The organism is Lutibacter sp. Hel_I_33_5 (assembly GCF_007827455.1).
Taxonomy (GTDB): Bacteria; Bacteroidota; Bacteroidia; order Flavobacteriales; family Flavobacteriaceae; genus Polaribacter.
Genome location: NZ_VISM01000001.1, coordinates 519,044 through 749,729 on the forward strand (window position 1 = coordinate 519,044; position 230,686 = coordinate 749,729).

The following is a 230,686-nucleotide window of genomic DNA, read 5'->3' on the forward strand; positions in this document are numbered from 1 at the left end:
CGGAGCTGTTTTAATTGAACATACTGTTGAAGAAGGAGATATTTGGAGAATGTGTCAAGTAAAAGATGCACCTATTCAAGATTGGGTAAAATTAGCAGTTACTAGAGCGAGAGCTTCTAAAACTCCAGCTGTTTTTTGGTTGGATGAAAATAGAGCACATGATGCTGAAATCATTAAAAAAGTAAACGCTTATTTACCAAATCATGATACTTCTGGTTTAGACATCAGAATTTTATCACCTATAAAAGCAACTGAATTCACGTTAGAAAGAATTATTAAAGGAGAAGATACTATTTCTGTTTCTGGTAATGTTTTACGTGATTATTTAACAGACTTATTTCCAATTTTAGAATTAGGAACTTCTGCAAAAATGTTATCTATTGTTCCTTTAATGAACGGTGGTGGATTGTTTGAAACGGGTGCTGGTGGTTCTGCTCCAAAACATGTTCAACAATTTGAAAAAGAAAACCACTTACGTTGGGATTCTTTAGGAGAATTCTTAGCGTTAGCTGTTTCTTTAGAACATTTAGGAACATCAAATGATAATAAAAAAGCAATCATTTTATCGGAAGCATTAGACAATGCAACAGATAAGTTTTTAGACAATAAAAAGTCGCCTTCAAGAAAAGTTAACGAATTAGACAATAGAGGTTCTCACTTCTATTTAGCAATGTATTGGGCTCAGGAATTGGCCAATCAAAATGATGATGTTGATTTAAAAGCTGAGTTTTCTTCGATTGCAAATCAATTAGAAGTCAATGAAGAAAAGATTGTAAATGAGTTAAATGACATACAAGGAATCGCTGTAAATATTGGTGGTTATTACGAACCAAATGATACTCTTGCAGATAAAGCAATGAGACCTAACAGCACCTTAAACAGTATTTTAGGTTAATTTTCTCAAAACATTAACAATTAAAGAGAGCTAACTAGCTCTCTTTTTTATTTATATTTGGTTTCAGACTAAAAAAACCAACTATGAGTAAGAAAAAAATCTACATAATTGCAGGTTTAATAATTGCATTATTATTATTTTATTTTTTCTTTAAATCTAAAACGGAAGATGATATATCCTTAACCGTTAAAGTAAAAAAAGGAAACTTTATTAGCGAAGTTCTCACCTCTGGAGAAATACAATCATCGAGCTCAAAAAGAATAAGCGGCCCATCTTCACAAAGTTTAAGAAAATTCAACTTAAGAGATATTAAGATTCAAGATTTAGTTTCTGAAGGCTCTATTGTAAAAAAAGGAGATTATGTTGGAAGATTAGATCCATCTAGTATCAATGAAAAAATTCTTGATGCTGAATTAAATTTAGAAACTGCACAATCTAAATATACACAACAACAATTAGACACCACATTAACGCTAAAACAAGAACGTAATGGTATCAATGATTTATTATTTAGCATCGAAGAAACAAAACTAGAACTTACTCAGTCTGCTTTTGAACCACCTGCAACTATAAAAAAGTTAGAAATACAAATTGAAAAATCGAATAGGGATTTAAGAGAAAAAAGAGAGAACTATTCAATAAAAAAGAGACAAGCAGATGCTAAAATGGTAGAAGTTGGTACTGAAGTTTCTAAAATTAAAAAGAAGTTAAACGAGCTTACCAAGCTACTAAAATCGTTCACAATTCACTCAGATGGTAATGGAATGATTACCTATATAAAAGAATGGGATGGTAGAAAAAAGAAAGTTGGTTCTTCTGTAAGTCCATGGAGTCCTTCGATTGCGTCACTTCCAGATTTATCAAAAATGGAATCTAAAACCTATGCAAACGAAGTAGACATTAGAAAGATTAAAAAAGAGTTACCTGTTACCGTTGGTTTTGATGCTTTTCCTGATATAAAACTTGAAGGAGTAGTTACCAATGTTGCCAATGTGGGCGAGAAAAAAAGAGGTTCTGATATCAAAGTTTTTCAAGTGATGATAAAGCTTAAAAACACGAATGATAACATTAGACCTGGTATGACTACATCAAACAAAATTTTAACAGACACAGAAGAAGATACTTTAATCACACCTATTGAATCTATATTTTCTAAGGATAGCATAAGTTATGTTTATAAAAAGTCCGGTTTTTCAGTAGAAAAAATCCAAGTAGAATTAGGTAAATCTAATAATGATATCATTGTTATTAAAAAAGGTGTAAAAGAAAATGATGTTCTTTATTTAAATAAACCTGAAGGTTATGAAACTAAAAATATAATTCTTTTAAAAGAATAATATGATAGACAGAATACTTTTAGAAAAATTAAAGTCAAATTTTACTGAAGCAATACGTGTAATCGCCACCAATAAAGTTAGAACTTTTTTAACAGCTTTAGGTATTATTTTTGGTGTAGCTGCAGTAATTACAATGCTTGCCATTGGAAAGGGTGCAGAAAAAGAAATACTCTCTCAATTAGAATTAGTTGGTGTAAATAATATTGTTATTACTCCAATTCCAGATGATAAAGATGATGAGGATAGTAATAGCGAAGAAAGTAGTGATGGTGTAGAGTCAAAAAAATTCTCTAAAGGATTAGATTTAGATGATGCAAAAAGTATACTTAGTAATATACCTTCTGTAAAAAATGTAAGTCCAGAAATTATTATGGACACTTATGTAATTAATAATGGTAGACAAAACTCGGTAAAACTAGTTGGAGTTAGCACTTCTTTTTTTAACACTTCTAATATATTAATTGATAAAGGAAAAAACTTCACTAAACATCAATTAAACAATGCTTTACCTGTTTGTATTATTGGAAAAAGTATCGAGAAAAAATTATTTACTGGAGAAAGTGCCATTGGTAAATACATTAAAGTAAAAGATGTTTGGCTGCAAGTTGTGGGTATAATTGAAGAAAAATTAATCTCTGAAAAAGCACAAGAAAACTTAGGAATACGAGATCTAAATCAAGACGTATACATTCCTGTAAAAACGTTTTTGGTTCGCTACAAAGACAGAAAAATAATTAGCGACAAACCTCTTGACACTGGTGGTGGAATGGTTTTTTTTAGCGGAAATCAAAGTGGCCCAAAGAAAAGAATTCCAAGAGGAAATTATCATCAAATTGATAAGCTTACAATTCAAGTATCAAATTCGAATGAATTAAAATCTACTGCTGAGGTTTTGAGTAGAATGCTTAAAAGAAAGCACAATAATGTTTTAGATTTTGAAATAACAATACCAATTCAGTTGTTAAAACAACAACAGAAAACAAAACAAATATTTAATATTGTTCTTAGTATTATTGCTGGAATTTCTTTACTTATTGGTGGGATAGGCATCATGAATATTATGCTTGCTTCGGTTTTAGAAAGAACAAAAGAAATAGGGATTATAAGAGCAATTGGAGCTACACAAGAAGATGTTATTTTACAGTTCTTATCAGAATCAGTATTAATTAGTATTGGTGGTGGAATTATTGGAATTTTTATCGGAATTATAGCTTCTTATGCTGTAGAGATAGCTACAGGAATAGAAACCATACTTTCTTTTAATTCTATTTTATTATCATTTTTTGTAGCAACACTTATTGGGTTAATTTTTGGTATTGCTCCTGCAAAAGCTGCCGCAAATAAGAGTCCTATTGAAGCCATTAGATACGAATAAATAATTATGAAAAAAATAGCGCTATTACACTTTTTACTATTAACAACTATCGTTTTTTGTCAGGATAGAAAAATATCTTTAGATGAAGCGATTCAATTAGCTCAAAAAAAATCTCCAGATTTCAAGGCAAATCTCAATAAAAATCAAGCGAGTTATTGGCGGTACAAAAATTATAAAGCTAGTTTTTTACCTATTGTTGGTTTAAGTGCTACGCTTCCTTCCTACTCTAATTCTTCAAGGAGATTAACCAATGATTTAGGACAAGATATATTTGTAAATCAGAATCAATCTAGAATAGAAGGGAGACTTTCTATTTCGCAAAACATTCCTTATACCGGAGGTTCTTTGTCAATAAATTCTCAATTAGAACGAATCGATATTTTTGGCGCAAATTCCTCTACTGGATATTTCGTCACTCCTTTTTCTATTAACTACAATCAAAACTCTTTGTTTTACAATCCATTTAAATGGGATAAAAAAATTGAACCTTTAATTTATGAGGAATCAAAAAAGGATTTTATTGAAAACATGGAGAAAATTTCTTTAACTACATCACGTTTTTATTTTAGTCTTCTAAAATCGCAAATGCAATTAAAAATAGCTAATAATAATTTATCGAATCAAGATACATTATATCAAATTGCAAAAGGAAGATTTAAAATTGGGAAAATAGCTGAGAATGATTTATTGCAAATGGAACTTTCACTTTTAAACTCTAAAAACAGTGTTACCACATCTAAAATATCTTTAAAAAGAGCCGCTCAAAATTTTACTCGATATTTAGGTTTAGGTTCTCAAGAATTAGAATTAAATATTCCAGTAAATTTATCTCCTTTTAATGTTGATATAGAAAAAGCACTAGAAGAAGCAAGTTCTAACAGAAAATCTGTAATCGAATTTAGACGAAAAAGATTAGAAGCAGAAAAGGAACTTGCCAGAGTTAAAGGAAATAACAAATTACAATTAAATGTAAATGCAAATTTTGGAATTTCACAACAAGGAGCATTAATTAATGATCTTTTTCAAGATTTTAATCGCCAGCAAAACATATCTGTTACACTAAGCCTTCCTGTCTTTGATTGGGGAGTCTCTAAATCGAGAAGAAAAATAGCCGAAGCAAATCTAGATTTAGTTAACACCAATTTAGAACAAGACAAACAAGCATTTGAACAAGAAATTTACCTTCATACCTTAAATTGGTCTAACCAAAGAGTTTTCTTAAAAACATCAGAAAAAGCTAAAGAAATAGCTACTAAAAGATATGATATTACTAAAAAAAGATACATTTTAGGTAAAATTACAATTACAGACTTAAACTTAGCGCAGTCAGAAAAAGATAGAGCAGTTGTGGTGTATTTGAATTCTTTAGAAAAATTTTGGGTAGATTATTATACCTTAAGAAGGTTAACACTTTATGATTTTTTAAATGATAAAAAAATTGAAATTAAGGACATTATTTACAATTAAAAATTAAATTTTCTAATTTAATAATCGTACTTTTGTTTAACAAAATATAAAATACCCTAAACAAATATATGTTTTTAAAAAAATCGTTACTTATTACTTTTATATGTATTTCTTTCAGCATATTTAGTCAAGAAAAAATAACGCTAAGTGGTACTGTATATGACGAAAGCAACAACGAAACTCTTATTGGTGTTTCTGTTTATTTTCCTGAACTAAAGTCTGGTACAACAACAAACGAATACGGATTTTACTCCATTACAATACCAAAAGGAACTTATAACGTTTTAATTAGTTATTTAGGATATACAGTAATTTCAGAGAGTTTAGACTTATCTAAAAAAACAACTAAAAACTTCAAATTAGTTGAAGAAACTGAAAGTTTAGATGAAATAATTATTGAGAGTAATATTGAAAAATTGAATGTTAGAACTCCACAAATGAGTGTTAACAAACTAAACTCAAGTACCATAAAACAAATTCCTGTTGTATTAGGCGAAGCAGATGTAATAAAATCATTGATTTTATTACCAGGTGTTACAAGTGCTGGTGAAGGTGCTTCTGGATTTAACGTTAGAGGTGGTTCTGCAGATCAAAACTTAATATTATTAGATGAAGCAACCGTTTTTAATTCTTCACATTTATTTGGCTTTTTCTCTGTTTTTAATCCAGATGTTATTAAAGATGTAAAATTATATAAGGGCGGAATTCCAGCTCGTTTTGGCGGAAGACTTTCGTCTGTTTTAGATATTTATCAAAAAGAAGGAAATAGTAAAAAGTTCAATTTAACTGGTGGAATCGGTTTAGTTTCTAGTAGATTATTAGCTGAAGGTCCTATTGAAAAAGAAAAGAGTTCTTTTTTAATAGGTGGAAGAGCTTCCTATGCGCATTTATTTTTACCACTTTTCGACAATGATAACAAAGCATATTTCTATGATTTAAATAGTAAAATAAATTATCGTTTTAACGATAAAAACAACCTTTTTCTATCTACTTATTTTGGTAAAGATGTTTTTGGAATTAATGACAGTTTTGTAAACAATTACGGAAATTCAGTTGTTAATTTACGCTGGAATCATCTTTTTTCTGATAAGTTATTCTCTAACTTATCTTTAATATACTCAGACTATTTTTATGGATTAATACTTGATTTTGTTGGATTTGAATGGGACTCTGGAATTACAAACTTTAATTTAAAATACGACTTTAAGCATTACTTAAATGATAATTTTAAACTAAGTTATGGTATCAACAATATCAATATTAAATTTAACCCAGGTAAGATTATTCCTAACAGACCAGATTCTGGAATTATTGCAGAAAAATTAACAAATAAGTATGCAAATGAGTTTGCTGCATATGTAGATGCAGAGCATAAATTAAATGAGAATTTAACATTACAATATGGTGTGCGTTTTAGTAGTTTTTTACGTTTGGGTCAGAATGAATTAAATACCTATCAAAATAACCAAGCGGTACTTTATAATAGTGAATTCAAAAAATACGAATCTGCTGTAGCCACAGGAACAGAATCTTTTAAAAGAAGTGAAACCATTGCGAGCTTTAACAATTTTGAACCTAGACTTTCTATGTCGTATGTAATCAACGATAATTCTTCTATAAAAGCTAGTTATAATAGAATGGTTCAATATTTACACTTATTATCAAATACTGCCTCTCCTACTCCATTAGATGTTTGGACGCCAAGTGGAAAATATATAAAACCACAGTTGTTAGATCAATATGCAATGGGATATTTTAAATCTATAAAAGATGGAGATTATTCCTTAGAAACAGAAGTTTTCTATAAAGACATTCAGAATCGAATAGATTATATAAATGGAGCAAATTTAGTTGCCAATAATGAAATTGAAACGGTCATATTAAACGGAAAAGCTAGAGCTTACGGATTGGAAGTTTTGTTGAAAAAGAATGAAGGAAATTTAAAAGGGTGGTTTTCTTATACATTATCTAGATCAGAACAATTAACTCCTGGAAGAAATGCCAATGAACCAGGTATAAATCAAGGAAATTGGTATAGTACACCATATGACAAAACTCATGACTTTTCTGTAAACGCTAGTTATGAGCTAAATAAAAAGTGGAAATTCAATGCTAATTTTATTTTTCAAACTGGACAACCAACAAATTACCCTGTCGGACAATATGAAATACAAGGTATAAATGTTCCAATTTACGATGATAATAGAAGAAATGCCGATAGATTACCTGCCTATCATCGATTAGATATTTCTGCGACACTCACTCCAAGGAAAAATAAAAACAGAAAATGGAAAGGCGAATGGGTCTTTGGTATTTATAACTTATATGGAAGAGATAATGCGGCTTCAATTGCTTTTAAACAGAATAGAGAAACCAATAGAAACGAGGCATTACAGACATCAATATTTGGTTTAGTACCTTCAGTAACGTATAATTTTAAATTTTAGAACTATGAAAAAGATATATATACTTCCAGTTTTGTTGATGTTCATTTTTTCTAATTGTGAAAAAGTTATTGATGTTGATGTTCCATCAATTCAACCAAAATTAATTATAGACGCAGCTTTTGACGTTTATTTTGATGAAACTCCAGTAACCGTAAATACAACAGTAAAATTAAAACTGTCAGCAGATTATTTTGAAGAAAATATACCAACGGTAACAAATGCTACTGTTTTTGTAACAGATTTATCTAGTAACACTATTATTAATTATTCTGATATTAACAACGATGGTGATTACGAAGCTGATGTAGCTTTTATACCTTCAGAAAATACTGAATATGAATTAACGGTTATCTATAACAATCAAACTTATAAAGGAAAAGCTTCAAGAGTAAAATCATCTCCAATAAATTCAATTATTCAAGGTGATGAAACGTTGTTTACAGGAAAAGAAACACAGCTAAAAGTAGATTTTACAGATGTTAGTGATAAAGAAGAATTTTATCTATTTAATTTTACAAATAATTTAATGATAGCACTTGATGATCGATTTTTTAATGGATCTGATTATAACTTCTCATATTTTTACCAAGAAGATGATATTGAATTACCAGCAGATGTTACCATAAGAATGTCTGGTATGACTAAAGAATATTATACATATTTTGAAGTTTTAATCAACCAGAGTGGTCAAAATTCTGGAGGACCTTTTCAAACAATTCCATCATCCCTATTAGGAAATATGATCAATAAAACTGATGAAGCTAATTTTCCTCTAGGCTATTTTCATATTTCAGAAACGGATACTTTTGATATAAGTTTGGTTGATAAAAGCGAATAACTTGTTTAAAATCTCACTCAAAAATAAGAGAAAAACTGTATTTTTGAGTCATGACATTTATAAAAACTACCGAGCAGGATTCTAATTACAATCATCTGGAAAAGATGTCGATATCAGAATTATTAAGTACTATTAATAATGAAGATAAAACGGTTCCTTTAGCGGTTGAAAAATCATTACCACAAATTGAAACCCTTACAGAACAAATTGTTAGACAATTAAAAAAAGGTGGTAGACTTTTTTATATTGGCGCTGGCACAAGTGGCAGATTAGGTATTTTAGACGCTAGTGAATGTCCGCCAACTTTTGGCGTACCACACGAATTAGTAGTAGGCTTAATTGCTGGTGGAGATATTGCTATTAGAAAAGCGGTAGAATTTGCTGAAGATTCAACCAATCAAGGTTGGAAAGATTTACAAGAACATAATATTACTACCAAAGATGTAGTTGTTGGTATTGCTGCTTCTGGAACAACACCTTATGTGATTTCTGCTTTAGAAGCTTGTAATAAAAATGACGTTATTACGGGTTGTATCACCTGCAATAAAAATAGTCCATTATCTCATGTTTCTCAATTCCCAATAGAAGTTGTCGTTGGTCCAGAATTTGTAACTGGAAGTTCTAGAATGAAAGCTGGTACGGCACAAAAATTAGTATTAAACATGTTATCTACAACAACGATGATTCAGTTAGGTAAAGTAAAAGGCAATAAAATGGTTGATATGCAATTATCTAATAATAAATTGGTTGATAGAGGTGAAAAAATGTTAGTATCAGAATTAAATATCGACCAAAAAGAAGCAAAGCAATTATTGCAGGAATTTGGGAGTGTTAGAAACGTTATCTTAAATTATAAAAAATGAGTACAGATGTAAACTTGCTCGGTAAAGGCTTACAAAGACTGGTAATCTTAATATTACTTTTTATCCTCTCTCCTATTTCTATCACAATCGGTTTTAAAGCCTTAAAAAAGTTTACAGAATACCCTAAATATCTAGTTGCTTACGCTATTTTATTCATAAGTGTTTTATTGATAATTTTCACTATCTATTTTGCTTTTAAAACATTTAAAATATTATTAAACGCTGTTTTTAAAAAAGAGTAACGTGCTAAATAAGAAGTTTCATAAAACATTTAATTGGGAACATTGGCCTTCTTCAATGTTTTATATTCCAAATTTACCTTATGCCTTTTATTTAGCCTCAAAAGCAAAGCATTCTGCTTTTTTTAGTGCTGCAAACCCTTCAATTAAAAGTTCTGGAAATGGTACTGAAAGTAAATATAAAACCATACAATTAGTTCCTGAAAAGCATAGACCAAAAAGCATTTTACATAATTCGGATAATGATTTTTTAGCTACCTACAAAGCCATTCAAGAAAGTAACATTGACTTTCCTTTAATAGCCAAACCAGATATTGGTTTTAGAGGATTATTGGTGAAAAAAATAAATACAAAAGAAGAACTAGAAGAATATTTAAAAAAATATCCTGTCAATATTCTTATTCAAGAATTTCTAGAATATGAAAATGAATGTGGCATTTTTTATCACAGAAATCCAAATAGCAAAAATGGAATTATCTCTTCTATTACATTAAAAAAATTTTTAACAGTTACTGCGGATGGAACATCAACGTTAAAAGAATTAATTAATAATGATTCAAGAGCAAAATTGTATTTAGAGATTTTAGAAAATCTTCATAAAAATGATCTTGAAAAAGTTCCGTCCAAGAATAAAAAAATAAAATTATCGGTTATTGGAAATCATTCTAAAGGCACACAATTTATTTGTGGAAAACATCTTATCAGTAATAAATTAGTTGAAACATTTAATCAATTAAGTTATAAAATACCTGGTTGGTTTTATGGTAGAATCGATCTAAAATACAACAGTATTGAAGATTTAGAAAGAGGTGAAGATTTTAAAATTTTAGAAATTAATGGAATTATTTCTGAGCCAACACATATTTACGATGCTAAAAATTATAATTACTTTCAAGCATTAAAAGCTATTCGATCACATTGGAAATCATTGTATGAAATTGCAACTACAAACCATAAAGAACACAAAGTTCCGTATGTAAGTTCTAAAAAATTTATTTCTGAAATGTTTGAATTAAGGGCTTATACTAAAAAAGTGAAAAAAATTTCAACCTATTAACAAGCTTCAACTTTTTTCGGTGTAGTTGGATTAAATCCAAAATCTGCATCAGGTAATTCAACCCCTAATTGATGTATAATAAAACCAATACTTGCATAATGATGAATTGCGTGACTGTGTGCCTGAATCAATGCGCTGCCTAATGTATAATTTGCTGTTACAACACCAGTTCCTAAATCATCACAAACAGAAACCATTTTATCAAAATCACTTTCTTTTAGTAAATGAAGCTTTGTAATTACTTCATTAAAATAATCAATTCCAACTGCAGTTTTTTCTTCTGCTAATTGATTTCGATCTCTATTAGAAAAATCTATATGATTATTTTCTAATCCGTTAAAAACACATGTAAAAGCGTCTAAAACATGACGCATATTGGTTCCAATACTTGAAAAATACGGCGGAATTGTGGCATCACTATATTGTTGATCTGTAATAGAATTCAGTAATTTAATTCCTCTTTGTAAGTTCTTTTCAATGGCGTCTATCATCGATTAATTGATTTCAGAATAGGTCGTATAAATATAAATAAATTTACATTTTCATTTGATTATATATCAATAAACTTTCCACATTATTTAAACAACTTATTATAAGAGATTTAAAGTTAATTGAATGGGTAAATATATTTTTGGCACGCTATTTGAAAATTACTAAGCAAATGCGGAAGCCGAAAAGCAAATAGAGTAAGCATAACCCTAAATCTAGAAATCATGAAGAAAGGGATACTTTTATTAGTAGGATTACTAACATTAACAACTGTAAATGCAGTTAATGAAACATCAACTAGCAAAATTGGGGTTAACTATAATTATAGTGATGCCATAAGTTTTGTAGAACGCGGAATTAAATTTGACGTTTTTTTAAACGGAGAATTTGATTTTAACTCAAATTATACTTCTTATTATTCTAACCGAGGTGTAAGAATTGAAAGAGGATATAACGGCAGAGTTAGAAGAATTGGAAATGTAAATGTAAATTATGATTATCGAGGAAATGTAAAAAGAATTGGAAACGTTTATATGCGTTACAATAGAGGTTTATTAACCAGAGTTGGTAATTTAAAAATTAATTACAACCGATTTGGAGAGCCGTATTATTATGGAAATGTAAAATATAATGATTATTATAACGATAACTTCGGAGTCAGTTTTGGATTAAATTTTGGTACAGTATGTAATTATAATGATGCCTACTTTTATAGAAACGATTTTAGAAACAACTATTATAAATTAAGAGAAGATAATAACTTTTATTATTACAGAGCTAGACCAAATGCAAAAATTGGTAAGCGAAGTAAAATACTTAAAAGGAGAAAACAAAATACTTCTAGAGATACTAAAAACACCTATAAGAATAATGATTCAAGAAGAAATCACACAACTAAAAGGCCGTATAAGAATAAGGAAAGAACTGCTTCTAAAAGGAACTATACAACTAAAAGACCTTCTAGCACTATAAAAAGAAGTGTGGTAAAAAGAAAAGAAATTATAAAACCTAAAAGGATTAGTAAAAAAAGGAACGTAGTTTCTAAGAAAAAAAGAAGAGGATAATATAAAAACAGGTATTTATACCTATAAAAACTTCAAATATGTTTTTTAGTTTTGTAAAGTCTTATCAAACAAGAGAATATTTGAAGAAGAGAAAAAGAAAAAAACCAACTCAATTGAGTTGGTTTTTTTCTTTTTTATAATTTAATAATGCTTACTCTTTTTGTCTTATAATAATAAACTCAGTTCTTCTGTTAAGTTGATGCTCTTCTTTTGAACATTTCACTCCATTCTCACAATGATTTGTAGGTTGAGATTCTCCATATCCTATGGCAGTAATTCTTGAAGGTGAAATACCTTGAGAAGTAATATAACTTCTTGTAGACTCTGCTCTTCTAGTTGATAAAGCTTCATTGTAACTATCTTTCCCTCTTGAATCTGTATGAGATGTTGCTTTTATTTTCATCTCTGGATATTTGTTCATTACACTTACTATATAATCTAACTCTTTTGCAGCATCTGGTCTTATTGTAGATTTATTCGTATCAAAATAGATAGGATTTATGTTAATAATAGCTTCGTTATTATTATTATACTTTAAATCGTCTATTAATTCTAAATTAAAATTAAGTTCATTATTTATTCCACTTTTGGTTGAAGTACTAAACGGTTTTTGTTCTTCTTTATAATATTCTTTGCTTGCTAATGCAATATAGTTTTTAGAACATGGCAAAGTATAACTGTAGTTACCTTTTGCATCTGCATTTAGTTCTTCAATATTTTCTTTTGAAATAGCATTTTGAATTATCACTTTAGCAAAAGCAATAGGAGTAGATAACTTTTTATCTTTTATAACACCGTATACTATTTGTTCACATGGTTTTATTATAGTAGTTTCTTCTGTAAAACCATATATATCATCACTTCCTAATCCACCTTTTCTATTTGAAGAAAAGTAACCTTTATTTGGGTTTTCAGGGTTAAAAACAATTCCAAAATCGTCAACAGAACTATTAATAGTTTTTCCTAAGTTTATTGCTTCATTTTTTTTATTAAGATTGTATTTATAAATATCTAACCCTCCTTGTCCGTTATTTCTATCTGAAGAAAAATATAATTCATTTTCTTTAGTTGTCGGAAACATTTCTCTTTCAGAAGAATTTACTTCTTTACCTAGATTTATGATTTTCCCAAAACTTCCATCTTCATTAATTCCTACTTTATAAATATCTGTTTTTCCATATCCACCAGGTCTATCTGATGAAAAATATAAAGTTTTATCATCTTTACTTAAACTTGGATGTCCGGTAGAAAAATCATCACCATTAAAAGGTAATTCTTTTATAGACTCCCATTCTGTATCTTCTATATTTCTATGTGCTCGATATAATTTTAATCTATTAACATTTTTTTTATAAGGCTTAAAACGTTTCTTAAAATAATTATTTCTAGTAAAGTAAATCGTTCTATAATCTTTACTAAATGCAATATTAGAAATATGGTATGTTTTACTTAATTTTTCAATAGAAAATTTTTCTATTTTCGATGTTCCTTTTTTAGGATTATCAATTCTGATAGTATAAAGATCTAAGAAAGATTTTTTATCTGCTCTTTCTGATGAAAACACTAATTTATCTTTATAGTACACTGGACTAAAGTCTAAACCAACATCATTAATTCCTTTAACAGAATGCACCTTATAATTTATTAATTTAGTGTCTTTCTCTTGTGCTTGAATATTTACTACTAAAAACATTACAAATGCTATTAGTATTATTTTGTTATTTATAATATTTTTCATGGCTTATAGATTTAAAAGAATCTTGGAGATAATATTCTATCACTAGAAAATGGTAGATCAAATAATAAAAATATCTCGTGAGAACCTGAGTTAAAATTTCCTAGGTTATTGATTGAATAATCATATGCATAACCTATTCGTAAATTATCTGTTGTTTTTATATTAAATAATGCTGAAATAGATGAATTTACTCGATATGATAATCCGAACTCTAACTTATCATTTAACAAAATATTACTAGATAAATCTATAGAAGTGGGTGCACCTGGTGCAGTTTTTACCAAAAAAGAAGGTTTAAACTTTACATTTCTATTGATATCAAAAACATATCCACTTGTTAAAAAATAATGGGCTTCTTCACTTACTCTCGTAATAGCAGAATTACTACCCTCTAAGTGAATGGTTTTTATCATATTAGGAATAGAAAATCCAGCATAGAATTTGTCTGTATGATAAAATACACCAGCACCAAAATTAGGGATAGCTTTGTTAATTCTATTAAAAAAATTAGTTGGGGTATTGTTATTTAAAAGTTCTATTGAACTTAAGTTTACATCAATAAAAGTAAAACCTGCTTTTATACCAAACCCTAAATTTCTCCCTTCTCCTACTTGAACAGTAAAACTAAAGTCTCCATAAGCTGTTTGTTCTTTTACTGGCCCTATTTTATCAGCTATAAAAGAAAGTCCTAATCCTAATTTTTTACCTGTAGGAGAATGAATTCCAAACGTAATTGTTTGAGGTGCTCCATCTATTCCTACCCATTGACTCCGTCCTAAAAAATTAATAGACATCGATTCATTAGACCCTGCATATGCAGGATTTATAATGTTCATGTTATACATATAATGTGTATACTGAGGATCTTGCTGAGCGTAAAAACTTACGCTCAATAAAATCAATAATCCTAAAAGTGCTTTTTCAATTTTCATAATACTATTTGTTTATATAAACCCAACCTGCTCTAGGTTTCTCATTCGAATTGTTAAAATTAATAATGTAGTAGTATGTCCCTGTAGGTACGCCTAAGTCTTTAGTTATTATTGAACCGCCTTTAAACTTTCCGTCCCACCAAGTAATTTTTTCAGTAGTACCTTTATTATTATGAGTATAAATTTTATCTCCCCATCTATTAAATATTTCTAACTTAAAGCTTGGGTTGTTAGCTAAAATTGTAATAATAAAATCGTTATCATCCTCAGAACCTCCAGCTTCGCCAAAACTATCTGGATCTAGATAATCAGGGGTTCCATCTCCATCTGTATCATCATTTGTTGGATCGCCATCATTATTAGCATCCTCATCTGCAGTATCTACTCCATCTCCATCATCATCGGTATCTAAATAATCTGGAGTTCCATCGCCATCAGTATCATCATTGGTTGGGTCGCCATCATTATCAGTGTCTTCATCAACAGTATCTACCCCATCTCCGTCATCGTCTGGATCTAAATAATCTGGAGTTCCATCGCCATCTGTATCATCATTGGTTGGGTCTCCATCATTATCAGTGTCTTCATCAACAGTATCTACTCCATCTCCGTCATCATCGGTATCTAAATAATCTGGAGTTCCATCACCATCTGTATCATCATTGGTTGGGTCGCCATCATTATCAGTGTCTTCATCAACAGTATCTACTCCATCTCCATCATCATCGGTATCTAAATAATCTGGAGTTCCATCACCATCTGTATCATCATTGGTTGGGTCGCCATCATTATCAATATCTTCATCTACCGTATCTACTCCATCTCCATCATCATCGGTATCTAAATAATCTGGGGTTCCATCTCCATCTGTATCATCATTTATTGAATCTCCATTATTATCAATATCTTCTTCTGTTGTATCGACTCCATCTCCGTCATCGTCAGCATCTTGGAAATCTGGTCTCCCATCACCATCTGTATCTGGAATAGGTAATGCTGTTCCTCCATTATCTAAATCTACAGCATCATCTAACCCGTCGTTATCTGAATCATTAATTAATGTTCCATCTGGATTAATATTATCTACAATTCCATCATTATTTGTATCTATACCTCCAGCTTCAATAATATCTAATATATTATCTCCATCAGCGTCTAAATCTAAATGATCTGGTATTCCATCACCATCAGTATCTCTTATTAAATCTCCATCTTGTTCTACTAAATCAGGAATTCCATCATTATCATCATCTAAATCTTCAGAATCATATACTCCGTCACCATCTGTATCAATATCATTAATTGGATCTAAATAATCTGGTGTACCATCTCCGTCGGTATCATCATTCTTTGGATCTCCATCTTGGTCTACATCCTCATCTTCGGTATCGATTCCATCTCCGTCATCATCTGGATCTAAATAGTTTGGTGTACCATCTCCATCTGTATCATCATTAGTTGGATCGTTATCCGCATCAACATCCTCATCTATAGTATCTACTCCGTCTCCATCGTCATCTGGATCTAAATAATTTGGTGTACCATCTCCATCTGTATCATCATTTGTTGGATCGTTATCTGCATCAACATCCTCATCTATAGTATCTACTCCGTCTCCATCGTCATCTGGATCTAAATAGTTTGGTGTACCATCTCCATCTGTATCATCGTTGGCTGGATCGTTATCTGCATCAACATCTTCTTCTGCGGTATCGATTCCATCTCCGTCATCATCTGTATCTAAATAGTTTGGTGTACCATCTCCATCAGTATCATCATTGGCTGGATCGTTATCTGCATCAACATCCTCATCTATAGTATCTACTCCGTCTCCATCGTCATCTGGATCTAAATAGTTTGGTGTACCATCTCCGTCTGTATCATCATTGGTTGGATCGTTATCTGCATCAATATCTTCTTCTGCCGTATTGATTCCATCGCCATCGTCATCTGAATCTAGATAGTTTGGTGTTCCATCTCCGTCTGTATCATCATTGGTTGGATCGTTATCTGCATCAATATCTTCTTCTGCCGTATTGATTCCATCGCCATCGTCATCTGAATCTAGATAGTTTGGTGTTCCATCTCCATCTGTATCATCGTTGGTTGGATCGTTATCTGCATCAACATCTTCTTCTGCAGTATCGATTCCATCTCCATCATCATCTGGATCTAAATAATTTGGTGTACCATCTCCGTCTGTATCGTCATTTGTTGGATCATTATCTGAATCAACATCTTCTTCTGCCGTATCGATTCCATCTCCATCATCATCTGGATCTAGATAGTTTGGTGTACCATCTCCATCTGTATCATCATTCGTTGGATCGTTATCTGTATCAACATCTTCTTCTGCCGTATCGATTCCATCGCCATCATCATCTGGATCTAAATAGTTTGGTGTTCCATCTCCGTCTGTATCGTCATTTGTTGGATCGTTATCTGCATCAACATCTTCTTCTGCGGTATCAATTCCATCTCCGTCATCATCTGAGTCTTGAAAATCAGATTCACCATCATTATCTGTGTCAGGAATTGGTAATCCTGTACCTCCATTATCTAAATCTACAGCATCATCTAATCCATCATTATCTGTATCGTTTATTAAACTTCCATCTGGATTAATATCATCTACAATCCCATCATTGTTAGTATCTAAACCTCCTGCTTCAACGATATCTTTTACACCATCTCCATCAGAATCTAAATCTAAGTGATCTGGAGTTCCATCTCCGTCAGTATCTAAATTCGGGTTTCCATTTTGTTCTACTGTATCAGGAATACCATCATTATCATCATCTAAATCTGTTGAATCTGATGTTCCATCACCATCGGTATCTTTTTCTACAGTAATACTAATTGTTCCATTATTAGAGATCAGTCCCTCATTATCTTTTACTACATATGGTAATGTTGCCACACCAATAAAGTTATTTGCAGGCTCTAATGTGACTATTCCGTTAGCATCAACTGTCCAAACTCCTTCTGGAGTTGTTATAGTGCTTTCTTTTCCTGGCGTACTAGGATCTAAATCTACTGAAGTAGTATCAATAGTTCCATCAGCGTCAGTATCATTAGCTACTACATTTACTGTTACGGTTGCACCTTCTGTTGTACTTGCTGTATCATCAACTGCTACTGGTGCATCATTTACTGCACTTACTACAACTGATACTGCTCCACTATTAGACTCAGCGCCTTGATCATCTTGTACTGTATAGGTAATACTTGCTGTTCCATTATAGTTGTCTACTGGATCAAAGGTTAAAAGACCATTGCCATCTACTGTCCAAACTCCTTCTGGAGTGGTAATACTATCTTGTACGCCTGCTGTATTTGGATCTAAATCTATCGTTGCTTTATCAATAGTCGCTGCTCCTTCTAAATCTGTATCATTGGTGATGATATTTACCGTAGCATTCACATCTTCTGTAGTGGTTGCACTATCTGCATTGGCTACTGGTGGATCATTCTCTGGAGTTACGCTCATGGTAATAGTTCCTTGATTCGATACCGTACCGCTATCATCTTTTACTGTATATGGTAATGTCGCTGTTCCGTTAAAATCATCTTTTGGATCAAAAGTAACGACACCATTTGTATCAACACTCCAAGTTCCTTCTGGAGTCGTAATACTAGTGTCTTGTCCTGGGGTACTTGGATCTAAATCTACACTTGCTTTATTAATCGTACCATCGACATCTGTATCATTTGAAACTACATCAATTGTTCCTGTCTGATCTTCGCTAATTGTCTTAGCATCATTGTTCGCTACAGGTGCATCGTTGACTGCATTTACAGTAACTTTTTGATTTGAAGTAGCTGTTCCTCCTTGTCCATCACTTATCTCATATGGAATTGTTGCCAATCCAGTAAAATCATCTTTTGGATCAAAACTGATCGCTCCTGATGCATCTATTGTAACTACGCCTTCTGGTAACGTGATTGTTTGTGCTCCTCCTGTTAAAGCAATTCCTCCTATTTTAGTAACTGATAAAGTTCCTCCATCAATATCACTATCGCCTGTTAATGGCAATAAAGTAACTGGTGTTTCTTCATTTGTTGTATAGGTATCTTCTACTGCTATCGGTGCATCATTAACAACTGTTACTGTAATCTTTTGATTTGAAGTGGTTGTCTCTCCTTGTCCATCGGTAATCTCATATGGAATTGTTACCAATCCATTGAAATCATCTTTTGGTGTAAAACTAATCACCCCAGATGCATCTATTGTTACTACACCATCTGTTAAGGTAATCGTTTGTGCATTTCCTGTTAAGGTAGTGCCTCCTATTTTAGTAACTGAAACGGTACCTCCGTCTGGATCACTATCTCCTGTTAATGGCATTAATGTAACTGCCATTTCTTCTGGGGTTGTATAGGTATCTTCTGCCGCTATTGGCGGTGTGTTTGCTAATGGAATACTAATCGTTGCTGGACTAGCATCTTCTAAGCCTTCATTATCTTTTGCCGCAAGGGTAAAGCTTGTATTTACATTGCTTGTCCCATCTGGGTCAAAGGTTAAGGTCGCTACTTCTGTAGGGCTTAACTCTTCTGAAGATGTTACTGTTTTTATTGTACCTGTTCCATCTTCTGTGTATTGTAAAACGCCTCCACTTGGTAAGGTTTTTATAACATAACCTGCAACACTTCCATCTGGGTCATTTGCCGTAAAGGTTGGCAATGCTGTTGGTCCTGCCGAGCTACTAATAGCTGGCGCTGTTTTATTATCCGTTGTTGGTGGTGCATTCAGTGGAATGGTATAGGTTGCTCCGCTTGTATCTGTTACGCCGTCATCATCTTTGGCTGCAACAGTAAAGGTTTGATCGGTACTGGTAGTTCCTGCTGGGTCAAAGGTTAAGGTGTTCGCTTCTGCGACACTTAATTCTTCGCCTTCTGTAACTGTTTTTATAGTGCCTGTTCCATCTTCTGTATATTGTAAGCTACCTCCTGTTGGTAAATTGGTAAAGATATAACCTGCAATCGTTCCATCTGTATCGGTTCCTGTTGGTGGTGGTAATAGAGTTGCTCCTGCATCGGTACTGATTGTTGGACTGGTTACCGCATTGGTATCTGGTCCTACATTGGCTGCTGTTACTGATAATGAAGCGCTACTTGTTGCGGTAAAACATGTGTTGTTTGCATGGGTAACCGTTACAAAGTATTCTTTACCATTTAAATTTAATGGGGTTCCTGTAATTGTTAACGTTTTTGTCGTTGTTCCGCCATAAGGGGCTACATCTGTTAACGCAACACCTGATCCTGATGGATCGCCTAAATACCAGGTATATCGTAATCCTGAATCTGCATTGTTGGCTGTACCATAGGTGGGTGTTCCTCCGCTATATGCCGTTGCACTCTCTGCTGAGGCGGATACCGTAAAATTGGTATCGTTACCTTCTACTGTTGTGGTATTAGATGGGGTAGCGACATCAACCGTTACTTTGGATGCGATTATTTCATTACCCGTTGCACCATTATAACTTGTGCCAAGAAATACATTATTCGTGGTTACTTGACCTTTATTGTTAAATCCATCTCCATCTACAATGCCATCATCATTGGCATCGATTCCTCCTGATTCTATAACATCTGTACAGCCATCTCCGTCACTGTCTAAATCTAAATAATTTGCAATTCCGTCGCCATCAATATCTCCTGCACCTTCTACTGAATCTAAAATACCATCATTATCAACATCAAGATCTAAATAGTTAGGTATAAGATCATTATCAGCATCATCATTCCTAGGATCTCCATCTTGATCAATATCTTCATCTTTTGTTTCAATTCCATCTCCATCATCATCTGAGTCTAAATAATTTGGTGTTCCATCACCATCAGAATCATCATTTCTAGGGTCACCATCTACTATAATAATATCTTCATCAGCAGTTAAAATTCCATCTCCATCATCATCTGGATCTAAGTAATCTGGTATACAATCACCATCAGTATCAGTAAATGCAGGATTTAGTCCAGGACAATTAGAAACTGAATTTGAAGTTTGTACGCTCGCAATTCTAAAAGCACCAAAACTTCTAAACTCTTCAATAGTATCTACACCATCACCATCATCGTCCATGTCTTGAAAGTTTGGAATACCATCATTATCTGTATCAGTTAATGGTAAAGCCACGCCATTTATTCCTCCAACTACATTTGTGTCTACAGCATCATCTAATCCATCATTATCTATATCGTTTATAAGTGTTCCATCTGAGTTAATATTATCTACAACTCCATCAAAATTAGTATCTATTCCTCCTCCTTCATATATATCGTTAAGAGTGTCTCCATCAGAATCTAAATCTAAGTGATCAGGAATACCATCATCATCTGTATCTCTTGTTAAGTCTCCATTTTGTTCAACTAAATCTGTGATACCATCATTATCGTCATCTATATCTTCAAAATCATATATACCATCTCCATCAGTATCAATGTTATGAACAGGATCTAAATAGTTTGGTGTGCCATCTCCATCTGTATCGTCATTGGTTGGATCACCATCATTATTTGTATCCTCGTCTACAGTATCAATTCCATCTCCGTCATCATCTGTGTCTAAATAGTTTGGTGTACCATCTCCATCTGTATCATCATTGGCTGGATCGTTATCTGCATCAACATCTTCATCTATAGTATCTACTCCGTCTCCATCATCATCTGGATCTAAATAATTTGGTGTACCATCTCCATCTGTATCATCATTGGTTGGATTGTTATCTGCATCAACATCTTCTTCTGCAGTATCGATTCCATCTCCGTCATCATCTGGATCTAAATAGTTTGGTGTACCATCTCCGTCTGTATCGTCATTTGTTGGATCGTTATCTGAATCAACATCTTCTTCTGCAGTATCGATTCCATCTCCATCATCATCTGGATCTAAATAGTTTGGTGTACCATCTCCATCTGTATCATCATTGGTTGGATTGTTATCTGCATCAACATCCTCATCTACAGTGTCAATTCCATCACCGTCATCATCTGGATCTAAATAGTTCGGTGTTCCATCTCCATCAGTATCATCATTGGTTGGATCGTTATCTGCATCAACATCCTCATCTATAGTATCTACTCCGTCTCCATCGTCATCTGGATCTAAATAATTTGGTGTACCATCTCCATCAGTATCATCATTGGTTGGATCGTTATCTGCATCAACATCCTCATCTACGGTGTCAATTCCATCTCCATCATCATCTGGATCTAAATAATTTGGTGTACCATCTCCATCAGTATCATCATTGGTTGGATCGTTATCTGCATCAACATTTTCTTCTGCGGTATCGATTCCATCGCCATCATCATCTGGATCTAAATAGTTCGGTGTTCCATCTCCATCAGTATCATCATTGGCTGGATCGTTATCTGCATCAACATCTTCATCTATAGTATCTACTCCGTCTCCATCATCATCTGGATCTAAATAATTTGGTGTACCATCTCCATCTGTATCATCGTTGGTTGGATCGTTATCTGCATCAACATCTTCTTCTGCGGTATCGATTCCATCTCCGTCATCATCTGGATCTAAATAGTTCGGTGTTCCATCTCCATCAGTATCATCATTGGTTGGATCGTTATCTGCATCAACATCCTCATCTACGGTGTCAATTCCATCTCCATCATCATCTGGATCTAAATAGTTTGGTGTACCATCTCCGTCTGTATCATCGTTGGTTGGGTCGTTATCTGCATCAACATCTTCATCTACGGTATCTACTCCGTCTCCGTCATCATCTGGATCTAAATAGTTTGGTGTTCCATCTCCATCTGTATCATCATTTGTTGGATCGTTATCTGCATCAACATCTTCATCTACGGTATCTACTCCGTCTCCATCATCATCTGGATCTAAATAGTTTGGTGTTCCATCTCCATCTGTATCGTCATTTGTTGGATTGTTATCTGAATCAACATTCTCATTTACGGTATCGATTCCATCTCCATCATCATCTATATCTTGGAAATCTCGAACTCCGTCATTATCTGTATCTGGGATAGGTAATCCCATTCCACCACTGTCTGAATCTAAAGCATCATCTAATCCATCATTATCTATATCATTTATTAATGATCCATCGGGATTAATATCATCGACGACTCCATCATTATTAGTGTCTATTCCACCTGCTTCAATAATATCCTTAACTCCATCTCCATCTGAATCCAAATCTAAATGATCAGGAATTCCATCATTATCAGTATCTCTTGTAATGTCTCCACCTTGTTCAACAACGTCTGGAATACCATCATTATCATCATCTAAATCTTCAGAATCAACGCTGCCGTCATTATCTGTATCTTTCTGAACTATAACTTTTATTGTTCCTTGATTAGAGGTTAAACCTTCATTATCATTTACAGTATAAAATAAACTAGCTTCTCCTGAAAAATCTAATACAGGCTCAAAAGTTACAACTCCATTTATGTTTACAGTCCAAATCCCCTCTGCTTTTGTTATAGTACTATCTTTAATTGTAGTGTTTGGTTCTAAATCTACCGAAGCAACATCAATGTTTCCATCTATATCAGTATCATTAGTTGTTACATTAACTGTAGCTGGCACTTCTTCATTAGTGGTAACTGTATCATCTACTGCTACAGGTGCATCATTCTCTGAAGTTACTGTGATATCTACTGTTCCAGTTACTGTATCTGTACCGTCATTTACAGTATAGTTAAAGTCACCTGGATTGTCTGTTCCATTATAATCCGTTGGTGCATCATAAACCAAGCCTTCTAATTCTGTTGGTGTTAATACATCACCTGTTGAGACTGGAGTACCATCTGATTTCTTTATCGTTCCTAATGTTGGTACTTCTGATACCGTGATTGTTAAAGCATCACCTTCTTCATCCGTCGGTGCAGTTAATCCTAAGTCTGTGCCTGTACTATCTTCTGATACTGAAATACTTCCACTATCTACTACAGGTGCATCATTCTCTGAAGTTACTGTGATATCTACTGTTCCAGTTACTGTATCTGTACCGTCATTTACAGTATAGTTAAAGTCACCTGGATTGTCTGTTCCATTATAGTCCGTTGGTGCATCATAAACCAAGCCTTCTAATTCTGTTGGTGTTAATACATCACCTGTTGAGACTGGAGTACCATCTGATTTCTTTATCGTTCCTAATGTTGGTACTTCTGATACCGTGATTGTTAAAGCATCACCTTCTTCATCTGTCGGTGCAGCTAATCCTAAGTCTGTGCCTGTACTATCTTCTGATACTGAAATACTTCCACTATCTACTACAGGTGCATCATTCTCTGAAGTTACTGTGATATCTACTGTTCCAGTTACTGTATCTGTACCGTCATTTACAGTATAGTTAAAGTCACCTGGATTGTCTGTTCCATTATAATCCGTTGGTGCATCATAAACCAAGCTTTCTAATTCTGTTGGTGTTAATACATCACCTGTTGAGACTGGAGTACCATCTGATTTCTTTATCGTTCCTAATGTTGGTACTTCTGATACCGTGATTGTTAAAGCATCACCTTCTTCATCCGTCGGTGCAGCTAATCCTAAGTCTGTGCCTGTACTATCTTCTGATACTGAAATACTTCCACTATCTACTACAGGTGCATCGTTCTCTGAAGTTACTGTGATATCTACTGTTCCAGTTACTGTGTCTGTACCGTCATTTACAGTATAGCTAAAGTCACCTGGATTGTCTGTTCCATTATAATCCGTTGGTGCATCATAAACCAAGCCTTCTAATTCTGTTGGTGTTAATACATCACCTGTTGAGACTGGAGTACCATCTGATTTCTTTATCGTTCCTAATGTTGGTACTTCTGATACCGTGATTGTTAAAGCATCACCTTCTTCATCCGTCGGTGCAGTTAATCCTAAGTCTGTGCCTGTACTATCTTCTGATACTGAAATACTTCCACTATCTACTACAGGTGCATCGTTCTCTGAAGTTACTGTGATATCTACTGTTCCAGTTACTGTGTCTGTACCGTCATTTACAGTATAGCTAAAGTCACCTGGATTGTCTGTTCCATTATAGTCCGTTGGTGCATCATAAACCAAGCCTTCTAATTCTGTTGGTGTTAATACATCACCTGTTGAGACTGGAGTACCATCTGATTTCTTTATCGTTCCTAATGTAGGTACTTCTGATACCGTGATTGTTAAAGCATCACCTTCTTCATCTGTCGGTGCAGCTAATCCTAAGTCTGTGCCTGTACTATCTTCTGATACTGAAATACTTCCACTATCTACTACAGGTGCATCATTCTCTGAAGTTACTGTGATATCTACTGTTCCAGTTACTGTGTCTGTACCGTCATTTACAGTATAGTTAAAGTCACCTGGATTGTCTGTTCCATTATAGTCCGTTGGTGCATCATAAACCAAGCCTTCTAATTCTGTTGGTGTTAATACATCACCTGTTGAGACTGGAGTACCATCTGATTTCTTTATCGTTCCTAATGTTGGTACTTCTGATACCGTGATTGTTAAAGCATCACCTTCTTCATCTGTTGGTGCAGCTAATCCTAAGTCTGTGCCTGTACTATCTTCTGATACTGAAATACTTCCACTATCTACTACAGGTGCATCGTTCTCTGAAGTTACTGTGATATCTACTGTTCCAGTTACTGTGTCTGTACCGTCATTTACAGTATAGCTAAAGTCACCTGGATTGTCTGTTCCATTATAATCCGTTGGTGCATCATAAACCAAGCCTTCTAATTCTGTTGGTGTTAATACATCACCTGTTGAGACTGGAGTACCATCTGATTTCTTTATCGTTCCTAATGTAGGTACTTCTGATACCGTGATTGTTAAAGCATCACCTTCTTCATCTGTCGGTGCAGCTAATCCTAAGTCTGTGCCTGTACTATCTTCTGATACTGAAATACTTCCACTATCTACTACAGGTGCATCATTCTCTGAAGTTACTGTGATATCTACTGTTCCAGTTACTGTGTCTGTACCGTCATTTACAGTATAGTTAAAGTCACCTGGATTGTCTGTTCCATTATAGTCCGTTGGTGCATCATAAACCAAGCCTTCTAATTCTGTTGGTGTTAATACATCACCTGTTGAGACTGGAGTACCATCTGATTTCTTTATCGTTCCTAATGTTGGTACTTCTGATACCGTGATTGTTAAAGCATCACCTTCTTCATCTGTTGGTGCAGCTAATCCTAAGTCTGTGCCTGTACTATCTTCTGATACTGAAATACTTCCACTATCTACTACAGGTGCATCGTTCTCTGAAGTTACTGTGATATCTACTGTTCCAGTTACTGTGTCTGTACCGTCATTTACAGTATAGCTAAAGTCACCTGGATTGTCTGTTCCATTATAATCCGTTGGTGCATCATAAACCAAGCCTTCTAATTCTGTTGGTGTTAATACATCACCTGTTGAGACTGGAGTACCATCTGATTTCTTTATCGTTCCTAATGTTGGTACTTCTGATACCGTGATTGTTAAAGCATCACCTTCTTCATCTGTTGGTGCAGCTAATCCTAAGTCTGTGCCTGTACTATCTTCTGATACTGAAATACTTCCACTATCTACTACAGGTGCATCATTCTCTGAAGTTACTGTGATATCTACTGTTCCAGTTACTGTATCTGTACCGTCATTTACAGTATAGTTAAAGTCACCTGGATTGTCTGTTCCATTATAGTCCGTTGGTGCATCATAAACCAAGCCTTCTAATTCTGTTGGTGTTAATACATCACCTGTTGAGACTGGAGTACCATCTGATTTCTTTATCGTTCCTAATGTTGGTACTTCTGATACCGTGATTGTTAAAGCATCACCTTCTTCATCTGTCGGTGCAGCTAATCCTAAGTCTGTGCCTGTACTATCTTCTGATACTGAAATACTTCCACTATCTACTACAGGTGCATCGTTCTCTGAAGTTACTGTGATATCTACTGTTCCAGTTACTGTGTCTGTACCGTCATTTACAGTATAGTTAAAGTCACCTGGATTGTCTGTTCCATTATAGTCCGTTGGTGCATCATAAACCAAGCCTTCTAATTCTGTTGGTGTTAATACATCACCTGTTGAGACTGGAGTACCATCTGATTTCTTTATCGTTCCTAATGTTGGTACTTCTGATACCGTGATTGTTAAAGCATCACCTTCTTCATCTGTTGGTGCAGCTAATCCTAAGTCTGTGCCTGTACTATCTTCTGATACTGAAATACTTCCACTATCTACTACAGGTGCATCGTTCTCTGAAGTTACTGTGATATCTACTGTTCCAGTTACTGTGTCTGTACCGTCATTTACAGTATAGCTAAAGTCACCTGGATTGTCTGTTCCATTATAGTCCGTTGGTGCATCATAAACCAAGCCTTCTAATTCTGTTGGTGTTAATACATCACCTGTTGAGACTGGAGTACCATCTGATTTCTTTATCGTTCCTAATGTTGGTACTTCTGATACCGTGATTGTTAAAGCATCACCTTCTTCATCCGTCGGTGCAGCTAATCCTAAGTCTGTGCCTGTACTATCTTCTGATACTGAAATACTTCCACTATCTACTACAGGTGCATCATTCTCTGAAGTTACTGTGATATCTACTGTTCCAGTTACTGTATCTGTACCGTCATTTACAGTATAGTTAAAGTCACCTGGATTGTCTGTTCCATTATAGTCCGTTGGTGCATCATAAACCAAGCCTTCTAATTCTGTTGGTGTTAATACATCACCTGTTGAGACTGGAGTACCATCTGATTTCTTTATCGTTCCTAATGTTGGTACTTCTGATACCGTGATTGTTAAAGCATCACCTTCTTCATCTGTCGGTGCAGCTAATCCTAAGTCTGTGCCTGTACTATCTTCTGATACTGAAATACTTCCACTATCTACTACAGGTGCATCGTTCTCTGAAGTTACTGTGATATCTACTGTTCCAGTTACTGTGTCTGTACCGTCATTTACAGTATAGTTAAAGTCACCTGGATTGTCTGTTCCATTATAGTCCGTTGGTGCATCATAAACCAAGCCTTCTAATTCTGTTGGTGTTAATACATCACCTGTTGAGACTGGAGTACCATCTGATTTCTTTATCGTTCCTAATGTAGGTACTTCTGATACCGTGATTGTTAAAGCATCACCTTCTTCATCTGTCGGTGCAGCTAATCCTAAGTCTGTGCCTGTACTATCTTCTGATACTGAAATACTTCCACTATCTACTACAGGTGCATCGTTAACTGGACTTACAGTAATCTTTTGATTTGAAGTGGTTGTCTCTCCTTGTCCATCGGTTATTTCATATGGAATTGTTACCAATCCATTGAAATCATCTTTTGGTGTAAAACTGATCACCCCTGATGCATCTATTGTTACTACACCATCTGTCAAGGTAATCGTTTGTGCATTTCCTGTTAAAGTAGTGCCTCCTATTTTAGTAACTGAAACGGTACCTCCGTCTGGATCACTATCTCCCGTTAATGGCATTAATGTAACTGCCATTTCTTCTGGGGTTGTATAGGTATCTTCTGCCGCTATTGGCGGTGTGTTTGCTAGTGGAATACTAATCGTTGCTGGACTAGCGTCTTCTAAGCCTTCATTATCTTTTGCCGCAAGGGTAAAGCTTGTATTTACATTGCTTGTTCCATCTGGATCAAAGGTTAAGGTCGCTACTTCTGTAGGGCTTAACTCTTCTGAAGATGTTACTGTTTTTATTGTACCTGTTCCATCTTCTGTGTATTGTAAAACGCCTCCACTTGGTAAGGTTTTTATAACATAACCTACAACACTTCCATCTGGGTCATTTGCCGTAAAGGTTGGCAATGCTGTTGGTCCTGCCGAGCTACTAATAGCTGGCGCTGTTTTATTATCCGTTGTTGGTGGTGCATTCAGTGGAATGGTATAGGTTGCTCCGCTTGTATCTGTTACGCCGTCATCATCTTTGGCTGCAACAGTAAAGGTTTGATCGGTACTGGTAGTTCCTGCTGGGTCAAAGGTTAAGGTGTTCGCTTCTGCGACACTTAATTCTTCGCCTTCTGTAACTGTTTTTATAGTGCCTGTTCCATCTTCTGTATATTGTAAGCTACCTCCTGTTGGTAAATTGGTAAAGATATAACCTGCAATGGTTCCATCTGTATCGGTTCCTGTTGGTGGCGGTAATAGGGTTGCTCCTGCATCGGTACTGATTGTTGGACTGGTTACCGCATTGGTATCTGGTCCTACATTGGCTGCTGTTACTGATAATGAAGCGCTACTTGTTGCGGTAAAACATGTGTTGTTTGCATGGGTAACCGTTACAAAGTATTCTTTACCATTTAAATTTAATGGGGTTCCTGTAATTGTTAACGTTTTTGTCGTTGTTCCGCCATAAGGGGCTACATCTGTTAACGCAACACCTGATCCTGATGGATCGCCTAAATACCAGGTATATCGTAATCCTGAATCTGCATTGTTGGCTGTACCATAGGTGGGTGTTCCTCCGTTATATGCCGTTGCACTCTCTGCTGAAGCGGATACCGTAAAATTGGTGTCGTTACCTTCTACTGTGGTGGTATTAGATGGGGTTGAAGCTAAGGCTGTAGCTTGTACTGCGATAATCTCATCGCCTGTAGCGCCATTATAACTGGTTGCTAAAATAGCTCCTGATGTAATTACTTGACCCATAGCGTTTACGCCATCGCCATCTACAAGACCATCATTATTTACATCGATTCCTCCTGATTCTATAGCATCTTTACATCCATCGCCATCACTGTCTAAATCAAATTTATTAGGGATTCCATCACTATCTGTATCACAAATTCCTACATTATCTTTTAACTCTATAGACCTGTCTATATAAATCTCTTCTAGTTTTGCATTTACTGTTGTACCTGAAATACCATACAATCTAAACTTATTTGCTAAGAAATTAAGATTATTTGTTATTACAAACTCTCCTCCTCCTAATGCATTTACTTGAGCACCAGAAGCTGTATATTCATTAGAAATTGGCTTCCAAGTAGCACTTACATTATCATATGCTTGTAATATAACTTTTGATCCACTAGATAAAAAAGTATTAGTTATAGCTGTTCCATGATCATGTCTAATTCTAGTAATTAAAAGTGGACATGCTGTTGAGAACTCATAGAGAGATTTATTTGCAATAGCTTCTCCGTTTGTGTAATAAATAGAGTTAACAGCCTCGAACGTACCATCTATAACATTAGTAATCGCACCAGATTCCAAAGTCATCTCTGTTGTTATTGGTGTTATAATTGCTGTTCGATCAAAACCTGCATAGTTCTGTGTTAAACAGTCTGTAACAGCTTGACAACTTTCTTCTGTATCTAATATCCCATCATTATCATCGTCTAAATCTACACTGTCTATTATGCCATCTCCATCCGTATCTGTATCTGTACAGTCTTTTATAGCATTGTTTGTTGCATCTGAATACGTAGAAATATAATCTGTTTTACCATCATTTACTGTACCTCCGTTTGCTCCATTATCTACAGCATCTACTAATCCATCATTATTGACATCTACATCAGGAAATGAAAAACCAGTTGTTAAATCTGTTGTTGCTCCAGCTTCTAAAGCATCAGAACATCCATCACCATCAGAATCTAAATCTAATCTATCTACAATTCCATCACCGTCTGTATCTTTATCTATACAGGTGTATGCTGAATTTTTATCTGATACTTTAAAATTTTCAAATGTTTTGTCAATTACACCAGATGAGAAAACAATTTTATAATCGCTATTCTGACCTTGAAAAGATCTGTATTGTGCACCATTTCTTTTTAATGTTACAAAACCAGTTTCATCAATATCCATTTCAAATTTATCCCCAGCGGTATAAGCGTTATGACCAGTTTGCGCATTATTATGTAATGACCAATGTCCACCTGCAGCTAAATATATTTTTTCTCCTAAATCTAAGTAACCATTAGGTACTTCTGTTCTGTTAGTAGCTATTAAACCAATCATTGCGTAATTTTCAACTGTGGGAACTGTAAACTCTAAATGAATAGGTAATGAATATACTTGGTCTGAATATGTTGATTTCCAAGTATTATTGCTTGTTAAATCTAATGTTGATCCGTCAAAACTAGAAATTATAGAAGTAGAACCATGAAATGAAGCTCCATTTAAATCTTCTGATTGTCCACAGTTTATAGATTCTGTTGAATCTAATATCCCATCATTATCATCGTCTAAATCTACACTGTCTATTATACCGTCATTATCAGTATCTATATCTGAATCGGTACAATTTTTTATGCTATCATCTATTGCATTTGAATAGGTAAGTGTATAATCTGTATTACCATCATTATTTGCATCAACAGCATCCACTAAACCATCGTTATTAGAATCTATATATGGAAAAGAATAGTTTGCGTTTGTATTTGTAGTTGCTCCTGCTTCAAAAGCATCAGAACAACCGTCATTATCTGAATCTAAATCTAAATGATTTGGAATACCGTCATTATCGGTATCACAAACTTGTGAAGGATTTTCAAAAGTAAAGTTATAAGTATTATAACATGTATAAGAAGATCTATTCGTAGCTGTACCATCACCAAAAGCTCCATTTGAATTGTGACCAACATTACAGTATTCTCCTGATGAGGAAATTAGAGGAGTAATATGCCCACCGTTTTCAACTAAATCATAAGTATTGGATACTGTCCCGTTTGGAATTGATGGTAATCTCTCAATGTCATTATTTAGTCCAACTATTGTTCTCTCATCATTATAACCCCAACTTAATAAAGATTTATCTGATAATAATACTGAAGCAGTAGCGTTTGATTCTCCATCGTTATCTTGTGCAGAAAGAAAAACAACATTCTCTAAGTCTGCTGTACCAGCTGGATTTTTAACAGTTACCCATGTCCTTGATTCTGTTGTGTTTGTACCAATTCCTAATTGACCAACATTATTAGCTCCTAAACTATATACTTTACCATTACTTCCTAAAACATAATATACTGAAGCTGATACTTCAGAACTATAACTTGTCGCAATTTGAATAGCCGTAACTCCAGAAGGTAAAGGGTTTGTCATTAATGTAGGGACAAGTAATCCATCTTCATCATCTATACCTGTACCATTTCCAAGATAGGCTCCTCTACCCCATGTATAAAGATCACCACTGTTAGTAAGTGCAAAAGCTGAACGTCCATTATAACGAACTTCTTTTATTGATGTTAAATTTGCTTTTTTCCAAATTGTATCGTCATTTTGATCATCGCCTCCATTTCCTAAAACAGCATTTATAGAATTTGCACCATCATTTAATACCCAAACATCTCCAGAGTTAGTTAATATCATTATTGCTTTTGATGAAGCAGTTATTTTTTTAACATCTGAGGGACTAACTGATGGCGGCATATTTAGAGACTGAAAACGATTTCCTACTGATGAAAAAACATCATAATTACCCCATACATATAAACCAGTGGTTGTCATCAAGGCAAATTGCACTTTAGCATCACTACTAGAGCCTAAAGTAACATGAAGTGGTGTCCCCGAATAATTATAACCATTTGCTGGAGTTATAGGTGTAGGAGTTAAATGATCTGAAGTTCCGTTTGATCTTGAATTTTCTCCATGTACAGTAAATTCTGAATCTGTTTTTATAATAACGGAATGAAAAGAGGCTTGTATTTTATCTGTTAAGTGGGTTAAAAATTGACCTTCAGTTCCTCCTTCACATTCATCGGTATCCAAAACACCATCATTATCATCATCTATATCTACGCTGTCAATAATACCGTCGTTATCTGAATCTATATCAGTATTTGTATCTGTACAATTTTTTATGCTATCATTTATAGCATTTGAATAGGTTAGTGTATAATCTGTAGCACCATCATTATTATTATCTACAACATCTACTAAACCATCATTATTAGAATCTATATATGGAAAAGCATAATCTGTACTTGTATTTGTTGTTGCTCCTGCTTCAAAGGCATCTGAACAACCGTCATCATCGGAATCTAAATCAAACTTATTTGGTTGTCCATCTCCATCTGTATCTGCGCAGGTTGTTAATTTACTTGTTCCATCATTCTCTTGATAAACAGAGGAAGAAATATTAATTGTCCACCATGTTTCAGCTATATCAACAGTCCAATTTAATTCAGATACAAAGCCATCGTTTACTTGAATTGTACCATTACCTCCATATCCACTTGTCTTTGCTCTAACTACATCTGTAACTTCATTAACGGTTATTGAATAATCATTAATAGGAATAATATTTTGTGTAAAATCCATTGCAGGTCTTACTGAACTAGCCCCCATAGACCAAATATGCACTCTTGGCAAGTATAACGGTTTTGAAAATGTCATTTTAAAAGTTCCAGTATTAGTAATAACTGGAGTCGGTCTATGCATTGTATCGTATGATGAAGGACAATGTGCTTCATCATTCCAATACGGTGCATGAGATAAATTAAGAAGCCCTTCAAATGAATTACCAGTCATTGTAACATCTATTACTTCACCATCAATAGTTATTGTACCTTTAGAAACTCCTCCGGTTGATGATGTCCATACAATCCAACTATCATCATCTCTTGAATTATCACAAGTTTCAGAGTTATATATATTTTCAGAACATCCGCCTTCATCAGTATCTAAAACACCATCATTATCATCATCTAAATCATCTTTATTTGCAATACCATCACCGTCAAAATCACAGTTATCACCGTAAAGATTTGTTCCATCACAGCTACTGCAACTTGTTGATTGTTTTGTATCATCAATACTATCTCCAATATTTTGTCCTGATGTTCCAGCTGAAACAGGAATACCATTCGAATCTACTTGTCCATCCAGAGAATTATTCGATTCTAAATCTTGATTTGTAAAACTTCCTGATCCTTCTAATGCATCTGGACATCCATCATTATCACTATCTAAATCAAATTGATTCAAAACACCATCATTATCGGTATCTAAGCTTGATGTACAATTTTGATTTGTAGAATTTCCGTCAGTAAATGTATAACCCTGAGTTCCAACAGAAAACCAAATTGTATCTGCTCTAAGTGCAGATGGTCTAGTTATTGTCATTGTTATAGTACTATAAGTACCATTGAACTGAAGAGTTGCATTTGGTTCATTTGTACCTCTAACCATTCCTGCTGAACCTGTAACACTGTTTCCACTAACAGAAGTCCAACATTGATCTAAAACTTGAAAAGATTGATCAAATGAAACCACATTAGATACATTTTCATTTGCTGCTCCACCTGAAAAAGAAGTTAAATGTATAACAGGGTTTATTGCCTGTCCGTTTTTAAATGTAAATGTTACAGTTTTAGAAGAGTTAGGTGATACATTAATAGTTAAGGCAGTATTTGGCCCTAATGGAACATCTGCTGCATTTCCATAACCTCTAGTTGAAGTTAGTTGATTACCATCACAATAGAAATACATACTATTGGTATATATTCCTCCTGTTGAAGGAATTGCTGAAAATTCTACATTAGAGTTTACATCTATTGAACTTGTTACTTCTCCTGTTGTTGAATTTCTTGTCCATTCATTTGCCCAATTATATTCACCATTTTGAACAGCTATATCAGAAGAAGATGTACAAGATAATCCTTCGTTCGTATCTAGAATTCCGTCATTATCATCATCAAGATCTGTATCGTTACAAATACCGTCTCCATCAAAATCATCGCCATCGTCTTTTCCACCAACAGCACCTGCACATTGTAAACTATAGTTGTAGTTTTTAGGTTGTACAGAAGTATTCGTTTTATTAGTTTCTAAGATCCAATCTCCTTTTTTACCAGTAATATTAGTTGAAGCCGAAATAGTTATTTGAAGCTCTTGCTCTAAAAGCAATACTGCTTTTTCACCTTTTTCTCCTTTGGCAAATTCGCAACCATATATATTAAGATGTTTGTTGTTTTTTAAAAGATTTTTTTCTTTTAAAAGTTCTGCTATCTGACTAGCATTCAGCCATTTATTATTAATAAAAAGTTCTCCTGATTTACCATGTGTAAATAAGTGAAACGTTTTATTAGCGTTTTGTTTTTCTAACGCTGTAATAAGATGAGTTTTTTGAGACACTTTCGTTTCTAAATAATAATTATTAGAAACGGCAGCATCAAAACATGTATCTAGTTCCCCTTTGAAGAATGGGTTAATACTCAAAGATTTCGTCCCTGAATTATGAGTATCTGAAGTGATAGTTTTATGAATACTGCCGTTATGGTGTGAGGACACATTTGCTTTTGTAGTTTGGTTAAAACCAAAAGCCAATAAGGCTACTAATAAATGTAACTTTTTTCTCATCTTTTAAATTTTTTAATTTTTATTATAGAGGCATTAATAAAACCTCTTTACTTGTTGTTTCTTTTTTTACTTACTCTATTGTCTAAAAAAAATGTTTGGGAGAATTTTGTTTTTTTACAAACTGAAAATGGTCATATTTATCTAGCACCAAAACTGACACTAGATAAACTGACCTTTTGAAAGTGAAAATTTGATTTTTTGAAGTATTATTAATACAACATAAACTTATACTCTTTTTTAAGTATTGGTTTAATGATCTTAAAAGATCAGATATTTGTGGGGTGCAAATTTTCATTTCAAAATATTATTTATAGGCGAAAGCCATGTTATGTTTTTTCAACATAATTTTTCACATACTATTTTGGTATAATAAGGGAGGTTTACTTTTGTAGGTGAGGGAACTTCTAACCAATAAACTTTAAGTTAAAAAACAACTTAAATAAAATACCTAATTGGATTGAACTAATTAAAGTTCACTTTTTAGGGATAGCTATTGCTATGAATGTTCTTATTCTTAACAAGAATCACGATAAGGAATGTTACTTCTTATTTGTGTGGTGCAAATTTTCATATTAAAATATTATTTATAGGCAAAAGCCATGTTATGTTTTTACAACATAGTTTTTTACATACTATTTCGACAATATGAGGGAATGCTTAATTTTAAAGGTGAGGGAATTGCTAAAAGGTTAAGACTTAAGTTAAAAACAACTTAAAAAACACCAAATAGGCTTTACTAATTAAAGTATATTTTTTGGGATAGCAAACGGAATGTGTTCTTGTGTTTTACAAAGATCACGAAGAGGAATGTTAATTCTTCTTTATGGGGACTTAAATGTTATTATAAAATAACTTAAAAAGTAGCTATCTATGGCTAGAAATAAGTTATGGTACAAATTTAGATATATTTTTTTTAAATATCCAAACAAAAACCGCAAAAACTAAAAAAAAATTACAATCTAAATAAAATCAATACATAGGATTGTATTTTTTAGAAGTTTTTTTCTTTTTTAACCTTCAGAAAATTAGTTTCCTCTCCTTTAATATACTCTTTCCTATACCTAGAAGCTATTCTGAAAGATATTTTCAACCTTTTTCCTGTAAACTTTTTGAACTTTGAAAAAGAAATTAACAATCAAAAATTAGTAGCATAAACTCATATCTTTTTACTTAATTTTTTGTAATAATTCAAGTATGGTAAAAAGAAATTATTAAGCCTAAAAAGAGTTATTAAAAAAGAGAAGTAATTTCTAAGAGAAAAAAGGAAAAACCAACTCAATTGAGTTGGTTTTTCCTTTTTGTAAATCTGTCTTTTGTTTAAATAGTATTTTAACTATCTAATTAATTTTTTATACTTAATTCGTTTTGGCATTAAATCTCCACCTAAACGTTTTTTCTTATTTTCTTCGTAATCAGAAAAAGAGCCTTCGAAGAAATAAACTTGACTATCTCCTTCAAAAGCTAATATATGAGTACATATTCTATCTAGGAACCATCTATCGTGACTAATCACTACTGCACAGCCTGCAAAGTTATCTAAACCTTCTTCTAATGCTCTTAATGTATTTACATCTAGATCATTTGTTGGCTCATCCAATAATAAAACATTTCCTTCTTCTTTAAGCGTCATTGCTAAATGCAATCTATTTCGTTCACCTCCAGATAAAGTTGACACCTTTTTATTCTGCTCACTTCCAGAGAAGTTAAAACGACTTAGGTAGGCTCTAGAATTCACTTGCTTTCCTCCCATCATTACTAAATCTTGACCTTCTGAAAAGTTTTCCCAAATAGATTTATTTGGATCAATATTAGAATGCGCTTGATCTACGTATGCTATCTTTGCGGTTTCACCAACTTTAAAATTACCACCATCCGGGTTTTCTTCTCCCATTATCATTTTAAAAATAGTTGTTTTTCCTGCTCCATTTGGACCAATAATTCCAACTATTCCTGCTTGTGGTAAATTAAATTCTAAATTTTCATATAATAACTTCTCTCCAAACGCTTTTGATACTCCTGACGCTTCAATCACATTAGTTCCAAGTCTTGGTCCATTAGGAATATAGATTTCTAATTTTTCATCAACTTGCTTTTGATCCTGACTCATTAGTTTGTCATAATTCTTCAAACGTGCTTTTTGCTTTGTTTGACGACCTTTTGCTCCCTGACGAACCCATTCTAATTCTCGTTCTAATGTTTTTTGACGCTTAGAAGCAGTTTTGCTTTCTTGCGCCATTCGTTGTGATTTTTGATCTAACCAAGAAGAATAATTACCTTTCCAAGGGATTCCTTCTCCTCTATCTAATTCTAAAATCCAACCTGCCACATTATCTAAGAAATATCTATCATGCGTTACTGCAATAACAGTTCCTTTGTATTGTGCTAAGTGATGCTCTAACCAATGTACAGATTCTGCATCTAAATGGTTTGTTGGCTCATCTAATAATAAAATTTCTGGTTCTTGTAATAAAAGTCTACACAAAGCAACTCTTCTTCTTTCTCCACCTGATAAATTTTTGATTGGTGTATCACCATCTGGAGTTCTTAAAGCATCCATCGCTATTTCTAACTTGGTATCTAATTCCCAAGCATTTGAAGCATCTATTTTATCTTGTAACTCGGCTTGTTGCGCCATCAACTTATCCATTTTATCAGCATCAGAATATACTTCTTCTAAGCCGAACATGTCGTTGATTTTATTATACTCATCTAAAATTGCTACCGTTTCTGCAACACCTTCACGTACAATTTCAATAACCGTTTTATCATCGTCTAACTTTGGCTCTTGCTCTAGATAACCAACATTATATCCTGGAGAAAAAGTAACGTCTCCTTGGAAATTCTTTTCAACTCCAGCTATTATTTTTAATAAAGTAGATTTACCAGATCCGTTTAGACCTAGAATACCAATTTTTGCTCCATAGAAAAAGCTTAAATAAATATCTTTTAGAACTTGTTTCCCTGTTGATTGATAGGTTTTTGAAACCTTATTCATCGAAAAGATGACCTTCTTATCGTCTGACATTTTTAAGTAATTTGTTATTTAGGATTAGGAGTTAGTAATTTTTTTCTTGTGATTTTATTTTTAGTAACTAACTCCTAATAACTAAAAACTAAAACCTATTTTATACTCTTCCTTTTAAGGCATTAAATACCCAAGCTATGGCAAAAAAACCAACACCAACTGCAGCAAATCCCCATCCTGATACATCTCTATATCTAAAAGCTCCAAGCGCTATTAATCCAAATCCAACAAATATCATGATAAAGGTTGCCCAGGCAAGGACAGTATTTTTATTCATCGCCATAATTAGTTATTTATAAATAGTGAGCGACAAATATCGGTAATTATTTATCCTCTAGCAAGCTTTCTAAGTGCTACCCATTGTTTCATCATTTCTCTTGCATCAGTTGCTGGATAGCCTACTACTGTTTTTCCTGCTGCTACATCAGCAATAACACCAGAACCTGCGCCAACAGTTGCGCCAGAATGAATTGTAGTGTGATCTTTTATGGAAGCACTTCCACCAATAATGACGCCATCTCCTAAAGTAACTGAGCCAGCTAACCCACTATTTCCAGACATAAGACAGTATTTTCCTAGCACAGAATTATGTCCAATTTGAACTAAATTATCAATCTTACATCCATCACCTAAAATAGTAGAACTAAATTTTGCTCTATCTATACAAGTATTGGCTCCAATTTCTACATAATTCCCAATAACAACATTTCCTATATGTGGTATTTTTGTTAAACCTTGTTCGCTTGGCCTATACCCAAAACCATCAGCACCAATACTAACATTTGTATGAAAAATACAATGATTTCCTATAACACTTCTTTCTCGAATAACTGTACCTGACCAAACTACAGAATGATGTCCAATTGATGTATCATCAAATATGGAAACATTTGGGTAAATAATAATGTTATCTTCTAATACAACATTTTTACCTATATAACTATTAGCCCCAACTTTACACCCTTTACCAATTAAAGCAGTCTTATCAATTACCGCTGTTGGATGAATTTCGGTTTCAAAATGAGGAGTTTCTGGAAGAAAAGCATCTAACAATATGGCCATAGCTAAATCTGCATTTTCAACTTTTATAAACGCTTTATTATCTCCTAATTCAATTTCTAAATCTTTATCAATAATGGCTGCACTTGCATTGGAACTCGCCCACATCTTTGCGTATTTTCTGTTGCCAATAAAAGTAATCTGACCTCTTTTAGCTTTTTCAATTTGCTCTGGAGCATTAATTTTTTCTTTACAATTTCCTTGTAATTCACCATTAACTAATGAATTAATTTCTTCTATGGTAAATGATATCATTTTTACTTTTTACTTTATGGATTGCTAAAAATACTATTATTTATTAAAATAGAAAATCCTGCATCAGCAGGATTTAAAATAAAATTTTGTTATTATTATAATTTCGCTGCTAATCTACTCCCTTGATTTATAGCTCTTTTCGCATCTAATTCTGAAGCAAAGTCTGCACCACCAATAACATGTACATTTTTTCCTTGATCTAATAAAGGCTGATATAATTCTTTTAAAGGTGTTTGACCAGCACAGATTACAATAGTATCTACTTCTAAAACTTTTTGAGCATCGTTTTGTGTATAATGCAGACCTCTATCATCAATTTTTGTGTACTGTACTTCGTTGATAAATTGTACTTTTTTCTTTTTTAATGTTGACCTGTGTATCCAGCCCGTAGTTTTTCCTAGCTTAGCTCCAAATTTTCCTTTACTTCGTTTAAACATAAAAATTTCTCTTGGAGATGGATGGATTTCAGATTTCATTCCTTCAATTCCACTTCTTGATTTCAAGGTTTTATCGATTCCCCATTCTTTTAACCAAGAATCAATATTTAAAGAAGTTGATTCTCCTTCATGTGCTAAATATTCAGAAACATCAAAACCGATTCCGCCAGCACCTATAACAGCTACGCGTTTACCTACGGTTTTTTTATGCTTTAAAACATCAATATAACTTAATACTTTTTTATTTTCAATTCCTTCAATTTTTGGAATTCTAGGTGAAATACCTGTCGCAATTACTATTTCATCAAAATCAGAATTTATTAAATCTTCTGTAGAAACTTTAGTATTTAATTTAACAGTAACATTATGTAATTCAATTTGCTTATTAAAATATCGTAAAGTTTCATAAAACTCTTCTTTACCTGGGATTTGCTTTGCAATATTAAATTGACCTCCCGTTTCTTTATCTGCATCAAAAAGTGTTACCTCATGACCTCTCTGTGCTGCAACTGTAGATGCTGCTAATCCTGCTGGTCCTGCACCAATAACTGCAACTTTTTTCTTAGTATCCGTTGGAAGATAGTTCAATTCAGTTTCATGACATGCTCTTGGATTTACCAAACAACTTGCTACTTTCTGTTCAAAAACATGATCTAAACATGCCTGATTACAGCCAATACATGTATTTATTTCATCACTTTTATCTGCCTCTGCTTTATTAACCCATTCCGGATCGGCTAAAAAAGGACGCGCCATAGAAATCATATCTGCATCACCTTCTGCTAAAATTTTCTCAGCAGTTTCTGGCATATTTATTCTGTTAGAAGTAATTAAAGGAATATTTAATTCTTCTTTCATTTTTTTAGTTACCCAAGTAAATGCTGCTCTCGGAACTGAAGTTGCAATTGTTGGAATTCTGGCTTCATGCCAACCAATACCAGTATTTATAATAGTTGCACCTGCTTTCTCAATTTCTTTACCAAGCTGCACTACTTCTTCCCAAGTACTACCTTGTTCTACCAAATCTAACATTGATAAACGGTAAATAATGATAAACTCTTCTCCAACTGCTTCTCTAGTTTGCTTAACTAATTCAATAGGTAAACGCATTCTATTTTTATAACTTCCTCCGTAACTATCCGTTCTTTTATTGGTTCTTTCTGCTATAAATTGATTGATTAAATATCCTTCAGAGCCCATAATTTCAACTCCGTCATACCCAGCAACTTTTGATAGTTTTGCACAATTAACAAAATCTTTAATAGTTCTTCTAATTCCTGATTCTCTTAACTTAAAAGGTGTAAATCTATTAATTGGTGCTTTAATTTTTGAAGGTGCTACATTAAATGGATGATACCCATAACGCCCTGAATGTAAAATTTGCATACAAATCTTCCCTCCTTCTTTATGGACAGCTTCTGTTATTTTCTGATGATGTTTTGCATGTTTTTTTGTACTCATTCTTGCAGCAAAAGGCCCTGTCCACCCTTGAATATTTGGTGCTATTCCTCCTGTAACTATTAATCCTACTCCACCTCTAGCACGTTCAGCAAAATACGTTGCAATCCTATCTATTCCATCTTTTTCTTCTTCTAGACCAGTATGCATAGAACCCATTAAAATTCTATTTTTTAAGGTTGTAAACCCTAAATCTAATGGTTCAAAAATGTGCTTGTATTTCATGTTGTAGATTTTAAAAAGTATTATGCATGCATAACAAAATGCAATATACGATTTTTTAGAAAACAAAAAATTAGAAGAATGATCTCCGAGTTTTAAAATTATTAAATAATAAGCTTAATATAAATATCCCATTTTTCCTTGCTGAAAATCTCGCATAGCTTCCATAATCTCTGTTTGAGTATTCATTACATAAGGTCCATATTGCGCAACCTTTTCCTTAATTGGTTCTCCAGAAAGAATTAACAACGTACTTTTTTGTGCAGCTTTTATATGTATTGAATTTCCATCGTGATTAAAAGTAACCATTTGAGTTGCTCCTTTTTTTAAGGTCGCTTCATCATTTATCAATACTTCACCATCTAATAAATACACTAAAGATTGATGATTTTTTGGGATTTCAACACCCATATTTCCATTTTCTGAGGCTTCTAAAGTGTACACATTCACCTCAGTTTGCGTTTTAATAGAACCGTATTTTCCTTGCTGTTCTCCCGCAACAATTTTTAACGAAAATGTTTTATCATCATTTTGAATAACATTCATTTCTTCGCTTTTTACATGCTGATAATTAGCAGGCATCATTTTCTTTTCTTCAGGAAGATTTAACCATAATTGTATTCCTTCTAATTCTCCTCCCCTTTTTACAAACTCTTTTGTTGGACCTTCAGCATGAACAATTCCTCTTCCTGCTGTTGTCCATTGTACATCGCCAGCATTTACTAACATCTCATTTCCTAAAGAATCTCGATGCAATTGTTCTCCTTTAAATAATAACGTTATGGGTTCAAAACCTCTATGCGGATGTGGGCCTAAATCGAAAGGATTATTAAACTCACTTATTGCATAAGGCCCATAATGATGTAATAATAAAAAAGGGTCTACATTTTCTATTCCTTGTGTTGGTAATGGTTGACGTAATTTTATAGGTCCCATATTTACTAAAGGACTTCCAACTTTATGCTGTATTGATTTTAAATTTTTCATTATTATTTCTATTAAAGTATTTTCCAAGGAAAATATTTTTATAATTTTTTTTATCTAATTTTATCTAATAAACCACTTAATTGAGTTGCTTCTTCTTTTGTTAAATTCTCTAAAAAATTTAATTTAGTAGAATTATCTATTGTGGTTAAAAGCGTTAAACCTTGTTTAGAAATATTGATAAATACAACTCTTCTATCATGATCACAACGTGTTCTTTCTATCAGTTTTTTATCACACAACTTATCCATTAAACGTGTTGCATTTGGCGCACGTTCTATCATTCTTTCTTTAATAATTTGAACCTTTGTTGGCTCTCCAGCACCACGTAAAATTCTTAAAATATTGTATTGTTGTGGTGAAATTCCGTAAGGTTTAAAAAACTCTATCTCCCTACTATTCAACCAATTTGCAGTATATTTTATATTAATTAACGCTTTTAATTTACTACTTGTAAATTTTGATTTTATGTCGTTAGAAATATCTCCCATTCTAAATAAAATATTAGTCTTTTATACTTGCTTCTTTAATAATCTTATTAAATTCATCAGAAGTTGGTGTTAAAAAAACTTTCCCATCAATAATTACTGTTGGACACTTTAACGCACCGTTATATAACTCTTTCGTATGCTTTTTTGCTTCTTCATCTGTAGCTATATCTTTATACTCAAATGGCATATCAGACATTCTAAAGTAATTCTTAAATGCTACTGTGTGTGCATGTCCTTTTCTACCGTAAATTATAATCTTCATAATATATCGTTTATCGTTCAAAGTTACTAAGAATTAAATTATATTCCAAGGAATATAATACAAATGAAAATAACAGGATTTCTATCCAATAAAATTCACATCCTTATGTTTTCCGTCACAAAATGGCTTGTTTGTTGACGCTCCACATCTACAAAAAACAGTTGCTTTTTTTCCTTCTGACATCACAAATTGTTTTATTTAAATTAATTTTCCTAAAATGGCAACTGCAGCTTTTAACTGATTATTTAATTCTTCATCAACAATTTCACCATCCTTAAAATGATCATAGAAACTTGGTAATGAAAAATCAGAAACTATATTTCCTCCCATATGTGGAAATCCATTTTTTGCTGTTGACAAAACCGAAGTTCCTCCTCTACCTCCTGGTGAAGTAGCCATTAATAACATAGGAATATTACTCCATAATTTTTTCTCAACTCTGGACATCCAATCGAAAATATTTTTAAAAGCTACTGTAAAATTTCCGTTATGTTCTGCTAAAGACAAAATGATTCCGTCTGCACTATGGATGTTTTGTAAAAATGTCTTAGCATTTTCAGGAATTCCATTTTCTGATTCTTCATCAACACCATATATTGGAAGAGGAAACTCATTTAAATCCAAAACTGTTACTTCAATATCCTTCAATAAACTAGATGCATAGATTGCTAATTGTTTATTAATAGATTTCTTACTATTACTTCCTCCAAACACTACTATTTTTTTCATCATTAATTAATTTTTGATTCAATTGCTGTTTCTCCTTTTACCATTTTTGCAACCGGACATTTACCTGCAATTATTAATAATTTACTTTTCTGCTCTTCTGTGACCTCATTTTCAAAAGATATTTCTTCTACTAAAGATTTTTTGATCCCGTCTTTTGTTAATTCTTCTTTTTGAGAAACTTCTACATGGATTTTTCCTAAATCCCAACCTTTTCTTTCAGCATACATTCTTAGCGTGATAGAAACACAACCGCCAATAGCCGTTAACAGATATTCTACAGGAGTTGGTGCTGTATCTCCTCCCCCCGATTTTAAGGGCTCATCAATAACCGCAAAATGATTTCTCATCTGCACTTCGGCTAAATATTTTTTATTGGTAAGGGTAACTTTAGAAACTTTACTTGCCATTACCCTATTTTTTTACTGTAGATATATGATACAATTAATAAAATCAAGGCAACCAAAGCTCCCATTTGATCTCCATCACCAATCATATAATGTGCAAAAAAGGCTAAAATAAATGCAAAGAAAAATCCTGCATACGCCCATTCATTTAAAAACTTACCTCTAAAAAACCAAAAAGCAACTATACCTAGTAATTTAATAATTCCATATGGATAAATTAGATATGTTGGATATCCAAAACTTGTAAAAGCTCCTTGAATTACTTCATGATTAAAAAAATATTGACTAACCGAAAAAAGCATTAATAATGTTAATAAACCTGTTGATGCGTAAAAAATAATTCTATTTGTTTTCATTGTATCTATTTTAAATTCAATACAAATATAGTAAAATATTTAATATATTCCATGGAATATATTTTCTAGGTATATTATTTTTTATCATATATATTTTGATATTAAAATAATAAACAATAATTTTACATAAGCACTTATATAAATAATTATAAAATGGATGCATTAATTGGTTTTGGAAATTTAGGGATTGGATCAAGATTAAAAAGAGTAAGCGAATATATGATGCGTGAAACTCAGCTAGTATATGATGAATTTAATATAGATTTTGACCCTTACCTATTCCCAGTATTTAAAATAGTAAAAAATAATAAAGGAATTAATAATAATGAAATTACAACAAGCCTAAATGTTTCTCAACCTTCAGTAACTCAATCTTTAAATAAACTTTTAAAGAAAGAGCTAATAGTTATCTCTGAAGATAAAAAAGATCGTCGTAAAAAAAATATTCAGTTATCAAAAAAAGGTGAAAAGCTTGCGAAAAACATAGACCCTATCTGGAAAAGTATTGAATATATGATTAAAGAATATACAAAAATCACTTCAGATTCATTAAACGAACATTTGAATATTTTAGAAAACAAATTTGAAAAAAACAGGTTTAGTAGTGCAATAATTAATCATATTAAAATCAACTCAAATAATATCATTTCATTTAAAAAAGAATATGCCAATTATTTTTATGAGTTAAATATTGAATGGCTAAAAACTTATTTTTATGTAGAACCTTATGATGAGGAAGTTTTAAGTAATCCAGAAAAATATATCATAAACAAAGGTGGATACATATTTTTCTCGAAATTAAATAACGAAATTGTTGGTACGGTAGCTTTAATGCCAACTAAAGATGGCTTATTCGAACTTACAAAAATGGCAGTATCACCAAAGCATAGAGGTTTTAAAATTGGACAAAAATTAATGCAACATTGTATTAATTTTGCTAAAGAAATAAACTTAAATTCTCTTATTTTATATTCAAATACAAAATTAGAAAACGCTATTTATATCTATAGAAAATATGGTTTTATAGAAATTCCTGTTGAAGAAAATTCGCCGTACTTAAGAAGTGATATAAAAATGATTTTAGAATTTTAATTACTAGCTTTAATAGAATCTATTTGCCTTTGTAATCTTTTAATTTTATTAAAATCTTTTTCTTGTTTAGACAATAATTTTATTGAATCTAAAGAAACTATCTTTCTATCTAAAGACACTAAGTTCATGTTCTTTTTAAAGAACTCATTTGAGTATTCACTTTCTCTCCAGGCTTCTCCTAATTGATCAAAAACGGTTAAATCCCATTTGCTTGGATGTTTTGCATCTATCCAAACAACATCTCTATATTCACTATCAATTAAAGCTAAATCTGGTGTCGCAGAACCATCAAACTGAGAATTTTCTTTTTTAATTGCAGAAATTGTTCCTAAGAAAAACATTCGTTTTCTTCCTGCAATATTTTTAATATAAGGTCTAAATTCTACAGGTTTATTAACTGACCAATCGAATTCTTTCTTAGATTCTATCACTTTTAAAGGCATTGCAGATACACCTGCATATCCTTGTTTCTTAGTAGCATGATCGTAATAATACAATGCATCTGTTCCATCCGCAGGAATAAAAACACTATAAGTTAAACTTGTTCTTTCGTCTCCTACAGGTTCTAAACCAAACCAATGATATAATCCGTTAAATGTTTTAGTATTAGTATCAGAAAAATTAAAATCGGTTACAAAAGGTTGTTGATTTTGGTCGTCTGGTAAATCTGGAATCTTAACAGCCGTTTTCATATTCCAAGGTAAAGGATCTTTAAAACCTCCAATAAATTTTAAAGATTCTGCTTGTAAACGAGATACTTTTTCTGCCAAAGTATTTTGTTTGGTTAAATATGGGTAATTTTTCATTTCATTTGGAGAAACATATGTTCCTTTTCCAATTAAAATACGCTCTATATAATCTTTAAAATCATGTTCGCCATTATCAACCACCATAACACCACCAAAAGTTGGATACGGAAATAAAAAGCCTTTCCATTTAATTAAACTTACAACTTGTACCCATTGACCATTATCATTTTTTAAATAATAAGTATCACTCGGTTCCATTGTAAAAAGCTGAAAAATATTAAAACGCTGTACAACTGCATTATATGTGTTTCTACTAAATTTTAAGGATTCTCCTATAGAAAAGGTTACTGGAATTCTATTTTCTGATGAAAATCTTGGGAATGGTGTCGTACTTGAAACCGCAAAAACTTCTTCTGTATTGTCTTTAATTCCTTGCCAAACATATTTTTCTGTTGGCTGAATTGCCATCGTCCATTTATTGACAGAATCTATTCTAACTAAATGAGGTAATGAAACATCTTTAGTTTCCCCAACTGATTCATTTGCCATCGAAAAAATATTTCTAAGTGGTTGAATTCGTTCATTTTGAGTTAATGGTAATTCGTTTATTTCAATGCGATTCAAATTATTAAAAACATTATACGTTCTCATATAATCGTACATTTTAAAATGCCATCCGGTTACATAAAGCAATCCGAAAAAAGCAATTAAACCGATTAAAATACCAATTCGTTTTCCAGTACTTGCTGATTTTCGAAACTTTCTTAATCCAAAAAATAAGACCAAAAAAGAAACTAGAATTATAAAAATATATTTTCGAAGAAATAATAATGCTGGCTGATAATCATCACGTAAAATAAATAAAGCCATCAATAAAATGAATCCTAAAATAATTAGGTTTCTTTTCTGCTTCCCTCCTTTTTGCCAATATCTTTTAATCATAATTATAGCCCATCTTAATCTTCCCAAAGGGAAGAAACTTACAGCGTGAGCAACTGTGAATTAAATTATTATAATGAATTCTATGCTTAGACAAGAATAACAGTCTCTACATCAACCCTTTATCCTTCAAACGTTCTCTCGCGCTTTTCTCTTGTTCTTTTGGTTCTTCTTTTATCTTTTTTACTTCGGTAACTTCTTTATCATCTTTCGATTTTAAATCTTCTATAAAATCTTTTCCTTTTTCTAGGGTTTCATGAAAAACATCTTCAATAGAATCGGATTTTTCTTCAATTACTTCATTCGATTTAAAAACAAAATTAGCTACATAAGTACCAATTAAAGTTCCTACAATCATGGATGCAAAGATTGAAATGGTAGCTAAATCAATTGGAATTAAAAATCGAGTAATTAAAATACCAATCAAAAAGAGCGCAGTAATAAAAACAATTCTTAGCAATAATGATTGCTGATAAACAAATCCCTTTTTATCCGTTGATTTCATTTGCAACTCTTTCGAATTCATCAACTTATTAAAAAATCGATAGATTCCATTTCCTTGTGATTCTCTCCAATACAATAGAATTCCGAATAAAATTGCTCCAATAAATACAATAAGTTCTAATGTCATAATCTATATTTTTAAATATTATTTTTTATCGTTTCAATCACCCAATCTTGTTTAGAATCATCCCAATTTTTATATTGATTATAAAAGTCTTCTTTATCGTACCAATACCAAAACAACACATCTAAAGGAGAAATATTTACCAAAAGTTTCCAAATTAAGTCTTGATGATTCGCTCTTAAAGATGAATGTGGATTATGCAAAGCCACGTAAAATTGTTCATCAACAATATCTTTAATTTTTATATCGTTACTTATTGATTTCTTTTCTAAATAACGCTCTACACTCATTACTTTTTTCCGCACTTCTAAAGGTACTTTATTTAAATAACTTTTAAATAACATCTTATCTTCTAGAATGTTACTTATAGGGTGTTGAGTTTCTTTTAAAGATTCAGAAAAGATAAACTTTTTTACTCGTTCATATCTTTTTGAACCAACTTCAGTATTAAAATTAGACTCTATTATTAAATGTTCTTTTAATTGATCGATTAATTCAGGTTGTGAAATATGAAACATTATTATATCATGAACCGTATCTTTTATAGCTTCTTTATAAGCATCCTTACTTTCGAAAACGATAATGGGAGAAATAAAGTTTCGCAATAAATAAACACCTCCAAAAGCCTTTGTATAAAAAGAATCAGTTGTAAAAGTAACAGGATTTAATTTTAATTTTCGTTCTCTTAAATCTCCATATTTTTTTGCTGAATCCAATAATTCTTGATGAATATTTTCATCAATAAAATTATTATCTGAATTAAATTTATCTATTAAAGCTAATTGTTCTTTTTTAGCTTTATCTAAATCATCTATCAATCTAAAACTAACTACAACATCTTTATATTTAAGAATATCTAAAGGCTCATAAAAAACGTCGATTTTCTGATCAAAATCAACACAAATAGCAGAATCTCTTGTTATATTCTGTATTTTTTTTCCATGCATTATAAAAACTCTTTTCATCACTTCTCTATCAAAAGAATGAAAGGGGTTATAAACTGGCAATCCTTTTTGTAACGGACTAATTAAAATACAATGAGAATTTGCTTCTCCATTATTTAAATAGAAAATTTCTTTTTTCTCTTCTGCTATTTCTGGGCTCCAACCTATTCCGTCTATGGAAAAAGAAGTTAATTTAGTTGGAGTAAAACCTAATTTTTCTAAGCATTTATTATAACGCTCAACAAGTTTTCCATTAATAGAAATTAGCTCGCTTCTGTATAAATTTGCTTGTTTTAGTTTATCCATTATTATTTTTCATTCCTACTTTCTCAAGAATGATATTTTAATTTAATATTTTTTTAATTTAGATACTTGATTATAATATTTAACGCTTTCATCTGTAGACAACTCCCAGTCTTTTAATAAAATTGGCTCAATATTATTATTTTTTAAAATTTGAGTTGCTTCTTCAATAGATTTTTTAATACGGTTATAACTTGGCATCTTAATTCCATAAATTATATTTATTGTTAAAATATTAGAATTCCAAGTATAATTTTTCTTATTGATTTTATATAGTTTTTCAAAAATGTAGTTCGGAATAAATTGATTTTGTTGTTTTGGATTAAACAATAAAACAATTTCTATCCATTTTCTTGGTTGAACTCTATCTTTTTCTGGAGAAATAATTATAAAATAATTATTAAAATACCCTGAAACTGAAACTTCGTTATTTACAAAACCTTTAAAAACAAATTGCTTAAATAATTCTTTTTTTAATAATCTTTTTTTTCTTTTTAATTCAATTTTATTACCAAATTTATAATTAAATGTTCCTAAAAGAAGAGTTAAGATTATAATTAGTATCGATAAACTTAAAACTAGCTCATAAATTTTATCCGAATCATAGTTCATAATACCCATTGGAACTATGATTCCAAGACATAACCCAAAAACTGGGAAATAATACTTTAAAATTACATCTTTCATTATAACAATTTACAAATCAAAATATTCTGTAACAACATAATAGTTCTAGCATCAATAATTTCTTCTCTTTCTATCATTTTTAGAGCTTCCTCAAAAGAAATCTCTAAAACTTCAATTTCTTCATTTTCATTTAATAAACCACCACCATTATTTATTCTATCTTCATTTTTATATTCGCAGACATATAAATGAACTCTTTCTTTTACAATTCCTGGTGATAAAAAAACGGTATTTACTTTTTTTAAGTTAGAAATTTTATAGCCAATTTCTTCCTCAGATTCTCTAATAACACAGGTTTCTGGCGATTCATTTCCTTCTAACGCACCTCCGCAGACTTCAATAGAATATCCTTGATTAACTCCTGCAACAAAAACGGGCGTTCTAAATTGTTTAGACAGTACTACTTTTTTAGAATCTTTATTATAAAGTAAAATAGCAACACCATCATTTTTACCGTACACCTCATGTGTAAAACGTTTTGTTTCACCATTTTTGAATTTAAAATCTAAACTTACGTGTTCTAATGTGCCCCAAAAATTTGAAATTATTTTTTTGGTAACATTACTTACGCTTTCTTTAATTACCGTTTTCAAAATTTCTTCTTGCTTCTAAATCTATATTTAATTGATTTACCCTTGCATCAACTTTCCGTTTAAAATCAGTATCTGCAATAGTAGCTACATTATCTAAATAACGAACAACTTCTTGTCTTCTCACTTCAGAAAAATCCAATCCTTTCATATTCGATTTCATTAATTCTTGCAACATATTAAACTTTGTTTCATACGGTTGCTTAAAATAAGTTTCTGGATTCTCAAACCAATCTTGTTCTAAATCAAAATCTGTTAATCGCAATGAAATTGCAGATTGAATATTACGCACATCTCTTGATGAAAAGAATGGAAATATTTTTTGAATTTCTTTATACAAACTCGCAAAGAATAAATGTTCGTTGGTTTTGTGCTTTTTCTCAGCTTTACTATAAGCATCTAAAACACGTTCTTCTGATGGCTTTTCAATGGAATTTAAAATGTCTCCCATATTTTTTGCCAAGCCTTGATCTTTTAAAAATTCATAATCAGTCGGATTCGTCATATTCACAAAATCTGGCATTGTTTTTTTAAGTTTTCGCCACCATAAATGATCTTGATCTAAGAAATCATGTTCGGTTCTTGCTCCGTCAATTTTAAATCTACCTTGCACTCTAGAAATCACCGCTTTGTCTAACATTTCTGGTAAATTGGTAAATAAGCCAATCGAAGAATTTCCATAATTTACGGCATATGCACCTTCTGTATATCTAAGAAAAACTCCGATAACTTCTTTTACACCAGCAGAAACTCCTTGTGCAGTTCTTTCTTGTAAATTATTTTCTGCATCATCAATTGGCGCAAAAATTAATTTTGATGGATCTTGCATTGGTTTCATCCATTCTACCATTTTTTCTGCCGATCCTCCTTGAAAAGTAGAGATTAATGTATCTGGCATTGGATGAAATAAAAATGGAATCTCTAAATTATCTGAATGCTCTTTTAAACGAGTTGCAATTGCCGCAATTAACATCGATTTTCCTGTTCCTGGAATCCCATATCCCATAAAAACAGGCATAAAACCTCCTAATTCTTGAAACGGATTTTTCTTTGCATCAAAATCATAACTTAACATTCTTTCTGTTAATCTTCGTGCAAAATGCTTTGCATCTTTATTTCCAACAATCTGTTCGAATTGAATTTTATTAAATTCAATACTAACCGCAGTTCCGCTAAATGTGTTTTCCCAACCAGAAATTGCAAATTCAGAATTTTCTAACTTATAAGTTCTATCAACTATCGTTTCGGTGTATTCTAAACTACTTTTTCTAAGATTGATTTCATTAATAAATGCTTCAAAATAAACAACCGTAAAATCGATTACATCTTTATCCGATTTTATAATATCTGGGTGTCCCAAATATTTATCATAATAAAATAAACTACAAGCAACACCTTTTAATGGCGATAATAATGATACTTCTGGAATACCTGCAAACTTTTGCTTCATCACAGATAAATCATCAGAAGCGTGAGGTTTTAAATCGTATAATATTTTATATGCTGATGCAAATAACTGAAATGCAGTTGCAGTTTGCATTTTACTTTCAAATTCTCTTTTTCCGTTAGAATCTAAAGCTGATTTTCTTTCTGCTAAGCTGGATAAACCTGAAGCATCATAATAAGAATCTTTAATCCAAATTCCTAAAGTTAAACCTTCTTGCACTGCATATAAAGTCTGATTTAAATACACAGGTATTGCAATAGAATCTGGTAACAAGCGCTTTTTTAAAGCTAAAATTGTTTTAGAAACTGATGTAATTTCTACATTACTTCCGCTATTTGCTCTGGATAAATACAATAAAATTGAATCATCTTTTGCATCTTTATCTTTATTTTTTGCTCTTGTACTTTGCTCCCATTGTACAGTTTTTAAATAACCACTTGCTTCATCTCGAAGCATGTCTAATTCGTTTTGTTTTATAGGAAAAGTTGAATTGTGTTCCATATTTCTTAATCTTTAGTTGTTAAAATATTAGTATTCGTATTTAGAAAAAATACTAATTTTAAACATTCGTAATTTTTACATCAGCCATATCAATTGGAGGTTTTGCTAAATTGTTTAAAACGTCCGGTATTTTATTATGTAATAATTGTATTATTCTATGCGGCGCAAAAACATATTTCTGAGGAATTACTTCGCTCCATTTTTGCATGGTTTGTTTTGAGAAAAAACCACCTTCTTTAAATGTTGATCCAGAAAAAACCTCATCGATTTTAAATGATAAAGCGTAAGATTCTAAAGGAATTTCTTTTTTTGCTATTCCATCTAAAATTGCATGTGTAATTACATTTTCATCTTTTGCAAAAACATTATGTATGGGTCCTAAATCAATTCTTTTAATATGCTTTGGATGAATGTCTGGTAATTTTCTATCAATATTATACGCCATTGTATCTAAAGCCATATCTCTATCAGCACTTTCTTTTAAAACCTGATATAATTCTTCTTTATGATCCATAATTCTTTTACCGTCAAAATGGAAATACATAAAAAGAATATAGGGTCTATTATTACTGACATCATAGAAACTCCAACTTGTCATTAAGTTAGCAAAGTTAGTATGTGAGTATTTGGGTGTTTCAATAATTTTCCCTTGAACAAACCTATTAAATATATATTGCTGATTTACAGATTTGTAATATACAGTTGACGCTGCTTGAAACAATTTATTCTTCTTAACTTTTTGTTTCTTTCTAAGTAGTGTATCTAAAAAATCATCTTTAAGAATTTGTGTATCTACTAACTTATCTAAATACTCATTTCTGAGTTCCAAATCGTTATACAAATACCTAAACTCTAAATAATTTGGAAATCCAGATTCTGTTAAATCTACTTTCATATTATCCTCTTCATCATACATATATTTTATACGCATGGCTTCTATAGAATATAAAAGTAAATCTGAATATTGCTTAAAAAAAATGAGTTCTTGTTGATTGCACAACTTTTCATTTTGTACTCGAACTAATAATTCTTTTAAAATAAAATCTACCATTTTATGATAAAAAACATATTGTTCTTTAGAATTTAAAATAGCGGAATCTAATGGAGTTGTAATCATTTTTTAGTTGGCAGTACTTAGTAAGCTCAATATCAAGTAGAGTTTACAGTCAATTATTGACTGCAAACTACTACTGTATAACTCTTTACTATTTTTTTAAGACAACAAATCGTCATCTCCACTTGCTTCTGGTTTTGGATTATCTGCAGGTTCTGCATCTCCGTCTGCTGGTGCATTAGGATCTGCTTTGTAATAATCTTCGAAAATCTCTTTCATATCGATTCCGTAACGGTCAGCAAAATTCTTTTGGATGTCAATATCCTTTTCTCTAATTTCTTGTAATGCTTCTGCATACGTACTATACACACCTTTCATTACTTTTTCGTGAACTGGAATGTTGTCCATCATATCTTGACGTGCTTTCGCACTTGCAGAATGCATAGAAGCTAAAGTTTCTCCGATATGTTCATCTGTTTTTACACCTAAATGTTCTAAAATTGCAGCAAATTCTTGATCTGTTCTTGCTTTTAAAGCAACAATATAACCATCATAATACTTTAATCTTTCTTCTGTGTCAGATTTTAATTTTGCTCTGTGCGTTTGCAAATTAGAACGTAAAGAAGTTAATACTTTAATGGTTAAATTATGTTTATGAACAAAACTATCTTTACTTGCTGCCAAAGTCGTATACGCATTTTTTAGACCTTCTAATTCCTCTACTTTTTGTTCTATAGTTGTTACTTTACCAATTGCTTCAGAATATTCAGTAGATTGCTTATCAGCAATTTCTTCTAACTCTTGACGAGATTGTTTTAACAACGCATACTGTTCTTCTAATTTAGATTCTACCTCTTTCTTTTTCTCTAAAGCTTTCGTATGATTTTTAGAAGCTTCTACAATAGCGCCTTTTAGTTTTTCTTCTACTTCTTTAATTTCAATTTCCCTGTTTTTCAAACGTGTAACAGCTGCTTGAGATTTAAAAGAAAGTTCGCCTAATAAAGTTTGAATATCGGCACTTTCTATACGTTGCTGAAACAATGCTTTTGCTTTATTATCTGCACCTGCACGTACTTTTTCTGCTGCTGCAAATTCTACTTCTTCTCTTTTAATTCTAGATTTTCTTCCCCATAAATTATTCCACCAAGTATCTGGTTTATTTTGCGCATCTTCTAACTCTATCCTTGCTCTTTCTAATGCTTTTTGAGCATCATCAATAACTTTTTGTTCTTCTTTATTTAAAGCTGAAAAACCTTCGAATTTTATACCAACTTCATCTTGATAGTCTGTTAAATCTTTAATAGCATCTAATAAAGAAGCTCTATCTTCTTTTGCCATATCTACAACATCATCTAATGTTGCATTTAATATTTTTTGCCTTGTTTGAGGATCATCTTCTTGCGCTAATTTAGATTTCATTGTATCTATAGCTTTACCCCAATTAACATCTACTTTCTCAGTTTTTTCGTTAGATGTAGTTTCTAATAAATCAAAATCATCAGACATATTTTTTATTTGTTTTTAAAGTTGAACAATTTTTGGAGAAGCAATTTCGTTATTTTTTTTAATTAAAACCAAATTTCTACCAGTTATATGTATTCAAACTCTTGAATTTGTTACAAAAAGTTAAAAAACATTCAAAAAAACAGGTGTTTATTTCATCTTAATATTAAGTCCTGTATAAATTCTAACAAAAAAAGGCCGTCTTAATTTCTTAAAACAACCTTTTATTAACTAACAACAATGACTTTTAATTCGTTAAGCAACTACGCTTAACCCTTCTTTAACTACAACTTTCTTTGATTTAATTTCAAACTGATTTGATGTGTTTTTTTCTCCCCCAGCTTTTAACGCTTTATCACCTGCAAAGAACGATTTATGATCATCTCCTAAATCTGAACCCGCCATTCTTTGATGTTTTACACAAGACACTCCTTTTCTTAACTCTTGTCTTTGCACACCTTTTACATACGCTAACATACCTTGCTCTCCAAAATACCCTTCAGTTAAATCATTCATATGAAGTGCAGTTGTATGGTAGGTTGGTAATGTAATTAAGTGATGAAAAATTCCTGCTTCTCTTGCTCCGTCAACCTGAAACGTTTTAATTTTATCATCTGCCCTGTGACATAATTCAGAACCGTCATATGCTTCATCCATTAAATTATTTCTATCATACTCCGTCATGTTTTCACCTTCCTCTAACATTTCATCAAATGCTTGATTTCGGAAATTTAAGGTCCAATTAAATGATGGTGAATTATTATAAACCAACTTTGCATTTGGCACAACTTCTCTAACCCTATTCACCATATGAGCAATCTGCTTTACATTCGGAGTTGGAGTTTCTATCCACAACAAATCTGCTCCATTTTGCAGACTTGTTATACAATCTAACACCACTCTATCTATATTAGAACCATCTTTAAATTTATACAATCCATTTGCTAATCTTATTGGACGATATAATTTTCCATCTCTTTTTAACAATACATCATCATCTTTTGCATCTTTAATTTTAATTTCTTCAGCATCAACAAAAGCTAAATATTGAGAAGCTAAATCTCCTGGCTCCTGACTCACAGGAAGTTTTTGAGTTAAACCCGCTCCTTCCGAATCTGTTCTCGCTACAATAATTCCATCTTCAATTCCTAATTCTAAAAAAGCATATCTCACAGCATTCAATTTTGCTATAAAATCTTCATGAGGAACTGTTACTTTTCCATCTTGATGACCACATTGTTTCGCATCTGAAACTTGATTTTCAATTTGAATTGCACAAGCACCAGCTTCGATCATCTTTTTAGCTAACAAATAAGTAGCTTCTTCGTTACCGAAACCAGCGTCTATATCAGCAATAATTGGTACAATATGAGACTCATAATTATCTATTTGATCTTGCACATTTTCTCCATTTTCTAAACGTCTAAACAAATCATTTAATTCAATTGCATCCGCTTGTTTTAAAAAATCATAGATTTCATTGATAAGCGATGGAACTGCAGTTTTTTCATGCATTGATTGATCTGGTAATGGACCAAATTCTGAACGTAATGCTGCAACCATCCATCCTGATAAATACAAGTATTTTTTATTGGTAGTTTGATGATGTTTTTTTACAGCAATCATTTTTTGTTGCGCAACAAAACCGTGCCAGCAACCAAGAGATTGTGTATATTTTGAAGAATCTGCATCATATTCTGCCATATCTTTCCTCATAATTTTAGCAGTATGTTTTGCGATATCTAAACCAGATGTAAATCTATTTTGAGCAACCATTCTTGCTGCATTTTCAGAATTAATAGAACTCCAAGTTGCTCCGTATTTCTTTTTTAAACTTCTAACTGTTTCTAATGCTGAACTGTAATTTGTTTGTGCTAAATTTTTCATAATTTTGCTTTAATTATTAATGTTATTCTAAATTTTGATAATTACGTCTCGTATACTATTGCCGTAGTTGCGAGACACTTTTTTTATATATAATTATATGCTGATAGGGTTAAAAACTCTTTATATTCTTTTGATAAAACTAATTCATCAAATAATTCAATTGCTAACTGAAACTTCCCATTGGTATAATTTTCATCTCCAACCATTTTTTTGATTTTACTTAACTCTTCTTTTTTTAATAAAAGATACATTTCAAAATCAAACTCTCTACCATCTTCTATTTGAACACCATTATGCAACCAGTGCCAAACTTGAGTTCTAGATATTTCTGCAGTTGCAGCATCTTCCATTAAATTATATAAAGCCGCAGCACCATTACCTCTCAACCAACTTTCTATATATAGAATTCCCACATTGATATTTTTTCTAATTCCTTCTTCTGTAATTGTACCTATTGGCATTTCTACCAAATCCTCTTCTGTAATATTTATATCATTTCTACCAACATGAATCTGATTCTGCGTCAACATATTTTCATTAAAAACACTCATAGCTACAGAAACTAATCCTGGATGCGCAACCCAAGTTCCATCATGCCCATTTTTAACTTCCTGTTCTTTATCTGCTAATACCTTTGCAAAAGCCAAATCATTAGCCATTTCATCATTTTTAATTGGAATCTGAGCTGCCATCCCTCCCATTGCATGTACTTTTCTTTTATGACATCGTTGAATAACTCGTAAAGAATACGCCTCCATAAAAGGTGATTTCATAGTTACTTGATCTCTATTCGGAACCATAAAGCCCTTATGATTTCTAAATTTTTTGATATAAGAAAAGATATAATCCCAACGACCACAATTTAATCCTGCCATATGATTTCTTAATTCATAAATAATTTCATCTAATTGAAAACTAGCAGTAATTGTCTCTATTAAAACAGTCGCTTTAACTGTATTCTGCGGAATGTTTAAATATTCTTGTGCAAAAACAAAAACATCATTCCAAAAACGAGCCTCTAAATAATGCTCTAATTTTGGCAAATAGAAATAGGTAGCTGAATTTTGTTCTTGCAACGTTTTAATGTTATGAAAAAAGTACAAACCAAAATCAACTAAAGATCCCGACATCGCTTCACCATCAACTGTAAGGTGCTTTTCATTTAAATGCAAACCTCTAGGCCTTACTAATAAAGTTGCTACTTCATTATTTAATTGATACGTTTTATCTTTTTTCTCATTATAAAATGAAATTGTTTTATTATTTGCATCTCGCAAATTAATTTGACCATTCAAATTATTTATAATATTTGGAGAATTACTATCCTCAAAATCTGCCATAAAAGTTTTTGCACCAGAATTCAACGCATTAATCACCATTTTTCTATCTACTGGCCCTGTAATCTCTACCCTTCTATCTAATAAATCTTCTGGCAACGGAGCACAAACCCAATCAGATTCTCTAATATTTTTTGTTTCTTCTGGAAACGAAGGATAATTACCAGCATCAAAAAAAGCTTGTTCAATTTCTCTAGTCTCCAACAACTTCAATCTTCTTTCATTGAATTTATCATGTAACGCTAACAAAAATACTTTTGCTTTGTTTGTTAAAACATCTTGATAATCATCAACACTAAAGCCCTTAAAATCAATCTTTTTTAATAAAACATCTTGTTGCATACTCTTTAATTTTTAAATTCTACTCTGCAATGATATAAATATTTTTTGAACTCCACAAGCGAACGTTCGCTAAATTATTAAAAAATATAATTTTTAACATATTCGCTAATTTATTGTATCTTTGAATTTATGACGATAGAAGACGAATACATTCGATTAATTTTCGGACTTAAACTAAAGCAGATAAGGACTGAAAAAAACCTTTCACTATTTGGTTTAGCAAAACTAACTAGCTTATCTAAATCGTATTTAAACGAGATTGAAAAAGGAAAGAAATATCCAAAAACTGATAAAATAATTTTACTTTCCGAAAGTCTAGAAGTACCATATGACCATATGGTTTCTTTAAAACTTGATAAAAACTTAGCCCCTATTGGGGAAATTTTACAATCGAAAATATTAAAAGAAATTCCTTTAGAATTATTCGGAATAAAAGAAAACAACTTAATTGATATTGTAGCAAATGCACCAGCTAAAGTTAATGCGTTTATTAGCACTATTATTAAAATTTCTCAAAACTATAATCTAACTAGAGAAAGCTTCTTCTTAGCCTCACTAAGATCTTATCAAGAAGCGCATAATAATTACTTTGATGATATTGAAAAGGATGTTGAAAAGTTTGCTGAATCCTATCACATAGATTTATCAAAAAAAATTACCCCCAAAGATTTAGAAGATATTTTAATTGAAGAATTTAACTACACCATAGACGAAAACACACTTTCTAAACATAATAATATAGGTTCGGTTAGGAATATTTTTATCCCAAAAAAGAAAGTCTTACTAATAGATAAAGATATTTCTGAAGCTCAAAAAACCTTTATTTACGGAAAAGAACTTGCCTATAACTTTTTAAAGATTGAAGATAGACTCTACACGTTTCCATGGATTAAATTTGAAAATTTCGATCAAGTTTTAAATAATTTTATTGCTTCTTATTTCGCAGGTGCTTTAATCATTCCAAGAAAAATACTTACCGAAAAACTAACTGACTTTTTTGCACAAGAAGAATGGCAACCTTTAAAACTTCATCAAATAATTAAACATTTTAATTGTTCGCAAGAGACTTTTTATCAACGCTTAACAAACATTTTACCTAAGTATTTTAATATAAAAAACCTATTCTTTTTAAGGTTTACACACAAAGAAAACTCTCCAGAATATAGATTAAGTAAAGAATTACACATTACACAACAACAAGCACCGCACGCTAACAGAAATAACGAACATTATTGTAGAAGATGGATTTCTCTTAAAACTATTGAAGATTTAGAAAAAACAGATAAAACTAGAGCTGCTTTTGGAGTTCAAATTTCCTCTTATGAAAACCAAAAGAATGAATACCTAGTACTTTCTTCCGCTACCTCAGACCCTTTTCGAAAAGAAAATAGTAGAAGCATTAGTATTGGGATGTTATTATCTCCACACTTAAAAAAGAAAATTAATTTCTTAAAAAACAACCCTTTCAATAAGAGAGAAGTTGGTGTAACTTGCGAAACTTGCTCAATTAAAAACTGTCAAGAAAGAGTTGCAGAACCAAAACGCTTAGAAAGAACAAATCGCTATAGGGAAATTGCCACTTCTGTAGAAAATATTATTAGTTCATACAGCTAAAAAATTCTTATTTTAGCAATTGAAAACTTACAATCTTTATGGATTTAAACTTCAACAAAAACGAAGATTACAATAAACTTTTAGTAGCTGATTTACGCAAGCGTTTTGCAAAAGTAAAACTAGGTGGCGGTCAAAAAAGAATTGACAAACACCACGCTAAAGCTAAAATGACAGCTCGTGAACGTGTAGATTATTTATTAGACACTGATAAAAAGTCAATAGAGATAGGAGCTTTTGCAGGAGAAGGAATGTATGAAGAACACGGCGGATGTCCTTCTGGCGGAGTTATTGTAAAAATCGGCTATATAAAAAACAAGCAATGTATTGTGGTTGCAAATGATGCAACAGTAAAAGCTGGCGCTTGGTTTCCTATCACTGGAAAAAAGAATTTACGAGCTCAAGAAATATCCATAGAAAATAAATTACCCATTATATATCTAGTTGATTCTGCTGGTGTTTATTTACCCATGCAGGATGAAATTTTTCCCGACAAAGAACATTTTGGAAGAATTTTTAGAAATAATGCTGTGATGAGCAGCATGGGAATCACTCAAATTTCCGCTGTTATGGGAAGCTGTGTAGCTGGTGGAGCCTATTTACCTATTATGAGCGATGAAGCATTAATTGTAGACAAAACGGCTAGTATTTTCTTAGCTGGAAGTTATCTTGTAAAAGCAGCCATAGGAGAATCTATTGACAACGAAACGCTTGGCGGAGCAACTACTCATTGTGAAATTTCTGGCGTTACAGATTACAAAGCTAAAGATGATAAAGACGCTTTAGATAAAATAAAATTTATTGTAGATAAAATTGGTGATGCTGATAAAGCAGGATTTAGCAAAACTGAATCTTTTCCTCCAAAAGAAAATGAAGAAGATATTTTCGGAATTCTTCCAAAAGAAAGAAATGCACAATACGATATGTTAGAAATTATCAATCGATTGGTTGATAATTCTGAATTTGAACAATATAAACAAGGCTACGGAAAAACTATTTTAACTGGTTATGCTAGAATTAATGGCTGGGCAGTTGGCATTGTTGCCAATCAACGAAAATTAGTAAAAACCAAAAAAGGAGAAATGCAGTTTGGTGGTGTAATCTATAATGATTCTGCTGATAAAGCGACACGTTTTATTGCTAATTGTAATCAGAAAAAAATTCCTTTAGTATTTTTACAAGATGTTACTGGTTTTATGGTCGGATCGAAATCTGAACACGGTGGAATTATAAAAGACGGGGCAAAAATGGTAAATGCTGTTAGTAATTCTGTTGTACCTAAATTTACTATTGTAATAGGGAATTCTTATGGTGCTGGAAATTACGCCATGTGTGGTAAAGCATATGATCCTCGTTTAATTGTTGCTTGGCCAAGCGCTGAATTAGCTGTAATGAGCGGAAATTCAGCGGCAAAAGTTTTGCTACAAATTGAAACCGCATCTTTGAAAAAACGAGGCGAAGAAATTACTCCAGAAAAAGAAGCTGAGCTGTTTGACAAAATTAAGTCACGTTATGATAATCAGATTTCTCCCTATTATGCTGCAGCAAGAATTTGGACAGATGCCGTTATAAATCCTTTAGATACCAGAACATGGATTTCTATGGGAATAGAAGCTGCAAATAATGCGCCGATTGAAAAGAAATTTAATATGGGCGTTTTACAGGTTTAAAAGTTCTATAGTATATGAAAAAAGTATTATTATTTCTTCTTTTATTAGTAGGTCAATCTCTTTATTCTCAAATAGAATTAAGGAATAATCCTTTTATTAAAGGGTTAATAGTTTTAAAAGATAATGATTCATTAAAAGGATATATTCAATTAAATGGCTCAGCATTTGATATAAGATTTAAAGATAGCTTAAAACAGAGAAAACGAAAAAAAGTAAAATATAAAAAAGTAAGAAGCATAACTATCTTTTCAGATATAAATCATACTCGAAAATTTTATTATAAAAAAACTGATCAATCAAAATTTCTACATTTTGCTGAATTAGTTCATTTTGACGAACTGAGTGTTTACATTACCTCATCTAATAAGTTAGAGTTATTTTATTTAAATAGTAAAGTTGATAGAAGGTCTGCTAATGAAATGATGAGAGATATGAAAACGGAACAATTTAAAATCACTGAAAAACTTATTGAAAATTCTAAAAACTTCAAAAGTCATTCAGAGTTTAAAAATGGTCTTTTTTCTCATTTAACTTTTAATAATAATTTTGCCTATCATTTTAAAATTGAAAGAATAGATTATTTTTTGAACAAAAAAACCGAAGATAAATTAACTTTAATAGGATCAAAAGGTAATTTTCTTTATAAAAATTTCAAAAAAACAGCATCAAAATATTTTGGAGATTGTCCTACTTTAGTCAACAAAATTCAATCAAAAGAATTCAAATTAAAACATTTACCTGAAATTTTAGAATTTTATAAGAACAACTGTAATAAAGAATAAATTAGTAAATAATGGGAAGAGCATTCGAATTTAGGAAAGCAAGAAAAATGAAACGTTGGTCTGCAATGGCAAAAACATTTACCAGAATTGGTAAAGACATTGTAATGGCTGTAAAAGAAGGTGGTCCAAGTCCAGAAACAAATTCTCGTTTACGTGCCGTAATACAAAATGCCAAGGCAGCAAACATGCCAAAAGACAATGTAGAACGCGCCATAAAAAAAGCTTCTGATAAAGATACTGCCAACTATAAGGAAACATTATTTGAAGGTTATGCACCTCATGGAATTGCCATTGTGGTAGAAACTGCAACCGATAACAATAACAGAACTGTTGCTAATGTTAGAGCTGCTTTTACAAAATGTAATGGTAATTTAGGAACTTCAGGATCTGTAGTTTTTATGTTTGACCATACCTGTAACTTTACGGTAAAAAAAGAAGATATTTCTATTGATATGGAAGAATTAGAGCTAGAACTCATAGATTTTGATGTTGAAGAAGTTTTTGTGGATGATGAAGGTGTTATTATTTATGCGCCTTTTGAACAATTTGGAGCAATTCAATCTTTCTTTGAAAAAGAAAATGTTGAAATTTTATCTTCTGGATTTGAAAGAATCCCAACCACAACAGCAAAACTTTCTGAAGAACAGCAAGCTGATGTTGAAAAACTTTTAGAAAAACTAGAAGAGGATGATGACGTACAGAATGTATACCACTCGTTGGAAATGTAATTATATATAACTCAAGCTAAATAAGATATAATAATATCAGATAAAATTTCCAATACATAAGTTAAAATTTATTATTTACACTTAAATATACCTATTAGTAGGTATTTTTAGTTAAAAAACTTTTTTTATTTTTGATATAAATATTAATAATGAAAAAAATTATAATTTTTTTATTGCTTAATTCTGTAAACTTTTATTCACAAACTAAGATTAGCGATATTCAACAACCAGAAAACTGGAGTAGATTCGGAGCAACTACCGCACTTTCTGGTGATGGAAAAATACTTGCTATAAGCTCACCGAAAACAGATGAAAGCTTAGGTATAATTAAAGTATACATAAGAGACGGTGAAAATTGGAAAGAACATGGGCAAAATATTAAAGGTAGGGAGCATTTGTCAAGTGTAAGTGAAACTTTTGGCTATCGTATGGAATTATCATACAATGGTAGTTTCCTTTTAATTTCAGACATATCTTCAGGCCATACAAAGTCGGGAAAGGTATGGGTTTTTAAGTTTAACTATACAAGTAAAACTTGGGATAAAGTTGGAGATTCTATTGTAGGAAAAAAACCTGGAGATAATTCTGGAAACAGTATAGCTATATCTAACGACGGAAAAACAATAGCTATAAGTTCACTGTATAATAAAAAGTATCAAATTGATAATGATATTATTACACCAGTACAATCTGGATATGTAAGAGTATTTAAATTAAATTCTAACGGTACAAAATATGAACTATTTGGTCAAGAAATCACAAGTATATTACCTCACTTAAAATATGGGTATTTAGACTATTTTGGATTTAGTATTTCATTATCTGGAAATGGTAATTATATTGCAATAACATCTAGAGGTTCTGTTTTTATTTATGAGTATAAACAAATTAACACTAGATGGAGTTTAAGCACTAGAATTGACAAATTAAACGAAGATGACTTTTATAGTAGAGTATGGTTATCAGAAAACGCAAAAGTTATAACTCTTGGTATGCCAGTAAATTACAAACAAAAAAATTATAAAGGATATATTGCTTCATTTAATTTTGACACAATATCAAAAATAATTACAAAAAAAGGTGTAATTATTGGAGTTGATGATTACGATTATTACGGGAACTACAACTCTTTTTCTGTATCTAGTGATGGGAATATTGTAGCAATAGGTACAAATAATAAAATTACAAGAGTTTATAATTTTCTTTCCAATGAGTGGAAATTAATTGATAATGGGATATATAATACTGCTAAAAATTTTGGATGGAGCACTTCATTATCTAAAAATGGTACTACTTTGGCAGTAGGTGCTCCTAATAAAGAAAATACTGGTTTTGTAAGCACTTACAGTACTGGTTTAACATCTTCATCTTCATATTTATCTACAAACAGTTTTACAGAAAAAAAAGTCAGTATAAGTCCAAATCCAGTTAAGAAAAAATTAAAAATTATTTTAAAAGACAATTATAAATTCCATAAATTAGAAGTAATAGATATCAATGGTAAATCTCTATTAAAAAATAATAAACCTGAAATCAATGTATCACATTTAAAACAAGGTATATATATCCTTAAAATTGATTTAAAAAATGAAATGTTATTTAAAAAAATCATCAAATTGTAGCAGTAATTTAAATAAAATCAAAAACGCATAATACAGTACATTTTAATAAAATGGAATTAATTTGATGCTGAATTTTTTTTTTAATGATAATTTATAAAAGCCTAACAATTTAAAAAAATCACACTACCAAATCCAACGTTTTATTTCGTTGGATTTTTTTTGTTTCAGTTTCTATAAAACTTTCTACAAAATAAATTTCTTTTGGTATTTCATATTGTGAAAGTGAAGTAAGGCTTTTTATATCATTTTCTACTTGAGACTTCTCTATTGAACTCGAAGTGACATTTTTTTCAATACATAGTACTAACTTTTCCCCAAACTTTTCATCTGCAATTCCAGCTACAAAAAAACGTTGATTAATAACACTTAACAACTTCTCCTCTATTTTCTCAGAATGTAATTTTATTCCCCCTGAATTAATTACATTATCAAAACGACCAAGCCACTCAAATTTTGTATCAGAAATTAATTGTACAACATCATTTGTAAAAATGATTTCATTAGATACCTTTGGAGCTTCAATCACCAAACAGTTTCGATGATCTTTATAAATACTAATACTTGGTAATGTTTGATAAAAAGATTTCTCGATTGCTCTCGAATTAACAACATTAAAATGATTTAACTTTTTGATTGCAATATGAGTAACAGTTTCCGTCATTCCGTAGGTTGCGAAAATTTGAGTTTCTGTCGATTGAATTTTATCTTTTAAACTTCTAGAAACTACTCCTCCTCCAACTATAAGCTTTCTAATAAAATGCAATTTATCTAATGAATTTTCTAACTGCATTGGTACCATCGCAGAAAAATCATATCCTGTACTATTTTCTTCTAAAGGATTTAAGCCAGGCGAAACAATATCCAATTGCCATCCTAAAGTTAAGGCTCTAACCAACATCATTTTACCAGCAATATAATCGGTAGAAAGACATAATAAAGCTTTTGTATTTTCTTTTAAATCAAAATAATCACTTGTAGTAATTGCTGAATTTATTGCAAACTCTTTTTTGACTTTAATCGGTTTTGGTTTTCCTGTAGATCCAGAGGTTTGCACTAAAATAAAATCATCTTCATTAAACCATTCTGATAAAAAAGAATAGGTAGATTCATCAACACTACTTGAATAATCGAGCAATTCTTTTACAGTAGAAAACGACTTGTTATTTAATTTAAAGGCTTTATGAAACTGATTCATATTCAGCATCTAACACTTTATAGTTTTCTTTTAAATTCAATGGCTCTTCAATCTTTCCAAAAAGCTTTTCTCTCCAATTAGACCAACCATACTTTTTTGAATAAATAAAAATAAGTAACGGATACAGTACAAAAATCGGAACAATTATCTCTAAAATTTCATTCTGTCCATTTTCTATTGTTGACATAAAAATTGCATCTGTTTGTAAAGCAGACCATTTAGAAGTCACTAAAATTGCGGCTAACAAATTATTTCCAAAATGAAAACCTAACGCCAATTCTAAACCATCATCCATCAAAGTCATAATTCCCAAAATCAAACCTGTTCCAATATAAAAAACCATAATTATTGGTCCTAATTCTTCTACTTCTGGATTTGCGCCATGCATTAATCCAAATAAAACTGAAGTCACAATTAGCGGAAACCATTTATTTTTCACAAACACACCAATATGCTGCATTAAATATCCTCGAAATAAATACTCTTCTAAACCTATTTGCAAGGGAAACAACAACAAACTTATCAATACTAAAATTGTGAATTTTACCACATCAAATTGCAAAACAACCTCTTCTGGAGCAATTATATAATTAATAGCAAAAAGAATTAAAGTAACCGTTGTTATCAGAAAAAAGGAAAATGCTACCCTTTTCCAATCTATTTTCCTCCTTGCTGTTGTTAAAGATTTCACACTTCTCTCATGCATAAATTTCACCAATAAAAACAACAACCCTAACAATAAAGCAAAAGGCAATAAATTCATTGCTAGCCAAAAATTTTTGCTTGGAATTAATTCCATTAATTTTTGCTGTTCCTCTATAGCATTAAAATCTTCAGCAAAGAACAACAAATAAATGATGTTTCCTATAAACAATCCTCCTACTAGAATTATTGTTATTAAAAACATCCACCACTTATTTTGCCCTTTATATGCTTGTTGTATATAATTCATATTCTATAAATTAAAATTCCATTTTTCTGTTGGATGATAGTGCAATGTACCATTTTTTACTCGTAAAGGAGATTCAAAATTATTGGTAAATAAACTTCCAGTACCTAAACCCTGAGGCATTTTATTTTGTAACGTATGTGTAAATTGAGCAATAGCATTTAACCCAACATTACTTTCTAAAGCTGATGTTACCCACCAACCAACACTTTGCTTATTAGCTATTTCTATCCACTTTTTACTTCCTGAAAACCCACCTATTAAACTTGGTTTTAGGATTATGTATTGCGGTTTTATTATTTCTATTAATTGTTGCTTTTTGTCTTGTGAAAATACACCAATCAACTCTTCATCTAATGCTATAGGTAGTGAAGTTTTGGAACACAAATTAGCCATTTCTTCAATCTGACCTTGCCTGATAGGCTGCTCAATTGAATGAATTTCTAAATCAGATAATATTTTTAACTTTTCTAAAGCATTTTTTGGTTCAAAAGCTCCGTTAGCATCAACACGTAATTCAATTTCTGATTTAGTAAATTCTTTTCGTATTGATTTTAATAATTCAATTTCTGTATTAAAATCAATGGCCCCAATCTTCATTTTAATACAAGAAAAACCATTTTCAATCTTTTCTTTGATTTGGTTTTTCATAAACTGTTGATTGCCCATCCAGACCAAACCGTTTATAGAAATTGATTGTTTCCCTTTTGTAAATTCTGAAGGAAATAATTCAAATGATGTTTTACTTTCTAGTGATAAAAAAGCCTGTTCTAATCCAAATTGGATACTTGGAAACTCAACGAGTTTTAACAATAATTTTTCTAGACCAAGAATAATGTTTTTACAAGCCCATTTTAATTTTTCTTCATAATCATGAACATCATCAATACTTAAACCTTGAAACAAACCTGTTTCTCCAACACCTATTTTTCCATCTTTTTTTAAGATGATAAACCAAGTTTCTTTGGTTCTTAAAATTCCACGAGAAGTTCCACTTGGGCTTTTAAAATTTAAAATATATTTATGATAACTGGCAGTAATCAAAATTAATTTTCTGCTAATTTCTTAAAACTATTCATATATTCTTGACTTTGTTTTTCAAACATTCCTTTAAAATAGGGAAACAAACATGCCATCATGTAAGATTTACTTTTTACTGTAGAATGTTGAATCATTTTTGTAGCACTTCCGTTTGATGTAAAATTAAAATCATCAACTTTTAGCATTTGATCAGAATCGAATTGAAAGGTCATTTTTTCATTTTCTACATAGGCTAATATTTTTTCAATCATCACCATATCTTGACCTTGATTATCAACAATCATTTTATATGTACTACCAATTCTCCCTTCTTTTTCTTCAATAGGATCAAAAGATTTAACTTCTGGCAACCATTTTTTTAACGTTTCAGGATTAACAAAAAAGGCAAAAACCTCATCAATCGGTTTATTAATTTCTACCTCTGATGTATATGCAGTTTCTTTTACAATTAATCCTGTAGCAAAAAAGATAATAACTAAGGCTGTAATAATTCCTAAAATAATTTTAATAGCTTTCATTCTTTATTTATTTTTTCTTTTGCGTCTCCATTTTCTAAACAAATAAAACACCATAAAACCAATAATTATAAATGGCCAAATATTTATGACACCTATAAAAAATGATTTTAAATTATTAAATCCATTTTTAAAACCTTCTTTTATTTTTCTTCCAAAACTAGTTTGATTTGCTTCTAATTTATAAAAAGTAATATTTAAAGTAGAAAATGACACTTGATTAGATAAATACTTTAACCGACCTTCTGTAGACTCAATATCTTGTCTTAACTTTCCTAGCTCTCTTTCTACATCTAAAATTTCTCTAACAGTTTTAGCCTTCTGAAGAATTTCTAGGTATTTATTTTCAAGTTTTTTCTTATTCTTTAATCTAGACTCAATATCTAAAAACTGCTCGGTTACATCTCTAATATTGATATTTTTATTATCAAATCGCTCTATACCTTTTGATATTTCTGATAAAAAAACATCAAAACTTTCAGAAGGAATTCTAACATTAATTGTACTACTTATTCTATCATCAGATTTATGTTCATTGTCCGAAGAAATGTACCCTTTATAAGTTTTTACGTTATCGTTTATAGTTTCTTTTGTTTTAGCTAAATCATATGTTTCAAAAGCTACATAACCGTTTTTAATAAGTTTTTTACTTAAACCTTGGTCAGTTGTCCTTCCATTATTTACACTTCCTTCTGAAGCCCTTTGTTTACTTAAACCTTTTAAAGAAACAAAACTATTAATTTCATCAGATTCTAAATTTGCTGAACCTAAATTTTCATTCTGATTATTTCCACATGAAAATAGCAGGCTACAAATTATAACTAATTTTAATATATATTTCATGATGATTTTTCTTTTCAATTTACAAAACTTGTGCCAACCCAAAAAGGATTGCAAATAAAAATGTGCTTAAGGCTACTTTTTTTAGCTCACCATCTAACTCAGAAAAAATAATGTTTTTAGCAACTATTTTAATATTTAAAAACAACGGAATAAAAGCTATCAAAAACAAATATTGAAATGGTGATTGATAATTTAATTGCACATAAGTTATTGCCGAAATTAATGCTCCAATTATTAAACAATAATGATAGATTTTAGCTTTCTGACTTCCTAATTTTACCACCAACGTATTTTTATTATTTCTTTTATCTTCAATTTGATCACGCATATTGTTTAAATTCAAAACAGCAGCGCTTAACAAACCAATTGAAATTGCAGGTAAGAATATCTGCAAATTAATATCCTTTGTAAATAAAAAACAGCTACCAACAACACTTAACAATCCAAAGAAAATAAACACAAAAAAATCACCTAAACCAGAATATCCATATGCTGATTTACCAACTGTATATTTTATTGCCGCTGCAATAGAAGCGATTCCTAATAAAAAAAAGAGTACTGAATACTCAAAATTTTCTTTACCAAAAGCAACATAAATTAATAATAAAGCAATCACCAAAGTTATGATAGTAGTAACCATCATAGCAAATTTCATTTGCTTAGGAGATATTGCTCCAGAAGCCACCATTCTTTCCTCTCCTTCTCTATTATCATCAGTTCCTTTTATTCCATCTCCATAATCATTTGCAAAATTGGATAATACTTGAAATCCGATTGTCGTTAAAATGGCTAAAACACAAATAACCCAATTAAATAGATTATGGGGTACCGACAAAAAACTACCAACAATAATTCCAGAAACAGATAATGGTAAAGTTCTTAAACGAGCCGCTTTTATATAGTTATTAATCATTTTTAAATGAGATTCCCGCTTTCGCGGGAATGACAATTTCGTTTATTTTTTATAAATTATTTGCTTCTGCAATGAGCTCTGCTATGTCTTGTACTTTTACTTGACTTTCTTTTTCTTTAAATTTAATTCCGTCTGTCATCATCGTATTACAATATGGGCAACCTGTTGCAATAATCTGAGGCTTTGTTTCCAAAGCATCTTCTGTACGCAACACGTTAATATCCTTATCACCTTTTTCGGGTTCTTTAAACATTTGTGCCCCGCCAGCACCACAACATAAAGCTGTTGCTTTACTACGTTTCATTTCTGTTAAATTAACGCCTAATCGCCTTATTAAATCTCTTGGAGATTCATATACTTCATTTGCTCTTCCTAAATAACATGGATCGTGATATGTTAATCTTTTTCCTTTTAGATTAGTATCATCTACAGTTAATTTCCCTTCATCAATTAATTTTTTGATGAACTGCGTATGATGATACACTTTATATTTTCCTCCTAAAGATGGATATTCATTTTTTAATGTATTAAATGAATGTGGATCGCATGTTACAATGGTTTTTACTTCGTAACCGTTTAAAACTTCGATATTCATCATTGCCTGCATTTGAAACAAAAACTCGTTTCCTGCTCTTTTTGCTGCATCACCAGTAGAACTTTCTTCTGCACCTAACACTGCAAAATCTACATTTGCCTGATGTAAAATTTTCACAAAAGCTCTTGATATTTTTTTAGCCCTGTCATCATAACTTCCTGCAGCGCCGACCCAAAACAACACTTCTGGTTGCTTTCCTTGAGCCATCATTTCTGCCATTGTTGGTACGTTCATGTTTTTTAGTTTTTTAAGACTTCTCGACTGCGCTCGAAGTGACATTAAAATTTTATTCTTCGTCTTTCCAGTTTAATCTATCTTGTTGATTGTATTGCCAAGGCGCTCCATTATTTTCAATATTCGTCATCATCATATTTAATTCTTGTGGCGCAGCAGATTCTTCCATTACCAAATAACGTCTCATATCTGTAATGATAGACAATGGATCTATACCAATAGGACATTCTTCTACACAAGCATTACAACTTGTACAAGCCCATAATTCTTCTGGTGTAATATAATCGTTTAACAACTGCTTTCCGTCATCTTTAAAAGAACCTCCATTTGCATCAATATTATTCCCCACTTCTTCTAAACGATCTCTCGTTTTCATCATAATATTTCTTGGAGACAATTCTTTACCTGTCAAATTTGCTGGACAAGAAGAAGTACAACGCCCACATTCCGTACAGGTATAGGAATTCATTAATTGCACCCAATTTAAATCGGTAACATCGGATGCTCCAAATTTTTCTGGTACTGTTTCTTCTGCACCTTCCGCTGGAGCAGCATAAGGGTCTGCACTTGGATCCATCATTAATTTCACTTCATTAGTAACTGACTCTAAATTATCGAATTGTCCTTTAGGATTTATATTCGCATAAAACGTATTCGGAAAAGCTAATAAAATATGTAAATGCTTCGAATAATATAAATAATTTAAGAAAACTAAAATTCCTAAAATATGAATCCACCAAGCAGTTTTTTCTATTGTATGTATTGTTTCTGTAGAGAAATCACTAAACCAAGGTGCTACAAATTGACTTATTGGATTCCCAATACCAGCTTCTTGAAAAGGAATATCTGTAGCATTCATAATTATGAATAAAGACATTAAAACCATTTCGAAATACAGAATAAAGTTTCCGTCATTCTTTGGCCAACCTTTCATTTCTTTACTCAAAAACCTTTTAATATTCGCTAAATTTCTTCGCAACCAAAAGATTATTACAGAGACAAAAACTAATGCTGCCAAAATTTCGAAAGTTCCAATTAAGAAAGCATATAGATTATTACCTAGTATAGGTTGGAAAACTCTATGCGTTCCAAAAAGTCCATCAATAATAATTTCTAATACTTCAATATTAATAATGACAAACCCTACATAAACTACAATATGCAAAAACCCAGCAAATGGTCTTTTTATCATTTTTGATTGCCCTAAAGCTATCATTGCCATATTTTTCCAACGTTGTGATTTATTATCTGATCTATCTATATCTTTTCCTAGATTAATATTTCTAATTAATTTGCGAACATTCATCACAAAAAAACCAATTCCAAAGATTAAAGCTAAGGCAAAAAATAGGTTTGGTAAGTATTGCATCATATTAAAGTAAGTATAATTTCGTCCTTAAAATTAAGGTAATTTTAGAACTTTTAAAAGGATTGATTTATAAACAATCAATTTTACTGATTTAGTATTTAATTTTTAATCTCTTCTGGCTTATATCCTTTTGCTTTTTTTCCAAATAATGAAAAATGTACAAATCTTTTCGGATTCAATTTCATTTCACGAAGCAATTCTTCTAATTCTTTTGATGCATTGGTAAGATTATTATACATAGCATCATCATTCATTAGCTTACCTAAGGAACCTTTATTATCACTAGCCTTAGCTAATAAAGAATTTACGTTTTCCAATGTACTTTCAAGTTTCTTAATAGTTCCAGAAAAATTAACTTTTGCTAAATCTTCAGAAACTTTAGAGAAATTATCAATAATGTTTTTAGTATTACTAAGAGTTTCTTCTAGTTTAGATTTATTTTTATCAATTAATGAGTTTGTATTTTTAATTGTATTTCTAACATCTAAAGTGATCGATTCTAAACTCAATATTGTATTATTCAAGCTTTTTCTCGCTTTTGCATTCATTACAGTATTAAAACCAACTAATAAAGAATCTGCACTAACAATTACATTTTCCAGTTTTGCTTGAAGTGGATTCAATTTTTGACCTACTGATGAAAATATATCAGATTCAATTTCACCTTTTAAATAATCACCAGAAACAGCCGATTCTCCTTCATATGAAGGGATAATTGCAAGATTCTGCCCTCCCATTAAACTAGCTGAATAAATTTTAGCTAAACTATTTTTAGAAAAACTAAAATCATTATCTACTGCCAGCTCAACTACTAAACTACCTCTTTTATCTGGTTTATCATTAAAACGAACACCAACAACTCTACCAACCTGTAATCCATTAATGGTCACCAAACTAGACTCATTCAATCCTTGAATACTATTATATTCCACAAAGAATTTTCTAGTTGAAGAGTTAAAAAAATCTTCTCCTTTTAAGAAACTATACCCCCAAATAAACAATGCAATAATAATTACTGCAATAGCACCTGTTTTGAGTTCTTTAGACATAAATACTTTTATTTATAACAATATTACTAATTATTTTTGGGAGAATATATCTAAATCACTGCAATTTTAGTGCGTTAGATACTGTAATTTTTTCTCCATTTTTATAAGCGACTATAAAAGCTGAAGTATATCCTTTTTTCTTAACTGTTGTTAAAGACGTTTTTACATCTTTATATTGAGATGATTTTCCGTAATAATATTTATAAAAACTCCCAACTTTTATTCGTTCAACATTTTTTAATCCTTTAAAATTGTAAGATTTTGTGGGTATTTTACTTCTACCTGAAGCGATCTGGACTTTATACTCCACTAAGTCTTTAACTACTGCTTCGGATATTTGAACTGTATTTAATTTAATTCTATTAAAATATTTTCTTACCGCTGCTGCAATAGCTTTTGCCATTTGTCTTTGACCTGTTTTAGAATTTAGATATTTCCCTTCTTTTTTATTGGTTAAAAAACCTAACTCTACCAAAACACTTGGCATAATAGTTTCTCTTAAAACTTGAAAATTATCTTGTCGTACTTTTCTATCTAAACGTTTTAATTGACCAGTAAAGTTATCTTGTAATAAACTAGCAATTTCTAAACTTTTATCAAGATTCTCTTCTTGTAATAATGATAATCCTATAACCGACTCTGCAGAATTAGGATCAAAACCTTTATATTTTTCTTTATAGTTTTTTTCTTTTAAAATTGCAGCATTTTCTCTCTTTGCTACTTCTAAGTTTTTTTGATTCCCTCTAAGTCCAAGCACAAATGTTCCTGCTCCATGCGCCGCAGGTCTTGGCGTATAAGAATCACAGTGAATAGACACAAATAAATCTGCTTTCGCTTTATTTGCTATTTCACCTCTTTTCCATAATGGCGGATAAGAATCATTCTTTCTTGTATAAATTACCTTTATATCTTTATTCTTAGCTAAACTTTGACCAACTAATAGTGTAACTTTAAGTGCAATCTTTTTTTCAACATACCCATTTCCTAAATTTCCAGAGTCATGACCACCATGACCAGCATCTAGTACTACTACATACTTTTTTTTCTGAGCAAACGTTTTACTAGAAACAGAAAGTAAAAAATAGCTTAAGACAAAAAGAAATATTATTTTCAGTTTGGTACTAAATTTGTGGAAAAGTAAGAATCGTATCAACAAAATTTAAGTAATTTTGGCATTTCATATTTGGCTCTTCAATAATTGAGCCATATTTTTACCTAACACAAAAATAGTATTTAAAGCATTGCAATCAAATATATCTTCATATATACTTTTAATTTTTTGTTTTATTTCGCTACAAAATACTTTCGCACAAAAAAATAGCACAAAAAAAGATACCATAACCAGTATAAAAAAAGACAGTATTCTTTTAAAAACTAACGATACTATTAAAAAGGATACTATAGTAAAAAAGCAGCAAAAAATTACTGATATTATTAAACATGATGCTAAAGATTATAAAATCAGTAATACTAAAAACAAAACGCTTACCTTATATAATGAGGCTCAGATAAAATATACTGATATTGACTTAAAAGCTGGAATTATTATTATTAATTATGATAAAAACACATTATTTGCAAAAGGTATAAAAGACAGTACGGGCTATCAACAAAAACCCATTTTCATACAAGGTGGACAAGAATCTGAGCAAGACTCATTGCTTTATAATTTTAAATCTAAACGTGCTCTAATCTATGGTTTAAAATCTCAACAAGGAGAAATGATTACCTATGGAGAAAAGACCAAACGTGTTAACGATTCAACTATTTATATTAGAAAAATTAGGTTTACTACTTCAGAAAAGAAAAACCCAGATTATTATATTGCAACCGAAAAAGCAAAATTAGTTCCTGGTAAAAAAATAATTGTCGGTTTAAGTAATTTAGTTGTTGCAGATGTTCCAACACCTTTCTTTTTACCTTTCGCATATTTCCCTCAAAGTGAAAAAAGTATTTCTGGATTTATTTTCCCAACTTTTGACACAGGAAGTACTAGTAGAGGAATTGGTTTTCAAAATGGTGGATATTATTTTGCAATTAGTGACTATTTTGATTTAACACTACAAGGTGATGCTTACTCTAACGGAACCTGGGGTTTTAGAGCTGCCACCAACTATAAAAAAAGATATAAGTTTAATGGAAATTTCAGTTTTAGATACGAAAACACGTTAAATAGCATTAAAGGTTTTGCCGACTACTCTAAATCTACAAATTACAATATTAACTGGAGACATTCTCAAGACACAAAAGCGAGTCCAAATGCACGTTTTTCTGCTTCTGTAAACATAGGAAGCAGCACTTATTTTAGAGAGTCTATTAATGAATTTAACAATTCACAATTTTTAAATAACAATAGAAGTTCTTCTGTTTCTTTTTACAAAAAATTTGTTGGCACACCGTTTAACATGAATGTGTTAATGACCCACAATCAAAACATTAGTTCAGAAAACACCGATGAGAACAATATCAACTTGACCTTACCTTCTCTACAAGTGAATATGGAAAGGGTTTATCCTTTTGCTGGAAAGGGTGGAGTAAAAAAGAATCCAATTCAAAAAATGGGTTTTAATTATAGCATGCAAGGTCAATACTTAATAAAAACTAATGATGAAGATTTCTTTACAGCTGCAATGTTTAAAACAGCTAAAGCAGGAATCGTTCATAATACCGGTACAAATACAAATATTAGAGCATTTAAGTATTTCACTTTGTCACCGAGCATATCCTATAAAGAAGTTTGGAATTTTGATTATACTCAAAAAAGGTTTGATGAAACGATAACTGATACAAATGGAAATATAGTTGGAGGTATAGTAAAAGATACTGTTAGAGGATTTAAGAGTTTTAGAGAATATAATACTGGCGTAAGTTTATCAACTAATATTTACGGAACTTTCAACTTTAAAAAAGGACGATTAAAAGCAATACGCCATACAATAAGACCTTCTATTTCTTATGGTTATAGACCAAATTTTGCAAGAAAATACGAACAACAAATACAATCTAATCTAGCTGCAACAGAATTTGAAACGTATTCTCCTTTTGAAGATGGAATGTATGGATCACCTGGTGCTGGATTAAGTAATTCAATAGGAATTTCCGTAAACAATGTTTTAGAAGCTAAAGTAGCACCAAAAGACCCTGACAGTGATAAAGAAGATGAAAAAGTAATGATTCTTAACAATCTAAACTTTAGCACATCTTATAATATTGCAGCTGATAGTCTACGATGGTCTAATGTAAATGTTTCAGCTGGAACACGTTTATTTAAAGATAAAATGGCGTTAAATTTAGGCGCAACATTAAATCCATACCAAGTAAATGCTCAAGGTGTCACTATTAATAAATACAACCCAAATGTTTTTAGAGTCCAAAATGTAAACATTACTGCAAACTATTCACTTTCTAGTAAAGATTTTGAAAAAAAGGATGATAAAAAAAATAGTCAAGGAAATGGAGCTCAAAATACACCAGATATTCTAGGTGAAGAGATTCAACCTTCTAATACTTTTTCTCAATCTTCACAAAATAACACTGACACAAAAGACAAAAAAGCAAAATTATATTTTGCTGATATTCCTTGGTCTATAAACTTTGCTTATTCTACATCGTATTCTAATAATGGTTATCAAAATATCGGAATACAGAATCATACACTAATGTTTAGCGGAAGTTTTGAGTTAACTCCAAAATGGAAAGTAGGTTTTAATTCTGGATATGATATTAAAGATGGTGCCTTTACTTATTCAAGGTTTAATTTTGCTCGAGATTTAGATAGTTGGCAATTTAATTTTAACTGGGTTCCCTTTGGATTAAACTCTTCTTACACATTTTTTATTGGGGTAAAATCTTCTATTTTACAAGATTTAAAGTGGGATAAAAATAAGCCGCCAGATAGACGACTGTTTTAAGCTGTAGACAGTTAGACAGTAGACAGTAGACAGTAGACAGTAGACAGTAGACAGTAGACAGTAGACAAAATTAAAAACTTTGAAACTTTGAAACTTTGAAACTTTGATAGCATGAAAAAAATAATAAAAACTACAAAAGCTCCTTTACCTATTGGCCCATATAATCAGGCTGTGTTAAGCGGAAATACTTTATATACTTCAGGTCAAATAGCAATCAATCCTACAACTGGAGAGCTTATTTTAGAGTCTATAGAAGAAGAAACCAAGCAAGTTATGGAAAACATGAAAGAAGTTTTATTAGCTACTGATATGACTTTTGAAAACGTTGTGAAGACTTCTATCTTTATTTCTGACATGAATAACTTCTCGAAAATAAATTCAGTCTATGCTCAATATTTTGATGAAGAAAACGCACCTGCAAGAGAAACCGTGGAAGTTGCTAACCTACCAAAGTTTGTTAATGTAGAAATAAGTATGATTGCCGTAAAATAAAACATACTTTTTCTAAAACAATAATATATCAATTTCAACATTTTACGCATAAAAAAAAGCCCTTAAAAGGGCTTTTTTATTTTATTATCTTTTTTAAAACTTATAAAGATGCAGCATGTTCTACCATATCTACAATCTTAGTTGCATAACCATATTCGTTATCATACCAAGAAATAATCTTAAAGAAATTTCCATTTAATTCTATACTTGCATCTGCATCAACAATAGAAGTTCTAGTTTCTGAAACAAAATCTTGAGAAACTACTTGATCATTTGTTACACCTAATACACCTTTTAACTGACCATTTGCAGCTTCTTCAAACTTTGCAATGATTTCTGCTAAACTTGTTGTTTTTTCGGTTCTTACAGTTAAATCTACTAAAGAAACATCTGGCGTAGGAACTCTAACAGCCATACCTGTAAGTTTTCCATTTAATTCTGGAATTACTTTACCAACTGCTTTTGCAGCACCTGTAGAAGTAGGAATTAAGTTATTTAAAACAGAACGTCCTCTTCTCCAGTTCTTATTTGGACTATCTACAGCATCTTGACCAGAAGTTGCTCCATGAATTGTTGTCATTAAACCTTCAACAACACCAAAATTATCGTTTATAACTTTCGTTATTGGCGCTAAACAGTTTGTAGTACATGATGCATTAGAAATAATTGTTTCATCAGCAGTCATTTCACTTTCATTTACACCCATTACATACATGTTTGCATCTGGAGAAGGAGCAGAAATAACAACTTTCTTTGCACCACCTTTTATATGTAAACCTGCTTTTTCTTTTGACAAGAAAAATCCAGTAGATTCAATTACAAATTCTGCACCAGCTTCATCCCACCTAATATCTTCAGGGTTTCTTTCTGCAGTAACTCTAATAGCCTGACCATTTACAACTAATTGACCATCCTTTACTTCAACATCACCATTAAAACGACCATGAACTGAATCGTATTTTAATAAATATGCTAAATAATCTACATCTAACAAATCGTTTATTGCAACAACTTGTACGTTTTCTCTTTGAATTGCAGAACGAAATGCTAATCGTCCAATTCTACCAAATCCGTTAATTCCTATTTTTGTCATTTTGTTTGTTTACTAATTTATTTATGTGGTCATAATATCAGAAACTCGTAATAATTCTGAGTTTATTGAACTTTGACCTTTTATTGCTTTTTCTAAATTGGTTGCTGCTACTTTGTTATCTTTTAATCCAACCATAACGTTTGTTGTACCATCTAACATTAACTCAACCGCTTTTACACCTAATCTACTTGCTAAAACTCTATCAAAACATGATGGAGAACCACCTCTTTGCATATGCCCTAAAACAGAAACTCTAACTTCATATTCTGGCATATTGTCTTCAACATATTGTGCTAATTCATATACATTCTTACCAGAACGATCACCTTCGGCAACCACCACAATACTTGATGATTTACCTGAACGTCTACTTTTTTGCAATGATTCTAACATTCGTTCTAATCCTAGATCTTCTTCTGGGATTAAAATTTCCTCTGCTCCTGCTCCAACACCTGCGTTTAATGCTATAAAACCAGCATCGCGCCCCATTACCTCTACAAAGAATAATCTATTATGTGAAGATGCAGTATCTCTAATTTTATCAATTGCTTCAACCGCAGTGTTTAATGCAGTATCATAGCCTAAGGTATGTGAAGTACCAAAAATATCGTTATCAATAGTTCCTGGAATCCCTATAATTGGAAAGCCATATTCTTTATTAAAAACTACGCCTCCTGTAAAAGATCCATCACCACCAATGACGATTAATCCATCTACATTTTGCTCTTTTAAGTTTTCGTATGCTTTTTTACGACCTTCTTTTGTTCTAAAATCTTTTGATCTTGCAGATCTAAGAATTGTTCCTCCTTTATTGATGATATTATTTACACTTCTTGCTGTTAACGTAACAAAATCAGATTCTATCATTCCTTGATAACCTCTATATACACCAACACATTCTGCTCTGTAATATGCACAAGCTCTTACTACCGATCTTATAGCAGCATTCATCCCTGGTGAATCTCCACCAGACGTAATAACAGCTATTTTCTTTACTTTTTTTGTCATAAATTACACTTCAAAATTAGTTAATATATACCATTTAAAATATAAAAAAATGCGAAAACGTTTTCGCATAAAACCTTGTTTATAAAGTCTTTTTATAGGGAATCTATAATTTATTAATGTTTTACAAAAACGAAGTCAGAGTTAAAAAAACTCAAATTAATTTTTCTTTTGATTAATTAAACTTTTATGTTTTGATAAAACTTTAATCTTCTTTGCTGGTTTCTTTTTCTTTTTTAAGCCTGCTTTTTTAAGTAATTCAGATAAAGAATTAAAGTTTACTTGATAAGATAATCCAACTCCTTGGGTATACCCTTCTTCTTCTGTAGAATATTGTATTTCGTTTTGTCTATTAAAGATAACTGCTCTAAAATTTCCTTCATCGTTTAGTAATACCTCTACTTTTACTTCACCAACAACACTAGATTGCGTTTTAGAACCAACCGGCACACCTACTTTTCCATTAATAATTACATTTCTACCAAGTTTTGTACTTACATTTAAATCTACTTGATTATCAGTATTTAAGCTTGCAACATCATTATTATCTCTTCCTTGCTTATATCCAACTCCTAATTTCAATTTACTATCTGGATTGTTTAATAAACTAGAAAAAGCTGCAGCAATTGCACTAGAGGCTGTACCAGTTATTGCAGCATTACCATCAAAATTTACTTTATCTGGATTAACAAAACTACCTAATGCTAATAAAGACATAAACTGAATATTTTTCTCTCCTACATCATTATTATTTAACACAAAATCTAATTCAGATTTTATTGCTGGATTTACATTTGGTAATTGAATATCTAATTCTTGTTTTGATGTAAATAAACCACCCGTAATTTTGGTTACTAAATCTATATCAATATTTCTATTGGTATTAAAACTTTCTAATAAAACTGCTGGGTTTGCCTTCGTTTTGTAAAATGCAACTATATCTAAGTTTGCATCAAACGGACTCCCATCCCAAGAAATTGTACCACCTTTTTGAATAACAAAAGGTTTATTAATACCTGGTAATTTAAAATCATAAACACCACTATCAACATTAAAAGTACCAAACATGTCGAACTTTCCATTGGTATTTATCTGAATATCTAAATTCCCAGTTCCACTTCCTTTTAACTGACTTCCATATACTTTATCAATTACAACTTGTGCCACAGCATCTTTAGTGACCTCTAATTCGATATCTAATGACAAGCCTTTAAAAGCCTCTTTCGCTACTTCTTCTTGCTTGTCTTTAACGACTGTCTCTTTAGATTTAAAATGAATCAAATCAAAACTATCTACTGTTTCTACATCTTTTAATGGAATTACAAATAATGTATTTGGCTGTGTAATTCCTTTAACAGTTATATTTAATTTATCAGTAACACCTTCTATAGCTGCTGTTCCTTTAATAAATCCAGTTCCGTAATATGGTGAGTCTTCAGTTTCTTGAGTATCCAGTATTAACAAATTATCTGTTTCTAATTCTAAATCTAAAAACCAAGTATCAAAATCTTTATGCAAAATGTTTCCAGACAACTTTCCTTTTGTATTGTACTTGGTATCAACCAAAGTTGTGTTTTCAATTATAAATTCTTGCGCTTGCAAACCAATAACTGCATCTCCTTCAAAATCATAATCAGCATTTAAGTATGGAAATTTTAATCCTGCATCTTTCAATGTTAAAAAACCATCCATTTCGGGGTTACCTAAAAAACCTTTTAAAGTAAAATTACCCGAGGCTTTACCTCGTAAGCTAGAGAGAACATCTTGACCTAAAGGGCTAAAAGCATCTAAAGAAAAATCTTCTAAAAACACTTCTAAATCTATGGTTGGAGTATTACTCGAGAAATCTAAACCACCAATGGCTGCAATACTTTTAGCCTCGTCTCTTAACAAAGAAATATTTACATCGTACTTTTTAAGAGAATTATTTCCAACAATATTTAATTTTAAATCTCCTTGTTTAAATTTATTAATTTCAAAATCATTTATTTCTAATAAACCTTCTGGCTTGTATAATCCATCTTTCTGTAAAAACTCAACCTTACCATTTAATGTTCCTTTTAAAGCTAAACTATCTATTTCTGGCAAGAAACTTTCTAATGCCACATTAGATAAATCTGCAGTTAATTCTTTTTGATTATCTCCTTTTAACTTCCCAGTAAAATTTATTTTTTGCTGATTAGAAACTAATTGAAAATCACTAAAGTCAAACTCATTATTTTTTAAATCGAAAGTAACTTTGTTTTTATATTTTTTGGTAGGATTTATTTGCCAAGTATTATGCTTATAATCGAAAGATGATTTTTCAAATCCAATAACAGATTTACCTTCTGGATTAATGGTATAGAAAAAATCTAGGTTATAGTTTTCTCTTATTTTCTCAGTTCCTTTAAAAATCGATTTAAAATATAACGTGTCATTTTCAGTCCTATTGATAAGGTTTAATTTTGACACTTTGTAATAATCCGTATTAATTTTATCGGCAGTTAAATGTGTATTATATAATTTATTTTGATTATCAGTTCTTAAAACAAGGTTTTCAATTTTATTACTATAAGCAACTATTTTGGGTGACGAAAGTGTTAATTTTAATTGATTTTTATCTGCTTTAATTTTCCCTTTAATCTTTGTATTGTTATCGACGGAAATCTTTGGGAAAAAAACATCTACAATCTGATTATATACTGTAAAATTAAAATCTAAAAATTGATGCGGTTGTACTGGATACGGATTATAGTTTGTATAAATACTTCCTAAAGCATTTTGAGCTACAGGCTGTAATTCATCAAACGTAAATTTACCTTTTAAATACCCTTTTACAATATCTTTAGAGTCAACATCAATTGTTTTTACGCTGTCTTTTATTGATGATGAAACACGAAACTCTTTAAACAAATATTCTTTTTTAAGATTTGTATAAGAAATGTTTTTAAAGATTGCTTTTCCAACAATATCATCTAGTGTATTTCCATCTGCATCTAAAACAATATTTCCTTTTAAAACAGCTATGCTATCTCTATTAAAAAGATGTGTTTTTTTAAGGTCTGCGTGTTTAATATCAGCATCAAAATCAAACTTATGAATGCTGGATGATAAATCTGCTAACCCTTTAAAATTCATTTTTAAATTTTCATCATCAATACTTAAATCACCATCAAAAAGGTTGTTTTGATATTGTCCGTTTGCTTTTATATTTTTATAAGAATAATCATTAAAATCTAACTGATAAACATCACCAATAAAACTCGTATTAATGTTTTCTACTTTAAATCCGCTTCCATTTACATCTCCTTTTAAAGATACTTTTCCAAATAATGGATCGTTAAAAAACACACCAATATCAAAATTATTAAATTCTACTTCTCCGCTATATGCTGCGTTATCAATATCGTCAATATTAGTTAACTGCAAATCTGAAATTATATTTCCAATTTTAGAATCTACATCTAATGTTGCTTCTAAATAATCTGGTGTAATCTTAGTAATTCCTGATAAATTAAAATTCCCAAAACGTTTAAACTCTGTTGGCAATGCCTTACCCAAGAGACTTGGTAATACATTAACTAACTGATTATAATTTGCTGAAACTTTCTTTAAATTCCCATCAAAAATAAATCCTCGTTCATTGTTTAAAGCATTTACAAAAGCTAAATCGCCAATAATTTGCATTCCGTTTTTAGAATACATTCTAACATTATTTGCACTAAAATTATTAAGAGTTCCTTTAATTTTTCCAGTAAAATTTAAAACATCATTACCTCCAATTTCGTTATATAATTTTCTAATGTCTTTTACAGAGAAGCTACTCTTTTTAAAATTTGCAGTTAAAACAACCTTATCATTAAAGTGTTGTAAATCTTCTCTTTTATATGAGAAATGGATATCAGCAGCCAATTTAGAATTTGGAGTTTGCAACGTAGTGTTGTTAAAATCCATAGATGTTTTTGTATACGTAAAATCTGATGTTAGATTAGTTACTTTTAAACCTCTATTATCTACAAAATACAACCCTCTTATTTTAGTAAAAACATTAGGACCTTCTACTTTAAAATCTTGTAAAGTTCCTCCACCATTTTTAGCCTCAAACTGAATGGAGTCTTTCTTATTTCCATCCTTAAAAACAAAATTTAATTTATCAATATAAATATTTGAAGTCTTTAATATAAAAGGCGTACTGATGCTATCTTTTGGTTTATCATCCTCAAAGCTATCAATAAAAACACTTAAATTATCATTCTGTTCTCCTTCATAAGTTTTCATAACAAAATCTAAGCCTTCTATAGAAATACTTCCTAAATCTACTTTATTATCTAGAATATTTTTTGCGTTTAATATTGATGTATTAAGTTTATCTACAAAAATAAGCGTGTCTTTATGATGATCTCTTATTTCTAAACCTTTCAAAGTTACTTTTCCTAAAAAGGAAAAATCAACTTTTTTAATCACCAAGTTAGTACCAAAATCATTATTCAATCTTTCAGTAGCATACTTTGCTAATTTTGTCTGTACTAATGGTAAGGAAGATAAAAGACTTATAAGCAATAAAAAAAGCACTAGGTACTTTATTATTTTTAGTAGTATTTTGCCTATTCTTTTGATAACGATTATTTTATTTACAAAGATACTTAGCAAGTATCAAAAATATTGCCAATACCTACAAAGAAAAGTCATTTTTAACGAAAATCTAACGTATTTATGAATATTTTTGCATTCTAAAACATTTTTTTGAGCACAACTAAAACATACATTCTTGGGATTGAAAGTTCTTGTGACGATACGAGTGCTTCAGTAATTTGTAACGGACGTGTTTTAAGCAACATTGTTGCCAACCAAGAAGTACATTCTAAATATGGAGGAGTTGTCCCTGAATTAGCCTCAAGAGCACATCAACAAAATATTGTTCCTGTTGTGCAGCAAGCGATTGAACAAGCGGGAATTGATAAAAGAGATTTAAACGCTATTGCGTTTACACGTGGTCCAGGGCTCATGGGATCTTTACTAGTGGGAACTTCTTTTGCAAAATCATTAGCAATGGGATTGGATATTCCATTGATTGATGTAAACCACATGCAGGCACATATATTAGCACACTTTATTATTGAAGAGGACAGTAAAATTCCACCTTTCCCTTTTGTTTGTTTAACCATTAGTGGCGGACATACACAATTGGTAAAAGTTTCAAATCATTTTGACATGGAAGTTTTAGGCGAGACAATTGATGATGCAGTTGGTGAAGCATTTGATAAATCTGCAAAAATATTAGGATTACCTTATCCGGGCGGCCCATTGATTGATAAATATGCGCAACAAGGAAATCCGAAAGCATTTACATTTACAAAACCTAAGGTTGGTGATTTAGATTTTAGTTTTAGCGGATTAAAAACGGGTATTCTTTACTTTATTCAAAGAAATGTAAAAGAAAACCCAAATTTCATTAAAGAAAATCTTCTAGACATTTGTGCTTCAATTCAGCACACAATTGTTGAAATTTTAATGGACAAGCTTAAAAACACAGTTAAAAAAACAGGAATTACCAATATTGCAATAGCTGGCGGTGTTTCTGCTAATTCAGAAATTAGAAAACGGTTACAATTAGCTGAAAAACATATAGGATGGATAACTTTTATTCCTAAATTTCAATACACAACAGATAATGCTGCGATGATTGCTATTACTGGATATTTAAAATATTTAAATAATACGTATGCTGATGTTGATGTGACTGCAAAAGCAAGACTAAAAGTTACTGAATAAAAAAAAGCGAACTTTTCAGTTCGCTTTATAATTTCACAATCCTTAATTTATAAGGTTTTAATTGAACAACCAATTGCTCTGGTATATGTTTTCTTAGGTTTTTTTCCTTGTAATAACGCATCTACTGCATCTTCAACAAAACGTTCAGAAACATTAGACTCATCTCTAGAACTATCGTCAATTGCACCAATATACTCTACAATTAATTTTCCTTTATTTTTATTTAAAATATATACATGAGGTGTTTTTGTAGCTCCATATTTTGGATATACTTTTTGACCTTCATCCAATAAATAAGGAAACGTAAACCCTTTTTCTTTAGCTCTAACTTGCATCTTTTCAAAACTATCTCCTTTTCTTGCTGCTGGATCATTTGGATTGATTGCAATTACAGGATATCCTTTAGTTTTATATTTTTTATCTAAAGCGATTAGTCGATCTTCATTAGAAACAGAATATGGACATGTATTACAAGTAAAAACAAGAATATATCCTTTTGCTGTTGAATAATCTGACAAAGAGATCATTTTTCCGTCAATGTTTTTAAGCGAAAAATCTGATGCTACATCTCCTACTTTGTATCCTTTTGAATTATTAATAGTAAAAGCTGTTAATCCAGTAAAAACTAAAAGTACTACTAGTGATTTTAAAATTTTCATAATTTATATATTTAGGTGGGGGGTTAATTCATTTTCTAATGTTTCATAATCAAATGATTGCTCATAAAACTTTCTTTTTTTAGCATTATATATTAATGTAGCTGGCAACGCCCCCGTCCAATTATCTGCAATGTCTTTTATCCAAAATTGTTCATCCTTATCTTCAAAATGAATCACTTTAGATTGTATGTTATTTTTAATAATAAATGGTATTAATCGTTTTTTAACTTGTTTTGGAAAATCTAAACTCACCAAAATAACCTCAACGTTTTTATCCTTATAATTGGCATGTAACTTTTCAAACTCTGGCAATTCTTTCACACAAGGCGCACACCAAGTCGCCCAAAAGTTAATCACATACGTCTTATCATTCATAAGATGTAATAATGGCTTTAATTTTTCATAATTAACAGTTTCAATGGCTATAGAAGTAGCTACTTCTGCAATTTTATTTACTTCTTTTTTAGGTTCTGTTTTACAAGAACTTACAATAAATAAAACACTACATAAAAAAAGGAATGACTTCATATTTTATAAAATTAGTGATAAATTCTTATGATAAAAAAGAATTAACGAATGATTAACAGCTTCTAACAAAATATATCATTCAATAATTTTGCTAAACGAATGCCTCCTTTTTGTAATTGCTGTCTTACAATTGGAAAATATACATATGAATATCTATAACGCAAATTCTCACCTTGCTTAACAGATTTATATACTTTCTTAGTAATTTTATGAGTATCATACACCCAATCTATCACAGATCCTTTTTCAATCGCTTTGATTTGTTCTTTTGATAAATCTTCAGCATTATTTGCCAATTCTAAATAACTCATGTTCCATTCCTCAATCATATTTTCATCCCAAACTCTGTGCAGATTCGTGCCTCTTTTAAACCATTGTACTTGTATCGTATTTCCACCTTTATCTTCTTTCTGTCCAATATGCATCGGTTGATGTAAATCCCCCATAAAATGCACCAACATCTTTAAAAAAAAGCGTTTATCTTCTAAAGTACTATTTTTATCTTTTAACACATTTACACAGTGTGCTACCCCAGTAACTATATCTCCTTTTGGATTTTTTTCTGAAGTTTCATAACTTCCATCCAAAGGAAAATTCACATAATGCCATGGATAATATTTACTATATTTTCTATCGGATTTTATCTGATCTGCATACGTAGAAACAAATGCTAAACTTTCGCCTTTTAATAATTTATCAATCTGTCTTTTTGCTTTTTTAGTTAAATGCATTTCTGCAATTTTCCCAGTTGCTCTATGTCCAGTTGGGCCCCAAATATCATCTGTTGCAAAAGAACTTGAAGTAATGAATATATAACTCAAAATAAAGAGAAGACGAATTTTCATAAGAAAAAATTTTATGTATTAATTATTGCTAAAATATAAAAATAAATGCATAAAAATTTGGAAATATCAAAAATTAACTTATATCTTTGTGATATCATTTTAATATCATATTAAATTCACACTTATGAAGGCAGAGAAAATTATTAAACTCACAAACGGATACCTAATGCTAGTTATAGCTTTATTGTTGTTTTTTGGAGGTATTACATTATGTATAGTAAATGAAACACCAATCTATTTAATCTCAGTATTTATAGGTTTTATAACATTCTTTGGATTTATTTTAGTAAATCCGAATACTTCAAAAGTAATTTTACTTTTTGGTAAATATGTAGGTACTATCAAAGAAAATGGTTTGTATTGGGCAAATCCACTTTATAAGAAAAAAACGATCTCTTTACGAGCAAGTAACTTTGATAGCGAACGTTTAAAGGTAAACGACAAACTTGGAAATCCAATCATGATTTCTACCATTTTAGTATGGCGAGTTACCAATACATATAAAGCAGCTTTTGATGTTGATAATTACGAAAATTTCGTAAGAGTTCAAACTGATGCAGCTGTAAGAAAGTTAGCAAGTATGTATCCATATGATAATTTTGCTGATGAAGGACATGCAGAAGACATCACTTTACGTTCTAGTGTAAACGAAGTAAGTGAAGCCTTAGAAAAAGAACTGGAAGAGCGTTTATCAATTGCAGGAATTGAAGTTTTAGAAGCTAGAATTGGATATTTAGCCTATGCACAAGAAATTGCAAGTGCTATGCTAAAAAGACAACAAGCAACTGCTATTGTAGCTGCAAGACATAAAATTGTACAAGGGGCCGTAGAAATGGTAGAAATGGCTTTAGAAGAATTAAACAAAAAACAAATTGTTGATTTAGACGAAGAAAGAAAAGCCGCTATGGTTAGTAATTTATTAGTTATTTTATGTGGTGATAAGGAAGCTTCTCCAGTTGTAAATGCAGGAACATTAAGCCATTAGAATGAATAATAAACAAATACTAGCAATTGGTATTGGTGTGGCATTAGGTACTTCTATTGGTACAACAATTGGCGCTGTAACTAATAATATTGCACTAAGCACAGTTTATGGTTCTATAACAGGAACAATAATTGGGATTCTATTAGCTTTTACAATATTTAAAGACAACAAAAATTTAGAATAATGAAAGAATATAAAATAGTATCGCCAAAATTAGGATGGAAAAACAGAACTCAAAAGTATGAAGACCTTTTAAATCAAAACGCTCGAGAAGGTTGGGTTGTACACTCAATATTTCAAAATACTGGTGGTATACTTTTTGAAAGAGATAAAAATAGATAAAATGAAAATTTTTAAAGAAGAACAACGCTTTACACAAACTTGGCTTATAGCGCTGTTAATTATTAGTGTTATCGTTCCAATACTATTAATAACAAAAGAATATATGGAAGAAAACTCAAGCATGACCACCAATGAGTTTTTACTAACATTAGGCGTTATTATTATTTCGCTTTCTTTTATTTTCTTTTTTAAATTAACAACTAGGATCGATGAAAAAGGAATACATTATCAGTTTTTTCCTTTTCATTTTAGACTAAGAACAATTCAGTGGTCAGGCATATCTAAGGCATATGTTAGAAATTATGATCCAATTGGAGATTATGGTGGCTGGGGATTAAAAGGTGGTGCTCTTTGGAACAAAGAAAAAGGGATTGCTATTAATGTTTCTGGAGATGTTGGGATTCAACTAGAACTAAAAACTGGAAAGAAATTATTGATTGGCACACAACATAAAGAAAAAGCAATACAAGTACTAGAAACTTATAAAAACAAAATTCAATAACTATGATACGTTTCATTTTATTTATAATTGTATATACTTTTCAATTAATAGGATCATTATTATAAAACAATATGGCAAAGAAAAAAGCATTTGCACTCCGCGTTAACGAAGACATGATAAAGGCCATTGAAAAATGGGCTGCAGATGAATTTCGCTCTACCAACGGACAAATAGAATGGATGCTAATGCAGTCTTTAAAAGATGCCAAAAGAGCCCCTAAAAAGAAAGATGAATAAACCTCTAACTTTTTTATAAATTATATTTCATGTCCAATTTTATTGGACATTTTCTTTTTGTATCTTGGAGCATTAAAATTCAATTCAAATACAAATGAAAAAACTACTATCACTTATATTTTTCTTAACTACTTCCCTACTCCTTAGTCAAGAGTTTTCTATGGATTTAGTTAAAAACATGAAACCAAGAAATATTGGGCCAGGAGGAATGTCTGGTCGTGTAACAACCATTGATGTTGTAGAAAGCAATCCTGACATTATGTATGTTGGTACTGCTTCTGGTGGAATCTGGAAATCAACTTCTGGCGGAATTAAATGGGATCCAATTTTCGAAAAAGAATTAACTGCTTCGATTGGGGCTTTAGCAATTCAGCAATCAAATCCAAGTGTTATTTGGGCAGGAACAGGAGAAGGAAACCCACGAAATAGTTTAAATGGTGGTTTCGGAATTTACAAATCTTTAGATGCTGGAAAAACTTGGAAAGCGATGGGATTAGAAAAAACACGTCACATTCATCGTGTTATTATTCATCCTACAAATCCAGATATTGTCTATGTTGGCGCTATTGGATCTCCCTGGGGAGAACATAAAGAACGCGGAGTTTATAAAACCACAGATGGTGGAAAAACATGGAAACAAATACTTTACAATAATATAAAAACGGGTGCTGCAGATTTAATTATGGATCCAACAAATCCTAATAAATTGATTGCTGCCATGTGGGAACATAAGCGTGATCCTTGGTTTTTTAAATCTGGCGGAAAAGGAAGTGGATTATATATTACTCATGATGGTGGAGAAAATTGGAAAAAAATTACTGATAAAGAAGGATTTCCTAAAGGCGATTTAGGACGTATTGGCGTTGCAATTTCTCGCTCAAACCCTGATGTAATTTATGCGTTGGTTGAAGCTAAGAAAAATGCACTCTACAAAAGTGAAGACGGTGGCTTTAAATGGAAAATGGTAAGTAATAAACGAGGTATTGGAAACCGTCCTTTTTATTATTCAGAAATATATGTAGATCCTATTAATGAAAACAAATTATATACAGTTTTTACCTATGTAAATGTTTCGCAAGATGGCGGGAAATCATGGAATCAATTAATGCCAGCCTATAGAGCAAATAATGGCGTACATCCAGATCATCATGCATGGTGGATTCATCCTACCAATGGTAAATTTATGATAGATGGAAATGATGGCGGATTAAACATTACTAAAGATGGTGGAAAAACCTGGAGATTTATTGGCAACTTACCTGTAGCGCAATTTTATCATATAAATGTTGATAATGAATTTCCGTATAATGTGTATGGAGGAATGCAAGATAACGGTTCTTGGCGAGGACCAGCTTATGTTTGGAAAGCGCAAGGAATCCGTAATTCGTATTGGCAAGAAATTAGTTTTGGCGATGGTTTTGATGTTGTTCCCGATAAAGATGATTCTCGATTTGGATGGTCTATGAGTCAGCAAGGATTTGTTTCTCGTTACGATTATAAAACTGGGAATAATTATTCTGTTCGTCCAACTCATGTAGACGCCAATGTAAAATTACGTTTTAACTGGAATGCTGCAATAAATATTGATCCATTTGATAATTCAACGTTATATTTTGGAAGTCAGTTTGTGCACAAATCAACAGACAAAGGATTAACTTGGAAGGTAATTTCACCAGATTTATCAACTAATAATCCAGAAAAACTAAAACAAGCAGAAAGTGGTGGATTAACAATGGATGCTACAGGAGCAGAAAATCATTGTACGGTTTTAGTAATAGAACCTTCAGTTATAGAAAAAAACATGTTATGGGTAGCAACCGATGACGGACAAGTTCATATCACTCAAAACGGAGGTGCAACATGGACAAACGTTGCTAAAAACATAAAAGGATTGCCAGAAAATTCTTGGATAACACAGATAAAAGCGTCTAATAAAAATAAAGGCGAGGCATTATTAGTAGCCAATGATTATAGGCGTTTTAATTATACACCTTATGCCTATAGAACCAAAAATTACGGAAAAACTTGGGAGCGAATTGTAGATGAAAATGATGTAGAAAGTTATGCCCTTTGTATTATTGAAGATCCAATTAATAAAAACTTATTGTTTTTAGGAACCGATGACGGCCTATATATTTCTGTTGATGCTGGAAATAAATGGACAAAATGGACAGAAGGTTTCCCTACAGTTCCTGTAAAAGATTTAATAATTCAACCTAGAGAGCACGATTTGGTTATAGGTACTTTTGGTAGAGCTGCTTGGGTTTTAGATGATATTCGTCCGTTAAGAGCAATTGCTAAAAACAAAGCTGTCTTAAAAGATAAATTCAAGCTTTTTAAACCACCAAGTGCTTATCAAGCAAGATATCAACAACCAACAGGAAGTAGATTTGGTGGAGATGCTTTGTATAACGCAGAGAATAGATCTAGAGGTGCATTGATGCAATTTTATGTGAATAAACCAGAAGAGAAAAAGAAGAAAGATGAAAAGGTAAATGGTAAAAAGAAGGATGAGATCCAGAAAAAAGTTCAGGATGACAAAAAAAGTATCAAATACGATTCTATAAAATTTGAAATCTTTTCGGGCAATACACTAATAAGAACACTTAAAAGGAAAACTCCGAAAGAAAACGGAATACATCAAGGAGTTTGGTATATGAGAGAAAAAGGTGTTGCAAGACCATCAAGAACCGTTAGAAAACAATCTAGTGAACCATCTGGAGTAACTGTTAAACCTGGTATTTATAGAGTAAAGGCTACATTTGGAGACGTAGTTTCTGAACAAAATATTAAAGTTGCTTTTGATCCTAGATTGCAAATGTCATCATCAGCAATAAATCAAAAATATGCAGTTAGTAAAGAATTAGAAGGGTATCAAAAAACAATGGCTGGTGCATTAAAACAATTGGCAGAAAGCAAAAATATTGTAAAAGAATTTACAAAAAAATTAAAAAAAGAGGATAAAAAGAAATATAAAGATCAAATAAAAGCCTCTTCAAAAATCAGTAAAAAAATAGATTCTTTACAAGCAATATATTTGGGTAAGGTTGATAAACGACAAGGAATTACCAGAAATCCTGAAGTTACTGTAAATCAACGATTATTTTTAGCAAAAAGGTATGTAGGTTCTCGTTATGGCGAACAAACTGATACAGAAAGACAATTGATTCGTCAGTTTAAAAACTCTTTAAAAGATGCTTTAGAAAAAACCAATACTTTTTTCAATAAAGATTGGAAAGCATATAAAAGTTTAACTGAAAAAATTATAATTTCGCCATTCAAAGAAACTAAAAACTATCAATTAGATTAATCAATGAAAAAATTATTACTAGCAAGCTTCATCTTGCTTTTTACAGCACAAAATTTTGCACAAAGCAACGCAGAGAAAGAATTAGGAGTATGGTATATGTTTGGAGGTTCTCATAAACTATCAGAAAAATTAACAATTAAATCATTAGCTCATTTTCGCTTTTTTGAATTTGGAGACGACATGCAACAATTGTTATTAAGAGCTGGATTAAACTATAAATTATCAGATCATTTTAGCGTACTTGCTGGATATGCTTTCTTAAATACAGATGCAACCTATGATCTTGATGGTGGTAAAGCAAATGAGCACAGAATTTACGAAGACCTTTATGCAAGTCATAAAATTTCAAAATTAAGTTTTGCGCATAGAATTCGACTAGAACATCGTTTTTTTAAGACAAATACTAATAATTGGATTCGTTATCAATTAGGATTAAGTCATCCAATAGATGATAAATGGTCTGCCTACGTTTATGATGAAGTTTTCTTTAATTTTAGTGGTCAAGCCTATACAATGAATTGGCTGGGCGCTGGTTTTAAATACAAAATTTCTAAATCCACAAAATTACAGTTAGGGTATATGAATATTTCTACTGTTAATGCTAATTTTAATAGATTACAAGTAGGAGTTTCATTTTCTACAAATCATATCAAAAAAAGAAAAATATAAAAGGTGAGTATGCCAACATTTACAAATGATGCTATAGTTTTTGGGATTCTAATGCTATCTCTTGGTTTTGTTTTTTATACTGAAAGCAAAGAGTCTGGGTTTTGGCATAAATTTTACAAAATTGTACCAGGGTTATTTATGGCATATTTTATTCCAGCTATTTTCACAACAGCTGGTATAATATCTCCCGAATGGGAAACAACAAATTCTGCAGGAGAAATTATTAAAAGCAAATCTCAACTTTATTATGTTGCTAGTAGATTTTTATTACCAGCAGCTTTAGTTTTAATGACATTAAGTATTGATTTAAAAGCCATATTTAATTTAGGCTCGAAAGCATTAATTATGTTTTTTACAGGTACAATTGGTATTATCATTGGTGGACCCATTGCTATATTATTAATTTCTGTTTTTTCACCAGAAACTGTTGGCGGTGCAGATTTTGATGCCGTTTGGAGAGGTCTTTCTACATTAGCTGGAAGTTGGATTGGCGGTGGTGCAAATCAAACTGCAATGCTTGAAATTTATCAATACAACCCAGCAAAATATGGAGGAATGGTGTTTGTTGATATTGTTGTCGCTAATATTTGGATGGCAATTTTATTAATAGGAATCGGTAAAAAAGATAGAATAAACAAATGGTTAAAAGCTGACACTTCTGCAATCGAAGAATTGAAAGAAAAAGTATCTAATTTCACAAAAAAAGTAAAAAGAAATCCATCTTTAACTGATATTATGATTATGCTTTCCATTGCATTTGGAACTGTTAGTTTTGGTCATTTTGCAGCAGGTCATTTAAGTTCGTTTTTTAAAGATTTAGTTGCAGGAATTGGTTCTGAAACTTGGAGAAATATTTTCACCTTTTTAGGTTCTAGTTTCTTTTGGCTAATCAGTATTTCTACTATAATCGCAATTATTTTATCATTTACAAAAGCTAAGAATTATGAAGGTGCAGGTGCAAGTAAATTTGGAAGTGTGTTTATATATATTTTAGTCGCTACCATTGGTATGAAAATGGATTTAGCGTTAATTTTTGATAATCTAGGTTTAATTGCTATTGGTATTGTTTGGATGACAATACATGCTGTTTTATTAATAGTTGTAGCTAAAATAATTAAAGCTCCGTACTTCTTTTTAGCAGTAGGTAGTCAAGCAAATGTAGGTGGAGCAGCTTCTGCTCCAATTGTAGCATCTGCTTTTCACCCATCATTAGCAACCGTAGGAGTTTTATTAGCTGTTTTTGGTTATGCCATTGGAACAATAGGTGCAATTTTATGTACCATTTTAATGGAAATATCAGCAACAGTTTAATTTAAAATCTGCATATTTGCACATCAAATAATTTAGGTTAATGAGAAATAATATCTTCATTTTAGTAGCATCAATTTTTATATTATCATGTACTTCAAAGAAAGAAGGGAATATGATAGTTTCTGGTCAAATTAAAGGCCTAAAAAAAGGGACTTTGTATTTACAAAAAATGAAAGACACCTCTTTATTTTCTGTAGATTCTTTAAAATTAATCGGTACAAATATATTTACTTTATCCGATAATGTTGAAAGTCCTGAATTGTACTACTTGACATTTAACACCAATAACAAGGAACAACGAATTTTATTTTTTGGTGAACAAGGAACTATAACAATCAATGATAACCTTGAAAAATTTGGAGTAAAGACCGAAATTACAGGTTCTAAAAATCAAGAGATTTTAGAAAGATATTTTAAAATAAATAAGCAATTTAAAAACAAGCAATTAGATTTACTTAAAGAAAACTTTGATGCTAAAATTAGTAAAGACGAAACTAAAATAGCTGAAGTAGCTAAAAAATCTAAAAACTTATTAAAAAGAAGTTATCTGTTCACTGTTAATTTTGCTATGAATAATAATGAATATGAAGCTGCTCCATATATAGCATTAACAGAGTTAGCAAACGCAAACATTAAATTCTTAGACACTATAAATAGGGGCTTAACAGAGAAAGTTAAGAATTCTCTCTATGGTAAACAGTTTCAAAACTTCATTGACAATATTAAAAAGAGTGAAAAATAAATAAAAAAGAAAATTATTTATGTAGTAAAAATAAACAAAAACACCTCATTTTCATGAGGCGTTTTTTACTAACTATATTTTCTAAGAATTTAAGCTTCTAATACTTCTTGTACTTTATCTGCAGCTTCTTGAAATTCTGTAGCAGAAATAATTTCCATACCAGAATTGTCAATTAATTCTTTTGCTTCTTTTGCGTTTGTACCTTGTAATCTACAAATAATTGGCACATTAATCTTATCACCCATATTTTTATATGCATCTACAACACCTTGCGCTACTCTATCGCAACGAACAATACCACCAAAAATATTTACTAAGATTGCTTTTACATTAGAATCTTTTAAAATAATTCCGAATGCTTTTTCTACACGTTCAGCATCAGCAGTACCACCAACATCTAAAAAGTTAGCAGGCTCTCCTCCAGATTCTTTAATTAAATCCATAGTTCCCATTGCTAAACCAGCACCGTTTACCATACAACCTACATTACCATCTAAATCTACATAATTTAAACCAGCAGCGTTTGCTTCTACTTCAATAGGATTCTCTTCACGTAAATCACGCATAGCTGCATAATCTTTATGTCTGTATAAAGCGTTATCATCTAAAGAAACTTTAGCATCAACAGCCATAATTTTATCATCAGATGTTTTTAATACTGGATTAATCTCAAACATCGAAGAATCAGATTTAATATAAGCAGTATATAAGGCCATCACAAATTTTGTCATGTCTTTAAATGCTGCGCCAGATAATCCTAAGTTAAAAGCAATTTTACGTGCTTGAAAAGGTAATAATCCTGTTCCTGGATCTACTTCTTCAGTAAAAATTAAATGTGGAGTTTCTTCAGCAACTGTTTCAATATCCATTCCACCTTCCGTAGAATACATTATCATGTTTCTACCTGTACCACGATTTAATAAAACAGACATATAAAATTCATCTGTTTCAGATTCTCCAGGATAATATACATCCTCACAAATCAAAACTTGATTTACCAACTTTCCTTCTGCTGAAGTTTGTGGCGTAACCAACATCATTCCAATAATATCATCAGCAATGCTTTCTACTTCTTGTAAGTTCTTAGCAAGCTTTACTCCACCACCTTTTCCACGTCCACCAGCATGAACTTGTGCTTTTATCACATGCCAACCAGTACCCGTATCTTCGGTTAATTTTTTAGCTGCAGCAACTGCTTCTGCAGGTGTACTAGCAACAATACCGCGTTGAATTCTAACGCCAAAACTATTTAAAATCTCTTTTCCTTGATATTCGTGTAAATTCATTTGTAAGAATATTATTTTATCGTGAGCAAAAGTACAAATTCCATATTAAAAATCTTACTATAATTATCGAATAAAAAATAGCTTTTTTAAAGTAGTATCAACAATTCACTACAAATCTTTTACAGTTCAATACAAATCATTTTTTAGCAGTATAAAAACCCAATAATTTAGCTTAAAAATAATTTAAGATTTAATTAACATCTATAAAATGTAACACTTTAAAGTTTACCTAGTCCTTATGTTAATTAACATGATTTTATGATTCATTTTTATAATTCATAAATAATTTAGCTAAAAAAACTAACATACAACCAACATGAAAAAGTTTTTAATTACTACACTATTATTAGTCTTTAGTATCATACAATTATCTGCACAAGTAAACACTAATAGAAAAAAAATGGGGGCTACAAGAATAGAGAAAGCGCCCAAAATAGACGGAATTCTAGATGATGAAGCTTGGAAAAATGCAAAAATAGCAAAAGATTTTATCATGATGCGACCTGATAATGGGAAGGCAGAAGTTGATACCCATAAAACAGAAGTAAAACTTGTGTACGATGATGATGCAATTTATATAAGCGCATTAATGTATGATCCAGACCCTACAAAAATTCCAGCAGAATTTACCAGTAGAGATAATTTTGGAAATGCAGACTTTTTTATGGTCATGGTCAATCCAATTGATGACGGTCAAAATCCAAATATGTTTATTGTTTCGGCTGCTGGTGTACAAACAGATTCAAAAGTTTCTAATGGTAATGAAGATTATAATTGGAATGGTGTTTGGGAAAGTGGGTTTAAAATTAATAAAGATTCTTGGACTGTTGAGATAAGAATCCCATATCGTGCGTTACGTTTTTCTAATAAACCAATACAATCTTGGGGATTTAATTTTCATAGAGACATTAAAAACTTAAATGCACGTTACACCTGGAATCACATTGATAATCAACAAGGAAGATGGACACAATACGATGGCTTAGTAGAAAATTTTAGAGATATTAAACCACCTACACGACTATCTTTTTACCCGTACGCATCAGTAATCTCAAATACTTTTGATGGACATACAACAGGTGATTGGAGTGCTGGTATGGATTTAAAATACGGTTTAACAGAAAATTTCACCCTAGACGCAACATTAATTCCTGATTTTAGTCAAGCTGGCTTTGATAATGTGGAGCTTAATTTAGGGCCTTTTGAACAGCGATTTTCTGAACAACGACAATTTTTCACTGAAGGAACAGAACTTTTCACCAAAGGAAGATTATTCTATTCTAGAAGAATTGGAGCCTCACCAACAGATCAATTTGATGTAGAAAGTCAATTAACAACCAACGAGGTAATTACAGATAGCCCGGGTAAAGTTGATATGTTAAATGCAGTAAAAATTTCTGGACGTACAAAAAAAGGGTTAGGAATTGGTTTTTTTAATGCTATTACAGCTAAAACAGAAGCAAAAGTACGTGATACACTTACTGGAAATACCAGAGAATTAGTCACAAATCCATTTACTAACTATAATATTATGGTCTTAGACCAGCAATTTAATCAAAACTCTTCCGTGTCTTTAATTAACACTAATGTTACTAGAGACGGGAAATTTAGAGATGCAAATGCCACAGCATTAGATTGGCATATAGAAGACAAAGGGAGTAACTACAATATTGATGGTTCTTTTAAAATGACAAACATTTCTGATGATCCAAGTGAAACAAATACTGGATATTCTTTTGATACAAGTATTGGTAAACAATCTGGAAAATGGCGAGGTGAAATTGGGTATAATTTTGAAAATAAAGATTACAATCCAAATGATTTAGGAATTCTTTTTAGCAATAATGAGCAGACACTTTATGGTTTTTTAGGCTATAGAATACTAAAACCAACAGGCAATATTAACAATGGAGGTATTACACTTTATTACAATGTTAATTGGCTGCACAATCCTGGCACTTATACAGGTACAAATGTAGGTATTGGCTCTTGGTTTAATACCAAGGGACGTTTTAATTTTGGAGGTAATTTGAATTTTAGTTCTAAAGGAAGAGATTTTTTTGAGCCAAGACAAGGGAGTACTAGTGGAGTTTTCTTTGAAACACCTTTACGTTTTAATGTAAATCATTGGGGAAATACAGATAGAAGAAAAAAATTATCTTTTAATTATTTCTGGTATTACACCTTCTTTAAAAACAATCCAAGAGAAAATTATGGGTTTAGAATCGCTCCAAGATATCGTTTTAACAATCAATTTTCTTTGAGTTATAGCTTCAGGTATAATCAATCTAATGATGAACAAGGCTATGTAAACGAAGTTAATAACGATATTATTTTTGGTCAACGAGATAGAGGATCCTATGAAAATTCAATTTCTGGAAAATACACCTTTAGTCCTATGTCTTCATTATCATTAACATTCCGTCATAATTGGACTAAAGTACCATATGATACTCAATTTTATAATTTAACTTCTGAGGGGTTATTAACTCCTAACAACTATTCTGACATGCATGATGTCAATTTTAATAGCTGGAATTTAGATTTAAATTATATTTGGCAGTTTGCACCTGGTAGCCAGTTAATTGCGTTTTATCGAAACTCTATTTTTAGCCAAAATGACAATACAAATCCTAACTTTTTTCAAAACTTAGAAAACCTATTTGAAGAACCTAATCAACATATATTCTCTTTACGATTAGTTTATTTTATTGATTATAATAATATTAAAAATATTTTTTAACATTTGTTTTCCCACGTGATGAATCGGATAAGATGTAAAAAGTCTATCCGATTTATTTTTTAGTCAAGTCTTTTTAATACTTTCGTTGTATTGATTTTAAAATATGATAAAAGCAAAAAACATACATAAATATTTTGGCGATATTGAAGTTTTAAAAGGCGTAAATCTTCATATTAAAAAAGGAGAAATAGTTGCTATTGTTGGCCCTTCTGGTGCTGGAAAAACCACACTATTACAAATTTTAGGAACTTTAGATAAGCCAACTAAAAATGAAGATTATCATTTAGAATTAAATAACATATCACTTAAAGAATTATCCGATGTTAAAGTTTCATCATTTAGAAATTCACATATCGGCTTTATTTTTCAATTTCATCAATTACTACCAGAGTTTACCGCTTTAGAAAATGTGTGTATTCCCGCTTTTATTGGTGGGAAATCCAAATCCGAAACAGAAAAAAAAGCAAAAAAATTATTAGCTTTCTTAGGATTAACTGATAGAGAAGATCATAAACCAAACGAGCTTTCTGGAGGAGAGCAACAACGTGTTGCCGTCGCAAGAGCATTAATAAATGATCCATCAGTAATTTTTGCCGATGAACCTAGTGGAAATTTAGATTCTGCCTCAGCAAAAAACCTACATGAACTTTTCTTTAAACTAAGAGATGAATTTGGTCAAACCTTTGTATTGGTTACCCACAATAAAGAGCTAGCTAAAATGGCGGATAGAACGTTAACAATGAAAGACGGTATCATTATATAACACTGTTATGAAAAAATTATCTTTATTATTATTTGCACTTTTAATATTTAGTTCTTGTGCAACTATTTTAAATAAAAAGACTTCTGTAGTTAAAATTTCTGCAGATAAAGAAAGTAAGATTATCTTCCAAAAAGATACCATTCTAATTAATAAAAAGCAGATAAAAATAAGACCTATTCGCTCTAAAAAAAACTTAAAGGTAACAGTTTTAAAGGATAGTTTAAAGAGAGATTTTTATTTTGAAAACAAAATCTCACCTCTTTTCTGGATGAATATTACAAGTATTTATAGTATTGGAATGCTAGTAGATTTATTCAGTGATAAACGTTTTACTTATAAACATAATTTACATTTTATAACAGATCGTCTTTCAAAAAAAATAGAACTAAGCAGCAAAAAAATAGCTTTAATTCCAAAAAATAAACTTTTTATATACACTTCCCCAATAAAACTAGTTGATTTCACCTCCATACCAATGACAACTTTAGGTGTAGAATATTTTGTGAAAAATAATTTTAGTATCAGTGCAGAATACGGTACATTTTTAAGAACCAAAAAACTACGAAGACACAATGTTACTTACCTAAGAGAGAATGCATATACGTATAGGTTGGAAACAAAAGTATACAACATCATTAATTTAACTCAGAACGTACATTCAAATGAATATATAGGATTAGAATTTCGCAAAATAGTTAGTCAGTATAATGATTATTTAGATTATTCTGAAAGAACAGACAAATATCAATATAATTATACAAGAGATGATTTTGCTACTTATAAAAATGTAACAGTTGTTAATTTTAAATATGGAATGATTGTTCCTATTGGTAATAGGTTATATTTTGATTTTTATGGTGGTTTAGGCATAAGAACAAAAAGATTTGATCATATAAATTTAGAATATGATAAATCACTACATAGTTTATTTGACTTAGACGACTTTCCTACTTTCGATTTAAACTATTTTAGAGATTATAATAAAAGAAGCCTGTTAAATATATCTCTTGGTTTTAAGTTCGGTTTTAAATTATAACAATGAACCAAATAGAACTGGAAGAATTCTTAGAAGAGAAAGTCTCTCTATACAATCAACCAAAGTTTATAGAATCTGACCCAATTCAAATTCCACATCAATTTTCTTTAAAAGAAGATATAGAAATTGCAGGTTTTTTAACCGCTACAATTGCTTGGGGAAATAGAAAAATGATTATCAAAAATGCTTCTAAAATGATGGAGCTATTAGGGAATTCACCTTATGATTTTATCCTAAATCATAAAAAAAATCATTTAGATTCTATAGAGAATTTTGTACACCGAACATTTAATGTTATTGATTTTCAGTATTTTATCACTTCTCTTCAAAATATTTACAAAAATCATAACGGAATAGAAAGCGCTTTATCAATAAAAGATAACACTTCAAATTATAAAACAAGTATAGCTAGTTTTAAAAAATTGTTTTTTGAAATTCCACACCCAGAAAGAACAACAAAACATGTTTCTGATCCATTAAAAAACTCAGCTTCCAAACGCATCATCATGTTTTTACGTTGGATGGTTAGAAATGATACTGTTGGTGTAGATTTTGGAATTTGGAAAACTCACAACCCATCAAATTTATCCTGTCCGTTAGATGTACATTCAGGAAATATCGCTAGAAAATTAAAAATCCTTTCTAGAAAACAAAACGATTGGAAAGCCGTTGAAGAATTAGATCTTATTTTAAGAGATTTTGATAAAAATGATCCTTCAAAATATGATTTTGCATTATTTGGCTTAGGTGTTTTCGAAAAGTTTTAATTAGAAGTTAACAACGGTATTATTCTTTCTCTTTTTTAAATTAAATTAGTCTTTTAAATATTTTAATCATGAAAAGACTATTATATATTCTATCGTTTGTTTTTATTTATAATGCAAATGCACAAGACCCAAGAATTCCTTTAGACACAATAGTTACCACTACAAATTCGGTAACCATTAAAGGAAAAAAAATTCCCTATAAAGCAATGACAGGTATGCAGCCTGTTTGGAATGAAAATGGTAAAATTGTAGCTTCTTTATACTATACCTATTACACTAGAACAGATATAAAAAATAAAACAAAAAGACCGCTTGTTATGTCTTTTAATGGTGGACCTGGCTCTGCTTCAGTATGGATGCATATCGCATATACGGGTCCAAAAGTTTTAAAAATTGATGATGAAGGAAACCCAATTCAACCATACGGAATAAAGGACAATCCATATTCTGTTCTTGACGTAGCAGATATCGTTTTTATAAATCCTGTAAATACTGGATATTCTCGTCCAGTTGTTAAAAAAGGAGAAAAATTGGATAAAAAATATTTCTTTGGTGTAAATGCGGATGCAAAATACTTAGCAGATTGGTTAAACACTTTTATTACAAGAAATAACAGGTGGTTATCGCCAAAATATATTATTGGAGAAAGTTACGGAGGTACACGTGTTATGCAGTTAGCAAACGAATTACAAAATAGACAATGGATGTACCTTAATGGAGTAATTATGGTTTCTCCTGCAGATTATAAAATTATTAGAACAGGTGGTTCTGAAGATTCAGCTATGAATTTACCTTACTTTACAGCAACAGCTTGGTATCATAAAATGTTACCTAAAGATCTGCAAAATAAAGATTTAGAAGAAATTTTACCTGAAGCTGAACGATTTTCATACAACGAATTACTACCAGCAATTTCTAAAGGTGGAAATATTTCTGATTCTGAAAGAAATAATGTGGCAGAAAAAATGGCTCGTTTAACAGGTATAAAAAAACGTGTATTATTACAACAAAATTTAGAAATGCCTCCAAGTTTTTTCTGGAAAGAATTACTGCGTGATGTAAACGGAAAAACAATTGGTCGCCTAGATAGCAGGTATTTAGGTATTGATAGACAAGAAGTTGGCACAAGACCAGATTATAGTCCAGAGTTAACGTCATGGCTGCATTCTTTTACTCCAGCAATCAATTATTATACTCAGAATATTTTAAAATTTAAGACAGATGTAAAATATAATATGTTTGGACCAGTACGACCTTGGGATTTTGAAAAAGAAAACGCTCGAGAAAACTTACGTAAAGCGATGGCACAGAATCCCTACTTACAAGTATTAGTTCAATCTGGCTACTATGACGGTGCTACTACGTATTCTGTTGCTAAATATACTATGGGGAAAATTGATCCAAGCGGAAAAATGAAACATAGAATGAGCTTTAAAGGATACAGAAGTGGACATATGATGTATTTAAGAAAAGTAGATTTAGAAAAAGCAAACGAAGACTTACGTCTGTTTATTAAAAAAAGTTCAGAAAAAATTGGCCCTGCAAAATATTAATAATTAAATGCAATTTAAATACCCACAAATTTTATACTTATTAGCGCTACTAATTATACCAATTTTAGTACACCTTTTTCAATTACAAAAGTTTAAAAAAACACCTTTTACAAATGTTGCTTTTTTAAAGAAAATAACCTTACAAACTCGTAAAAGTTCTCAGTTAAAAAAGTGGCTTATTTTAGCAAATAGACTGTTATTATTTTCTGCGATACTTTTTGCTTTTTCTCAACCTTATTTTAGCAATAAAAAAGTTGAACAAAAACAAAATAATTTCATATATTTAGATAATTCTTTAAGTCTAAATTCTAAAGGTGAAAAAGGAGATTTATTACAAGTAAGTATTCAAGAAATAATTGAGAATATTTCGAGTCAGGATAAATTTAATTTACTCACAAATGATGATTATTATACTGATTTAACATCTGAAGAGCTTAAAAAAAAGTTACTAAAAGTCAAAAACACTTCTAATACCTTAAAAATTAGTGATGTTTTGTTAAAAATTGACAACAGCACAAGTAATAAAACTAACACTTTAAATAAAAATATATTAATATCTGATTTTCAGAATACTTATAAAAATGAGTTTACAAATGTAAATAGCGATATTTCCTTCATAAAACTGAACTCTTCATTAAAAAACAACATTTCTATCGACAGTGTTTACATTGATGATCTAAAAGCCAATAATTTTACAGTTAAAATTATAGTGAAAAATCAAGGTGAAGAAAAAACTAATATTCCGATCGCACTTTTCAACAAGAAAAAACTGATTAGCAAACAATCATTTTCTATAGAAAAAAACACTATTAAAACCCTCTCCTTCCCTACCCAAAAAACTACAAAATTTACAGGAAAAATAACTGTAACTTTTAACGACACTTTCACTTTTGATAATTCATATTTTTTCACAATCAATTCAAACAAAAAATCGAACATTTTAACGATAGGAAAAGAAGCTGATTTTATTTCAAAAATATATCAAAAAGAAGAATTTAACCTATCACAATTTAGTCTCCAAAATCTAAATTATAATACGATTACAAATCAGCATTTAATCATCTTAAATGAACTTACAGAAGTTCCAAAATATTTATCAACCAGCTTACAAGAGTTTTCTAAAAATGGCGGAACCATTATTATTATTCCTTCAGAAAATATAAAAGTTGACTCTTATAATCAATTTTTTAAAGATTTAAACCTTGGAAAAGTAAACACACTAAAAAAAGACAGCTTAAAAATAACTTCCATTAATTTTAATCATCCAATATTTAATAATGTTTTCTCAAAAAACATTAAAAATTTCCAATATCCAGTTAGTAACAGCTACTACCCTACTTTATTTAGAAATTCAAACAATATTGTTTCTTATCAAAACAACACAGGTTTTATTAAAGAAATTAAACTAAAAAAATCAACCCTATATTGGGCTAGTTCTTCTTTAGACAAAAGAATAAGTAATTTTACAAACTCTCCTTTAATTGTGCCAATTTTTTACAATATTGGATTAAACAGTTTAAAATACCCAAAATTATATTACACCATAGGCGAGGCTAATAAAATTGATATCAGTGGAAAATTAAGCAGCAATGATATAATTACTATTACAGATAAAGAAGACTCATTTATTCCGCTACAGCAATCATATCAAAATAAAACAACAATAAATACTGAGAAAAGACCTAATTCTAATGGGTTTAAATACATCATCAATAAAAAAGACACATTAAAAACTGCAGCCTATAATTACCCTAAACATGAAAGTCGACTGCAATTCTTAGACTTAAATGCGCTGAAAAAAGAAAAGAGTAACATCACTATTCACAGCTCTATTGAAGATGTTTTTAAAGAAATGAACAAAAAAAATGAAGTTCGTTGGCTTTGGAAATGGTTTTTAGCGTTAGCAATTGTATCTTTGCTCCTGGAAATTTTAATTTTAAAATTCTTCAAACCATGACTACGCTGTTAAAATCGGCTACAATAATAGACCCATCAAGCTCTTACCACAAGAAACAAAAAGACATTTTAATTAGTAACGGAAAGATTAAAAAAATTGACAATGCTATTCCTATCAAAAAAGAATACACTGTTGTTGATTTAGAAGATTTACATGTTTCTTGCGGCTGGTTTGACACTTCCGTTTCGTTTGGTGAACCTGGTTTTGAAGAAAGAGAAACTATAGAAAACGGACTAGAAGTAGCTGCAAAAAGTGGTTTTACACGTGTGGCGGTTAACCCTAACACAAATCCAGTTATAGATAATAAATCTTCAATAGAATATTTAATAAACAAATCTAAAAGTGCAGCCACAAATTTACACCCAATAGGCGCTTTAACTCAAGGTGGTAAAGGAATTGATATTGCTGAGTTATTTGATATGCAACAGTCTGGGGCTATTGCTTTTGGGGATTATAACAAACCTATAGAAAATGATAATTTATTAAAGATTGCGCTGTTATATGCTCAAAATTTTAATGGATTAGTGATGAGTTTTCCTCAAAATAATTCAATTGCAGGAGAAGGCATTGTAAACGAAGGAAATACGAGCACAAGATTAGGACTGAAAGGAATTCCTGCTTTAGCTGAAGAACTTCAAATTTCTAGGGATTTATTTTTACTTGAATATACTGGTGGAAAATTACATATCCCAACAATTTCTACAGCAAATTCTGCTACATTAATAAAACAAGCGAAGAAAAAAGGATTACAAGTAACATGTGGTGTAACAATTGCAAACTTATTACTTAGCGATGATGAACTAGAAGGTTTTGATAGCAACACAAAACTAACACCGCCTTTAAGAACAAAAAAAGACGTGAAGTCCCTACAAAAAGCTGTTACTTCTGGAGTAATAGACGTTATTACATCTGACCACAACCCTATTGATATTGAAAATAAAAAAGTTGAATTTTCTAATGCTAAAAACGGAACGATCGGTTTAGAAAGCGCTATTGGAGCCTTAAATTCAATTTTTGATCCAGAAGAGTATATAAACTGTATTACCACAAATCCGAAATATATTTTCGGTATTGAAAATAATGCTATAGAAGAAGGAAATATTGCAGAACTATCATTATTCAGCACAAAAAAATCATACTCTTTTAACAGAGAAAACATTTTATCTACATCAAAAAATAGTGTTTTTCTTGGCAAAAACTTATCTGGAATAGCGTATGGTATTTTTGCCAATAATAAATTAGTATTAAACAACTAACTGAAAATATATTTACAATGCTAAATTATATTGTTAGAGAGACGAAAACTGACTCTAAAAATCCGCCTTTATTAATTCTTTTACACGGTTATGGAAGTAACGAAGAAGACTTATTTTCTTTTGCTTCAGAATTACCTGACGAACTTTTAATAGTCAGCGCTAGAGCCCCTTATGAAATGGGTTATGGAGGTTATGCATGGTATGCTATTAATTTTGATGATCAGAACGGTAAGTTTTCTGATTTAGTGCAGGCAAGAGAATCCATTACTAAAATTGCTAGTTTTATTGACAAAATCAAAACTAAATACAACACCGATAAAGACAATACTTTTTTATTAGGTTTTAGTCAAGGTGCAATTTTAAGTTACGGATTAAGCTTTTTACATCCTGATAAAGTACAGCATGTGATTGCTTTAAGCGGTTATATTAATGAAGAATTACTTCCTTCTAATTTCTCATCTTTAGAAATAAAAACGGATTATTATATTTCTCACGGAACTGTTGATCAAGTTTTACCAATAGATTGGGCAAGAAAAGCACCAAAAATTCTTGATGAATTAGGCTGTACAAATGAATATTCCGAATATCCTGTTGGTCATGGGGTTACTCCTCAAAACTTTTATAGTTTTAAAAGTTGGATTGAGAAACGATTATAAAAGTAAATTAATTTGCCTCCGTTTTATATTTCTAGTACTTTCGTAAGCAACTACTAAGTCAACTAACTTTATGAAAATTAGATTCTTATTTTCACTACTTTTTTGTTTTATCACAGTAATCAGCTTTGGTCAAACGGTAAATGATGCTCCAAAAATCAATTATTTTTATTCTGATACTGATGTTTCTAGAGAACCTGATGGTTGTTTTTTAAAATTACCAGCCGAATATTATGGAGTAGAAATTACCTACGGAGTAACTTCGTTCCAGAAAGCAGATGGAACAACATGGACAAGAGATTCTAGTGAAAAAAGTATAAAGAAATACTATGTAGATTTAGCGTCAAAAATTAAACAAACATTTCCTGAATCGTATTTTTATTCTGAAAGTGCAAAATTTTTAAATATAGAATTCACAGATAAAAGTATTCTTGATTTTATCAACATTAACGAAAATGCTTCCTTAAAAATGTTTTGCTTGATTAAATTAGATACTTCAAAAACAGAAAGGCAATTAATAAATGAGTTTTTTAAGTTAAAGAAATTAATCACTTTAAATAGAATTCCTAAACAAACTCCAAAATATAGTACTGATAATGGATATGAATTTTTAATGATTATGAATTCGTTACCTATTTTAGCTAACAGCAGTATAGAAACGTATAATAATAAATTATTGAGTAAAATAACAAAACAGCTTAATAAACTTTCTAGTGAAATTTCTGGAAATCAGCAGTTTGAAGTTACCATAAATGATGATGTAAAGATTTCTAGAGCATCATTATTTAATTTGTATTACAAGAAAAAATACACGCTTCAATTCAAATCAACAAACTAGTCTCTAGCGTTAAACCATCATAGGCTAAGAAAACATTCTCTGGTAATTCTTTTTCAACTTCTGCATGAAATCCTAACATTTCACTTATATGCGTTAAATATGCTTTCTGAGGTTTAACATCATTAATAAAAGCTAAAGCTTCTTCTATATTAAAATGAGTTCTATGTGGTTCTTTTCGTAAACCCGTTACAATTAAAACATCTAAATCTTTCAATTTTTCTTTTTCTGTATCAGAAATTGTTTTTATATCTGTTAAATACGCCATGTTCCCAAAACGAAATCCTAAGATTGGTAAATCGCCATGCATCACTTCAATTGGAATCACTTCTACTCCTTTTAATTGAAAACTTTCTTTAGGAGAGATAAGTATTGGCTTAACCTTTGGAGTACTTGGATATCTATTTTCGGTTGCAAAAACATAATCATATCTTTTTTCCAATACTTTTAAAATCCTTTTATCTGTGTAAATTGGCACAGCACCAATTTTAAAACCAAAAGGTCTAACTTCTTCAAATCCAGCAATATGATCTGCATGTTCATGCGTGATAAAAACTCCGTTTATAGACTGAACATTTTCTCGTAACATTTGTTGTCTAAAATCTGGACCACAATCTATAATACAGGTAACATCATCCCAAGAAATTAAAATAGAAGCACGCAAGCGCTTATCTCTTTTATCATTCGAAAAAGCTACAGGATGATTACTTCCAATCATTGGAACCCCAGTTGAAGTTCCTGTACCTAAAAAAACAACCTTCATAGAAGACAAAAATAGGATAATTATTGACTGATAGCTACTAATTTTACTACATTTGTTAAAGACAAAAAATCCTTACAAATGGCAATTTCTTTAAAAGGCGATCAAAAAATTAGCGATGTACTTAATTCTAAAAGTAAAGCATTACGAATTAACTTAAATTCTGATATTTACGGAACGTTTGCAGAAATTGGAGCTGGACAAGAAACTGCTAGGAATTTCTTTAGAGCAGGTGGAGCTTCTGGAACTATTGCAAAAGCAATGAGTGCGTATGATAAAGATTTTTCTGATGCTATTTATGGAATTGAAGAAGACAGGCGTTATGTAACAGAATCTCGCTTGATAAGAATGTTACGTCATGAAATAAACTTAATTGAAGATCGATTAAGTAGAAATAAGCATCCTGATAAACTTTTTTTTAGTTACGCAAATACCGTAGCTACAATTGATTTTGCTAAAAAATTTAAAGGTCATGGTTGGGTTGGAATTCGTTTTCAATTAGATCCATTAGAAGATTATAATGAAATTGTTTTACATCTACGTTTTAAAGAAACTGATGCCCGTTTACAACAAGAAACGTTAGGTGTTTTAGGTGTTAATTTAATTTATGGTGCTTTTTATTTAAATGATAATCCAAAAGAATTAGTTAAATCTTTTTATGACAATCTAGATAAAGATCAATTAGAGATTGATATGATTAACTTTTCTGGACCACGTTTTATGTATGTAGACAATCGTTTAATGAGTTTGCAATTACTTAAAAACGGTATGACAAACGCAGTAATGTTTGGTTCTGACGGAATTAACTTATTACCTGCTCAAGTACTTTATAAAAAGAATATTCTTGCCTTACGTGGTAGTTTTAGACCGGTTACCAAAGTAAATATGGATATGTTTGAGAAATCTAAACAGCTATTTTTTGCAGAAAAGAAAGTTAATAAAGAGAAGACTCAAATTATTTTTGAAATTACGTTAAGCAATTTACGTGCAGAAGGAGAAATTAACGAACGTGATTTCTTAGACAGAGCAGAATTATTATGTTCTCTTGGTCAGAATGTAATGATTACAAATTTTCAAGAGTATTTTAAACTAGTAGAATACTTTAGTGAGTTTACCAAAGAACGTATGGGACTTGCCATGGGAGTGTATAACTTAATTCAAATTTTTGACGAAAAATACTATAAAAATTTAAGTGGTGGAATTCTTGAAGCATTTGGTAAATTATTCCATAGAGATTTAAAAATCTACATGTATCCATATAAAGATGAAGAAACTGGAGAATATATTAATAGCGAAAACTTAAAAGTTAGCCCAAGAACAAAAGAGTTATACAAATTCTTTAAGACCAATAGAAGGCTTATTAATATTGACGATTTCAATCCTGAAATCCTTCATATTTTTTCTCGTACTGTTCTTAAAATGATACAAGATAATGAAGAGGGCTGGGAAGAAATGTTACCAGAAGGAATCTCTGAAACTATTAAACAGAAAAGACTTTTCGGTTATTCTAGAAGAGCAAGACTTTTAAAAAAATAATCCCTCATTAAATATTCTTATTTTATTAACCTATAATAAATTAAGCTAATTGACTAATGAAAAAACATTAGTAGCACAATTACAAGATGCTAAACAAAAAGATTCGGCTTTTAGAGAGTTAATATCTCTATATAAAGAACGTCTGTATTGGCATATTCGAAAAATAGTAATCTCGCATGACGATGCTGACGATGTCTTACAAAATACATTTATAAAGGTTTTTACAAGCATTCATAAATTTAATCAAGACAGCAAATTATATTCCTGGATGTATAGAATTGCTACGAATGAAGCAATTACATTTCTTAATAAAAAAGCGAAAGAAAGGAAAGTAGATATTACAGAAATTCAGTCTGAACTTGCAAACGACTTAACTAACGACAATCATTTTACAGGTGATGAAATACAAATGATTTTACAAAAAGCTATTGTACAGTTACCACAAAAGCAGCAATTAGTATTTAATATGAAGTATTTTGATGAGATGAAATACCAAGAAATTTCAGAAATTTTAGAAACTTCTGTTGGGAGTTTAAAAGCATCTTATCATCATGCAGTAAAAAAAATAGAACAGTATATTAAAAATATTTACAACTGATTTTAAACCTTTTACACAAAATACAGTCAAAGTAATAATTATGGGATTAAATAAAGATAATAACTTTAATTACTTAAATCAGCTCGATAAAAAGGGACATGGTTTTTCTACTCCGCAAAATTATTTTGATGGAATTGAAGATGATTTTCACATAAAATTATCCGAAGAAAAACTTCCTTTAGAAAGCGGGTTTACAACCCCACAAAATTACCTTAGTAGTATAGAAGCTAAAGTTTTAAGCAAAATAAACGTTAAGAAAAAGTCTAAAGTTATTACTTTTAATACTAAAACAACGCATTTTATCTCATATATCGCTGCCGCTTCTATACTTTTATTTTTTGGGTTTAAATATTTTTATTCTACAATAAAACCAGAAAATGTTACATTTGACGCTATAGAGTTTAGTGAAGTTGAAAATTGGTTTGAAAATAACAATATTAGTAACAACGAATTAACAGCAAATTTTACTGACTTAGATATTGATGAAAATGATTTTCAAGTAGATATCGAAGATTCTAATTTAGAAGATTATATAAACTCAATTGATACTACTTATTTAATAAACGAAATAAATTAATGATGAAAAAAATAATATTCCCTCTTTTATTTTTATTCGTATTCGCTACTTCTTTATTAGCTCAAAAAAAGAATACTAGCAAAATAGGTTTCGAAAAAATTAGATCTTTAAAAGTTGGCTTTATTACTCAGAAACTAGATTTATCTAGCAAAGAAGCAGAAAAGTTTTGGCCAATTTACAATACTTATGATAAAAAAATAATGCTTTTACGTAAGGAAGAAAATAAAAAAATAAGAAAAAAAATTAATGCTCAGGGAGGAGTTGAAGCCATAAAGGAAAGTGAAGCTAAAGAAATTTTAGAACAAATAAAGAAATTAAAAAAGGAACAAGTTATTGTTATTGATGAATACCAAACAAAACTGACCAAGGTTTTACCTTATAAAAAAATACTAATTCTTAATTTAGCTGAAAAAGAATTTAACAGAACATTATTAAGGAAATTGAGAAATAAAAATAGAGTGAAAAATAAAAAGAAGGATTAAAATCCTTCTTTTTATTTTTTTATTAAAGCCAAACTAAGATATAATTCTGGTCTGTTATGTGTAAATTTCTTCAACCAGATGGTTAGTTCGTTTATTTCGTGTGGTAACAATATGTTTAATGCTTTTTCTAGTTCTTTATAAAATAAATCTGAATTGAAACTAACTTTTTTTAGTACTGTTTTAGTGTAATCAAACATTGCTCTTGCCATGTATTTAATAATTTCAGGAAGTTATTTTTTAATTTAACGAAATCAATTTCGTAAATAGTATATAAAAATACAAAAAAATCCATTCTTTTTATAGAATGGATTTTATTTTAATGCTAACAAAAAGTTAAAATTATTTTTATAACTTATTAATTTTAGCTGCTATAGCAGATGCTTTAGTTTCTAATTCAGCTCCTAATGCTTTAAAATGAGCTTTCTTATTTTCTACACCTTTAGCGTTTAACTTTACAATTAAAGAATCAAAAGTTTCAATTGCTTCATCAATAATAGCTTCAGATTTTTTAGTGTCTTTTTTTGGGTTTAATAATTCCCAGATATAACACTCTTCAATTAAATCTCCTAACGTGTAATTAATATCTTTTTTTAAGTTTTTTATACTTGCCATAATTCAAAAATTTTCAGATGCAAAGTTACTATAAAATCATTATAAAAAATCTAAAACGTCTGTTATTTTATTAATGGTAATATAATTACTTGCATTCTGTTCTTGCTCTGTAACTTCTTCGTGCGCCCAAGTTGTATGAAAAGGCACATGCACTGATTTAGCTCCAATTTCTATTAAGGGTAAAACATCCGATTTTAAAGAATTTCCAATCATCAATAATTCTGATGGATATATATCTAAATGATTAATTAGTTTTTTATAATCTTTCGCTTTCTTATCACTCATTACTTCTATATGATGAAAATATTGATGCAAATTAGATTTTTCTAATTTACGCTCTTGATCTAATAAATCTCCTTTAGTTGCTACTATTAGTTTATATCTCCCTTGCAAGTTTTTAAGCACATCTTCTACTCCATCCAATAATTCAATTGGTTTTTCCAACATTTCTTTACCAATGTTTAAGATCTTAGAAATAGTTGTTGGTTTAATAGTATAATTAGAAAGTTCTAGTGCAGATTCTATCATAGAAAGTACAAAGCCTTTTACACCATAACCATATAATGATAAGTTTTTTATTTCCTTTTTAAAAAGCTCTTGATCTATTTTATTCTCAGTTTCATACGCTGCTAATAATTTAGCAAATTCTTTCTCTGCCTCTCTAAAATAGGTTTCATTTACCCACAAAGTATCATCAGCATCAAAAGCAATGACTTTAATATTGGTATACATTAACGTTTTAGATATTTTATAGCTTTTTCTAAATCTTCAGGAGTATCAATTCCAATGGCTTCAACATCAGTTTCAATCATTTTAATCTTTTTACCAATTTCTTGATATCGGATTGCTTCAATTTTTTCTGAAGCTTCTAAAGGCGTAATCGGAGTGTTATAAAAGTCGATGAGTGCTTGTTTTCTAAAAGCATAGACTCCTTTGTGCTTGTAATATTTCACATCAATATCTATATCTCTATGAAATGGAATTACACTTCTAGAAAAATAAATTGCCATATTATTTACATCGGTAATTACTTTTACATTATTAGGATTTTCAATATCAGTTTTATCAGTAATTTGAACCATTAAAGACGCTAAATCAATTTCTTTATTAATGTCTTTTTTAAATGCATCTATTAATTTTGAAAGTGAAACTTCATCAATAAACGGTTCATCACCTTGAACATTAATTACAATATCTACATCAATATTTTCTACAGCTTCAGCAATTCTATCAGAACCACATTCATGTGCTGTTTTACTCATAATTGCTTTTCCACCAATATTTTCAATCTCATTAAAAATAACGTCAGAATCAGTTACAATAAACACATCATCAAATAACTTAGTTTGCAATGCTGCCTGGTAAGTTCTAACAATTACAGGCTTTCCCCCTAAATCTTTCATTAGTTTACCTGGGAAACGAGATGCGCTATAACGCGCTGGAATCATTGCAATTACTTTCATTTATTTTATATAAACTTCTAATAATTCTGAATTCTCTTCAGAAGTAATTTTAATATTTTTAATACAAGCCGGTACTAAAATAGTTTCACCCATTTTTAGTGTTTCTTGTTGATTACTATACTCAAATAAAACATTTCCTTCTACACACATATAAATAACAAAACTATCTTTTTTAGAATGATTAACAGAAATAGTTCTATTTACAGGTAAAACATTGGTTGTAAAATAAGGGCATGAAACAATTTCCGAAGCACTATTCTGTTCTTTTTTATAATCAGTTTTATATGATTTTTGAGCTTTATAATCAATTACATCTATAGCTTCTTCTGTATGTAAATCCCTGAATGTTCCATCAGGATTTGGTCTATCCCAATCATAAATCCTATAGGTAATATCAGATGTTTGCTGAATTTCCGCTATTAAAACTCCAGCTCCTATTGCATGAACTCTACCATTAGGAATAAAATAAACATCGCCTTTTTTAACCTCATCAATATTTAAAATATCGGTAAGTGTTTTATTTTCTAAATGACCTAAATATTCTTCTGAAGTAACATCTTTTTTGAAGCCAACAATTAGATTCGCTTTTTCATCAGCTTGCATTACATACCACATTTCTGTTTTTCCGAATGAGTTATGACGTTTTTTAGCCAGATCATTATGTGGATGTAACTGAATACTTAGTGCTTCTTTTGCATCTATAAACTTAATTAATAGCGGAAATTTTTCACCAAAATGTTTATAAATAGTTTCGCCAACCAAGTCATATTTAAATTCAGAAATCAACTCTTTTAAATCTTTTCCTTTTAAAGCACCGTTTGCAACTATTGAGGTATCTCCTTTTACATCGGAAATTTCCCAACTTTCACCAATATCTTTTCTTTTGGAAACTTTATTAAGATTTTTCATCAACTTTTGACCACCCCAAATTTTATCTTTTAGGATAGGTTCAAATTTTAAAAGTTGATGTATAGGCATTGTCATTTTTTTTGAAAGGCTAATTTACAAGTTCTTTATAAAAGTTAAATATTAATTGGGTAACTTTATCAAAAATTATACTTTAAATGTTATAATGAGCGAACTTAATATTGTTATGGTAATTGCTATTATTCTTTTTGCAAGATTAGGTGTTCGTTTATTTATAGGATATCAAAAGCAGAAAAAAGAAAAAGAAGATTAGTTTCCAGAATAACTCACAGAATTTCTAGCAGTCTCATAAAGTTTCACTTTCAACTCTAAATGATTTGGAATATGCCTTCTTAATTTATTATAAATTACCACAGAAATATTTTCAGCAGTTGGATTCAAGTTTTTAAATTCTTCCACTTCAATATTTAAATTTTTATGATCTAAAGCTTCTTCTACTTCAGATTTTATCAATCTTCTTAAAATAGATAAATCCATCACAAAACCTGTTTCTTGATCAATTTCTCCAGTTACAGAAACAATTAAATCGTAATTATGTCCATGAAAATTTGGATTGCTACACTTTCCAAAAACTTCAAAGTTTTTTTCATCAGACCAATCTTTTCTATATAATCTGTGTGCTGCGTTAAAATGAGCTTTTCTATGAACAGTTACTTTAGGCATTAGTTAGTTTTGAGTATGATTCTTTAAAAATAATCTTAAACCAAGCAGTATAAATTTCTGGCTGTAATTCAATATCAGATTTCACATCCTCAAGAGACATCCATTTATAATTTTCTACTTCTTCTTTATTAATAATTGGTTCATCATTAAATTCCCCAATCATTACATGATCTAACTCGTGTTCAGTTAAACCATTATCAAAAGGCGCTTTATACACAAACCAAAAAACCTCTTCAAGTTCTGTTACAAAACCCATTTCTTCTTCAAGTCTTCGTTTTCCTGCTTCTAATGAAGTTTCTCCGTCTCTTTGATGAGAACAACAAGTATTTGTCCATAATAAAGGAGAATGATATTTATCTGCGGCTCTTTGCTGCAACATTAATTCACCTTTATCATTAAAAATAAAAACTGAAAATGCTCTGTGCAAAACCGCTTTTTCATGGGCTTCCATTTTAGGCATCAACCCTAATTGGTTATCATTGGTATCTACTAAGATTACGTGTTCTTCCATCAATTAATTTAATGAAAAGCAAAGCTACAAAAATCAGTCCATAATTTATTTATCTTTGGCTTCTTAAAAAAGTGATTAATTTTTCTTGATGAAGCTTACTAAATCTATTTTATTTTTTCTTTTAATTTTTTTGATGATTCAATGTGATGATAAACAAAAAAAGAAAAAAAACATTTTATTAAAAAAAGAAAAAAAAGTAATTCAGAAAAAACCTGTAGAAAAAGCATGGGATAGTTTAAATAAGAAGAATGTAATTCCTTTTTTCACTGAATATGGCAAACAAAACAAAGAAACTAAAGTTAAAATCACTACAGATTTTGGCGAAATAAAATTACGATTATACAACGATACGCCTATCCACAGAGCTAATTTTATTTTCTTAACTAAAATTGGATATTTTACACATACAGAGTTTTATCGAATAGCTAAAAATTTTGTAATTCAAGGTGGTAATTCAGAAGATTTTGGTAAATCTAAAGTCCGTTATAAGTACAGAAATTATGTTTTAAAACCAGAATTCAGAAAACATAGAAGACATACATATGGTGTTTTAGCTGCTGCAAAAGAAACAGACAACAATCCAAATAATTTATCTAATCCATTTGAATTTTATATTGTTCAAAGCAAATCTGGCGCGCATCATTTAAACAATCTTCATACTGTTTTTGGAGAAGTAATTTCTGGTTACTCAACCATGGAAAAAATGTCTAAAGTAAAAGTTGGGCCAGATGAATGGCCTATTGAAGATATTAAGATGAAAGTTGAAATTATAGATTGATAATTCTATAGTTAGCAGTATATTTGCTCCTCAAATTTTGTAAATGAGTTTTATAGAAGAAATACAGCGTAGAAGAACATTTGGAATCATTTCGCATCCAGATGCAGGTAAAACTACACTTACAGAAAAACTTTTATTATTTGGTGGTGCCATTCAAGAAGCCGGTGCTGTAAAAAATAATAAGATTAAAAAAGGCGCAACTTCAGATTTTATGGAAATAGAGCGTCAGCGTGGAATTTCTGTAGCCACTTCTGTACTTGCTTTTATCTACCAAGACAAAAAAATAAACATTCTCGACACACCAGGTCATAAGGATTTTGCTGAAGATACTTTTAGAACTTTAACAGCTGTAGATAGTGTAATAGTTGTTATTGATGTTGCAAAAGGTGTTGAGCCGCAAACTGAAAAATTAGTTGAAGTTTGTAGAATGCGTAATATACCGATGCTCGTTTTCATCAATAAATTAGATAGAGAAGGAAAAGATGCTTTTGATTTATTAGATGAAGTTGAGCAAAAGTTAGGATTGACAGTTACTCCAATGAGTTTCCCTATCGGAATGGGATATGATTTTAAAGGAATCTATAATATTTGGGAAAAGAAATTGAACATTTTTTCTGGAGATAACAAACAAACTATTTCTGAAGGAATTGAATTTGATGACCTATCAAATCCAGAATTGGATACTGTAGTAGGAGAAAAAGCCGCAGAAACCTTACGAGAAGAGATTGAATTAATTGAAGAAGTCTATCCAAAATTTAATCAAGAAGCGTATTTAAAAGGGGAATTACAACCCGTATTTTTTGGTTCTGCCTTAAATAATTTTGGAGTAAAAGAATTGTTGGATGCTTTTATTGAAATTGCACCTCAACCTCAGCCTAAAAAAGCTGAAGAACGTTTAGTAGATTCTAAAGAAGAAAAACTAACAGGATTTGTGTTTAAAATTCATGCGAATATGGATCCTAAACACAGAGATAGATTAGCTTTTATAAAAATTGTTTCTGGAGTTTTTAAAAGAAATTCACCGTATTTACATGTAAGAAATGGAAAGAAAATGAAATTTTCGAGTCCAAATGCTTTTTTTGCTGAAAAGAAAGAAATTGTAGATGAATCATTCCCTGGTGATATTGTAGGTGTACATGATACTGGTAACTTTAAAATTGGTGACACATTAACAGAAGGTGAAGTTTTAAACTTTAGAGGAATTCCTAGTTTTTCTCCAGAACATTTCCGCTATGTAAATAATGCAGATCCAATGAAAGCAAAACAGCTATTCAAAGGGTTAGATCAATTAATGGACGAAGGTGTTGCCCAATTATTTACACTAGACATGAACGGAAGAAAAATTATTGGAACTGTAGGTGCTTTACAATATGAAGTAATTCAATATCGTTTAGAACATGAATATGGTGCAAAATGTACGTATGAAAATATTCATGTGCATAAAGCATGTTGGGTAGAAGCTGAAGATGAAAAAAATGATGAATTTAAAGACTTTAAACGTGTAAAGCAGCGTTATTTAGCAAAAGACAAACAAGGTCAGTTAGTATTTTTAGCAGATTCTGAATTTACTATTCAAATGACACAGAATAAATATCCATCAGTAAAATTGCATTTTACAAGCGAGTTTAAAGATTAGTAAGTATGAAAAAAATAGTATTCTTAATTTTTACAATTTTAAGTTTTCAAACTTTTTCTCAAGAATATAAATTAAGTGATTTAGAAAAAAAAGAACTCCGTAACTCAATTAGATTAAATTTTGTGTTACTTCCACAACCTACAAATAAAGTAAGCTATCCTTTACAGCAAAAAATGGGCTTTATTGGTCTAAATTATAATGTTCCTTTAAATGATTGGTTATATACAGGAGCAGGTTTTCATGCAGCCGTTACTGGAGATCAAGGCGGTTTATTTACTTTAGGTGTTAACTTAGGAGTTAATAAAAGAATTTATAAAGATTTATTTTTTGATGCTAATATCCATTTTGGCGGAGGTGGTGGGTATAGAACTCTTGTAAATGGTGGCGGAATTATAATTCCGAATATTGGATTACAATACAAAAAAGACAACTTTTCTTTTGGATTACAATACAGTTATGTAAACTTTTTTACTGGGATACAAAGAGGAGGAAATGCCTCTGTATTTGTAGAAATACCCAGCTTATTACGAACATCATCCTATAACGATGCTCAAAAAAGATTTGTTGTAAATCGTCAAATGATTGACGAAGTATGGAAAAAGCCAGCAGTTAGAAGTGTACAACAAATTACATTCGATTATTTTTTCCCGAGAGGAAATTCTAGGTCAGATGCAAGTACATCACCTAGATATCATCCAATAACAAATACATTATCAATTATCGGATTTGAATACCAACGTTATTTAACCAGTAACTCATTTATTTACGCACATCTAGACACTATGTATTTAGGGTTAACGGCAGGTTTTATGGACATGTTTTTTGGATATGGGAGAAACTTTATTGAAACTAAATATGTTAACTTTTTTGGTAAATTTGGAATCGGTGCAGCGGGAGGTAGAATTTTTCCTGAAGGTGGATTTACCATGTATCCAAGTGTTGGATTCGATGTTAAAATTACCGATAAATTTGGATTAAGTGGTCATGCAGGCTACCATAAAGCACTTCTAGGATTAGCAAGTTTTGAAGCCTATACTGCAGGATTTAGTTTAAAATATTATGCTTTAGCTGGAGGAACTTCAGATCCTTTTACTAATGAAGAAGTAAAAGAAATAAGAGCACAAGGAATTCAAATCGGTGTACAAAACCAAACATATTTTGATGTTGCAAAATTCGGGATTCCTGCGAGTGATTTACAATTAATCGCTATTAAAATTCATTACGATTTAAATAAACGATTTTATTTGTCTGGTGAAGCATCATTTGCTTATCAAGGAAAATCTGGTGGATATGCACATGGAATTTTTGGTTTAGGTGTGAAAAGTAATCGATTTTTTAATGATAATTTTTCTACCTTCTTAGAAATGCAAGCAGGTGTTGCTGGTGGTGGAAGAGTTGACTCTGGAGAAGGAATTTTAGTAAGACCAACTGTTGGACTTAATTATCATATAGATGATGATTTTTCTGTTCATGTATCTGGAGGACAAATGTGGTCTCCTTTTGGAAATGTAAACTCAACAAACATAAATATTGGTTTAACCTACGGTTTAACCATTTTAAATGCAAAAAAATAACTGAAATTTAATTTCAGAAATATATAATTAATGTCAGTTCGAGCGCAGTCGAGAACTAATAAAAGTAACACCTCTCGACTGCGCTCGAGAAGACAAAAAAAGACAAAAATGAATAACGGAATCTACGCAAAGTTCAATACTACAAAAGGAGAAATTTTAGTGAGCTTAGAGTTTGAAAAAACTCCCGGTACAGTTGGTAACTTCATTGCTTTAGCAGAAGGAAATTTAGAAAATCAAGTAAAATCTCAAGGAATACCTTATTATGATGGATTAAAATTTCATAGAGTAATTCCAGATTTTATGATTCAAGGTGGATGTCCACAAGGAACAGGAACAGGAAATCCTGGGTATAAATTTGATGACGAATTTCATCCAGACTTAAAACACGATGCTCCAGGGAAATTAGCCATGGCTAATTCTGGACCAGCAACAAACGGTAGTCAGTTTTATATTACCCACGTTCCTACTCCATGGTTAGATAATAAACATACTGTTTTTGGATCTGTGGTAGAAGGACAAGATATTGTTGATGCAGTTTCGCAAGGAGATGAACTTACTTCATTAGAAATAGTAAGAGTTGGAACAGACGCTGAAAATTTTAATGCTGTTGAAGCTTTTAGAACTTTTGAAGGATCTAGAGCAGAACGCGAAGCAGAAGAATTAAAAAAGCAAAAAGAATTACTAGATTCAGTTGCAGCTGGATATGATGAAACTGCAAGTGGATTACGTTACCAAATTTTACAAAAAGGTGGCGGAAAGCAAGCTACAAAAGGTGCTACTGTATCTGTACATTATAAAGGACAATTATTAGACGGAACTGTTTTTGATTCTTCTTATAAAAGAAAACAACCGATAGATTTTGCAATTGGCGTTGGACAAGTAATTGCTGGTTGGGATGAAGGAATTCAGTTATTAGAAGTTGGTGATAAAGCACGATTAGTAATTCCTTCTCATTTAGGATATGGTGAAGCTGGTGCTGGTGGTGTAATTCCACCAAATGCAACACTAATTTTTGATGTTGAATTAATGGATGTAAAGTAATGTCATTCCGTACTTAATACGGAACCTCATTCTAAATATAGATTCCTGCCTCCGCAGGAATGACAAAAAGCTCTCAAAATTTGAGAGCTTTTTTTTATGTGAAAAATTCAGTTCACCTCTAAACCTATACCTTTCAAATTCAGATAGTTATAAATATAAATGAAACGATGAATATTCGTAAAGTTAAGAACAACTAAACAAATATAAGGTCGAAAATACATTAACCACCTAGAGTCTAGAAATGTGAAGGTTAAAATCGAAGAAAAAAGAATACCTATTTTAAATAAAATAAACTTTCTTTTTTCAATATGTAATTCTCACATTTTACAAAGTTTAATTTTATAAATCTACACCATTACATAAATCCACATTTTTGCTTGCGTAAAACTCTCGACATTTCTTTTATTAACTATTAATTTTAGCGTAATAAGACAACGTTTTATTATTACATAACTAGTTGTAGGTAATTCCAAAAAAAAAATAGTATGAAAACAGAAAAGATTACTAAAAGTTGGAGTAAGCTTAATGATAGACAAAAAAATGAAGCATCAGGATATTATATAAGTGAATTTCAAAAATTCTATACTGAAACTCTAACATTAGAGAACGCCAGATTAATTTTAGATAATGATAAACCTTATGTTAAGGTTTATACACCTGAAAATATAGAACATGTATTTAAATTATCAGAAACCTATATGAATGAAGTACTTCTAGCTTTAATCAAAAAACGTGATAATTAGAAAAGAAATTAAAGATGATAATGAACTATATTTATATTTCAATGACAGATTGATTTATAAAAGATGGTTGAATGATGGATATTCTAAAGTATTTGACAAAATGGCTTATGGAAAAGACACTTTCGTTAGTATCATCGAAGATGAAAATGGAAAAATTCGACATCGAAGAAAGATTTTCATAAACGGAGAATTTTGTGAAACCAAAGAAGATTTTTGGAATAGATATGTAGCAGAGATTGAATCTGAAAAATTATTCGGAAAGAATCTTGACGCTTTTAATGACGCAATAATAGCTGAAGGACCTGGATTTCCAGGAGATTGTATAATTGAAATTATCGGAACTAAAAAACTTGAAAAAGTATTTGGAAAGAAAAATTTTGACTTTATAATCGGACTATTGAGAGATGCTGAATTTGTTGACCTGATAATTGAGAAAGAAAATATTGAATAAAAACTACCTACAACAACGTGTAAAAAACATAGGGCTGTTTATGCTTAATTTAAAGGCTTGGGTTTCTTTATGAGGTCGCCAAATTTTCAATTTGGCATTTAGAAAAAATAAAAGCAAAATATGTAAATTTGGCTTAGTGAGAGTTCGAAAGACAGTGCTTACCCTCTGCCCTACGTTCCTTACACCAAACGTTATCGAAACATAAAAATCACATTCTAATTTTATCAGCCTCTATTTTTAATGCTGTTTTTGCTTTAGTTGCTTCAGAAGATAAAGTCGTACCAATTAAATTAGTATTTTCATAAGAGTCTGTAGACAAATTATAAAATTCTTCACTTCCATCACTAAATACTAAAAGCTTGTAGGTATTATTTCTAATAGTATAGTCATTTGTTGTCTCAGCATAAACATATTCTCGTTCGTTACTAGAAGTACCAGAAAATAGTTCATAAAAACTTGTGCTGTTATTTATTGTTGAGGAATTTATCCCTGCAATATTTCCAACAGTATTATATATATCTGTTGCATGAATTAATGCATCTTCTCTACTCCCTTTTTTAGTAACTCCAGCACCAGAAACTACTAATGGTACATTTATTCCACCTTGATATAACGAACCTTTTGCTCGTGTTCTTCCGTAAGGAGCTTGTGAAACTTTATTAGGCGTTCCGTTATCACCAATAAAAATAATGACTGTATTTGCTTTTTCTTCTGCACTCATACTATTAATTAATCTACCTATTTCACTATCTAAAACTTCAATGGCAGACATATAATACGGCATTGGGTTTGCAGCAATACTAGCATCATCTGTAGGTAAACTTCCTTGGGAATGTAAATTAGTTGGTGCTAAATGAAACGGTGTATGTGGAGCATTATATCCCATCCATAAAAACCAAGGTTTCGTTTGTTTATCAATCCAATCTATAGCTAAATCTGTAAATTTTGTGGTTGTATATTCTGTAGAATTTGTGGTGGTTCCGTTTTCATAAAAGTTCCAATTGGTATATGATGGTACGCCACCATTTATAATTCCTGCATAATAATCGATGCCCATGGTTAATGCATCTGCTCCATCAACAGATAAATGCCACTTCCCTATCATAGCAGAAGCATATTCATCATTTGTATTGGTGTCTATATATTTTTGTATAGAAGTTTCAGAAGTAGAAATCTCATCTCCAACTTCTATCACGTCTGTTTTAATTCCGTATTTACCTGTTAAAATTGCTGCTCTTGTTGGAGTACAAACTGGATACGACCAAAAATTTTCAAAAGTAATCCCATCATTCATCAAACTTTGTAAATTGGTCATATTGGGTTTTATAGTTCCTTCTGAATAATTTGGAGTTGCATCTAAGCCCATATCATCAGCAATTATGAGTAAAATATTTGGCTTTTTAGTGACTACAATTTCTTCTATAACTTCTTCCGTTTCTGTAACCTGGGAAGAGCTACAGCCAAAAACCATTAAAAACCCGATTAAAAATATATATTTTTTCATTTATGCTGGTTAATTTGTTATTCATAAGACCATCATTATCAAGAATAGTTTAAAATTCTTTTTTTTATTGTAACAAAACGGTATTTTTAGTCGTCTAAATATATATTTAGAAATCAACAAACTTACCTATGAAACTTAAGTACATACTTCCGCTTTTAATGATATTAATTTTAGGCTGTTCAAATCCTAAGAACTCATCAGAATTTATAGAAAAAGCTTCTGGCAGATATTTATTTAACGCCAACGAAACCATGGAAATTTATTTTAAAGAACAAATTTTGTTCGTAAAATGGCGTGGAAATGAAAACTTAGAACCTTTAAAAGTTAATGACAGTACATTTTATTTAAAAGAATTGAATGAAAAGTTAGTATTTGTTTCTAATCCATCAACCCATATAAAACTAGCTCCTAAAAGGGAACATAAAGAGGTTGTTTACAAATTTAGAAAACTAACAGATGGCGAAAAAACTCCAAAAGAACATTTAATTGATAAAAATTTCGATTTAGCCTTAGAAAGTTATTTAAATATTCAAAAGAAGGATTCTTTAAATAAAAGCATTCAATGGAATACTATTAATAATTTAGCACACCGATATTTTAAAACTGAAAATAAAGAGACTGCTCTTTCCCTTTTTGAAATAAATATAAAATTATATCCCAAAAAACCTGCTGTTTATAGGAATTACGGATACGCTTTGATGGAAATTAAAGACACTATCAATGCTATAAAAAATTATAAAAAGGCGTTATCTATTTATCCTGATGATCAGCGAGCAATTAAATTTCTAAATAAACACAAAACAAAATAATGGAGCATTTACAATATCCTATTGGTAAAACTGACATTCCCGAAAAAATAACTTCAGAATATATTAAAAACTGGATTGCTACTATTGAAGATTTTCCTACAAAATTAGAAAACTTAGTACAGAACCTTTCTGAAGATCAATTAAATACACAATACAGACCTAGTGGTTGGACAATAAGACAAGTTGTACATCATTGTTATGATAGTCATCATAATTCATATACACGCTTTAAATGGACGTTAACGGAAGGAAATCCAGTTATTAAAGCATATTACGAAGATAGATGGGCTGAATTATTTGACACAAAATCTGCTCAAATTGATTTATCTTTATACGGAATAAAAGCATTGCATGCAAAATGGGTATATCTTTTAAAAGGATTAACTGAAAATGATTTAAACAACTATTTTATTCATCCAAGCGGAAATGAAAAAGTTACCTTAAAAGAAAATATTGGTATTTATGCTTGGCATTGCAATCATCATTTTGCACATATAGAACAATTAATGATTAGAAAGAATTGGATATAATTTTTATATCTTTAGGTTCTAATTTTATGTAAATGAAAACTGCCAAAGAATGGTTTAACGAATATGCAATAAGTCATCAAAACGAATCTAATATAATCATCCATTATATTTGTGTACCTGCAATATTTTTTAGTGTTGTTGGATTGTTAATGTGTATTCCAACAGGTTTTTTAGAATCAACTTTTGGCTTGTATAATCCGTTTATTGAAAATTGGGCTGCGGTACTTTTATCTGTTATTTTACTGCTATTTTACTTACGATTAGGGTTTTGGTATTTTATAGAAATGTTTGTGATATCAACTATTTTTATCATCATCAATAATTGGATTGATAACCATTTTAACCTTTTATGGGTTTCATTGGGTATTTTTATTATCGCATGGATAGGTCAGTTTTATGGACATAAAATTGAAGGTAAAAAACCATCATTTATTAAAGATTTACAATTTTTATTAATTGGCCCACTTTGGGTAATTCAAAAAATAGGAGGAAAAAAATGAATGTATTAAGAACTTTAATAGTATTGTCGGTCTGTATTTTTACAACATTTAACGCAAATTCTCAAAATAAAGAAAAATCAGATATCGAATTAATCACAGAAGTTCTGAATCACTATATTGAAGGAACTGCAAACGGAGAACCAGACCTCTTAAAAATTGCTTTTCATCCAGATTTTAATTTATATACAACCAAAAATGATAGTTTATGGATTCGTTCTGGAGAAAAATATGTTTCTAATATTAAAAAAGGCAAGAAATCAAGCAGGGTTGGAAGAATTATCTCTATCGATTATGAAAATAATGCTGCGAGTGCAAAAGCAGAAATTATTATTCCGAATTGGAGAGTATATACCGATTATTTTTTACTCTTAAAATATCAAGGTAGTTGGAAAATAGTTCAGAAATCATATTCCTATAGAACATATTCTAAAAAAGAGAAAAACTAATGAAAGAAGAAATTACATTCGAAGATTTTTTAAAAGTAGATATTAGAATAGGTACTATTATTGAAGTAAATGATTTTCCTAAAGCGAGAAAACCTGCGTATCAATTAAAAATTGATTTTGGCGATTTAGGAATCAAAAAATCGAGTGCTCAAATAACCGATTTATATACAAAAGAAGATTTGTTACAAAAACAAGTTTCTGCAATCATCAATTTTAAACCAAGACAAATAGCTAATTTCATGAGCGAATGTTTGGTATTAGGTATTTATAATGAAGATGGAAATGTTGTCCTTTTACAAGCTTCTAAGGCAATTAAAAATGGTGAACAGATTTCTTAGTTTCATTACGAACAAAGTGAAATAATCTATATAATTAATTTAAAGATTGCTTCTGTTTACAAAAAAGTAAACTTTGTAATGACAGGTAGTATTAATTATAAGTTTCAAGTTTTTTATAAACTCAAAACTCATCATTAAAAACTAAAAATTAATTATTAGTATTATTCAAAATTACCAAAGCTCCAATAACTCCAGGAATCCAACCACAGAAAGTAAGTAATAAAACAATCACAAAAGATCCGCAACCTTTTCCTAAAACGGAAAGTGGTGGAAAGATAATTGCAAGTAAAACACGTAGTAAGCTCATAGTAACTTTTATTGGTTAAGTACTTATAAGACGAGCTATTACTGGATTTGTTACACATTTAACCATAAAAAAAAGTCGCAAAGTAAGTATTTTACTTTGCGACTTTAGAGCTTTGCAACTAATTTTCACATCTTATCTCCAAAGAAAATAGCATTCATTAATAACTTATTTGTTCCGTACCAAAAAGCTCTAAAATTAGTATTATCAGTAAATACTAGTACACGACCTCTTCCCATTCTATTGGATTGAAACGGAACCGTATTCTTAATTAACTTCAAGTTTTCTTTAGATATATAACCGCTTAACAAAGGATTAGAAGTATACTGTATAGGATTATTATAACTCTTTTTATTAGGTTTTATAAATAATGTGGTATTTCTAAATAAAGCTATTTTATCATTCTTATACCCAAAATTTATAGGATGAGAACGATCTATTTTCGCTTCAAAAATTGAACCTCCAATAAATTGAGCACCTGACTGTAATGATCTATCTTCGAAAGAAACATTAGCTATAGAATCTTGTTTGTTCTCTTTAAAATCTAGGTCGATAAATTTATTTTTAGACAACCATTTTGCAGTATTTCTGTACCCAATTAATGTTCCTCCATTTTTAACCCAGGTTTTTAGTTTTCCAATAATTGAAGAACTTAAACTATTACTACTCGGAACAATAATCACACTATAGATACTTAAATTAACTCTGCCTAAATAAGACATATCTAATTTGCTCAATTTCATATCAAAACGAGTGTCTAACAAATGCCAAATTTCACCAGCATCGTAACTTCTAATTCCGTTACCTACTAACATCGCTACTTTTGGTTTATTAATCGCATCAAAATTTCTACTTCCTAAATCAATTCCGTCATTTAAACCTGTAGAAGTTCCTTTAATAATAAGATGATTTTCTTTTGCTATTTTTTCTAAAAACTGATACAATTTACTAGCGCCTAATTTTTGATTTTGAGCAGGAACAAAAATAGTTCCGTAGTCATACGAATTTCCATCATTTTTAAAATTCTTCAATGACACTTTTGCTCGGATTCCTTTTTGTAAAATAGTATTCAAGGCTTTTGGCGAATAATATTCATTCCAAGAAAATAAATATCCAACAGAACTCATACGAGAAATTGAACCAGCATTCATTTTTAAATTAGTTATTTCTTTTCCTGCTTTAGATAAAGAAACATCTTCGGCATAATCAACACCAAAGGCATGGTTAAATGTCCACGCAGAAACATCGTAAAACAAACTATCTTTAAAAGTAGTTCTAACATCAAACATGGCTTTTACCAAACGTTGATTCTTCTGATTCATAGGTACTACATAACTATAGCCTTTTTTAAACTTCTTCCCTTTTGAAGAAAAATCTGATTTTAATTCGTGAATTTTTATTTGATGTCTTTTCATCACTTCTGCTAAGTGATAACTTTTTGCAGCATCTTTTTCATCACCAAAAATAATTGCTTTTTTATTCCCTGAATTTCTTGCGTTTTTATAAAAATCTTGTTGATATTTTAAAATCTTAACACGCATATTTTTAGCAGCTTCCAACGTAGATAAAGTTGCAGTAAATTGATTTCTAATCGTAAACGGAAAAGTTAACACACCGTTATCACTTTCTTGTGCATGACCTCTAGAACTTCCCTGTTCAAACAAAATACCGATACTTCCATTAATGTCTGGAAACGTTGAACCTTTACCGTAATAAAAATCATCAAAGCTTTCTTCTGAATAATAGGTTGAGCCTAATTTATCAAATGCTTTTGCATGATACGTAGCTATTTCTTTGGTTAAATCCTGATTCATTTGTGGCGTTAACGGATTTGTTCTACTCGGAATTCCTGGTTGAAAAAAGAAAGTAGAATTTGTGCCCATTTCATGATGATCGGTTAAAATATTTGGCAACCATTTATGAAACGATGCAATTCTTGCTCTAGATTCTGGTAATTGAACAGGCAACCAATCACGATTCATATCAAACCAATAATGATTAGTTCTTCCTCCTGGCCAAACCTCATGATATTCTCTATCATTAGGGTCTGGATTTATATTTTGTGCCTTATTCGTATTTGCCCAATAGGCAAAACGCTGCAATCCATCAGGGTTAAAAGAAGGATCAAATAAAATAATAGCATTATTTAATAATTCATCTATTTTTTGTCCTTCAGCAGCCGCTAAATAATAAGCTGCAGCTAAAGAAGCATTAGAGCCACTAGGTTCATTTCCATGAATAGAAAATCCTTGATAAACTACAATTGGATGATTAGAAACATCCGAAGAATTATTAGTTGCATCAATATGATTTTGTCTAATATTTTCTATATTCTGATGATTGCTTGGCGTTGTAATTGTTAACAATAACAAAGGCCTTCCTTCAAAAGTAGTTCCTCTATTTTCTATGGTAATCCTATCAGAAGCTTTTGCCAAAGCTTTCATATATTCTACCAATTTATCGTGGGTTACATGCCACTCACCTACTTCATGACCAATGATAGATTGTGGTGTCGGAATATTTTTATTATACGTTACATCTTTTGGTAAATAGTAATTTAAATCAATTTTTTGTGCTTTACTATTCATTGAACACAATAGTAGAAATACAAGTAGTTTTTTCATTAGTAAGAATATTTGAATCCTAACAAATATATGAAATCAAAAAGTTTATAGTTGATACTTTAACAATGATTTCTGTTTACTAAAATAATTTTTCTAATAGTGATTGAAATTTATATTAGTAACAAATTTAAGTTACAAATAATCCTAAACATTATCAATGAAAAATAATATTGTTTTATATTATTTTTTTTGAATAAATTACCTCCTGTAGAGTATAGAAAAATTAAACAGCCTTTAAAAAATCATCTAAAGATTTTTCTTCTAACCCTATTTTTTTCTTTATTCTATATCTAGCTGTTTCAACTGTTCTTGGAGATACATTTATAATATTAGCAACTTCTTTACTTTTTAAATTAATAGCGACATAGGCACAATGTTTTTGATCCATAACAGATAACTGCGGACACATTTCTTTTAATTTTTTAAAGAAATAAGGCCTGTTACTTTCAAATTCTGCTTTAAAATCTAACCAAACTTCTTCTTCAGAGAAAATATCACCTAGAGACCTATTGATAAATAACAGTTTTGATGGATGAATTTCTTTATCTTCATTTATTAATTTAGAAATTGAATTAATAATATTATTTACACCATCTTTATAAGTAGATATTTTAAATGTTTTTGCAAAAAGTTTTTGTTTATTTTGTTCTAGAAGATATTCAATTTTTTCTTTATTTATTTTTAATTCATTGTTATTATTCTCTAACTCAATTAAATTATTTTTTAATTTATTATTTAAATCAATTTTTTGATCAAATAAATATTTTATTTTTTTCAAATAATTAATTCTGTTAAAAATAAATAAAATAGAACCAATAAGAAACAACACAATAAAAACAACAATTATGTTCTGATTTCTGATAACTTTTCTATTACTTTCTATTAAATCTTCATTTAACTTAATTTCCTTATATAAATATCTACTATCTCCATCTTCAATATTAAATTTTATAAAATCATTAATTAATAACACTAAAGAATCAGCTGATTTAATAAATTTATTAGCAGTTTTATAATCATTTTTCTTCTCATTTAACTCAGATTTAGCTAAATATATTTCTCTAAAAGAGTTATAATAATCTTTACTTATCTTGCGTGTTTTTAAATAATTTTTCGTGTGAATAATCGCCGTATCTAAATCAAAATTAGCTTCTTGTAATTTATTCAACTTTAATTTACTTATACCTCTAAACCTATATAATTCTTTAACTCTGTTAAAATGATTAGTGTTAAAATAAGAATCTTTATTATTAATAATTTCAATTCCCTTAGAAGCATAATCAATTACTTTACTCCATTGTTTAATTTTAATATTTAATTTACAAAATCTAGCATAAGTTGCCACTACAAAAGTTTTATCTTGTATTTTTTTACCATAAAAAACAGATTTTTTTAAAGCTTCTGTAGCTGCTTTATAATCATTTATACTTCCGTAATAAATACCAAGCGTATTATAAATATTATTAAGTAATATTAAATCATCACATCCTTTTGCATATTTTTCTGCTTCAAATATATATTCTCCTAAAGCTTCATTTCCTTTAACAACTCTTTCTTTAGCCGCCCTCATATGCAAAAGCATGGCATTTGTACAAGAATCTTTAAATATTATCTGGTTATTATCTATATAATCTATCAAAGGATATAAATCAATAAAAGCTCCTGTAATTTCAGAATCATAGAAAGTTTTCTTAACTGCTTCTTCAATATTACTATCATTAAACTTTTCTGATAAAAGTGATTTTTTACAAGAAAGAATACAAAAACTTAAAAGGATTATAATTATATAATAATTTTTAAACATCAATGAAATTAATTTATAAAAATACTATAAATTTAATTTAAAAAAATCTCATGGAACAATATTTAATATAGAATTAACAAAATATTAATTTAAGCACTTATTTATTAGATAAAACTTCAAAAGTCACTTTTTAGTGATGTTTTATATAATAATTTACACATAACTTTATGTAATACAGGTATATCTATGTATCGAAAACTCCTTTAACGGCTACTTTTTCTAAGAACAAAAATGATATTAAAATTTTAAGCGAAAGAAGTATTTCAGTTTTAAAGAAACTATATCTTAAATAGTATTTTAACCCTAACAAATATATGAATTCAAAAAGTTTATATTTGATACTTTAACGATGATTTATGTACACTAAAAGAATTTTTCCTGTTAGAGGAGTTATTAAATGGACTAGAAGACACATTTTGCTATTTTTATTGATAGCAACAATCCCAGTTTTCTTGTTTGATGTTGCTGGTTTAAAATGGTTGCATGTGCCTTGGTTGCCATTAGGAGTTTTAGGTACAGCTATTTCGTTTTTAATCAGTTTTAAAAATAATGCTTCGTATGATCGTTTATGGGAAGCACGTAAAATTTGGGGTGGAATTGTAAACACTTCACGTTCTTGGACGATTATGGTAAAAGATTTCATTGATAATACCCATGCAAAAAATCCTAAATCAAAAGAAGAGTTACAAGCGATAAAAAAAGAAATTGTTCATAGACATGTTGCTTGGTTAACGGCTTTAAGATATCAATTAAGAGCAGATAAACCTTGGGAATCTCATTTAAAAAATGACAAAGGAAATACAGAATTTAGAGAAGCATTTTATTTAGTTTGTGAAGATGTAGACTCTATAGAAAGTGTAATAAAACCTTATATTTCTGAAAATGAGTATAATGAAGTTTTTGCTAAAGGAAATAAGCCTTCACAACTATTAGGCATACAATCTAGACGATTAAAAGAATTAATGGATGAAGGTTTCATTGAAGATTTTCGTCATATGGAAATGATGAATATTTTAGTCGAATTTTACACTTTACAAGGAAAATCTGAACGTATCAAAAACTTCCCATACCCTAGACAATACGCAACCTTAAACTATATTTTTGTTTGGATTTTCATCATCCTTTTACCTTTCGGAATTATGGAAGGTTTTGAAGGTATTGGTCAGCATATTTTTGAGGATTTAGCCAACCATGCTTCACATTCTTCATTTACGCATAGAATACAAGAAGCTATTGCGAAACATTTTGTATGGTTTTCAATTCCTTTTAGTGCTTTACTTTCTTGGGTTTTTCATACGATGGAAAAAATTGGTGAAAACACAGAAAACCCTTTTGAAGGAGGACCCAATGATGTGCCAATTACAGATTTAAGTAGAGGAATAGAAATTGATATTAGACAATTAATTGATGATACAGATATACCGAAACCGTATCAATGGAAAAATGATATTGTAATGTAAGTTTTTTCTTTTTTCGGAAAAAATATTTAACTAAATTTATATAAAATAAATATGAAAAGAACAATATTATTAGTTGTAACTATTTTATTTATAATTTCAGCTAATTCTCAAGAAAAGAAAATTTGGGCAAAATCTTTTATTAATAAAAAAGCTCCAAGTATAATTGTAGAGAAATGGTTGACACAAAAACCAAATACTGAAGGTAAATTTATACTTTTAGATTTTTGGGCTACTTGGTGCGGACCATGTATAAAAGCCATACCAGAACTTAATTCTTTTCAAAAGGAATTTAAAAAAGATTTAGTTGTTATTGGTATAAGTAGTGAAACTCCTAGGAAAGTTAAAAAACAAAGAAATCCTAAAATTAAATACTTTAGCGCAATTGATCGAAAACGAAGATTAAATACTATATTAGAGATTAAAGGAATTCCTCATTGCATTCTAATAGATCCAAGAGGAATTGTTAGGTGGGAAGGATATCCAATATTAAAAAACAATGAATTAACTTCTAAAGTAATTAAAGAGCTAATTAAAAAATATAAATAAAGTTTTAGGAATAATAAAAGAGTCAAAAAAAATCCTAAATTCTTAATTTTTCTTCTATGAAATTACTAGAATGATAAAATTTTATAAAGAGTTACTCATTTTTTCTATACTATTTATTTTATACTGATATTTGCAGTTAATCACCTACTTTATATAGTGAATAATGGTTGACAACTCAAACTTAGAAGTTCTAAACAACGCTCTTTCTGGAGAATTATTTTTTGATGATTTACACAAAAGCATCTATGCAACGGATGCATCGGTATATCGTAAAATTCCTACTGCGGTTGCCTTTCCTAAAAACAAAAAAGACATTGTAAAACTCATTGAGTTTGCTAATCAAAATTCAATCACTTTAATTCCTAGAACAGCAGGAACTTCGTTAGCAGGTCAATGTGTTGGAGATGGAATTGTCGTTGATGTTTCTAAACATTTTACGCAGATTTTAGCCTTTGATGAAACTAGTAAAACAATTACGGTTGAGCCAGGAATTATTAGAGATGATTTAAATCGTTTTTTAAAACCCTACGGATTATTTTTTGGCCCAAATACCTCAACATCAAACCGATGTATGATTGGCGGAATGGTAGGTAATAATTCTTCCGGTAGTACTTCAATTCGTTATGGAGTTACACGTGATAAAGTTGTAAATATTGATGGTTTATTAAGTGATGGAACCAATGTTTCTTTTCATGAAGTTACCTCACAAGAGTTTAAAGAAAAATCCAATCTAAATTCTTTAGAAGGAAAAATATATAAAAGTATTTATTCTGAACTCGTTTCAGAATCTACGCAACAAGAAATAAAAAATGAATTTCCAAAACCAGAAATTCATAGAAGAAATACAGGGTATGCCGTTGATGAGTTTTTGACTTCCGATTTATTCGGTGGAGAAAATCCAACTATTAATCCTGCAAAGTTTTTATCAGGAAGTGAAGGAACTCTAGTGTTTTCAACTGCAATTACCATTCAGTTAGACGACTTACCTCCTACGGAAAGCATTATGGTTTGCACACATTTTAAAAGTGTAAACGAAAGTTTAAAAGCTACAGTTATTGCCATGAATCACAACTTATATACCTGTGAATTGATGGACAAAGTAATTTTAGATTGCACCAAAAATAACAGAGAACAAGCCCAGAACCGTTTCTTTTTACAAGGTGATCCAGATGCCATATTAATGTTAGAAGTTTCTGCAAATACTTTGAAAGAAGCAGAAGTTTTAGCTGATATATTAATTGCTGATTTAGAAAAGAATAAGTTCGGGTATCATCATCCAAAAGTATATGGAAAAGATATTGCAAAAGTCCATCATCTTAGAAAAGCTGGCTTAGGATTATTAGGTAATATGGTTGGTGATAAAAAAGCGGTGGCATGTATAGAAGATACTGCTGTGGCTTTAGAAGACTTACCAAACTATATTGAAGAGTTTACCCAAATAATGGATAGATATCAGCAAGATGCTGTTTATTATGCTCATGCTGGTGCTGGGGAATTACATTTACGTCCAATTTTGAATTTAAAGAAGCAAGAAGATGTCGTTTTATTCAGAAAAATAACCACTGAAACTGCCGAGTTAGTTAAGAAATATAAAGGTTCTTTTAGCGGTGAACATGGTGATGGAATTGTACGTGCAGAGTTTATTTCGTTAATGATTGGTGATAAAAATTATCAATTATTAAGGCGCATTAAAAAAGCATTTGATCCTAACAATGTTTTTAATAAAGGAAAAATAACGGATGCTTTTGAAATGGATAAAAGCTTGCGTTATGAAATTGATCGAAAAGAACCTATTATAAAAACCATTCAGGATTTTTCTGATAGTGAAGGAATTTTAAAATTAACTGAAAAATGTAATGGTTCGGGTGATTGTAGAAAATCTGCAGAAGCTGGCGGAACGTTATGTCCGAGTTATAGAGCTACAAAAAACGAAAAAGATACCACAAGAGCACGTGCAAATACTTTACGAGAAGTTTTAACCAATAATTCAACTTCTAATAAATTTGATTCTAAAGAACTTAAAGAAGTTTTTGACCTTTGTTTAAGCTGTAAAGCTTGTGCCACAGAATGTCCTAGTAATGTTGATGTAGCAGCCTTAAAAGCAGAGTTTTTATATCAATATCAAGAAAAAAATGGATATTCGTTTAGAAGTAAATTATTTGCTAACAACGTAAAATACAATAAATTAGGAAGTAAATTTCCTGCAATTACTAATTTCATTACCAATACAGCGCTTTCAAAAGCTATTATGGGAGTTGCGCAAGAACGAAGTGTTCCTAAATTATCTAAACAACCTTTAGAGAAGTTTTTAGAAAAGTTAAATGTCATTTCAAGCGCAGTCGAGAAATCTCAGAAAGAAGTTTATTTATTTAACGATGAATTCACTAATTACTACGATACAGAAATTGGAAAAGACGCTTTAATAGTTTTAGATAAATTAGGATATCAAACTAAAAATATAAAGCACGAAGAAAGCGGAAGAAGTCATATTTCTAAAGGATTTTTAAAAGAAGCTAAAGAAATAGCAAATAAAAATGTTTCAATTTTTAAAGATTTAATAACTGATAAAAGTCCGTTAATAGGAATTGAACCATCGGCAATTTTAACGTTTAGAGATGAATACATCCGACTAGCAGATGACAAAGTATCCGCAGAAAAAATAGCTAAGAATACGTTTACGATTGAAGAGTTTTTAGCATCAGAATTCAAAAAAGGAAATATAAATTCTGAAATCTTTACAAATGCGTCTAAGACGCTAAAAATTCATGGACATTGTCATCAAAAAGCATTGTCTAGTACACATGCTACTTTTGAAATTTTAAACATCCCAGAAAACTACAAAGTAACTATTATGAATACGGGTTGTTGTGGAATGGCGGGTTCTTTTGGGTATGAAAAAGAACACTATAAAGTTTCTATGCAAGTTGGAGAAGACACGTTGTTTCCTAAAGTTAGAAATTGTAGTGCTGACACAGAAATTGCAGCAGCAGGAACAAGTTGCAGACATCAAATTTTTGATGGCACAAAACGTATTGCTAAACACCCAATAACATTATTAAAAGAAGCTTTATTATAGTAATTAGTTCTTAGTTTCTTGTTGTTGGTAATTTGTTTTATTTATCATTATTCTTTTGATTTTCGTTTTTGTACATTTAAACCCTAATCATTTTTATGTTTAAAACTAAAAAGAAAGCAACTGCCATGTTTGCCCTCATTATTGCAGGGGAAGCTATTTTTTTATTACCATTTATTTTAATGCGTGTTTTTAAACCGGTTATTAGAGAAGCTTTTCTAATTTCTGATGCTCAAATTGGTGAAGCACAAGCTTTATACGGAATTACAGCGGTTCTCTCCTATTTCTTTGGTGGATTTATTGCTGATAAATGGGAAGCTAGAAAATTATTAACGTTCTCTTTATTATTAACTGCTTTAGGCGGTTTTTGGATGACCATGATTCCATCAATATTCACTTTAAAAATGCTATATGCATTTTGGGGAATATCAACTATTTTACTTTTTTGGGCATCGCTGATAAAAGCAACCAGACAATGGGGAAACAAAAATAATCAAGGATTATCTTTTGGTTTATTAGATGGAGGAAGAGGATTATTTGCTGCTACAATTGCGTTATCTGGCGCAGGAATTTTAACTTTTTTCTTTCCAGATAAAGGAGTCGAAATAACTTTTGAAAATAAAGTAGAAACATTACAATATATTATAGGTACGATTACATGTATCGTATTTTTAATTGCCTTTTTAGTTTGGAAAGTATTACCAAAAGAAAAAATAGAAACTCAAGATAATAAAGAATTTCAATTCGACTTTAAGAAAGCTTTTTCTTTAATAAAACAACAAAAGGTAATCTATCATTCCATCATTATTTTTTGCGCCTATTGTTCTTATAAACTAACTGGTGTCTATGGAACCTATGCAAAAGATGTTTGGAATTATTCATTAGAAGAAGCTACTTATTTTGCTGTTTTTATTCAATATTTAAGACCTTTAGCTGCAATTTCTATTGGTTGGATTGCCGATAAATTTGTTCCATCAAAATTAATTACCCCTATTTTTTCAATACTAATTTTAGTGTCAGCTTTTTTAGGATTTGGAGTTTTTAACGACCAACATATTTATATATCATTTTCCATATTTATATTCATGGCTTTAGGAACCTATTCATTAAGAGGCTTGTATTTTGCAATTATTGAAGAAACAAAAACACCGCTTCAGTTAACAGGAACTTTAGTCGGAATTATTTCTGTAGTGGGTTTTACGCCTGACATTTTTATGTCTTTATTTACAGGATATATGTTAGGAGAAAATCCAACAATTATCGAATATCAACATTTATTTTCAACCTTTACAATCATACCAATAATAGGTTTATTGGCAACTTTAGGTTTTAGAAAAAGCATTTCAAAATTATGAGTAAAAGAAGTAAATATATAGCTGATAAAAATCGCTATGAGAAGATGAATTACCGTAGAACGGGAAATAGTGGCTTATTACTTCCTGAACTTTCTTTAGGCTTATGGCATAATTTTGGAGAAAATGATGATTTTAAAAATGCAAGAAATTTATTAAAATGTGCTTTTGATAACGGAATTACGCATTTTGATTTAGCAAATAACTATGGTCCGCCTTATGGTTTTGCTGAAACAACTTTTGGAAAAATTTTAAAAAAGGATTTCAAAAATTATAGAGATGAATTAATTATTTCTTCCAAAGCAGGTTATGATATGTGGGAAGGTCCATATGGTAATTTTGGCTCAAAGAAATATTTAATCTCTAGTTTAGATCAAAGTTTACAAAGAATGAAGTTAGACTATGTTGATATTTTTTATCATCATAGACCAGATAATGATACGCCTTTAGAAGAAACAATGGGTGCTTTAGATTTGATGGTTAGACAAGGAAAAGCATTGTATGTTGGTATTTCTAATTATCAACCTAAAGAAGCAGAAAAAGCTTTTAAAATCTTAAATGATTTAGGAACTCCATGTTTAATTCATCAACCAAGATATAGTTTATTTGATCGTTGGATTGAAAATGGATTATTAGATTTATTAGGAAATTCTGGTGTTGGTACAATTTGTTTTTCACCTTTAGCACAAGGAATGTTAACCGATAAATATATTAATGGATTACCAAAAGATTCTAGAGCCATAAAGGACGGACGCTATCTTAAAACTGACAAAGTTTTAGAAATGCTTCCTAAAATTAAAACATTAAATGAAATTGCAAAGAATAGAAATCAGAATTTAGCACAAATGGCTATTTCTTGGATTTTAAAAGATGATAGAATTACTTCAGTATTAATTGGTGCTAGTAAAACTGAACAAATATTAGATAGTGTTAAAGCTATTGAAAACACAATATTTACAGAACAAGAATTATCTACTATTAATTCTATTTTAAAATAAAAAAGGATTTATAATTTAGAAATATTTAGTTAAAATTATTTAATCAATAATGCCTTCTTCAGCTAATAAAGCAAAGAACTTATTTAAATTTGGCATTAAAATAATTTTAGTTCTTCTGTTTTTAGCTCTATTAGTTTTTGAATCATTTGGATACAAAGGTATTGTATCTCCTCTACCAGAAGCTATTAATCTACTACCTTCTATATCGAATTTACTTTGTAAAATTCTAACAATTGTTGTTGCTCTTTTTACACTTAAATCCCAATTATCTTGTACACTCTCATTTTGAATTGTTTGAGAGTCCGTATGACCTTCAACCATTACATCTAGACTCTTTTCTGACTGAATAATATCAACAACTTTAGTCAAAAGTTCCAAACCACTTTTCTTAAAATTATAGCTACCAGAACTAAATAATAGTTTATCAGAAATTGATATCATAACTACTGTTTCCTCTATATCAACTTTAATATCATCAGAACTATTAAACTCTGTTTTTCCTAAAGTTTTTCTTACAATATTGTAAGACATTGCTAAATTTATTGAATCTTTTAACGTTTTTGCTTGCGTTAATTTTTCTGGTGAAATTTTAGATAGAGTTTTGTTTAGGTTTGATTTAGCTTCTTTTGACAAGACAGCTTTACCATCTACCATCTCTAATTTAAAAGCATTTTCTGTTTTTAAATTAACTTCATTATTACCACTTAAGGAATTTATTTTATCATTATAGAGCTCAATTCTTTTATCAATTTTAGCATACTTAAGTTGTAACTTTTGCAAACTACCTTTTGTATTATGATATTTAGATTCTAATTGAACATATTTTTTCTTAGACACACAAGAAGTGGCTATTAATACAAATGCTAATAATGCTAAGGTTAATTTTTTCATTTTTATTTTTTTATAAATATAAAGCCATAATTAATGAATTTCAAATTAAAATGAAAAAATCATATAAAAAAACTTACTTTAATGATTCCAAACTTTTCTTAATCGTTTCGATTTTAGCAATTGTATCCGATTCTTTTTTACGTTCTAAAGTAATAACTTGTTCTGGCGCGTTAGAAACAAAACGTTCGTTAGATAGTTTCTTCTGAATTCCAAATAAGAAACCTTCTGCCCTTTTCAGTTCTCCTTTTAACTTCGTAATTTCTGCTTCTACATCAATATTTTCGATTGAAATTGGTACAAAATACTCGTTAGATTTCACTCTAAATGAAGCACCATCAACTTTTTCTGAAACATAATTTATAACCGAAGTATTTGTTAGCTTTTTAACAACAACATCAAAATCTTGAGTATAATTTTCAGTATTAACTACAAACAATTCAATCGCATCTTTAAAAGAGATATTCTTTTCTTTTCTAATGGTACGAATTCCTGAAACAATTTCTGTTGTAAAATCGAAAGTTTTAATTAACGATTGATTTGATACAACTTGTTCTGGATATTTTGCAACAACCAAAGCTTCGTCTGGTGTTCTTTCCGTAATATGTTGCCAGATTTCTTCTGTTAAAAATGGCATAAACGGATGTAAAACCTTTAAATTATTTTCTAAAACATCAATAATATCATGAAATGTTTTAGCATCAATTGGCTGTTGGTACGCTGGTTTTACGATTTCTAATAACCAAGACGAAAAATCGTCCATAATTAATTTATAAATCGCCATTAACGCATCAGATAGTCTGTATTTACTATAATGATCTTCTATTTCTGTAAGTGTTTGTTGAAATTTAGCTTGGTACCATTCTAAACCTATTTTAGCAGTTTCTGGTTGCTCTAAATCCTCATCAATTTCCCAGCCTTTAATTAATCGAAATGCATTCCAAATTTTATTAGCAAACCCTTTTCCTTGCTGACATAAATCTTCATCAAACATTAAATCGTTTCCTGCTGCCGAACTTAACAATAAACCAACACGCACACCATCGGCACCATAATCTTCAATCAATTTCAATGCATCGGGAGAGTTTCCTAACGATTTAGACATCTTACGTCGTTGCTTGTCTCGTACTAAACCTGTTAAATAAACATTTTTAAATGGTTTTTCGTCTTTATACTCATATCCAGCAATAATCATACGTGCGACCCAGAAAAACAAAATATCTGGACCCGTTACTAAATCGTTGGTTGGGTAATAGTATTTAATTTCTTCGTTTTCTGGATTACGAATACCATCAAAAACCGACATTGGCCATAACCATGAAGAAAACCAAGTATCTAAAGCATCTGAATCCTGACGTAAATCGCTAATTTCTAGCTGTTGGTTGTTGGTTTTTTGTTTTGCTAATACTAATGCTTCTTCGATGTTTTCTGCAACTACAAAATCTTCTTTTCCATCGCCATAGAAATATGCAGGAATTTGTTGTCCCCACCATAATTGACGAGAAATATTCCAATCGCGAATATTTTCCATCCAGTGGCGATACGTATTTTCGAATTTCTTTGGATATAAATTAATTTCGGTATCATCGCCTAAAACCGCTTTAATAGCAGGTTTTACTAATTCTTCCATTTTTAAAAACCACTGATCAGATAATCTTGGTTCGATAACTGCTTTGGTTCTTTCGGATGTTCCTACTTTATTTGTGTGGACTTCGGTTTTTACCAAAAACCCTTTTTCTTCTAATTCTTTAGCTATTTCTTTTCGAACAACAAATCGGTCTTTATCTTGATAATGCAATCCGAAAGAATTTAAAGAAGCATCTTCATTAAAAATATCTATAACTTCTAATTTGTGCTTATCTCCTAAATTCTTATCATTTTCATCGTGTGCTGGTGTTACTTTTAAACACCCTGTTCCAAACTCAACATCTACATATTCATCTTCAATAATAGGAATTACTCTATCGCATAAAGGCACAATCGCTTTTTTGCCTTTTAAATGTGTAAAACGCTCATCATTTGGATTAATACAAATTGCTGTATCACCAAAAATAGTTTCTGGACGCGTGGTAGCAATAGTTAACGTATCGTTAGAACCTTCAATTTTATATTTTAAATAATATAAATTTCCTTGGCGCTCTTCATGAATTACTTCTTCGTCAGAAAGTGTTGTTTTAGCCTCAGGGTCCCAATTTACCATTCTGTAACCACGGTAAATTAAACCTTTGTTATATAAATCGACAAAAACTTTAATTACAGATTCAGACATTTCTGGATCCATTGTAAAGGCCGTACGTTCCCAATCGCAAGAAGCACCCAGCTTTTTTAATTGTTCTAAGATAATTCCACCGTATTCATCTTTCCAATCAAAAGCGTGTTGTAAAAATTCCTCACGTGTTAAATCGCTTTTTTCAATGCCTTGCTCCTTTAATTTAGCAACAACTTTTGCCTCTGTAGCAATAGAAGCGTGATCTGTACCAGGAACCCAACATGCATTTTTACCCAATAAACGTGCTTTTCTAATCAACACATCTTGAATAGTATTATTCAACATATGTCCCATATGTAAAACTCCCGTTACGTTTGGCGGAGGAATTACAATTGTATATGGCTCTCTTTCATCTGGTGTTGAATGAAAATAATTATGTTTCATCCAGTAGTCATACCACTTACCTTCTACCTCTTTTGCATTAAATTTTGATGGAATCGCCATACTTTGGAATAGTTTTTGAAATATAGTTTGCAAAAATACAACTATCTCTTTTTAACAGAAAATTATGCAGTTGAATTTTTTGAAGTAAAAATTATTCGTAAATTTACCTTGTAAACATTAGAAATCATGAGAAAACTTTTCACAATTATCGTATTATCTATTTTTTCAATAACTGCTTTTGGACAAAAAGCTGAATTTAAGTTTGAGAAAGAAACCATTGATTATGGAAAGATTATTAAAAACTCTGATGGTGTAAGAACTTTTACATTTACTAATATTGGTAGTGAACCTTTAATTATTAAAAACATACAATCTAGTTGCGGTTGTACAGTGCCTAAAAAACCAGACCAACCAATTTTACCAGGTCAAAAAGGAGAAATAAAAGTTGCTTATGACACAAATAGGCTTGGTGGTTTTTCTAAAGCAATTACAATTTATTCTAACGCTAAACATGAAAGAAAAGTTGTTAAAATAAAAGGTTTTATTTCTAAAGGAGTATCACTTGAAAAGAAAAAAAGTATGCTTTCTGACGATAGCTAGATTCTTTTTTTAAGGCGAAATTCAAATTTCTTTACTTCTCCTTTTCTTCGAATTTTAAGCCTAACTCTTTTATTATTCTTAGTTTGAAATCTAGCAATAATATCTCCCAAGGTTAAATCGTAGGTTTTTTTTCCGTTTATAGAAATTAAGAAATCATCTTTTTTCAACCCTGCAATATCAGCTGGAGAATCTGGAAGCACTTTATTTACCTTGTAAGAAGGTTTAAATTTAAACACATAATTAAGTACATAAGAAAATGTTTGGTTTGCATTTGAGGTATTTTCTTTTCTACCAAAAGACTCTAAAATTGTTGGTTTACCACTCTCTTTCACCAATTCTTTTCCACTATAAATAATATCTAAACCACTCATATTATAATTAAAACCTCCTTTTAAAGAACCATTCTTCTTAAAAGTAATTTTTCTATTAGGATAATCAATCCAAATTTTAAAACGTTTTAATGTATTACCACCTATACTTCCGTTTCGCTCTCGAAAAACTCTTGCATGAAAAGTAGATGCTGAATCTAAAAATGAAACTGTTGGTTCATTAATTTTATAGTTTCCTAAAATTAATGCGGGGATTCTACTTCTATTACCATAAATAGTTCCGCTTAAACCTTCACCAAGAACGTCTTTAAAATATTTATTTGGTGTTTGTATTTCCTCTTTTGTATTCTCAAATAACCATAACGAATCACTGCCACCAGAATCAATCAACATTTTCACATTAGTAACTTTATCACCTATTGTATCTAATTGAGCTCTAACATCTATATACGGTTTCTGTCTATTAAACTCAATCGGAAAAGTTTCACATTTTCTGCATTTGGAATATTTAAAATTTGATGGATTATAAAAAGTAATTTTTTTAGTTTTATAATTTATTTTAGCTATTACTTTTGATAATAAATTATACCCAATAATCCCATGAATTGTAGTTCCCATCTTACTTGAAAGATCAAATTTATCTCTAAGAATAAAATAAACATCTTCATTATAACTAATCATATTTTTTATTTGAAATCTATTATTCTTAGATATAATTGCTTCCACTGGATCACCTTTTCCTAGACCTTGCAGTTTAATATATTCAACATTTTTTAAACCCAAACTATCATTTTCCGATAGATTGAATAAAATAGTTTTATTTACACCTGTGTCTAATATAAAATTGAGTTCTTTTTTGTTTACTTCAAGAGGGAGTACAATTAGATTATTAATCAATTTAAAGTTTATGGATTCTTTTTCTGAATTCTTCCCATAAAATTGAAAACCAGATTGGCTAAATGTTTGAAAACAAATAAGTATAAAAAGTAGGGTTGAAACTTTTTTTATCAATTGTAAAGTTTTGGATGTTAAATCAATATACAAATTAACACCGACTAGCCATATTTTTTATGAAATCTTTAACCTTTAGTAATCTTTAGTTAAAAAGAATAATGTGAAATATATTTTGCAAATTTGCAGTACTAACAATGTAAGATAATTATGCCTTCAATATCTAAAAAAGGAACTGCAATGCCACAATCACCAATTAGAAAATTGGTGCCATTTGCTGAAGCTGCTAAAAAAAGAGGAACTAAGGTGTATCATTTAAATATTGGACAGCCCGATATTAAAACACCACAAGTAGCCTTAGATGCTGTAAAGAATAATACTATTTCTACACTTGCTTACGCCCGTTCTGAAGGTTCTGAAGTCTACAGAACTAAATTAGCAAACTATTACAGTAAAAATAATATACACGTTTCTGCAAATAATATTATTGCAACAACTGGAGGTTCTGAAGCCTTGCTTTTTACAATCGGAAGTATTACAGATCCAGGTGACGAAATTATTATACCAGAACCATTTTACGCGAATTATAATGGATTTTCTACAGCTTCTGGAGTAAAAGTTGTTCCTGTAATTTCTAGCATAGAAGATAATTTTTCGCTTCCTAAGATTGAAGATTTTGAAAAACTAATCACAGAGAAAACTAAGGCCATTTTAATTTGTAATCCAGGGAATCCAACAGGGTATTTATATTCTGAAGAAGAAATAGAAAAACTAAAACAGATTGTCTTAAAACATGATTTGTTTTTAATTGCTGATGAAGTGTATCGTGAATTTACCTATGATGGTTTAGAACATAATTCGATTATGTCTTTAAATGGATTAGAAAAAAATGCAATTATTATAGATTCTGTTTCTAAACGATATAGTATGTGTGGCGCAAGAATTGGATGTATTGTTTCTAAAAATGATGAATTTATACAAACTGCCATTAAGTTTGCACAAGCACGATTAAGTCCGCCTACATACGCTTTAATCGCTTCTGAAGCGGCTTTAGAAACACCACAAAGTTATTTTGATGATGTTATTGAAGAATATGAAGAACGTAGAAATACATTAATTTCTGAATTAGAAAAAATTGATGGTGTAAAAGTTGCTAATCCAAAAGGAGCTTTCTATTGTGTAGCTCAATTACCAGTTGAAGATACCGATGATTTTGCACAATGGATTTTAGAAAGTTTTCATCATAATAATGAAACGGTAATGGTTGCTCCTGCTAGTGGATTTTATTCAACTAAAGGAGAAGGAAAAAATCAAGTTAGAATTGCTTATGTTTTAAATAAAAGTGATTTAATTCGTTCTGTAGAAATTATTTCTGTAGCGTTAAAACAATATAATAGTTAGTTGAAAATTCAAGAAAACATATCCTTAAAAAAGTATAATACATTTAATATTGATGTAAACGCTAAACGTTTTATTTCAATAAATTCTGTCTATGAATTACAGCAACTTTTAAAAACTGAAAAAGATATCTTTTTGATTTCTGGTGGAAGTAATATGTTACTTACAAATGATATTAAAAAACTAGTTGTACATCTTGATATTAAAGGGATTTCTATAGATAGAGAAAATCATGATGATGTTTACCTAACTGTAAATGCTGGTGAAAACTGGCATGAATTTGTTTTATGGTGTGTTTCTCAAAATTATGGTGGTTTAGAAAATTTATCTTTAATTCCTGGTAATGTAGGTACATGTCCGATACAAAATATTGGTGCTTATGGAGTTGAAGTAAAAGATACAATTACAAGAGTAGAAGCTATTGATATTGAAACTGGAAAGTTAATTGAATTTTCGAATGCTGAATGCAATTTTGGTTACAGAAACTCTATTTTTAAAAATGAAGTTAAAGGCAAATATATTTTAACTTCTGTAAGTTTTTTACTCACCAAGAAAGAACATCAATTAAATACTTCGTATGGTGCTATTGAAACTGAATTAACTTCAAAAAATATAAAAACTCCAACATTAAAAGATATTTCTGATGCTATAATTTCAATTAGAAAATCAAAATTACCTGATCCAAAAGAAATTGGTAATAGCGGTAGTTTTTTTAAAAACCCAGTAATTTCTAAAAAACATTTTGATAAACTAAAAGAGAAATTCCCTAAAATTCCTAGTTATACAATTTCAGAAACTGAAATTAAAGTACCTGCTGGTTGGTTAATTGAACAATCTGGCTTTAAAGGTAAACGATTTGGTGAATTTGGCGTCCATGAAAAACAAGCGTTGGTACTTGTTAATTATGGAAATGCTAACGGAAAAGAAATTTTTGAACTTGCAGAAAAAATTCAAAAAAAAATCAAACAAAATTTTGAGATTGACTTAGAAATTGAGGTTAATATTATTAACTAAATCCTATTAACTTTCTTTTTTTAAAAGCTTAATATCTTCAATTAATTGAGCAACAGAAGCTCTGTTTAATCCATTATAAATACCTCGAATATGCTTGTTTTCATCAACTAGAATAAAGTTTTCTGTATGAAGAAAATCATCTATTCCTTTTGGTTCTCCTAAGTTTTCTTCTACAAAATACGATTTTCTTCCTAAATCATAAATTTGTTTTATATCACCAGTTAGAAGATGCCAATTCTTCCCAATATTATTTTCTAGAGCATAGTCTTTTAATTTAGAAATACTATCTATACTTGGAGTTACCGAATGCGAGAGTAATATAATAGAGTCATCATTTTTAAATTCTTCTTGAATTAAATTCATATTTTTTGTCATCGTCGGACATATACCTGGACATGTTGTAAAAAAGAAATCAGCAACATAAATTTTATTTTCTAATGTTTTCTGAGAAATTTTTTCTCCGTTTTGATTTCTTAATTCAAAGTTAGGAATCTTATGGAATTCAATTAATTTATTACTGTTATTTGGAATCCAATTAGGTGTAAAAGAAGCTTCATTGTAATAAGGTAAAGCATCTATTTTTTTCACTTCACTTTTATTATTTTTACAACTAACAAAAACAATTGAGAATAAAATTATTAAGCTATTTTTTAACATATTCAACTAACTTTTCATTTTTTAATTGATAGCATTTATTTGCTCTTCTTAAGCCATAAACTCTTCCGTTTTTAGCTTCATAATTAACATACAACTTACCATTTTCCAACCAAGCTTTTTGTAATCCATTTTCTTTCCCATTTAAAACATTTCTAATTTTCGCAATTTTACCAGAAGGATACCATTTCTTTTCAATACCATTTTGAACACCATTTGTATAAATTAATTCTGATGATTTTTGTCCATTATCCCACCAACTTTTATACAATCCTTCAATCCTATTCTGATTATAAAAATATTCTAACTTTATATTTCCACTTGAAAACCATTTTTTAACAATTCCTTGCCTTTTGCCATTATAAAAACCTGTTTTTTCTTTTAATTGATTATTATCAAAATAACTAATTGCAAAACCATTAAAAGGTACATTTTGATAAAACCAAACACCTTTATTTTGATCAAGTCTTAATTCTTTTTTATCAACTTTAAAGTCAATAATTTTTATCGTATTAACATCTATATTTTCATCTAAATTTTTAGAAGTTGATTTATTACTACAACTAATAAGTAAGATGAAATTAAAGAACAATAAAAATGTTTGATTTATTTTCAATTTTTAATATCCTTGATATGGGCCAGCAAAAGCTAAGTAAGAACCTGTTGTTGAATATAACTCATTAATTATATGATAATGATATTCTGAATTACTATCACTATGTTGGGTTGTAGATTTATGACCTCCAGAGACATCTAAATCAGTTGGGTACGTTCCTGTAGAATTACATTTTCTTCCATATAGAAAAACTCCATCTAACAAAATACCTACTAATTTATCATCATCATTAGAAAAAGCTTTTGGCTCTAAATGATAATGATAAACTCCTGGACCAATATGAGCTCCTGTCCAATCAAGACTTGCTGCTGCTTGATCTAAAGGTCCCCCTCCTTCTTGATCATTAAAAATTGATGCTCCACTAACTGCGATTCCAATTGTGTTAAAATTTGTTGCAACAGTAGAACCTGTTAAATTAGGAGTAGCATCTACTCTAATTGTAGTTGCATTATTATTACTAGAAATTATACTTGGAGTTAAATTTACAGTTGGCTCATCTCTGTAAAGTGAATTTCCAGAACCCCAATAAACAGTTTCATGATTTGGCAAACCTGTTGTTTCAATAACAACATTACTTCCATCTAAATAAATAGTAGTCGCTTCTTTATTAAATTCAGCAAAAGCTGCGTGTAGCGTACCGGAAGTTGTTTCTACAGTATCTTCAGATGCAGAACTACATGCCATTACACCTATTAAACATAAAACAATGAGGGATGAAATTTTAATAAACTGATTTTTTATCATGATTTTTAGCTTTAATTTAGTATTACTATAATCATTAGACCTCATCAAATTAAAAAAGTTTAATTCTATATAAAAAAACCAGATAAACATATGTTTATCTGGTTTGTAGAATATAAAAATTGATAAGTTTATTCTTTATCAAATAATGCTTTATGAATAAATCCTGCTACTATCGCACCAGCAATTGGAGCAACCCAGAATAACCAAGACTGTGTTAAAAACTCACCGCCAGCAAAAATTGCCTGACTCATAGAACGTGCAGGGTTTACTGATGTATTTGTAATAGGAATACTAATTAAGTGAATTAATGTTAACCCTAAACCAATAGCGATTGGCGCAAAACCTTTTGGTGCTCTTTCGTTTGTACTTCCTAAAATAATTAATAAGAAAAATAAAGTTAATAAGAATTCAGCAACAAAAGCAGCAGTAATATTAAAGCCACCTGGAGATAAATGTCCATATCCATTAGCTGCAAAACCACCGACACCATCAAATCCAGATTTGTTAGAAACGATAAGGTATAAAGCACAAGCAGCAAGAATAGCTCCTACTAATTGAGAAATTATATAAGGTATTAATTCTTTTGCAGAAAATTTTCCTCCAGCCCAAAGACCAAAAGAAACTGCGGGATTAAAATGTCCGCCAGAAATATGTCCAACAGCATATGCCATAGTTAATACTGTTAAACCAAAAGCAAGTGCAACACCTGCAAAACCAATTCCTAAATCTGGAAAAGCAGCAGCAAATATTGCGCTACCACAACCTCCAAAAACTAACCAAAATGTTCCGAATAACTCGGCAAAGTATTTTTTCATAATTATAAAAATTTAAAATAGTTGAATGTAAATATGACACTTAAAAAAATAAAAGTCACAACCCTAAATATACGATAAATTAATTGCTCCCTAAAAGTAGAGTTTCATTATCTTTGCAAAACAAAATCCATTTTCATGAAATTAGTTATACTTACTGTTGGATTATTATCGCTTGCTGTAGCTGGGATTGCAATTAAAATTTGGGCTAAAAAAGATGGCAAATTTGCTGGTACTTGTGCCAGTCAAAACCCTATGTTAAATCAAGACGGTGAGGCTTGTGGGTTTTGTGGAAAAACTCCAGATCAGTTTGAGAATTGTGCAGAACCACAACACAATTAATCTTTTTATTAAATGATAATTACTGTATTTTTCTACTTTTTTGTAGCAGTTACAGCCATACAAATTATTTACTACCTTTCTTTTTTATCATTTTTATCAGCTAAAAAAAAGAAGTCAAACAACATTAAAAACCTTCCTATTTCGGTAATTATTTGTGCAAAAAATGAAGCACAAAATTTACAGAAATACCTTCCTTCAGTCATCAATCAAAAATATAACGATTTTGAAATTGTTTTAATCAACGATGCTTCTTCAGATGATACTCTTGAAGTAATGGAGAATTTTGAGAAAAAAAATAATAACATAAAAATTGTTGATGTAAAAAACATTGAAGCTTTCTGGGGTAATAAAAAATATGCATTAACACTTGGAATTAAAGCTGCAAAAAATGAGCACCTATTATTTACTGATGCGGATTGTTTAATTTCTTCTGATAATTGGATTTCAGAAATGAGCACTCGTTTTAACGAGGAAAAAACAATTATTTTAGGTTATGGAAAATACGCAAAAACTAAACGTTCTTTGGTAAATTTATTAGTGAGATATGAAACATTACTTACTGCAATTCAATATTTTTCGTACGCAAAATTAGGTTCGCCTTATATGGGTGTTGGTAGAAACTTAGCTTATACTAAATCTGATTTTTTTAAAACAAAAGGATTTATTAGTCATTTACATATTAGGTCTGGAGATGATGATTTATTTATCCAAGATGCTGCTTCTAATACCAATACAACTATTTGCACTTCATTAGATAGTTTTACTGTTTCTGATGCTCCTACCAGCTTACAGGAATGGTTTCGTCAAAAGAGAAGGCATATTTCTACATCTGACTATTATAAATTTAAGCATAAATTTTTTTTAGGCTTATTTTATACGTCAAAAGTATTTTTTTACATGTTATCAATTATTTTTTTAATTTATAACTGGAAAATAAGTTTACCGTTAATAATCCTTTATTATTTGATTTGTTATATTTCTGTTGGTCTTTCAGCAAAAAAATTACAGGAAACACAAGTGCTATTTTTCTTGCCTTTTTTAGAAATTTTCTTACTATTATTTCAATTTACTATATTTATAGCCAACTCTATTTCAAAACCTGTTCATTGGAAATAAAAAAAGAAGAATTACTTACACAAATTAAAAAAGCAAAAAAAGGGAGTCAATCTGCCTTTAATATTTTATTAGATACTTTTTGGAGTAGTGTTTATGCATTTTTATTAAAAAAAGTACATAATGATAATGATGCTGAAGATATTACCATTCAAACTTTTTCTAAGGCATTTGATAGAATTGAAACTTTTGATGAAAAATATCAATTCAAAACTTGGCTGATTAGTATTTCTAAAAATGTTCATATTGATTATTTGCGTAAAAAGAAATCTTCTAATTCCATTGAAACTACCAAAGAGCAAGAAGATGAAGTTTATACTGTTATGGATGATGCTTTATCTCCTGAAGATAAACTTATTACAGAACAAAACTTAGCTAAACTACTAAAGGACATTAAAAAATTAAAGCCTAAATATCAGGAAGTTATCAATCTAAGATACTTTCAAGAATTGAGTTATAAAGAAATCTCGGAACATATTAAAGAACCCATGAATAACGTAAAAGTAAAACTTTTACGTGCTAGAAAATTGTTGGCAGAGATCATTAAGAATTAGTACTTATGAAAAAATCATTCTTAAATTCTTTAGGTCCAGGATTACTTTTTGCAGGCGCAGCAATTGGTGTATCTCATTTGGTACAATCTACACGAGCTGGTGCAGAATTTGGATTTGGTTTATTATGGGCATTGTTATTAGTACATCTATTTAAATATCCTTTTTTTCAGTTTGGGCCACGTTATGCTGCGGCAACAGGAGAAACTTTATTAGACGGTTATAAAAAACTCGGTAAAAATGTTTTAGCTATTTATTTTGTATTGAGTTTCGGAACTATGTTTACTATACAAGCTGCCGTTACTATTGTTACTGCAGGGTTAGCTTCTCAACTTTTTGGCATCACAGATAATCTAGTGTTATGGTCTGTTGTTATTACAATTATTAGCATTCTAATTCTAGTAGTTGGTAAATATAAATTGTTGGATAATTTAATGAAATACATTATCCTTATCCTGACTGTTAGCACAATTATAGCTGTTAATGTAGCATTATTTAGTACAAAAGAAAGTTTTGAAATAACACAGATATTCCCAAGTGGAACTATAGAAATCACTTTTTTAATTGCTTTTTTAGGTTGGATGCCAGCACCTTTAGATATTTCTATTTGGCATTCGCTTTGGTCTATTGAAAAGGAAAAAAATACGTTTCAAAAAATAAAACCCAAACAAGCCATTTTCGACTTTAATGTTGGGTATATCGGTACATTATTTTTAGGAGTTTGCTTTGTTATGTTGGGAGCTTTAGTGATGTATCATTCTGGTGAAACCTTTTCTAATAAAGGTGGTGTATTTGCATCACAATTAATACAATTATATACTAAAAATCTTGGTGAATTCTTTTACATTTTTATTGCTGTAGCAGCATTTACAACTATGTTTAGCACAACAATAACAACGTTAGATGCTTCTCCTAGAGCTATGACAAAAACAACCAATTTATTATTTAAAAAGAAAACAATATTCAATTATTGGTTTTGGATTCTTTTTTTAGGGTTTGGAACATTTATTATCCTAAACTTCTTCTTAGCTGATATGGGATTTTTAGTAAAACTAGCAACTATTTTATCTTTTTTAACGGCTCCTTTTTATGCTATTTTAAACTATCTATTGATTACTGGAAAACATACACCAAAAGAACATCAACCTTCCATCTATTTAAAAACTTTAAGTATTCTTGGAATTGTATTTCTTATTGGTTTTAGCATTTGGTTTTTACTCAATTTATAAAACAATTCTTTGTAACTTTGCAGTTCATTAATTAAGCATGTCAGAGAACGCTGTTATTACTCCAGAGAGACAAAAAAAACCAAAATGGTTACGTGTAAAATTACCTGTTGGTAAAAAATACACAGAACTTAGAGGTTTAGTAGATAAATACAAATTAAACACTATTTGTACCAGTGGAAGTTGCCCTAATATGGGTGAATGTTGGGGTGAAGGAACTGCAACATTTATGATTCTTGGTAATACTTGTACTCGTTCTTGTGGATTTTGCGGTGTAAAAACCGGAAGACCAGAAACTGTAGAATGGGATGAACCAGAAAAAGTTGCTCGATCTATAAAAATTATGGGGATTAAACATGCCGTAATCACTTCTGTAGATAGAGATGATTTAAAAGATGGCGGCTCAATTATTTGGGCAGAAACTGTTGATGCAATTAGAAGAGCAAATCCAAACACAACGCTAGAAACTTTAATTCCTGATTTTCAAGGAAATGAAAAGTTAATTGATAGAATTATTGAGGTACACCCAGAAGTAGTTTCTCACAATATGGAAACTGTAAGAAGACTAACTAGAGAAGTTAGAATTCAAGCAAAATACGAAAGAAGTTTAGGTGTTTTAAAATACTTAAAAGAAAAAGGGATGCGTACAAAATCTGGTATTATGCTTGGTTTAGGCGAAACTGAAGAAGAAGTAATCCAAACCATGAAAGATGTAAGAAATGTTGGATTAGATGTTATTACTATTGGTCAATATTTACAACCTTCTAAAAAGCATTTACCTGTTAAAGAATTTATTACTCCAGAACAATTTAAAAAATACGAAACTCTTGGTTTAGAAATGGGCTTTATGTACGTAGAAAGTGGTGCATTAGTCCGTTCTTCTTACAAAGCACATAAACATGCTAACTAATTGTTAAGTTTTTGTAAAAACCTATAACTAAATCATTTATGGCACAATACTTGTGAAAGTATTATCGAGGAGACGTAGTAAACCTCTTCATTGTGTAAATTATTTGAATTAGTTGATAAAAAACCATCTCGCAGAGATGGTTTTTTTCTTTCTATCTATAATCGTTTGAATTATTCTTTTATTATTTTCCTTGTAATTATTTGATTTTCAGAGTTAATTCTTAAAAAATATATTCCTGAAGAAAATTCAGAAGTATCAATCTTATGATTTCTTAATGATTTTTCTTTAGAGAAATACACTAGTTTTCCATCTAAAGAAAATAGCCTAATTTCTGCTTTAGTATTTAAATCAGTTACAATATTTAAACTTTTACTAACTGGATTAGGGTATGCACTAATTTTCTTATCAAGTAAATTAGAATCCTCAGTAGATAGTGTTACACCGAATAAAGGTATTCTCCATACACCTCTTCCCCAAGTACCTGCATATAATTTAGATTCTGCAGTATTAATTGTAAGGTCATTGATACTAACATTTGGTATAAGGTTTGAATAATTTTGCCAGCTAGACAATGTATTATCAATATAATAAATTCCATAACTCATACCAACATACAAACCATCTTTGGCATTATCTTGCCATGCTAATACATTAGCTGAAAAACTTGGTAAACCAGTTTTTTTAGCATTCCAAGTAACACCGCCATCTGTACTTATAAATATCATATCCTGATGCGTTGTTGCGATTGCTATTTTATTTGCATCCTTTGGGTGTACTTTTACATCAATAATAAAACCTGATGGAATAGTAGTAACCTCAGTCCAATCTCCACTACTACCTCCTGTAGTCGTTTTAAATAATTTTTCTCCAATAACTGCATAAATAGTTTTATTATCGGTTGGAGCAATCGCTAATAGATCTAATTTAGTGCCAAAATCTTGAGAAATTGAACTCCAAGAATCCGATCCATCAATAGATTTAAATACTTGTTCATATCCTATATAAATAGTTTCGTTTTCTGTTGGATCTGGTATAAAAGGAGTTATAAAATTACCTTTACCTGTAGGAGAGGTAAAAGTACCATCTAAATTATCTGCTCCATCTGTAGTCTTAACCACCCCTCCTTCTTGCGTTGTACCATAAATTATGTTACTATTGGTATTATGAAAAAAAGAAGGACCTCCATCTGCACCAAACCAATTTTTCCAAGTAGAGTTTATATAAGAAGTTGTTCCATTATCTTGTGAACCTCCTGTAACCTTAGAGGTTGCATCTTGAAAAACACCAATTTTATAAAACTGATGAATTCCCATCCCTGTAGTTAAATCTTTATAATAAGTATTATTAATTGCTCCTGCAGGATCATTTGCAACATAAACACCTCCATCACTTACTACAAACAATTCATTTCCATAATAAAGCACATCGTCTATATCTGCATGGCAATACCCTAAATCCGTAACTGTACTGTCATATGCCCAATGAGCAGTCATTGTAAATGTTGTTCCCCCATCTAATGATCTATATGGATTGATTCCAGCTATATGAACCTCATTACTATTTGTTGTAGAAACAGCTATTGCCATATCTCTTGGAGCTTGACCTCTTGTATCTGTTCCTTCTATTGATGAACCGAAGTAGTTTTTACCTGTATGATCTTTTTTGGTAAAAATTGCTCCTGAATCTGAGGAAGCATAAAAACCGTTAAATACGCCATTTTTTTCTTCAATTACATAAACTATAGATGCATTATGTGGTGAAACACCAACTTGTTTTAAACCCTCATTATCAAAACCTGAAATTACAGACCAAGTAGCTCCTCCATCTGTAGATTTATTAAAGTTTTTACCCGTAGCATAAATTGTATTATAATCACCTGGTTTAAACTCAACATCTAATCCATCAGTATCCGTGGTTACTTTAGTCCAATTATCTCCAGAATCAATAGATTTATAAATACCAAAACCTTGTCCAGTAGCAAATAGTATTTTTGGATCATTAGGATTAATTATAATTTTAGTAACATCTCCTCCTTCAATATTTTGAGTTTTAGACCATATAGTACCGCTATTTGTAGATTTATAAATTTCTCCATTAATACCTCCCCAATAATACGTACTTGAAATTGTTGGATGAATAGCTAAAGAATATACATCCATGCTGGTAAAGTTATCAGATAAAGGAGTCCAAGTTCCTCCTTTATCAATAGTTCTCCATACACCGCCAGAATGTGCTCCAATTATCATATGATTAGCATCATTAGGATCAATTGCTATGTGGGTAATTCTTCCTATACCTGGGTTATAACCTGTTGTAACAGTAACATTAGTTGGCCCTAATTGTTCCCAACTATTTACAGCCAATCTAGAAGATTTTGATTCTAAGTTTAATTCTGCATTATACCTTTTAAGTTCATTGATATAAAAAGAATTCCTTTTAACAAATCCATTTTCATCAACTTTCCGTTTAGCATTATATTCCCATCTCTTGTACTGTTTATAACCTGTACCTCTTCCTTCTCCTTTAATTGAGAAATAATTATTTGCTTCTTTTTGAATTTCTTTAAAGGTAAAAGTTCCTTTGGATATCATTTTTTTATACTCTTGTCCATAAGAAATTGAACAAACAAAAAGTACAAGTGGGAAAATGTATTTTTTAATCATTGTAGTATATTTAATTAGTTACGGTAAAAGTACTTAAATTTATTCTAGCCCTTTACATAGCACTTATAATATCATATTTTGTAATTATATGATGCTTACCATTTTCTAAATCAACTAAAACAGCTGGGTTTTCCTTGGTGATTAATTTAGAAACCTCTTCAATTCCTGCTGATTTTTTCACAATAGGAAACGCTGCTCCCATGACTTCTTTTATGGGTTTATCCGCAATATCTTTATCAGCAATAAAACTATGCAATAAATCAGATTCATCTACAGATCCAACAAATCCATTAGCGTCTCTAACTGGAATTTGAGATATTTTAAAATCACGCATTCTTTCAATGGCATGAGAAACTAATTCTTCTGTTTGTAAAGTTACCATAGATTTGTCAACATGACTTTTTATTAAATCTGCAGCGGTTGTTACTTCTTCTTCAAGGAAACCTCTATCTCGCATCCAATCATCATTAAACATTTTACCCACATACCTACTTCCATGGTCATGAAATAACACCACAACGACATCATCTTTTGTAAAATGCTCTTTTAATTGTAACAAGCCTTTAATAGCCGAACCTGCAGAATTACCTACAAAAATCCCTTCTTCTTTGGCAATTTTACGTGTATAAACTGCCGCATCTTTATCTGTTACTTTTGTAAACCCATCTATTAAAGAAAAATCTACGTTTTTAGGTAAAATATCTTCTCCAATTCCTTCTGTGATGTAAGGATAAATTTCGTTCTCATCAAAAATACCAGTTTCATGATATTTTTTAAAAACTGAACCATACGTATCTACGCCCCAAATTTTAATATTCGGATTTTTCTCTTTTAAGTATTTAGCTGTTCCAGAAACAGTTCCACCAGTACCTACACCAACAACAAAGTGGGTGATTTTACCATCTGTTTGTTCCCAAATTTCTGGTGCAGTTTGTTCATAATGCGCTACAGCATTTGACGGATTATCATATTGATTTACATACCAAGAATTTGGTGTTTCTTTCCCTAATCGTTTAGATACTGAATAATATGACCTTGGATCATCTGGTTCTACATTTGTTGGACAAACCACAACCTCAGCTCCAACAGCACGTAAAATATCCATTTTTTCTTTGGATTGCTTATCAGAAATAACAAAAATACATTTGTAACCTTTTACAATAGCTGCTAATGCTAAACCCATCCCTGTATTTCCAGAAGTACCTTCAATAATTGTTCCTCCTGGTTTTAAACGTCCATCAGCTTCTGCATCTTCAATCATTTTTAACGCCATTCTATCTTTTACAGAATTTCCTGGGTTAAATGTTTCTACTTTTGCTAACACTAAAGCATCCACTTCTTTTGTTACAGAATTTAAGCGAACCATTGGTGTATTACCAATAGTTTCCAATATATTTTTTGCGTAATTCATCGTCATATTTTGATGAAACAAAGTAACGAAATAAAATAGATAAATTATGAAGTTATGGAAATTTTGATGTAAAATCAATTAATCAAATAAAATTAACCTCTCAAAAACTTAATAAATTATTAATTATGCAAATTTGATTGATTTGACTGGGAGTATTTTTGTAATTATATAAGAAGGTATTACAAGCATTACAAAACATAAAACCAATGTTCCAAGATTTAAAAGTAGAATATACCCTATATTAAAATACACAGGAATCTTAGTTACATAATAGGTTTCTGGATCTAAAGAAATTATTCCAAATTGTTTTTGAGTCATTAGTAGAACGAATGCTATTATATTTCCCCAAAACAATCCTTTTAAAATTAAATAGGCAGCATTATATAAAAATATTTTTCTAACACTGGTATCATTAGAACCTAATGCCTTTAAAATACCAATCATTTGCACTCTTTCTAAAATCATCACTAACAAAGCGGTAATCATATTAATACTAGCCACTAAAATCATAATTCCAATAATAAACCACACATTATTATTGGTTAGTTTTATCCAATCAAAAATTGCAGGATTATTACCAACAATAGTCATGCTATTTAATGTTGAACCAATTGAACTGTAGACTTCGTTTCCTTTTTGTTTTAACTCATCAAAATCATCAATCAATACCTCAAAACCTCCAACTTGATTTTCGTTCCATTTATTTAATCGTTGTACTTCTCTAATATCTCCAAGAATAACTGAACCATCAAATTGAGCAAAACCAGTATCATAAACACCAACAATAACTTGCTTTCTTTTACTTGGTAAGGATTTTCTAGAGTCTTTTAAAAAGTATGTATTGATAGTATCATTCAATTTTAAACTTAAACGATTCATAATAGTTTTAGAAACTAATATTTCCCTACAACGCTCTAAATTTAAATTCGGAATTCTACCTTCTTTTAAATAACTCTTAAAAAAAGACCAATCATAATCGGTAGAAACACCTTTCATTAAAATACCTTCAAAATCAGTTTCTGTTCTTATAATCCCTCCTCTACTTGCAACTATTTGTACATTTTTAATACCGCTGATATCTTTAAACGCTGGATAGAAATCTTGATTTTTATCAATCGGACTTGTAGAAACATCAGAATTATTATTATCATAATTCATAATTTGAATATGACCTTTAAAACCAGCCATTTTATCACGAATTTTATGCTGAAAACCATCACCAACAGTAACCGCAATCATCATAATAATAAAACCTAAAGCAATTGCAGTGATTGCAATTTTTATTATTGGCGATGAAATGCTATTTTTATACTCTTTGCCAGCAATGATGCGTTTGGCTATAAATAACTCGTAATTCAATCTTTATGAAATTAAGTAGATTCAAAAGTACATATTTATTATTGTTTTTATTGATGAATTTTCAGCTGATTTCTTGTGCGCAGAAGACAAAAGGTCAAAGATTAAAGGTGAAAAGTGAAAGTTTAAAAACAGAAAAACCTAAAATTAAAACTGGTGCGGAAAGAACAAACCTTTATTTGAATATTTTAAAAGGAAAAATTGTTGCTGTGGTGGCGAATCAGACTTCGGTTATTTTTAGAGAAGTAAGAAACAGCAAGAAAAAAGCAAAACATTTAGTAGATACTCTTTTAGCTTTAAATATTAATTTGAAAAAAGTTTTTTCTCCAGAACATGGTTTCAGAGGAAAAGCTGATGCCGGCGCTCATGTAGATGATGGGATTGACACAAAAACTGGATTGCCTATTTTATCACTCCATGGAAAAAACAAAAAACCTACTAAAGATCAATTAAAAGGTATTGATATCGTTGTTTTTGATATTCAAGATGTTGGCGTACGTTTTTACACCTACATTTCTACTTTACATTATGTTATGGAAGCTTGTGCAGAAGCAGGAATTCCTGTGATAGTTTTAGACAGACCAAACCCTAACGGACATTATGTTGACGGACCCGTTTTAGAACCTAAACATTCAAGTTTTGTTGGTAAACACCCTGTTCCTGTTGTTTATGGAATGACGATTGGCGAATACGGACACATGATTAACGGCGAAAATTGGTTAGCAAATAGTGTTCAATGTGATTTAACTGTTATTCGATTAGCAAATTACACACACAAAACTACTTATAGTTTACCGATAAAACCTTCACCGAATTTACCAAATGATAAAAGTATAAACCTCTATCCTAGTTTAGGTTTTTTTGAAGGCACAACTATAAACGCTGGTAGAGGAACAAGTACTCAATTTCAAATGTATGGTGCACCTTTTTTTAAGGAAACTAAATTTAGCTATACACCAAAAGCTAATGAAGGTGCTAAATACCCAAAACACAAAAACAAACTTTGTAACGGTATAGATTTACGTACTAATAAACATTTAAGTCGTTTAGACTTATCATTTTTGAAAGATGCCTATAAACGAACTCCAATAAAAGAAAAATTCTTCGGAAAAACATTTACAATTCATGCAGGTACTAAAAAACTACAACAACAAATTGAGCAAGGTTTAACAGAATCTCAAATTAGAAGAACTTGGACTAAAGATTTGAAAGCGTTTAAGAAAGTTAGAAAGAAGTATTTGATTTATGAGTAATTGTCATTCCTGCAAAGGCAGGAATCCAGACTTCAAAAATACATGAAAACAATCCATCAATATTATGTTTATATTTTAGCAAGCAAGATTAGAGGAACATTATATATTGGTGTAACTAATGATTTACAAAGAAGAGTTTACGAACACAAAATGGGAATCAAAAAAGGTTTCACTCAAAAGTATAACGTAAGTAAACTAATGTATTTTGAGACATTTCAAAGCATTGAAGAAGCAATTACAAGAGAAAGTAATATGAAGAAATGGAAACGTGACTGGAAAATAAAACTGATTGAAAAAGACAACATAAAATGGTTAGATTTACCTAAAGATTGGTATGATAACATTTTAAAGGATTAGTTTGGATTCCTGCCTACGCAGGAATGACAAAAAAAAGTAGTTGACATACCTAATCGTAAGTTTTCATAGACAATTCAACTTTTTCTATTTCTTTGTTAAAAAAGCAGGAAGTCATTGTAGTATAAAGTACTGTCTGGTCTTTTGTACTTAGTTTTATAAGCAATCATTCGCTACTCCAAATTAGTCGGTTTCCTATATCCTTGAAAGGGTTGTTTTAATAATTCTTTTAAAGAAGAGTTTGTTGCTTCATCTGGAAAAGTATCAACACCATAATTAATTTTTTCTCTATCTAATTCTAAGTAGGTTCCAAAAATTCTATCCCAAATAGAAAAGATATTTCCGTAATTAGAATCTGTATACGGCAACATATTATGATGATGCACTTTATGCATATCTGGCGAAACCAATACAAAACTAATTAACTTATCAATCTTCCTCGGCATTTTAAGATTAGCATGCGTAAACTGAGTAGAAATTAACGAACAAGATTGATACAACATAACAATTCCAATGGGTGTTCCTACTAGAAAAATACCTAATAAGGTAAATGTAAAACGGATAACACTTTCTATTGGATGATGTCTATTCGCCGTAGTAGTATCAACTTTATGATCTGTGTGATGTACCAAATGCACCATCCATAAAGGTTTTACTTTGTGCTCTGTAAAATGCGCTAAGTACGCTCCGAAAAAATCTAAGAAAACAACACCTAAAACCACATACAACCACAAAGGCATTTCTGGTAACCAATTAATTAATCCAAAATTATTGACTTGTACCCAATCTGCAGTTTGTAGTAATAAAAACGCCAATGCAAAATTTATGATAATGGTTGTTGCTGTAAAAAACAGATTCGGAAAGGCATGTTTCCATTTTTTATATTTAAAATTAAATAGCGGTAATGCACCCTCTAAAAGCCAGAAAAAAGTAATTCCTCCAACAACAATAGCTGCTCTATGTGGCGAGGGTATATTCTCAAAATAATGTATGATTGTTTCCAAGTTGATGTATTTTTTCTAAAAATAGAAAAAATGTTGGTCATGGCGAACAAAGTGAAGCAATCTTTTTAAAAGGATACTACGATTTTTTAAAAATTCTTGCAGTGACAATTCTTAACTTCTTCTCTTCTTAACCTTCCCTTCTATTGGCATTCGCTTTTTTAAAGCTTCAACAATATTATAAGCAGCTGGACAAACTGCAGTATTCTCTATAGTTAAGTTTGTAATCTGACTAAACTTTTTTCTATTCGTATGCGGATATTCTGCACACGCTTTAGGTCTCACATTATAAATAAAACAGGTATTATCAGATTCATCTAAAAAAGTACAAGGAGCAGATTTTAAAACCATAAAATCATCTTCATCACGTTCTAAATATTGCTTTTCAAAAGCAGATACTTTCATTTTTAAATGTTTAGAAATACGCTCTATATCTACATTTGTAAAGATTGGACTAGTCGTTTTACAACAATTCCCGCAGTCTAAACAATCCGTTTTTTTAAATTCTTCTTCATGCAATTCTTGCATGACATAATCTAAGTTTTTAGGAGTTCGTTTTTTTAATCTAGCAAAATATTTCTGATTCTCTTTTTTAACATCTGCCGCTAATTTTGGTAGTTCTTCTAAACGTTTTTCCATACAGCAAATTTAGCTATAAATTCTAAGGAAAAATCATTCAAAAAAAACAAATAAAATATGTAATTTTGCACTTCAATTTTAATTGATAAAATGAATATTCAAAATCGAATAGAAGCTACAGTAAAAGAAGGTTTTTTAGCGTTGTATGAAACTGAAATTCCGTCTGTAGAATTTCAAGCTACTCGTAAAGAATTTGAAGGTGACATTACCGTTGTTGTTTTTCCTTTATTACGCTACAAAAAAGGGAATCCTGTTCAGATTGGCGAAGATTTAGGAAAGTATGTTGTTGAAAATATTGATGTAATTACCAATTACAATGTTGTAAAAGGTTTCTTAAATTTAGTGATAGAAGATACTTTTTACACTAACTTCTTCAATTCAATTTATTCGGATGCTACTTACGGATTCAATAAAAACACCGAAGATAGAACTCCTAGAATGGTTGAATATTCATCGCCAAACACTAATAAACCACTTCATTTAGGCCATGTTAGAAATGTTCTTTTAGGATATTCTGTTTCAGAAATATTAAAAGCTGCAGGTCATAAAGTGTATAAAACTCAGATTATAAACGATCGAGGAATACATATTTGTAAATCGATGTTAACTTGGGAAAAGTTCGGAAACGGAGAAACTCCTGAATCAACAGGTTTAAAAGGTGATAAATTGGTTGGAAACTATTATGTAAAGTTCGACCAAGAATATAAAAAAGAGATTGCTCAATTAATATCCGAAGGAAAAACTGAAGACGAAGCTAAAAAAGAAGCACCGCTTTTTTTAGCAGCGAAAGAAATGTTATTGAAATGGGAAGCTGGAGATGAGCAAGTTGTTGCTCTTTGGAAAGAAATGAATGGTTGGGTTTATAAAGGTTTTGATGTTACTTACAAAAATATTGGAGTAGATTTTGATAAACTATATTACGAAAGCAATACGTACCTTTTAGGAAAAGATATCATTGAAGAAGGATTAAAGTCTGGTGTTTTTTACAAAAAAGATGATGGTTCGGTTTGGTGTGATTTAACCGAAGATGGTTTAGACGAAAAGTTAGTATTACGTTCTGATGGAACAGCTGTCTATATGACACAAGATATCGGAACTGCAATTCAACGTGCAAAAGATTTTACTGACGTTGGCGGAATGGTCTATACTGTTGGAAATGAGCAAGATTATCATTTTAAAGTATTGTTTTTAATTCTTAAAAAATTAGGGTATTCTTGGGCAGAAAGTTTATATCATTTAAGTTACGGAATGGTAGATTTACCTTCTGGAAAAATGAAATCTAGAGAAGGAACTGTTGTAGATGCTGATGATTTAATGGTTGAAATGACAGAAACTGCTAAAACTATTTCTGAAGAATTAGGAAAATTAGACGGATATTCTGAGGCTGAAAAAAATGAATTATACAATACAATAGGTTTAGGAGCATTAAAATATTTTATTTTAAAAGTAGATCCTAAAAAAAGAATCTTGTTCGATCCTAAGTCTTCCGTAGATTTCCAGGGAAATACTGGTCCTTTTATTCAGTATACCTATGCTAGAATTCAGTCTATTATTAGAAAGGCAAATTTTGACTATAATGTCATATCTAGCGATGTAGAGATATCTTTACATGCTAAAGAAAAAGAATTAATAAAACAATTAGAGATTTATCCTGAAGCAATACAACAAGCTGCGACTAATTATTCGCCTGCAGTGATTGCAAATTACACATATGATCTGGTTAAAGAATTTAATTCTTTTTATCAAAATGTATCAATTTTAGGTGAGGAAAATCAAGATAAAAAAATATTTAGAGTACAGTTAGCTAATAAGGTTGCTAATACAATAAAATCGGCATTCAATTTATTAGGAATTCAGGTTCCAGAAAGGATGTAAAAATTAGTATCCAGTTACAGTAAGTAGTTGGCCGTAAAGAATTATAGTAAATATATAGGTGAGTTTGGGATTGAACGGTTTTTAAGAGCTCTTTTTAAGTTGTCAGTTCGAGTGAATTTATGAAGAATGAATAAATTTATATCGAGAACAAAGCTAAAAAAAGCGAGTAGTAAAAGCCCGCTCGAAAGCCATAAATAAACAACTATTAAAATATTGAAAAATTTATTAGTATTATTTTTATTTTTATTATCAATTAATAATTTTTCTCAAGAAAGAGGAATTATTCATTTAAGAGATGGTTCTAAATTAATAGGTTCTATTGAAGTTAAACCAAATGGAAAAATAAAATATAGAAAAGATAAAAATAGTAAAAAGGAAATTTTAGATCATAAGAGAGTAAAAAAACTAAGGTTTTTCAATGGAGGAAATTATGAGTATAAAATTTTAAATAACTCTATCATATTAGCTAGAATAGGGTTAATAGGTAAACTAAATTTATACTATTATTTAAAAGATTCTCCAGGTATGTATTTACCATTATACTCAAATGGGGTTCTAAGTGTTGGTGTAGAGTTATTTAAAGGAAAAGAAAAAAAAGGATATTATATTGGGCGAAAAAATGAAGACTTAATTGAAAATCTATTTTCAAACCCAAAAAGAGGAAAATTTTTTAGTGTAATCTCTAAATACACTTCAGACTGTCCAGAATTTATAAAATTAATAAAAAATAAAAGTGTAATAAAGAAAAAATTTGATTCTGATGTAGTTCAAATAATTAGATATTACAACCAAAATTGTAAATAAAAATAAAAACAACTAAAATTATTGAACGATTTTAAATCTTTCAATTTTAAATCTTTAAATAAAATATGAAATACGACGTAATAATTATCGGAAGTGGTCCTGGAGGATATGTGACTGCTATTAGAGCATCGCAATTAGGTTTTAAAACCGCTGTAGTAGAAAAAGAAAACTTGGGTGGAATTTGCCTTAACTGGGGTTGTATACCAACCAAAGCATTATTAAAATCTGCACAGGTTTATGATTATTTAAAGCATGTAGATCAGTATGGTTTAAAAGCAGAAGGAATTGATAAAGATTTTGACGCTGTTATTAAACGAAGTCGTGGCGTTGCAGACGGAATGAGCAAAGGTGTTCAATTCTTAATGAAGAAAAATAAAATCGATATTATTGATGGTTTCGGTAAAATTAAAACTGGTAAAAAGGTTGATGTTACTGCTGAAGATGGAACGGTAACTGAATATAGCGCAACTAATATAATTATTGCTACAGGTGCGCGTTCTAGAGTGTTACCAAATTTACCACAAGATGGTAAAAAAGTAATTGGTTATAGAGAAGCTATGAGTTTGCCAAGTCAGCCAAAATCTATGATTGTTGTTGGTTCTGGAGCTATTGGTGTTGAGTTTGCTCATTTTTATAATTCAATGGGAACTGATGTTACTATTGTAGAATTTATGCCAAATATTGTTCCTGTAGAAGATATTGATGTTTCTAAACAAATGGAGCGTTCGTTTAAAAAAGCTGGAATTAAGATCATGACAAATTCTTCAGTAGAATCTGTTGATACTTCTGGTGATGGTGTAAAAGCAACAGTAAAAACTAAAAAAGGAGAAGAAATTTTAGAAGCTGATATTGTATTATCTGCTGTTGGAATTAAAACAAACATTGAAAATATTGGTTTAGAAGACGTTGGTATTATTACTGATAGAGATAAAATTTTAGTAAACGATTGGTATCAAACAAATATTCCTGGTTATTATGCTATAGGTGATGTAACTCCTGGTCCTGCCCTAGCCCACGTTGCTTCTGCAGAAGGAATTACATGTGTAGAGAAATTAGCTGGTGTTCATACCGAAGCGATTGATTATGGAAATATTCCTGGTTGTACGTATGCAACTCCAGAAATTGCTTCTGTTGGTTTAACTGAAGAAAAAGCTAAAGAAGCTGGTTACGAATTAAAAGTAGGTAAATTTCCTTTTTCTGCATCAGGAAAAGCAACTGCTGCTGGAACACCAGAGGGATTTGTAAAAGTAATTTTTGATGCTAAATATGGTGAATGGCTAGGTTGCCATATGATTGGTGCTGGTGTTACCGATATGATTGCTGAAGCTGTTTTAGGTCGTAAATTAGAAACTACTGGTCATGAAGTGTTAAAAACAATTCATCCACATCCAACTATGAGTGAAGCTGTGATGGAAGCCGTTGCTGATGCGTATGATGAAGTGATACATTTGTAGATTTAGAAATAAGAATATAAATATTTGATAAATAAGACCTTGCCTTAAATGGTGAGGTTTTTTTGTTTAATTTATTTATTAAATATATTCTTTGGTATACTTTTTGATTTAACATTTTCTTAACACTTAAAAACCAACCTATGATTATTTCTAATACTAGTTTTAAGTTGATGGGAAATTTGTTATGAAAAAGAGTAAAACCGAAGCAAAATGCTTCGGTTTTTTTGTATCTTTAAAATACTTTAAATTAATCTTAAAAAATAATTAAAATGAAAGCAAAATATCAAAGCGTATTAAATTTAGGTCAGGAATTAGAAATTAAAAATGGAGATGTAAAAGAAGAAAATGGAGTTTTACACGTTACTGGAACTGCTAAAAACCTATATGAAAAGAATCTTATTTGGGATGAAATAAAAAAAGTAGGTGGTGAAAGCCCTACAGATATTATGGCTAATATTTCAGTAGAAGATGAATCTGTTTTTGCAAACCACACTGTACAAAGTGGAGAAACTTTAGGTAAGATTGCAAAACAATACTATGGAAATGCATCAAAATATACAACAATTTTTGAAGCAAATACATCTATTTTAAAATCTGCAGATCTTATACAAGTAGGTCAAGAATTAGTTATACCAAATTTATAAGAAGTTTCTTTTTACAATATTAAAACCGAAGTAATTTGCTTCGGTTTTTTTGTGCCATTAATTTTAGTTATACTTATATATTATACCTTTTAATAATATAACAAAAGAGGCTCGTAATTGAGCCTCTTTTATCTTCTTCAGGGGATTGCTATTTGGTAGTTATTATTAACACCACAAAAATAGATAATAACATAACTTATCTAACTATTAGTTCTTCATAGTTCTTGCTAAACAATCCCTCCTTTTATATTTATTAACGTTCCTTCGTTTATATTACTCTCAATTATTAAATCTAAATCTAACGTTTTTGCCCTAGATTTCATATTACTTAAACCAGATGACCTTTTCACTTCATTTACCTTAAAACCTATCCCATTATCTTTGATATATAATGACAATTTATTAGATGTTTTAAGATACTCAAGTTTCATCTCTACTTTAGTTGCACCTGCATGTTTAATTATATTATTAAGTGCTTCTTTTACAATTAAAATAAACTGTTTGTTCCAATAATTTGGTGTGCTTTTATCATTAAGAATTAAATAATTAAATTCAATATTTAGATCTTTCAATTTAGAAAACTCAATTGCAATATTTTCTATTCGCTGAGCAATTCTAAAAATTGAATTATTTTCAGAATTTGATGCCCAGATTAAATCTTTTACATCTATCATTAATTGGTAAATGTTATTTTTTAAGAATTCAGAGAATTTATTAAATTCTAGCGCATTAAAAGTATTCTTATTAAGTATACTTTCTAAGATAGAATTAGATGTAATAATAGCAGCAAATCTATTTCCGAAATTATCATGTAAATCTTTTGATATTTCATTTTGAATAGCATTAATTTTTTCTTCTAGATTTTTCTTATCTAGAAAACTCTTTTCTAACTCATGATTTTTAACCTTTAACCTATTATCCATCAGGACTTTGTCTCTTTTGTTTTTTTCCCTTTTAATAAAGATGATAATACTAACAATAACAATCAATATTAAAAAAATATTGATGATTTTATATTTAGTTGCCTTTTCATTTTCAATTATCAATTGAGAATTAGATCGCTCTAAGGCAACTTCATTATCAATACTTTTTAATAAAAATTCATTAGAGTGTTTCTTTTTATTTCTTAAGTAATTATTTAAAATTAAAGACTGATTATTAAATAAGTTTAGATAATAATTTAAAGAATCTTTATTATCATATTTCAAAAAATATTTTGTTTTATATAAGTATAAATTCACTTTATGCATCCATAAATACTCATCATTCCATAAAACACTTTCTAGCTTTTGACTCAGTAAAAAATCTAAGTTATTATTAGCATTATTATTTTTTTTATCATTCTCAAAAAGAGCATATGTATTAAACAATAAATAAATAGCTATAAACCTATTTTTTAAAGATTTAATTGTTTCTATTTCATCAAGGTTTTTAAAAAACTCTTCATTATTTAAGAAATCTAAAGCTTCTTCTGATGTTCTTAATAATTCGTCATAGTTTTTTCTTACAAATAAGGATCTCAGTTTAGTTTGGTAATAATAATATATACCTGATGATTTATTTTTTAAACACTCTTTTTTCACTAGAATAGCTAAGCTATCTAGTTTAACGTACTGCTTACTATCAAGAAATAGATTTAACATATTACTTTCAGCAATAAGTTTTCTTCTATTTTTAAGTTGATGTTTTTTTATACTATCAGAAATTGCTATTGACTTATTAAAATATAAGGCTGCTTTATCATAGGCAGATATTTGAGCGTAAACTAAACCAATACAATTATTATTTTCGGACTCAATCTCAAAATATTTTTTTTTGTGTAGTTTTTTTTCATTTTTCAATAAAAGATTAATTGCTTTTTTAAAATCGTCTTTATCAAGATAATATTTAAATACTTTATCTATGTTGCTTTTGATTATTTTTTTTTCGTTTACTATTTCTTGAGAAGAAACTTCATAAAAACTCAAGAGTACAAGAAAAAAAGTTAAATTTTTAACTCTGAATATCATTTAAGTTTTCTCAAAATTTTTAATGCTTCAATCTTAGAGTTTACATTCAGTTTTAAATAGATCTTTTGAATGTGGTAATTAACGGTGCTAGCAGATATAAATAGTTTTTCTGCTATACTCGAATACGTGTTTCCGTTAAGTAATAAAGAAGCAATTTCATTTTCTCTTTCAGAAAACATTTTAATTTTATTAAATCGTAATTCTTCTACTAATTTAAGAGTTACATTTTCGCTTAAAGGAATCCCTCCTTTTTCTAATAAATTTAATGTTTTTAATAATTCTTCTTCACTAATGGGTTTAATAAGGTAACCATCTGCATGATTTTTTATTGAGTCTATTACTATTGAACTTTCTTCATGAATACTAATTAAAATCATTTTAATATCTGAATTAATTTTCTTCACCCTTTTTAATCCTTCTATTCCACTGAGTCCAGGTAGATTTACATCACTAATTATAATATCTACATTATTAGTATCAATAAAAATTAATAAATCTTCAATATTTGAAAACGCTTTAACAAGATGGTAATCAGTGTAATTAGAGAAAAAATATTTATACGATTCTAAGAGGACTTTATCGTCTTCTACAATAACAACTTTTTGCAATCCATTCATACTAAAACAAATTAAAAATTTGCTATATATAAGAAGTTTTACATACTGTAAAATGTATAGCAAATATTATTAAACCAAAATGTTTTTTGTAATTAATCTGGGATAGCCGAAAAAAAGTAATACAACTCTATAAACAAAAGTACAGAAAATATTTATAAGAAAGTTAATCATTACCTTGAGATAATTAAGTAGACTGAAGACCTAAGTTTTTTCTATCTTTGAAACATTCAAAAAAAATCTTCCAAATTTTGATTATCACAAACAAAAAACTCTTTTCTAAAGAAATCCTAAAAGCACTTTTAAAATTAATTGTTGCTGGGGTATTAATTGGTGTTTTAAAAAAACATGATGTAATAATAGCAGGAATTTTAGGGTTAAAATTACTATATAATATCAATAAAGAAATTATTCAACCAAAAACAAATAAAAACTGGTTACTAATAATAGGAATGTTATTAACAGGTTTTGGAGGTATTATTGGTGAATATTGGGGTGTTTCTAACGGTTATTGGGAATATCATGAAGTAGGTAGAGAATTACCTTTATGGTTGCCTTTTGCTTGGATGTTGGCTTTTTACTTTTTATATAAGCTTGAAGCTAATTTAATACCAACTTTAAAAAATCAGTCTTCTAAAAATAAAATAATTCTAGCTATTATTTTAGCGTTAATTTTACCTGCTTTCGGAGAAGTAATTACAATTTATTTAGGTGTTTGGACGTATTTCTGGCCGTATCAAATTTTAGGCGTTCCGCTATATGCATTTATTTGTTTAGTCTTTGTGCATATGTTAGTTTATGTGATTTTAAATTTTATCTGTAAAAAATATAAAATCAAGGATATTGTTTATAATTAAAATCGCCAACAAACAATTCTAGTTACTTTATTGCCTTGAGACATTGGAATCACTTTAAATTCAGAGACATTTAATTTTTTTGATGATTTTTTTAAACTCTCTACATTTTCTTTTTTCGAAACCAAACTTGTAAACCAAGTACTTGTTTTTGGAAATTGCGAACTTTCGTATAAATAAGTATGCAAAAATGCTTTTTCACCACCAACATACCAAAGTTCATTATTATTTCCAGAGAAATTTCTAACAGCGTTATTACCTAAATTTCTTGATTTTCTTTTATTTGCACCTCTTGCTTCTTCTGCAGATTTGTAAAATGGAGGATTACACATAGTAACTGTAAAAGAATCATTCTCTTCAATAATTCCTTTTAAAATATTCATTTCATCAAACTGTTGGCGTAATTCGATTTTATGATCAAAATTATTATCATCTATAATATCTTGTGCAGTATCTAATGAATCTAAATCAATATCAGTTGCTACAAAACTCCAATCATATTCAGTTACTCCTAATAGCGGATATATACAAGTTGCACCAGTTCCAATATCTAAAACTTTGATATCATTTTTATCAACTATTAAATCATTTAAATAATGAATATAATCTAAACGCCCGGGAATTGGCGGGCATAAATTTTCATCAGGGAAATCCCAAATAGATATTTTATCATAAGAAAACAATAAAGCTTTATTTAATTCTTTTACTGCTTTAGTATTTGAAAAGTCAATACTTAAATTTCCAAATTTATTTTCTAATACAAATTCTTTTAAAGAAGGATTATTAATAATTAATTCATTAAAGTTATACCCTTTATTAAATTTATTTTTTGGATGTAATTTTTTTTCTGTCATTTTTTTAAAAGCATACAAATAAAAGGCAAAATTTAACAAGAACTATTAAAAAACCTTACTATTTTGATTGAAAAAAGGCTACTACATTTATACTACAGAGCCAAAAACAGTTAAAATAAATACTATTTTTACTGTAAGTTCAGGAAATTAAATAAAATCCCCTAAAATTATTAAGTCCCCCAATTACTGTCCATAAAAGCCGTTTCAATCTCATAGATTAAACGGTTTTTTTATTTGATATAAATATAAATCTGATTAAAACTACAAAACAATTATTGAAAATTCTAAAGCTAAAGGTTCTAATTTATTTTTTAAATGATGAATAAAATCATTTCCAAATTCTAAATAATATTCAGAAAAATTACTTTGACGTTCTTCTAAACTTTGATTAGGAAACAGCTGGTTTTGCAATTCAGTTATATTAGAAACTAGTTCTTTTTGTTTTCTTTTTTCAGCTTTTAATAAACGTTTTTCTAGATTCTCTAATCCTTTTACTTGTTTTCTTTCTTGCGCATTTACGGCTCCGACAAAAGAAACATCAGTTTGTTTTGCAATTTCTTTTAATGCTGAAAATTGATTTTTCAAGAACTCTTTCTGTTTGGAAAAATCAACAGAAACCTCTGAATTTTCAGTTACTTTTTTCTTTAGTAAATCTTGTTGTTTTATAAAGATTTCTTCTAAAGAAATATTAAGTTTCTCTAACTTTTTAAACTGCTTTTCAGTAATAACTTGAACAGAATTTCGTAATAACAAAATAGGAAAAGGAACATTAACTTTTTCAAAATATGCTTTTAACTGCAACCAGTAAGCAATTTCTCCGCCTCCACCAATATAACATAGATTAGGTAATATCACCTCTTGATATAAAGGTCGCATAATTACATTTGGTGAAAACCTCTCAGGCACCTCATTGAGGTGATTAAGTAATTCACTCTTGCTCCAAACTATAGCTGTGTTTTTTACTTTGTATAGATTGTCATCGAAAACAATTCGTTCTCTTATTTCATTTGTTAAATAGAATAAGTTTATTTCTCTAGGATTTACTTGAACTTTATAGTGCTTCTCAAATTCAGTATTTGTTGCAGAAACCTCTTTAAAAGAAACTTGTTCAGATAGTTCTTTTTCCACAAAAGGAATAAATAATTTCTTTAAAGAAACATCATCTGCATCAATAATAATTAATCCGTATTTTCCAAATAATTCGTTAGCAATATATTTAGTTGCATCTGCTAAATTATTGTGTTTTAAATATCCTTCAGAAAACAAACCTTTTAAATAGATTGCATTTTTAGAGTTTCCTAAATGCTTAGAAAACTCATCAAAAACTTCTTGTAAACCTTCTGTAGAAAATCGACCTACTCCACCACCATCTTTACGATTCCATTGTACTTTTTTATGATTAAAATTAAAATAATTAATCTCATCAAAATCATGATCTTCTGTAGCCATCCAATAAATTGGAACAAAATTTTGTTTCGGAAACTTATCTGTTAATTCTTCCGCTAAATTAATTGTAGAAATTATCTTGTATAAAAAATATAAAGGCCCAGTAAATAAGTTTAATTGATGACCAGTAGTAATTGTAAATGTATTTTCTTTTTGTAAAGATTCAATATTTTGTTGTGTCTCTTCTGATGTTTTTACAGATAGATATTGATTTTTTAAAGCATCTCCTAAAACTTTACGATGAGATTCTGAAACGAGTTCAGAATGACGCTTTTCTTCAATTTGCTTTTTAAATCCTTCTAAATCTGGAAAATTATTATAAAAAGGTTGAATAATTTCTTTCTGATCTAAATAATCTAACATCGTCTTAGAAAAGAAGCCTGTTTTATGAAAAGGAATGGAATATTTTTTACAGTCTGTTTCTGTGTTGGTCATGTTTCAAAAATACACTTTTTTAAAACGTTTGTCGAAATTCTAAAAATTTTCTAACAAACTTTTAACGGAAAATAAAATTAATCAGAACAATTCAAAAAAGAATATTCTGTACATTTGAATTTAGATCAATTCTTTTTTTATGAAAACCAGACTTTTACTACTCGCATTATTATGCTCTTCATTTATCTTTTCACAAAATATAAAATCTCCTAAAGAATATTTAGGTTATAAATTGGGTGAACGTTTTACAAGACATCATAAAGTTGTTGACTATTTTAAATACGTGAGCAAGCAATTATCTAATGTAACACTTGAAAAATACGGAGAAACAAATGAGCATAGACCTTTATATGTTAGTTATATCTCATCACAAGAAAACATCGATAATATTGATAAAATTCGTTTAGCAAATCTTACGCAAGTAGGAATTAAAAGCGCTGGTGTCGCTATAAATAACAAAGCAATTGTTTGGTTAAGTTATAATGTACACGGTAACGAAGCTTCTAGTTCTGAGGCTTCTATGCAAACCTTGTATGAATTAGTTACTTCAAAAAAATCGTATTTAGAAAACACGATTGTAATTATAGATCCTTGTATTAATCCTGATGGACGTGATCGTTATGTAAATTGGTTTAATCAAGTTAGTAGCTCTCCTTATAATCCAAACCAAGAAGCAAAAGAACATCAAGAACCTTGGCCAGGCGGAAGGGCAAATCATTATTTATTTGATTTAAATAGAGATTGGGCTTGGGCTACACAAGTAGAAAGTCAGCAGCGTTTAAAAATTTACAATAAATGGATGCCACATATTCATGTTGATTTTCACGAACAATTTATTAATAATCCTTATTATTTTGCTCCTGCCGCAGAACCGTTTCATGAAGTAATTTCTGATTGGCAACGCGATTTCCAGGTCCAAATTGGAAAAAATCATGCAAAATATTTCGATAAAAACAACTGGCTATATTTCACCAAAGAAAGTTTTGATTTACTTTATCCAAGTTATGGTGATACTTATCCTACTTTTATGGGAGCTATTGGTATGACTTATGAGCAAGCGGGACATGGAATGGCTGGTTTAGGAATTAATACTGATCATGGTTATGAATTAACATTAATTGATAGAGTAAAACATCATAAAACTACAGGATTATCTACTGTTGAAATTGCTTCTAAAAATGCAGAAAAATTGAATTCTGAATTCAAAAAATTCTTTGATAACAAAAGTTTAAAGTATAAAAGTTATGTGTTAAAAAATGATAATCAAGATAAAACAGATCGTTTAAAAAGGTTATTAGACAAACATGAAATCAACTATGAATACACAAATAAAGGAAAAGTAAAAGGTTATAATTATACAAGTTTAAAAGATGGTAGTCTAAATGTATCTTCAAATGATTTAGTAATACATTCAAGTCAACCAAAAGGAAAAATGGTAAAAGCTTTATTTGAACCAAAAGCAAAATTAGCTGATTCTTTAACTTATGATATTACAGCTTGGTCTTTACCATATGCGCATGGTTTTAATGCGATTGCTTCAAAAACTAAAGTAAGTTCATCAAAAAATACAGCTAACAATAAAGTTTATAATAATACTTCTCCTAATTCTTACGCTTATTTATCTAAATGGAATAGCTTGGAAGATGCTACTTTTTTAGCTCAACTATTAAAAGAAAATATTAGAGTTCGTTTTTCTGAAAAGCCTTTTTCTGTTGAAGGAAAATCGTATGATAGAGGTTCGTTAATTATTTTAAGGCATGATAATGTTAAACATAAAAAGTTTGACAAAAAATTGATTGCTATTACCAATAAATTAGAAAGAAAAATTATCGCTGTTAGCACTGGTTTTGTTAGCTCTGGAGTAGATTTTGGTTCTTATAGTGTAAATCCAATTAACAAACAAAAAGTAGCAGTTTTATCTGGTAAAGGAACTTCTTCTTTAGCTTTTGGAGAAATCTGGCATTTCTTTGAAACACAATTAGAATATCCACTAACAGTTTTAGATACTGATAATTTTGGTAGAGCTGACTTAAATAATTATGATGTTTTAATCATTCCAAATGGATATTATGGAAGTGTATTAAATAAAAATACATTAGAGAAAATAAAGAAATGGACAAGAAGTGGTGGTACTGTTATTGCCATGAGTAATGCTTTAAGAGCTTTTGCAGATAAAAAAGAGTTTACTTTAAAAACAAAAAAAGACGAGAAAAAAGACTCTTTAAAATCTAACTTAACCCCCTATGCAGATATAGAACGTAAAAGCACAGAAAATTTTATTACGGGCGCTATTTTTAAAAGTAAGGTAGATAAAACGCATCCCTTAGCTTTTGGATATTCTGACACTTATTTTTCTCTTAAGTTAGGAAGTAACTCATATAAATTTTTAAAAGATGTTGGTAATGTTGCCTATTTTACTAAAGATGTAGCAAACGCATCAGGTTTTGCTGGAAAAAAAGCTTTAAAAAACATTCCAGAATCCTTACTTTTTGGTGAAGAACGAATAGGTAATGGTAGTATTATTTATATGGTAGATAACCCATTGTTTAGGTCTTTTTGGGATAATGGAAAACTGTTTTTTGTAAATGCTATTTTCTTTAGAAACTCGCATAACATTACCAAAAATAACCAATAGATACTCCAATAGAAATGTTTAATTTTTTAAGATCATTAAATCCTTCAGTATTAATCAAATAACCTACCCCTGCAAAAGCATCGACTAAAAAACCTTTTTTAAAAACCCATTGATGTCCTATATCAGCGGCTATTGAAAAAACTGTACTTTCATGATTATTATTTTTTAAAGCTAAAACCCCAAAACTAGGGCCTGCATGCCAACCCATAAATGCTTCATCAGAATCAAAATAAAATCTCTGTTCAATTCCAGCCCCAAAACCATCAATATCATCAACCTTAGCATATAAGGCAGAAAATGAAGCTGTTTGATTATCACTTATTTTAAATTCAAAACCAATATTAGCAATTCCTAATGCAAGACCCAACGGATTAACTTTTATTGCATTTTTTTGTGCTATTATTGTCTTAAAACAAAATAATAATAAAAATATTAGAATAATTTTTTTCATTTTTTTTACTTATTAAAATTTTTAAACTGGTTCACCATACAAATCAAAATCACCAGCTTCGGTTATTTTAATATCAATAAATTCTCCAATTTTTATATAATGCTTTTTTGCATCAACAATAACATCGTTATCAACATCGGGTGAATCAAACTCAGTACGTCCATAAAAATATTCACCATCTTTTCTATCAAATAAACATCTAAACGTTTTTCCTACTTTTTGTTGATTCAATTCCCAAGAAATTTGAGATTGTATCTCCATAATCTCATTAACACGTTTAAACTTAACGTCTTCAGGAACATCATCTTCTAGAACATAAGCTCCTGTATTTTCTTCATGAGAATATTCAAAAGCGCCTAATCTATCAAATCGCATCTCTTCTACCCAATCTTTCAATTCTTGAAACATCTCTTCTGTCTCTCCTGGATAACCAACAATTAATGTAGTTCTAATTGCCATTTCAGGTACAATATCTCTAAACTTATGAATCAACGCAGTCGTTTTTTCATGAGTTGTACCTCGTTTCATCGATTTTAACAACTCTGAATTAATGTGTTGTAGTGGAATATCTAAGTAATTACAAACCTTAGGTTCGTTTTTCATCACTTCTAAAACATCCATTGGAAAACCTGTTGGAAATGCATAATGCATTCTAATCCATTCAATTCCTTCTATTTTAGTTAAAGCTAATAATAAATCAGCTAAAGCACGTTTTTTATAAATATCTAAGCCATAATAGGTTAAATCTTGTGCAATTAACATCACTTCTTTAATCCCTTTCTCAGCTAATTTTGTCGCTTCAATTACAATTTCTTCAATGGGTGTTGATCTATGTTTTCCTCTCATTAAAGGAATTGCACAAAAAGAACAAGGTCTATCGCAACCTTCTGCAATTTTTAAATAGGCATAATGTTTTGGCGTAGTTGTTAAACGTTCTCCAATTAATTCGTGCTTATAATCAGCTTCTAAAACCTTAAGAAGATTAGGTAAATCATGTGTACCAAAATACTGATCTACATTAGTAATCTCTTTTTCCAAATCTGGCTTATAACGTTCGCTTAAACATCCTGTTACAAAAACCTTATCTATTTCTCCAGCTTCTTTACGTTGTGCATAATGCAAAATAGTATCTACAGATTCTTCTTTTGCTTTACCTATAAATCCACAGGTATTTATAACTACAATATTTCCATCATCATTTTCATCCTCATGTACAACGTTTTTTCCATTGGCTTTTAGTTGTCCCATTAACACTTCACTATCATAAACGTTTTTTGAACACCCTAAAGTAACAACGTTGATTTTATTTTGTTTGATGGTTTTTGTACGCATTGAATTTTATTTAAATGGATGCAAAAATAAGGGTTTTATACTGATATCTATGAGTTTTATGTAAAGACTCAAGATTTAGTTGTTTTCTTAGCTTATTTTTTAATTCAGTATTTGTGAAATTAAAGAAATACTAAAAATACTTAGCATAAACCAACCAATAAAACCTTGAATAATGGACAAGTATCTAGGAAATCCTTTGGTTGGTATTTCTCCAAAACCTAAAGTAGTAAAAGTGTTTATAGATAATGTGAGTGCATTAATAAACTTAATAATAACGTCGAAACAAAGCAACATAAATATCCATAAACCCATAAAAACACTAGTAGCTATTTTTTTAGATTTTGGCAAATCAACCCACTTTCCTTTTAAAACATCAGTCTTATCAAATAATTTACTAATAATTTTATAATTGGTAGATGAAAAATAATAGATTGGTTTTGCTAACCATAAAAAATAACTTGGAGTTTCTTTCTGGCTTTTATTCATATAGACTTTAAATTCTTCAAATGACATTAAATCTTGCTTCATATCTTCTTGATAAATTTCCTTCATACTTTCCTTATTTCTAAAATAGCGTGTATAAAAACGAAGACGTTTCATTAATCTATTCCTATTAATTGTATCCCAAGAATTCGGAAAAAACAGATAAATAAAAGCAAAAATAAATATCACATAAATAGAGATAATGATCGTTCTAGAAGGAGAAGTACCATAAGCTGACAATACTTTTAATAATTGATTGATTTTCCAAGTAAAATAGGTCTTAAAAGAAGGTTCTATTTTGTTTAAATATTGATACCGTTGAGTTTCTAAATCTTTTAAAGTGATATAAACTTTATTAGCAAAATCAGTATCATATTGCGATTTATAGCTATCATAAAAAGACCCTAATAATCGTTTCTCAAATTTATAAGAGTTTTCTATTTGAAACTTATATTGAGAAGCATACGTGTTTAATATAGAGTCATTATTAAACATAGATTCCATAGAAGCAGAATTTAATGCACTTTTTTTATATAATTTCTCTAAATACTCTAAATAACCATGAAGAGAAACTACTTTATCTTCCCATTCATTCCATCTATAAATATCAGTTTTGCTAAAATTTTCGACTCCAAGAATTATTGGTTTTCTATAAATATTATCTGATATTACATTTAAACTTGCAGATGAAATACCTGCCTGACTTAATAAAACTGATGCTTCTCCAAAATCGTTATAGGTTAACAGAGTTTCTCTTGTAGTATCTATAAATAAATGTATTGCACCTTTTCCAATAATTTTGTTATTGAAAAACTCAAATGACCTTAAATTATTAGCATAAAATGAATTTTCTAAGTCTGGTTTTTTATAAATAATTGAATTACTTACTGTAACAAATATTGCATTAAAAGTTTCTATGGTTCCAATATCTATAATAGATTCACCTTTTATTTCTGATTGATTAATACTGATATCATTACCATAATTTTCTGCAACTTTTTCAAAATAGTCTATATAATTGTTTAAAGGGATATTTACATCCATATACAAACCGTTTTCAAAAACACAATTACTGAACACAAGAGATGTGGAATTCTCTATAGCAACAGGTTTTTTAAAACGTATATGATGCAATGCAGCGCCAGAATCTTCATATCTATGTTCAAAATGTACATTTTCTAATTCAACTTGTACATCAATAATTAAACTATCTGTAGTTGGAAAAATAAAAGAATTATCAATTGACTTGTAGTAAAAATTAGAATCAATTTTTGAGTCAAAAACAATAAATGCGTCTTTTAAAACAAATACGGAATCTTTAGTAGATGTCAACGCTTTAACAAATTGCGTATGCGAAATCTTACGAAGTTCGTTAGCAGGTTTTTGTGCAAATAATAGGTTTACATATAAAAATATGTATAAAAAATTAAGATACTTATATGACTGGGGCATTAATAAGGATTTAATACCCAAATATACTCTTTTAAGTTTTTAAAAGAATAATAGTTTTTCTACTTAAAAAAAGAATCTACAAATTCGTGCTTGTTAAATACTTGTAAATCATCTACCCCTTCTCCTACTCCAATATATTTAACAGGGATTTGAAATTGATCTGAAATACCAATAACAACGCCACCTTTTGCAGTTCCGTCTAATTTTGTAACCGCTAAAGAAGTTACTTCTGTAGCTTTTGTAAATTGTTTTGCTTGTTCAAATGCATTCTGTCCTGTAGAACCGTCTAAAACTAATAAAACATCATGTGGAGCATCTTCAATAACTTTTTGCATAACACGTTTAATCTTAGTTAATTCATTCATTAAATTAACTTTATTATGCAATCTACCAGCAGTATCTATAATTACCACATCTGCATATTGTGTAACCGCAGATTTTAAGGTATCAAAAGCCACAGAAGCAGGATCAGAACCCATTTCTTGGCGTACTATTGACACATCGGTTCTGTCTGCCCATACTTGTAATTGGTCAATCGCAGCTGCTCTAAAAGTATCTGCTGCTCCTAAAACGACTTTTAATCCTTGTTTTTTAAATTGTGATGCTAATTTTCCAATCGTAGTTGTTTTTCCAACTCCATTAACACCAACAACCATTAAAACATATGGTTTTTTATCAGCAGGAATTGTAAATTCAGACTCGTTACCAACATTCGTTTCAGATAATAAGCCTGCAATTTCTTCTCTAAGAATTTGGTTTAATTCATCCGTACCAACATATTTATCTTTAGCTACTCTAGCTTCAATTCTATCAATAATTTTAAGTGTAGTATCTACTCCAACATCAGAAGCTACTAAAATCTCTTCTAAATTATCTAAAACATCGTCATCTACTTTAGATTTTCCGGCAACTGCTTTAGTTAGCTTACCGAAAAAACTAGATTTAGATTTTTCTAAACCTTTATCTAAGGTTTCTTTTTTTTCTTTTGAAAATATTTTTTTAAAAAAACTCATAACTTATAATTCTAGTTATTTACCTATAAAAACTGTACCAAGTTATAATTTGGGTCAAATTGTCATTATTAAAGCTTTCAAAAATACATATTTAAAAGCACAAAAAAAGCTACTCTCTTTTGGAAAGTAGCTTTACAATATTTTATAACGATAATTACTTTTTAGCTAAAAAGTCATTTACGTTTGAAGGATCCATGATAGCTTCAACAAATGTGTAAGCACCTGATTTTTCAGACTTTACCATTTTGATTGCTTTCGTTAATCTCTTTGCTCCTGTTTGTAACGATGCTACTGATTTCTTTGCCATCTCCTAAATTATTTAATCTCTTTATGAACAGTCATTTTCTTTAAAATTGGATTAAATTTCTTAATCTCAACTCTATCTGGAGTGTTCTTTTTATTTTTTGTTGTAATGTATCTAGATGTTCCAGGTTGTCCAGAAGCTTTATGCTCTGTACATTCTAAAATTACCTGAACTCTGTTTCCTTTTTTTGCCATCTTGCTAAAATTTTACTATGATTATTTAGTTAAAAAGCCATTAGCTCTTGCGTCCTTAATAACCGCAGAAATTCCTTTTCTGTTGATATTTTTTAATGCAGAAGCAGATACTTTTAAAGTAATCCATTTATCTTCTTCTGGAATATAAAAACGCTTCGTCATAAGATTCGCGTTAAATTTTCTCTTCGTTCTATTCATGGCGTGAGAAACATTGTTTCCAACCATTGCTTTTTTTCCTGTTAATTCACAAACTCTAGACATCTTCTTGACAGTTTTTAGGTGTTATCTCTAAACGAGGTGCAAATCTACAAATAATTACTATATTGAACAAAACAATTTTTAGTATTTTTTTAGAATTTCTTTTTGTAGAATTTCTAGCGATTTATCTACTGTTTTTTCAATTACCTTCTCGCGTGGTTTACCAAAATTAAACTCCTCAATATGAACATTTTCTGTTGTAGCTAAAGCAATAAAAACCGTTCCTATTTCCTTATTATTATCATCTTGAGTTGGCCCAGCATTTCCGGTAACAGCAATTGCATAATCTGTATTCAACTTTTTTCTTGCATTTTCTGCCATTAAAATGGCTACTTCTTTACTAACAACAGAATGTTTTTCAATAACATTAAACGGAACATCTAATAAGTGATTTTTTAATTCAGATGTATAGGTTACAAAACTACCTTTATAATAAGAAGAAGAACCAGTAACTGAAACAATTGTCGCTGCAATTTTACCACCCGTTAAACTTTCTGCCGTACAGAGTGTTTTGTTATGCTTTTTTAATAAGACACCTACATTATTTTGTAAGGTTCCGTCTTGGTCAATTCCTGTGATTACATCAGGTATTAGTTGATATAATTCAGCTATTTTTTCTTGTAAAGTAACTTCTAATAATTCTTTATTATCACCTCTGGCTGATAATCTCAATCTGACTTTACTGAAATTAGGCAAATAGGCTAACTTGATAAAATCTGGTAAAGAGTTTTCAAAATCTTCTATTCTTTCAGCAATCGTACTTTCTCCTTGCCCATAAGTCATCACAGTTTTGTGAATGATAAATGGCAACTTAAATTGTTGTTGAATTTTTGGTAAGACTTTAGCTGTCATTAAGCCTTTCATTTCATTAGGAACACCAGGCAAGGAAACAAAAACTGTGTTGTTTTCAAAAAACCACATTCCTGGTGCAGTTCCTAAATTATTTTTTAAATAGATAGCTTTTGTTGGCATCAACCCTTGCAATCTATTTAATTCACTAAAATTAAAATTAAATTTAGCAAACAATGCTTTAATATGAGTTACAACTTCATTATTTATAATAAGTTCATCATTAAAATATGTTGCAATTGTTTTTTTTGTGATATCATCTTTTGTGGGACCTAAACCACCTGTAAGAATTACAATATCCACTCTACTTTCAGCTTCCTTTAAAGCATTTAAAATATGTTGTTCATCATCTTGTATTGATGATATTTGATATACAGAAACACCAATTTTATTTAATTCTTGACCAATCCATTGCGAATTTGTATCCACAATCTGACCGATAAGTATTTCGTCTCCGATAGTTATTATTTCTGCTTTCATTATTTTATTCTAATATTAAAAGCTTCTTTACTTTCAATGACACCTTTTAATTGATCATTTTCAACAACTTTACCAACCCCTGCCGGAGTTCCTGTAAAAATAACATCTCCTTTTTTTAATGTGAAATATTGAGAAACATAAGCAATTAGTTCGTCTGTTTTCCAAAGCATCGCCTTGGTATTTCCATCTTGAACAACCTCATTATTCTTTAATAATTGAAATTGTAAATTCTCTAAATCAAAGTTTTCTTTTGGATAAAACTCTCCAATAACAGCACTTCCATCAAAAGCTTTTGCTTTTTCCCAAGGCAAGCCTTTTTCTTTACATTTTGCTTGTACATCTCTTGCTGTAAAATCGATTCCTAAACCAATTTCATCATAATATTTATGAGCAAATTTTTCAGAAATATGTTTACCCACTTTATTTATTTTCACCAAAACCTCAACTTCATAATGAACATCATTAGAAAAAGGCGGAATGAAAAAAGGATTTTTTCTTGGTAAAATAGCAGAATCTGGCTTCAAAAAAACAACAGGATTCTCTGGTCTTTCATTTGCTAATTCCTCAATATGTTTAGCGTAATTGCGCCCTATACAAATTATTTTCATACTTTATTTAAAAATTGAAAGATTAAAACATTGAATAACATTTCTTTTAATTATTCAATTTTATAATATTTATGGTATCCACTTTTTAGGGAAATTAGGCTTTCTTTTTTCAAGAAAAGCATCCCTTCCTTCTTTAGCTTCATCAGTCATATACGCTAAACGAGTAGCTTCACCTGCAAAAACCTGTTGACCAACCATACCATCATCTGTTAAATTCATAGCGAATTTTAACATTTTTATAGAAGTAGGACTTTTAGCTAAAATCTCCTGTGCCCATTCATAAGCTGTATCTTCTAATTCATCATGTGGAATTACAGCATTTACCATTCCCATTTCATAAGCTTCTTGTGCTGAATAATTACGCCCTAAAAAGAAAATCTCTCTTGCTTTTTTCTGACCTACCATTTTTGCTAAGTAAGCAGAACCATAACCCCCATCAAAAGAAGTTACATCTGCATCCGTTTGTTTAAAAATTGCATGTTCTTTAGAGGCTAAAGTTAAATCGCAAACAACATGTAAACTATGTCCACCACCTACTGCCCAACCTGGAACTACGCAAATAACTGCTTTTGGCATAAATCGAATTAAGCGCTGTACTTCTAATATATTAAGTCTATGATAACCGTCATCTCCAACATACCCTTGATGCCCTCTTGCTTTTTGATCACCACCAGAACAAAAAGAATACACACCATCTTTTGTACTTGGTCCTTCTGCAGATAATAAAACGACGCCAATATTTACATCTTCACCAGCATCATAAAAAGCATCATATAACTCAGATGTAGTTTTTGGTCTAAAAGCATTTCTAACATTGGGCCTATTAAATGCAATTCTTGCGACACCATTACTCTTTTTATAAGTAATATCTTCATAAACTTTAGCAGTTTTCCATTCAGGTTGTATCATATTTTTGTAATTTAGACGTTAGTTTTTTAGAATGCTATTAATCATCTTGTAGCAAAAATAACTATATATTAGAATTTATGATAAAGAAATCTCTTATTATATTATGTATCCTTTTTGGAGTTTTGGCGCATAGCCAGAAAACAATAGAGAAAAGATATGAATCTGACGAGTTACAAAACTTTAGAAATGTAAAAATCTATTTACCAAAAGGCTACGAAAAAGACTCAATTGCAAACTTTCCATTGGCAATTGTTCTAGATGGTGAAAAATTGATGGATTTATATATAGGTAATGCTAACTTTTTTGCTGCTACCGATAGTGCTCCAGAACAGATTGTAGTTGGAATTGACATGCAAAACACTAAATATAGAGATGCAGGTTATATAAAAGAGAATAGTAAACTTACTATAGAAAGTAAGAAGTTTTTACTTTTTTTAAGAGATGAATTACTTCCGTATGTAGAAGCTAATTATAGAACATCTCCTTTTATTTCTATTGTTGGTGAGGGAATTTCTGCAAACCTTATTACTTACTTTTTAAAGGAAGAAACACCTATTTTTAATGCCTACTTAGCTTTAAATCCAAAATTTTCTAAAGATATCAATACACAAATAGAAAGCTATTCATTAAGTCGTTATCAACCTATGGATAACACGTTTTATTTTTATACAAATAGCAATCCATTTATGAAACCCGAATACAGTACAGCTGCAAATAATTTAGCTACGTATTTAAAATCTATAGACATTAAAAACTTTAATGTTTTATATGACGATTTCTCTAAAAGCCCTTCTGCTGTTTCTAGTATAGGAGAAGCAATTCCGAGAGCATTTAGTAAGTTTTTTGAAATTTATGCAGGAATAACAAAAGATGAGTTTGATAAAAAAATAAAAGATCTATCTCCCATTGATGCTATTACTTATTTAGAAAGCAAATATTTAGATATCGATTTTTTATTTGGCAGTAATTTAGGAATTAGAGAACAAGATATTTTTGCTATTGAAGGAATAATTATTGACAAAGAAGAAGGAAGACATTTAAAAGATTTCGGGAATATGATTTTAAAATTATATCCAACTTCTCCAATGGGTGATTACTATTTAGGTCGATTTTACGAAGAAAGTAAGCAATTTAAAAAAGCATTATTCCATTACAGAGTTGGTTATGGAAAAATGGATCCAGCAGATCCAAATGCAGATAGTTTTTACGAAAATGTTCAGCGAGTTGTAAATCAGCGTTAAACTAACTCAATTCTATCTTCAAGAATTTTAATTTTCTTTCTTCTATACAAGTTACCTACAGCTTTTTTAAAAGCTTTTTTACTCATTTGTAAGTGAAATCGTATACTTTCTGGAGAACTTTTATCTGTTAATAATAGAAACTTATCTTTTTCTAGTTTCTCTAAAATCTTTTCTACATCCAAATCAATTACACTTCTAAATCCTTGTGGGCGAAGCGAAACATCAATTTTTCCATCTTCACGAATATTTTTTATATATCCTTTAATTTCTAAATTTTCTTCTAATGGTTTAAAAACATCACTATTAAATAATAGCCCTTCAAACTCTTGATTTATCATTACCGTGTATCCCAAAGCAGTTTGAGTTACAATTACTAAATCTACCTTATCTCCTATCTCTAAATCCATTATTTTAAATATGTAAAATATTGTTTTAAAATTACGTCGTTTTTATCACTTGGCGTAAAAACTTCTAATAATTTTGGTTTTTCTGATGCTTTATAAAAATCTATTAATTGATTTTTTACTGTTTTTGTTGATGATGCTATTTGATATTCAAATCCATACATTTTACATAAATGTTCTGCTGTTAAACAGTGTGGAGTTTCAAATAATTCTGTAGCATTTGTTGATGCAGGGCCAGGAATAATTTTAAAAATTCCACCACCCGAATTATTAATCAATATAATTCTAAAATTTGAAGGAATGTGTTTATTCCAAAGAGCATTACTATCATAGAAAAAACTCAAGTCACCAGTTATAAAAACAGTTTGTTCTTTTCGAGAAATTGCGGCACCAATTGCTGTACTGGTACTACCGTCAATTCCGCTAGTACCTCTATTACAAAAAACATTTAATGATTTATTAATTGCAAATAACTGTGCATATCTAATCATTGAACTATTACTAATCTGTAATTGATTTTGATTAGGAATACTTTCTAAAACTTGTTCAAAAACTTTTAAATCAGAATGTTCAGTTTTTGATAAAAACTCATCATGTTTCTTTAATTTTTCTTTCTTTTTTGATAACCAATGTGGCTGATAATCACTTTTAATTACTAAAGAATCACCTTTTATTTTTTTTAAAAAATCAGATGGCTGTTCTTTAATAAATTCAGACAAACAGTGATAGGTATTCATTGATTTTAATTCATCTATATGCCAATGATGATTAGGTTGATATTTTCTTAAAAATTGTTTTATTTTTTTAGAAATTATCATGCCTCCAAAAGTGATTAACACTTCTGGCTGTAGCTTTTCAAACTCTACATCTTCTAAAGAAAAAATTAATTGATCTATCGAATTTATAAAATTCTTATGATGTAAATTCGAAGTCGTTTCTGTGAAGATTAAAACTGAATCATCCTCAGAGAAATAATTTAAAACTTGCTGTAATTCTTCATCAGGAAAATGTACACCAACTAAAATCATTTTTTTTGTTGATGCATTCCAAATTTCTGAAAAATTAGTATAATTAATTTGAGACCTTTCGACTGCGCTCGAAATAATTTTTAATCCTAGAAACTCAAAATCGATAAAATCAGAAGTAGTTTCATACAATGGTTCGTCAAAAGGAATATTAATATGAACTGGGCCTTTTCTAGAAATTGATGTTTGTAACCCTTCACTTAATAAATTACAATTCCGTTCTTTTTCATTTTTTTCATCTATCAAATTAGCAGAAAACAGAATATGATTTCTAAATACATTTTCCTGCCTAATAGTTTGTCCGTCACCAATATCAATCAAATGTTTAGGTCTATCAGCAGAAATAATAACTAACGGAATTTTACTGTAAAAAGCTTCGGTAATTGCAGGATAATAATTCAATAAAGCAGAACCTGATGTACAAACTATAGCTACAGGTTTTTGGTTCTGCTGTGCAATTCCTAACCCGAAAAACGCTGCACAACGCTCATCAACAATACTATATGTTTTAAATTCTGGATGATTATGAAACCCAACTGTTAATGGGGCGTTTCTAGAACCTGGAGAAATTACAACTGTATCAATATTAAATTGATGACAAGCTGAAATAACAAGTTGAGCAAGTTCTTTTTTTGGGTACATTAATCTAAGTTACAAAGTAGCAAAGTTACAAAGTCAAAAGTTATTGAGCATAAAAAAATCAGAAAGTAAAAAAAACTTTTCTACGTTCTGATTTATTATATAAAAACCAACAATGTTGGCTAGTTTCCTTTTTTATAATCTGCTAAAAACTTAGCCAAACCAATATCTGTAAGTGGATGTTTTAATAATCCTTCGATAGCACTTAAAGGACCAGTCATCACATCAGAGCCTAACTTAGCACAATCAATAATATGCATAGTGTGACGTACTGATGCTGCTAAAATTTCTGTTTCAAATCCGTAATTATCATAAATCTGACGGATTTCTGCGATCAAGTTTAATCCATCTGTAGAAATATCATCTAAACGTCCAATAAATGGTGATACATAGGTTGCTCCTGCTTTTGCTGCCAATAAAGCTTGACCAGCAGAAAATACTAACGTAACATTTGTTTTAATTCCTTTATCAGAAAAATATTTACATGCTTTAATCCCATCTTTTATCATCGGTAATTTCACCACAATTTGAGGATTTAAAGCAGCTAATGCTTCTCCTTCTCTTACCATACCATCAAAATCTGTAGAAATTACTTCCGCAGAAACATCACCTTCAACAATGTCACAAATTGTTTTATAATGATTGATAATATTATCATGCCCAGTAATTCCTTCTTTAGCCATTAGAGATGGATTTGTAGTAACACCATCTAAAATACCTAATGCTTGCGCGTCTTTAATTTGCTCTAAATTAGCTGTATCTATAAAAAATTTCATGTGATTTTGTTTTTGTTATGCAAATATAAAATGATTAAAACGTTGCATAAAATAAATTGTTAAGAAGGTATTAGTATTTATCAACAATTATTACAACTTGTAATGATTCATTAATAATGTCTCATAAAGTTTATCTGGTAAGATTCTTTTTAAGACAATAGAGAATTTCTGCATAAAATCACCCACTTTATAATGAATCTTTGGATTTTGGGTATTAATAATTTGATGTGCTTTTTTTGCCATTTCTATTGGATCCATCCCACTATCAACATGACTATCCATTAAATCTAAATTTTCTTGATATTTTTCTCGGTAAGCAGATTTTTCAAAAACAGGTGTATGAAATCTACCTGCGGCAATATTTGTAGCAAAATCACCTGGAGCAATATTGGTTACTTTTATTCCGAATTCGGCAACCTCCATTCTTGTAGCTTCAGTAACTAATTCTAGAGCGCCTTTTGAAGCAGAATAAATTCCTCTAAAAGGTAATCCCATATAACCAGCAATAGAAGTAACGTTAATAATTAACCCTGATTTTTGTGCTCTCATTTGCGGTAAAACTGATTTCATTACATCAATAGCTCCAAAAAAATTGGTATTGAAAACACTTCTCATTTCATCTGATGGAGTATCTTCAATTGGGCCTGTAATTCCCATACCTGCATTATTTACCAACACATCTAATCGCCTTTCTTTATCAATAATAAAATCGATAGCAGATTTTATAGTTTCAGGTTTTAAAACATCTAAAGCGATTAATTGAAAAGATAAATTTCCGGTTTTCTTTGGATTTCTACTCGTTCCGTAAACAGTGAATCCTTTATTTGCTAAATAAACAGCAATAGATTTACCTATTCCAGATGATGCACCAGTTATTAAAACTACTTTAGACATAATCTATTCAATATTTAAAGATTGAAAACTCAATATTACAAAAATTAGAATTAGCGAGATTCTGAACGAAACTTCAGAGCACAAAAAATGGCAAGCTATCTACATCACACTGCTACAACCTAATACCCTTGCTGCGTTCCCGCCCTGGGGGATTCAAAGGGAGCTAGTTGTGTAGGACTTGCCGCTGCAAATTTACATCCTTTTTTTAATCTTGCAATTAAAAATTTATCTAAATTTTTGTAACATATTTAATAGATTGAATACTAATCTATTGTTTTGAAGTATAAAAAGAATACCAAAAAACATTTCAATATATTTGTATCACTAACTAAAAATTTTAAACACAATGGAAAATCAAGCAAGCACAAAAAATATTATCATTAATTATGGATTAATTTTAGGAGTAATTGGTTTATTGCCTAGTTTAATAAAATATGCAATGGGTGGAAATTATTTAGAAAATGATTCTATTTCAGGCATTCTAAGTGTTATTGTTTCAATTATATTTATTGTATTAGCGTATAAAAAATTCAAAACAAATAATAATGGTTTTATGACTTGGGGTCAAGGCGTTAAAATAGGTATGGGGATAATTTTTATAAGTATGATTATTACAATTCTTTACTTGTTACTTTTTACAAATTTCATCGAACCTGATTTTAAAGCTCAAGTAATTGAAGCTTCAGAGCAAAAATGGATTGATGCTGGATATTCAGATGATCAAATTGAAATGTCAAAAGAAATGACAAACAAATATTTTAACCTTTCTATGTTTGGAGGAATTGCAATTATGAGTTTATTTTTTGGCTTCGTTGTTTCTGCAATAACGAGTGCAATTATGAAAAAAAATGAGGAAGAACAATATTAAGAGTCATATAAAAGTTAGTAACTAATAAAGTAATGTTTTAAAAAAACTTTATAACTTTACAACTTTCAACTCATAAATATGGATATATCGGTAGTAATACCACTTCTTAACGAAGAAGAATCTCTACAAGAATTACACGATTGGATTGCAAAAGTTATGCAATCCAATCGTTATTTATATGAAATCATTTTTATTGATGACGGTAGCACAGACACTTCCTGGAATGTTATAGAAAAGTTATCTAAAGAAAATAAAGAAGTAAAAGGAATTCGCTTTCAAAAAAACTTTGGTAAATCTCAAGCTTTAGATGCTGGTTTTGGAGTAGCAAAAGGTGAAGTTGTAATCACTATGGATGCTGATTTACAAGACAATCCAGAAGAAATCCCAGAACTATATGATTTAATTGTTAAAGATGATTTCGATTTAATTTCTGGTTGGAAAAAGAAACGGTATGATAATGTAATTACCAAAAACATTCCTTCAAAACTATTTAATGCAGCTGCAAGAAAAACTTCTGGTTTAAAATTACACGATTTTAATTGTGGATTAAAAGCGTATAAAAATGAAGTTATAAAAACTGTAAAAGTTAGTGGAGAAATGCATAGATATATTCCAGTTTTAGCAAAAAATGAAGGTTATACTAAAATTGGAGAAAAAGTAGTAAAACATCAAGCTAGAAAATACGGAGAAACAAAATTTGGTATGAATAGATTTATTAACGGATTTTTAGACTTAATCACTATATCATTTTTATCAAAATTTGGTAAACGTCCAATGCACTTTTTTGGACTTTGGGGAACCTTAATGTTTTTATTTGGTACTACCTTAGCTTTTTATGTTGGCGTTATTAAATTATATAAACTTTATAACGGAATGAAAACCATTTTAGTGACTGACAATCCATGGTTTTATATTGCACTAACCTCAATGATTTTAGGAACTTTATTATTTTTAGCTGGTTTTATTGGCGAACTCGTAATAAAGTCAAACAATAATGAAAAACACTATTCAATAAAGGAAAAAGTCAATTTCTAAGCTTTATATTTGCACTTTATTTTAATAAAATTTAATGGATACAATTTTAGACAAAGCCAAAAGTTGGCTATCTGATACTTTTGATACAGAAACACAGAACGAAATTCAGCAGTTAATTAATGATAATTCTGACGACTTAACTGATCGATTTTACAAAGATTTAGCATTTGGAACTGGTGGAATGCGAGGTGTAATGGGTGCAGGAACTAATAGAGTTAACAAATATACATTAGGTAAAGCTACACAAGGATTAGCAAATTACTTAAATAAAAATGTGACTAAAAGTCAATTAAAAGTAGCAATTGCTTTTGATTGTAGACATAATAGTAAAGAGTTTTCTAAAATTGTTGCTGATGTTTTATCAGCAAATAATATAAAAGTTTTTTTGTTTGATGATTTACGTTCAACACCAGAACTATCATTTGCTGTAAGACATTTAGATTGTGATGCTGGTATTGTATTAACGGCTTCACATAATCCGCCAGAATACAATGGATATAAAGTCTATTGGTCTGATGGTGGACAAATAGTTCCGCCACAGGACGGAGGAATCATTGCAGAAGTAAATGCGTTAGATTTTTCTGAAATCAATTTTAAAGCAAACGAACATTTAATTGAAGTCATCGGAAAAGAAGTTGATGATGTTTTTGTAAAAGGTGCTGTTGAAAACGGAAAATTACCTGAATTAAAAAGTCGAAAAGATTTAAAAATCGTTTTCACTTCACTACATGGAACTTCCATCATGTCTGTACCAGATACCTTAAGAGAAGCTGGCTATACTGATGTTCATATTGTTGAAGAGCAACGAGAACCTAATGGAGATTTCCCAACGGTAAAATCGCCAAATCCAGAAGAACCAGCTGCTTTAAAAATGGCAACTGATTTAGCTGATAAAATTGGAGCAGATATTGTTATTGGAACAGATCCTGATTGTGATAGATTAGGAGTTGCCATTAGAGATGATAAAGGAAACATGAAGTTAATGAATGGTAATCAATCTATGGTTGTAATGACAGATTTTTTACTTCAAAAATGGAATAAAGAAGGAAAACTAAACGGTAATCAATTCATAGGATCTACGATTGTTTCAACAGAACTTGTAAATAAAGTTGCAGCAGAATATAATGTATCGACCAAAGTTAGCTTAACAGGTTTTAAATGGATTGCAAAAATGATACGCGATCATGACACCATGGATTTTATTGGTGGTGGAGAAGAAAGTTTTGGCTATATGATTGGCGATTTTGTAAGAGATAAAGATGCTGTTACCGCTACTTTGTTAGCTTGTGAAGTGGCTGCTTTAGCAAAACAAAACGGTAGTTCTTTTTATAATGAACTATTAAACATTTACACAAAACACAACTATTACAAAGAACATTTAATTTCAATTGTTAAAAAAGGAATGGATGGAGCAGTTCAGATTCAAAAAATGCTAAGCGATTTTCGTGAAGAACCTTTACAAAAAATTGATGGTGAAAGGGTTGTATATGTAAATGATTATCAATCCTCTATTCAGAAAAACTTAATTACAGGAGAAGAAAACTGCATTGATTTACCAAAATCAAATGTGTTAATTTACCATACCGAAAAAGGTACAAGAATTGCTGTAAGACCAAGTGGGACAGAACCTAAAATCAAATTCTATTTTAGTGTAAACACTTCTTTAGATTCAGTAAAGAATGCTGATAAAATTGAAGATCAATTAGATACTAAAATCCAAAGAATTATTAACGAATTAAACCTATAATTGACTTATTTTAAAAAAATATTGTATTATGCTATACCTTATAAAAGGTTTGCCTTCTTAAATATTTTTTTTAATATTTTGTACGCTCTTTTCTCAGCACTTTCATTTGTGGTATTAATGCCACTATTTAAAGTCATTTTTGGCTCTGAACAAAACCATATCACTAACAAACCTGTATATGAAGGTTTTACAAAAGCTGTTTCTTACTTTAATGATTATTTTAGTTATTATGTAGCTACTAAAGTTGGTGATGATCAAGAAAAAATTCTTCTAATTGTTATTGCACTAATAGTTATTATTTTTTTATTGAAAAATCTTTTTAGTTATTTAGGATTTTATTCTATTACATTTCTTAAAAATGGTGTTTTAAAAGATATAAGAAATGATTTGTACAAAAAAACAGTTTCCTTACCACTATCTTATTTTTCTGAAAAAAGAAAAGGAGATACCATGGCTAGAATTGGCCCAGATGTAATTGAAGTTCATTATTCTTTCTTATCAATTTTAGAATTAATTTTTAGAGACCCATTAATGATAATTGTAACAATTATCATTATGTTTTCTTTTAGTATTAAGCTTACTTTATTTGTATTTCTTTTTGTTCCTGTAGCCGGGTTTATTATTAATATAATTGGTAAAAATTTAAAAAAGACATCTGATAAAGTTCAGAATGAGCAAGGTACTTTTTTATCACTTTTAGAAGAAACATTATCAGGTTTAAGAGTGATAAAAGGATTTAATGCAGAAAATGTTTTCCTAAATAAATTTAATAAATCTACTGATACATTTGAAAAACTTTCAAATAAATTACTTAACAAAACACAATTATCAGCTCCAGTGAGTGAAGTTTTAGGAATAATGGTCTTTGCTGTTCTTTTATGGTATGGAGGTTCTCTTGTTTTAATTGATAAAGTTTTAGATGGTGATGAATTTATTGGTTACCTAGGACTTGCATATAATTTAATAACTCCTGCCAAATCTATTTCTAAAGCAAGTTTTATTATTAAAAAAGGAAATGCTGCAGCAGAAAGGATATTAGAAATTTTAGAAACTGAAGATGAATTAAAAGAAAGTGCAGACGCGATAGATAAAAATAATTTTAATTCTGAGATTGAATTTAAAAACATCTCTTTTAAATATGAAGATGATTATGTTTTAAAGAATTTTTATTTAAAAGTACCTAAAGGGAAATCAGTAGCACTAGTTGGTCAATCTGGAAGTGGAAAATCTACTTTAGCAAACTTAATTACTCGTTTTTATGATGTTAATGAAGGTAGTATAGAGATAGATTCAACAAACATTAAAAATATTACTAAAAAGTCTCTATTAGATTTAATGGGTATTGTAACTCAGGATTCAATATTATTTAATGATACTGTTTCGGAAAACATAAAATTAGGTAAACAAGATGCAACTGAAGAAGAAGTTATAAAAGCTTCAAAAATTTCTAATGCACATGAATTTATAAAAAATTTACCAAAAAAATATAACACTAATATTGGTGATAGTGGAAACAAACTTTCTGGCGGGCAGAAACAACGCTTATCAATCGCAAGAGCTGTTTTAAAGAACCCACCAATTATGATTTTGGACGAAGCAACCTCAGCATTGGATACAGAATCTGAACAATTAGTGCAGCTTGCTTTGGAGAAAATGATGAAAAACCGAACATCTATAGTTATAGCACATCGATTATCTACCATCCAAAACGCAGATAACATTGTAGTTTTAAGAAAAGGAGAAATTGTTGAACAAGGTAAACATGAAGAATTATTAGCTAAAAAAGGAGAATATTTCAAGCTAGTTTCTATGCAAACACTTAGCTAATGTTTAAAGAAAAAATAATTTTTATTCTTTTTTATAAGTGGAAATATCTACTTGCAATTTTAAAATCTAAATCTTTAAAAAATAGATCCAAAAAAGTTGATTCAATAACTTATGTTGCAAGAGAAGCAGATAAAGATTGGATTTTTGGTGCTAAAGTGAATAAATTATCAAGAAGCTCAAACTTAAATGCAGATGTTTATTTTCATGATAGATTAAGAGATTTACCTGTAACTGATGGATATTTTTTTGTTTTTCATCAATATTTTTACAGAGCAATTCGTCATAACCCACAGATTCTAAATAAGCGAAACATTATTATGTTTACGCACCCAAATTGGACAAACTCATTTTCTAAAACTCATGTTTCTTGGTGTTTAAATTTAGCATATAAAATTATATGTTTAAACTCAACCGTAAAAAAAGAGTTAATAGAAATTGGTGTTAAAGAAGAAAAATTAGAATTAATTCATATTGCTTCAAACCCAGAATTTTTCTATCACCATGAAAGAAAAAGTGGTGCTGTTGGATTTTGTTCTGCATATGGACCAAGAAAAAATGCTCAACTTATTTTTGATATTATTAATAACATGCCAGAGAAACATTTTTACATTCTTGGAAAAGGTTGGGAGAATTTTGAGCGTTTTGAAGAGTTAAGTAAGCTGAAAAACTTTACTTATTATAATAATGAAGACTATCATAAATTTCCAGACCTATATACTAAGATAGATACATTTATTTCTGCATCTTTTTTAGAAGGTGGACCAGTACCAATTTTAGAAGCAATGCTTTCAAATTGTTTTCCTATTGCAACAAAAACAGGTTTTTGTCCAGATATTATTGAGCACGGAAAAAATGGCTTTTTAATTGATTTAGACATTACTTATAAAGAAGTAATTCCTTTAATTAAAGAAGCAGACAATATAAAGTTTAATGTTAGAGAAACTGTTCTTGAATATTCTTGGGAGAAATGTGCTAAGAAAATTGATACACTCTTTTTAAGCTAAAGTTAACCCTAAAGACTTTCCTTTTTTAATCATGAAATCAAGAGAAGCCTTATGTTCATTAGGTATTTCACCTTCTAAAATAGCCTCCTTAATTGCTTCTTTTATCTGACCTATCTCTCTACAAGGCTTTAAGTTAAAGGTTTTCATAATTTCTTCACCTGTAATTGGCGGTTGAAAATTACGAACTCTATCACGTTCTTCTACTTCTTTAATTTTAGAACGTACTAATTCAAAATTTTGATGATACCTTCTAAATTTCTTAGGGTTTTTCGTAGTAATATCTGCTTCACAAAGGGTCATTAAAGAATCAATATCTTCACCTGCATCAAAAATTAAACGACGTACAGCAGAATCGGTAACTTCTGTTGCTAACACAATAGGCCTTGAACTTAACAATACCATTTTCTGAACAAACTTCATCTTATTATTTAATGGTAATCGTAAACGTTTAAATAATTTATACACCATTTTAGAACCAACAAATTCATGTGCATGAAATGTCCAGCCAACTTTTTTACTAAATTTTTTGGTAGGTGCTTTTCCAATATCATGTAATAAAGCTGCCCATCGTAACCAAACATTGTTTGTGTTTTCAGCAATATTATCAACTACTTCTAAGGTATGATAAAAATTATCTTTATGTTTCTGTCCTTCTACCTCTTCTACTCCTTTTAAATCAATTAATTCTGGTAAAATCTGGACTAACAACTTCGTTTTCTCTAATAATAAAAAACCAATAGAAGGTTTTGGAGAAGAAAGAATTTTATTCAATTCATCATTTATTCGTTCTCTTGTAATTATTTTTAGTCTTTCAGAATTCTTGGTTATTGCAGTTAAAGACGAATCCTCAATTTCAAAATTTAATTGGGTTGCAAAACGAATGGCTCTCATCATTCTTAGTGGATCATCAGAATAGGTAATATCTGGATCTAATGGTGTTCTTATGGTTTTATTTTCTAAATCATTAATTCCTCCAAACGGGTCTAATAATTCACCAAAATTACTTGCATTTAAACTAAGCGCTAATGCATTAATTGTAAAATCTCTTCTGTTTTGGTCGTCTTGTAAAGTTCCTGCGGAAACTTCTGGATTTCTACTTTCTTCCGAATACGATTCTTTTCGAGCACCAACAAACTCAATTTCTACATCTTGATATCGTAACATTGCCGTTCCATAGGTTTTAAAAACCATCACTTTTGGCTTGTTCGGTAATAAATTAGCAACTTCTTGTGCTAATTCAATTCCGCTACCAATTGCAACAACGTCTATATCTTTTGCAGTACCTCTTTGTAAGATAAAATCACGTACAAAACCACCAATTACATAAGAATCAATATTTAAATTTGAAGATGCCTGTGATATAATATTAAATATTTCTGATGAAATAGCTTCTTTTAAAAACTGATTTTGCATGTATTAGGGTCTTAAAACCTGAATATCATTCCCATCAATTTTTAATATAGTTGATGATTTTGAATTCACTTTATTTTGATGCAAATTTACTATATAATCTACTCTATCCAAAATAGCATTGTCTATTTCTGAAAATGATTTTGGTGTAGGATTTTCTGAAATATTTGCAGATGTAGAAACGATAGGTTTTCCAAATCGTTTAATCAATTTTCTACAAAACTCATCTTGTACAATTCGTATAGCAATTGTATTATCTTCTGCAATGGTATTATTTGCAAATCCTTTTGGGTTGTTATAAATAATCGTTGTCGGTTTTTCGCTATTTTTTAATAGTTCAATTGCTTTTTTAGGAACAGAGACATACTTTTTTAGCATATACAATGAGCTTACTAAAACAATTAAGCTTTTAGATGTTACCCTTTTCTTAATTTTATAAATTTTATCAACTGATTTATAATTTGTTACATCACAACCTATACCCCAAACAGTATCCGTTGGGTATAAAATAGTTTTTCCTTTTTGTAATGAATCTAAAGCAGCAATAATTTCAGGTATCAAAATCCATTATTTTTTAGATGCCAAAGTTTTACATATCTAGAAAATACTGCATATGCCTGAGTTCTTGCATAAATTAAACCTGCATAACCATCTAAAAAACCTAATCTGATTACATAATGAATAAAAAACCTAACTAACGGCTTAATTAGAAAATGATAGACATTTACATTTTTATTTTTTTGAAAAAGTTGTTGCGCTTTTAACTCAGAATAATGATTCATTTTACCAATATACTGATTGTAGTTTCTATATGAATAATGATTTATTTTATTCTTTAGAAACCCTAATTCACCAGTAGACTCAATAACTTCATGAACCAAATTACCATTATATTGACAATATTCTTTTAAGAATAATCGAATTACCTTATCTCTTTGCCAACCGCCATAATGTAAATTTTTAGCACCAAAAAAGAAGGATCTTCTAATGTGAAATCCAACTTTATCTTTTGGGTCTTTAACGGTCTTTAATATTTCATTTTTAAGTTCTTCAGTGACACGTTCGTCTGCGTCTAAAATATAAATCCAAGAATTACTCGCTTTTTCAATTGCAAAATTCTTTTGCGAAGAAAAATCATCAAACTGTCTCTGAATAATTTTTACATCATGTTTTTTAGCAAGCTCAATTGTTTTATCAGAACTAAAAGAATCTATTATAATAATTTCATCAGCAAAATCAACAGACCCTATAGCTTCTTCAATATGAATCTGCTCATTAAGCGTTGGTATGATTGCAGTAATTTTTGTCATAGCAATTTTTATAATTAAACAGCTACATTATGTTCTCTTAATGCGTCGTTTAATGATGTTTTTTTATCAGTACTTTCTTTACGTTTACCAATGATTAATGCACATGGAACTTGAAATTCTCCAGCAGGAAACTTCTTGGTATAACTACCTGGAATAACAACTGAACGTGCAGGAACTCTTCCTTTCATTTCTATCGGTTCATCTCCCGTAACATCAATAATTTTTGTACTCATTGTCAGGACAACATTTGCCCCTAGAACAGCTTCTTTTTCTACTCTAACTCCTTCTACAACTATACTTCTAGATCCTAAAAAGGCACCATCTTCAATAATTACTGGAGCAGCTTGTAAAGGTTCTAAAACACCACCAATTCCTACTCCACCCGATAGATGTACATTTTTCCCAATCTGCGCACAAGAACCTACTGTAGCCCATGTATCAACCATAGTTCCTTCATCTACATAAGCACCAATATTTACATAACTTGGCATTAATATGGTTCCAGAAGAAATATAGGCTCCATGTCTTGCTACTGCATTTGGCACAACTCTAATTCCTCTTTCTTTATAATTTCTTTTTAATGGAATTTTATCATGATATTCAAAAATACCTGCTTCTAATGTTTCCATTTTCTGAATTGGGAAGTACAAAACAACTCCTTTTTTAACCCATTCATTAACTTGCCAGCCTCCTTCAATTGGTTCAGCAACACGTAATTCTCCAGCATCCAATAAATCAATTACTTTTCTAATAGCATTTATGGTTTCATTTTCTTGTAATAGTTCCCTATTATCCCAAGCATTTTCTATAATTTGTTGTAATTCAGTCATGTTTAATTATTTTCTACAAAGATAAATCTATTGTTAAAAATTAACACGAAGATACATTTTTTAAACAGATATTTATTTCCTGTTTAAAATGCGTATTTTTGCAGTAAAACTAAGAGTATTGGGTAGAATTTTAGCCATCGATTTTGGACAAAAAAGAACAGGAATAGCAGTAACTGATGAACTTCAAATTATTGCTTCAGGATTAACGACTGTAGACACAAAAGATATAATACCTTTTTTAAAAAACTATATATCTAAAGAAAAAGTTGATTTATTTTTAGTTGGCAAACCAAAACAACTTAACAATTCTGATAGCGAAAGTGAAGCTTTTATTATTCCTTTTCTTCAAAAATTAGAGAAAGAAATTACGAGTATACCAGTAAAAAGAATAGATGAGCGATTTACTTCTAAAATGGCTTTTCAAACAATGATAGATAGTGGACTAAAAAAGAAACAGCGAAGAAACAAAGCTTTGGTCGATGAAATTAGCGCTACTATTATCTTACAGTCTTATTTATATCACCAATAAAATGCTGATTTAAAATTGGTGATTCGTAATTCTAAATTGTACTTTTGCAAGCGTTATTTAAAATTAAATAAATGATATTACCCATTGTAGCTTATGGCGATCCTATATTACGCAAAGTAGGAAAAGAAATTAATGCTGATTATCCAGAATTAAAGAAGCTTATTGCAAACATGAAAGAAACCATGTATAAAGCTTCTGGTGTTGGTTTAGCTGCACCTCAAATAGGAAAAGCAATCCGATTATTTATTATTGACGCCTCTCCTTTTGCAGATGATGAAGATTTAGATGAAGAAGAACGAGCTACCTTAAAAGATTTTAACAAGGTTTTTATCAATCCAAAAATAATTGAAGAGGAAGGTGATGAATGGGCTTTTAGCGAAGGTTGTTTAAGTATTCCTGATATTAGAGAAGATGTTTTTAGACAAAATAACGTTACCTTAGAATATCAAGATGAAGAGTTTAAAAAACATACATTAACGTTAAGTGGTTTAGCCGCAAGAGTTTTTCAACATGAGTATGATCATATTGAAGGAATATTGTTTACCGACAAGCTTTCATCACTTAAAAAGAGATTATTAAAAAAGAAATTAGAAAACATAAGTAAGGGAAAAATAAATGCAGATTATAGAATGCGTTTCCCTAAATTAAAAAGAAAATAATGGAGTTTAGTAAAATTATTGCGGTAACAGGTAAACCTGGTTTATTTGAAATCTTATCGCAAACCAAATCTGGTGTAATTGTAAAATCTTTAAAAGAAGACAAAAGATTTCCAATAAATGCAACACAAAACATTAGCTTATTAGAAAACATTGCTATTTATACGCTAGAAGAAGAGGTTCCTTTGGGGCAAATTTTTAAAATTATTTCTGATAAAGAAGAAGGAAAACAATGTATTTCGCATAAAGAAAGTGGTAACAAACTAACTTCTTATTTTGCAGAAATTTTACCAGAATATGATGATGAACGCGTATATACTTCTAACATTAAAAAAGTGTTACAATGGTATAATATTTTAGTTGATGCTAAATTTGATTTCTCTTCAATAGAAGTTGAATCTGTAGAAGAAGAAACTGAAGAAACCAATTCTTAAATTTGAATTCGCGTAAAGAACAACTTTCAGCTTTTAATCGTTTGTTAGATATTATGGATGAACTTCGAGAGAAGTGTCCTTGGGATAAAAAACAAACCATAGAAAGTTTACGCCATTTAACCATTGAGGAAACCTACGAATTAGCAGATGCTATTTTAGAAAATGATTTACCCGAAATTAAAAAAGAATTGGGTGATTTACTGCTACATATTGTTTTTTACGCTAAAATTGGTTCAGAAAAAAAAGCATTTGATATTGGAGATGTTGCCAATGCAATTTCTGATAAATTAATTGATAGACATCCCCATATTTATGGTGATGTTGAAGTAAAAAATGAAGAGGAGGTTAAACAAAACTGGGAACAACTTAAACTTAAAGAAGGAAAAGAATCTGTTCTAGAAGGTGTTCCAAAAAGTTTACCTGCTCTTGTAAAAGCGAATAGAATTCAAGATAAAGTTTCTGGAGTTGGATATGATTGGGAAGAACCTCATCAAGTTTGGGAGAAAGTTCAAGAAGAATTAGATGAACTAAACGAAGAAATTAAAAAAGGAGCTAAAGAAAATATAGAAAAAGAATTTGGCGATGTACTTTTTTCTATGATAAATTATGCACGTTTTATTGATGTTAATCCAGAAAACGCTCTTGAAAAAACCAACAAAAAATTCATCAATAGATTTCAATATTTAGAAAAAGCAGCCAAAAAAGAAGGGAAACAGCTTTCTGACATGACATTGACAGAAATGGATGTTTTTTGGAATGAATCTAAGCAATACTTTAACTGATGAAAGTTCTAGTTGTAATTAGAGCCAATGAAACCTATGCTACACAGCAAGCACAAATTGAGTTAGTTTTAGGGCTCAAAAAAAAAGGTGTTTCTATTTTATTAATGGGGGAATTTTCTGATGAAGTTTTAACCGAAGTTAAAAAATTAGACCTTAATTATATTTCACTTTACCCTATAAAGAAAATTGACAAAAATTACACAAAATCATTTAAGAAAGTTGTTATTGAACAACATATCGACATAGTTCATTTTATTGATGGAAAAGCTAGCAGAAGTGGATTACCAGCTTTAAAGAAACTCCCAATAAAAGTAATTACCTATTTTGGTTCTATTAGTTTGCATTGGTATGACCCAACTTCATATTTAACGTATTTACATCCAAGAGTAGATGCAATTATCTGCAATAGTAAGTTTGTATTTAATCATGTAAAAAAACAATTACTTCCAAAACATAAACACAAGCCAATATTAATTTACAAAGGATATAATTCCGATTGGTTTCCAGAGCATAAGCCTTTTAATTTAGAAAATTTAGGAATCCCAAAAAGTGCAACTGTTGCTTGCTTTATTGGAAATCACAGAAAAGTAAAAGGCACTAAATATTTCTTACAATCGTCTTATCATTTATCAAGCAAAAAAGAAATACATTATTTGTTAATTGGTAAAAACACAGATGCCAACGATCTAATTTCAATCGCGAAAAAAAGTCCAATTGCAAATAAAATTCATATTCTTGGTGTACGATCTGATGTGATATCTCTGTTAAAAAGTACCGATATCTACGTGCAAACATCATTAAGTGAAGGGTTTGGAAGAGCAATTTCTGAAGCAATGTCTGTTGCAAAACCTATTGTTATGACTGATGCTGGTGGTTGTACTGAATTAATTGATAAAGAAAGTGGAATTATTGTACCAGTAAAAAATCCACAGAAAATTGCAAAAGCTATTTCTTATCTTTCAGATAATAAAAGTAATAGAAAAGAAATGGGTAAAAAGGCAAAAGAAAGAATTAATTCTGTTTATCACATTAACAATACTATAAACGATACCTTGTCTTTATATAAAAAACTTTTAGCCAAGAATGACTGATATTATCATTATTACCGGTGGAAGTAAAGGAATTGGAAAAGCTTTAGTTGAAAAATATGCCCAAGAAAATTACAACGTATATTCATTAGCTAGAAGTATTGTTAACCTAGAAAATACAACTCAAATTTCTGTCGATTTATCAAATTTAAAAGAAACAGAAAATAGTTTTTTAATGCTTTTTGATGAATTTAAAAAAATGCAAATTTCATCGATTACCTTAATAAATAACGCTGGGAGATTAGGTACAGTTTCTTCTTTAGAAAATATAGAAAGTGAAGATATTGCAAAGACAATTCAACTAAATACCACTACTCCACTTATACTATCTAGTTTATTTATTAAACACACAAAGAGTTTAGCTTGTAAAAAACAAATCATTTCTATTTCTTCTGGTGCAGCTAGAAGCGCATACCAAGGTTGGTCTATTTATTGCACTTCAAAAGCTGCTATAGATATGATGACAAAAACCATAGCTCTAGAACAGTCTGAGCTAAAAAACGGGATAAAATGTATGGCTATTTACCCAGGTGTTGTAGATACCAATATGCAAACTCAAATTAGAAATACTTCAGAAAATGACTTTAAAAACGTTGATCGTTTTAAAGAATTAAAAACAAATAATGAGTTATATACTTCTGAATTTGTTGCCAATCAAATATTTAAAATCGACAATGAAGATTTACTTGAAAATGGCGATATTATTGATATAAGAAATTTCTAATCAAATCAAAATACAGTTTATTTTGATATAATTTAATAAAAATTAATAAATTGCGCATATTTTAAAATTTAAACTTATGAAAAAGACTATCCTCTTTCTTATTTTATCAATTACCTTTTGTCAATTAAGTAAAGCTCAAGATGACATCCTAGAAAGTGCTTTTGAAAGTGCTTTTGATAAAAAAAATGTTTTTGATGCCAATCTTGGATTGACCAGTATTGATGGTCAAAATTATTTCGGAATGAGAGTTCAACCTGAATTTTCTTTTGGGAAAATTGGACTTGGCCTAGATGTTCCTTTACTTTTTGATGTTACTAGCGGAAAAATCAGAACAGAAGAATTTAAACATGGAGCTGGAGTACTAAGAATGATCCGTTTTTTTAGATACGGAAATAAAAACACCGACAATGTTTATATAAAAATTGGAGATTTAAGTGGTGAACGCTTAGGTTTTGGTTCTTTAGTTGGAAATTACACAAATGCTACTTCTTTCGAACGTAGAAAGGTTGGAGCTAGTGCATCTTTTCTTTTCAAGAAAATTGTTGGATTAGAATTAATTTACAGTGACTTAAACTTTAGTGGATCTACTAAAATGTTAGGAATAAGACCTTTTGTAAAACCATTTGGAAAAAGTAATATTCCAATCATTAAAACGATGGAAATCGGAGCTAGTTTTGTGACGGATAATGATGACTTTCAAGAAAAAGGAGCACCAACAATCAACACTAAATATAGTGCTGATGGAGTAAAAGCATCAAGTTTTGATTTAGGCGTAAGTCTTTTAAGAACACAAATGATTAATTTAACATTTGATGCTCAGTATAGTAAATTATCTAAAAACAATCTTTTAGCTACTGATAACCCATTAGTTGCTTACGATGCTGGTACAGGTTTCGCAATTGGTGTTGAAACCGATTTTAGATTTATTGCAAATACTGTTTTAATGAATGCAAGAATAGAAAGACAATGGTACGGCGATAATTATATTCCGCAACTTTTTAATTTTGCATATGAAATTAATAAAGATGCACGATTACAAGAATTACTAACTGCTAAAAAGTCGCAAGGAATTTTTGGTAGTTTAAGTGCTGAAATTTTAAAAATTGTTAAAATTGGCGGTTCTTTATTAATTCCTGATGATATCGATAATTCTGATCCAAACAGTAGAAGAGCAATACTTGGTATAGATTTAGAAACAAAACAAATTGGAAGATTTAAAGCTAGAGGAACTTATGTTAAAGCGGGATTAAATGATTTAGGCGATGCTTTTACTTTAGACGAAAGGTCTTTAGCTAATCTTATTGTTACCTACAAAATAGGACGTTTTATGGAAGCTGGAGTAGATTATCAATGGACTTTTGCTGCAGATGAAAATGGAGTTTTTAAAGCAACAAATCAAGTTAGACCTTACGTTGGTATTAGCTTAGACTTTTAAAATATTGACAAGTAAACACATAAAAAAACCTCCAATTGGAGGTTTTTTTTTTATTACACTAATTTCTTAGCATTCTTAACTTTTTGCTTGGTGAGTGCAATATCAATTACTTCACTCATATCAGTTACATAATGGAATTTTAACCCTTTTAAGTAACTTTCTTTTATTTCTAAGATATCTTTTTTGTTTTCGTTACAGAGAATAATCTCCTTAATATTAGCACGTTTCGCTGCCAATATTTTTTCTTTAATTCCGCCAACAGGTAATACTTTTCCACGTAAGGTAATTTCACCAGTCATGGCTAATTTATTTTTCACTTTACGTTGCGTAAAAGAAGATATTAAAGATGTTAACATAGTAATACCAGCACTTGGACCATCTTTTGGAGTTGCGCCTTCTGGCACATGAACATGTACATTGTATTTTTCTAAAATCTCAGGGTTTACTCCAAAATCATCAGCATTTGCTTTTATATATTCCATCGCAATGGTTGCAGATTCTTTCATCACTTTTCCTAAATTCCCTGTAATGGTTAAGTTTCCTTTTCCTTTAGATAAAATAGATTCTATAAACAAAATATCGCCACCAACACTTGTCCACGCTAAACCTGTAACAACTCCGGCAACATCGTTTGTTTCGTATTTATCACGTTCTAAACGTGCTGGGCCTAAAATTGTTTCAATATCATCATTTGTTATAGCAATATCGTATTCTTCTTCTAATGCAATCGATTTTGCTGCATAACGTACTACTTTTGCAATTTGTTTTTCTAACCCACGTACTCCAGATTCTCTCGTATATCCTTCAACAACTTTTTCTATCTGTGCTTTTCCTAATTTTAAATCTTTTGCAGTAAGTCCGTGTTCTTTTAATTGCTTAGGTAATAAATGCCTTTTTGCAATTTCTGCTTTTTCTTCAATGGTATATCCAGTAACGTTGATGATTTCCATTCTATCACGTAACGCCCAAGGAATTTGTCCTAAATTATTTGCAGTAGCTATAAAAAGTACTTTAGATAAATCATAACCCACCTCTAAATAATTATCGTAGAACTCGGTATTTTGTTCAGGATCTAAAACTTCTAACATTGCTGAAGAAGGATCTCCTTGATGACTTTGTCCTAATTTATCAATCTCATCTAATACAAAAACTGGGTTTGACGTCTTCGCTTTTTTAATACTCTGAATCAAACGCCCTGGCATCGCACCAATATATGTTTTTCTATGACCGCGAATTTCTGCTTCGTCTCGTAAACCACCTAAAGACATACGTACATATTTACGCCCTAAGGATTCTGCTACAGATTTTCCCAACGAAGTTTTCCCAACTCCTGGAGGGCCGTATAAACAGATAATTGGCGATTTCATATCACCTTTTAACTTTAAAACCGCTAAATGTTCTATGATACGTTCTTTTACTTTTTCTAGTCCAAAATGATCTCTATCTAATATTTTTGTAGCTCTTTTTAAATCGAATTTATCTTCAGAATATTCACCCCAAGGCAACTCTAACATCAACTCCAAATAATTACGTTGCACGCCATATTCTGCCATTTGTGGATTCATTCTTCGTAAACGAGCCAATTCTTTATCAAAAGTCTCTCCTACTTCTTTTGTCCACTTCTTCTTTTTACCTTGTACACGCATCTCTTCTAACTCTTGATCGTTAGAAACTCCACCTAATTCTTCTTGAATGGTTTTTAATTGCTGATTTAAATAATATTCACGTTGTTGTTGATCTAAATCTGTTCTTGTTTTAGACTGAATATCATTTTTTAATTGAAGCTTTTGTAATTCTTTATTTAAGTTTTTAAGTGTTAATAATGCACGTTCTTTTAAATTGTCTTTTTCTAAAACAACTTGTTTTTGCATGACACTTAAATCCATATTTGATGAAATAAAATTCACCAAAAAAGAATCTGATTGAATATTTTTAATTGCAAATGAAGCCTCTGAAGGCAACATCGGATTCTCTTTTATTACTTCTAAAGCAATCTCTTTAATAGAATCTATAATCGCTTTAAACTCTTTTTTATCATCAACATCTTTTTCTTCAACAGCTTCTTTTACTGTAGCTTTTATATAAGGTTCATTTTGAATAACTGTTTCAATTTCGAAACGCTTTTTCCCTTGAATAATAACGGTTGTGTTACCATCAGGCATTTTTAGAACTCTTAAAATTTGTGCAACTACACCCGTTTTATGGATATCGTCTTTTGTAGGCTCTTCTACTTCTTCATTTTTTTGCGCAACAACTCCAATTATTTTATCTCCCTTATTAGCATCTTTTATTAGCTGAATTGATTTGTCTCTTCCTGCCGTAATTGGAATTACTACACCTGGAAATAACACTGTATTTCTTAAAGGAAGAATGGGTAAAATATCTGGAACACTTTCTTTATTAATAATTTCTTCATCTTCAGGTGTCATTAAAGGAATTAATTCCGAATCTTCATTTAACATACTCTGTAACGACAAATTGTCTAAATGCAATACTTTTGGTTTGCTCATAAATTTTATTTCTGTCAATATGACATTTTATATTATTATTTCTAAAAAAGAAATAATAATATTTATTTTTAAAATTCTAATTATCAGTTATATACTATTAAATAACCAAATCTATATATACTTTAATTTCAATTGTTATGCCAATTAAGTAAAATCACAATAAGTATTTATTTTTTAAAAAATCTCCTATTAAAAAAACAGGAGTCCCCTAAAAAATTTCACAAAGTATTGTAATTTTGTAGTATATTATAAGACTATTTACAATAACAAATTACTTTTATCATGATTAAAAAAATATCAATATCAATATTTTTCTCTTTATTATTTATTAGTGTTTCGACTGCACAATTACTAGAAGTTGGTGATCCCGGTGTAACTTTTGATCAAACAAAATTAGATACAAATTGGCCACAAATGGATCGTTGGTCTAAAGCTGGTGTAGAAGGTGGAATTCCATTTATAAGTTCTTTAGAAAAAGGTGCAACTGTAACAGAATTTACTAGTGCTGGTATCCAAGCAGCCATAGAAAGTTGTCCAGTAGGAAAGTATGTTTATTTACCTAATGGAACATATAATATAACTACTAGGGTAAATATGCGAACTGGTAAAAGTTTAGTTGGTGAAAGTAAAGAAGGTGTTATATGTACTATTAACATGTCTGGCGACAAAGGATTTGATTTTTGGAATCGTCAAAACACTGGTATATCTAATATGACCGTTATTGGTGGGTGGGGTGAGCCAAAATATAAATGGATGCAAAATGCAGATAACGATGTTAATAATCAATTACCAACAAATGATAATCATTCTATAGTAATACAAGGAGGTTCTAAAAATTGTTGGATTGACAATGTAGATATCATTAATAGCGCAAAGCACCCTTTAGTTATTAAGGCAAGTCATGTAACAATTCGTGGATGTAATATTAAAGGTGTACATAATAAAGGTGGAGGTTGGAATGGTTACTTTCATATAGGCGGTTCAGACAATCTTATTTATAATAATTCTGTAACTCAATTAAGGCATATATCAAGTCAAGAACCAGATACTAAATACAACGTAATTTATAAAAATAATTTTAATCAAGAATTTAGTTTTCATAAAGACGACGGAGGTGATAACCTAATAGAACAAAACAATATTACGTTACCTGCAGATATGCCTAATAGTTCACCTAATTATTATGCAATTATGGGACCGTGGTCTACTCAACATCCTATTTCTAGGAAACCAAACTTTGTTTATAAAAATACGTGTAAAGAATTAAATCATAATGGTGCGACACCTTGGTCTGATGATTCTAAAATTTATAATGGTCCTTTTGAACAGAGTCCTAGTAATCCATATACAAATTTTAAAGACATGGGAACTAATATGGTACCAAAAGGTGGTACTCTATACCCAGTTAAAAATACAACAGCATCAATAAATGATGTTACTTTTGATAAAATTAGTGTCTATCCTACGATAGTTGATAAAGAAATTACGATTGATTTTAAGTCAACCATAGAAAAAAGAAAGATTTCGTTATTAAATATTAACGGACAACTTATTTTAAATAAAAATGTTGAGAATTCTCAAAAAGTAACTATAGATTTAAAAAACCACTCTTTATCTAAGGGTATCTATTTTCTAAGAATCAGCAATCAGAATTCTGTAAAAACTTTTAAACTAATTAAGAGATAATTTTTCTTATAAATAAATCACACAAAACAGTAACTTAATCGGTTACTGTTTTTTTTTACCTAATTTTAAATTGTTTACTTTTAAAAAACCTACATTTATTCCAATCAAACTGTCACAAATTAAAAAGTGAATGGTCATTAGTACAGAAACGTTTCATTGGAAGCTTACAATCAACATACCAACCAACTATTAGAACGCTGCAAAAACGGAGATCAGAATGCTCAAATGCAGTTATACAAAGACTATTATAAGGCTATGTATAATACTGCACACAGAATTTTGAGAGATGAATTTGAAGCTGAAGATATTATGCAAGAATCGTTCTTAACAGCTTTCACAAAGTTGAATACTTTTAAAGGAGAAGTGGCTTTTGGAGCATGGTTAAAAAGAATTGTAATCAATAAAAGTTTGACACAATTAAAAAAGAATAATAAATACAATGAAATAAAACTAGAAGTGATTCCGAATCGAGAAATTGAAGAAGAATCCATTAACTATAGTCTTTTAAATGTTAGCCAAGTTCAAGAAAAAATGAACAGTTTAAAGGACAATTATAGAATGGTTTTAAATTTAAATTTAATTGAAGGGTTTGATTATGAAGAAATTGCCCAAATATTAAATTATACCAATGAAAATGTGAGAACCACAATTTCTAGAGCCAAGAAAAAATTAAAGCAATTAATAATTGCAGAAACTAATAAAACACAAGTATATGGAAGATAAATTACATCAATTTTTTTCTGATAATAACTTTGACAATAATGAACCTCATTCTGGTCATTTAGATAGATTCCAAAGAAAATTACAACAACAAAACAATCCTCAAAAGAAAACTTCTTGGAAATGGTTAAGTGTTGCTGCGTCTGTAGTATTGCTAATCGGATTTTGGTTGGGTAACAATAATCAACAAAAAGATAGTTTAGACTTGGCAGATGTTTCTCCAAAAATGGAGGAAGTACAAACTTACTTTGTTTCAACACTTCATCAAGAATTAAAAGAAGTAGAGAAATTTAGAAGTTTGGAAACCGAAGAAATTATTGAACATGCATTAGAAAGATTAGAAGATTTAGAAGATGATTACAACGCTTTTACTAAAGAATTAAAAAACACAGAAAATCAAAAAGAAATTATTTATGCAATGATAAATAACTATCAACAACGTTTAGAAATCTTAGAAGAAGTTTTAAAACAAATAGAGTTAATAAAAAATACAAAATTAGAATACAATGAAGAATATATATAAAACTTTTCTATTCGCTTTATTAATACCAGCAATTAGTTTTGGTTTTAATATTGATAAAAAGAAACAAGAAAAAAGCAAAACAATAAAGAAAGAATATTCAGTAAATAGTGATGCTACTGTTCTTATAGACAACAAATACGGTAATATTAATGTTACTACATGGAACAAAAATAAAGTAGAAATTGAAGTAAAAATTACCGTTAAAGGGTATGATTTAGATCGTGTTGAAGAAAAATTAGAAAGTATAGATGTAAACTTTAATGCAAGTGCTAGTTTAGTTGAAGCCAAAACTATTATTGAAGGCAAAAGAAATAATTGGAGTTGGTGGGGTAAAAGTAAAAATATTAGTTATAAGATAAATTATACTATAAAAATGCCCGAAAGCAATAATGTAGATTTAGATAACGATTATGGTAATATCTATTTAGATAAATTGTCAGGAAAAGGATATATCAACTGTGATTATGGTAAAATTGAAATAGGCGAATTAAGAAATGATGTAAATAAAATCAATTTAGATTACTGTTCTAGATCTACGATCTCTTATATGAAAAACGGAAATGTTAATATCGATTATTCTAAATTAACAATTGATGAATCTGGTGATGTGAAGTTAAACACAGATTATTCAACTACAGAATTTGGAAAGGTAAATAATATCAATTTCAATGCCGATTATGGTAATGTTTCTATAGATGAAGTTAATACTGTTAAAGGAAATAGTGATTATACTAGTATGCGCTTTGGAACACTAAGCAAAAGTTTAGTTGTTGATACTGACTACGGAAGTATTAAAATTAAAAAATTAAAGAAAGGTTTTGAAAAAATTGATATTTCAAGTCAATATGCAGGAGTAACTATTGGGTTAGAACCTGGTAATAGCTTCAATTTTATCATAGACTTACAATACGCTGGTCTTAGTAGTGATGGTAATTTTGATTTCTATAAAAAGATTGTAAAATCTTCTAAAAAATATTATGAAGGTACTTATGGAAAAGGTAAATCAAATTCAACTATAAGAATAAACTCACAATATGGCGGAGTTAGTATCAAAGAAAAATATCAATAAAAACAAAAATAATACGATCATGAAAAAACTAATCATAACAAGCTTACTTTTAACACTTTGCTTTAATGTAACTGCACAAAGTTGGTGGAATAGCGAAAAGGTTCGAGGAAATGGAAATGTAGTAACTAAAAATAGAACAACTTCAGATTATGAAGGTGTAAGTGTAGGTGGATCTTTTGATGTAATTTTAGTGAAAGGTAAAGAAGGAAAAATAACCATTAAAGGAGAAGAAAATATTATTCCTTATATCATAACTGAAGTTAGAAACGGAACTTTAAAAATTAAATACGAGAAAAACGTTAATGTTAGAACTACAAGAAAATTAACAGTTACAGTACCTTATAAAGATATTGATAAAGTTTCACTTGGAGGTTCTGGTAATATTTCAAACGAAGGAGTTATTAAAGGAGAAGATGTTTCTTTTAGCTTAGGAGGATCTGGAGACATTAGAGTTAATGTAGATGCTAATCATGTAAAATCATCGATTGGTGGTTCTGGAAACATTAAATTAAGCGGAAAAACTGACTCTTTTAAATGTTCTATTGCTGGTTCTGGCAGCATTAAAGCCTATGAATTAGATGCTAATTCTTTAAAAGCGAGTATCGCTGGTTCGGGTAGTATTAGAACATCTGTAAAAAATAAAATTAAAGCTAGCGTTGTAGGTTCTGGAAGTATTTATTACAAAGGAAATCCTAAAATTGATAGCAAATCTGTAGGTTCTGGAGATGTAATTAGTAGAAACTAAAAATTCCATCTAAACCTTCCAAAAAGGAAGACTTAAAAAGCCGTAAAATGAATATCATTTTACGGCTTTTTAACTTTTGAACTAACTATTAATAGTTTCGATATTGTTGCGTTAGTTCAAAAACGTGCTCTAATATTTGTTTGTCTTTTTCGTCAAAATCAATACTTCTTCTTTTCATCACTACAGTTGCAACTTCAAATACTTTTTTTAATTGATAATTAGTAAATCCTGCTGCTCCACCCCAACTAAATGATGGAATAAAATTTCTTGGAAAACCACTTCCGTAAATATTTGCAGAAACTCCAACTACCGTTCCAGTATTAAACATAGTATTAATTCCGCATTTAGAATGATCTCCCATCATTAACCCACAAAATTGCAGTCCTGTTTTAGTAAATCTACCACTTTCATAATTCCATAATTTTACTTCTGCATAGTTATTCTTTAAGTTAGAATTGTTAGAATCCGCACCTATATTACACCATTCTCCTAAAACAGAATTTCCTAAATAACCATCATGTCCTTTACTTGAATACCCAAATAAAACCGAATTACCAATCTCTCCTCCTACTTTACAAAAAGGGCCTAATGTAGTTCCTTTATATATTTTTGCTCCCATCTTCACCACTGCATTATCACACATCGCGAAAGGACCTCTAATAGAAGAATTTTCCATAATTAATGTGTCTTTTCCAATATAAATAGGTCCTTCAGATGCATTTAAATTCGCAAAAATAATTTCTGCTCCTTCTTCTATAAAAATATTCTCTTTGTGCAAGGTTTTTGTTCCTTCAGGAATTGGTTGAGACTTTCGTCCTTCGGTTAATAAATCAAAGTCTTGTTGAATAGCTTTTTCATTTAAAGAAAAAATATCCCAGGTATTTTTAACTTGTAGAATTTCTTCATCAAATTCAATGTGCTCATATTCATCAAAATTCACTTCTTCCTGAGCATCCGTAGTAAAAAAAGCAATAACATCATCACCTTTAAAAATAGCTTGATTTTTAGATAAACTTTTCACTAGGTCAAACATTTTTTTTGTTGGTAAAAAAGAAGCGTTAATTAAAACGTTTTCTTCCATTTCTACCATCGGATATTTTTCTTCTAAATATTCTTCCGTAATAGTTGTTGTGGTTTGTCCAAGATATTTCTCCCATTTCTCTCTAATGGTTAAAATACCAATTCTAATATCTGCAACTGGTCTGGTATAAGTAAAGGGTAAAAGCGAATTTCTTACGTCGCCATCAAACAAAATATAATTCATATTTATTTTTTTCTGCTACAACAAAAATACTTTAATTACTGTATAAAAAAAACCGATTGTTATCTAACAATCGGTTTCTTATTTAATTTATTTTAAATAGTTATCTTTTGATAAGCTTTTTAGTACCAACTTTTCCATCAGAAGAAATCTTCATAATATATACTCCAGATGCTAAGTTTGAAATATCTAAACTATTGTCTGATGAAGAAACTTGTCTTTTTTGAACTGTTTTTCCAGTATAATCAGAAATAGTTACTAGTGCATTTTGTTCTCTATTTGACAATCGAACTTGTACTCTATCTTTTGCAGGATTTGGATACATAGAAAAATTTAATTTCTTTGCTTCTGCTATACCTAAAACACTAAAGCTTGATGATGTTGCAGTTACAACTTGGTCACCAGATGTTCCAGAACCATTCCCTGCGATTGCTGCTACATAGAACTTAATAGCTCCTTGATCTGTTGCTGGAGCTTTCCAATTAAGATTCCATGTTTTTTGAGAATTTCCAGAAGTTGTATGTGTTACATGTGTACCTGAATTAACTAATTGAGTATCTGAACCTCCAACTGTAAAAGTTCCTATTTTAGAACCATCACTTTCCTTTTCTGCTGTAATTTGAAAACCATGTCTTGAATTAGAAGAACTTGTCATGTCTATTTGTAAACCATAAGATGTATTTAATGAATAACCTTCTGCTGGTACTTCAGTTTGTAATGTAACTGTAGCGCCAAAATCCCCTGCATTTGATGTTAAATGACATGATGTACATGTTTTATTATCATCTCCAGGTGAACTTGACCAACCTCCACCATCTCTTCCTGCTGATGCAGACATCATAATAAATGCTGTAACCGGAATTAAAAATAAAATCGTTTTAAAAATGTAGTTTTTTTTCATAAGTAGTAGTTTTTAATTATAAAATATGTTGAAAAATAAGAAAATACCTTTCGTCAGATTCTATAAATTTAATGAATTATTTTTTAATCATCCTTATATTTGTGATATGAAGAAAATTTTAGCCATTATACTTACCACAATATTTATTGTTGCTGCACTCTATTATGCATTTGTATATTATGTTCCTTACAGTGAAGGGGTTCGATCTGGTGAATTAATAAAAATTAGTAAAAAAGGTCTTTTAATAAAAACTTGGGAAGGAGAAATAAGTCAAGGAGTTTCTGGAGCACAAATTTTTAAATTTTCTATAGAAGATAAAGAAGAGATAGTAATAAAAAACATGCAGTTATTTCAAGGACGTTATGTAAAAGTTACTTATAAAGAACGATTTGGCTCTTTATTCTGGCTTGGTGATACCAATTACTTTATTACAAAAATAGAAGAAGAGCAATCACCCCATTTTAGAGGAGTTCAAAAAAATGACTAAAACACATGAAAGTGTTGAATTAAAGTTATACTTATATGTTGACTTTCATAAAAAAAGTCTAACATGATTGACTTTTGTTATAAATATTTAAAACAAGTTACTTAACATATTCGTTTTAGGAAATTTGAATCTAATCATATAAAAAAATGAAAAAAATAATTTTTGCAACAATATTCCTGGTTTTCAACTCTATAAATGTTGTAGCCCAAGAAAAATGTATGGAGTCAAACAAGCTTAAAAAGTTAGATGCTTCATGGGAAAAAGCACAATTAGAATTGGATTATGATTTTATTAGTAAGTTATTAGCTGAAGACTACATCTGGGTTCATAATCATGCTAATACAATTGATGATAAGTCTGCTGTTTTAGAAAGGGTTAAAAGACATGTAAAAAATAATAATCGTAACACCAAATCTAGAACCTCTAAAAATGTAAATGTGATAATTTATGGTTCAACTGGAGTCGTTAACGGCTACACAATTATTGATAGAGGACCAAAACCGATCACATATAGTTTTATGAGAACGTATACAGAAAAAGACGGAAAATGCTATTTAATTGCTAACCATACAATGGCAATTCCTGATAAAAATAAACATTAAAAAAAGCAACCGAATTGGTCGCTTTAAAATTTGCATAAAATAAATATTACTTGTTTAAATACATTTTACGTCTAGAATATAAATCGTAAAAATCATCGTCTTTTAAACTATCAATAAAAAGAATACTTTCTCCAGTAGATTTCATCTCTGGCCCTAGTTTCTTATTTACATTCGGAAACTTGTTAAAAGAAAAGACTGGTTGTTTAATTGCGAAACCATCTAACTGCGGATTGAAATTAAAATCTGTTACTTTCTTATCACCCAACATTACTTTAGTTGCATAATTTACATAAGGTTCTTTATATGCTTTTGCAATAAAAGGCACTGTTCTAGACGCTCTAGGGTTTGCTTCTATAATATAAACGATATCATCTTTTATAGCAAACTGAACATTTATTAAACCTACAGTTTTCAGTTCTCTAGCAATCGTATGAGTGTGATCTTTAATTTGTTGCAATACAAATTCTCCCAAATTAAATGCTGGTAACGTAGCATTAGAATCTCCAGAGTGAATTCCACAAGGCTCTATATGCTCCATAATACCAATGATATACACATTTCCATCGGCATCACAAATTGCATCTGCTTCTGCTTCAATGGCACCATCTAAATAATGATCTAACAGCAATTTATTACCAGGCATTCTTCCTAATAAATCTACTACATGTTCAACCAATTCTTCTTTGTTGATAACAATTTTCATTCCTTGACCCCCTAAAACGTATGAAGGTCTTACTAAAATCGGGAAATTTAATTCATCAGCTAATTGTAAAGCTTCATCTGCTGTTTCTGCAATTCCGAATTCTGGATAAGGAATCTTATTATCTTTTAACATTGATGAAAATCTTCCTCTATCTTCAGCAATATCAAGTGCTTCAAAAGAAGTTCCAATAATTTTTATTCCGTATTTGGTTAACTTCTCAGCAAGTTTTAAAGCCGTTTGTCCACCTAATTGTACAATAACTCCTTCTGGTTTTTCATGACGAATGATGTCGTAAATATGTTCCCAAAAAACTGGTTCAAAGTATAATTTATCTGCGGTATCAAAATCTGTAGAAACCGTTTCTGGATTACAGTTAATCATAATAGTTTCATAACCACACTCTGCAGCTGCTAATACTCCATGAACACAACAGTAATCGAACTCAATTCCTTGTCCAATTCTATTTGGCCCAGAACCTAAAACTATTATTTTTTTCTTTTCAGTGACAATACTTTCGTTTGCGATGATAATTTCTCCATCAGCAGTTTCAATTTCATTTTCGAAAGTTGAATAATAATAAGGAGTTTTTGCTTTAAACTCGGCAGCACAGGTATCTACTAATTTAAAAACACGTTGTACTTTTAAATCTTCTCTTTTAGTATATACTTCGCTTTCTAAACATTTTAGCATGTGCGCTATTTGTCTATCTCCGTATCCTTTTTGTTTAGCTTCTAATAATAAATCTCTTTCAATAGTATCAATTGTATAGGTAGAAATTTCTTTTTCTAACTGAAACAACTCTTCATATTGTTTTAAATACCACATGTCAATTTTTGTGATATCATAAATCTGACTTAAAGGAATTCCCATAGCAATTGCATCGTAGATTGCAAAAACACGATCCCAACTTGCATTGGTTAATTTATCAATAATCTGATTATAATTTGTATATCCTTTTCCGTCTGCACCTAAACCATTACGTTTAATCTCTAAAGATTGAGTTGCTTTGTGTAATGCTTCCTGGAACGAACGTCCAATTCCCATTACTTCTCCTACGGCTTTCATTTGTAATCCTAAAGTTCTGTCAGAACCTTCGAATTTATCAAAATTCCAACGTGGTATTTTTACAATAACATAATCTAAAGTTGGCTCAAATAAAGCAGATGTAGATTTTGTAATTCCGTTTTCTAATTCATCTAAAGAATACCCAATCGCTAATTTTGTAGCTACTTTTGCAATAGGATATCCTGTTGCTTTTGAAGCTAATGCTGATGATCTTGATACTCGTGGATTAATTTCTATCGCAATAATATCTTCTTTTTCATCAGGTGAAACCGCAAATTGCACGTTACATCCACCTTCAAAATCTCCGATAGAACGCATCATATGAATTGCCATGTCACGCATTTTCTGATAGGTCTTATCAGATAATGTCATTGCTGGCGCAACAGTAATTGAATCTCCAGTATGAATTCCCATTGGATCCATATTTTCGATAGAACAAATAATAACTACGTTATCATTTTTATCACGCAATAATTCAAGTTCGTATTCCTTCCAACCCATCATTGCTTTATCAATCATCACTTCATGAATCGGAGATGCTTCTAAACCTCTACTTAATAATTCATCAAAATCTTCTGGATCGTAAACAATAGATGCTCCTGCTCCACCCAACGTATATGAAGAACGAATTACCAAAGGAAAACCAAACTCTTGTGCTATTTCTTTTCCTTTTAAGAACGATGTTGCTGTAGCTTGTGGCGCCATTGGCACATCAATCTTTAACATCAATTCTCTAAACTGCTCTCTATCTTCTGTTACATTAATAGCATCAATATCTACACCAATTAATTGTACATCAAAATCTTTCCAAATTCCTTTATCATCAGCTTCAATACACAGATTCAATGCTGTTTGACCACCCATTGTTGGTAAAACCGCATCAATTTGTGGATGCTCTTTTAAGATTTGAATGATTGATTTTGTTGTTAATGGCAACAAGTACACATGATCCGCCATTGAAGGATCTGTCATAATAGTTGCGGGATTAGAATTGATAAGAATTGTTTCTATTCCATCTTCTCTTAATGATCTTAAAGATTGTGAACCAGAGTAGTCAAATTCGCATGCTTGACCGATAACAATAGGTCCTGAACCAATAATTAAGATGGATTTAAGGTCTTTTCTTTTTGGCATTGTAAGTTGTTGTGTTATATGAAGTTGTAAAAATAATTAGTGTTTGGGTATAAAAAAAGGTGTTACTTAAAAAAGTAACACCTATATATTAACAATTGTTAATCATTTATCTTTTTGGTCTAGCTTCAGATGAAACAGATATTTTCTTTCTTCCTTTTGCTCTTCTACGAGCTAAAACTTTTCTACCATTAGCAGAAGCCATTCTTTCCATGAAACCATGTTTATTTCTTCTCTTTCTCTTCGATGGTTGATACGTTCTTTTTGGCATTATATGTATTTTTAAATATCTTCTTAAATTATTTTTCGGCTCTAATTAATTACCTCGTTTAAAGCGTGTGCAAATATACAACTAGTTTTGTTTTAAGCAAACACTATTTTAAAAAAAATTATTTCATTTTTTTTAGTAGCATTTTTATTGATTTTTCTCTTAACTTTTTTGAACTTTTATAGATTGAAAATTGCTGTTTTGGTGCTCTATTCTGGTTTTCGGCTTCTAAATCTTCCAGCATATTCCTATTAACAATAACTGTCGCAGAACAACTCAATTCTATTAAAACACTCTTTGTTTTAATGTCTAAAATTTTAATAAAAGAAATACCCCCTGTTCTTGCTAATTTAAACCGCCTTTCATCTACTCTATTTAATTTTTCGTTTTTTGCGTGTTCTAAACTTAACATTTTAGTTAAAATAATATAATCAAGATCTGTATTCTGTTTTAAAAAAGCAATCTGGCTATCTGTTATTTCATAATTAAAATCAAAAGGAATTAATACTTTTCCATTGTCATCTTTAACTTCTAAATTTTCATAAAGGTTCCCACCTAATTTCTTTTTGAAAAACTTAGTTATAATAGGCGAATAAATACCTTTTGAAAGCTCATTTGTTTTATAATTGGTAGGATTCAGCAAGTATTTTTTACCATCGTAATCTAAACCTTTATTAAAAGTAGCATAATTATAATGATAACTTGGTGCTTGAAAACTCGGAATAACATAACAAGAGGTAAAAACAATAAAACATAAAAAAAGTAAATAATTATTTTTCAAATTTCAAAAATTATATCCTATTCTAACATGTAAATCTATTACTATACCATTGTTATCAAAAGTTCTAAAATATTTTTGATTTATAAAATGAATATAACCAACTCCTAATCCAACTTAATAATCGAAATGCTTCCCAATATAATTATTTATTACAAATAAAAGGTCTTTTTATTTGTGATAAAATCTAGAGTTAGTACTTTTGTGCAAACCTAAGAATAGCATGAGTAATACTAAATACGTTTTTGTAACCGGAGGCGTAACTTCATCACTTGGAAAAGGAATCATTGCAGCATCATTAGCTAAACTCTTACAAGAAAGAGGCTACTCTGTAACCATCCAAAAACTAGATCCTTATATTAATATAGACCCAGGTACTTTAAATCCGTACGAACATGGTGAGTGTTATGTTACAGATGATGGCGCAGAAACCGATTTAGATTTGGGTCATTACGAGCGTTTTTTAAACATTCCAACAAGTCAAGCAAATAATGTAACCACTGGAAAAATTTATCAATCGGTAATTAATAAGGAACGAAAAGGTGAGTTTTTAGGAAAAACTGTTCAGGTAATTCCGCATATTACTGATGAAATAAAGCATAGAATTCAACTTTTAGGCGAAACTGGCGATTATGACATCATCATTACTGAAATTGGTGGAACTGTTGGTGATATAGAATCTTTACCTTATGTAGAGTCTGTAAGACAGCTTTTATGGGAAAAAGGTGAAGAAAATGCTATCGTTATTCATTTAACACTAGTTCCCTATTTAGCTGCGGCTGGCGAATTAAAAACAAAGCCTACACAACACTCTGTAAAAATGTTAATGCAAAGTGGTGTGAGTCCTAATATTTTAGTGTGTAGAACAGAACATCAAATTTCTGATGACATTAAACGTAAACTAGCATTGTTTTGTAATGTTAAAAAAGAAGATGTTATTCAATCTATTGATGCAGAAACTATTTACGACGTTCCTAACTTAATGTTTGAAGAAGGTTTAGATAAAGTAGTTTTAAACAAATTAGAGTTATCATCAGAAAAACAACCGAAACTTTTAAAGTGGAACGATTTTGTTACCAAGCATAAAAACCCAAAATCTACCATAGAAATTGGTTTGATTGGTAAATATGTAGAATTACACGATTCTTATAAATCTATTACAGAAGCTTTTATACATGCAGGTTCTTCTAATGAAACTAAAGTAAAAGTTAGATGGATTCATTCCGAAAGTTTATCGCCTAAAAACGTAGAAAAGAAATTAGAAGAGTTAAACGGAATATTAGTTGCTCCTGGTTTTGGTGATAGAGGAATTGAAGGAAAAATTAAAGCTGTAAAGTACGCTAGAGAAAATAACATTCCATTCTTAGGGATTTGTTTAGGGATGCAAATGGCTGTAATAGAATTTTCTAGAAATGTATTGGGATTAGAAAATGCATTTTCTACAGAAATGAATAAAAGTACAAAGCACCCTGTTATTAATTTAATGGAAGAACAAAAAAATGTTACCGAAAAAGGGGGAACGATGCGTTTAGGTGCTTGGAATTGTTCATTAATAAAAGATTCTAAAGTTTATCAGGCATATAAATCAGAATTAATTAGCGAGCGCCACAGACACAGATACGAATTTAACAACGATTATTTAGATCAGATTGAAGCAGCTGGAATGAAAGCTACCGGAATCAATCCAAAAACTGGTTTGGTAGAAATTATTGAATTGCCTAATCATCCTTGGTTTGTTGGTGTACAATATCATCCAGAATATAAAAGTACCGTATTAAATCCGCATCCTTTATTTGTAGATTTTATTAAAGCAGCTTTAAAACAATCTAAAAAGTAAAAACGGAACACTGTTTGAACGAACTATAGTATCAAATTAAATCGTAGTAAAATCAACTAAAAACAACACACTTTTGCTACATTTGTCGGCTTTTCAAAATTTACAGAAAAGAAAAAATGACAAATTGACATTTTAAGAAAACTACATGGAACAAAAAAAATTCGACGTTAATTCATTTATTGGAATGCTTCTTTTAGGTGGAATTATGCTTTGGTGGATGAGTACTAATAAACCAGAAGTATCTCCAGAAGAAACTAAAACCGAACAAGTAACCGAGACTAAACAAAATACAACAGCGCAAGATAGTTTTACGCGAACTCCAATTATAGCTAACGATTCTTTACAACAACTTGAAGCGAAAAATAAATTAGGTGCTTTTGCTTATAGCGCAACTAATGGAAGCGCAAAAACTCAGGTCTTAGAAAATGAGTTACTTAAACTTACTATCGATCCAAAGGGTGGGCAAATTATTGAAGCGCTAATCAAAAATCACAAAACACACGATTCGCTTCCTTTATATATGATAAAGGACAAAAATGCGTCTTTTAATATCAATTTTGGAACAACGGATAACAGAATTTTAAATACTAAAGATTTAAATTTTGAACCTACCTTAACTAAAAATGGAGACAATCAAGTATTGTCTATGAAGTTAAAAGTTTCTGATACTAAATTTTTAGAATACAGATACGAAATGAAACCTAACGAATATATGGTTGATTTTGCTGTACGTTCTCAAGGATTAAGTAATGTTATTAATTCATCGAATAAAATAGAGTTAGACTGGTCGTTAAATGGTTATAGAAACGAAAAGAGTTTATATACAGAGAACACCATGTACTCTTATTATTATTATAAAACTGAAGATGAAGTTGATTACCTAAATGCAGGAAATTCTGAGGTTATTAATGATGTAGATTGGGTTGCATACAAACAACACTTCTTTACTTCAAACCTATTAACAGATACTCCATTTAACAATGCTACTGTTACTTCTACAGATTTAGTAAAGAATGAAGAGATTGATACCGTTTTTACCAAGAAATACGAATTAAAAACACCGCTAGTATTAACTAATGGTGAATTAAATTATAACATGAAATGGTATTACGGTACTTCTGATTATAATTTATTGAAAAAATACGAAGGAACTAATTTAGATGAAACATCAGATTTAGGTTGGGGAATTTTTGGTTTTTTAAATAGAAACCTCTTCTATCCTGTATTCAATCTTCTTAAAGGATTTATGAGTAATTACGGTCTAATTATTATTTTAATGACCATTGTTGTTCGATTGATAATGTCTCCGTTGGTTTACAAATCATATTTATCAAGTGCAAAAATGAAGGTAATAAGACCCGAATTAACTGCCTTAAATGAGAAATATCCTGGAAAAGAAAACGCCATGAAGCGTCAGCAAGAAACCATGGCCATACAGCGAAAAGCTGGAGTAAGTATGATGTCTGGTTGTATACCCGCATTATTACAGATGCCAGTGTTCTTTGCTTTATTTAAGTTCTTTCCTACAAATATTGCTTTAAGACAAGAGAGCTTTTTATGGGCACCAGATTTATCTTCTTACGATGTAATTTTTAATTTACCTTTTAGCATTCCAATGTATGGAGATCATGTAAGTTTATTTCCGATTTTAGCTTCTATTGCCATTTTCTTTTACATGAAGATGAATCAAAGTCAGCAAGCAAATATGCAAGCTCCTACGCAAGAAGGAATGCCAGATATGAGTAAAATGATGAAGTATATGATTTACTTCTCTCCTATTATGATGTTAGTTTTCTTTAATCGTTATGCAAGTTCTTTAAGTTTGTATTACTTTATTTCTAACTTATTAACGATTGCTATTATGTTAGTGATTAAAAACTATGTAATTGATGAGAAGAAAATAATTGCTCAAATCGAGGAAAACAAAAAGCGACCAGAAAAAGCCAAGAGTAAATTCAGACAAAAAATTGACTCTGCTATGAAACAAGCGCAAGAGCAACAAGCAAAACAAAAGAAAAAATAAAGGCAATGCCTTAGATAATTATAAAAACCGAAACTTAGTAGTTTCGGTTTTTTTTGCAGTAAAATCAGGTGTTTTTACTTGTTATTTTTTTGATGGAAAATTCTTAAAATTGACAATGCTAAAAAGCACAAAATATTTAAAATTCCCTTTTCAGTTTAACAAAGAAAAACTAACCCACGATTTATCGTTAGTTCTTGAAGGCAATTGGATTCCGCATTTTAACACAGGTGGTTATCAGGGAGATTGGAAGGCTATTTCATTGTATGCAGAAAACGGAGAAGACGCAAATATATTTGCGCATCCAACAGCTAACTCAGTGATTTCAGAAACATCAATACTTAAAGAATGTCTTTATTTTAAAGAAGTAATTGATTCTTTTAAATGCACTATACTCACGGCACGTATTCTTCGATTGGGAGTTGGCGCAGAAATTAAACCACATCGAGATCATGAACTAGGCTATGAAGATGGTACGTTTCGTTTACACATACCAATCGTTACCAATTCGGATGTCCACTTTGTTCTAGACGGAACAGAATTAACAATGTTACCTGGAGAATGCTGGTATACCAATGTAAACTATGTACATTCCGTTATAAATTCTGGTCAGACAGACCGTGTTCATTTGGTAATTGATGGTGAAAGAAATGAATGGTCAGATCAATTATTTTTTTCACAAGCTCCAAAGGAAAGTTTCCAACCTATTCCTAAAGAAACTGACTCCCCAGAAACCATGAAGAAAATTATTGAACAATTAAAATATAGTAATGAACCCATTGCTCAACAATTGATTCGTGATTTACAACAAAAAATAACTGAATTCAACGAAAATAATATCCAAAAAAACATTAACTAATTACTTTTCTAAAAAATTCACCCTATTATAAAAATGGGTGTTTTTCCTTATTATTTTTTTTATCAAAAAAACTAAATTGCTAACAAAATTTATATTGAACTTAATTCTGTATAAAATGCTTTAGTTTATACTTAATAAATTATGAAACAAATCAAATTAGAAAAGACAATTCTACTTATTAACGTTATTGCAACACTATACTTTATTGCTTTAATATTAATTTCATTTTATCCTATAGAGAACAATTCCTTTAATGTTATTGCACATACAATAACCATCCCTTCCTTATTATTTATGGCATTCAGCTTAGGATATTCCACTTATCGACTATTAAAAAACAAAATAAATAAAAAAATAATTTTAATCTTTTTTTTTAGTTTACAAGCTATTACAGTTATAATTTCTGTAATCTTAATACAAATGAGTTTAAGATCTAAAAACCTATTAAACTTAATCGTATAAAAAATTGTGTTATAGAATAATGAAGTGATTTATTAAAGAAATTACCACAATTAAAAAAAGAATACTTCGCAACAACTTAGTTAATAGACTCTCTCCTACTAGGTTATTTAAAAAATGGGTGTTTTTCCCCTTTGATTTTTTGATAATAAAAACCGAACTTAGCTAACGTCGATTATAAGTCATTAAAACGACACATAATCGTATAGGTTAGCATTCATTAAATCAACCCAATGAAAATTTTCAAACAAGTAACAGCAAATAATATTGGATTAACTCCTTATCCATTTAAGAAAGAATTGGCTATGGAAGCTTATTTGATTGAAAACGAAGAAATACTTATTTTAGACAAAGATAACTTTACTGAAGTAGCTGTTCTTGACGAGGAAATTGCTTTAAAAAAAGGAAGAAGAAACAGAGATGGGCGAATCGATATTTTGACATCATACGGAGCAGAATATTTAAGCATAATAGAACTAAAACTAAATCAGATTGACGAATCAACATTAAATCAACTTGAAAGTTATTTAGACCAAAAAGAACAAATATTAGAGATTGGAAATTACTGGGAAGCAGATGTAAAACCTAAATGGATTGGTGTAATGGTGGGGACATCAATTAGTGCTGATTTACAAGAAAGACTAAATAAAGGCTATAAATACAAAGACATAATACCAATTGCTGGAATTGTACTGAATAGATATCGTAGTACTGATAACAATATTTTTGTTGTTTCTGATACATATTTCTCTTATAAATATTCTGAAAAAGATTATTCCAAATTTTTATATAAAAACAAGGTGTTTAATAAGGCAAGATTGGTAAATGAGATTGTTAGAGAATATGTGGATTTAAATCCTACGACAACATTCTCTAAATTAAAAGAGATATTTCCAAAGCAAATTCAAGGGAGTTTTGGAGTTTTTGACAAACTATCAAGAGCAGAAGAAATCTATAACAATTGGGGGCATAAAAGACATTATATCAAGTCGACAGAAACAATACATTTAGCTGATGGAGAAATAATCGCAACTTGCAATCAATGGAATCCACATAATACTTCTGACTTTATTGACAACGCTAAAAAGCTAGGTTATAACATTGAAATAAAATAAAGAAATGCTAACAATATATAAATAACATAGGGCATTTGTGCTTAACCGAAAGGTATGTGAATATTAACTAAGTACGCTAAATATAAAATTTGACGTTTATAGTAAAAAAGATAAAAGCAAAATATTATACTTGACTTAGTACCAAACCGAAACGCATTACTTATCACCTGCCCTACGTTTCTTAGCCAAACGTTAGCGAAAAATTAAAATAATTACACTTTTCTTGCTTTAAATCTCCCATAAAACAGAATATATCCATAACAAAGAATTGTTAAGATAAACGCTGTTTTAAAACCAAAACCATCTATTAAACTTCCAAAAGCAAAAGGTATAATTGCGCCACCAACAATTGCCATACAAAGTAAACCAGAAGCTTGTGCTTTTAAATCTCCTAATCCTTCTAAAGACAATGTAAAAATTGTTGGAAACATAATTGAATTAAACAGACCAACAGCCAAAATTGACCACATAGAAAGCAAACTAGTTGTGTTTATAGAAATTAAAATCATAGCAATTGCTAAACTTGCAAAAATTGCCAAAACTTTTCCTGGAGCCATAATTTTGGTTAGATAAGCACCTACAAAACGTCCAATCATTGCTCCACCCCAATAAAATATTACAAAAATTCCTAATAAAGATTTTGGGTCAGAATCTGTAAATGTTTTATTAAAAGTACTTGCAATTGTATTTGCAATATTCATCATGGTTTCATTTTGAGAAACTACTGTTGCTAAATTCATATCAGAAAAATAGTTTACTAAAAAACTACCTATAGCAACTTCTGCACCTACATACACAAAGATTCCTAAAGCACCCATAAGCATCACTTTGTTTTTTAATAACGTAAGGTATCCTCCTTTAGGAGATTCTTGCATCACTTTAGGTAATTTTATAAATCCAAAAATAATTGCTAAAACTGCTATTGAAGAAGCAATTAATAAAAAAGGCGTTTGCACAGTAGCAGCTTCTGCTGCATAATAATTTGTCTTTTCTGTTGCCGATAATAAATCGATTTCTGTAGATGTTTTTACAGTGTCACTCAATAAAAATAACGCACCAACAACTGGTGCAATTGTAGTTCCTAAAGAATTAAATGCTTGCGATAAATTTAAACGGCTACTTGCTCCTTCTTCAGAACCTAACAAAGCAACATACGGATTTGCAGCTACTTGCAAAATTGTAATTCCGCCTGCAAGAGTAAAATACCCAAATAAAAATACTGGAAATGATCTAAAAGATGCAGCTGGATAAAATAATAAACAACCTGCAGCCATGGTTAGTAATCCTAAAACAATTCCCTTTTTATAACCGATTTTTGATAAAATAAATCCTGCTGGTAAAGAAAACACAAAGAATGCTACAAAAAAAGCAAACTGTACCAAAACAGTTTTGGCATAAGACATTTCGAAAACATCTTTTAATCTTGGTACTAAACTATCCACTAAAACTGTAATAAATCCCCAGAGGAAAAATAAAGTCGTTAAAAATATAAATGCGGATTTGTATGATTTGTTATTTACTGTTGTTGACATAAATTATACTTTATTAAAAAAATCTGATGGCATATTCTTATTCTCTCCTTCTTTAAAAAGATTATAGCTAAAATGTTCATGAATAGAATATGCTCCAGTTTCTCCTTGTTTATTTACTGCAATATAGCCTACTTGAAAATTCTTAAAATCTTTTCCTGGTTTATTTACAATTCTTCCAATTGCTTCTTCACAGGCTTGTTGTGGCGTTTTCCCTTGACGCATTAATTCAACAATTAAAAAACTACCTACTGTTTTTAAAACCTCTTCTCCTAAACCTGTGGCTGAAGCACCACCAATTTCATTATCAACAAATAAACCACCGCCAATAATAGGAGAATCTCCTACTCTACCAGCCATCTTGTAAGCCAATCCACTTGTGGTACAAGCACCAGAAATATCACCATTTTTATCGATAGCTAACATCCCAATAGTATCGTGATTTTCTATATTAATTATAGGTTTATATTCTGATGTTATTTTCCATTTCTCCCAAGCTTTTTTGGCTTTTTCTGTCAATAAATTTTCTCTTTTAAAACCTTTAGAAACGGCAAATTGTTCTGCTCCTTCTGCAACCAACATTACATGTGGCGTATCTTCCATTACTTTTCTTGCCACAGAAATTACATGTTTAATATTCTTAACGCCTAAAACTGCTCCATAATCACCTTTTTCATTCATGATACAAGCATCTAAAGTTACATCTCCATCTCTATCTGGCAATCCTCCTTTTCCTACAGACATACCTTCTTCATTTGCTTCTTCAATTCTACAACCTTGTTCTACTGCATCTAAAACCGAACCTCCTTTTTCTAAAACTTTTGCTGCCGTTTCTACCGCTAATGGTGTATTCCATGTAGCAATAACTAGAGGTCTTATTGGTTTTATATTTACTGCAGCAACTACTTTTTCATCTTTCTTAGTTTCTTCACAACTAATTAAAGTTGAGGATACTGCAACCAATCCTAAACCTGAAACGGATGCTTTTTTTATAAAATTTCTTCTTTTCATTTTTATAAGTTTAAGACCTTTCGACTGCGCTCAAGGTGACAAAGAATAGTTATTTTTTTGGTTGATTTGACATTGTAAAAATAAATTCTCCTCCATTCATCAATTCATCATGAAAGATATGATTCCTATCAATCTCTTTTCCATTAATCTTTAATTTAGAAACATATACATTTTCTTTTGATTGATTTTCAGTCGAAATGATCAATTTATTACCATTTTCTAAATTCAATGTAGCATTCTTAACTAATGGACTTCCCAATGCATATTGATTAGAACCTGGCGTGACAGGGTAAAATCCTAAAGCAGAAAAAATATACCAAGCGCTCATTTGTCCTGCATCATCATTTCCACACAAACCTTCTACTCCTGGTCCGTACATAGTATCCATAATCATTCGAACTCTTGCTTGAGTTTTATGTTCATCATCAGTCCAATTATATAAATAAGGAATGTGATGCCCTGGCTCATTTCCATGTACATAATTTCCTATAATTCCATCTCTTGTTATATCTTCATGTTTTGCAATGTACCTATCTTCAATTTCCATTGTAAATAATGAATCTAATCTTCTAGAAAATGATTGCTTACCTCCCATCATTTGAATCATTTTATCTAATTGATGCGGAACATACAAACCGTAATTCCAAGCATTTCCTTCAATAAAACCTTGTCCGTGAGTATCTAAAGGGCTAAAGTTTTTTCTAAACGCACCATCAGATAATTTTGGACTCATATATCCATTCTTTGGATTAAAAACATTGTTATAGTATTCTGACCTTTCTAAAAATATTTTTTCTGTTTCTACGTCATTAACACTTTTCGCAATCTGTGCTATTGTCCAATCATCATAAGCCAACTCTAATGTTTTAGAAACTGAAGAATGACTTTTATCATCTGGCACATATTTGTATTGTAAATAATCTCCTAAACCATCAAAATAAGAAACATTTGCAGTTGCCACTGATGCTTTTAAAGCTTCATTTTTATCAAAATCCCCTACATTTTTAACAACAGCATCTGCAATTACTGAAGTTGCATGATACCCAATCATACACCAATTTTCATTGGCATAATGAGACCAAATTGGTAACATATTATGTACACTTTCATTTTGATGTGCTAACATCGATTTAATCATGTCATTATTACGTTCTTGCTGAATAACATTAAATAATGGATGTAATGCTCTGTAAGTATCCCACAAAGAAAAAATCGTGTAGTTTGTAAATCCTTCAGAAGTATGAATATTTTGATCTAAGCCTCTATATTTCTCATCGACATCTTCATATAAAATCGGACTTAACATGGTGTGATATAAAGCCGTATAAAAAGTTTCTTTTTGTGATTCTTCTAACGTTTCAACTTCTATTTTTGATAATTCTTTATTCCACTTTTGTTGAGTTTCATTTTTAGTTTTCTCAAAATCCCAATGTGGAATTTCAGCTTCTAAGTTTTTCATTGCTCCAGCTGAACTTACTGAAGATAATGCAAATTTCATTTTTATTTTCTCACTTTCTTTAGTATCAAAATTAAAATAGGCTCTTATGTCTTTTCCTGCCATTTCAGGAAAATTTTCTTTCTGATTAAAACGTCTATAAAAACCATCATAAGT

194 protein-coding genes and 1 other RNA gene (2 of these 195 cut by a window edge) are annotated in these 230,686 nt (G+C 30.2%); 97 read left to right on the plus strand and 98 right to left on the minus strand.

Annotation, left to right across the window (positions count from 1 at the left end; genetic code table 11):
* The 9 genes from OD91_RS02290 to OD91_RS02330 all read left to right on the plus strand — a co-directional run.
* Positions 1–895: the final stretch of an NADP-dependent isocitrate dehydrogenase gene (locus tag OD91_RS02290; protein ID WP_144894784.1), read on the plus strand. The gene continues 1,325 nt to the left of window position 1, outside the view; 895 of the gene's 2,220 nt are visible here — the last part of the coding sequence; its start codon lies beyond the left edge, outside the window; its stop codon occupies positions 893–895.
* A gap of 83 nt (positions 896–978) precedes the next feature.
* On the plus strand, positions 979–2,232 hold the full coding sequence (locus OD91_RS02295; RefSeq protein ID WP_144894785.1) for an efflux RND transporter periplasmic adaptor subunit: 1,254 nt from the start codon (positions 979–981) through the stop codon (positions 2,230–2,232).
* A 1-nt stretch (position 2,233) separates the two neighbouring features.
* Entirely contained in the window at positions 2,234–3,607 is a 1,374-nt protein-coding gene (locus tag OD91_RS02300; protein ID WP_144894786.1) for an ABC transporter permease, read from the plus strand.
* 6 nt (positions 3,608–3,613) lie between these two features.
* Positions 3,614–5,074, plus strand: a complete 1,461-nt coding sequence (locus OD91_RS02305) for a TolC family protein (protein ID WP_144894787.1) — start codon at positions 3,614–3,616, stop codon at positions 5,072–5,074.
* 68 nt (positions 5,075–5,142) lie between these two features.
* On the plus strand, positions 5,143–7,521 hold the full coding sequence (locus OD91_RS02310; protein ID WP_144894788.1) for a TonB-dependent receptor: 2,379 nt from the start codon (positions 5,143–5,145) through the stop codon (positions 7,519–7,521).
* 4 nt (positions 7,522–7,525) lie between these two features.
* Complete coding sequence (locus OD91_RS02315) at positions 7,526–8,359, plus strand: DUF4249 family protein (RefSeq protein WP_144894789.1); 834 nt, start codon at positions 7,526–7,528, stop codon at positions 8,357–8,359.
* Positions 8,360–8,409: 50 nt separating this feature from the next.
* Positions 8,410–9,222, plus strand: a complete 813-nt coding sequence (murQ, locus tag OD91_RS02320; protein WP_144894790.1) for an N-acetylmuramic acid 6-phosphate etherase — start codon at positions 8,410–8,412, stop codon at positions 9,220–9,222.
* Positions 9,219–9,464: a DUF6095 family protein gene (locus tag OD91_RS02325; protein WP_144894791.1), complete on the plus strand. Its 246-nt coding sequence runs from the start codon at positions 9,219–9,221 to the stop codon at positions 9,462–9,464. The genes murQ and OD91_RS02325 overlap by 4 nt, the downstream gene beginning before the upstream one ends.
* 1 nt (position 9,465) lies before the next feature.
* The gene (locus OD91_RS02330) at positions 9,466–10,518 is read left to right on the plus strand and encodes a D-alanine--D-alanine ligase (protein WP_144894792.1); all 1,053 of its coding nucleotides are present in this window, start codon (positions 9,466–9,468) and stop codon (positions 10,516–10,518) included.
* On the opposite strand, the gene OD91_RS02335 is transcribed toward OD91_RS02330, so the two are convergent.
* Complete coding sequence (locus OD91_RS02335; RefSeq protein ID WP_144894793.1) at positions 10,515–11,009, minus strand: DinB family protein; 495 nt, start codon at positions 11,007–11,009, stop codon at positions 10,515–10,517. The two genes, OD91_RS02330 and OD91_RS02335, sit on opposite strands and share 4 nt — an antisense overlap.
* 222 nt (positions 11,010–11,231) lie before the next feature.
* Here OD91_RS02335 and OD91_RS02340 point away from each other — a divergent pair, with 222 nt between their 5' ends.
* Entirely contained in the window at positions 11,232–12,071 is an 840-nt protein-coding gene (locus OD91_RS02340) for a hypothetical protein (protein WP_144894794.1), read from the plus strand.
* Between the two features lie 151 nt (positions 12,072–12,222).
* Here OD91_RS02340 and OD91_RS02345 read toward each other — a convergent pair whose 3' ends face one another.
* From OD91_RS02345 to OD91_RS02410, 14 genes are all read right to left on the minus strand, one after another.
* Positions 12,223–13,809 (minus strand): OmpA family protein, encoded by a 1,587-nt coding sequence (locus OD91_RS02345; RefSeq protein WP_144894795.1) that lies wholly within the window; start codon positions 13,807–13,809, stop codon positions 12,223–12,225.
* 11 nt (positions 13,810–13,820) lie between these two features.
* A complete protein-coding gene (locus OD91_RS02350; protein ID WP_144894796.1) occupies positions 13,821–14,741 on the minus strand; it encodes a type IX secretion system membrane protein PorP/SprF in 921 nt (306 codons plus the stop codon).
* Between the two features lie 4 nt (positions 14,742–14,745).
* On the minus strand, positions 14,746–35,028 hold the full coding sequence (locus OD91_RS02355) for an Ig-like domain-containing protein (RefSeq protein ID WP_144894797.1): 20,283 nt from the start codon (positions 35,026–35,028) through the stop codon (positions 14,746–14,748).
* Positions 35,029–36,361: 1,333 nt separating this feature from the next.
* A complete protein-coding gene (gene ettA / locus OD91_RS02360) occupies positions 36,362–38,053 on the minus strand; it encodes an energy-dependent translational throttle protein EttA (protein ID WP_144894798.1) in 1,692 nt (563 codons plus the stop codon).
* Positions 38,054–38,153: 100 nt separating this feature from the next.
* Positions 38,154–38,336 (minus strand): CAL67264 family membrane protein, encoded by a 183-nt coding sequence (locus tag OD91_RS02365; RefSeq protein ID WP_144894799.1) that lies wholly within the window; start codon positions 38,334–38,336, stop codon positions 38,154–38,156.
* A 44-nt stretch (positions 38,337–38,380) separates the two neighbouring features.
* Entirely contained in the window at positions 38,381–39,367 is a 987-nt protein-coding gene (gene lpxD, locus OD91_RS02370; protein WP_144894800.1) for a UDP-3-O-(3-hydroxymyristoyl)glucosamine N-acyltransferase, read from the minus strand.
* Positions 39,368–39,462: 95 nt separating this feature from the next.
* On the minus strand, positions 39,463–41,487 hold the full coding sequence (locus OD91_RS02375) for an NADPH-dependent 2,4-dienoyl-CoA reductase (RefSeq protein WP_144894801.1): 2,025 nt from the start codon (positions 41,485–41,487) through the stop codon (positions 39,463–39,465).
* A 114-nt stretch (positions 41,488–41,601) separates the two neighbouring features.
* Positions 41,602–42,471, minus strand: coding sequence for a pirin family protein (locus OD91_RS02380; RefSeq protein WP_144894802.1), 870 nt, complete (start codon positions 42,469–42,471; stop codon positions 41,602–41,604).
* Positions 42,472–42,521: 50 nt separating this feature from the next.
* Entirely contained in the window at positions 42,522–42,959 is a 438-nt protein-coding gene (locus OD91_RS02385) for a MarR family winged helix-turn-helix transcriptional regulator (protein WP_144894803.1), read from the minus strand.
* 13 nt (positions 42,960–42,972) lie between these two features.
* Positions 42,973–43,221, minus strand: coding sequence for a glutaredoxin domain-containing protein (locus OD91_RS02390; protein WP_144894804.1), 249 nt, complete (start codon positions 43,219–43,221; stop codon positions 42,973–42,975).
* Between the two features lie 81 nt (positions 43,222–43,302).
* On the minus strand, positions 43,303–43,404 hold the full coding sequence (locus OD91_RS02395) for a CDGSH iron-sulfur domain-containing protein (protein WP_144894805.1): 102 nt from the start codon (positions 43,402–43,404) through the stop codon (positions 43,303–43,305).
* A gap of 15 nt (positions 43,405–43,419) precedes the next feature.
* Positions 43,420–43,950, minus strand: a complete 531-nt coding sequence (locus OD91_RS02400; protein WP_144894806.1) for an NADPH-dependent FMN reductase — start codon at positions 43,948–43,950, stop codon at positions 43,420–43,422.
* A 2-nt stretch (positions 43,951–43,952) separates the two neighbouring features.
* A complete protein-coding gene (locus tag OD91_RS02405) occupies positions 43,953–44,357 on the minus strand; it encodes an OsmC family protein (protein ID WP_144894807.1) in 405 nt (134 codons plus the stop codon).
* The gene (locus OD91_RS02410) at positions 44,357–44,710 is read right to left on the minus strand and encodes a DoxX family protein (RefSeq protein ID WP_144894808.1); all 354 of its coding nucleotides are present in this window, start codon (positions 44,708–44,710) and stop codon (positions 44,357–44,359) included. Before OD91_RS02410 ends, OD91_RS02405 begins: the two co-directional genes overlap by 1 nt.
* A 153-nt stretch (positions 44,711–44,863) precedes the next feature.
* Here OD91_RS02410 and OD91_RS13710 point away from each other — a divergent pair, with 153 nt between their 5' ends.
* Positions 44,864–45,802 (plus strand): bifunctional helix-turn-helix transcriptional regulator/GNAT family N-acetyltransferase, encoded by a 939-nt coding sequence (locus OD91_RS13710; RefSeq protein ID WP_144894809.1) that lies wholly within the window; start codon positions 44,864–44,866, stop codon positions 45,800–45,802.
* Here the strand turns inward: OD91_RS13710 and OD91_RS02420 are convergent.
* The 10 genes from OD91_RS02420 to aceB form a co-directional block, all read right to left on the minus strand.
* Positions 45,799–47,493 (minus strand): YibE/F family protein, encoded by a 1,695-nt coding sequence (locus tag OD91_RS02420; protein WP_144894810.1) that lies wholly within the window; start codon positions 47,491–47,493, stop codon positions 45,799–45,801. The two genes, OD91_RS13710 and OD91_RS02420, sit on opposite strands and share 4 nt — an antisense overlap.
* A gap of 106 nt (positions 47,494–47,599) precedes the next feature.
* Positions 47,600–48,121 carry a hypothetical protein gene (locus tag OD91_RS02425; protein ID WP_144894811.1) on the minus strand — a complete coding sequence of 174 codons (522 nt, stop codon included), beginning with the start codon at positions 48,119–48,121 and terminating at the stop codon, positions 47,600–47,602.
* A gap of 11 nt (positions 48,122–48,132) precedes the next feature.
* Positions 48,133–49,368 (minus strand): DUF6638 family protein, encoded by a 1,236-nt coding sequence (locus OD91_RS02430; RefSeq protein WP_144894812.1) that lies wholly within the window; start codon positions 49,366–49,368, stop codon positions 48,133–48,135.
* A gap of 42 nt (positions 49,369–49,410) precedes the next feature.
* The gene (locus tag OD91_RS02435) at positions 49,411–50,052 is read right to left on the minus strand and encodes a hypothetical protein (protein ID WP_144894813.1); all 642 of its coding nucleotides are present in this window, start codon (positions 50,050–50,052) and stop codon (positions 49,411–49,413) included.
* The gene (locus OD91_RS02440; protein ID WP_255513145.1) at positions 50,052–50,645 is read right to left on the minus strand and encodes an NUDIX domain-containing protein; all 594 of its coding nucleotides are present in this window, start codon (positions 50,643–50,645) and stop codon (positions 50,052–50,054) included. Before OD91_RS02440 ends, OD91_RS02435 begins: the two co-directional genes overlap by 1 nt.
* Complete coding sequence (locus OD91_RS02445; RefSeq protein WP_144894814.1) at positions 50,629–52,590, minus strand: AAA family ATPase; 1,962 nt, start codon at positions 52,588–52,590, stop codon at positions 50,629–50,631. Before OD91_RS02445 ends, OD91_RS02440 begins: the two co-directional genes overlap by 17 nt.
* A 58-nt stretch (positions 52,591–52,648) precedes the next feature.
* The gene (locus OD91_RS02450) at positions 52,649–53,707 is read right to left on the minus strand and encodes a hypothetical protein (protein ID WP_144894815.1); all 1,059 of its coding nucleotides are present in this window, start codon (positions 53,705–53,707) and stop codon (positions 52,649–52,651) included.
* 96 nt (positions 53,708–53,803) lie between these two features.
* Positions 53,804–55,150, minus strand: coding sequence for a microtubule-binding protein (locus OD91_RS02455; RefSeq protein WP_144894816.1), 1,347 nt, complete (start codon positions 55,148–55,150; stop codon positions 53,804–53,806).
* Positions 55,151–55,402: 252 nt separating this feature from the next.
* Positions 55,403–57,034 (minus strand): isocitrate lyase, encoded by a 1,632-nt coding sequence (locus OD91_RS02460; RefSeq protein ID WP_144894817.1) that lies wholly within the window; start codon positions 57,032–57,034, stop codon positions 55,403–55,405.
* Between the two features lie 83 nt (positions 57,035–57,117).
* Positions 57,118–58,713, minus strand: a complete 1,596-nt coding sequence (aceB, locus tag OD91_RS02465) for a malate synthase A (RefSeq protein WP_144894818.1) — start codon at positions 58,711–58,713, stop codon at positions 57,118–57,120.
* Positions 58,714–58,842: 129 nt separating this feature from the next.
* Here aceB and OD91_RS02470 point away from each other — a divergent pair, with 129 nt between their 5' ends.
* From OD91_RS02470 to OD91_RS02490, 5 genes are all read left to right on the plus strand, one after another.
* Positions 58,843–60,327 (plus strand): helix-turn-helix domain-containing protein, encoded by a 1,485-nt coding sequence (locus OD91_RS02470; protein ID WP_144894819.1) that lies wholly within the window; start codon positions 58,843–58,845, stop codon positions 60,325–60,327.
* 38 nt (positions 60,328–60,365) lie between these two features.
* Entirely contained in the window at positions 60,366–61,994 is a 1,629-nt protein-coding gene (locus OD91_RS02475; RefSeq protein WP_144894820.1) for an acyl-CoA carboxylase subunit beta, read from the plus strand.
* 14 nt (positions 61,995–62,008) lie between these two features.
* Positions 62,009–62,776 (plus strand): hypothetical protein, encoded by a 768-nt coding sequence (locus OD91_RS02480; protein ID WP_144894821.1) that lies wholly within the window; start codon positions 62,009–62,011, stop codon positions 62,774–62,776.
* A gap of 11 nt (positions 62,777–62,787) precedes the next feature.
* Positions 62,788–63,504, plus strand: a complete 717-nt coding sequence (locus OD91_RS02485; RefSeq protein WP_144894822.1) for a YebC/PmpR family DNA-binding transcriptional regulator — start codon at positions 62,788–62,790, stop codon at positions 63,502–63,504.
* Between the two features lie 149 nt (positions 63,505–63,653).
* The gene (locus OD91_RS02490) at positions 63,654–65,126 is read left to right on the plus strand and encodes a T9SS type A sorting domain-containing protein (RefSeq protein ID WP_144894823.1); all 1,473 of its coding nucleotides are present in this window, start codon (positions 63,654–63,656) and stop codon (positions 65,124–65,126) included.
* A gap of 118 nt (positions 65,127–65,244) precedes the next feature.
* Here the strand turns inward: OD91_RS02490 and OD91_RS02495 are convergent, their stop codons facing one another.
* The 10 genes from OD91_RS02495 to OD91_RS02540 all read right to left on the minus strand — a co-directional run bounded on the left by OD91_RS02495 (position 65,245) and on the right by OD91_RS02540 (position 74,979).
* On the minus strand, positions 65,245–66,321 hold the full coding sequence (locus OD91_RS02495) for an AMP-binding protein (RefSeq protein WP_370511733.1): 1,077 nt from the start codon (positions 66,319–66,321) through the stop codon (positions 65,245–65,247).
* Positions 66,305–67,273, minus strand: coding sequence for a CPBP family intramembrane glutamic endopeptidase (locus OD91_RS02500; RefSeq protein WP_144894825.1), 969 nt, complete (start codon positions 67,271–67,273; stop codon positions 66,305–66,307). The genes OD91_RS02495 and OD91_RS02500 overlap by 17 nt, the downstream gene beginning before the upstream one ends.
* A gap of 3 nt (positions 67,274–67,276) precedes the next feature.
* The gene (locus OD91_RS02505) at positions 67,277–68,314 is read right to left on the minus strand and encodes an o-succinylbenzoate synthase (RefSeq protein ID WP_144894826.1); all 1,038 of its coding nucleotides are present in this window, start codon (positions 68,312–68,314) and stop codon (positions 67,277–67,279) included.
* A gap of 2 nt (positions 68,315–68,316) precedes the next feature.
* Positions 68,317–68,829, minus strand: a complete 513-nt coding sequence (locus OD91_RS02510; RefSeq protein ID WP_144894827.1) for an SRPBCC family protein — start codon at positions 68,827–68,829, stop codon at positions 68,317–68,319.
* Between the two features lie 3 nt (positions 68,830–68,832).
* Positions 68,833–69,669 (minus strand): DUF4349 domain-containing protein, encoded by an 837-nt coding sequence (locus OD91_RS02515; RefSeq protein ID WP_144894828.1) that lies wholly within the window; start codon positions 69,667–69,669, stop codon positions 68,833–68,835.
* Between the two features lie 19 nt (positions 69,670–69,688).
* Complete coding sequence (gene menA, locus OD91_RS02520; RefSeq protein ID WP_144894829.1) at positions 69,689–70,582, minus strand: 1,4-dihydroxy-2-naphthoate octaprenyltransferase; 894 nt, start codon at positions 70,580–70,582, stop codon at positions 69,689–69,691.
* 49 nt (positions 70,583–70,631) lie between these two features.
* Positions 70,632–71,411 (minus strand): (Fe-S)-binding protein, encoded by a 780-nt coding sequence (locus OD91_RS02525; RefSeq protein WP_144894830.1) that lies wholly within the window; start codon positions 71,409–71,411, stop codon positions 70,632–70,634.
* A gap of 52 nt (positions 71,412–71,463) precedes the next feature.
* Positions 71,464–72,780 (minus strand): (Fe-S)-binding protein, encoded by a 1,317-nt coding sequence (locus OD91_RS02530; protein WP_144896911.1) that lies wholly within the window; start codon positions 72,778–72,780, stop codon positions 71,464–71,466.
* A gap of 98 nt (positions 72,781–72,878) precedes the next feature.
* Positions 72,879–73,829 carry an MlaD family protein gene (locus OD91_RS02535; protein ID WP_144894831.1) on the minus strand — a complete coding sequence of 317 codons (951 nt, stop codon included), beginning with the start codon at positions 73,827–73,829 and terminating at the stop codon, positions 72,879–72,881.
* Between the two features lie 55 nt (positions 73,830–73,884).
* Positions 73,885–74,979, minus strand: coding sequence for an N-acetylmuramoyl-L-alanine amidase (locus OD91_RS02540; RefSeq protein WP_144896912.1), 1,095 nt, complete (start codon positions 74,977–74,979; stop codon positions 73,885–73,887).
* A 91-nt stretch (positions 74,980–75,070) separates the two neighbouring features.
* On the opposite strand from OD91_RS02540, the gene OD91_RS02545 reads away from it, so the two are divergent.
* Both OD91_RS02545 and OD91_RS02550 read left to right on the plus strand, forming a co-directional pair.
* Positions 75,071–77,740 carry a putative LPS assembly protein LptD gene (locus OD91_RS02545; protein WP_186434378.1) on the plus strand — a complete coding sequence of 890 codons (2,670 nt, stop codon included), beginning with the start codon at positions 75,071–75,073 and terminating at the stop codon, positions 77,738–77,740.
* A 111-nt stretch (positions 77,741–77,851) separates the two neighbouring features.
* On the plus strand, positions 77,852–78,232 hold the full coding sequence (locus tag OD91_RS02550) for a Rid family detoxifying hydrolase (RefSeq protein WP_144894832.1): 381 nt from the start codon (positions 77,852–77,854) through the stop codon (positions 78,230–78,232).
* Positions 78,233–78,332: 100 nt separating this feature from the next.
* Here OD91_RS02550 and gap read toward each other — a convergent pair whose 3' ends face one another.
* The 3 genes from gap to OD91_RS02565 all read right to left on the minus strand — a co-directional run bounded on the left by gap (position 78,333) and on the right by OD91_RS02565 (position 84,884).
* Positions 78,333–79,325 (minus strand): type I glyceraldehyde-3-phosphate dehydrogenase, encoded by a 993-nt coding sequence (gap, locus tag OD91_RS02555; RefSeq protein WP_144894833.1) that lies wholly within the window; start codon positions 79,323–79,325, stop codon positions 78,333–78,335.
* A 21-nt stretch (positions 79,326–79,346) separates the two neighbouring features.
* Positions 79,347–80,333, minus strand: a complete 987-nt coding sequence (pfkA, locus tag OD91_RS02560) for a 6-phosphofructokinase (protein ID WP_144894834.1) — start codon at positions 80,331–80,333, stop codon at positions 79,347–79,349.
* Between the two features lie 156 nt (positions 80,334–80,489).
* Complete coding sequence (locus OD91_RS02565) at positions 80,490–84,884, minus strand: translocation/assembly module TamB (protein ID WP_144894835.1); 4,395 nt, start codon at positions 84,882–84,884, stop codon at positions 80,490–80,492.
* Between the two features lie 171 nt (positions 84,885–85,055).
* On the opposite strand from OD91_RS02565, the gene tsaD reads away from it, so the two are divergent.
* Positions 85,056–86,084, plus strand: coding sequence for a tRNA (adenosine(37)-N6)-threonylcarbamoyltransferase complex transferase subunit TsaD (gene tsaD / locus OD91_RS02570; protein WP_144894836.1), 1,029 nt, complete (start codon positions 85,056–85,058; stop codon positions 86,082–86,084).
* 47 nt (positions 86,085–86,131) lie between these two features.
* On the opposite strand, the gene OD91_RS02575 is transcribed toward tsaD, so the two are convergent.
* The 3 genes from OD91_RS02575 to OD91_RS02585 form a co-directional block, all read right to left on the minus strand.
* Positions 86,132–86,743, minus strand: coding sequence for a thioredoxin family protein (locus OD91_RS02575; protein WP_144894837.1), 612 nt, complete (start codon positions 86,741–86,743; stop codon positions 86,132–86,134).
* A 3-nt stretch (positions 86,744–86,746) separates the two neighbouring features.
* Positions 86,747–87,271 (minus strand): TlpA disulfide reductase family protein, encoded by a 525-nt coding sequence (locus OD91_RS02580; RefSeq protein WP_144894838.1) that lies wholly within the window; start codon positions 87,269–87,271, stop codon positions 86,747–86,749.
* 62 nt (positions 87,272–87,333) lie between these two features.
* Complete coding sequence (locus tag OD91_RS02585; RefSeq protein ID WP_144894839.1) at positions 87,334–88,116, minus strand: S1/P1 nuclease; 783 nt, start codon at positions 88,114–88,116, stop codon at positions 87,334–87,336.
* Positions 88,117–88,240: 124 nt separating this feature from the next.
* Here OD91_RS02585 and OD91_RS02590 point away from each other — a divergent pair, with 124 nt between their 5' ends.
* The 9 genes from OD91_RS02590 to OD91_RS02630 all read left to right on the plus strand — a co-directional run bounded on the left by OD91_RS02590 (position 88,241) and on the right by OD91_RS02630 (position 96,213).
* Positions 88,241–89,101: an SPFH domain-containing protein gene (locus OD91_RS02590; RefSeq protein WP_144894840.1), complete on the plus strand. Its 861-nt coding sequence runs from the start codon at positions 88,241–88,243 to the stop codon at positions 89,099–89,101.
* Between the two features lies 1 nt (position 89,102).
* The gene (locus OD91_RS02595) at positions 89,103–89,285 is read left to right on the plus strand and encodes a hypothetical protein (RefSeq protein WP_144894841.1); all 183 of its coding nucleotides are present in this window, start codon (positions 89,103–89,105) and stop codon (positions 89,283–89,285) included.
* Positions 89,285–89,443: a DUF4177 domain-containing protein gene (locus OD91_RS02600; RefSeq protein WP_144894842.1), complete on the plus strand. Its 159-nt coding sequence runs from the start codon at positions 89,285–89,287 to the stop codon at positions 89,441–89,443. Before OD91_RS02595 ends, OD91_RS02600 begins: the two co-directional genes overlap by 1 nt.
* A gap of 1 nt (position 89,444) precedes the next feature.
* Complete coding sequence (locus OD91_RS13420; RefSeq protein ID WP_186434379.1) at positions 89,445–89,945, plus strand: hypothetical protein; 501 nt, start codon at positions 89,445–89,447, stop codon at positions 89,943–89,945.
* Positions 89,946–90,016: 71 nt separating this feature from the next.
* Positions 90,017–90,181: an Arc family DNA binding domain-containing protein gene (locus OD91_RS02610; RefSeq protein WP_144894843.1), complete on the plus strand. Its 165-nt coding sequence runs from the start codon at positions 90,017–90,019 to the stop codon at positions 90,179–90,181.
* 94 nt (positions 90,182–90,275) lie between these two features.
* The gene (locus OD91_RS02615) at positions 90,276–93,491 is read left to right on the plus strand and encodes a hypothetical protein (protein WP_144894844.1); all 3,216 of its coding nucleotides are present in this window, start codon (positions 90,276–90,278) and stop codon (positions 93,489–93,491) included.
* Positions 93,492–93,494: 3 nt separating this feature from the next.
* Positions 93,495–94,160 (plus strand): DUF2490 domain-containing protein, encoded by a 666-nt coding sequence (locus OD91_RS02620; protein WP_144894845.1) that lies wholly within the window; start codon positions 93,495–93,497, stop codon positions 94,158–94,160.
* A gap of 9 nt (positions 94,161–94,169) precedes the next feature.
* Positions 94,170–95,471: a DUF819 domain-containing protein gene (locus OD91_RS02625; RefSeq protein ID WP_144894846.1), complete on the plus strand. Its 1,302-nt coding sequence runs from the start codon at positions 94,170–94,172 to the stop codon at positions 95,469–95,471.
* Between the two features lie 40 nt (positions 95,472–95,511).
* Positions 95,512–96,213, plus strand: a complete 702-nt coding sequence (locus tag OD91_RS02630) for a DUF4369 domain-containing protein (RefSeq protein WP_144894847.1) — start codon at positions 95,512–95,514, stop codon at positions 96,211–96,213.
* 89 nt (positions 96,214–96,302) lie between these two features.
* Here the strand turns inward: OD91_RS02630 and sucC are convergent, their stop codons facing one another.
* The gene (gene sucC / locus OD91_RS02635) at positions 96,303–97,499 is read right to left on the minus strand and encodes an ADP-forming succinate--CoA ligase subunit beta (protein WP_144894848.1); all 1,197 of its coding nucleotides are present in this window, start codon (positions 97,497–97,499) and stop codon (positions 96,303–96,305) included.
* 316 nt (positions 97,500–97,815) lie between these two features.
* Here sucC and OD91_RS02640 point away from each other — a divergent pair, with 316 nt between their 5' ends.
* The 9 genes from OD91_RS02640 (at position 97,816) to OD91_RS02680 (ending at position 109,065) form a co-directional block, all read left to right on the plus strand.
* Positions 97,816–100,242 (plus strand): DUF5916 domain-containing protein, encoded by a 2,427-nt coding sequence (locus OD91_RS02640; protein WP_144894849.1) that lies wholly within the window; start codon positions 97,816–97,818, stop codon positions 100,240–100,242.
* Between the two features lie 103 nt (positions 100,243–100,345).
* Complete coding sequence (locus OD91_RS02645; RefSeq protein ID WP_144894850.1) at positions 100,346–101,005, plus strand: ABC transporter ATP-binding protein; 660 nt, start codon at positions 100,346–100,348, stop codon at positions 101,003–101,005.
* Positions 101,006–101,012: 7 nt separating this feature from the next.
* The gene (locus tag OD91_RS02650) at positions 101,013–102,041 is read left to right on the plus strand and encodes a hypothetical protein (RefSeq protein ID WP_144894851.1); all 1,029 of its coding nucleotides are present in this window, start codon (positions 101,013–101,015) and stop codon (positions 102,039–102,041) included.
* A gap of 2 nt (positions 102,042–102,043) precedes the next feature.
* Positions 102,044–102,808 (plus strand): TIGR02757 family protein, encoded by a 765-nt coding sequence (locus OD91_RS02655; protein WP_144894852.1) that lies wholly within the window; start codon positions 102,044–102,046, stop codon positions 102,806–102,808.
* A 68-nt stretch (positions 102,809–102,876) separates the two neighbouring features.
* Positions 102,877–104,361, plus strand: a complete 1,485-nt coding sequence (locus OD91_RS02660) for a S10 family peptidase (protein WP_144894853.1) — start codon at positions 102,877–102,879, stop codon at positions 104,359–104,361.
* A gap of 7 nt (positions 104,362–104,368) precedes the next feature.
* Complete coding sequence (locus OD91_RS02665) at positions 104,369–106,318, plus strand: BatA domain-containing protein (RefSeq protein ID WP_144894854.1); 1,950 nt, start codon at positions 104,369–104,371, stop codon at positions 106,316–106,318.
* Positions 106,315–107,574: a dihydroorotase family protein gene (locus OD91_RS02670; protein WP_186434380.1), complete on the plus strand. Its 1,260-nt coding sequence runs from the start codon at positions 106,315–106,317 to the stop codon at positions 107,572–107,574. Before OD91_RS02665 ends, OD91_RS02670 begins: the two co-directional genes overlap by 4 nt.
* A 17-nt stretch (positions 107,575–107,591) precedes the next feature.
* The gene (locus tag OD91_RS02675; protein WP_144894856.1) at positions 107,592–108,230 is read left to right on the plus strand and encodes an alpha/beta hydrolase; all 639 of its coding nucleotides are present in this window, start codon (positions 107,592–107,594) and stop codon (positions 108,228–108,230) included.
* 70 nt (positions 108,231–108,300) lie between these two features.
* Complete coding sequence (locus OD91_RS02680; RefSeq protein WP_144894857.1) at positions 108,301–109,065, plus strand: hypothetical protein; 765 nt, start codon at positions 108,301–108,303, stop codon at positions 109,063–109,065.
* On the opposite strand, the gene OD91_RS02685 is transcribed toward OD91_RS02680, so the two are convergent.
* Positions 109,049–109,825, minus strand: a complete 777-nt coding sequence (locus OD91_RS02685) for an MBL fold metallo-hydrolase (RefSeq protein WP_144894858.1) — start codon at positions 109,823–109,825, stop codon at positions 109,049–109,051. The genes OD91_RS02680 and OD91_RS02685 overlap by 17 nt on opposite strands.
* Before the next feature lie 78 nt (positions 109,826–109,903).
* Between OD91_RS02685 and OD91_RS02690 the strand changes: the two genes are divergently transcribed.
* The 4 genes from OD91_RS02690 to OD91_RS02705 are packed head-to-tail and all read left to right on the plus strand — an operon-like array spanning position 109,904 to position 113,015.
* A complete protein-coding gene (locus tag OD91_RS02690; RefSeq protein WP_144894859.1) occupies positions 109,904–111,358 on the plus strand; it encodes a TonB-dependent receptor in 1,455 nt (484 codons plus the stop codon).
* Between the two features lie 49 nt (positions 111,359–111,407).
* The gene (locus OD91_RS02695) at positions 111,408–111,956 is read left to right on the plus strand and encodes an RNA polymerase sigma factor (protein WP_144894860.1); all 549 of its coding nucleotides are present in this window, start codon (positions 111,408–111,410) and stop codon (positions 111,954–111,956) included.
* 40 nt (positions 111,957–111,996) lie between these two features.
* Positions 111,997–112,533, plus strand: a complete 537-nt coding sequence (locus tag OD91_RS02700) for a hypothetical protein (RefSeq protein WP_144894861.1) — start codon at positions 111,997–111,999, stop codon at positions 112,531–112,533.
* A gap of 2 nt (positions 112,534–112,535) precedes the next feature.
* On the plus strand, positions 112,536–113,015 hold the full coding sequence (locus tag OD91_RS02705; RefSeq protein WP_144894862.1) for a sensor of ECF-type sigma factor: 480 nt from the start codon (positions 112,536–112,538) through the stop codon (positions 113,013–113,015).
* A gap of 11 nt (positions 113,016–113,026) precedes the next feature.
* On the opposite strand, the gene OD91_RS02710 is transcribed toward OD91_RS02705, so the two are convergent.
* The 7 genes from OD91_RS02710 to idi form a co-directional block, all read right to left on the minus strand.
* Complete coding sequence (locus tag OD91_RS02710) at positions 113,027–113,224, minus strand: hypothetical protein (RefSeq protein ID WP_144894863.1); 198 nt, start codon at positions 113,222–113,224, stop codon at positions 113,027–113,029.
* A 136-nt stretch (positions 113,225–113,360) separates the two neighbouring features.
* Positions 113,361–113,627 carry a hypothetical protein gene (locus OD91_RS02715; RefSeq protein ID WP_144894864.1) on the minus strand — a complete coding sequence of 89 codons (267 nt, stop codon included), beginning with the start codon at positions 113,625–113,627 and terminating at the stop codon, positions 113,361–113,363.
* A gap of 39 nt (positions 113,628–113,666) precedes the next feature.
* Positions 113,667–114,359: an HAD family hydrolase gene (locus tag OD91_RS02720; RefSeq protein WP_144894865.1), complete on the minus strand. Its 693-nt coding sequence runs from the start codon at positions 114,357–114,359 to the stop codon at positions 113,667–113,669.
* Positions 114,359–115,090, minus strand: a complete 732-nt coding sequence (gene kdsB / locus OD91_RS02725; protein WP_144894866.1) for a 3-deoxy-manno-octulosonate cytidylyltransferase — start codon at positions 115,088–115,090, stop codon at positions 114,359–114,361. Before kdsB ends, OD91_RS02720 begins: the two co-directional genes overlap by 1 nt.
* Positions 115,091–116,068, minus strand: a complete 978-nt coding sequence (locus OD91_RS02730) for a type I phosphomannose isomerase catalytic subunit (protein WP_144894867.1) — start codon at positions 116,066–116,068, stop codon at positions 115,091–115,093.
* Positions 116,069–116,266: 198 nt separating this feature from the next.
* Positions 116,267–116,680, minus strand: a complete 414-nt coding sequence (locus tag OD91_RS02735; protein WP_144894868.1) for a 6-carboxytetrahydropterin synthase — start codon at positions 116,678–116,680, stop codon at positions 116,267–116,269.
* Positions 116,673–117,191 carry an isopentenyl-diphosphate Delta-isomerase gene (idi, locus tag OD91_RS02740; protein ID WP_144894869.1) on the minus strand — a complete coding sequence of 173 codons (519 nt, stop codon included), beginning with the start codon at positions 117,189–117,191 and terminating at the stop codon, positions 116,673–116,675. The genes OD91_RS02735 and idi overlap by 8 nt, the downstream gene beginning before the upstream one ends.
* An 88-nt stretch (positions 117,192–117,279) precedes the next feature.
* On the opposite strand from idi, the gene OD91_RS02745 reads away from it, so the two are divergent.
* The 6 genes from OD91_RS02745 (at position 117,280) to OD91_RS02770 (ending at position 123,414) form a co-directional block, all read left to right on the plus strand.
* A complete protein-coding gene (locus OD91_RS02745) occupies positions 117,280–117,969 on the plus strand; it encodes a peptidylprolyl isomerase (protein WP_144894870.1) in 690 nt (229 codons plus the stop codon).
* A gap of 43 nt (positions 117,970–118,012) precedes the next feature.
* On the plus strand, positions 118,013–119,605 hold the full coding sequence (locus OD91_RS02750; RefSeq protein WP_144894871.1) for a peptide chain release factor 3: 1,593 nt from the start codon (positions 118,013–118,015) through the stop codon (positions 119,603–119,605).
* A 5-nt stretch (positions 119,606–119,610) separates the two neighbouring features.
* Positions 119,611–121,179 carry a hypothetical protein gene (locus tag OD91_RS02755; protein WP_144894872.1) on the plus strand — a complete coding sequence of 523 codons (1,569 nt, stop codon included), beginning with the start codon at positions 119,611–119,613 and terminating at the stop codon, positions 121,177–121,179.
* A 108-nt stretch (positions 121,180–121,287) separates the two neighbouring features.
* Positions 121,288–122,220: a peptidylprolyl isomerase gene (locus OD91_RS02760; RefSeq protein ID WP_144894873.1), complete on the plus strand. Its 933-nt coding sequence runs from the start codon at positions 121,288–121,290 to the stop codon at positions 122,218–122,220.
* A gap of 485 nt (positions 122,221–122,705) precedes the next feature.
* Positions 122,706–122,963 (plus strand): hypothetical protein, encoded by a 258-nt coding sequence (locus OD91_RS02765; protein WP_144894874.1) that lies wholly within the window; start codon positions 122,706–122,708, stop codon positions 122,961–122,963.
* Entirely contained in the window at positions 122,953–123,414 is a 462-nt protein-coding gene (locus tag OD91_RS02770) for a barstar family protein (RefSeq protein ID WP_186434381.1), read from the plus strand. The genes OD91_RS02765 and OD91_RS02770 overlap by 11 nt, the downstream gene beginning before the upstream one ends.
* Positions 123,415–123,622: 208 nt before the next feature.
* Here the strand turns inward: OD91_RS02770 and OD91_RS02775 are convergent, their stop codons facing one another.
* A complete protein-coding gene (locus OD91_RS02775; protein WP_144894875.1) occupies positions 123,623–124,918 on the minus strand; it encodes a sulfatase-like hydrolase/transferase in 1,296 nt (431 codons plus the stop codon).
* A gap of 128 nt (positions 124,919–125,046) precedes the next feature.
* Here OD91_RS02775 and OD91_RS02780 point away from each other — a divergent pair, with 128 nt between their 5' ends.
* From OD91_RS02780 to OD91_RS02800, 5 genes are read left to right on the plus strand one after another with little or no spacing between them, the layout of a single operon-like run.
* A complete protein-coding gene (locus tag OD91_RS02780; RefSeq protein WP_144894876.1) occupies positions 125,047–125,727 on the plus strand; it encodes a tetratricopeptide repeat protein in 681 nt (226 codons plus the stop codon).
* On the plus strand, positions 125,727–126,257 hold the full coding sequence (locus OD91_RS02785; protein ID WP_144894877.1) for a YfiT family bacillithiol transferase: 531 nt from the start codon (positions 125,727–125,729) through the stop codon (positions 126,255–126,257). Before OD91_RS02780 ends, OD91_RS02785 begins: the two co-directional genes overlap by 1 nt.
* A 32-nt stretch (positions 126,258–126,289) precedes the next feature.
* A complete protein-coding gene (locus OD91_RS02790) occupies positions 126,290–126,757 on the plus strand; it encodes a DUF962 domain-containing protein (RefSeq protein WP_144894878.1) in 468 nt (155 codons plus the stop codon).
* Entirely contained in the window at positions 126,754–127,203 is a 450-nt protein-coding gene (locus OD91_RS02795; RefSeq protein WP_144894879.1) for a nuclear transport factor 2 family protein, read from the plus strand. The genes OD91_RS02790 and OD91_RS02795 overlap by 4 nt, the downstream gene beginning before the upstream one ends.
* The gene (locus OD91_RS02800; RefSeq protein WP_144894880.1) at positions 127,203–127,541 is read left to right on the plus strand and encodes a tRNA-binding protein; all 339 of its coding nucleotides are present in this window, start codon (positions 127,203–127,205) and stop codon (positions 127,539–127,541) included. The genes OD91_RS02795 and OD91_RS02800 overlap by 1 nt, the downstream gene beginning before the upstream one ends.
* A 148-nt stretch (positions 127,542–127,689) precedes the next feature.
* Here the strand turns inward: OD91_RS02800 and OD91_RS02805 are convergent, their stop codons facing one another.
* The 3 genes from OD91_RS02805 to OD91_RS02815 all read right to left on the minus strand — a co-directional run bounded on the left by OD91_RS02805 (position 127,690) and on the right by OD91_RS02815 (position 132,273).
* Positions 127,690–127,848, minus strand: coding sequence for a YqaE/Pmp3 family membrane protein (locus OD91_RS02805; RefSeq protein WP_144894881.1), 159 nt, complete (start codon positions 127,846–127,848; stop codon positions 127,690–127,692).
* A 125-nt stretch (positions 127,849–127,973) separates the two neighbouring features.
* Positions 127,974–130,469 carry a M14 family zinc carboxypeptidase gene (locus tag OD91_RS02810; RefSeq protein WP_144894882.1) on the minus strand — a complete coding sequence of 832 codons (2,496 nt, stop codon included), beginning with the start codon at positions 130,467–130,469 and terminating at the stop codon, positions 127,974–127,976.
* 223 nt (positions 130,470–130,692) lie between these two features.
* On the minus strand, positions 130,693–132,273 hold the full coding sequence (locus OD91_RS02815; protein WP_144894883.1) for a hypothetical protein: 1,581 nt from the start codon (positions 132,271–132,273) through the stop codon (positions 130,693–130,695).
* Positions 132,274–132,629: 356 nt separating this feature from the next.
* Between OD91_RS02815 and OD91_RS02820 the strand changes: the two genes are divergently transcribed.
* From OD91_RS02820 to OD91_RS02840, 5 genes are all read left to right on the plus strand, one after another.
* Positions 132,630–133,733 (plus strand): bestrophin family protein, encoded by a 1,104-nt coding sequence (locus OD91_RS02820; protein ID WP_144894884.1) that lies wholly within the window; start codon positions 132,630–132,632, stop codon positions 133,731–133,733.
* A gap of 51 nt (positions 133,734–133,784) precedes the next feature.
* A complete protein-coding gene (locus OD91_RS02825; RefSeq protein WP_144894885.1) occupies positions 133,785–134,279 on the plus strand; it encodes a TlpA disulfide reductase family protein in 495 nt (164 codons plus the stop codon).
* Positions 134,280–134,442: 163 nt separating this feature from the next.
* Positions 134,443–137,355, plus strand: a complete 2,913-nt coding sequence (locus OD91_RS02830) for an FAD-binding and (Fe-S)-binding domain-containing protein (protein ID WP_144894886.1) — start codon at positions 134,443–134,445, stop codon at positions 137,353–137,355.
* 95 nt (positions 137,356–137,450) lie between these two features.
* Positions 137,451–138,707, plus strand: a complete 1,257-nt coding sequence (locus tag OD91_RS02835) for a nitrate/nitrite transporter (RefSeq protein ID WP_144894887.1) — start codon at positions 137,451–137,453, stop codon at positions 138,705–138,707.
* Positions 138,704–139,702: an aldo/keto reductase gene (locus OD91_RS02840; RefSeq protein WP_144894888.1), complete on the plus strand. Its 999-nt coding sequence runs from the start codon at positions 138,704–138,706 to the stop codon at positions 139,700–139,702. Before OD91_RS02835 ends, OD91_RS02840 begins: the two co-directional genes overlap by 4 nt.
* A gap of 39 nt (positions 139,703–139,741) precedes the next feature.
* Here OD91_RS02840 and OD91_RS02845 read toward each other — a convergent pair whose 3' ends face one another.
* Positions 139,742–140,593 (minus strand): OmpA family protein, encoded by an 852-nt coding sequence (locus OD91_RS02845; RefSeq protein WP_144894889.1) that lies wholly within the window; start codon positions 140,591–140,593, stop codon positions 139,742–139,744.
* A gap of 73 nt (positions 140,594–140,666) precedes the next feature.
* Positions 140,667–143,303, minus strand: a complete 2,637-nt coding sequence (locus tag OD91_RS02850) for a valine--tRNA ligase (protein WP_144894890.1) — start codon at positions 143,301–143,303, stop codon at positions 140,667–140,669.
* A 126-nt stretch (positions 143,304–143,429) separates the two neighbouring features.
* Between OD91_RS02850 and OD91_RS02855 the strand changes: the two genes are divergently transcribed.
* Complete coding sequence (locus tag OD91_RS02855; protein ID WP_144894891.1) at positions 143,430–143,843, plus strand: DUF1573 domain-containing protein; 414 nt, start codon at positions 143,430–143,432, stop codon at positions 143,841–143,843.
* On the opposite strand, the gene OD91_RS02860 is transcribed toward OD91_RS02855, so the two are convergent.
* Positions 143,840–145,183 carry an aspartyl protease family protein gene (locus OD91_RS02860; protein WP_144894892.1) on the minus strand — a complete coding sequence of 448 codons (1,344 nt, stop codon included), beginning with the start codon at positions 145,181–145,183 and terminating at the stop codon, positions 143,840–143,842. The genes OD91_RS02855 and OD91_RS02860 overlap by 4 nt on opposite strands.
* Before the next feature lie 150 nt (positions 145,184–145,333).
* Here OD91_RS02860 and OD91_RS02865 point away from each other — a divergent pair, with 150 nt between their 5' ends.
* Both OD91_RS02865 and murB read left to right on the plus strand, forming a co-directional pair.
* Positions 145,334–146,524 carry a pyridoxal phosphate-dependent aminotransferase gene (locus OD91_RS02865; protein ID WP_144894893.1) on the plus strand — a complete coding sequence of 397 codons (1,191 nt, stop codon included), beginning with the start codon at positions 145,334–145,336 and terminating at the stop codon, positions 146,522–146,524.
* Positions 146,525–147,535: a UDP-N-acetylmuramate dehydrogenase gene (gene murB, locus OD91_RS02870; protein WP_144894894.1), complete on the plus strand. Its 1,011-nt coding sequence runs from the start codon at positions 146,525–146,527 to the stop codon at positions 147,533–147,535.
* A 6-nt stretch (positions 147,536–147,541) separates the two neighbouring features.
* On the opposite strand, the gene OD91_RS02875 is transcribed toward murB, so the two are convergent.
* The 4 genes from OD91_RS02875 to aqpZ all read right to left on the minus strand — a co-directional run bounded on the left by OD91_RS02875 (position 147,542) and on the right by aqpZ (position 150,364).
* Entirely contained in the window at positions 147,542–148,123 is a 582-nt protein-coding gene (locus OD91_RS02875) for an SCO family protein (RefSeq protein WP_255513149.1), read from the minus strand.
* 55 nt (positions 148,124–148,178) lie between these two features.
* Positions 148,179–148,805: a toxin-antitoxin system YwqK family antitoxin gene (locus tag OD91_RS02880; protein ID WP_144894896.1), complete on the minus strand. Its 627-nt coding sequence runs from the start codon at positions 148,803–148,805 to the stop codon at positions 148,179–148,181.
* Positions 148,806–148,808: 3 nt separating this feature from the next.
* Positions 148,809–149,549, minus strand: a complete 741-nt coding sequence (locus tag OD91_RS02885; protein ID WP_144894897.1) for a YHYH protein — start codon at positions 149,547–149,549, stop codon at positions 148,809–148,811.
* A 128-nt stretch (positions 149,550–149,677) separates the two neighbouring features.
* Entirely contained in the window at positions 149,678–150,364 is a 687-nt protein-coding gene (gene aqpZ, locus OD91_RS02890) for an aquaporin Z (protein ID WP_144894898.1), read from the minus strand.
* A gap of 135 nt (positions 150,365–150,499) precedes the next feature.
* Here aqpZ and OD91_RS02895 point away from each other — a divergent pair, with 135 nt between their 5' ends.
* From OD91_RS02895 to lipA, 5 genes are read left to right on the plus strand one after another with little or no spacing between them, the layout of a single operon-like run.
* Positions 150,500–150,703 (plus strand): membrane or secreted protein, encoded by a 204-nt coding sequence (locus OD91_RS02895; RefSeq protein ID WP_144894899.1) that lies wholly within the window; start codon positions 150,500–150,502, stop codon positions 150,701–150,703.
* Positions 150,704–150,715: 12 nt separating this feature from the next.
* On the plus strand, positions 150,716–151,819 hold the full coding sequence (locus OD91_RS02900; protein ID WP_186434382.1) for a glycosyltransferase: 1,104 nt from the start codon (positions 150,716–150,718) through the stop codon (positions 151,817–151,819).
* Entirely contained in the window at positions 151,810–152,370 is a 561-nt protein-coding gene (locus OD91_RS02905) for an RNA polymerase sigma factor (protein ID WP_144894900.1), read from the plus strand. Before OD91_RS02900 ends, OD91_RS02905 begins: the two co-directional genes overlap by 10 nt.
* Before the next feature lie 5 nt (positions 152,371–152,375).
* Positions 152,376–153,596 (plus strand): NRAMP family divalent metal transporter, encoded by a 1,221-nt coding sequence (locus OD91_RS02910; protein WP_144894901.1) that lies wholly within the window; start codon positions 152,376–152,378, stop codon positions 153,594–153,596.
* A 37-nt stretch (positions 153,597–153,633) separates the two neighbouring features.
* Entirely contained in the window at positions 153,634–154,503 is an 870-nt protein-coding gene (lipA, locus tag OD91_RS02915) for a lipoyl synthase (protein ID WP_144894902.1), read from the plus strand.
* A gap of 170 nt (positions 154,504–154,673) precedes the next feature.
* Here the strand turns inward: lipA and OD91_RS02920 are convergent, their stop codons facing one another.
* The 3 genes from OD91_RS02920 to OD91_RS02930 all read right to left on the minus strand — a co-directional run bounded on the left by OD91_RS02920 (position 154,674) and on the right by OD91_RS02930 (position 159,936).
* Positions 154,674–157,166 (minus strand): T9SS type A sorting domain-containing protein, encoded by a 2,493-nt coding sequence (locus OD91_RS02920; protein WP_144894903.1) that lies wholly within the window; start codon positions 157,164–157,166, stop codon positions 154,674–154,676.
* A 52-nt stretch (positions 157,167–157,218) separates the two neighbouring features.
* On the minus strand, positions 157,219–158,577 hold the full coding sequence (locus OD91_RS02925; RefSeq protein WP_144894904.1) for a pyridoxal-phosphate dependent enzyme: 1,359 nt from the start codon (positions 158,575–158,577) through the stop codon (positions 157,219–157,221).
* Between the two features lie 123 nt (positions 158,578–158,700).
* Positions 158,701–159,936: an ABC transporter permease gene (locus OD91_RS02930; RefSeq protein WP_144894905.1), complete on the minus strand. Its 1,236-nt coding sequence runs from the start codon at positions 159,934–159,936 to the stop codon at positions 158,701–158,703.
* 5 nt (positions 159,937–159,941) lie between these two features.
* Between OD91_RS02930 and OD91_RS02935 the strand changes: the two genes are divergently transcribed.
* Complete coding sequence (locus tag OD91_RS02935; RefSeq protein WP_186434383.1) at positions 159,942–161,186, plus strand: exo-beta-N-acetylmuramidase NamZ domain-containing protein; 1,245 nt, start codon at positions 159,942–159,944, stop codon at positions 161,184–161,186.
* A gap of 42 nt (positions 161,187–161,228) precedes the next feature.
* Positions 161,229–161,543, plus strand: coding sequence for a GIY-YIG nuclease family protein (locus OD91_RS02940; RefSeq protein WP_144894906.1), 315 nt, complete (start codon positions 161,229–161,231; stop codon positions 161,541–161,543).
* 170 nt (positions 161,544–161,713) lie between these two features.
* On the opposite strand, the gene OD91_RS02945 is transcribed toward OD91_RS02940, so the two are convergent.
* Positions 161,714–162,544 carry a sterol desaturase family protein gene (locus OD91_RS02945; protein WP_144894907.1) on the minus strand — a complete coding sequence of 277 codons (831 nt, stop codon included), beginning with the start codon at positions 162,542–162,544 and terminating at the stop codon, positions 161,714–161,716.
* 111 nt (positions 162,545–162,655) lie between these two features.
* A complete protein-coding gene (locus OD91_RS02950; RefSeq protein ID WP_144894908.1) occupies positions 162,656–163,180 on the minus strand; it encodes a YkgJ family cysteine cluster protein in 525 nt (174 codons plus the stop codon).
* A gap of 90 nt (positions 163,181–163,270) precedes the next feature.
* Here OD91_RS02950 and argS point away from each other — a divergent pair, with 90 nt between their 5' ends.
* The 4 genes from argS (at position 163,271) to OD91_RS02970 (ending at position 167,957) form a co-directional block, all read left to right on the plus strand.
* Entirely contained in the window at positions 163,271–165,055 is a 1,785-nt protein-coding gene (gene argS, locus OD91_RS02955; protein WP_144894909.1) for an arginine--tRNA ligase, read from the plus strand.
* 213 nt (positions 165,056–165,268) lie between these two features.
* A complete protein-coding gene (locus OD91_RS02960) occupies positions 165,269–165,859 on the plus strand; it encodes a hypothetical protein (RefSeq protein WP_144894910.1) in 591 nt (196 codons plus the stop codon).
* A 65-nt stretch (positions 165,860–165,924) separates the two neighbouring features.
* Positions 165,925–167,313 (plus strand): dihydrolipoyl dehydrogenase, encoded by a 1,389-nt coding sequence (lpdA, locus tag OD91_RS02965; RefSeq protein ID WP_144894911.1) that lies wholly within the window; start codon positions 165,925–165,927, stop codon positions 167,311–167,313.
* A 269-nt stretch (positions 167,314–167,582) separates the two neighbouring features.
* The gene (locus OD91_RS02970) at positions 167,583–167,957 is read left to right on the plus strand and encodes a LysM peptidoglycan-binding domain-containing protein (protein ID WP_186434384.1); all 375 of its coding nucleotides are present in this window, start codon (positions 167,583–167,585) and stop codon (positions 167,955–167,957) included.
* A gap of 227 nt (positions 167,958–168,184) precedes the next feature.
* Here OD91_RS02970 and OD91_RS02975 read toward each other — a convergent pair whose 3' ends face one another.
* Together OD91_RS02975 and OD91_RS02980 are read right to left on the minus strand one after the other, a co-directional pair.
* Positions 168,185–169,798, minus strand: a complete 1,614-nt coding sequence (locus OD91_RS02975; protein WP_222428663.1) for a sensor histidine kinase — start codon at positions 169,796–169,798, stop codon at positions 168,185–168,187.
* Between the two features lie 164 nt (positions 169,799–169,962).
* Positions 169,963–170,583 (minus strand): response regulator transcription factor, encoded by a 621-nt coding sequence (locus tag OD91_RS02980; protein ID WP_144894914.1) that lies wholly within the window; start codon positions 170,581–170,583, stop codon positions 169,963–169,965.
* 248 nt (positions 170,584–170,831) lie between these two features.
* Between OD91_RS02980 and OD91_RS02985 the strand changes: the two genes are divergently transcribed.
* Positions 170,832–171,437, plus strand: coding sequence for a hypothetical protein (locus tag OD91_RS02985; RefSeq protein ID WP_255513150.1), 606 nt, complete (start codon positions 170,832–170,834; stop codon positions 171,435–171,437).
* Here OD91_RS02985 and rlmF read toward each other — a convergent pair.
* Both rlmF and bshC read right to left on the minus strand, forming a co-directional pair.
* Positions 171,434–172,288, minus strand: a complete 855-nt coding sequence (gene rlmF / locus OD91_RS02990) for a 23S rRNA (adenine(1618)-N(6))-methyltransferase RlmF (RefSeq protein WP_144894915.1) — start codon at positions 172,286–172,288, stop codon at positions 171,434–171,436. The genes OD91_RS02985 and rlmF overlap by 4 nt on opposite strands.
* A gap of 261 nt (positions 172,289–172,549) precedes the next feature.
* The gene (gene bshC / locus OD91_RS02995; RefSeq protein WP_144894916.1) at positions 172,550–174,169 is read right to left on the minus strand and encodes a bacillithiol biosynthesis cysteine-adding enzyme BshC; all 1,620 of its coding nucleotides are present in this window, start codon (positions 174,167–174,169) and stop codon (positions 172,550–172,552) included.
* 139 nt (positions 174,170–174,308) lie between these two features.
* Between bshC and OD91_RS03000 the strand changes: the two genes are divergently transcribed.
* Positions 174,309–176,804, plus strand: coding sequence for a M14 family metallopeptidase (locus tag OD91_RS03000; RefSeq protein ID WP_144894917.1), 2,496 nt, complete (start codon positions 174,309–174,311; stop codon positions 176,802–176,804).
* Here the strand turns inward: OD91_RS03000 and OD91_RS03005 are convergent.
* The 10 genes from OD91_RS03005 to OD91_RS03050 all read right to left on the minus strand — a co-directional run bounded on the left by OD91_RS03005 (position 176,785) and on the right by OD91_RS03050 (position 185,137).
* Positions 176,785–177,255: a DUF3575 domain-containing protein gene (locus OD91_RS03005; RefSeq protein WP_144894918.1), complete on the minus strand. Its 471-nt coding sequence runs from the start codon at positions 177,253–177,255 to the stop codon at positions 176,785–176,787. The genes OD91_RS03000 and OD91_RS03005 overlap by 20 nt on opposite strands.
* A gap of 21 nt (positions 177,256–177,276) precedes the next feature.
* On the minus strand, positions 177,277–178,587 hold the full coding sequence (gene rimO / locus OD91_RS03010; RefSeq protein ID WP_144894919.1) for a 30S ribosomal protein S12 methylthiotransferase RimO: 1,311 nt from the start codon (positions 178,585–178,587) through the stop codon (positions 177,277–177,279).
* Between the two features lie 99 nt (positions 178,588–178,686).
* Complete coding sequence (locus tag OD91_RS03015; protein WP_144894920.1) at positions 178,687–180,522, minus strand: potassium channel family protein; 1,836 nt, start codon at positions 180,520–180,522, stop codon at positions 178,687–178,689.
* A 59-nt stretch (positions 180,523–180,581) separates the two neighbouring features.
* Positions 180,582–181,535: a signal recognition particle-docking protein FtsY gene (gene ftsY / locus OD91_RS03020; RefSeq protein WP_144894921.1), complete on the minus strand. Its 954-nt coding sequence runs from the start codon at positions 181,533–181,535 to the stop codon at positions 180,582–180,584.
* 154 nt (positions 181,536–181,689) lie between these two features.
* The gene (locus tag OD91_RS03025) at positions 181,690–181,842 is read right to left on the minus strand and encodes a DUF4295 domain-containing protein (protein WP_144894922.1); all 153 of its coding nucleotides are present in this window, start codon (positions 181,840–181,842) and stop codon (positions 181,690–181,692) included.
* A gap of 8 nt (positions 181,843–181,850) precedes the next feature.
* The gene (rpmG, locus tag OD91_RS03030) at positions 181,851–182,033 is read right to left on the minus strand and encodes a 50S ribosomal protein L33 (protein WP_144894923.1); all 183 of its coding nucleotides are present in this window, start codon (positions 182,031–182,033) and stop codon (positions 181,851–181,853) included.
* A gap of 21 nt (positions 182,034–182,054) precedes the next feature.
* Positions 182,055–182,294, minus strand: coding sequence for a 50S ribosomal protein L28 (rpmB, locus tag OD91_RS03035; RefSeq protein WP_144894924.1), 240 nt, complete (start codon positions 182,292–182,294; stop codon positions 182,055–182,057).
* A gap of 78 nt (positions 182,295–182,372) precedes the next feature.
* A complete protein-coding gene (locus OD91_RS03040; protein ID WP_144894925.1) occupies positions 182,373–183,620 on the minus strand; it encodes a competence/damage-inducible protein A in 1,248 nt (415 codons plus the stop codon).
* Positions 183,620–184,228: a fumarylacetoacetate hydrolase family protein gene (locus OD91_RS03045; RefSeq protein ID WP_144894926.1), complete on the minus strand. Its 609-nt coding sequence runs from the start codon at positions 184,226–184,228 to the stop codon at positions 183,620–183,622. The genes OD91_RS03040 and OD91_RS03045 overlap by 1 nt, the downstream gene beginning before the upstream one ends.
* Before the next feature lie 69 nt (positions 184,229–184,297).
* Complete coding sequence (locus OD91_RS03050) at positions 184,298–185,137, minus strand: 1,4-dihydroxy-2-naphthoyl-CoA synthase (protein WP_144894927.1); 840 nt, start codon at positions 185,135–185,137, stop codon at positions 184,298–184,300.
* 77 nt (positions 185,138–185,214) lie between these two features.
* On the opposite strand from OD91_RS03050, the gene OD91_RS03055 reads away from it, so the two are divergent.
* Positions 185,215–186,378 (plus strand): alpha/beta hydrolase-fold protein, encoded by a 1,164-nt coding sequence (locus tag OD91_RS03055; protein WP_144894928.1) that lies wholly within the window; start codon positions 185,215–185,217, stop codon positions 186,376–186,378.
* On the opposite strand, the gene OD91_RS03060 is transcribed toward OD91_RS03055, so the two are convergent.
* From OD91_RS03060 to ffs, 5 genes are all read right to left on the minus strand, one after another.
* Positions 186,375–186,785, minus strand: coding sequence for a DNA-binding protein (locus OD91_RS03060; RefSeq protein WP_144894929.1), 411 nt, complete (start codon positions 186,783–186,785; stop codon positions 186,375–186,377). The two genes, OD91_RS03055 and OD91_RS03060, sit on opposite strands and share 4 nt — an antisense overlap.
* Entirely contained in the window at positions 186,785–188,449 is a 1,665-nt protein-coding gene (gene menD / locus OD91_RS03065) for a 2-succinyl-5-enolpyruvyl-6-hydroxy-3-cyclohexene-1-carboxylic-acid synthase (RefSeq protein WP_144894930.1), read from the minus strand. Before menD ends, OD91_RS03060 begins: the two co-directional genes overlap by 1 nt.
* A 119-nt stretch (positions 188,450–188,568) precedes the next feature.
* Positions 188,569–189,222, minus strand: coding sequence for a fructose-6-phosphate aldolase (gene fsa, locus OD91_RS03070; protein ID WP_144894931.1), 654 nt, complete (start codon positions 189,220–189,222; stop codon positions 188,569–188,571).
* A 90-nt stretch (positions 189,223–189,312) separates the two neighbouring features.
* A complete protein-coding gene (locus tag OD91_RS03075; protein ID WP_144894932.1) occupies positions 189,313–190,116 on the minus strand; it encodes an SDR family oxidoreductase in 804 nt (267 codons plus the stop codon).
* An 85-nt stretch (positions 190,117–190,201) separates the two neighbouring features.
* Positions 190,202–190,300: signal recognition particle sRNA small type (gene ffs / locus OD91_RS03080), an RNA gene on the minus strand.
* A gap of 162 nt (positions 190,301–190,462) precedes the next feature.
* Between ffs and OD91_RS03085 the strand changes: the two genes are divergently transcribed.
* The 5 genes from OD91_RS03085 to OD91_RS03105 all read left to right on the plus strand — a co-directional run bounded on the left by OD91_RS03085 (position 190,463) and on the right by OD91_RS03105 (position 196,597).
* On the plus strand, positions 190,463–190,984 hold the full coding sequence (locus tag OD91_RS03085; RefSeq protein WP_144894933.1) for a DUF4199 domain-containing protein: 522 nt from the start codon (positions 190,463–190,465) through the stop codon (positions 190,982–190,984).
* Between the two features lie 78 nt (positions 190,985–191,062).
* Positions 191,063–192,019, plus strand: a complete 957-nt coding sequence (locus tag OD91_RS03090; protein WP_144894934.1) for a glycosyltransferase family 2 protein — start codon at positions 191,063–191,065, stop codon at positions 192,017–192,019.
* Positions 192,020–192,053: 34 nt separating this feature from the next.
* Positions 192,054–193,766, plus strand: a complete 1,713-nt coding sequence (locus OD91_RS03095; RefSeq protein WP_144894935.1) for a phospho-sugar mutase — start codon at positions 192,054–192,056, stop codon at positions 193,764–193,766.
* Positions 193,767–195,593, plus strand: a complete 1,827-nt coding sequence (locus OD91_RS03100; protein ID WP_144894936.1) for an ABC transporter ATP-binding protein — start codon at positions 193,767–193,769, stop codon at positions 195,591–195,593.
* Positions 195,593–196,597 (plus strand): glycosyltransferase family 4 protein, encoded by a 1,005-nt coding sequence (locus OD91_RS03105; RefSeq protein ID WP_144894937.1) that lies wholly within the window; start codon positions 195,593–195,595, stop codon positions 196,595–196,597. Before OD91_RS03100 ends, OD91_RS03105 begins: the two co-directional genes overlap by 1 nt.
* Here OD91_RS03105 and OD91_RS03110 read toward each other — a convergent pair.
* The 4 genes from OD91_RS03110 to OD91_RS03125 are packed head-to-tail and all read right to left on the minus strand — an operon-like array spanning position 196,589 to position 200,147.
* Positions 196,589–198,010 carry a CCA tRNA nucleotidyltransferase gene (locus tag OD91_RS03110; RefSeq protein WP_144894938.1) on the minus strand — a complete coding sequence of 474 codons (1,422 nt, stop codon included), beginning with the start codon at positions 198,008–198,010 and terminating at the stop codon, positions 196,589–196,591. The genes OD91_RS03105 and OD91_RS03110 overlap by 9 nt on opposite strands.
* A 3-nt stretch (positions 198,011–198,013) precedes the next feature.
* Positions 198,014–198,568: an L-threonylcarbamoyladenylate synthase gene (locus OD91_RS03115; protein ID WP_144894939.1), complete on the minus strand. Its 555-nt coding sequence runs from the start codon at positions 198,566–198,568 to the stop codon at positions 198,014–198,016.
* Positions 198,565–199,317, minus strand: coding sequence for a glycosyltransferase family 2 protein (locus OD91_RS03120; protein WP_144894940.1), 753 nt, complete (start codon positions 199,315–199,317; stop codon positions 198,565–198,567). Before OD91_RS03120 ends, OD91_RS03115 begins: the two co-directional genes overlap by 4 nt.
* A 14-nt stretch (positions 199,318–199,331) precedes the next feature.
* Positions 199,332–200,147 carry a 2,3,4,5-tetrahydropyridine-2,6-dicarboxylate N-succinyltransferase gene (locus OD91_RS03125; RefSeq protein ID WP_144894941.1) on the minus strand — a complete coding sequence of 272 codons (816 nt, stop codon included), beginning with the start codon at positions 200,145–200,147 and terminating at the stop codon, positions 199,332–199,334.
* Between the two features lie 118 nt (positions 200,148–200,265).
* On the opposite strand from OD91_RS03125, the gene ruvX reads away from it, so the two are divergent.
* The 7 genes from ruvX (at position 200,266) to OD91_RS03160 (ending at position 205,795) form a co-directional block, all read left to right on the plus strand.
* Positions 200,266–200,676: a Holliday junction resolvase RuvX gene (ruvX, locus tag OD91_RS03130; protein ID WP_144896919.1), complete on the plus strand. Its 411-nt coding sequence runs from the start codon at positions 200,266–200,268 to the stop codon at positions 200,674–200,676.
* A 71-nt stretch (positions 200,677–200,747) separates the two neighbouring features.
* On the plus strand, positions 200,748–201,335 hold the full coding sequence (def, locus tag OD91_RS03135) for a peptide deformylase (protein ID WP_144894942.1): 588 nt from the start codon (positions 200,748–200,750) through the stop codon (positions 201,333–201,335).
* Positions 201,335–201,766: a DUF5606 domain-containing protein gene (locus tag OD91_RS03140; protein ID WP_144894943.1), complete on the plus strand. Its 432-nt coding sequence runs from the start codon at positions 201,335–201,337 to the stop codon at positions 201,764–201,766. Before def ends, OD91_RS03140 begins: the two co-directional genes overlap by 1 nt.
* A gap of 2 nt (positions 201,767–201,768) precedes the next feature.
* Entirely contained in the window at positions 201,769–202,548 is a 780-nt protein-coding gene (mazG, locus tag OD91_RS03145; protein ID WP_144894944.1) for a nucleoside triphosphate pyrophosphohydrolase, read from the plus strand.
* Entirely contained in the window at positions 202,548–203,639 is a 1,092-nt protein-coding gene (locus OD91_RS03150) for a glycosyltransferase family 4 protein (RefSeq protein WP_144894945.1), read from the plus strand. The genes mazG and OD91_RS03150 overlap by 1 nt, the downstream gene beginning before the upstream one ends.
* On the plus strand, positions 203,632–204,360 hold the full coding sequence (locus OD91_RS03155) for an SDR family NAD(P)-dependent oxidoreductase (protein WP_144894946.1): 729 nt from the start codon (positions 203,632–203,634) through the stop codon (positions 204,358–204,360). The genes OD91_RS03150 and OD91_RS03155 overlap by 8 nt, the downstream gene beginning before the upstream one ends.
* 76 nt (positions 204,361–204,436) lie before the next feature.
* On the plus strand, positions 204,437–205,795 hold the full coding sequence (locus tag OD91_RS03160; protein ID WP_144894947.1) for a hypothetical protein: 1,359 nt from the start codon (positions 204,437–204,439) through the stop codon (positions 205,793–205,795).
* A 53-nt stretch (positions 205,796–205,848) separates the two neighbouring features.
* On the opposite strand, the gene lon is transcribed toward OD91_RS03160, so the two are convergent.
* Positions 205,849–208,305: an endopeptidase La gene (lon, locus tag OD91_RS03165; RefSeq protein ID WP_144894948.1), complete on the minus strand. Its 2,457-nt coding sequence runs from the start codon at positions 208,303–208,305 to the stop codon at positions 205,849–205,851.
* 282 nt (positions 208,306–208,587) lie between these two features.
* Between lon and OD91_RS03170 the strand changes: the two genes are divergently transcribed.
* The 5 genes from OD91_RS03170 (at position 208,588) to OD91_RS03190 (ending at position 213,048) form a co-directional block, all read left to right on the plus strand.
* Positions 208,588–209,991 (plus strand): T9SS type A sorting domain-containing protein, encoded by a 1,404-nt coding sequence (locus tag OD91_RS03170; RefSeq protein WP_144894949.1) that lies wholly within the window; start codon positions 208,588–208,590, stop codon positions 209,989–209,991.
* A 156-nt stretch (positions 209,992–210,147) separates the two neighbouring features.
* Positions 210,148–210,714 (plus strand): RNA polymerase sigma factor, encoded by a 567-nt coding sequence (locus tag OD91_RS03175; RefSeq protein WP_144894950.1) that lies wholly within the window; start codon positions 210,148–210,150, stop codon positions 210,712–210,714.
* Positions 210,704–211,234, plus strand: coding sequence for a hypothetical protein (locus OD91_RS03180; RefSeq protein WP_144894951.1), 531 nt, complete (start codon positions 210,704–210,706; stop codon positions 211,232–211,234). Before OD91_RS03175 ends, OD91_RS03180 begins: the two co-directional genes overlap by 11 nt.
* The gene (locus OD91_RS03185; protein ID WP_144894952.1) at positions 211,218–212,303 is read left to right on the plus strand and encodes a hypothetical protein; all 1,086 of its coding nucleotides are present in this window, start codon (positions 211,218–211,220) and stop codon (positions 212,301–212,303) included. The genes OD91_RS03180 and OD91_RS03185 overlap by 17 nt, the downstream gene beginning before the upstream one ends.
* 19 nt (positions 212,304–212,322) lie before the next feature.
* Positions 212,323–213,048: a head GIN domain-containing protein gene (locus tag OD91_RS03190; protein WP_186434386.1), complete on the plus strand. Its 726-nt coding sequence runs from the start codon at positions 212,323–212,325 to the stop codon at positions 213,046–213,048.
* 88 nt (positions 213,049–213,136) lie between these two features.
* Here the strand turns inward: OD91_RS03190 and OD91_RS03195 are convergent, their stop codons facing one another.
* Entirely contained in the window at positions 213,137–214,312 is a 1,176-nt protein-coding gene (locus OD91_RS03195; RefSeq protein ID WP_144894954.1) for a GlmU family protein, read from the minus strand.
* A gap of 100 nt (positions 214,313–214,412) precedes the next feature.
* The gene (locus OD91_RS03200) at positions 214,413–215,210 is read right to left on the minus strand and encodes a choice-of-anchor V domain-containing protein (protein WP_144894955.1); all 798 of its coding nucleotides are present in this window, start codon (positions 215,208–215,210) and stop codon (positions 214,413–214,415) included.
* Positions 215,211–215,316: 106 nt separating this feature from the next.
* Between OD91_RS03200 and OD91_RS03205 the strand changes: the two genes are divergently transcribed.
* Together OD91_RS03205 and OD91_RS03210 are read left to right on the plus strand one after the other, a co-directional pair.
* The gene (locus OD91_RS03205) at positions 215,317–215,697 is read left to right on the plus strand and encodes a 6-phosphogluconate dehydrogenase (protein WP_144894956.1); all 381 of its coding nucleotides are present in this window, start codon (positions 215,317–215,319) and stop codon (positions 215,695–215,697) included.
* A 146-nt stretch (positions 215,698–215,843) separates the two neighbouring features.
* On the plus strand, positions 215,844–216,299 hold the full coding sequence (locus OD91_RS03210) for a nuclear transport factor 2 family protein (protein WP_144894957.1): 456 nt from the start codon (positions 215,844–215,846) through the stop codon (positions 216,297–216,299).
* Positions 216,300–216,345: 46 nt separating this feature from the next.
* On the opposite strand, the gene carB is transcribed toward OD91_RS03210, so the two are convergent.
* From carB to OD91_RS03225, 3 genes are all read right to left on the minus strand, one after another.
* Entirely contained in the window at positions 216,346–219,201 is a 2,856-nt protein-coding gene (gene carB / locus OD91_RS03215; protein WP_144894958.1) for a carbamoyl-phosphate synthase large subunit, read from the minus strand.
* A 106-nt stretch (positions 219,202–219,307) separates the two neighbouring features.
* A complete protein-coding gene (gene rpmH, locus OD91_RS03220; RefSeq protein ID WP_144894959.1) occupies positions 219,308–219,469 on the minus strand; it encodes a 50S ribosomal protein L34 in 162 nt (53 codons plus the stop codon).
* Between the two features lie 118 nt (positions 219,470–219,587).
* Entirely contained in the window at positions 219,588–220,247 is a 660-nt protein-coding gene (locus OD91_RS03225; RefSeq protein ID WP_144894960.1) for a hypothetical protein, read from the minus strand.
* 220 nt (positions 220,248–220,467) lie between these two features.
* Here OD91_RS03225 and OD91_RS03230 point away from each other — a divergent pair, with 220 nt between their 5' ends.
* The 4 genes from OD91_RS03230 (at position 220,468) to OD91_RS03245 (ending at position 226,534) form a co-directional block, all read left to right on the plus strand.
* Positions 220,468–222,081 carry a CTP synthase gene (locus OD91_RS03230; protein WP_144894961.1) on the plus strand — a complete coding sequence of 538 codons (1,614 nt, stop codon included), beginning with the start codon at positions 220,468–220,470 and terminating at the stop codon, positions 222,079–222,081.
* A gap of 145 nt (positions 222,082–222,226) precedes the next feature.
* On the plus strand, positions 222,227–224,104 hold the full coding sequence (yidC, locus tag OD91_RS03235; protein ID WP_144894962.1) for a membrane protein insertase YidC: 1,878 nt from the start codon (positions 222,227–222,229) through the stop codon (positions 224,102–224,104).
* Between the two features lie 115 nt (positions 224,105–224,219).
* The gene (locus OD91_RS03240; RefSeq protein WP_144894963.1) at positions 224,220–224,960 is read left to right on the plus strand and encodes an aspartyl/asparaginyl beta-hydroxylase domain-containing protein; all 741 of its coding nucleotides are present in this window, start codon (positions 224,220–224,222) and stop codon (positions 224,958–224,960) included.
* Positions 224,961–225,652: 692 nt separating this feature from the next.
* A complete protein-coding gene (locus tag OD91_RS03245; protein WP_144894964.1) occupies positions 225,653–226,534 on the plus strand; it encodes a hypothetical protein in 882 nt (293 codons plus the stop codon).
* Between the two features lie 212 nt (positions 226,535–226,746).
* Here the strand turns inward: OD91_RS03245 and OD91_RS03250 are convergent, their stop codons facing one another.
* The 3 genes in view from OD91_RS03250 to OD91_RS03260 are tightly spaced (at most 49 nt apart) and all read right to left on the minus strand, a layout consistent with a single transcriptional unit that may run on beyond the window.
* Positions 226,747–228,066 carry a sugar MFS transporter gene (locus OD91_RS03250; RefSeq protein WP_144894965.1) on the minus strand — a complete coding sequence of 440 codons (1,320 nt, stop codon included), beginning with the start codon at positions 228,064–228,066 and terminating at the stop codon, positions 226,747–226,749.
* 3 nt (positions 228,067–228,069) lie between these two features.
* The gene (locus OD91_RS03255; RefSeq protein WP_144894966.1) at positions 228,070–229,074 is read right to left on the minus strand and encodes a N(4)-(beta-N-acetylglucosaminyl)-L-asparaginase; all 1,005 of its coding nucleotides are present in this window, start codon (positions 229,072–229,074) and stop codon (positions 228,070–228,072) included.
* A gap of 49 nt (positions 229,075–229,123) precedes the next feature.
* Positions 229,124–230,686, minus strand: the 3' portion of a protein-coding gene (locus OD91_RS03260) for a GH92 family glycosyl hydrolase (RefSeq protein WP_144894967.1). 762 nt of this gene lie beyond the right edge of the window; only the last 1,563 of its 2,325 coding nucleotides appear in the window; its start codon lies off the right edge, out of view — the gene reads right to left on this strand; the stop codon is at positions 229,124–229,126.

Bases quoted from the DNA above. Each gene is read 5' to 3' on its own strand.
- murQ (WP_144894790.1), top strand. From the start codon at position 8,410: ATGACATTTATAAAAACTACCGAGCAGGATTCTAATTACAATCATCTG.
- OD91_RS02550 (WP_144894832.1), top strand. From the start codon at position 77,852: ATGAAAAAAATAATAAAAACTACAAAAGCTCCTTTACCTATTGGCCCA.
- OD91_RS03210 (WP_144894957.1), top strand. From the start codon at position 215,844: ATGAAAAAAATAATTTTTGCAACAATATTCCTGGTTTTCAACTCTATA.
- OD91_RS02625 (WP_144894846.1), top strand. From the start codon at position 94,170: ATGCCAACATTTACAAATGATGCTATAGTTTTTGGGATTCTAATGCTA.
- OD91_RS03005 (WP_144894918.1), bottom strand. From the start codon at position 177,255: ATGAAAAAAATTATTCTAATATTTTTATTATTATTTTGTTTTAAGACA.
- menA (WP_144894829.1), bottom strand. From the start codon at position 70,582: ATGATTAATAACTATATAAAAGCGGCTCGTTTAAGAACTTTACCATTA.
- OD91_RS02895 (WP_144894899.1), top strand. From the start codon at position 150,500: ATGAAATTAGTTATACTTACTGTTGGATTATTATCGCTTGCTGTAGCT.
- OD91_RS02600 (WP_144894842.1), top strand. From the start codon at position 89,285: ATGAAAGAATATAAAATAGTATCGCCAAAATTAGGATGGAAAAACAGA.
- OD91_RS02665 (WP_144894854.1), top strand. From the start codon at position 104,369: ATGCAATTTAAATACCCACAAATTTTATACTTATTAGCGCTACTAATT.
- aceB (WP_144894818.1), bottom strand. From the start codon at position 58,713: ATGCAACAAGATGTTTTATTAAAAAAGATTGATTTTAAGGGCTTTAGT.
- OD91_RS02300 (WP_144894786.1), top strand. From the start codon at position 2,234: ATGATAGACAGAATACTTTTAGAAAAATTAAAGTCAAATTTTACTGAA.
- OD91_RS02310 (WP_144894788.1), top strand. From the start codon at position 5,143: ATGTTTTTAAAAAAATCGTTACTTATTACTTTTATATGTATTTCTTTC.
- OD91_RS03250 (WP_144894965.1), bottom strand. From the start codon at position 228,066: ATGTCAACAACAGTAAATAACAAATCATACAAATCCGCATTTATATTT.
- OD91_RS02410 (WP_144894808.1), bottom strand. From the start codon at position 44,710: ATGAAAACAAATAGAATTATTTTTTACGCATCAACAGGTTTATTAACA.
- rpmB (WP_144894924.1), bottom strand. From the start codon at position 182,294: ATGTCTAGAGTTTGTGAATTAACAGGAAAAAAAGCAATGGTTGGAAAC.
- OD91_RS02715 (WP_144894864.1), bottom strand. From the start codon at position 113,627: ATGGCAAGTATAAAAAACTTAAAAAAAGATATTAATTACACGTTAGGA.
- kdsB (WP_144894866.1), bottom strand. From the start codon at position 115,090: ATGAAAGTAATTGCAATGATTCCAGCGCGTTATAGCGCATCTCGTTTC.
- OD91_RS02785 (WP_144894877.1), top strand. From the start codon at position 125,727: ATGGAGCATTTACAATATCCTATTGGTAAAACTGACATTCCCGAAAAA.
- idi (WP_144894869.1), bottom strand. From the start codon at position 117,191: ATGGAAGAACACGTAATCTTAGTAGATACCAATGATAACCAATTAGGG.
- carB (WP_144894958.1), bottom strand. From the start codon at position 219,201: ATGCCAAAAAGAAAAGACCTTAAATCCATCTTAATTATTGGTTCAGGA.
- OD91_RS02375 (WP_144894801.1), bottom strand. From the start codon at position 41,487: ATGAAATACAAGCACATTTTTGAACCATTAGATTTAGGGTTTACAACC.
- OD91_RS02580 (WP_144894838.1), bottom strand. From the start codon at position 87,271: ATGAAGTCATTCCTTTTTTTATGTAGTGTTTTATTTATTGTAAGTTCT.
- argS (WP_144894909.1), top strand. From the start codon at position 163,271: ATGAATATTCAAAATCGAATAGAAGCTACAGTAAAAGAAGGTTTTTTA.
- OD91_RS02910 (WP_144894901.1), top strand. From the start codon at position 152,376: ATGAAAAAATCATTCTTAAATTCTTTAGGTCCAGGATTACTTTTTGCA.
- OD91_RS03060 (WP_144894929.1), bottom strand. From the start codon at position 186,785: ATGGATTTAGAGATAGGAGATAAGGTAGATTTAGTAATTGTAACTCAA.
- OD91_RS02675 (WP_144894856.1), top strand. From the start codon at position 107,592: ATGCTAAATTATATTGTTAGAGAGACGAAAACTGACTCTAAAAATCCG.
- OD91_RS02850 (WP_144894890.1), bottom strand. From the start codon at position 143,303: ATGGCGATTCCATCAAAATTTAATGCAAAAGAGGTAGAAGGTAAGTGG.
- OD91_RS02395 (WP_144894805.1), bottom strand. From the start codon at position 43,404: ATGTCAGAAGGAAAAAAAGCAACTGTTTTTTGTAGATGTGGAGCGTCA.
- OD91_RS02685 (WP_144894858.1), bottom strand. From the start codon at position 109,825: ATGAAGGTTGTTTTTTTAGGTACAGGAACTTCAACTGGGGTTCCAATG.
- OD91_RS03195 (WP_144894954.1), bottom strand. From the start codon at position 214,312: ATGAATTATATTTTGTTTGATGGCGACGTAAGAAATTCGCTTTTACCC.
- OD91_RS02780 (WP_144894876.1), top strand. From the start codon at position 125,047: ATGAAACTTAAGTACATACTTCCGCTTTTAATGATATTAATTTTAGGC.
- lipA (WP_144894902.1), top strand. From the start codon at position 153,634: ATGTCAGAGAACGCTGTTATTACTCCAGAGAGACAAAAAAAACCAAAA.
- OD91_RS02825 (WP_144894885.1), top strand. From the start codon at position 133,785: ATGAAAAGAACAATATTATTAGTTGTAACTATTTTATTTATAATTTCA.
- OD91_RS02500 (WP_144894825.1), bottom strand. From the start codon at position 67,273: ATGAATTATATACAACAAGCATATAAAGGGCAAAATAAGTGGTGGATG.
- OD91_RS02680 (WP_144894857.1), top strand. From the start codon at position 108,301: ATGAAAATTAGATTCTTATTTTCACTACTTTTTTGTTTTATCACAGTA.
- OD91_RS02475 (WP_144894820.1), top strand. From the start codon at position 60,366: ATGGATTTAAACTTCAACAAAAACGAAGATTACAATAAACTTTTAGTA.
- OD91_RS02700 (WP_144894861.1), top strand. From the start codon at position 111,997: ATGGGATTAAATAAAGATAATAACTTTAATTACTTAAATCAGCTCGAT.
- OD91_RS02670 (WP_186434380.1), top strand. From the start codon at position 106,315: ATGACTACGCTGTTAAAATCGGCTACAATAATAGACCCATCAAGCTCT.
- OD91_RS03170 (WP_144894949.1), top strand. From the start codon at position 208,588: ATGATTAAAAAAATATCAATATCAATATTTTTCTCTTTATTATTTATT.
- OD91_RS02925 (WP_144894904.1), bottom strand. From the start codon at position 158,577: ATGAATTACGCAAAAAATATATTGGAAACTATTGGTAATACACCAATG.
- OD91_RS02490 (WP_144894823.1), top strand. From the start codon at position 63,654: ATGAAAAAAATTATAATTTTTTTATTGCTTAATTCTGTAAACTTTTAT.
- OD91_RS02355 (WP_144894797.1), bottom strand. From the start codon at position 35,028: ATGAGAAAAAAGTTACATTTATTAGTAGCCTTATTGGCTTTTGGTTTT.
- OD91_RS02385 (WP_144894803.1), bottom strand. From the start codon at position 42,959: ATGGGAGATATTTCTAACGACATAAAATCAAAATTTACAAGTAGTAAA.
- OD91_RS03045 (WP_144894926.1), bottom strand. From the start codon at position 184,228: ATGAAAATAATTTGTATAGGGCGCAATTACGCTAAACATATTGAGGAA.
- OD91_RS02950 (WP_144894908.1), bottom strand. From the start codon at position 163,180: ATGGAAAAACGTTTAGAAGAACTACCAAAATTAGCGGCAGATGTTAAA.
- OD91_RS03120 (WP_144894940.1), bottom strand. From the start codon at position 199,317: ATGACAAAAATTACTGCAATCATACCAACGCTTAATGAGCAGATTCAT.
- ftsY (WP_144894921.1), bottom strand. From the start codon at position 181,535: ATGAGTTTTTTTAAAAAAATATTTTCAAAAGAAAAAAAAGAAACCTTA.
- OD91_RS03190 (WP_186434386.1), top strand. From the start codon at position 212,323: ATGAAAAAACTAATCATAACAAGCTTACTTTTAACACTTTGCTTTAAT.
- bshC (WP_144894916.1), bottom strand. From the start codon at position 174,169: ATGACCAACACAGAAACAGACTGTAAAAAATATTCCATTCCTTTTCAT.
- OD91_RS03040 (WP_144894925.1), bottom strand. From the start codon at position 183,620: ATGAAAGCAGAAATAATAACTATCGGAGACGAAATACTTATCGGTCAG.
- OD91_RS02595 (WP_144894841.1), top strand. From the start codon at position 89,103: ATGAATAATAAACAAATACTAGCAATTGGTATTGGTGTGGCATTAGGT.
- OD91_RS02335 (WP_144894793.1), bottom strand. From the start codon at position 11,009: ATGATAGACGCCATTGAAAAGAACTTACAAAGAGGAATTAAATTACTG.
- OD91_RS02365 (WP_144894799.1), bottom strand. From the start codon at position 38,336: ATGGCGATGAATAAAAATACTGTCCTTGCCTGGGCAACCTTTATCATG.
- OD91_RS02900 (WP_186434382.1), top strand. From the start codon at position 150,716: ATGATAATTACTGTATTTTTCTACTTTTTTGTAGCAGTTACAGCCATA.
- OD91_RS02430 (WP_144894812.1), bottom strand. From the start codon at position 49,368: ATGGATAAACTAAAACAAGCAAATTTATACAGAAGCGAGCTAATTTCT.
- OD91_RS03160 (WP_144894947.1), top strand. From the start codon at position 204,437: ATGAAAAAGACTATCCTCTTTCTTATTTTATCAATTACCTTTTGTCAA.
- OD91_RS02405 (WP_144894807.1), bottom strand. From the start codon at position 44,357: ATGGCAAGTAAAGTTTCTAAAGTTACCCTTACCAATAAAAAATATTTA.
- OD91_RS02760 (WP_144894873.1), top strand. From the start codon at position 121,288: ATGAATAACGGAATCTACGCAAAGTTCAATACTACAAAAGGAGAAATT.
- OD91_RS02730 (WP_144894867.1), bottom strand. From the start codon at position 116,068: ATGCCTATACATCAACTTTTAAAATTTGAACCTATCCTAAAAGATAAA.
- OD91_RS02845 (WP_144894889.1), bottom strand. From the start codon at position 140,593: ATGAAAAAATTAACCTTAGCATTATTAGCATTTGTATTAATAGCCACT.
- aqpZ (WP_144894898.1), bottom strand. From the start codon at position 150,364: ATGAAAAAATACTTTGCCGAGTTATTCGGAACATTTTGGTTAGTTTTT.
- OD91_RS02980 (WP_144894914.1), bottom strand. From the start codon at position 170,583: ATGAATGGATTGCAAAAAGTTGTTATTGTAGAAGACGATAAAGTCCTC.
- OD91_RS02535 (WP_144894831.1), bottom strand. From the start codon at position 73,829: ATGTCTAAAGAACTCAAAACAGGTGCTATTGCAGTAATTATTATTGCA.
- OD91_RS03050 (WP_144894927.1), bottom strand. From the start codon at position 185,137: ATGATACAACCTGAATGGAAAACTGCTAAAGTTTATGAAGATATTACT.
- OD91_RS02710 (WP_144894863.1), bottom strand. From the start codon at position 113,224: ATGGCAAGAGCAATGTTTGATTACACTAAAACAGTACTAAAAAAAGTT.
- OD91_RS02660 (WP_144894853.1), top strand. From the start codon at position 102,877: ATGAAAAGACTATTATATATTCTATCGTTTGTTTTTATTTATAATGCA.
- lon (WP_144894948.1), bottom strand. From the start codon at position 208,305: ATGAGCAAACCAAAAGTATTGCATTTAGACAATTTGTCGTTACAGAGT.
- OD91_RS02350 (WP_144894796.1), bottom strand. From the start codon at position 14,741: ATGAAAATTGAAAAAGCACTTTTAGGATTATTGATTTTATTGAGCGTA.
- OD91_RS02940 (WP_144894906.1), top strand. From the start codon at position 161,229: ATGAAAACAATCCATCAATATTATGTTTATATTTTAGCAAGCAAGATT.
- OD91_RS03075 (WP_144894932.1), bottom strand. From the start codon at position 190,116: ATGTCTAAAGTAGTTTTAATAACTGGTGCATCATCTGGAATAGGTAAA.
- OD91_RS02650 (WP_144894851.1), top strand. From the start codon at position 101,013: ATGAAAAAATTATCTTTATTATTATTTGCACTTTTAATATTTAGTTCT.
- OD91_RS03015 (WP_144894920.1), bottom strand. From the start codon at position 180,522: ATGCCCCAGTCATATAAGTATCTTAATTTTTTATACATATTTTTATAT.
- OD91_RS02885 (WP_144894897.1), bottom strand. From the start codon at position 149,549: ATGATAAAAAATCAGTTTATTAAAATTTCATCCCTCATTGTTTTATGT.
- OD91_RS02935 (WP_186434383.1), top strand. From the start codon at position 159,942: ATGAAATTAAGTAGATTCAAAAGTACATATTTATTATTGTTTTTATTG.
- OD91_RS02495 (WP_370511733.1), bottom strand. From the start codon at position 66,321: ATGAATCAGTTTCATAAAGCCTTTAAATTAAATAACAAGTCGTTTTCT.
- ettA (WP_144894798.1), bottom strand. From the start codon at position 38,053: ATGTCAGACGATAAGAAGGTCATCTTTTCGATGAATAAGGTTTCAAAA.
- OD91_RS02575 (WP_144894837.1), bottom strand. From the start codon at position 86,743: ATGAAAATTTTAAAATCACTAGTAGTACTTTTAGTTTTTACTGGATTA.
- OD91_RS02485 (WP_144894822.1), top strand. From the start codon at position 62,788: ATGGGAAGAGCATTCGAATTTAGGAAAGCAAGAAAAATGAAACGTTGG.
- OD91_RS02295 (WP_144894785.1), top strand. From the start codon at position 979: ATGAGTAAGAAAAAAATCTACATAATTGCAGGTTTAATAATTGCATTA.
- OD91_RS02745 (WP_144894870.1), top strand. From the start codon at position 117,280: ATGAAGCTTACTAAATCTATTTTATTTTTTCTTTTAATTTTTTTGATG.
- OD91_RS02830 (WP_144894886.1), top strand. From the start codon at position 134,443: ATGGTTGACAACTCAAACTTAGAAGTTCTAAACAACGCTCTTTCTGGA.
- lpdA (WP_144894911.1), top strand. From the start codon at position 165,925: ATGAAATACGACGTAATAATTATCGGAAGTGGTCCTGGAGGATATGTG.
- def (WP_144894942.1), top strand. From the start codon at position 200,748: ATGATATTACCCATTGTAGCTTATGGCGATCCTATATTACGCAAAGTA.
- OD91_RS02640 (WP_144894849.1), top strand. From the start codon at position 97,816: ATGAAAAAGTTTTTAATTACTACACTATTATTAGTCTTTAGTATCATA.
- OD91_RS02380 (WP_144894802.1), bottom strand. From the start codon at position 42,471: ATGAAAAATTTAAAATCAATACAGCATAAAGTTGGAAGTCCTTTAGTA.
- OD91_RS02435 (WP_144894813.1), bottom strand. From the start codon at position 50,052: ATGAAAGATGTAATTTTAAAGTATTATTTCCCAGTTTTTGGGTTATGT.
- OD91_RS02420 (WP_144894810.1), bottom strand. From the start codon at position 47,493: ATGATTAAAAGATATTGGCAAAAAGGAGGGAAGCAGAAAAGAAACCTA.
- rimO (WP_144894919.1), bottom strand. From the start codon at position 178,587: ATGCGTACAAAAACCATCAAACAAAATAAAATCAACGTTGTTACTTTA.
- OD91_RS03055 (WP_144894928.1), top strand. From the start codon at position 185,215: ATGATAAAGAAATCTCTTATTATATTATGTATCCTTTTTGGAGTTTTG.
- fsa (WP_144894931.1), bottom strand. From the start codon at position 189,222: ATGAAATTTTTTATAGATACAGCTAATTTAGAGCAAATTAAAGACGCG.
- lpxD (WP_144894800.1), bottom strand. From the start codon at position 39,367: ATGATATCATTTACCATAGAAGAAATTAATTCATTAGTTAATGGTGAA.
- OD91_RS02865 (WP_144894893.1), top strand. From the start codon at position 145,334: ATGCCTTCAATATCTAAAAAAGGAACTGCAATGCCACAATCACCAATT.
- OD91_RS02705 (WP_144894862.1), top strand. From the start codon at position 112,536: ATGAAAAAAATAATATTCCCTCTTTTATTTTTATTCGTATTCGCTACT.
- OD91_RS03110 (WP_144894938.1), bottom strand. From the start codon at position 198,010: ATGCAAAATCAGTTTTTAAAAGAAGCTATTTCATCAGAAATATTTAAT.
- OD91_RS02815 (WP_144894883.1), bottom strand. From the start codon at position 132,273: ATGTTTAAAAATTATTATATAATTATAATCCTTTTAAGTTTTTGTATT.
- OD91_RS02805 (WP_144894881.1), bottom strand. From the start codon at position 127,848: ATGAGCTTACTACGTGTTTTACTTGCAATTATCTTTCCACCACTTTCC.
- menD (WP_144894930.1), bottom strand. From the start codon at position 188,449: ATGTACCCAAAAAAAGAACTTGCTCAACTTGTTATTTCAGCTTGTCAT.
- OD91_RS02510 (WP_144894827.1), bottom strand. From the start codon at position 68,829: ATGAAAGCTATTAAAATTATTTTAGGAATTATTACAGCCTTAGTTATT.
- OD91_RS03125 (WP_144894941.1), bottom strand. From the start codon at position 200,147: ATGACTGAATTACAACAAATTATAGAAAATGCTTGGGATAATAGGGAA.
- OD91_RS02855 (WP_144894891.1), top strand. From the start codon at position 143,430: ATGAGAAAACTTTTCACAATTATCGTATTATCTATTTTTTCAATAACT.
- OD91_RS03245 (WP_144894964.1), top strand. From the start codon at position 225,653: ATGAAAATTTTCAAACAAGTAACAGCAAATAATATTGGATTAACTCCT.
- OD91_RS02645 (WP_144894850.1), top strand. From the start codon at position 100,346: ATGATAAAAGCAAAAAACATACATAAATATTTTGGCGATATTGAAGTT.
- OD91_RS03025 (WP_144894922.1), bottom strand. From the start codon at position 181,842: ATGGCAAAGAAATCAGTAGCATCGTTACAAACAGGAGCAAAGAGATTA.
- OD91_RS03095 (WP_144894935.1), top strand. From the start codon at position 192,054: ATGGATACAATTTTAGACAAAGCCAAAAGTTGGCTATCTGATACTTTT.
- OD91_RS02480 (WP_144894821.1), top strand. From the start codon at position 62,009: ATGAAAAAAGTATTATTATTTCTTCTTTTATTAGTAGGTCAATCTCTT.
- OD91_RS02835 (WP_144894887.1), top strand. From the start codon at position 137,451: ATGTTTAAAACTAAAAAGAAAGCAACTGCCATGTTTGCCCTCATTATT.
- OD91_RS02690 (WP_144894859.1), top strand. From the start codon at position 109,904: ATGGCAATTTCTTTAAAAGGCGATCAAAAAATTAGCGATGTACTTAAT.
- OD91_RS02970 (WP_186434384.1), top strand. From the start codon at position 167,583: ATGAAAGCAAAATATCAAAGCGTATTAAATTTAGGTCAGGAATTAGAA.
- OD91_RS02610 (WP_144894843.1), top strand. From the start codon at position 90,017: ATGGCAAAGAAAAAAGCATTTGCACTCCGCGTTAACGAAGACATGATA.
- OD91_RS03090 (WP_144894934.1), top strand. From the start codon at position 191,063: ATGGATATATCGGTAGTAATACCACTTCTTAACGAAGAAGAATCTCTA.
- OD91_RS02840 (WP_144894888.1), top strand. From the start codon at position 138,704: ATGAGTAAAAGAAGTAAATATATAGCTGATAAAAATCGCTATGAGAAG.
- OD91_RS02460 (WP_144894817.1), bottom strand. From the start codon at position 57,034: ATGAAAAATTTAGCACAAACAAATTACAGTTCAGCATTAGAAACAGTT.
- OD91_RS02525 (WP_144894830.1), bottom strand. From the start codon at position 71,411: ATGAACGTACCAACAATGGCAGAAATGATGGCTCAAGGAAAGCAACCA.
- OD91_RS03205 (WP_144894956.1), top strand. From the start codon at position 215,317: ATGAAGAAAATTTTAGCCATTATACTTACCACAATATTTATTGTTGCT.
- OD91_RS02735 (WP_144894868.1), bottom strand. From the start codon at position 116,680: ATGCCTAAAGTAACTGTTCATAGAAAAGCTCATTTTAACGCAGCACAC.
- OD91_RS03105 (WP_144894937.1), top strand. From the start codon at position 195,593: ATGTTTAAAGAAAAAATAATTTTTATTCTTTTTTATAAGTGGAAATAT.
- OD91_RS02315 (WP_144894789.1), top strand. From the start codon at position 7,526: ATGAAAAAGATATATATACTTCCAGTTTTGTTGATGTTCATTTTTTCT.
- OD91_RS03180 (WP_144894951.1), top strand. From the start codon at position 210,704: ATGGAAGATAAATTACATCAATTTTTTTCTGATAATAACTTTGACAAT.
- OD91_RS03200 (WP_144894955.1), bottom strand. From the start codon at position 215,210: ATGAAAAAAAACTACATTTTTAAAACGATTTTATTTTTAATTCCGGTT.
- OD91_RS02325 (WP_144894791.1), top strand. From the start codon at position 9,219: ATGAGTACAGATGTAAACTTGCTCGGTAAAGGCTTACAAAGACTGGTA.
- OD91_RS02530 (WP_144896911.1), bottom strand. From the start codon at position 72,780: ATGCAATACTTACCAAACCTATTTTTTGCCTTAGCTTTAATCTTTGGA.
- OD91_RS02345 (WP_144894795.1), bottom strand. From the start codon at position 13,809: ATGAAAAATATTATAAATAACAAAATAATACTAATAGCATTTGTAATG.
- gap (WP_144894833.1), bottom strand. From the start codon at position 79,325: ATGACAAAAATAGGAATTAACGGATTTGGTAGAATTGGACGATTAGCA.
- OD91_RS02765 (WP_144894874.1), top strand. From the start codon at position 122,706: ATGAAAACAGAAAAGATTACTAAAAGTTGGAGTAAGCTTAATGATAGA.
- OD91_RS02795 (WP_144894879.1), top strand. From the start codon at position 126,754: ATGAATGTATTAAGAACTTTAATAGTATTGTCGGTCTGTATTTTTACA.
- OD91_RS02755 (WP_144894872.1), top strand. From the start codon at position 119,611: ATGAAAAAAATAGTATTCTTAATTTTTACAATTTTAAGTTTTCAAACT.
- OD91_RS02455 (WP_144894816.1), bottom strand. From the start codon at position 55,150: ATGTCTGATGATTTTGATTTATTAGAAACTACATCTAACGAAAAAACT.
- OD91_RS02585 (WP_144894839.1), bottom strand. From the start codon at position 88,116: ATGAAAATTCGTCTTCTCTTTATTTTGAGTTATATATTCATTACTTCA.
- OD91_RS02450 (WP_144894815.1), bottom strand. From the start codon at position 53,707: ATGATTACAACTCCATTAGATTCCGCTATTTTAAATTCTAAAGAACAA.
- OD91_RS02425 (WP_144894811.1), bottom strand. From the start codon at position 48,121: ATGACATTAGAACTTATTGTATTTATTGGAGCAATTTTATTCGGAATT.
- OD91_RS03155 (WP_144894946.1), top strand. From the start codon at position 203,632: ATGACTGATATTATCATTATTACCGGTGGAAGTAAAGGAATTGGAAAA.
- OD91_RS03140 (WP_144894943.1), top strand. From the start codon at position 201,335: ATGGAGTTTAGTAAAATTATTGCGGTAACAGGTAAACCTGGTTTATTT.
- OD91_RS02590 (WP_144894840.1), top strand. From the start codon at position 88,241: ATGAAGGCAGAGAAAATTATTAAACTCACAAACGGATACCTAATGCTA.
- OD91_RS02800 (WP_144894880.1), top strand. From the start codon at position 127,203: ATGAAAGAAGAAATTACATTCGAAGATTTTTTAAAAGTAGATATTAGA.
- OD91_RS13710 (WP_144894809.1), top strand. From the start codon at position 44,864: ATGGATGCATTAATTGGTTTTGGAAATTTAGGGATTGGATCAAGATTA.
- OD91_RS02775 (WP_144894875.1), bottom strand. From the start codon at position 124,918: ATGAAAAAATATATATTTTTAATCGGGTTTTTAATGGTTTTTGGCTGT.
- OD91_RS02920 (WP_144894903.1), bottom strand. From the start codon at position 157,166: ATGATTAAAAAATACATTTTCCCACTTGTACTTTTTGTTTGTTCAATT.
- OD91_RS02630 (WP_144894847.1), top strand. From the start codon at position 95,512: ATGAGAAATAATATCTTCATTTTAGTAGCATCAATTTTTATATTATCA.
- OD91_RS02515 (WP_144894828.1), bottom strand. From the start codon at position 69,669: ATGAAATATATATTAAAATTAGTTATAATTTGTAGCCTGCTATTTTCA.
- OD91_RS02655 (WP_144894852.1), top strand. From the start codon at position 102,044: ATGAACCAAATAGAACTGGAAGAATTCTTAGAAGAGAAAGTCTCTCTA.
- OD91_RS02305 (WP_144894787.1), top strand. From the start codon at position 3,614: ATGAAAAAAATAGCGCTATTACACTTTTTACTATTAACAACTATCGTT.
- OD91_RS02470 (WP_144894819.1), top strand. From the start codon at position 58,843: ATGACGATAGAAGACGAATACATTCGATTAATTTTCGGACTTAAACTA.
- OD91_RS13420 (WP_186434379.1), top strand. From the start codon at position 89,445: ATGAAAATTTTTAAAGAAGAACAACGCTTTACACAAACTTGGCTTATA.
- OD91_RS03000 (WP_144894917.1), top strand. From the start codon at position 174,309: ATGAAAACCAGACTTTTACTACTCGCATTATTATGCTCTTCATTTATC.
- yidC (WP_144894962.1), top strand. From the start codon at position 222,227: ATGGAACAAAAAAAATTCGACGTTAATTCATTTATTGGAATGCTTCTT.
- OD91_RS03150 (WP_144894945.1), top strand. From the start codon at position 202,548: ATGAAAGTTCTAGTTGTAATTAGAGCCAATGAAACCTATGCTACACAG.
- OD91_RS02810 (WP_144894882.1), bottom strand. From the start codon at position 130,469: ATGAAAAAACTACTTGTATTTCTACTATTGTGTTCAATGAATAGTAAA.
- pfkA (WP_144894834.1), bottom strand. From the start codon at position 80,333: ATGACAAAAAAAGTAAAGAAAATAGCTGTTATTACGTCTGGTGGAGAT.
- OD91_RS02400 (WP_144894806.1), bottom strand. From the start codon at position 43,950: ATGAAAAAAATAGTAGTGTTTGGAGGAAGTAATAGTAAGAAATCTATT.
- OD91_RS02820 (WP_144894884.1), top strand. From the start codon at position 132,630: ATGTACACTAAAAGAATTTTTCCTGTTAGAGGAGTTATTAAATGGACT.
- OD91_RS02615 (WP_144894844.1), top strand. From the start codon at position 90,276: ATGAAAAAACTACTATCACTTATATTTTTCTTAACTACTTCCCTACTC.
- OD91_RS02445 (WP_144894814.1), bottom strand. From the start codon at position 52,590: ATGGAACACAATTCAACTTTTCCTATAAAACAAAACGAATTAGACATG.
- OD91_RS03185 (WP_144894952.1), top strand. From the start codon at position 211,218: ATGAAGAATATATATAAAACTTTTCTATTCGCTTTATTAATACCAGCA.
- rpmG (WP_144894923.1), bottom strand. From the start codon at position 182,033: ATGGCAAAAAAAGGAAACAGAGTTCAGGTAATTTTAGAATGTACAGAG.
- OD91_RS02620 (WP_144894845.1), top strand. From the start codon at position 93,495: ATGAAAAAATTATTACTAGCAAGCTTCATCTTGCTTTTTACAGCACAA.
- OD91_RS03230 (WP_144894961.1), top strand. From the start codon at position 220,468: ATGAGTAATACTAAATACGTTTTTGTAACCGGAGGCGTAACTTCATCA.
- OD91_RS02790 (WP_144894878.1), top strand. From the start codon at position 126,290: ATGAAAACTGCCAAAGAATGGTTTAACGAATATGCAATAAGTCATCAA.
- sucC (WP_144894848.1), bottom strand. From the start codon at position 97,499: ATGAATTTACACGAATATCAAGGAAAAGAGATTTTAAATAGTTTTGGC.
- OD91_RS02390 (WP_144894804.1), bottom strand. From the start codon at position 43,221: ATGAAGATTATAATTTACGGTAGAAAAGGACATGCACACACAGTAGCA.
- OD91_RS03240 (WP_144894963.1), top strand. From the start codon at position 224,220: ATGCTAAAAAGCACAAAATATTTAAAATTCCCTTTTCAGTTTAACAAA.
- rlmF (WP_144894915.1), bottom strand. From the start codon at position 172,288: ATGACAGAAAAAAAATTACATCCAAAAAATAAATTTAATAAAGGGTAT.
- OD91_RS02750 (WP_144894871.1), top strand. From the start codon at position 118,013: ATGAGTTTTATAGAAGAAATACAGCGTAGAAGAACATTTGGAATCATT.
- OD91_RS02340 (WP_144894794.1), top strand. From the start codon at position 11,232: ATGAAGAAAGGGATACTTTTATTAGTAGGATTACTAACATTAACAACT.
- OD91_RS03255 (WP_144894966.1), bottom strand. From the start codon at position 229,074: ATGAAAAGAAGAAATTTTATAAAAAAAGCATCCGTTTCAGGTTTAGGA.
- OD91_RS02720 (WP_144894865.1), bottom strand. From the start codon at position 114,359: ATGTATACCAATATTAAAGTCATTGCTTTTGATGCTGATGATACTTTG.
- rpmH (WP_144894959.1), bottom strand. From the start codon at position 219,469: ATGCCAAAAAGAACGTATCAACCATCGAAGAGAAAGAGAAGAAATAAA.
- OD91_RS03085 (WP_144894933.1), top strand. From the start codon at position 190,463: ATGGAAAATCAAGCAAGCACAAAAAATATTATCATTAATTATGGATTA.